General features: G+C 66.6%; 215 protein-coding genes, 3 tRNA genes and 1 pseudogene (1 of these 219 only partly in view). 81 read left to right on the forward strand and 138 right to left on the reverse strand.

Features of this window, described 5'->3' with window-relative positions:
- Positions 1-247: hypothetical protein (locus RIB52_RS08410; protein WP_350174877.1), on the forward strand; the 247-nt coding region annotated here is incomplete at its 5' end.
- 397 nt (positions 248-644) lie between these two features.
- Here RIB52_RS08410 and bchJ read toward each other — a convergent pair.
- The 4 genes from bchJ to hppD all read right to left on the reverse strand — a co-directional run bounded on the left by bchJ (position 645) and on the right by hppD (position 5077).
- The gene (gene bchJ, locus RIB52_RS08415) at positions 645-1325 is read right to left on the reverse strand and encodes a bacteriochlorophyll 4-vinyl reductase (protein WP_350174879.1); all 681 of its coding nucleotides are present in this window, start codon (positions 1323-1325) and stop codon (positions 645-647) included.
- Positions 1318-2946, reverse strand: a complete 1629-nt coding sequence (bchE, locus tag RIB52_RS08420) for a magnesium-protoporphyrin IX monomethyl ester anaerobic oxidative cyclase (protein WP_350174881.1) — start codon at positions 2944-2946, stop codon at positions 1318-1320. Before bchE ends, bchJ begins: the two co-directional genes overlap by 8 nt.
- Before the next feature lie 81 nt (positions 2947-3027).
- On the reverse strand, positions 3028-3603 hold the full coding sequence (locus tag RIB52_RS08425) for a VOC family protein (RefSeq protein ID WP_350174883.1): 576 nt from the start codon (positions 3601-3603) through the stop codon (positions 3028-3030).
- A 343-nt stretch (positions 3604-3946) separates the two neighbouring features.
- Positions 3947-5077 (reverse strand): 4-hydroxyphenylpyruvate dioxygenase, encoded by a 1131-nt coding sequence (gene hppD, locus RIB52_RS08430; protein ID WP_350174885.1) that lies wholly within the window; start codon positions 5075-5077, stop codon positions 3947-3949.
- Positions 5078-5264: 187 nt separating this feature from the next.
- Between hppD and RIB52_RS08435 the strand changes: the two genes are divergently transcribed.
- Both RIB52_RS08435 and RIB52_RS08440 read left to right on the forward strand, forming a co-directional pair.
- A complete protein-coding gene (locus tag RIB52_RS08435; protein ID WP_350174887.1) occupies positions 5265-5801 on the forward strand; it encodes a VOC family protein in 537 nt (178 codons plus the stop codon).
- Positions 5801-6439: a carboxymuconolactone decarboxylase family protein gene (locus RIB52_RS08440; RefSeq protein WP_350174889.1), complete on the forward strand. Its 639-nt coding sequence runs from the start codon at positions 5801-5803 to the stop codon at positions 6437-6439. The genes RIB52_RS08435 and RIB52_RS08440 overlap by 1 nt, the downstream gene beginning before the upstream one ends.
- Before the next feature lie 9 nt (positions 6440-6448).
- Here RIB52_RS08440 and RIB52_RS08445 read toward each other — a convergent pair whose 3' ends face one another.
- Both RIB52_RS08445 and RIB52_RS08450 read right to left on the reverse strand, forming a co-directional pair.
- The gene (locus RIB52_RS08445; protein ID WP_350175295.1) at positions 6449-7990 is read right to left on the reverse strand and encodes a TLP1 C-terminal extension domain-containing protein; all 1542 of its coding nucleotides are present in this window, start codon (positions 7988-7990) and stop codon (positions 6449-6451) included.
- A gap of 13 nt (positions 7991-8003) precedes the next feature.
- A complete protein-coding gene (locus RIB52_RS08450; RefSeq protein WP_350174891.1) occupies positions 8004-9272 on the reverse strand; it encodes an acetyl-CoA C-acetyltransferase in 1269 nt (422 codons plus the stop codon).
- A 128-nt stretch (positions 9273-9400) separates the two neighbouring features.
- On the opposite strand from RIB52_RS08450, the gene RIB52_RS08455 reads away from it, so the two are divergent.
- A complete protein-coding gene (locus tag RIB52_RS08455) occupies positions 9401-10174 on the forward strand; it encodes a crotonase/enoyl-CoA hydratase family protein (protein ID WP_350174893.1) in 774 nt (257 codons plus the stop codon).
- Between the two features lie 152 nt (positions 10175-10326).
- Positions 10327-11490: an acyl-CoA dehydrogenase family protein gene (locus tag RIB52_RS08460; protein WP_350174895.1), complete on the forward strand. Its 1164-nt coding sequence runs from the start codon at positions 10327-10329 to the stop codon at positions 11488-11490.
- A gap of 289 nt (positions 11491-11779) precedes the next feature.
- Here the strand turns inward: RIB52_RS08460 and RIB52_RS08465 are convergent, their stop codons facing one another.
- Positions 11780-14365 (reverse strand): TonB-dependent receptor, encoded by a 2586-nt coding sequence (locus RIB52_RS08465; RefSeq protein ID WP_350174897.1) that lies wholly within the window; start codon positions 14363-14365, stop codon positions 11780-11782.
- Positions 14366-14594: 229 nt separating this feature from the next.
- A complete protein-coding gene (locus RIB52_RS08470; RefSeq protein ID WP_350174899.1) occupies positions 14595-16634 on the reverse strand; it encodes a TonB-dependent receptor in 2040 nt (679 codons plus the stop codon).
- Between the two features lie 130 nt (positions 16635-16764).
- On the opposite strand from RIB52_RS08470, the gene RIB52_RS08475 reads away from it, so the two are divergent.
- From RIB52_RS08475 to RIB52_RS08490, 4 genes are all read left to right on the forward strand, one after another.
- Positions 16765-18285 (forward strand): flavin-containing monooxygenase, encoded by a 1521-nt coding sequence (locus RIB52_RS08475; protein WP_350174901.1) that lies wholly within the window; start codon positions 16765-16767, stop codon positions 18283-18285.
- A gap of 85 nt (positions 18286-18370) precedes the next feature.
- Entirely contained in the window at positions 18371-19132 is a 762-nt protein-coding gene (locus RIB52_RS08480) for a competence/damage-inducible protein A (RefSeq protein ID WP_350174903.1), read from the forward strand.
- A 72-nt stretch (positions 19133-19204) separates the two neighbouring features.
- Positions 19205-20191 (forward strand): polysaccharide deacetylase family protein, encoded by a 987-nt coding sequence (locus RIB52_RS08485; protein WP_350174905.1) that lies wholly within the window; start codon positions 19205-19207, stop codon positions 20189-20191.
- An 11-nt stretch (positions 20192-20202) separates the two neighbouring features.
- Positions 20203-21195, forward strand: coding sequence for a GNAT family N-acetyltransferase (locus RIB52_RS08490; protein WP_350174907.1), 993 nt, complete (start codon positions 20203-20205; stop codon positions 21193-21195).
- Here the strand turns inward: RIB52_RS08490 and RIB52_RS08495 are convergent.
- From RIB52_RS08495 to RIB52_RS08515, 5 genes are all read right to left on the reverse strand, one after another.
- Positions 21154-21471 (reverse strand): hypothetical protein, encoded by a 318-nt coding sequence (locus RIB52_RS08495; RefSeq protein ID WP_350174909.1) that lies wholly within the window; start codon positions 21469-21471, stop codon positions 21154-21156. The two genes, RIB52_RS08490 and RIB52_RS08495, sit on opposite strands and share 42 nt — an antisense overlap.
- 223 nt (positions 21472-21694) lie before the next feature.
- Positions 21695-21958, reverse strand: coding sequence for a hypothetical protein (locus RIB52_RS08500; protein ID WP_350174911.1), 264 nt, complete (start codon positions 21956-21958; stop codon positions 21695-21697).
- Between the two features lie 484 nt (positions 21959-22442).
- Positions 22443-23135 carry a 50S ribosomal protein L1 gene (gene rplA, locus RIB52_RS08505; RefSeq protein ID WP_350174913.1) on the reverse strand — a complete coding sequence of 231 codons (693 nt, stop codon included), beginning with the start codon at positions 23133-23135 and terminating at the stop codon, positions 22443-22445.
- 4 nt (positions 23136-23139) lie between these two features.
- Positions 23140-23571 (reverse strand): 50S ribosomal protein L11, encoded by a 432-nt coding sequence (rplK, locus tag RIB52_RS08510; protein ID WP_350174915.1) that lies wholly within the window; start codon positions 23569-23571, stop codon positions 23140-23142.
- Between the two features lie 210 nt (positions 23572-23781).
- Entirely contained in the window at positions 23782-24447 is a 666-nt protein-coding gene (locus tag RIB52_RS08515; RefSeq protein WP_350174917.1) for a tetratricopeptide repeat protein, read from the reverse strand.
- A gap of 169 nt (positions 24448-24616) precedes the next feature.
- Here RIB52_RS08515 and RIB52_RS08520 point away from each other — a divergent pair, with 169 nt between their 5' ends.
- Complete coding sequence (locus RIB52_RS08520) at positions 24617-25525, forward strand: cupin-like domain-containing protein (protein WP_350174919.1); 909 nt, start codon at positions 24617-24619, stop codon at positions 25523-25525.
- Positions 25525-26691, forward strand: a complete 1167-nt coding sequence (locus RIB52_RS08525; protein WP_350175296.1) for a GNAT family N-acetyltransferase — start codon at positions 25525-25527, stop codon at positions 26689-26691. The genes RIB52_RS08520 and RIB52_RS08525 overlap by 1 nt, the downstream gene beginning before the upstream one ends.
- A gap of 10 nt (positions 26692-26701) precedes the next feature.
- Here RIB52_RS08525 and RIB52_RS08530 read toward each other — a convergent pair whose 3' ends face one another.
- The 4 genes from RIB52_RS08530 to secE all read right to left on the reverse strand — a co-directional run bounded on the left by RIB52_RS08530 (position 26702) and on the right by secE (position 29195).
- The gene (locus RIB52_RS08530; RefSeq protein WP_350174921.1) at positions 26702-27730 is read right to left on the reverse strand and encodes an NADP-dependent oxidoreductase; all 1029 of its coding nucleotides are present in this window, start codon (positions 27728-27730) and stop codon (positions 26702-26704) included.
- A gap of 31 nt (positions 27731-27761) precedes the next feature.
- Positions 27762-28286, reverse strand: a complete 525-nt coding sequence (locus tag RIB52_RS08535) for a septal ring lytic transglycosylase RlpA family protein (protein ID WP_350174923.1) — start codon at positions 28284-28286, stop codon at positions 27762-27764.
- A gap of 96 nt (positions 28287-28382) precedes the next feature.
- Complete coding sequence (gene nusG, locus RIB52_RS08540) at positions 28383-28919, reverse strand: transcription termination/antitermination protein NusG (protein ID WP_350174925.1); 537 nt, start codon at positions 28917-28919, stop codon at positions 28383-28385.
- Between the two features lie 54 nt (positions 28920-28973).
- On the reverse strand, positions 28974-29195 hold the full coding sequence (secE, locus tag RIB52_RS08545) for a preprotein translocase subunit SecE (protein ID WP_350174927.1): 222 nt from the start codon (positions 29193-29195) through the stop codon (positions 28974-28976).
- Between the two features lie 328 nt (positions 29196-29523).
- Between secE and RIB52_RS08550 the strand changes: the two genes are divergently transcribed.
- Entirely contained in the window at positions 29524-31032 is a 1509-nt protein-coding gene (locus RIB52_RS08550; protein WP_350174929.1) for an alanine/glycine:cation symporter family protein, read from the forward strand.
- Between the two features lie 64 nt (positions 31033-31096).
- Here RIB52_RS08550 and RIB52_RS08555 read toward each other — a convergent pair whose 3' ends face one another.
- Both RIB52_RS08555 and RIB52_RS08560 read right to left on the reverse strand, forming a co-directional pair.
- A complete protein-coding gene (locus tag RIB52_RS08555; RefSeq protein ID WP_350174931.1) occupies positions 31097-31246 on the reverse strand; it encodes a hypothetical protein in 150 nt (49 codons plus the stop codon).
- Positions 31247-31388: 142 nt separating this feature from the next.
- Positions 31389-31464: transfer RNA gene (locus tag RIB52_RS08560), tRNA-Trp, on the reverse strand.
- Between the two features lie 169 nt (positions 31465-31633).
- Between RIB52_RS08560 and aat the strand changes: the two genes are divergently transcribed.
- Entirely contained in the window at positions 31634-32362 is a 729-nt protein-coding gene (gene aat, locus RIB52_RS08565; RefSeq protein WP_350174933.1) for a leucyl/phenylalanyl-tRNA--protein transferase, read from the forward strand.
- Here the strand turns inward: aat and RIB52_RS08570 are convergent.
- From RIB52_RS08570 to RIB52_RS08585, 4 genes are all read right to left on the reverse strand, one after another.
- On the reverse strand, positions 32290-32802 hold the full coding sequence (locus RIB52_RS08570; protein ID WP_350174935.1) for a DUF2155 domain-containing protein: 513 nt from the start codon (positions 32800-32802) through the stop codon (positions 32290-32292). The two genes, aat and RIB52_RS08570, sit on opposite strands and share 73 nt — an antisense overlap.
- 11 nt (positions 32803-32813) lie before the next feature.
- On the reverse strand, positions 32814-33239 hold the full coding sequence (locus RIB52_RS08575) for an NADH:ubiquinone oxidoreductase subunit NDUFA12 (protein ID WP_350174937.1): 426 nt from the start codon (positions 33237-33239) through the stop codon (positions 32814-32816).
- A 62-nt stretch (positions 33240-33301) separates the two neighbouring features.
- On the reverse strand, positions 33302-33805 hold the full coding sequence (locus RIB52_RS08580; RefSeq protein WP_350174939.1) for a DUF192 domain-containing protein: 504 nt from the start codon (positions 33803-33805) through the stop codon (positions 33302-33304).
- 20 nt (positions 33806-33825) lie between these two features.
- Positions 33826-34425, reverse strand: coding sequence for a regulatory protein RecX (locus tag RIB52_RS08585; protein WP_350174941.1), 600 nt, complete (start codon positions 34423-34425; stop codon positions 33826-33828).
- Positions 34426-34646: 221 nt separating this feature from the next.
- Here RIB52_RS08585 and RIB52_RS08590 point away from each other — a divergent pair, with 221 nt between their 5' ends.
- The gene (locus RIB52_RS08590; protein WP_350174943.1) at positions 34647-36395 is read left to right on the forward strand and encodes a fatty acyl-AMP ligase; all 1749 of its coding nucleotides are present in this window, start codon (positions 34647-34649) and stop codon (positions 36393-36395) included.
- A gap of 10 nt (positions 36396-36405) precedes the next feature.
- Here RIB52_RS08590 and RIB52_RS08595 read toward each other — a convergent pair whose 3' ends face one another.
- Positions 36406-37962 carry a TIGR00341 family protein gene (locus RIB52_RS08595; RefSeq protein ID WP_350174945.1) on the reverse strand — a complete coding sequence of 519 codons (1557 nt, stop codon included), beginning with the start codon at positions 37960-37962 and terminating at the stop codon, positions 36406-36408.
- A gap of 197 nt (positions 37963-38159) precedes the next feature.
- Between RIB52_RS08595 and RIB52_RS08600 the strand changes: the two genes are divergently transcribed.
- Genes RIB52_RS08600 through RIB52_RS08610 form a run of 3 tightly spaced genes read left to right on the forward strand, consistent with a single transcriptional unit; the run spans position 38160 to position 40514 of the window.
- Complete coding sequence (locus RIB52_RS08600) at positions 38160-39392, forward strand: toxic anion resistance protein (protein ID WP_350174947.1); 1233 nt, start codon at positions 38160-38162, stop codon at positions 39390-39392.
- Entirely contained in the window at positions 39392-40207 is an 816-nt protein-coding gene (locus RIB52_RS08605) for a hypothetical protein (RefSeq protein ID WP_350174949.1), read from the forward strand. The genes RIB52_RS08600 and RIB52_RS08605 overlap by 1 nt, the downstream gene beginning before the upstream one ends.
- Positions 40208-40217: 10 nt before the next feature.
- A complete protein-coding gene (locus RIB52_RS08610; protein WP_350175297.1) occupies positions 40218-40514 on the forward strand; it encodes a polyhydroxyalkanoic acid system family protein in 297 nt (98 codons plus the stop codon).
- 6 nt (positions 40515-40520) lie between these two features.
- On the opposite strand, the gene RIB52_RS08615 is transcribed toward RIB52_RS08610, so the two are convergent.
- The 3 genes from RIB52_RS08615 to RIB52_RS08625 form a co-directional block, all read right to left on the reverse strand.
- Positions 40521-41342, reverse strand: coding sequence for a class I mannose-6-phosphate isomerase (locus RIB52_RS08615; protein WP_502879502.1), 822 nt, complete (start codon positions 41340-41342; stop codon positions 40521-40523).
- Positions 41339-42403: a mannose-1-phosphate guanylyltransferase gene (locus tag RIB52_RS08620; protein WP_350175299.1), complete on the reverse strand. Its 1065-nt coding sequence runs from the start codon at positions 42401-42403 to the stop codon at positions 41339-41341. The genes RIB52_RS08615 and RIB52_RS08620 overlap by 4 nt, the downstream gene beginning before the upstream one ends.
- Positions 42404-42503: 100 nt before the next feature.
- Positions 42504-43181, reverse strand: coding sequence for an energy transducer TonB (locus tag RIB52_RS08625; protein ID WP_350174951.1), 678 nt, complete (start codon positions 43179-43181; stop codon positions 42504-42506).
- Between the two features lie 168 nt (positions 43182-43349).
- Here RIB52_RS08625 and RIB52_RS08630 point away from each other — a divergent pair, with 168 nt between their 5' ends.
- Positions 43350-46433, forward strand: a complete 3084-nt coding sequence (locus RIB52_RS08630) for an ATP-binding protein (protein WP_350174953.1) — start codon at positions 43350-43352, stop codon at positions 46431-46433.
- A 198-nt stretch (positions 46434-46631) separates the two neighbouring features.
- Here RIB52_RS08630 and RIB52_RS08635 read toward each other — a convergent pair whose 3' ends face one another.
- The 3 genes from RIB52_RS08635 to RIB52_RS08645 all read right to left on the reverse strand — a co-directional run bounded on the left by RIB52_RS08635 (position 46632) and on the right by RIB52_RS08645 (position 53005).
- Positions 46632-50108 (reverse strand): TonB-dependent receptor, encoded by a 3477-nt coding sequence (locus RIB52_RS08635; RefSeq protein ID WP_350174955.1) that lies wholly within the window; start codon positions 50106-50108, stop codon positions 46632-46634.
- Between the two features lie 310 nt (positions 50109-50418).
- A complete protein-coding gene (locus RIB52_RS08640) occupies positions 50419-51381 on the reverse strand; it encodes an isopenicillin N synthase family dioxygenase (protein WP_350174958.1) in 963 nt (320 codons plus the stop codon).
- A gap of 82 nt (positions 51382-51463) precedes the next feature.
- Positions 51464-53005, reverse strand: coding sequence for a NupC/NupG family nucleoside CNT transporter (locus tag RIB52_RS08645; RefSeq protein ID WP_350174960.1), 1542 nt, complete (start codon positions 53003-53005; stop codon positions 51464-51466).
- A 205-nt stretch (positions 53006-53210) separates the two neighbouring features.
- Here RIB52_RS08645 and RIB52_RS08650 point away from each other — a divergent pair, with 205 nt between their 5' ends.
- On the forward strand, positions 53211-53930 hold the full coding sequence (locus tag RIB52_RS08650) for a queuosine precursor transporter (RefSeq protein WP_350174962.1): 720 nt from the start codon (positions 53211-53213) through the stop codon (positions 53928-53930).
- Here RIB52_RS08650 and RIB52_RS08655 read toward each other — a convergent pair.
- The 4 genes from RIB52_RS08655 to RIB52_RS08670 all read right to left on the reverse strand — a co-directional run bounded on the left by RIB52_RS08655 (position 53925) and on the right by RIB52_RS08670 (position 56282).
- Positions 53925-54000: transfer RNA gene (locus RIB52_RS08655), tRNA-Lys, on the reverse strand. The genes RIB52_RS08650 and RIB52_RS08655 overlap by 6 nt on opposite strands.
- Before the next feature lie 47 nt (positions 54001-54047).
- A complete protein-coding gene (folK, locus tag RIB52_RS08660; RefSeq protein WP_350174964.1) occupies positions 54048-54536 on the reverse strand; it encodes a 2-amino-4-hydroxy-6-hydroxymethyldihydropteridine diphosphokinase in 489 nt (162 codons plus the stop codon).
- Positions 54533-55411, reverse strand: coding sequence for an N-carbamoylputrescine amidase (gene aguB / locus RIB52_RS08665; RefSeq protein WP_350174966.1), 879 nt, complete (start codon positions 55409-55411; stop codon positions 54533-54535). The genes folK and aguB overlap by 4 nt, the downstream gene beginning before the upstream one ends.
- 34 nt (positions 55412-55445) lie before the next feature.
- Positions 55446-56282, reverse strand: coding sequence for a class I SAM-dependent methyltransferase (locus tag RIB52_RS08670; protein WP_350174968.1), 837 nt, complete (start codon positions 56280-56282; stop codon positions 55446-55448).
- A 115-nt stretch (positions 56283-56397) separates the two neighbouring features.
- On the opposite strand from RIB52_RS08670, the gene msrA reads away from it, so the two are divergent.
- Positions 56398-56961, forward strand: a complete 564-nt coding sequence (msrA, locus tag RIB52_RS08675) for a peptide-methionine (S)-S-oxide reductase MsrA (RefSeq protein ID WP_350174970.1) — start codon at positions 56398-56400, stop codon at positions 56959-56961.
- Between the two features lie 7 nt (positions 56962-56968).
- Here msrA and RIB52_RS08680 read toward each other — a convergent pair whose 3' ends face one another.
- A complete protein-coding gene (locus RIB52_RS08680; protein ID WP_350174972.1) occupies positions 56969-58225 on the reverse strand; it encodes an RsmB/NOP family class I SAM-dependent RNA methyltransferase in 1257 nt (418 codons plus the stop codon).
- A 57-nt stretch (positions 58226-58282) separates the two neighbouring features.
- On the opposite strand from RIB52_RS08680, the gene RIB52_RS08685 reads away from it, so the two are divergent.
- Positions 58283-58453, forward strand: coding sequence for a DUF1674 domain-containing protein (locus RIB52_RS08685; RefSeq protein ID WP_350174974.1), 171 nt, complete (start codon positions 58283-58285; stop codon positions 58451-58453).
- 96 nt (positions 58454-58549) lie between these two features.
- On the opposite strand, the gene RIB52_RS08690 is transcribed toward RIB52_RS08685, so the two are convergent.
- The 4 genes from RIB52_RS08690 to RIB52_RS08705 form a co-directional block, all read right to left on the reverse strand.
- Positions 58550-59956 (reverse strand): cytochrome P450, encoded by a 1407-nt coding sequence (locus RIB52_RS08690; protein ID WP_350174976.1) that lies wholly within the window; start codon positions 59954-59956, stop codon positions 58550-58552.
- A gap of 85 nt (positions 59957-60041) precedes the next feature.
- Positions 60042-61076 carry a ferrochelatase gene (hemH, locus tag RIB52_RS08695; RefSeq protein ID WP_350174978.1) on the reverse strand — a complete coding sequence of 345 codons (1035 nt, stop codon included), beginning with the start codon at positions 61074-61076 and terminating at the stop codon, positions 60042-60044.
- Between the two features lie 118 nt (positions 61077-61194).
- Entirely contained in the window at positions 61195-63510 is a 2316-nt protein-coding gene (locus tag RIB52_RS08700) for a xanthine dehydrogenase family protein molybdopterin-binding subunit (RefSeq protein WP_350174980.1), read from the reverse strand.
- A 4-nt stretch (positions 63511-63514) separates the two neighbouring features.
- Entirely contained in the window at positions 63515-64498 is a 984-nt protein-coding gene (locus tag RIB52_RS08705; RefSeq protein WP_350174982.1) for a P-loop NTPase, read from the reverse strand.
- 137 nt (positions 64499-64635) lie between these two features.
- Between RIB52_RS08705 and hflK the strand changes: the two genes are divergently transcribed.
- From hflK to RIB52_RS08720, 3 genes are all read left to right on the forward strand, one after another.
- Positions 64636-65814, forward strand: coding sequence for a protease modulator HflK (hflK, locus tag RIB52_RS08710; RefSeq protein ID WP_350174984.1), 1179 nt, complete (start codon positions 64636-64638; stop codon positions 65812-65814).
- Between the two features lie 21 nt (positions 65815-65835).
- Positions 65836-66672, forward strand: coding sequence for a protease modulator HflC (gene hflC / locus RIB52_RS08715; protein WP_350174986.1), 837 nt, complete (start codon positions 65836-65838; stop codon positions 66670-66672).
- 202 nt (positions 66673-66874) lie between these two features.
- Entirely contained in the window at positions 66875-68404 is a 1530-nt protein-coding gene (locus RIB52_RS08720) for a Do family serine endopeptidase (RefSeq protein ID WP_350174988.1), read from the forward strand.
- A 90-nt stretch (positions 68405-68494) separates the two neighbouring features.
- On the opposite strand, the gene RIB52_RS08725 is transcribed toward RIB52_RS08720, so the two are convergent.
- From RIB52_RS08725 to RIB52_RS08740, 4 genes are all read right to left on the reverse strand, one after another.
- Positions 68495-70810 (reverse strand): transglycosylase domain-containing protein, encoded by a 2316-nt coding sequence (locus tag RIB52_RS08725; protein WP_350174990.1) that lies wholly within the window; start codon positions 70808-70810, stop codon positions 68495-68497.
- A gap of 188 nt (positions 70811-70998) precedes the next feature.
- Positions 70999-71415 (reverse strand): peptide-methionine (R)-S-oxide reductase MsrB, encoded by a 417-nt coding sequence (msrB, locus tag RIB52_RS08730; protein ID WP_350174992.1) that lies wholly within the window; start codon positions 71413-71415, stop codon positions 70999-71001.
- Positions 71416-71502: 87 nt separating this feature from the next.
- Positions 71503-72174 carry a glutathione S-transferase family protein gene (locus RIB52_RS08735; RefSeq protein WP_350174994.1) on the reverse strand — a complete coding sequence of 224 codons (672 nt, stop codon included), beginning with the start codon at positions 72172-72174 and terminating at the stop codon, positions 71503-71505.
- Positions 72175-72279: 105 nt separating this feature from the next.
- Positions 72280-72672, reverse strand: a complete 393-nt coding sequence (locus tag RIB52_RS08740; protein ID WP_350174996.1) for a hypothetical protein — start codon at positions 72670-72672, stop codon at positions 72280-72282.
- Between the two features lie 113 nt (positions 72673-72785).
- On the opposite strand from RIB52_RS08740, the gene RIB52_RS14815 reads away from it, so the two are divergent.
- Positions 72786-72920 (forward strand): hypothetical protein, encoded by a 135-nt coding sequence (locus RIB52_RS14815; RefSeq protein ID WP_502879505.1) that lies wholly within the window; start codon positions 72786-72788, stop codon positions 72918-72920.
- An 11-nt stretch (positions 72921-72931) separates the two neighbouring features.
- Here the strand turns inward: RIB52_RS14815 and RIB52_RS14820 are convergent, their stop codons facing one another.
- Genes RIB52_RS14820 through metX form a run of 3 tightly spaced genes read right to left on the reverse strand, consistent with a single transcriptional unit; the run spans position 72932 to position 74899 of the window.
- Positions 72932-73165: a hypothetical protein gene (locus RIB52_RS14820; RefSeq protein WP_502879506.1), complete on the reverse strand. Its 234-nt coding sequence runs from the start codon at positions 73163-73165 to the stop codon at positions 72932-72934.
- A gap of 26 nt (positions 73166-73191) precedes the next feature.
- Entirely contained in the window at positions 73192-73803 is a 612-nt protein-coding gene (gene metW, locus RIB52_RS08750; RefSeq protein WP_350174998.1) for a methionine biosynthesis protein MetW, read from the reverse strand.
- On the reverse strand, positions 73796-74899 hold the full coding sequence (metX, locus tag RIB52_RS08755) for a homoserine O-acetyltransferase MetX (RefSeq protein WP_350175000.1): 1104 nt from the start codon (positions 74897-74899) through the stop codon (positions 73796-73798). Before metX ends, metW begins: the two co-directional genes overlap by 8 nt.
- 116 nt (positions 74900-75015) lie before the next feature.
- Between metX and hisC the strand changes: the two genes are divergently transcribed.
- On the forward strand, positions 75016-76128 hold the full coding sequence (hisC, locus tag RIB52_RS08760; RefSeq protein WP_350175002.1) for a histidinol-phosphate transaminase: 1113 nt from the start codon (positions 75016-75018) through the stop codon (positions 76126-76128).
- Positions 76125-77027: a prephenate/arogenate dehydrogenase family protein gene (locus tag RIB52_RS08765; protein ID WP_350175004.1), complete on the forward strand. Its 903-nt coding sequence runs from the start codon at positions 76125-76127 to the stop codon at positions 77025-77027. The genes hisC and RIB52_RS08765 overlap by 4 nt, the downstream gene beginning before the upstream one ends.
- Before the next feature lie 3 nt (positions 77028-77030).
- Here the strand turns inward: RIB52_RS08765 and RIB52_RS08770 are convergent, their stop codons facing one another.
- The 4 genes from RIB52_RS08770 to ftsE are packed head-to-tail and all read right to left on the reverse strand — an operon-like array spanning position 77031 to position 79955.
- Entirely contained in the window at positions 77031-77720 is a 690-nt protein-coding gene (locus RIB52_RS08770) for a lysophospholipid acyltransferase family protein (RefSeq protein ID WP_350175006.1), read from the reverse strand.
- An 8-nt stretch (positions 77721-77728) separates the two neighbouring features.
- Positions 77729-78259 carry a YdcF family protein gene (locus RIB52_RS08775; protein WP_350175008.1) on the reverse strand — a complete coding sequence of 177 codons (531 nt, stop codon included), beginning with the start codon at positions 78257-78259 and terminating at the stop codon, positions 77729-77731.
- An 11-nt stretch (positions 78260-78270) separates the two neighbouring features.
- Positions 78271-79200: a cell division protein FtsX gene (locus tag RIB52_RS08780; protein WP_350175010.1), complete on the reverse strand. Its 930-nt coding sequence runs from the start codon at positions 79198-79200 to the stop codon at positions 78271-78273.
- The gene (gene ftsE, locus RIB52_RS08785; RefSeq protein ID WP_350175012.1) at positions 79197-79955 is read right to left on the reverse strand and encodes a cell division ATP-binding protein FtsE; all 759 of its coding nucleotides are present in this window, start codon (positions 79953-79955) and stop codon (positions 79197-79199) included. The genes RIB52_RS08780 and ftsE overlap by 4 nt, the downstream gene beginning before the upstream one ends.
- A 156-nt stretch (positions 79956-80111) precedes the next feature.
- Here ftsE and RIB52_RS14825 point away from each other — a divergent pair, with 156 nt between their 5' ends.
- On the forward strand, positions 80112-81374 hold the full coding sequence (locus RIB52_RS14825) for a zinc-ribbon domain-containing protein (RefSeq protein ID WP_502879507.1): 1263 nt from the start codon (positions 80112-80114) through the stop codon (positions 81372-81374).
- A 30-nt stretch (positions 81375-81404) separates the two neighbouring features.
- On the opposite strand, the gene RIB52_RS08795 is transcribed toward RIB52_RS14825, so the two are convergent.
- Positions 81405-81662 carry a hypothetical protein gene (locus RIB52_RS08795; protein WP_350175014.1) on the reverse strand — a complete coding sequence of 86 codons (258 nt, stop codon included), beginning with the start codon at positions 81660-81662 and terminating at the stop codon, positions 81405-81407.
- Positions 81663-81870: 208 nt separating this feature from the next.
- On the opposite strand from RIB52_RS08795, the gene RIB52_RS08800 reads away from it, so the two are divergent.
- From RIB52_RS08800 to RIB52_RS08815, 4 genes are all read left to right on the forward strand, one after another.
- Positions 81871-81957: transfer RNA gene (locus RIB52_RS08800), tRNA-Leu, on the forward strand.
- A 472-nt stretch (positions 81958-82429) separates the two neighbouring features.
- Entirely contained in the window at positions 82430-83005 is a 576-nt protein-coding gene (locus tag RIB52_RS08805) for a LuxR C-terminal-related transcriptional regulator (protein WP_350175016.1), read from the forward strand.
- 246 nt (positions 83006-83251) lie between these two features.
- Positions 83252-84034 carry a bacteriorhodopsin-like gene (locus RIB52_RS08810; protein ID WP_350175018.1) on the forward strand — a complete coding sequence of 261 codons (783 nt, stop codon included), beginning with the start codon at positions 83252-83254 and terminating at the stop codon, positions 84032-84034.
- Between the two features lie 85 nt (positions 84035-84119).
- Positions 84120-84965 carry a Brp/Blh family beta-carotene 15,15'-dioxygenase gene (locus tag RIB52_RS08815; RefSeq protein ID WP_350175300.1) on the forward strand — a complete coding sequence of 282 codons (846 nt, stop codon included), beginning with the start codon at positions 84120-84122 and terminating at the stop codon, positions 84963-84965.
- A gap of 492 nt (positions 84966-85457) precedes the next feature.
- Here RIB52_RS08815 and RIB52_RS08820 read toward each other — a convergent pair whose 3' ends face one another.
- Both RIB52_RS08820 and RIB52_RS08825 read right to left on the reverse strand, forming a co-directional pair.
- Positions 85458-86150, reverse strand: a complete 693-nt coding sequence (locus RIB52_RS08820) for an alternative oxidase (protein ID WP_350175020.1) — start codon at positions 86148-86150, stop codon at positions 85458-85460.
- Between the two features lie 208 nt (positions 86151-86358).
- Positions 86359-87912, reverse strand: a complete 1554-nt coding sequence (locus tag RIB52_RS08825; protein ID WP_350175022.1) for a bifunctional aminoglycoside phosphotransferase/ATP-binding protein — start codon at positions 87910-87912, stop codon at positions 86359-86361.
- A 379-nt stretch (positions 87913-88291) separates the two neighbouring features.
- On the opposite strand from RIB52_RS08825, the gene RIB52_RS08830 reads away from it, so the two are divergent.
- Positions 88292-88648, forward strand: coding sequence for a hypothetical protein (locus tag RIB52_RS08830; protein WP_350175024.1), 357 nt, complete (start codon positions 88292-88294; stop codon positions 88646-88648).
- 444 nt (positions 88649-89092) lie between these two features.
- Here the strand turns inward: RIB52_RS08830 and RIB52_RS08835 are convergent, their stop codons facing one another.
- Positions 89093-90310: an amidohydrolase family protein gene (locus RIB52_RS08835; protein WP_350175025.1), complete on the reverse strand. Its 1218-nt coding sequence runs from the start codon at positions 90308-90310 to the stop codon at positions 89093-89095.
- Positions 90307-91623: an amidohydrolase family protein gene (locus RIB52_RS08840; RefSeq protein WP_350175027.1), complete on the reverse strand. Its 1317-nt coding sequence runs from the start codon at positions 91621-91623 to the stop codon at positions 90307-90309. The genes RIB52_RS08835 and RIB52_RS08840 overlap by 4 nt, the downstream gene beginning before the upstream one ends.
- A gap of 113 nt (positions 91624-91736) precedes the next feature.
- Here RIB52_RS08840 and RIB52_RS08845 point away from each other — a divergent pair, with 113 nt between their 5' ends.
- A complete protein-coding gene (locus tag RIB52_RS08845; protein WP_350175029.1) occupies positions 91737-92150 on the forward strand; it encodes a phosphate-starvation-inducible protein PsiE in 414 nt (137 codons plus the stop codon).
- Positions 92151-92173: 23 nt separating this feature from the next.
- Here the strand turns inward: RIB52_RS08845 and RIB52_RS08850 are convergent, their stop codons facing one another.
- Both RIB52_RS08850 and RIB52_RS08855 read right to left on the reverse strand, forming a co-directional pair.
- Positions 92174-92512 carry an ArsR/SmtB family transcription factor gene (locus RIB52_RS08850; protein WP_350175031.1) on the reverse strand — a complete coding sequence of 113 codons (339 nt, stop codon included), beginning with the start codon at positions 92510-92512 and terminating at the stop codon, positions 92174-92176.
- Positions 92509-93171 (reverse strand): peroxiredoxin, encoded by a 663-nt coding sequence (locus tag RIB52_RS08855; protein ID WP_350175033.1) that lies wholly within the window; start codon positions 93169-93171, stop codon positions 92509-92511. Before RIB52_RS08855 ends, RIB52_RS08850 begins: the two co-directional genes overlap by 4 nt.
- Before the next feature lie 73 nt (positions 93172-93244).
- Between RIB52_RS08855 and RIB52_RS08860 the strand changes: the two genes are divergently transcribed.
- The 6 genes from RIB52_RS08860 to RIB52_RS08885 are packed head-to-tail and all read left to right on the forward strand — an operon-like array spanning position 93245 to position 98480.
- Complete coding sequence (locus RIB52_RS08860) at positions 93245-94177, forward strand: MBL fold metallo-hydrolase (protein WP_350175035.1); 933 nt, start codon at positions 93245-93247, stop codon at positions 94175-94177.
- The gene (locus RIB52_RS08865) at positions 94174-94623 is read left to right on the forward strand and encodes a YeeE/YedE family protein (protein WP_350175037.1); all 450 of its coding nucleotides are present in this window, start codon (positions 94174-94176) and stop codon (positions 94621-94623) included. Before RIB52_RS08860 ends, RIB52_RS08865 begins: the two co-directional genes overlap by 4 nt.
- On the forward strand, positions 94620-95039 hold the full coding sequence (locus tag RIB52_RS08870) for a DUF6691 family protein (RefSeq protein WP_350175039.1): 420 nt from the start codon (positions 94620-94622) through the stop codon (positions 95037-95039). Before RIB52_RS08865 ends, RIB52_RS08870 begins: the two co-directional genes overlap by 4 nt.
- Positions 95039-95452, forward strand: a complete 414-nt coding sequence (locus RIB52_RS08875; RefSeq protein WP_350175041.1) for a protein tyrosine phosphatase family protein — start codon at positions 95039-95041, stop codon at positions 95450-95452. The genes RIB52_RS08870 and RIB52_RS08875 overlap by 1 nt, the downstream gene beginning before the upstream one ends.
- 24 nt (positions 95453-95476) lie before the next feature.
- The gene (locus RIB52_RS08880; protein WP_350175043.1) at positions 95477-96706 is read left to right on the forward strand and encodes an NAD(P)/FAD-dependent oxidoreductase; all 1230 of its coding nucleotides are present in this window, start codon (positions 95477-95479) and stop codon (positions 96704-96706) included.
- Between the two features lie 16 nt (positions 96707-96722).
- Positions 96723-98480 (forward strand): SulP family inorganic anion transporter, encoded by a 1758-nt coding sequence (locus RIB52_RS08885; protein ID WP_350175045.1) that lies wholly within the window; start codon positions 96723-96725, stop codon positions 98478-98480.
- Between the two features lie 16 nt (positions 98481-98496).
- Here RIB52_RS08885 and RIB52_RS08890 read toward each other — a convergent pair whose 3' ends face one another.
- The 4 genes from RIB52_RS08890 to RIB52_RS08905 all read right to left on the reverse strand — a co-directional run bounded on the left by RIB52_RS08890 (position 98497) and on the right by RIB52_RS08905 (position 104781).
- On the reverse strand, positions 98497-99027 hold the full coding sequence (locus tag RIB52_RS08890) for a YybH family protein (protein ID WP_350175047.1): 531 nt from the start codon (positions 99025-99027) through the stop codon (positions 98497-98499).
- A gap of 158 nt (positions 99028-99185) precedes the next feature.
- Positions 99186-102764 carry a hydantoinase B/oxoprolinase family protein gene (locus tag RIB52_RS08895; protein ID WP_350175049.1) on the reverse strand — a complete coding sequence of 1193 codons (3579 nt, stop codon included), beginning with the start codon at positions 102762-102764 and terminating at the stop codon, positions 99186-99188.
- Positions 102765-102827: 63 nt separating this feature from the next.
- Positions 102828-104198 carry an alkaline phosphatase PhoX gene (locus tag RIB52_RS08900; RefSeq protein WP_350175051.1) on the reverse strand — a complete coding sequence of 457 codons (1371 nt, stop codon included), beginning with the start codon at positions 104196-104198 and terminating at the stop codon, positions 102828-102830.
- 73 nt (positions 104199-104271) lie between these two features.
- Entirely contained in the window at positions 104272-104781 is a 510-nt protein-coding gene (locus RIB52_RS08905; RefSeq protein WP_350175052.1) for a flavin reductase family protein, read from the reverse strand.
- A 217-nt stretch (positions 104782-104998) separates the two neighbouring features.
- Here RIB52_RS08905 and RIB52_RS08910 point away from each other — a divergent pair, with 217 nt between their 5' ends.
- Complete coding sequence (locus RIB52_RS08910; RefSeq protein ID WP_350175054.1) at positions 104999-105874, forward strand: alpha/beta fold hydrolase; 876 nt, start codon at positions 104999-105001, stop codon at positions 105872-105874.
- A 3-nt stretch (positions 105875-105877) separates the two neighbouring features.
- Here the strand turns inward: RIB52_RS08910 and RIB52_RS08915 are convergent, their stop codons facing one another.
- The 18 genes from RIB52_RS08915 to RIB52_RS09000 form a co-directional block, all read right to left on the reverse strand.
- Entirely contained in the window at positions 105878-106255 is a 378-nt protein-coding gene (locus tag RIB52_RS08915) for a hypothetical protein (RefSeq protein ID WP_350175056.1), read from the reverse strand.
- Between the two features lies 1 nt (position 106256).
- Positions 106257-107681, reverse strand: coding sequence for a flagellar filament capping protein FliD (gene fliD / locus RIB52_RS08920; RefSeq protein ID WP_350175058.1), 1425 nt, complete (start codon positions 107679-107681; stop codon positions 106257-106259).
- 30 nt (positions 107682-107711) lie between these two features.
- Complete coding sequence (locus tag RIB52_RS08925) at positions 107712-108863, reverse strand: EscU/YscU/HrcU family type III secretion system export apparatus switch protein (protein ID WP_350175060.1); 1152 nt, start codon at positions 108861-108863, stop codon at positions 107712-107714.
- Positions 108860-109654, reverse strand: a complete 795-nt coding sequence (locus RIB52_RS08930) for a flagellar biosynthetic protein FliR (RefSeq protein WP_350175062.1) — start codon at positions 109652-109654, stop codon at positions 108860-108862. Before RIB52_RS08930 ends, RIB52_RS08925 begins: the two co-directional genes overlap by 4 nt.
- Positions 109655-109667: 13 nt before the next feature.
- Positions 109668-109940 carry a flagellar biosynthetic protein FliQ gene (locus tag RIB52_RS08935; protein ID WP_350175064.1) on the reverse strand — a complete coding sequence of 91 codons (273 nt, stop codon included), beginning with the start codon at positions 109938-109940 and terminating at the stop codon, positions 109668-109670.
- Between the two features lie 6 nt (positions 109941-109946).
- The gene (gene fliP / locus RIB52_RS08940) at positions 109947-110771 is read right to left on the reverse strand and encodes a flagellar type III secretion system pore protein FliP (protein ID WP_350175301.1); all 825 of its coding nucleotides are present in this window, start codon (positions 110769-110771) and stop codon (positions 109947-109949) included.
- Positions 110771-111073, reverse strand: a complete 303-nt coding sequence (locus tag RIB52_RS08945; RefSeq protein ID WP_350175066.1) for a flagellar biosynthetic protein FliO — start codon at positions 111071-111073, stop codon at positions 110771-110773. The genes fliP and RIB52_RS08945 overlap by 1 nt, the downstream gene beginning before the upstream one ends.
- Positions 111070-111441 carry a FliM/FliN family flagellar motor switch protein gene (locus tag RIB52_RS08950; RefSeq protein WP_350175068.1) on the reverse strand — a complete coding sequence of 124 codons (372 nt, stop codon included), beginning with the start codon at positions 111439-111441 and terminating at the stop codon, positions 111070-111072. The genes RIB52_RS08945 and RIB52_RS08950 overlap by 4 nt, the downstream gene beginning before the upstream one ends.
- Positions 111438-112415 (reverse strand): FliM/FliN family flagellar motor switch protein, encoded by a 978-nt coding sequence (locus tag RIB52_RS08955; RefSeq protein WP_350175302.1) that lies wholly within the window; start codon positions 112413-112415, stop codon positions 111438-111440. Before RIB52_RS08955 ends, RIB52_RS08950 begins: the two co-directional genes overlap by 4 nt.
- A gap of 2 nt (positions 112416-112417) precedes the next feature.
- On the reverse strand, positions 112418-112996 hold the full coding sequence (locus tag RIB52_RS08960) for a flagellar basal body-associated FliL family protein (protein ID WP_350175070.1): 579 nt from the start codon (positions 112994-112996) through the stop codon (positions 112418-112420).
- 34 nt (positions 112997-113030) lie between these two features.
- Positions 113031-113717 (reverse strand): hypothetical protein, encoded by a 687-nt coding sequence (locus RIB52_RS08965; RefSeq protein WP_350175072.1) that lies wholly within the window; start codon positions 113715-113717, stop codon positions 113031-113033.
- Positions 113718-115075: 1358 nt separating this feature from the next.
- A complete protein-coding gene (locus RIB52_RS08970) occupies positions 115076-115516 on the reverse strand; it encodes a hypothetical protein (RefSeq protein ID WP_350175074.1) in 441 nt (146 codons plus the stop codon).
- Positions 115513-116880, reverse strand: coding sequence for a FliI/YscN family ATPase (locus RIB52_RS08975; protein WP_350175076.1), 1368 nt, complete (start codon positions 116878-116880; stop codon positions 115513-115515). Before RIB52_RS08975 ends, RIB52_RS08970 begins: the two co-directional genes overlap by 4 nt.
- A gap of 41 nt (positions 116881-116921) precedes the next feature.
- Positions 116922-117542, reverse strand: a complete 621-nt coding sequence (locus tag RIB52_RS08980; RefSeq protein ID WP_350175078.1) for a FliH/SctL family protein — start codon at positions 117540-117542, stop codon at positions 116922-116924.
- Entirely contained in the window at positions 117526-118587 is a 1062-nt protein-coding gene (locus tag RIB52_RS08985; RefSeq protein WP_350175080.1) for a flagellar motor switch protein FliG, read from the reverse strand. The genes RIB52_RS08980 and RIB52_RS08985 overlap by 17 nt, the downstream gene beginning before the upstream one ends.
- Positions 118584-120296, reverse strand: coding sequence for a flagellar basal-body MS-ring/collar protein FliF (gene fliF, locus RIB52_RS08990; RefSeq protein WP_350175082.1), 1713 nt, complete (start codon positions 120294-120296; stop codon positions 118584-118586). Before fliF ends, RIB52_RS08985 begins: the two co-directional genes overlap by 4 nt.
- Positions 120297-120299: 3 nt before the next feature.
- The gene (fliE, locus tag RIB52_RS08995) at positions 120300-120707 is read right to left on the reverse strand and encodes a flagellar hook-basal body complex protein FliE (protein ID WP_350175084.1); all 408 of its coding nucleotides are present in this window, start codon (positions 120705-120707) and stop codon (positions 120300-120302) included.
- On the reverse strand, positions 120704-122149 hold the full coding sequence (locus tag RIB52_RS09000; RefSeq protein ID WP_350175085.1) for a sigma-54 interaction domain-containing protein: 1446 nt from the start codon (positions 122147-122149) through the stop codon (positions 120704-120706). The genes fliE and RIB52_RS09000 overlap by 4 nt, the downstream gene beginning before the upstream one ends.
- A 336-nt stretch (positions 122150-122485) precedes the next feature.
- Here RIB52_RS09000 and RIB52_RS09005 point away from each other — a divergent pair, with 336 nt between their 5' ends.
- The gene (locus RIB52_RS09005; RefSeq protein WP_350175087.1) at positions 122486-123304 is read left to right on the forward strand and encodes a flagellin N-terminal helical domain-containing protein; all 819 of its coding nucleotides are present in this window, start codon (positions 122486-122488) and stop codon (positions 123302-123304) included.
- A gap of 118 nt (positions 123305-123422) precedes the next feature.
- Here RIB52_RS09005 and RIB52_RS09010 read toward each other — a convergent pair whose 3' ends face one another.
- The 14 genes from RIB52_RS09010 to flgB all read right to left on the reverse strand — a co-directional run bounded on the left by RIB52_RS09010 (position 123423) and on the right by flgB (position 135843).
- The gene (locus tag RIB52_RS09010; protein WP_350175089.1) at positions 123423-125891 is read right to left on the reverse strand and encodes an HAD family hydrolase; all 2469 of its coding nucleotides are present in this window, start codon (positions 125889-125891) and stop codon (positions 123423-123425) included.
- 95 nt (positions 125892-125986) lie between these two features.
- Positions 125987-126892 carry a flagellar motor protein MotB gene (locus RIB52_RS09015; RefSeq protein WP_350175091.1) on the reverse strand — a complete coding sequence of 302 codons (906 nt, stop codon included), beginning with the start codon at positions 126890-126892 and terminating at the stop codon, positions 125987-125989.
- 4 nt (positions 126893-126896) lie between these two features.
- Complete coding sequence (motA, locus tag RIB52_RS09020; RefSeq protein ID WP_350175092.1) at positions 126897-127760, reverse strand: flagellar motor stator protein MotA; 864 nt, start codon at positions 127758-127760, stop codon at positions 126897-126899.
- Between the two features lie 35 nt (positions 127761-127795).
- Positions 127796-128713, reverse strand: coding sequence for a flagellar hook-associated protein FlgL (gene flgL / locus RIB52_RS09025; protein WP_350175093.1), 918 nt, complete (start codon positions 128711-128713; stop codon positions 127796-127798).
- 15 nt (positions 128714-128728) lie between these two features.
- Complete coding sequence (locus RIB52_RS09030) at positions 128729-130072, reverse strand: flagellar hook-associated protein FlgK (protein WP_350175094.1); 1344 nt, start codon at positions 130070-130072, stop codon at positions 128729-128731.
- Positions 130072-130380 carry a rod-binding protein gene (locus RIB52_RS09035; RefSeq protein ID WP_350175095.1) on the reverse strand — a complete coding sequence of 103 codons (309 nt, stop codon included), beginning with the start codon at positions 130378-130380 and terminating at the stop codon, positions 130072-130074. The genes RIB52_RS09030 and RIB52_RS09035 overlap by 1 nt, the downstream gene beginning before the upstream one ends.
- Complete coding sequence (locus RIB52_RS09040) at positions 130377-131495, reverse strand: flagellar basal body P-ring protein FlgI (RefSeq protein ID WP_350175096.1); 1119 nt, start codon at positions 131493-131495, stop codon at positions 130377-130379. Before RIB52_RS09040 ends, RIB52_RS09035 begins: the two co-directional genes overlap by 4 nt.
- An 11-nt stretch (positions 131496-131506) precedes the next feature.
- A complete protein-coding gene (locus tag RIB52_RS09045; RefSeq protein WP_350175097.1) occupies positions 131507-132232 on the reverse strand; it encodes a flagellar basal body L-ring protein FlgH in 726 nt (241 codons plus the stop codon).
- A 23-nt stretch (positions 132233-132255) separates the two neighbouring features.
- Positions 132256-133047 carry a flagellar basal-body rod protein FlgG gene (gene flgG / locus RIB52_RS09050; RefSeq protein WP_350175098.1) on the reverse strand — a complete coding sequence of 264 codons (792 nt, stop codon included), beginning with the start codon at positions 133045-133047 and terminating at the stop codon, positions 132256-132258.
- A gap of 12 nt (positions 133048-133059) precedes the next feature.
- On the reverse strand, positions 133060-133803 hold the full coding sequence (locus RIB52_RS09055; protein ID WP_350175099.1) for a flagellar basal body rod protein FlgF: 744 nt from the start codon (positions 133801-133803) through the stop codon (positions 133060-133062).
- Between the two features lie 13 nt (positions 133804-133816).
- Positions 133817-134629: a flagellar hook-basal body protein gene (locus RIB52_RS09060; protein WP_350175100.1), complete on the reverse strand. Its 813-nt coding sequence runs from the start codon at positions 134627-134629 to the stop codon at positions 133817-133819.
- Positions 134630-134663: 34 nt separating this feature from the next.
- Positions 134664-135059 (reverse strand): flagellar hook assembly protein FlgD, encoded by a 396-nt coding sequence (locus tag RIB52_RS09065; RefSeq protein ID WP_350175101.1) that lies wholly within the window; start codon positions 135057-135059, stop codon positions 134664-134666.
- Positions 135059-135481 (reverse strand): flagellar basal body rod protein FlgC, encoded by a 423-nt coding sequence (gene flgC / locus RIB52_RS09070; RefSeq protein ID WP_350175102.1) that lies wholly within the window; start codon positions 135479-135481, stop codon positions 135059-135061. The genes RIB52_RS09065 and flgC overlap by 1 nt, the downstream gene beginning before the upstream one ends.
- A gap of 2 nt (positions 135482-135483) precedes the next feature.
- Positions 135484-135843 (reverse strand): flagellar basal body rod protein FlgB, encoded by a 360-nt coding sequence (flgB, locus tag RIB52_RS09075; protein WP_350175103.1) that lies wholly within the window; start codon positions 135841-135843, stop codon positions 135484-135486.
- Positions 135844-136175: 332 nt separating this feature from the next.
- Here flgB and RIB52_RS09080 point away from each other — a divergent pair, with 332 nt between their 5' ends.
- Together RIB52_RS09080 and RIB52_RS09085 are read left to right on the forward strand one after the other, a co-directional pair.
- On the forward strand, positions 136176-136889 hold the full coding sequence (locus tag RIB52_RS09080) for a MotA/TolQ/ExbB proton channel family protein (RefSeq protein WP_350175104.1): 714 nt from the start codon (positions 136176-136178) through the stop codon (positions 136887-136889).
- Between the two features lie 2 nt (positions 136890-136891).
- Entirely contained in the window at positions 136892-137353 is a 462-nt protein-coding gene (locus RIB52_RS09085) for a hypothetical protein (RefSeq protein ID WP_350175105.1), read from the forward strand.
- A gap of 35 nt (positions 137354-137388) precedes the next feature.
- Here RIB52_RS09085 and RIB52_RS09090 read toward each other — a convergent pair whose 3' ends face one another.
- Entirely contained in the window at positions 137389-138570 is a 1182-nt protein-coding gene (locus RIB52_RS09090; RefSeq protein WP_350175106.1) for a GGDEF domain-containing protein, read from the reverse strand.
- A gap of 306 nt (positions 138571-138876) precedes the next feature.
- Between RIB52_RS09090 and RIB52_RS09095 the strand changes: the two genes are divergently transcribed.
- The 8 genes and pseudogenes from RIB52_RS09095 (at position 138877) to RIB52_RS09130 (ending at position 146042) form a co-directional block, all read left to right on the forward strand.
- The gene (locus RIB52_RS09095) at positions 138877-139449 is read left to right on the forward strand and encodes a flagella basal body P-ring formation protein FlgA (RefSeq protein WP_350175107.1); all 573 of its coding nucleotides are present in this window, start codon (positions 138877-138879) and stop codon (positions 139447-139449) included.
- A 104-nt stretch (positions 139450-139553) separates the two neighbouring features.
- The gene (gene flgM, locus RIB52_RS09100; protein ID WP_350175108.1) at positions 139554-139865 is read left to right on the forward strand and encodes a flagellar biosynthesis anti-sigma factor FlgM; all 312 of its coding nucleotides are present in this window, start codon (positions 139554-139556) and stop codon (positions 139863-139865) included.
- The gene (locus tag RIB52_RS09105) at positions 139862-140302 is read left to right on the forward strand and encodes a flagellar protein FlgN (protein WP_350175109.1); all 441 of its coding nucleotides are present in this window, start codon (positions 139862-139864) and stop codon (positions 140300-140302) included. The genes flgM and RIB52_RS09105 overlap by 4 nt, the downstream gene beginning before the upstream one ends.
- A 67-nt stretch (positions 140303-140369) precedes the next feature.
- Positions 140370-140864 (forward strand): annotated as a pseudogene (locus tag RIB52_RS14830) (transglycosylase SLT domain-containing protein); the annotation flags it as partial.
- A gap of 824 nt (positions 140865-141688) precedes the next feature.
- Positions 141689-143740, forward strand: coding sequence for a flagellar biosynthesis protein FlhA (locus RIB52_RS09115; RefSeq protein WP_350175303.1), 2052 nt, complete (start codon positions 141689-141691; stop codon positions 143738-143740).
- Positions 143737-144456 (forward strand): sigma-70 family RNA polymerase sigma factor, encoded by a 720-nt coding sequence (locus RIB52_RS09120; protein WP_350175111.1) that lies wholly within the window; start codon positions 143737-143739, stop codon positions 144454-144456. The genes RIB52_RS09115 and RIB52_RS09120 overlap by 4 nt, the downstream gene beginning before the upstream one ends.
- Positions 144457-144537: 81 nt before the next feature.
- Positions 144538-145503 (forward strand): bile acid:sodium symporter family protein, encoded by a 966-nt coding sequence (locus RIB52_RS09125; protein WP_350175112.1) that lies wholly within the window; start codon positions 144538-144540, stop codon positions 145501-145503.
- Between the two features lie 110 nt (positions 145504-145613).
- A complete protein-coding gene (locus RIB52_RS09130) occupies positions 145614-146042 on the forward strand; it encodes a winged helix-turn-helix domain-containing protein (protein ID WP_350175304.1) in 429 nt (142 codons plus the stop codon).
- Here RIB52_RS09130 and RIB52_RS09135 read toward each other — a convergent pair.
- The 3 genes from RIB52_RS09135 to RIB52_RS09145 all read right to left on the reverse strand — a co-directional run bounded on the left by RIB52_RS09135 (position 146039) and on the right by RIB52_RS09145 (position 150310).
- Positions 146039-147325 carry an acyl-CoA dehydrogenase family protein gene (locus RIB52_RS09135; protein ID WP_350175113.1) on the reverse strand — a complete coding sequence of 429 codons (1287 nt, stop codon included), beginning with the start codon at positions 147323-147325 and terminating at the stop codon, positions 146039-146041. The genes RIB52_RS09130 and RIB52_RS09135 overlap by 4 nt on opposite strands.
- Entirely contained in the window at positions 147326-148666 is a 1341-nt protein-coding gene (locus RIB52_RS09140) for a phosphotransferase (protein WP_350175114.1), read from the reverse strand.
- A 216-nt stretch (positions 148667-148882) separates the two neighbouring features.
- Positions 148883-150310 (reverse strand): aldehyde dehydrogenase family protein, encoded by a 1428-nt coding sequence (locus RIB52_RS09145; RefSeq protein WP_350175115.1) that lies wholly within the window; start codon positions 150308-150310, stop codon positions 148883-148885.
- A 199-nt stretch (positions 150311-150509) separates the two neighbouring features.
- Here RIB52_RS09145 and RIB52_RS09150 point away from each other — a divergent pair, with 199 nt between their 5' ends.
- Together RIB52_RS09150 and mtnP are read left to right on the forward strand one after the other, a co-directional pair.
- On the forward strand, positions 150510-151217 hold the full coding sequence (locus RIB52_RS09150; protein ID WP_350175116.1) for a glutathione S-transferase family protein: 708 nt from the start codon (positions 150510-150512) through the stop codon (positions 151215-151217).
- 40 nt (positions 151218-151257) lie between these two features.
- Complete coding sequence (gene mtnP, locus RIB52_RS09155; protein ID WP_350175117.1) at positions 151258-152130, forward strand: S-methyl-5'-thioadenosine phosphorylase; 873 nt, start codon at positions 151258-151260, stop codon at positions 152128-152130.
- Here the strand turns inward: mtnP and RIB52_RS09160 are convergent.
- Positions 152127-152765, reverse strand: a complete 639-nt coding sequence (locus RIB52_RS09160) for an isochorismatase family protein (RefSeq protein WP_350175118.1) — start codon at positions 152763-152765, stop codon at positions 152127-152129. The two genes, mtnP and RIB52_RS09160, sit on opposite strands and share 4 nt — an antisense overlap.
- 47 nt (positions 152766-152812) lie before the next feature.
- The gene (locus RIB52_RS09165) at positions 152813-155344 is read right to left on the reverse strand and encodes a TonB-dependent receptor (RefSeq protein ID WP_350175119.1); all 2532 of its coding nucleotides are present in this window, start codon (positions 155342-155344) and stop codon (positions 152813-152815) included.
- Between the two features lie 252 nt (positions 155345-155596).
- On the opposite strand from RIB52_RS09165, the gene RIB52_RS09170 reads away from it, so the two are divergent.
- Entirely contained in the window at positions 155597-156268 is a 672-nt protein-coding gene (locus RIB52_RS09170; RefSeq protein WP_350175120.1) for a GntR family transcriptional regulator, read from the forward strand.
- 3 nt (positions 156269-156271) lie between these two features.
- Here RIB52_RS09170 and RIB52_RS09175 read toward each other — a convergent pair whose 3' ends face one another.
- Positions 156272-157453, reverse strand: a complete 1182-nt coding sequence (locus RIB52_RS09175; protein WP_350175121.1) for a CaiB/BaiF CoA transferase family protein — start codon at positions 157451-157453, stop codon at positions 156272-156274.
- A 155-nt stretch (positions 157454-157608) separates the two neighbouring features.
- Between RIB52_RS09175 and RIB52_RS09180 the strand changes: the two genes are divergently transcribed.
- From RIB52_RS09180 to RIB52_RS09190, 3 genes are read left to right on the forward strand one after another with little or no spacing between them, the layout of a single operon-like run.
- Positions 157609-158529 carry a hydroxymethylglutaryl-CoA lyase gene (locus tag RIB52_RS09180; protein ID WP_350175122.1) on the forward strand — a complete coding sequence of 307 codons (921 nt, stop codon included), beginning with the start codon at positions 157609-157611 and terminating at the stop codon, positions 158527-158529.
- Positions 158530-158571: 42 nt separating this feature from the next.
- Positions 158572-160623, forward strand: coding sequence for a hydantoinase/oxoprolinase family protein (locus RIB52_RS09185; RefSeq protein ID WP_350175123.1), 2052 nt, complete (start codon positions 158572-158574; stop codon positions 160621-160623).
- A 4-nt stretch (positions 160624-160627) separates the two neighbouring features.
- Positions 160628-162514: a hydantoinase B/oxoprolinase family protein gene (locus RIB52_RS09190; RefSeq protein ID WP_350175124.1), complete on the forward strand. Its 1887-nt coding sequence runs from the start codon at positions 160628-160630 to the stop codon at positions 162512-162514.
- Between the two features lie 3 nt (positions 162515-162517).
- Here RIB52_RS09190 and RIB52_RS09195 read toward each other — a convergent pair whose 3' ends face one another.
- Positions 162518-163297 carry a hypothetical protein gene (locus tag RIB52_RS09195; RefSeq protein ID WP_350175125.1) on the reverse strand — a complete coding sequence of 260 codons (780 nt, stop codon included), beginning with the start codon at positions 163295-163297 and terminating at the stop codon, positions 162518-162520.
- Positions 163298-163334: 37 nt separating this feature from the next.
- Between RIB52_RS09195 and RIB52_RS09200 the strand changes: the two genes are divergently transcribed.
- From RIB52_RS09200 to RIB52_RS09210, 3 genes are read left to right on the forward strand one after another with little or no spacing between them, the layout of a single operon-like run.
- Positions 163335-163958 carry a hypothetical protein gene (locus RIB52_RS09200; RefSeq protein WP_350175126.1) on the forward strand — a complete coding sequence of 208 codons (624 nt, stop codon included), beginning with the start codon at positions 163335-163337 and terminating at the stop codon, positions 163956-163958.
- Positions 163955-164932 (forward strand): quinone oxidoreductase family protein, encoded by a 978-nt coding sequence (locus RIB52_RS09205; protein WP_350175127.1) that lies wholly within the window; start codon positions 163955-163957, stop codon positions 164930-164932. The genes RIB52_RS09200 and RIB52_RS09205 overlap by 4 nt, the downstream gene beginning before the upstream one ends.
- Positions 164929-165423, forward strand: a complete 495-nt coding sequence (locus RIB52_RS09210; RefSeq protein ID WP_350175128.1) for a YybH family protein — start codon at positions 164929-164931, stop codon at positions 165421-165423. Before RIB52_RS09205 ends, RIB52_RS09210 begins: the two co-directional genes overlap by 4 nt.
- A 7-nt stretch (positions 165424-165430) precedes the next feature.
- Here the strand turns inward: RIB52_RS09210 and RIB52_RS09215 are convergent, their stop codons facing one another.
- From RIB52_RS09215 to RIB52_RS09260, 10 genes are read right to left on the reverse strand one after another with little or no spacing between them, the layout of a single operon-like run.
- Positions 165431-165736 carry a YciI family protein gene (locus RIB52_RS09215; protein ID WP_350175129.1) on the reverse strand — a complete coding sequence of 102 codons (306 nt, stop codon included), beginning with the start codon at positions 165734-165736 and terminating at the stop codon, positions 165431-165433.
- A complete protein-coding gene (locus tag RIB52_RS09220) occupies positions 165733-166635 on the reverse strand; it encodes a VOC family protein (protein WP_350175130.1) in 903 nt (300 codons plus the stop codon). The genes RIB52_RS09215 and RIB52_RS09220 overlap by 4 nt, the downstream gene beginning before the upstream one ends.
- Positions 166632-167390 (reverse strand): enoyl-CoA hydratase/isomerase family protein, encoded by a 759-nt coding sequence (locus tag RIB52_RS09225; RefSeq protein ID WP_350175131.1) that lies wholly within the window; start codon positions 167388-167390, stop codon positions 166632-166634. The genes RIB52_RS09220 and RIB52_RS09225 overlap by 4 nt, the downstream gene beginning before the upstream one ends.
- The gene (locus RIB52_RS09230; RefSeq protein WP_350175132.1) at positions 167387-168259 is read right to left on the reverse strand and encodes a polysaccharide deacetylase family protein; all 873 of its coding nucleotides are present in this window, start codon (positions 168257-168259) and stop codon (positions 167387-167389) included. The genes RIB52_RS09225 and RIB52_RS09230 overlap by 4 nt, the downstream gene beginning before the upstream one ends.
- On the reverse strand, positions 168259-169059 hold the full coding sequence (locus RIB52_RS09235) for an SDR family NAD(P)-dependent oxidoreductase (RefSeq protein ID WP_350175133.1): 801 nt from the start codon (positions 169057-169059) through the stop codon (positions 168259-168261). The genes RIB52_RS09230 and RIB52_RS09235 overlap by 1 nt, the downstream gene beginning before the upstream one ends.
- A 1-nt stretch (position 169060) precedes the next feature.
- Positions 169061-169369 carry a RedY/HapK family protein gene (locus RIB52_RS09240; RefSeq protein WP_350175134.1) on the reverse strand — a complete coding sequence of 103 codons (309 nt, stop codon included), beginning with the start codon at positions 169367-169369 and terminating at the stop codon, positions 169061-169063.
- 4 nt (positions 169370-169373) lie between these two features.
- Positions 169374-170519 carry an amidase gene (locus RIB52_RS09245; RefSeq protein WP_350175135.1) on the reverse strand — a complete coding sequence of 382 codons (1146 nt, stop codon included), beginning with the start codon at positions 170517-170519 and terminating at the stop codon, positions 169374-169376.
- A 4-nt stretch (positions 170520-170523) separates the two neighbouring features.
- Positions 170524-171891 (reverse strand): phenylacetate--CoA ligase family protein, encoded by a 1368-nt coding sequence (locus RIB52_RS09250; protein WP_350175136.1) that lies wholly within the window; start codon positions 171889-171891, stop codon positions 170524-170526.
- Positions 171888-173174 (reverse strand): MmgE/PrpD family protein, encoded by a 1287-nt coding sequence (locus tag RIB52_RS09255; RefSeq protein ID WP_350175137.1) that lies wholly within the window; start codon positions 173172-173174, stop codon positions 171888-171890. The genes RIB52_RS09250 and RIB52_RS09255 overlap by 4 nt, the downstream gene beginning before the upstream one ends.
- A complete protein-coding gene (locus RIB52_RS09260; protein ID WP_350175138.1) occupies positions 173171-174397 on the reverse strand; it encodes an MmgE/PrpD family protein in 1227 nt (408 codons plus the stop codon). The genes RIB52_RS09255 and RIB52_RS09260 overlap by 4 nt, the downstream gene beginning before the upstream one ends.
- Before the next feature lie 38 nt (positions 174398-174435).
- Here RIB52_RS09260 and RIB52_RS09265 point away from each other — a divergent pair, with 38 nt between their 5' ends.
- Positions 174436-175197, forward strand: coding sequence for a GntR family transcriptional regulator (locus tag RIB52_RS09265; protein WP_350175139.1), 762 nt, complete (start codon positions 174436-174438; stop codon positions 175195-175197).
- Positions 175198-175205: 8 nt separating this feature from the next.
- On the opposite strand, the gene RIB52_RS09270 is transcribed toward RIB52_RS09265, so the two are convergent.
- Genes RIB52_RS09270 through RIB52_RS09290 form a run of 5 tightly spaced genes read right to left on the reverse strand, consistent with a single transcriptional unit; the run spans position 175206 to position 180117 of the window.
- Entirely contained in the window at positions 175206-176306 is a 1101-nt protein-coding gene (locus tag RIB52_RS09270) for a CaiB/BaiF CoA transferase family protein (protein ID WP_350175140.1), read from the reverse strand.
- Positions 176307-176327: 21 nt separating this feature from the next.
- Complete coding sequence (locus tag RIB52_RS09275; RefSeq protein WP_350175141.1) at positions 176328-177560, reverse strand: CaiB/BaiF CoA transferase family protein; 1233 nt, start codon at positions 177558-177560, stop codon at positions 176328-176330.
- A 16-nt stretch (positions 177561-177576) separates the two neighbouring features.
- Positions 177577-178764: an acyl-CoA dehydrogenase family protein gene (locus tag RIB52_RS09280; RefSeq protein WP_350175142.1), complete on the reverse strand. Its 1188-nt coding sequence runs from the start codon at positions 178762-178764 to the stop codon at positions 177577-177579.
- A 26-nt stretch (positions 178765-178790) separates the two neighbouring features.
- Entirely contained in the window at positions 178791-179300 is a 510-nt protein-coding gene (locus RIB52_RS09285) for a MaoC family dehydratase (protein ID WP_350175143.1), read from the reverse strand.
- Complete coding sequence (locus RIB52_RS09290) at positions 179293-180117, reverse strand: HpcH/HpaI aldolase/citrate lyase family protein (protein ID WP_350175144.1); 825 nt, start codon at positions 180115-180117, stop codon at positions 179293-179295. The genes RIB52_RS09285 and RIB52_RS09290 overlap by 8 nt, the downstream gene beginning before the upstream one ends.
- A gap of 157 nt (positions 180118-180274) precedes the next feature.
- Between RIB52_RS09290 and RIB52_RS09295 the strand changes: the two genes are divergently transcribed.
- Positions 180275-181222 carry a DUF1838 family protein gene (locus RIB52_RS09295; RefSeq protein ID WP_350175145.1) on the forward strand — a complete coding sequence of 316 codons (948 nt, stop codon included), beginning with the start codon at positions 180275-180277 and terminating at the stop codon, positions 181220-181222.
- An 82-nt stretch (positions 181223-181304) separates the two neighbouring features.
- On the opposite strand, the gene RIB52_RS09300 is transcribed toward RIB52_RS09295, so the two are convergent.
- Both RIB52_RS09300 and RIB52_RS09305 read right to left on the reverse strand, forming a co-directional pair.
- Complete coding sequence (locus tag RIB52_RS09300) at positions 181305-183818, reverse strand: TonB-dependent receptor (RefSeq protein WP_350175146.1); 2514 nt, start codon at positions 183816-183818, stop codon at positions 181305-181307.
- Positions 183819-183952: 134 nt separating this feature from the next.
- Positions 183953-184630 carry a hypothetical protein gene (locus tag RIB52_RS09305; protein ID WP_350175147.1) on the reverse strand — a complete coding sequence of 226 codons (678 nt, stop codon included), beginning with the start codon at positions 184628-184630 and terminating at the stop codon, positions 183953-183955.
- A gap of 202 nt (positions 184631-184832) precedes the next feature.
- On the opposite strand from RIB52_RS09305, the gene RIB52_RS09310 reads away from it, so the two are divergent.
- The 7 genes from RIB52_RS09310 to RIB52_RS09340 all read left to right on the forward strand — a co-directional run bounded on the left by RIB52_RS09310 (position 184833) and on the right by RIB52_RS09340 (position 194379).
- Positions 184833-187397: a TonB-dependent receptor gene (locus RIB52_RS09310; protein WP_350175148.1), complete on the forward strand. Its 2565-nt coding sequence runs from the start codon at positions 184833-184835 to the stop codon at positions 187395-187397.
- A complete protein-coding gene (locus RIB52_RS09315) occupies positions 187397-188452 on the forward strand; it encodes a VOC family protein (protein ID WP_350175149.1) in 1056 nt (351 codons plus the stop codon). Before RIB52_RS09310 ends, RIB52_RS09315 begins: the two co-directional genes overlap by 1 nt.
- Positions 188442-189638, forward strand: coding sequence for a serine hydrolase domain-containing protein (locus RIB52_RS09320; RefSeq protein WP_350175150.1), 1197 nt, complete (start codon positions 188442-188444; stop codon positions 189636-189638). The genes RIB52_RS09315 and RIB52_RS09320 overlap by 11 nt, the downstream gene beginning before the upstream one ends.
- A complete protein-coding gene (locus RIB52_RS09325; protein WP_350175151.1) occupies positions 189639-190937 on the forward strand; it encodes an MFS transporter in 1299 nt (432 codons plus the stop codon).
- Entirely contained in the window at positions 190937-192499 is a 1563-nt protein-coding gene (locus RIB52_RS09330) for an FAD-binding oxidoreductase (RefSeq protein ID WP_350175152.1), read from the forward strand. Before RIB52_RS09325 ends, RIB52_RS09330 begins: the two co-directional genes overlap by 1 nt.
- A 96-nt stretch (positions 192500-192595) precedes the next feature.
- Positions 192596-193654 carry a nitrilase-related carbon-nitrogen hydrolase gene (locus RIB52_RS09335; RefSeq protein ID WP_350175153.1) on the forward strand — a complete coding sequence of 353 codons (1059 nt, stop codon included), beginning with the start codon at positions 192596-192598 and terminating at the stop codon, positions 193652-193654.
- The gene (locus RIB52_RS09340; RefSeq protein ID WP_350175154.1) at positions 193654-194379 is read left to right on the forward strand and encodes a DUF3108 domain-containing protein; all 726 of its coding nucleotides are present in this window, start codon (positions 193654-193656) and stop codon (positions 194377-194379) included. The genes RIB52_RS09335 and RIB52_RS09340 overlap by 1 nt, the downstream gene beginning before the upstream one ends.
- Here the strand turns inward: RIB52_RS09340 and RIB52_RS09345 are convergent, their stop codons facing one another.
- The 9 genes from RIB52_RS09345 to RIB52_RS09385 are packed head-to-tail and all read right to left on the reverse strand — an operon-like array spanning position 194380 to position 201712.
- Complete coding sequence (locus RIB52_RS09345; protein WP_350175155.1) at positions 194380-195417, reverse strand: zinc-dependent alcohol dehydrogenase family protein; 1038 nt, start codon at positions 195415-195417, stop codon at positions 194380-194382.
- Between the two features lie 2 nt (positions 195418-195419).
- Positions 195420-195668 carry a hypothetical protein gene (locus RIB52_RS09350; protein WP_350175156.1) on the reverse strand — a complete coding sequence of 83 codons (249 nt, stop codon included), beginning with the start codon at positions 195666-195668 and terminating at the stop codon, positions 195420-195422.
- Positions 195668-196852 carry a class I SAM-dependent methyltransferase gene (locus RIB52_RS09355; protein WP_350175157.1) on the reverse strand — a complete coding sequence of 395 codons (1185 nt, stop codon included), beginning with the start codon at positions 196850-196852 and terminating at the stop codon, positions 195668-195670. The genes RIB52_RS09350 and RIB52_RS09355 overlap by 1 nt, the downstream gene beginning before the upstream one ends.
- Positions 196849-197364, reverse strand: a complete 516-nt coding sequence (locus RIB52_RS09360; RefSeq protein ID WP_350175158.1) for a DUF1330 domain-containing protein — start codon at positions 197362-197364, stop codon at positions 196849-196851. Before RIB52_RS09360 ends, RIB52_RS09355 begins: the two co-directional genes overlap by 4 nt.
- Positions 197361-197822 carry a hypothetical protein gene (locus RIB52_RS09365; protein ID WP_350175159.1) on the reverse strand — a complete coding sequence of 154 codons (462 nt, stop codon included), beginning with the start codon at positions 197820-197822 and terminating at the stop codon, positions 197361-197363. Before RIB52_RS09365 ends, RIB52_RS09360 begins: the two co-directional genes overlap by 4 nt.
- Positions 197822-199240, reverse strand: a complete 1419-nt coding sequence (locus tag RIB52_RS09370; protein WP_350175160.1) for an aldehyde dehydrogenase family protein — start codon at positions 199238-199240, stop codon at positions 197822-197824. The genes RIB52_RS09365 and RIB52_RS09370 overlap by 1 nt, the downstream gene beginning before the upstream one ends.
- Positions 199237-200151, reverse strand: a complete 915-nt coding sequence (locus tag RIB52_RS09375) for a polysaccharide deacetylase family protein (RefSeq protein ID WP_350175161.1) — start codon at positions 200149-200151, stop codon at positions 199237-199239. The genes RIB52_RS09370 and RIB52_RS09375 overlap by 4 nt, the downstream gene beginning before the upstream one ends.
- The gene (locus RIB52_RS09380) at positions 200148-201029 is read right to left on the reverse strand and encodes a polysaccharide deacetylase family protein (protein ID WP_350175162.1); all 882 of its coding nucleotides are present in this window, start codon (positions 201027-201029) and stop codon (positions 200148-200150) included. The genes RIB52_RS09375 and RIB52_RS09380 overlap by 4 nt, the downstream gene beginning before the upstream one ends.
- Positions 201029-201712, reverse strand: a complete 684-nt coding sequence (locus RIB52_RS09385) for an isochorismatase family protein (RefSeq protein ID WP_350175163.1) — start codon at positions 201710-201712, stop codon at positions 201029-201031. The genes RIB52_RS09380 and RIB52_RS09385 overlap by 1 nt, the downstream gene beginning before the upstream one ends.
- Positions 201713-201903: 191 nt before the next feature.
- Between RIB52_RS09385 and RIB52_RS09390 the strand changes: the two genes are divergently transcribed.
- The 7 genes from RIB52_RS09390 to RIB52_RS09420 are packed head-to-tail and all read left to right on the forward strand — an operon-like array spanning position 201904 to position 208514.
- On the forward strand, positions 201904-203274 hold the full coding sequence (locus tag RIB52_RS09390; RefSeq protein WP_350175164.1) for an alpha/beta fold hydrolase: 1371 nt from the start codon (positions 201904-201906) through the stop codon (positions 203272-203274).
- Complete coding sequence (locus tag RIB52_RS09395) at positions 203275-203781, forward strand: DUF3598 domain-containing protein (RefSeq protein WP_350175165.1); 507 nt, start codon at positions 203275-203277, stop codon at positions 203779-203781. It begins immediately after the preceding gene.
- A gap of 9 nt (positions 203782-203790) precedes the next feature.
- Entirely contained in the window at positions 203791-205170 is a 1380-nt protein-coding gene (locus RIB52_RS09400) for a 3-isopropylmalate dehydratase large subunit (RefSeq protein WP_350175166.1), read from the forward strand.
- Positions 205167-205817 carry a 3-isopropylmalate dehydratase small subunit gene (leuD, locus tag RIB52_RS09405; RefSeq protein ID WP_350175167.1) on the forward strand — a complete coding sequence of 217 codons (651 nt, stop codon included), beginning with the start codon at positions 205167-205169 and terminating at the stop codon, positions 205815-205817. Before RIB52_RS09400 ends, leuD begins: the two co-directional genes overlap by 4 nt.
- The gene (locus tag RIB52_RS09410; RefSeq protein ID WP_350175168.1) at positions 205814-206734 is read left to right on the forward strand and encodes a hydroxymethylglutaryl-CoA lyase; all 921 of its coding nucleotides are present in this window, start codon (positions 205814-205816) and stop codon (positions 206732-206734) included. Before leuD ends, RIB52_RS09410 begins: the two co-directional genes overlap by 4 nt.
- Positions 206731-207912 carry a CaiB/BaiF CoA transferase family protein gene (locus RIB52_RS09415; RefSeq protein WP_350175169.1) on the forward strand — a complete coding sequence of 394 codons (1182 nt, stop codon included), beginning with the start codon at positions 206731-206733 and terminating at the stop codon, positions 207910-207912. Before RIB52_RS09410 ends, RIB52_RS09415 begins: the two co-directional genes overlap by 4 nt.
- Positions 207913-207917: 5 nt before the next feature.
- Positions 207918-208514, forward strand: coding sequence for a VOC family protein (locus RIB52_RS09420; protein WP_350175170.1), 597 nt, complete (start codon positions 207918-207920; stop codon positions 208512-208514).
- A 3-nt stretch (positions 208515-208517) separates the two neighbouring features.
- Here the strand turns inward: RIB52_RS09420 and RIB52_RS09425 are convergent, their stop codons facing one another.
- Genes RIB52_RS09425 through RIB52_RS09445 form a run of 5 tightly spaced genes read right to left on the reverse strand, consistent with a single transcriptional unit; the run spans position 208518 to position 211421 of the window.
- Entirely contained in the window at positions 208518-208781 is a 264-nt protein-coding gene (locus tag RIB52_RS09425; RefSeq protein WP_350175171.1) for a DUF6356 family protein, read from the reverse strand.
- Positions 208778-209083, reverse strand: a complete 306-nt coding sequence (locus RIB52_RS09430; RefSeq protein WP_350175172.1) for a DUF1330 domain-containing protein — start codon at positions 209081-209083, stop codon at positions 208778-208780. Before RIB52_RS09430 ends, RIB52_RS09425 begins: the two co-directional genes overlap by 4 nt.
- Before the next feature lie 11 nt (positions 209084-209094).
- The gene (locus RIB52_RS09435; RefSeq protein ID WP_350175173.1) at positions 209095-209787 is read right to left on the reverse strand and encodes a hypothetical protein; all 693 of its coding nucleotides are present in this window, start codon (positions 209785-209787) and stop codon (positions 209095-209097) included.
- Between the two features lie 54 nt (positions 209788-209841).
- On the reverse strand, positions 209842-210210 hold the full coding sequence (locus tag RIB52_RS09440; protein ID WP_350175174.1) for a hypothetical protein: 369 nt from the start codon (positions 210208-210210) through the stop codon (positions 209842-209844).
- Entirely contained in the window at positions 210207-211421 is a 1215-nt protein-coding gene (locus RIB52_RS09445; protein ID WP_350175175.1) for a class I SAM-dependent methyltransferase, read from the reverse strand. Before RIB52_RS09445 ends, RIB52_RS09440 begins: the two co-directional genes overlap by 4 nt.
- Positions 211422-211691: 270 nt before the next feature.
- Here RIB52_RS09445 and putA point away from each other — a divergent pair, with 270 nt between their 5' ends.
- Positions 211692-214811 (forward strand): bifunctional proline dehydrogenase/L-glutamate gamma-semialdehyde dehydrogenase PutA, encoded by a 3120-nt coding sequence (gene putA / locus RIB52_RS09450; RefSeq protein ID WP_350175305.1) that lies wholly within the window; start codon positions 211692-211694, stop codon positions 214809-214811.
- A 42-nt stretch (positions 214812-214853) separates the two neighbouring features.
- Positions 214854-215405: a hypothetical protein gene (locus tag RIB52_RS09455; protein WP_350175176.1), complete on the forward strand. Its 552-nt coding sequence runs from the start codon at positions 214854-214856 to the stop codon at positions 215403-215405.
- A gap of 23 nt (positions 215406-215428) precedes the next feature.
- Here RIB52_RS09455 and RIB52_RS09460 read toward each other — a convergent pair whose 3' ends face one another.
- Complete coding sequence (locus tag RIB52_RS09460; RefSeq protein WP_350175177.1) at positions 215429-215809, reverse strand: MerC domain-containing protein; 381 nt, start codon at positions 215807-215809, stop codon at positions 215429-215431.
- Between the two features lie 76 nt (positions 215810-215885).
- Here RIB52_RS09460 and RIB52_RS09465 point away from each other — a divergent pair, with 76 nt between their 5' ends.
- Entirely contained in the window at positions 215886-216530 is a 645-nt protein-coding gene (locus RIB52_RS09465) for a DUF1826 domain-containing protein (protein WP_350175178.1), read from the forward strand.
- A 43-nt stretch (positions 216531-216573) separates the two neighbouring features.
- On the opposite strand, the gene RIB52_RS09470 is transcribed toward RIB52_RS09465, so the two are convergent.
- The 5 genes from RIB52_RS09470 to argB all read right to left on the reverse strand — a co-directional run bounded on the left by RIB52_RS09470 (position 216574) and on the right by argB (position 220262).
- The gene (locus tag RIB52_RS09470; RefSeq protein ID WP_350175306.1) at positions 216574-217197 is read right to left on the reverse strand and encodes a MarC family protein; all 624 of its coding nucleotides are present in this window, start codon (positions 217195-217197) and stop codon (positions 216574-216576) included.
- A gap of 49 nt (positions 217198-217246) precedes the next feature.
- Entirely contained in the window at positions 217247-218020 is a 774-nt protein-coding gene (locus RIB52_RS09475; protein WP_350175179.1) for a hypothetical protein, read from the reverse strand.
- The gene (folD, locus tag RIB52_RS09480; protein ID WP_350175180.1) at positions 218017-218913 is read right to left on the reverse strand and encodes a bifunctional methylenetetrahydrofolate dehydrogenase/methenyltetrahydrofolate cyclohydrolase FolD; all 897 of its coding nucleotides are present in this window, start codon (positions 218911-218913) and stop codon (positions 218017-218019) included. The genes RIB52_RS09475 and folD overlap by 4 nt, the downstream gene beginning before the upstream one ends.
- A gap of 8 nt (positions 218914-218921) precedes the next feature.
- The gene (locus RIB52_RS09485; RefSeq protein ID WP_350175181.1) at positions 218922-219218 is read right to left on the reverse strand and encodes a YggT family protein; all 297 of its coding nucleotides are present in this window, start codon (positions 219216-219218) and stop codon (positions 218922-218924) included.
- 117 nt (positions 219219-219335) lie between these two features.
- Positions 219336-220262: an acetylglutamate kinase gene (argB, locus tag RIB52_RS09490; protein WP_350175182.1), complete on the reverse strand. Its 927-nt coding sequence runs from the start codon at positions 220260-220262 to the stop codon at positions 219336-219338.
- A gap of 139 nt (positions 220263-220401) precedes the next feature.
- Here argB and RIB52_RS09495 point away from each other — a divergent pair, with 139 nt between their 5' ends.
- Positions 220402-220446 carry the start of a thermonuclease family protein gene (locus RIB52_RS09495; protein WP_350175183.1) on the forward strand. It continues 519 nt past the right edge of the window, so only the first 45 of its 564 coding nucleotides appear in the window; its start codon is at positions 220402-220404; its stop codon lies off the right edge, out of view.

Below are 220446 nucleotides of genomic sequence, written 5' to 3' on the forward strand. Positions count from 1 at the left end.
GGGGATGGATGCCGATCAACCCTTCGACTTCTCCGGCCTTGCAGGCGGCGGCGGTCACCAGGTGACGGCGGCCCACTCCATGACGCGCACGCCGCTGCGCGAGATGTTCACCCAGGACACCGCACAGGCACCCGCACCCGACCCCGCATCCGATCCCGGCGCACCGCAGGACCCGTGGGACAAACCGGACGACGGCTCCTTCCACTGGATCCGCCACAGCGGAGCCGAACTCGACATCCTCGTGTGAAAAACAGGCAGCCAGGCCTCGGCCGAATGGCCGGGGCCTGTGCTCGCCATGGCGGCGCGCAGAAACCGCCCCGCTGCGGTTAAAGTGAGCGCGCGTAACGGACGCCGTTCGCAGGCCGCCTGTGGCGCGACAATTTCACTGCGAACGCGTTTGCCGGAAGCCAAAAGTCTTGAGAGCGGCAATCGGTTGCGCAATCCAAGCCCGCGAGGCACGGTTCGGCGGCAAGCCTGCTATCGGCAGCATCCCGGAGGCTGTGCTGCGCTAACGAGACCTGTGAACATAGCGAATGCGCAGTCAGAGAGGCGCAAGGAGACCTCAGCAGTAAACCCGGGACATTCTGAGCGCAAACTGATCGGCGGTTGGCAATCCCTTGCCGCAAGCCTCTGTAATTCATGGCCTAGCCGCGTTCGCGCGAATCGCCGGACACCGGTTCAGGCATCAGGACCGCTGTCGAAGCAGCCGCAGCGCTTGGCCCCGACTTGGCCCGTATGATCCCGTAATGGCGCACCAGCCCACCTGATCCGCTCTCCTGCGGCAGGGCGCGGCATTCGCAGCGCCCTGATACGAGTTCGCGGAACAGGCGGGTGAAGACCGCGCCATACCATTCGAACAGGCTCGGCGGCGGCGCGGGATCATCGCCAGCGCTGGTGCGGTCGATGGTGAAGCTCCAGAGATCATGCGGCGCGAAGCGCCCCGCCCCGATGAATGTCCAGGCGTGCCGCCGGATCGCCGCCATCAACAGCCGCGCGGAAAGCGGCGCGGGCAGGAACCGCAAGAGGGCCCGCACGGGCCCGGGAAGGCGGTGTTCGATGATGTAATCGGCGGTGCGCCATCCCGCCGACCGGGCGATCGCCGCCGCCTCGCGCGGGAGGCGGCGGGCGATGGCGCGGTGGAGCGCGATGGCATGGGTCTCGCGGATCATGCTCTCGCCTGTCGGCAGGCCCGACAGGCCCGCTTCGGCGAGGATTGCCGCGCTCACCTCGGGGCCAAGCCGGTCCTCGATCACGCGCACCGTCTGGAGCACGGCATTGGGGCCGATTTCGGCCTCGCCGCGGGATGGGCGATGCCGGTCAGCCATCGCTTTCCACCGCCACGTCGATCCGGTCGCGGCGGCGCTCCTCACCGCGCTCTTTCATCTGCTTGCGCACCGCCTCGCGCCGGGCCGCAGCCTGCGCGGCCTTGTCGGCATTGGTCTGCCAGTCGGTCGCCGCATCCTCGGCCGCGGCGCGGCTCTCGTCGAAGTGAAAATCGACCTTTTTCTGCGTCTGCGGCCCCCAGTATCCCGCCTTGCCGAGATCGTAGAAGGTCCGTTTGAAACCGGCACGCAGGAAGGCATAGAGACAGCCGAGCAGGTAGCGCCGCCTAAAGCCCGTCCCGCGCCAGGGATAATGGAACAGCGCCTTTTGCATGTAGAAGCGGCGGTAGTTCTTCATCACGCCGTTCAGGAGCTCGCCCCGCTCCATCGCGGCAGGCTTCATGATCGGCGTGACGAAATTGTATTTCGAGAAATCGTGAATCTCGACCTGGTCCTTGATCTCCTCGAACAAGGGGGTGAAGGGCCAGGGCGTGTACATCGCCCAATTGGCAAGGTCGGGCTGCCAGTCCCACGCCATCTTGTAGGTCTCTTCGAGCGTTTCGGGCGTTTCGTTGTCCAGCCCGACGATGAACTGTGCCTCGACGAAGATGTCGGCATCGCGCAGCAGCTTGATCGCCTGCTTGTTCTCCTCGACCTTGGTTTCCTTGTTGAACCGGTCGAGCTTCATCTGCGCGGCGGCTTCCGTGCCGAGGCTGACATGGACCAGCCCGGCCTTGCGGTAGAAATGGAGCAATTCCTTGTCGCGATAGATGTCGGTGACGCGGGTGTTGATACCCCATTTCACCTTGTCGGGCAGGCCGCGGTCGATCAGCTCCTGGCAGAACTCGATGAATTTCTTGCGGTTGATGGTCGGTTCCTCGTCCGCGAGGATGAAGAAGCCGACGCCGTGATTGACGTGCAGGTCCTCGATCTCGTCGACCACGTCCTTGGGATCGCGAATGCGGTAATCACGCCAGAATTTCCATTGCGAGCAGAACGAGCAGGTGAAGGGGCACCCGCGCGCGAGATTGGGAATCGCGACCTTGGTGTTCAGCGGCAGGTAGATGTACTGGTCCCAGTCGAGGATGGTCCAGTCGGGCTTCAGCGTTGACATGTCCTTGACCGTGTCGGCGGCGGGCGTGGCGACGATCTTGTCGCCGTCGCGAAAAGCGAGGCCCTTGATGTACGCGCGCTCGTCCTTCCAACTGCCCTTCGAAATCGCGGAGAACAGCTCGACCGCGATCTCCTCGCCCTCGCCGCGCACGATCACGTCGATATGCGGGGCTTCGGAGAGGACCTGCTTGTACATGAAGGTCGCGTGGACCCCGCCCAGCACCCGCACCGCTTTCGGCACGTTGAGCGCGGCGATTTCGAGGACGCGCTCGGCTGCGTAGATCGAGGGGGTGATCGCGGTCGTCCCGACGACGTCGGGCTGGAGCGCGAGCATCCGGTCGCGCAATTCCTCGTCGCTGACCCCTTCGGTCATCGCGTCGATGAAATGGATGTCGGTGAAGCCCGCGCGCTTCAATGGCCCCGTCAGGTAGGCGACCCATGCGGGCGGCCATGTCCCGGCGATCTCGGCTCCGCCGGAGCGATAGTTTGGATGGACGAACAGAATGCGCATGTGCCGACTCCCCCTTCTTGGATTTCGCCAAGGTGGGGAAGTCGTCGTCCGTGCGCTTTGTTCGAGATCAAAAAGGGCGATTCAGCCCTTCGCCGCGTGCTCCTTGCGCGCGATTTCGTGCAGCCAGTCAGCTTGGCGCGGGGCCTTCTTCGTCTGGCTCCACTCTTCCAGCATCAGCGGCGCGACGCGGGCGAGTTCGGCATATTGTTCCTCGGTCCCGATATCGGTTGCCAGTTCGACGCGGTGGCCGTTGGGATCGAAGAAATAGATCGACTTGAAGATGCCGTGATGCGTGGGGCCGAGCACTTCGATCCCCTGCGCCTCGACATGCGCCTTGGCCGCGAGCAGCGCGTCCTCATCGGGCACCTTGAAAGCGAGGTGCTGCACCCAGGCGGGCGTGTTCTCGTCGCGGCCCATATCCTCTTGATTGGGCAGTTCGAAGAAGGCGAGCACATTGCCATTCCCCGCATCGAGGAAGACGTGCATGTAGGGATCGTATTCGCCGGTCGAGGGCACGTGGTCCTCGGCAAAGGCGGTGGTGTAGCCCATGCCGAGCACGCGGCCGTACCACTCCACGGTCTCCTTCGCGTCCTTGCAGCGATAGGCGGCGTGGTGGATACCGCCCAGTTTCACGGGGTGGTTTGAACGCTCGGTCATTGGGCCTCCTTCACTCACTCATGCATTGAAACTGCTTATTCGTGCGTATTTCAACGGATGCAGGGCCTCGTCTAAAAGCCAACCCAGACGAGAAATCCCATCAGAGCCCCTGCCGCAGCAGCTCGGAGTATAGCCACAAAGCCACTGTATGGCTTTTGAGGTACCTCCCGTGCGCGCATGAGGCCGCGGCTAAATTCTAATTGCGAGGTGTTTTTTCTGTCGTTCCATAAGCCTACAACCGTAAAGCAGAAGACAATGAACCCGACAGCTATCGCAGCTTGAACATCGCTATCCATCGGTTCTCAGATGATCTCGAAAGAAGCCGTGCTCATCATGGCGTGCATCACTCGGCGGGTTCCTTGTCCTTCACATCAAGCGCGCCGCGGCGGATCTGGTCGCGCTCCATGCTTTCGAACAGGGCCTTGAAATTGCCCTCTCCGAAGCCTTCGTCGCCCTTGCGCTGGATGAATTCGAAGAAGACCGGCCCGACCTGCGCCTCGGCAAAGATCTGCAGCAGCAGGCGGGGCTTGCCGCCCTCCGTGGTCCCGTCGAGGAGGATGCCGCGCGCCTTCAGCGCCTCGGCGTCCTGGCCGTGGCCGGGCAGGCGTTCGTCGAGCATTTCGTAATAGGTCGCAGGCGGCGCGGTCATGAAGGGCACGCCATACCCCTTGAGCCTGTCGTAGCAGGCGATGAGATCGTCGCAGATCAGCGCGATGTGCTGGATGCCTTCGCCGTTGAACTGCTTCAAAAACTCCTCGATCTGGCCCTTGCCGCCTTCGCCCTCTTCATTGAGCGGGATGCGGATCTTGCCGTCGGGCGCGGTCAGCGCCTTGGAAGTGAGGCCGGTATATTCGCCCTTGATATCGAAGAAGCGGATTTCGCGGAAATTGAACAGGCTTTCGTAATAATCGGCCCAGTACTTCATGCGGCCGGTGTAAACGTTGTGCGTGAGGTGATCGATCGTGTGGAAGCCCGCGCCTTCGGGATAGGGATCGACGCCGGGCAGGTAATCGAAATCGATGTCGTAGATCGTTAGGCTCTTGCCCTCGGCCCCGGCATAGCGGTCGACGAGGTAGAGGATCGCCCCGCCGATCCCGCGGATCGCGGGGATGCGCAGTTCCATCACGCCGGTTTCGACATGGACGGGTTCGGCGCCTTTTGCGATCAGATCGTCATAGGCTTTTGCCGCATCGCGCACGCGAAAGGCCATGCCGCACGCGCTCGGCCCGTGCTCGCGGGCGAAGTACCGCGCCGCGCTGCGCGGTTCGTAATTGGCTATGAGATTGATACCGCCTTGGCGCCACAGATGCACGTCCTTGGACCGGTGCTTGGCCACGCGGGTGAAACCCATCGCTTCGAAGACGGGTTCGAGCACGCCCTTTTCGGGTGCGCAGAATTCAACGAATTCAAAGCCGTCGAGGCCGGCGGGATTTTCGAACAGGTCGCCCTCGTGAAGAGCGGTATTCTGGGTCATGTCAGGGGCCTTTGCTGGCGAGTAGCGTCTGGATCACGGAAGCGGGATCGTGAAAATATGGTTACACTTGTAACTATCTAGGCGATCCCCGCGCTCTTGTCAAAGCGGGATCGCCCCCATGCGTTCGCCCGCGCGATTGCATGAGCCTCGCCTGCGGTGCAAAGTGCCACGTCAAGGAGGAACGCCCATGATCCGCACGCAGGGAATCAACCACGTCGCGCTCGTCTGCCGCGACATGAAGGAGACGGTCCGCTTTTACACCGAGGTGCTTAAGATGCCGCTCTTCAAGACGGTGCAATTGCCCGATGGCGGCCAGCATTTCTTCTTCGATTGCGGCGGGGGCGCGTCGGTGGCCTTCTTCTGGTGGAAGGACGCGCCGCCGGCCGCGCCGGGAATTGCCTCGGTGAAAAAATTCCCCTTCGATGCCAAGACCGCGCACGGCTCGATGAACCACCTCGCCTTCCACATGGAAGAAGACGAGCTCGACGCCGCGCTCGAAAGGCTGGAAGAGGCGGAGGTCGAGCACACCCACATGGTCTTCAACCACGACGACAGCCCCTCGGGCTATGCGAAGGAGATGCACGAGGGCGTTTTCGTGCGCTCGGTCTATTTCAGCGACCCGGACGGCATATTGCTCGAATTCGCGGCGACGACGAAGAAGTTCGGGCCCGAGGACGTGGCGCACGAACCCGCCGGAGCGGCCGACGCGCGGGCGGACGCCTGATGCCCCGGCTGCGCGAGATTCCCCGCGAAGAGGCGGAGGAAAAGACCGTCCTGCCGCTTTACGCAATGCTGTTCGGCGAGCGTGATCCGGTGGCCGAACCGGGCACGGCGACGGGGACTTGCGGAGACTGGTGGACGGTCTTCGCCAATTCGCCTGCCACGCTGAAACACGCCGCGCAGGGCTTCGCCTATTACCGCTCTCCCGAACGCAAGCTCGACCCCGTCCTGCGCGAACTGGGCCAGACCTGGGCGGGCTGGGCCACGGGCTCGCAATTCGTCTTCTCGCAGCATTGCAAGAGCCTGCGCGGGCTCGCCGTGCCGGAAGAGAAGATCGCGGCGATCCCGACGTGGCAGACCGCTGACGTGTTCACGGCAAAGGAACGCCTCGTCCTCGCCTATGCCGACCGGCTCGTCACCCATGCGGGGCGCGTTCCCGACGACCTGTTCGCGCAGGTGAAGTCCGAGTTCAGCGACGAGGAAATCCTCGAGCTCACTTACATAACCTGCCTCTACCAGATGCATGCCGTGATGAGCCGGGCGCTGCGTACCGAATTCGACGACCGCGACGATCCCGTCACCGAAGTCCCCGCGCCCGAAGGTTTCGATGCGATGGACTTTCTCGGCGGAGAGCGGCGCTAGAGGCCCCCGCTACAGACCGGGCATCGGGGCGAGGCGACCGATGGTGCGCCCGCGCTCGTCCATCTCCAGCGCGAGCGTGTCGCCGAAAGGCTCCCCGCTTTCGAACAGGTCGCGGGTCGCTTGGTCCGACAGGTCGGCATTGCCGATCACCCGTTCGCCGGCATCGTTGCGGCCGATGAAAACCGCATCGCTGCCCGCCCTCGAGTGATTGATGGTATAGCTTTCGACCGTGGCGCGGCTTCCCGGCTCCTTGGCGACCGGCACGCCATTGTCCGCTGTCGGCAGTTTTTCGAACCGGTCATTGGCGGACCAGTCCGCCGGATCGGTCGAATAGATGCCGGTCGCATATTTGCTCATCCAGCCGCCATTCGCGCCGACCAGCGCATAGGCACCCCGGTCACGGCGCGCGCGCTCGACCGCTTCGGCGATGGCATGGGCGGAATAATTGTTCCCCGCCCCGCCGAAGAAGGGCAGCCCGCCGGTGAGCGTGAGCCCGCGCGGATCGTCGGCGGCGAGGCCGAAATGTTCGACCTGGTTGAATACCGGAATCGCAAAGCAGGAATAGAAATCGATATAGCCGATCTCGTCCATCCTCTTGCCCGCCCGATCGAGCGCCGCCTCGACGCTGGCGATGGAAGCGGGCGCGGCGGCAAGATCGGGCCGCTGCGAGAGCTTGAGCTCGGTCGCGGCGGTGACCGCGTGGATATGCACCCAGCGATCCTCGGGCACGCCCATCTCGCGCGCCAGACCGGCACTTGCGACAATGATCGCGGCGGCCTGGTTCACCTGGTCGCGCGCCACCGTCATGCGGGTATAGGGCTCGGCGACGATGCGGTTGCGCTCCGTCACGGTCGCCAGTTCCTCGGCGCTGCGGATTTTCGGCGCGGCGGCGTGCGGGTTGGCAGCGGCGACATGGGTGAAGGGTTCGAACAATCGCCCGATATCGAGCCGGTATTCTTCCAGCCCCTTCCCGAGCTTGGCCCGCCGCGCATTCTCGGCCAGCGCATAAAGCGGGATCGCCCCGGTCGCGCCGTGGGCGAACAGGGCGGGCTCCATCAATTCCTCGATGCCGAAACCCTGGTCTTCATATTCACCGCCGACCTCTTCCGACCAGTCGGGCTTTTCGCCCCTGGCCGACAGAGCGAGGACGGTCGAGATCGCTTCCGAACCGACCACCACCGCACAGCGGCTTTCGCCCGCCGCAATCGCGCTGGCGAATTCGCCGACCAGCTGCTGATTGGTCTGCCCGCCCGTCGGCGTCAGGATCGCGCGCGCCGGGTCCGCGCCCACCCGCTTGGCAATGGCGCGCGGGATGTTGTCGGGCGCGCCGAAGGGCGGCTCCTTGCTCGGACGCGACATTTCGAAAGCGCGGATCGCGGCAAGCGTGTCGATATTGCGTGCGACCTCACCCGAAGCCGAACTGTCCGAAATCGCCGCCGACAACGCCCGCCCGGCGAGGTCCATGTAATTGAGACCCTCATAGCCGGGCTCTCCTACGCGCTCGGAGAATTGCCCGACCCCGATGATGACGGGCGTGCTGTCGGCGACCATTGCCACGCGCGGCTCAGTCCGCGAAGCCGTCGACGCGCTCGACGATGATCGCAGGGGCCATGCCGCCCGCTGCGCACATCGTCACGAGGCCGGTCTTGAGGTCGCGGCGCTCGAGTTCGTCGACGATCGTGCCGATCAGGATCGATCCCGTCGCGCCGATCGGGTGGCCCAGAGCGATCGAGCCGCCATTGACGTTGACCTTGTCCCAGTCGAGCCCGAGATCCCGAACGAATTTCGCAGCGACCACGGCGAAGGCCTCGTTGATCTCGAAAAGGTCGATGTCGTCCAGGGTCATGCCGGCCTTTTCCAGCACCTTCTTCGCTGCCGGGACGGGTGCGTTGAGCATCAGCGTGGGGTCATCGCCCATATTCGCGGTCGCGACGATCCGCGCGCGCGGCTTGAGCCCGTGCTTCTGGGCGTATTCCTTGCTGCAAACCAGCACCGCTGCCGCGCCGTCGACCACGCCCGAGGAATTGCCCGCATGGTGGAAATGCTCGATTGTGAGGTCGGGATATTTCTGGTTGATGAGGCTGCGGAAGGTCGTGCCGTTCTTGTCGAGCGGCACGTCGGCGATCTTGGTGAAGGCCGGCTCGAGCTTGGCGAGGTCCTCCATCGTCGTCTGCGGGCGGGGATATTCCTCCTTGTCGAGGACCACGTTGCCCTCGTCGTCCACCACCGGCACGACCGACTTGTCGAAGCGGCCTTCGCCGATGGCTTCCGCCGCGCGCTGCTGCGAGCGATAGCCGACTTCGTCGAGTTCTTCGCGGGTGAAGCCTTCCATGCTCGCGATCGCATCGCCGCAGATCCCCTGGTGGGACTGCGGGTGCACGCGCTGGAGCCGCTCGTTGTAGCTGCCCATCATGGGCGGCTTGAGGCCCGCCTGCATCTTCTCCTTCGACATGGCGGCGGTGAGGCTCATCATCTCGGTCCCGCCGGCGACGACGCAATCTTCCATCCCGCTCATCACCTGGGCTGCGGCGAGGCTGACGCTCGTGATCCCGCCCCCGCAGAACCGGTCGAGCGTGGTCCCGCTCGAAGTGATGTCGTAGCCCGCATCGAGCGCGGCCATGCGCCCGAGGTCACCCGCCTGCATGCCGTCCTGCGTCGAAACCGACCAGATCACGTCGTCGACCGTGCTCGTGTCGAGCCCGTTGCGCTGCGCGATCGCTTTCATCACGGTGGCGGCGAGATGCTGCGGGTGCTGTTCGGCCAGCGCGCCCTTGCCCTGCTTGCCGATCCCGCGCGGGGTGCGCACTGCGTCGATGATGTAGGCTTCGCCCATGGTTCTGGTATCCTCTTGGCTGGCTATGGATTTAGCGAAATCGCGGTTGACGTTTCCGTAAGCCCACTGCACCACTCGCACAAGATTCAGTTGCAATTCGAAACGCCGAAATTTGATAGGAGAGCAAATTGAGCGACACGCAACCCCCCGAAGTCCTGACCGAAGTGGACGACGGCGTCCTGATCGTCACTATCAACCGGCCCGAGGCCAAGAACGCCATGACCAAGGCCGCGGCCGAGGGGATCGCGGCGGCGATGGACCGGCTGGACAGCGAGGACGACCTGCGTGTCGGCATCCTGACGGGTGCGGGCGGGACATTCTGTTCGGGGATGGACCTCAAGGGCTTCCTGCGCGGTGAAAGCCCGACGGTCGAGGGGCGCGGCTTCGGCGGCGTGGTGCAGGCTCCGCCGGCCAAGCCGCTGATCGCGGCGGTCGAAGGCTATGCGCTGGCCGGCGGGCTCGAACTGATGATCGCCTGCGACCTCGTGGTCGCCAATGCGGGCGCGAAATTCGGCATCCCCGAAGTCAAGCGCGGCCTCGTCGCGGCGGCGGGCGGCGTGATGATGCTGCCCGACCAGATCCCCGAACGCATCGCGATGGAACTCGCGCTGACGGGCGATTTCATCGATGCTGCGCGCGCCTATGAACTCGGTCTCATCAACGAGGTGAGCGATGGCAGCGCGCTCGACGCGGCCAAGGCGCTGGCCGCGCGCATAGCGGCCAATGGCCCGCTCGCGGTCAGGGTGTCGAAGCAGGTGATGAAGGAATCGCGCGGCTGGGCGATGGAGGATCGCTATAAGAAGCAGGGCGAGCTGATCGCGCCGGTCTTCGTGTCCGAAGACGCGCGCGAAGGCGCCGCCGCCTTCGCCGAAAAGCGCAAGCCCAACTGGAAGGGCAAGTAAGAGGTTTTTGATTGCGGGTGCCGGGCCACCCACTCCCCCGCCCTTCCGCCCTTGAGGATACGATTCCGGGTGGAAGGGCGGGGGAGTGGGAGGCTCGGCACCACGGATCGGCCGGATGGCCGATCCGCCGAGTGAAACGAGGAGAGAGAAAGATGCCCGTCATCGACGTACCGCAGCCCGAATTCATGGAAGACGAGGAAATCTCGATCTTCGCCGATGCGGTGGGCAAGTTCTACGAACAGCACGCGCCAATGAAGCGCATCGAGAAATGGCGCGAGGATGGCCAGGTCGAACGCGAATTCTGGCGCGAGGCGGGCGCGGCCGGCCTGCTCGGCGTCTCCGTTCCCGAGGAATATGGCGGCCACGGCGGCGATTTCCGGCATGACATGGTGGTGATCGACCAGCAGGCGAAACACGGCGTCGAAGGCTTCGCCGCATCGCTGCACAACACCATCATCCTGCCCTATCTCGTGCGCCACGGGACCGAGGAGCAGAAGCAGAAATACCTGCCCCGCCTCGTCACCGGCGATCTCGTCAGCGCGATCGCGATGAGCGAGCCGGATGTCGGCTCCGACCTCCAGAGCATCAAGACCAGCGCTCTCAAGGACGGCAATGGCTACCGTCTCAACGGATCGAAGACGTGGATCTCGAACGGCCAGACCGCCGATTTCATCATCGTCGTCGCCAAGACCGATCCCAGCGAAGGCGCCAAGGGCATTTCGCTGATGCTGCTCGAGACCGAAGGCGCCGAAGGCTTCCAGCGCGGCAAGAAGATCGACAAGGTCGGGCTCGATGCGCAGGACACCTCGGAATTGTTCTTCGACAACGTCTTCATCCCCTCCGACAACATCCTCGGCGGGGTCGAGGGCAAGGGCTTCTACCAGTTGATGGGCGAGCTGCCGCAGGAACGCCTCGTGATCGCGATGGGCGCGATGACGGGGATCGAGAAAGCGCTCGAAGTGACGGTCGAATACGTCAAGAACCGCAAGGCTTTCGGCAAGACTATCTGGGATTTCCAGAACACCCAGTTCACTCTCGCCGACCTCAAGGCGCGCGGGACCGCGGCGCGGGTGTTCGTCAATGACTGCATCGCAAAGCTGCTCAAGGGCGAGCTCGACGTGGCGACCGCGAGCATGGCGAAATACTGGGTGACGGAGCTGCAGAGCGAAGTCGTCGACAAGTGCCTGCAATTCCACGGTGGGGCCGGCTTTACCAACGAATATACGATCGGCCGGATGTACCGCGACACCCGCATCGCGCGCATTTATGGTGGCTCGAACGAGATCATGAAGATGCTGATCGCGAGGAGTATGTGATTTCGCAGCCCCATCCGGGGCTGCGTCCTCGCTAGACTCGCAGCATGGCTGCGCCCGCTGCGGGGCGGCCGCGTGGCCTTGCAGCTGCTATGCAGCCGGCTGCCCCGCCCACTTACGAAGGTCGGACCGTAACGACGCCAAGGACGTCGCAAGGCCGACCGGCCGCCCGCAGGGGCCCCGCAGCGAAGCGAAGGGAACAGCCCCGAGAACGCACCCGCGGATGCGGGTGCGCAAACAAAAAAGGCGGCCCGGTTTCCCGAGCCGCCCTTCTTCGCCTGAACGGATGCGATCAGAACTTCGCGCGCAGCACCACGCCGTAGGTGCGCGGCTGCAGCGGGAAGGCCGAGCGCGAATTCGCCGCGCCGCTCCCGCGCAGGGTGGTGTTGAAAGTCACCCCGCGGGTCACGTTGTCGGTCAGGTTGTTGACGAAGCCCTCGATCGCATAGGCCCCGTCGTTGAAGCGCAGGCCGGCGCGCAGGTTGATGAACTCGTTCCCGTCCTGCACGTCCGCGACGATCAACGGCTGCGCGGCAACCGCGGCCTCGACGCCGAGACTGGCAATCTGGTCCGCGCTGGGCGGCACGATCGCCTGGGTCGAGGTGCGCTGGTCGCTTTCGAGCCGGATCTGGCCCGACAGGAAGAATTCCGCGCTGGCGCTGATCGGCTTTTCCCACAAGGCCCCGAACAGGCCGACCACCTGCGGCGCGTTGGTAAGGTCGAACCCGCACAGCGAGACCACCTGCGGCGCCGTCTGGTCGCCAGCGCAGTCCTCGGGATAGCTCGCCTCGAGGATCGTCGCCGCGATGTTGAAGGTCAATTCGTCGGTCGGGCGGATGAGGCCCTCGATCTCGATCCCCTGCGTCTCGGCGAGAGGCACGTTGAAAGTCTGGAAGGCCGTGCCGGTGAATTCGAGCACCTGGAAGTTCTGGAATTCCTCGTAGAAGGCGGCGAGGTTGAACGTCACCGCATTGTCGAGGAACCGCGTCTTCAGGCCGAATTCGATCGCGTCCACTTCTTCCGACAGGAAGGTCGGGTCCGCTCCGCCGACGGCGGCGGTGGTGTCGAGGTTGATCCCGCCCGCCTTGTATCCGTGGGTGAAGCTGCCGTAGACGTTGACCGCCGGGCTGAATTCATAGGCGGCGCGGATGGTGTAGATCAGTTCCTCGTCGCTGAAATCGGCCTGGAAGGTGCGCGGCAGGAAAGCCGCAGGCAGGCCGGGCTGCGTCGCCTGCGGCAGGTCCGCCGGCGCGGTGAAGCCGAAGCAGCCGAGCGCCACGGCACTGCCTTCGAGCCCGGCGGGAATCGCGCCCGCACCGAGCGAACCGAGAATGGCCGGACAGATCTGGTTGTTGACCGCGGTCTGGGTGAAGCCGCCCTCTTTCTCCTCCCACGAATAGCGTGCGCCCAGCGTGAGTTCGAACCCGTCGAACACCTCGAAGGTGTTGTGGGTGAAGATCGAATAGCTTTGCGCGTCCTGCTGGAAGCGGTTGGTGTTTGATGTCCCCGCCGGGTTGACCCCGCCGCTCAGCGTCTGGAGCGGCGCGCCGCCGAACGCGCCGCCGGTCGGCACGAACAGCAGCGCGCCGACATTCGCGTCGTAATCCGAACCGAGCGAGAAGCTGACCGACTGGTCGATCTGTTCGTCGGAATAGAACCCGCCGATGATGTAGTTGAGCTTGCCATCGAACGCCTCGCCCTGCAGGCGTAGCTCCGCCGTGATCGTCTCGAGTTCGAGGTCGAGCAGGTCGACATTGAAGATGTCGAGCGCGGTGAAATCGGAATCGTAGGTCTCGTTCGAGGCGAACTTGCGATAGCCGCCGATGAAGATGAGGTCGGCGCTGTCACCGACCGGGAATTCGACTTCGCCCGTGATGCCCCAGTTGTCGATATCGACGATCGGCGCGAAATTGGCCGAGGCGACACGGTCGTTCAGCGCCTCACGGAAAGTCGCGTTGTCGAAAGCCGTGGTCGCGACCGTGGGCTGGCCGTTACCCCCATTCGCGCCGAGACCGACCCCGGCATAGGCCCCGCCCGTTACCAGCGGCGACTGGTAAAGCTCGATCGGGCTGCAGCAGCTCGACGTGCTCTTCGAATAGTCGCCGATGATGCGGCCACGAATGCCGCTTTCGGTCTCGAAGCCAAGCTGGGCGCGGACCAGCCACTGGTCCTGGTCGTTGGAATCGTCGAACGGCGTGCCGGTCTCGTCGACCAGCGTGAGGAAGCCGTCGCGCTCGCGATAGGCACCGGTCACGCGCAGCGCGAGCGTGTCCTGCACGATCGGAACATTGACCGCGCCCTGAAGGCTGACCTCGTTGAAATTGCCGTAGCCCGCATTCACGAACCCGCCGAATTCGTAAAGGTCGGGCCGCTTGGTCGTGATGTTGAGCGCGCCTGCCGAGGTGTTGCGGCCGAAGGTCGTACCCTGCGGCCCGCGCAAAACCTCGACCCGTTCGAGGTCGACGAGCTCGGTCAGCGCCACGCCGGGGCGCGACTGGTAGGTGCCGTCGATGAAAATGCCGACCGCGCTTTCGAAGCCGATATTGTTCGAGGTCGTCCCGATGCCGCGGATCCGCAGCACGACCGAGCCAGAGGCCACCTGCGCATTGGAAACGGTCAGGCTGGGCGCGACCGCGACGACTTCCTGGATGTTGTCGACGCCCTGGTTGTCGAGCTGCTGCGGCGAAACCGCGGTCACCGCCAGAGGAATGTCCTGCACGTCCTGCGCACGGCGGGTGGCGGTCACGATAATGACGCCGTCATCCGTTTCGGGCGCCTCGGGCATTTCGGGCATTTCCCCGTCCTGCGCGAATGCGGGTACGGTGAACGAACTGCAGGCCAGAAGGCCGGCAGCATAGGCTGCAAGCTTACGTGTCATAGAATCTCTCTCCACAATCCCAGCCGGGTCTTTTGACCTCGGGCGATGAACGCGGGAAGTAGACTATCAGCGCGTTTGCGCCTGCCAAGAGTCCCTGCGCGCCTTTTTGGGGACAGGTGCAAAAATGCCACAAACATCGCCGCAGCGCAGCATTCGGTCGGCTATCCCCGTGAAAGGCTTGGAAAGTTGCAGCGGATGCATCTGTTGCCTTCGGGATACGCCCGAAACATCAGAAGCCGTAACGTAAACCCGCCCAGAACGTACGCGGCACGCCGAGATCGATCGCCCCATCCGCATTGCGGGTTACGATTTCCTCGTCGAACAGGTTTTCGCCGCGCAGCATGATCGACCATTTTGCGCTCACGGGAATTGCGGCAAAGGCATCGAGAGTCGTCGCTTCGGGAAGCACGTCGCTTTCCTGGTCGTCCTCGAACTGCGCGGCCGTGTGCCGCAGCGTCGCGGCGAGCCGCCAGCCCTCCGCCGGTTCCCATGCCAGCGTCGCCGAGCCTGCGAAATCGGGCGTCTGTGGCGGGCGATTGCCGTCGAGCGCAAGCGAGGCAGCCTCGCCCTCGATCACCGCATCGGTATAGGCAAGGCTCGCATTCAGGCTGACATCGCCCAGCGCCGCCGACAGGTTGGCCTCGATCCCCTGCGCCAGAATCGCGGGCAGGTTGCGGCGCTGGCGTAGCGTCGGGGTGAGCGTGACATTGGCGATTGCATTCTCGACCCGGTTGTCGAACGCGGTAAGCGAGAGCGCAAACCCATCGGCGGGCCGCCAGTCGAACCCGACCTCGAACCCCTCCAGCCGCTCGTTTTCAAGCTCGGCATTGGCCTGTGTCACCACGGGAAAGATGACGAAGGGGCGGTAGAGTTCGTTGAGCGTGGGCAGGCGCAGCCCGGTATAGGCCGCCGCGCGCAGCCGCAGGCCTTCTCCCGCGTCATAGGCCGCGCCCGCGCGCCAGCTGACGGTCCAGTCGGACCGGTCGGGCGCGATCGTTTCCGTTACCAGCACGCCCGAGGCATTCACGGCGCGGTAAAAGCCGTCCTCGATCAGCGTCCGATCGGCGCGCAGGCCACCGGTCAGGAGCAGGCGGCCGATCCGCCAGTCATCCTCGATGAACAGGCCGAGATTGGAGTTAACCCCGCCCCCGCGCCGCCTTTCGCGCAGCGCACCGGTGAAGGCGCTGTAATTCTCCTCCTGCAATTCGCCGTCGGCGCGGCGGTAATCGACACCAAGGCGGAGCGTGTGATCATCGCCCACGGGCGGGCGCAGTTCGAACTTGCCGCCGAGCCCGGTCGACGGCGTGTTGCGCTGGTCGAGCACGCGCGTGAAGCGCGAGGAGGAGATGATGACATTGGAGAAGTTGCGCGCCTGGACATAGGCGAGCGCGTCGAAGGCCCATTCGCCCCGCCCGACGACACGCAGGCTCGCATCCTGGCCTTCATTGGTCGAATCCGCCCCATCGAAACGCAATGTGCGCTCGTCCCGGAATATGTTGATGCGCGCCTGCAGCTCGGTCGTTGCGGACAGCGGGGCGGCGGCGCGCAAGCCGACCTGCCAGTTGTCGAACGCGGCCCGCGCGCTCGCGGGGACGCGCTGGCCCGCGGGCGTGGTGAAGAACCCCTGCCCCCGGTCCCAGCGCCCGCTTGCCACGGCGAAGCCCGCGCCCAGTTCCTGTGTTGCGACCACGCTTGCCTCGGTCTCCTCGCGGTCATTGATCGCCACGCTCGCGAGCAATGGATCGAGCCTCGTGGGCCCTGCGCTTTCGAGCTCGATCGTCCCGGCCAGCGCCCCCGCCCCGAACGGGCCGGCCCCGCCGCCGCGGGTCACGCGGATTTCGGAGAGCGCCTCGGGCTGGATACTGTTGAAGGGGACATAGCCGAAAAAGGGGTCGGCGATCGGTACGCCGTCGAGCAGGATGAGCGCGCGGCTCGTCGCATTGCCGCCCAGCGCGCGCAGCGTCGCCCCCTGCGCGGTGGGATTGGCCGAGCGGCTGTCGGAACGGCGGAATTGCTGGAAGCCCGCGACATCGCGCAGCGCGTCCTCGATCCGGCCGGAGGCGGTGCTGACGATCCGCTCGCGCGCGATTTCGGCCACGGCATAGGCGCCGCTGGAAGGCGCCTCCTCCAGCCCTTCGCCGGTGACGATGATCCGCTCGGCCGGCGAAACTCCGTCGTCCTCCTCCTCACGGTCCTGGGCGGCAAGGGGGACCGCGGTGCTCAGGGCAAGCGCGGAGACGGTAAGGACAAGCGGGTAAACGGTTTTCATGGCGCGCCGCCTACCCGCTCGCGCCGTGCGCGTCACCTGCACAATCGGTTTCATTTTGCCATGCAAGACTCGCTTTTGCGGCCCGGCTGTGGTTTTATCGTGCCCGACAAGAGAGAAGAGAGGATCACCCATGCTAGCCCCGAATCAGGAAACGCCCCCCGATGTAGACGTGCTGATCGTCGGTGCCGGCATTTCCGGCATCGGCATGGCCGCCCATATGGGCATGAAAGCGCCGCACCATAGCTATGCCATCGTCGAACGGCGCGAGAACCTCGGCGGGACCTGGGACCTGTTCCGCTATCCCGGCATCCGTTCGGACAGCGACATGCACACGCTCGGCTTCGATTTCGAACCGTGGAAGCACGAGAAATCGATCGCCGATGCGCCCGCGATCCTCGATTACCTGAACACGATCGTCGATGAACGCGGCATCCGCCAGCACATCCGGTTCGGCCTCAAGGTCGTCTCGGCCGATTTCCGCGAGGACGAGGCGCGCTGGCATGTCGAGATGGAGCGCGAGGACGGAAGCCGCACCCACATGACCGCAAACTGGCTCTATCTCGGTGCGGGCTATTACGATTACGACGATCCCTATGATGCGGGCTTCGATTTTGCCGACTATGAAGGCGAGGTGATCCACCCGCAATTCTGGCCCGAGGATCTCGATTATGCGGGCAAGAAAGTGCTCGTGGTCGGGTCGGGCGCGACGGCGGTGACGATCGTGCCGTCGATGGCGGACACGGCGGCCAAGGTCACGATGCTCCAGCGCACGCCGACCTGGATGTTCGCGCGCCCGGCGAAGGACCGGATCGCGAACCTGCTGCGCAAGGTCCTGCCGGAAGAAGTCGCCTACAAGATCACCCGGTTCAAGAACATCCGCATGCAGGACCTCAGCTTCAAGACCGCGCGCGACAAGCCGGAAAAGGTGAGCGAAAGCCTGCACAAGCGGATCGAGAAGGCACTCGGCGAGGATTACGATCCAAAGGATTTCTCCCCGCCCTACAATCCGTGGGAACAGCGCGTCTGCCTCGTTCCCGACGACGACCTGTTCAAGGCGATGAAGGCGGGCAAGGCCGAGATCGTCACCGGCCATATCGAGCGTTTCGAGGCCAAGGGCGCGCGGCTCACCGACGGCACGCTGATCGAAGCCGACATCATCATCACCGCCACGGGGCTGCGCCTCGCGGTCGCGGGCAAGATCGCGGTCAGCCTGAATGGCGAACCCGTCCGGTTCAACGAGCGGTTCTACTACAAGGGCTGCATGTTCTCGAACCTGCCGAACCTTGCGGTGGTGTTCGGATATCTCAACGCGAGCTGGACCCTGCGCGCCGACATCAATTCCGACTATATCTGCCGCGTCCTCAATCTCCAGCGCCAGAAGGGCGCAGAGGTCGTCACCCCGGTCCTGACCGAAGAGGCCGAGGCGGCAATCGAGGAAGACGACGTGTTCGACTTCTCGAGCGGCTACATCCAGCGTTCCAAGCACATCATGCCGCGCAACGCGGTGCGCTATCCCTGGCGGCTCAACCAGGACTACCTCGCCGACCGCAAGCAATTGAAGGAAAGCCCCATCGAGGACGGCCTGCTGACCTTCACCCGCGCCGGATCGAACGCGCGGACTTCCGAGGAGCAGCTCGAAGCGGCCGAGTAAGGGGGCGCTGCGGGAACCACCCCCACCCCCCTTCCTGGCAAGGAGGGGGCTAGCCCGCGCTCGCGGACTGTTCTAACCCCCTCGCATGAATGCTCCCGACAAGATCTGGACCGCCGGGCTCGTCATCATCGGCGACGAAATCCTCTCCGGCCGCACCCATGACAAGAACATCGCCCAGGTCGCAAGCTGGCTGCAGGTGCAGGGCATCCGCCTTGCCGAGGTCCGCGTCGTGCCCGACGTGCAGGAACGGATCGTCGAGGCGGTCAATGCACTGCGCGAAGCCTACGACTACCTCTTCACCACCGGCGGGATCGGGCCGACGCATGATGACATCACAGTAGATGCCGTGGCCGAGGCGCTGGGCGTGCCCGTCATCATCCACCCCGACGCGCGCGCGCTGCTCGAACGCTATTACGCCGACAAGGGCGGCCTCAACGAAGGCCGCCTCAGGATGGCGCGCGTGCCCGAAGGCTCCGACCTTATCCCCAACCGCATGTCGGGCGCACCCGGCATAAGGCGGGGCAATGTCATCCTGATGGCGGGCGTGCCGCATATCACGGCGGGAATGCTCGACGCGCTCACGGGCGAGCTCGAGGGGGGAGCCCCGCTCCTGTCCGAAACCATCGGCTGCTGGGTCGCCGAAAGCGAGATCGCGCAGCTCTTGCGCGAGGTCGAAGGGGCGCACGGAAACTGCCAGATCGGCTCCTATCCCTTCTTCCGCGAAGGGCGCGTAGGTGCGAATTTCGTGATCCGTTCGACCAGCGAGGAAGACCTGAAATCCTGTGTCGACACGCTCTGCGACGGGCTCGCGACTAGCGGCTACGACTTCACGCCCGGCGGGATCTGACCGGCGCGACCCGACAGCGCCCCGCAAGGGCCAAACCCCGCCTTAACCTTCGCGCGCTATGGTCAGGCCACGATGACGCGCGTCTACATCACCATCGATACCGAGTATTCCTCGGGACTGATGACCGGGCCGGGTGCGGCGGACCGGGCGGAAAACTATGCCCGCTCGATCGCCTGCCTCACGCCCGAAGGCCCGGCGGGCATCACCCACAAGCTCAAACTGTTCGAGCAATATGGCGTGCGCGCCGTGTTCTTCGTCGATCCAATGCCGGCGCTGCAATGGGGCATCGCGGCAATCGAGGATGTCGTCGGCCCGATACTCGAAGCCGGGCAGGACGTGCAATTGCACTGCCACACCGAATGGCTCGAGATCGCGGGCGCGGGCGCGGGCGCGGGCAGCCCGCTCGCACGCGTCGGGACGGGCCGCAACATCGCCGATTTCGCCTTCGAGGAGCAATGCGCCATCCTGTCTTGGGCGCGCGATACGCTGGTGGCCGCCGGAGCGCCGCCACCGGTCGCCTTCCGCGCGGGCAATTACGGGGCGGATGACGATACGTTGCGCGCGCTTGCGACAATCGGCCTTGGCTACGACACCAGCCATTGTCCGGCGCTTCCCGGGGCGAGCCGCCTATCGCTCGGGTCCGAGCACCGCGACCCGCTGCTCCACGAAGGCGTGATCGAGGTTCCGGTCGGCAGCATCGCCGCACTCGGCGGGGGGCAGCGCCATGCCCAGATCACCGCGCTTTCACTGGCGGAAATGACGGGCGCGATCCGCCATGCGTGCCGGTGCGGGCGCGGTTCGTTCACGCTCGTCACCCATTCCTTCGAACTCATCAATCGCCGCCGCCTCGCCGTGAACAAGATCGTGCGGCGGCGCTTCGGCGGGCTGTGCCGCGCGCTTGCCGCGATGCCCGGCGTCACCACCGCGAATTATGCCGAAAACCCGCCCGAAATCGCGCCGCCCTCGCGGCGGAGCGAGCCGCTGCCGGCCGATCCGCTGCGCACGGGGATGCGCGTGGCGGAACAATTCGTCTCCAACACGCTTTACGGCGCGCTCTAGGTGATGCGCCGATGAACGCGCCGATCCGACCACCGCAGGCCGCGCCCGCAGGCTCGCCGCCGATCGCCCGCGTGGGCATCGACTTCACCATCGGCGCGCGGCGCCTCGCCTCTTTCCAACGCGCGCTTTCGACCTGGCGCTTCGCTCTTGCCGACGTGCTGGCCGGGCCGTCCGCGCCGCTGCACCCACCGCCGCCCGGACCGGACGGGCTGCGCGTGCTGTCCGCCCCGCAGGCGCTCATTGAGGGCGCGATCGCGCTGCATCCGGGCTATCTCGTCGGCTTGCGGCAGGATTATCCGCGCCATTACATCGACATGCGACCGGACGGGGGCGAGGACGGCGCGCCCGATTTCGCGGCCTATATGGCGCACTTTTCGGGCAAGACCCGCTCGACCCTGCGGCGCAAGGCGAAGAAACTGGCGGCCCGTCCGGGTGGGTTCGAGGTCAGCGAGCACCACACGCCCGGGGAGATCGAGCGTTTCCTGGAGCTTGCCCTGCCGCTTTCGGCGCGCACCTACCAGGCGCGGCTGCTCGATGCGGGGCTACCCGATACGCCCGATGCCCGGCGCGCCATGCTCGAAGCGGCGGAAGCGGGGGCGATGCGCTGCTTCCTGCTCCATGCCGGACCGCCCGGCGATCGGCAGCCGATTGCCTATCTGTCGCTTCCCGTCGAAGATGCCGTGCTGGTTTACGCCCATCTCGGCTACGACCCCGACTGGGCGCGCCTTTCGCCCGGCACGGTGCTGCAGATGGAAGCGCTCGAACGGCTTTATGCGGAAAGGGCGTTCACCCATTTCGACTTCACCGAAGGCGACGGCGCGCACAAGGCGATGTTCGCCACGCACTACGTTCCCTGCGCAAGCTTCGTGTTGCTCAGGCCGAGTGCGCAGAACCGCGCGCTGGTGGCAGCGCGGTCGGGTTTCGACGGGGCCGTGTCCGGGGCGAAGGCGCTTGCCGCGCGGTCAGGGCTCCTCGCCGGGGCGCGGGGATTCCTGCGCGGCTGAGGCGTTTTCGCGCTCATCGGCTTTCCGGCGCGCTTCGCGCAGGCGGTTGAAGCGTTCGATCATGGCATCGCGTTCCGACGCGGGCTCTCCGGGTTCGGGAGCGAAGCGATACCGCACCCAGAGATAGAACAATGCGATCAGGGCAAAGGCGCTTGCGAGTGCTGCGCCGATCCTGAGATCGAAAGCGAGCACCATGGCCAGCGCGCCGAGCGCGAAGCCGATCACCAGCCATTTGGGGTCGAACGACCAGTCCGAGGTGGAAGACGGCAGGGGCATGTGGCGGTGTCCTTGGAGAGGGTGGACAAATGCGGCGCGGGCGCGCCTTTGCGGCTGCTTCCCGCGCTCGCATAATATGTGGGTGTTAGCGGGCGCGACACAAGACAGGAAACGCCGCCTTCAGCGGATTTCGCGCAAGACCGTTGTCGCCGCGCGCAAGGGCGCGAAAGCAGGGCTTGCGCTGTATGTCGTGCGGGGAGGCTCTCGTGCCGACAGCGACGAATCAGGCCTGGTTGCCCTTCATGCGCTCCTCCTGCGTGGCTTCGATCTTCGCCTCGCGCTCGCGTTCGATCCGGTTTTCCCGCGCGGCCTTTTCGGCGTGTTCGTAATTGGCGCGGCTGGCAGCCTTGGTTCGCAGCGTCGCCCAGCCGATTGCGAGGAACAGGAACACCGCACCGATCAACGGCGCGAGGCGCGTGTCGAGCAGGAAACTGAGCGCAAAGCCGAGCGCGGCCAGCGCGGCGACACTCCATGCAAAGATTTTCATCGATAACTCCTTCGATGAATCAATGCTTTAAAAAGGGCTTCTTTCCGAAATCGCCGATGCAACCGTCGCAAACCGGCGCGCATGCCGGGCAAGTCGCGCAGCGCATGTGGGAAATTTCCGGTCGCGTGCAGGAAATCGCGGCGAGTCCTGCATGAATTTTCGGGAATCATCGGGGGGGATGACTTTCATCAACAAAACCCCGCCCTGGAGCCGGCGAACGTGCAGCCACCAGGAGAAAAACGCCGACCGCAGTCACGCGACCGGCCCGGCCTAAAGGAGCGAAGCGATAGGCCGAGAAGAAGCCTAAAGCAGCGAAGCGATAGGCCGAGAAGAAGCCTCAAGCAGCGAAGCGATAGGCCGAGAAGCCTCAAGCAGCGAAGCGATAGGACGAGGAAAAGCCTCAAGCAGCGAAGCGACAGGCCAGAAAAACACCCGCGCGTGAGCGACGAAGGGCGAGCACGGATGCGCCCGCCCCTCCCGATCATTACGCCCCTTCGACCTCGTCGAGGTCGAGCTTGAGGCCCGGTCCCATGGTCGAGGTGACCGAGACCTTCTTGACATATTTGCCCTTGGCGCCCGACGGCTTGGCCTTGACCACGGCATCGGTCAGCGCCTTGAAGTTCGCCTTGAGGTCGGCATCGTCGAAGGACAGCTTGCCGATCCCGGAATGGATGATGCCCTGCTTTTCGACGCGGAATTCGACCTGGCCGCCCTTGGCGTCCTTGACCGCCTGTTCGACATTCGGGGTCACCGTGCCGAGCTTGGGGTTCGGCATCAGGCCCTTGGGGCCGAGCAGCTTGCCCAGCCGGCCGACCACGCCCATCATGTCGGGGGTGGCGATCACGCGGTCGTAGTCGACATTGCCGTTCTGCATGTCTTCCATGAGGTCTTCCGCCCCCACCTTGTCGGCCCCGGCAGCGGTGGCTTTTTCGGCATTGTCGCCGCGCGCGAAGACCGCGACGCGGGCGGTCTTCCCCGTGCCCGAAGGCAGCGAGACCATGCCGCGCACCATCTGGTCGGCATGGCGCGGGTCGACCCCGAGATTGAGCGAGACCTCGACCGTTTCGTCGAACTTCGCCTTGTGCTCGCGCAGCAGGGCGATCGCCTCATCGAAAGTGTAGAGCTTCTCGCGGTCGAGTTCGGCGAGGGTCTTCTGCTTCTTGGTCATGGTAGCCATCGGATCAGCCCTCCACCACGTCGAGGCCCATCGAGCGCGCGGAGCCCTCGATGATCTTCATGGCCTGGTCGATATCGTTTGCGTTGAGATCGGCCATCTTGGCCTCGGCGATTTCCTTGATCTGGCTCGCCTTGATCGTGCCCGCGCTGACCTTGCCCGGTTCCTTCGAACCCGACTTCAGCTTCGCCGCCTTCTTGAGATAGAAGCTGGCGGGCGGAGTCTTGGTAGTGAAGGTGAACGAACGGTCGGCATAGACGGTGATGACCGTCGGGATCGGTGCGTTCTTTTCGAGTTCCTGCGTGGCGGCGTTGAACGCCTTGCAGAATTCCATGATGTTGACGCCGCGCTGGCCCAGCGCCGGGCCGATCGGCGGCGACGGATTGGCAGTGCCCGCGGGCACCTGCAGCTTGATATAGCCTTCGATCTTCTTGGCCATGTGGCCACTCCTTTCGCACTGTCGAGCGCGCGCCCCCGCGACAGAGACGATCATGCGCTCTCATGTTGAGCGGTTCTCGCGCCGCTTCGTGCAAAGCGGCTCCCGCACGGATTCGCACCTTGAAGGCGCGAGTGCGCGCACATAGCGGCTCCGCCCTGAATTGCAAGCTGCGTGCCGTGGGGCCGCAAGGGGCCTCTCGAAGGAGCAGGATCAGCGGCAGGCCTTCTCGTGCCCGGCCTCGCAGGCGAGGCGCAGATACTCCCGCGGCGAATGCCCGTCCGGGTCGACCGCTTTCTTGACGGCGATCGCATATCCTGCGTTGTAACATGAGCGGCCATTGCCCAGCGAGCAGCCGCGCTTGAGATGCGCAAGCGCGCGCGGCAGGTCCACGGCGCGGCCCCGCCCGGTCAGGAGCATGTTGCCGGCATTGAGGCATCCGTTCGGCTGGCCCAGGTCACAGGCCCGGACGTAGTAGGTTACGGCGCGGGAAAGGTCGGGTGCGCCCGTCCATCCCTTTTCGAGGGCGAGCCCGTAATTGAAGCAGGAATCCTGATCCGCGTTATCGCTGTATCGCTCCTCGCACCCTTGCAGGAACAGGTTAGCGGCGCGGGTCTTGTCAACCGGTCCGCCACGCCCGTTCATGACCATGATGCCAAGGTTGTAGCAGGCGGTGCCCACGCCCGCATCGCAAAGCGGGGCGAAGAGTCGCCGGGCCTCCCGGTAATCCTTGCGCTCCAGCGCGGCCATACCCTGATCGAACATGCGCAGCGCCTTCTCGCCGCCGGTTTTGACCTGCGCGTTCAGCAACGGCGGATTCGCGAATCCGATTGCCGCAGCAATCGTCAGCGCGATCGTTCTGCCTGTGCGCCAACCCATACCTTGCTCCCTGTCTTGGCCGCGAAGCCTTAGGCCTTAATGCAGGGCTAACCTTGTAAGGAGACGACAGCGCAGCGAGACTTTGCGCATGTTTCAGCACGATTAACCGGGCTTTCACCGGCTTGAGGATACCTTGTCACCCCAGGAAGTCATCAAGGGGCGCAGATCCATGACCTTCGCGGGTACGTCCTTTTCGGGCACGCCCCATGTCGGCAATGCGATCCCGTCTCCCGGTGCCATGAGCGCGCCGGGGGCGGGATTCGATCCGGTGTGCGACCCCGCGCGGCTTGTCCATACGCTCGGAGAGGAAAGCCTGCTCTCCCGCGCAGCGCTCGCCGAGACCACCGCACGGCTTCCCGCCGCGATGATCGAGCGCCGCGTCCACGATGCCGCCGACGGGGCGGACTTTCGCATCCTGCCCGCCTGCGGCGACCTGCCGAAGCGTCTAGCCGAGGGCGGGCCCGAGAGCGAATGGGTGATGCTCAAGGGGCTCGAGCAAGTGCCCGAATACGCTGCCCTGTTCGCGCAGCTCATCGAGGGGCTGCCTGGATCGATCCTTGCGGCGACCGGGCCGGTGCGGGACCTGAAGGCCTTCGTATTCCTCTCCGCCCCGCACACGCACACGCCGCTCCATTTCGATGCCGAATACAACGTCCTCTTCCAGATCGAGGGGACCAAGACCTTCACCACCTTCCCCCCGCGCGATCCCTTCGTGACGCTGGCCGCGCGCGAGACCTATCATCGCAGCGGCGACAACCTCATCGCGCCGGACGCGGCGCACGAGACGGGCGGGATGCCGCACGCGCTTGCGCCGGGCGATGCACTCTACGTGCCCTATTGCGCGCCGCACAGCGTGCGTTGCGGCCCGCTGGCGTCGATTTCGCTGTCGCTCACATGGCAGGACGACTGGAGCCGCGACGTCGCCGAGGCGGTGCGGCTCGGGCCACTACTGCGGCGCTGCGGCCTTGCGCCGCGCGACCCCGGGCTTTCGCGGCGCCGCCCGCGCCTTGCCGCACTGGCGAGCCGGATGGCCGGGCGGGTCGCGCGGATCGGCCGCATTCCGGGATACGGCGCGTGATGCGGCCGGAAACCGAATTCTTCCCGGCACGCGCGGCCGCTTCTCTCCCCATGCTCGCGGAAGCATCCGCCCTGTCGCTCGACCTGCTCCCGCCCGAAACACTCGCCCCGGGCGAACTGGCGCGCTGGGCGCGACTGTCGGAACGGTCGATGGGAGCCAATGTTTTCGCGCTCGACTGGTTCATGGGGGCTGCTCTGCACCACTGCACGCGCGGGACGCGAATCCATCTTGCCGTGGTGCGGCAGGCGGACGGCGAATGGCTCGGTGCGCTGCCGTTGGCGCTGGGCTCGAGAATCGGCCGCGCTCCGGTCCCGCACTGGCACGGCTGGCGGGCGACCAACCAGTTCCTCGGCGGCCCCCTGGTCGCCAGCGGCGCGGAAAAGGCGTTCTGGCAGGCGCTGCTGGCGGGGCTCGACGACCGCCCCGGCGCTGCCTTCGCGCTGATGTGCGAAGGACTGGCCGCCGACGACCCGGCGACGCTCGCGCTGGTCGCGGCCGCGACCGAAGGAGAACGACGCCTGTGGGTCCCCCACCGAGCCGAGCGGCCTGCGCGGCGCGCCCGGAGCGGTACGGTGAGGGTTTCGCCCGCCCTGAAAAAGACCCGCTCCCGGCTCGCCTCGCTCGAGCGCCGGCTGGTGCGCGAGGTCGGCGACGTGACAATCGAGCTTCATCCCGCTCACTGCGATCCGGAGAACTGGATCGAGAATTTCCTCGCGCTCGAAAAGGCCGGTTGGAAGGGAAACGGGGGAAGTGCGCTCGCCTGCGAGCCGTGCAATGCGGCGCTGTTCCGCGAGACGGTGCGCGAAGGCCACCGGCGCGGCATCGTCCGGCTGGCAAGCCTCGCCGCCGGGGGGCGAGTGCTCGCAATGACGACCTGGTTCGAATGTTCGGGCCGGGGGTTCGGCTTCAAGATGGCGCATGACGAGACCGCGCGCCGCCATGCCCCGGGACGGCTGCTGATGCGGGCGGTGGCGGAAAATCTGGCAGGCGATCCCGCGCTCGCCTTCGACACGTGCAATGCCGCAGGATCGACACCCGACCCGTTCTGGCCGGACCGGCGGCAAGTGGTGGACTGCGTGGTCGCGATCGGCTCGCGCGCGCGGCGCGGCGTGTTGGCCGGGGCGATGGGAGCCGCACAATTCTGGCGGGACCTCGCGCAGGGGTAGGACCGACGGCCTATAGCCTTACCAGCGTCTTTCCCCTGCTGCGGCCGGCCATCATGTCGATGAAGGCCTGCGCCATGGCATCGAGCCCATGGACGATCGTTTCCTCGACCAGCAGCCTGCCCGCGCGTTCCGCCTGCGCGAATTCGGCGATGATTTCGGGCGCGCGCTCGAAGTAGAAGCCCGCATTGAAGCCGGTGAGCGAGACGTGCTTTTCGATCGCGGCGAACAGATTGGCGGGGCCGGCGCGGTATTCCGCTGCATCATATCGGCCGATCGCCCCACACAGGGCGATTCGTCCGCGCGGGGCCATGGCGTCGAGCAGGATTTCGAGCTGGCCACCCCCGACATTGTCGAAGGCCGCATCGAGCCCCTCCGGCGCGATCCCTGCGAGCCTTTCGGCGAGGTTTTCCTCCCGGTAATTCACGAAATGGTCCGCACCGAGCGTTTCCGCCAGCCACGCGCCCTTTTCGGCCGAGCCCGCGCTCGCGATCACGCGGGCACCAGCAATTCTCGCCAACTGCACAGCGACCGATCCAACCGCGCCCGCTGCCGCATTGACGAAAACCGTCTCGCCCGGCTGCGGGCGGAGAACGCCGCGCATCCCGCCCCAAGCGGTGATGCCGGTGAGCCCGTAAAGGCCCAGAAAGCGCTCGACCGGGCCATGCGTGGGATCGAGAGGGACGAGACCTTCGGCACGCGCGACATAGGCATCGCGCCAGCCATGCTCGCGACTCATGACGATGCTGCCTTGCGGAAGCTCTTCGGCATGGCTCACCGCGACTTCGCCCACCGCGCCGCCGGGGATCGGCGCGCCGAGGGGGATCGTCCCGTGGAGCGAGGCATTAGCGCTCATCGAAATGCGCATATAGGGGTCGACCGAGAGCCAGAGGTTGCGCACCAGGACCTCGCCCTCTTGCGGTTCGGCGAGCGGGGCATGTTCGATCCGGAAATCGCCGGGCCGCGGCGCGCCTTCGGGGCGCGCGGCGAGAACAATCTGGCGGGCGACGAAGGTCATGTGCAGGAGCGTAACGCGCCGCACGTCGCCGAACCGCCTGTGCAATTGGAGAGGTTCAGTCGAGCAGCAGGGCCATCCGCACCCGGCCGACGCCCGAACTCAGCAGGCCGATCTCGCGCGCGGCGGCGAACGAGAGATCGATTACGCGGTTGCCGTGGAACGGCCCGCGATCATTGATTCGCACGACCACGCTTTCGCCATTGGCGGGATTGGTCACGCGCACCCGGCTCCCGAGCGGCAGGGTGCGGTGCGCCGCGGTCAGCTTGGCCGGGTCGAAGGTCTCTCCGCTCGCCGTCGGATTGCCGGCCAGTTCGTCACCGTAATAGCTCGCCTCGCCGCTTCCGATATCCCTGCTGGCTGCGGTCGCCTCGCCCGGATCGGGCAGCGCCTCGGGCGCCATCGCCTCGACGCTGACCCCGCCCTTGCCCAGCCGGACCGTGTCGCGCGGGCTCTCGCGGGACCATAGCGCGGTGGCGAGCCCGGCCGCGAGCAGGGCAAGCGCGGCAATGCCGAGCATCATCAACTGGCGCTGCGACTTGAGCCGCATGAGCACGCGCAGCCGCTCGCGGCGGCTGGGCATGGCGCGAGCGGTCGGGGCAGATGCATTCGGTATGGCCATACCGAATCAATGGTGCGGACACGCCCGGGTTCCGAGAAGCGCCGCAGCCTCGCAGGCTTACTTGACCAGTTCGACCTGCTCGAAATCGAGCTCGACCGGGGTCGCCCGCCCGAAGATCGAGACCGATACCTTGACCTTGGCCTTGTCGAAATCGAGCTCTTCCACGACGCCATTGAAGCTCGCGAAGGGGCCATCGAGCACCTTCACCTGGTCGCCGATCTCGTATTCGACATGGACGTCCTTCTTGGGCGCGGCCTTGGCTTCCTCGACCCCGCCAAAATAGCGCGCGGCCTCTTTTTCGCTGATCGGCTGCGGCTTGTTGCCCGAGCCCAGGAATCCGGTCACCTTCGGGGTGTTCTTGACGAGGTGGTAAATATCGTCGGTCATGTTGAGCTTGGCCAGCACGTAGCCCGGCATGAACTTGCGCTCGACCTGGACCTTCTTGCCGCGCTTGACCTCGGTCACTGTTTCGGTCGGGACCTCGATCTCCTCGACGCCCTCGGACAGGCCAAGCCGGTCCGCCTCGGCAAGGATTGCTTCCTTCACCTTGTTCTCGAAGCCCGAATAAGCGTGGATGATGTACCAGCGAGCCATTGGTCGGTTGTGTCCTTGGATCTGTGCGTTTGCTGTTGTGGTCCCGCCGCGCGATCAGGCGAGCGTCAGGAGGAAATTGACGACCGCGTTGAAAGCGCTGTCTATGCCGAGGAAAAAGAGCGAGAGTAAAAGCGTCATGATAAACACGAAGATCGCGGTGCGCACCGTCTCCTCGCGCGTCGGCCACACGACCTTGGAGGTTTCCGTACGGACCTGGTTGACGAATTCGGCAATGCTCGTCTTGCGCTTTTTCGGCTCGGTCTTCTGTTCGGCCATGGGAAAGGTGCCTCGATCATTAGATATGGGAAGCGGAGCGGCCCGCTTCCCGAAAGACTGCGAGGTAGGTTTCCGCGCCGTCCGGGACAAGGTCGCCGGAGGGTCTTGGAAGCTACCGATGTCGGAGAATTCGGCTCCCGCATACGCGCCTCTTGCGCCAAAGGCAAGCGCAGGCATGCGCTTCCGCCTCGTTGACACCGCACTGCAACATTGGGGCTAGCCACGCGGGCTGCGCGGCCCTAGCGTGTCGAAGTGATGCGAGGCCGGGGGGGCCGCACCGCACAGGGGATACAATCCGCACCGGATTCTTTCAGGGGAGCCGCCGCCAATGGCTGCACAATCCGACCCGGCGCTCGCGCTGGTCACCAACATTGCCGATTTCATGTGGGGCGGACAATGGGACGGAGCCGACATCCTCCCCTTCCCGCCGATGGCGATCCTGCTGCTCGGCGCCGGTCTTTACATGATGATCGGGCTGAAATTCTATCCGATCCTCAAGGTGCCCGCCGCGTTTGCAGGCCTCTTCAGGAGTCGCAAGGGCGAAGGGGCCGGTGAGATCAGCCCCTTCGCCGCTTTGTCGACAGCGCTTTCGGGACAGGTCGGGACCGGGAACCTTGCCGGTGTCGCCTCGGCGCTTGCGCTCGGCGGACCGGGCGCGATCTTCTGGATGTGGATCACCGCGCTCATCGGCATGGCACTCGCTTTTGCGGAGGGCAGCCTCGCGATCCGGTTCCGCGAACGCACCAGCGACGGGGTCTATCGCGGCGGACCGATGACCTACATCATGATGGGGCTTGGACCGAAATGGACCTGGCTCGCAGTGCTGTTCTGCATCCTCCTGCTGTTCACGGCGCTGGTGACGGGCAATGCGATCCAGGCCAATGCCGTCGCCGACGGGCTCAAGGAGCTGTTCGGCCTGACCGAGATCATCGGCGGCTCCATCGTCGCGTTGGCGGTGTTCATCGTCATCATCGGCGGGATCAAGTCGATCGGCAGCGTGGCGGAAAAAGTCATCCCCTTCATGGCGGGGCTCTACATCCTGCTCGCTATCCTCGTGCTGGCGCTGAACGCGCCGTCGCTTCCCGCGACCTTCGGCCTCATCTTCCACAGCGCCTTCAATCCGGCGGCGGCAACCGGCGGATTCGCCGGCGCGCTGCTGATCCTCGCGATCCGCGCCGGCGTGGCGCGCGGGCTGTTCTCGAACGAGGCGGGGCAGGGATCGACCCCCATCGCCCATGCCGTCGCCCAGACCGAGGACCCCGAACAGCAGGGCCGCATGGCGATGCTCGGCACGTTCATAGACACGATCGTCGTGTGCACCATGACGGCGCTGGTGATCCTAACCGTGCAGGGCGATTTCACCGGCGGGGGCGAAGCGGTCGCTTATTCCTGGCAATCGGACCTCGAACCCTTCGCGATGACCTCCGGTTCCTTTGCTGCGGCGCTGCCGTTCGCCATCGGCGGCATCCCGCTCGGCACGCTGATCGTGAGCCTGGTGCTGATCCTGTTCGTCTTCACCACCCTACTCACCTGGAGCTATTACGGCGAGCGGGCGATCACATTCATCTACGATCGAATCCCCGGCTCTACCCGCAGCGGCGAAAAGACGCTCCACCTCGCCTGGCGCGTGGGCTGGTGCGTCGTCATCGTGCTCGGGGCGAGCCAGAAATCCGATTTCGTCTGGCGGCTCGGCGACATCGCCAATGCCTCGATGATGCTTCCCAATCTCGCCGCGCTGCTGTTGCTGTCGGGCGTCGTCTTCAAGCTTTCGCAGGGTGTGAAGGATGCCGGACACACCCATGCCGCGGACACGCCGGAAGAGCCGGAGGAGTATTGAACGCAAAAGCGCCCGGCTCCTTTCCGGGAAGCCGGGCGCTCGATTTCGTGAGGCCGGACCTTGGTCAGGCCATGCCGAACAGTTTTTCAAGCCAGCCCGGCTCGTGCATCGGCCGGATCGGGCCGTGCTTCGCGCGGCGCAGCGCCGCGTCGGTATGGGGCCGCGGATTGCTCCAGCGATCGGGGGCGCTCGTATGGATTCGAACAGCTGTCATGGCGTTCTTCTCCCTGTTTTCGTTTGCGTTGCTTTCGCGTCGCATAACCAACAGGGGCCGCTGACTATCGTTCCGACAGTTCCGTCCGACGCGGCAATGCACCGGTGAGGGGACGGATGGCGGATTGAGCGGAAAAAGAAAGTGGCAGGGGTGACAGGATTCGAACCCGTGGCCCTCGGTTTTGGAGACCGATGCTCTACCAGCTGAGCTACACCCCTGCAGGGACCGCGGGCTCTATCCCAGCCCCGAGCGATAGGCAACACCTATGGCACGCAAACAGCGGGCGCGACGGATAGAAGGCGTGGCAACCGATACAAGGGGAACGCGCGGGCTGCGGGAAACGTTGCTGGAACGATACAGCCAAGCTGCTAAACTGGTCCGAAGATCATGCACTCCCCCATACGCGCCCCCATCCCGGTCGAGACGCTCCTGCTGGCCTATCGCAGCGGGATATTCCCGATGGCCGACCGGCGCGACGATCTCGACATCTTCTGGGTCGAGCCGCGCGACCGCGCGATCCTGCCACTCGACGCCCTTCACGTCTCGAAAAGCATGCGCAAGGTCCTGCGCCGCGATGCTTTCGCGATCACGGTCAATCGCTGTTTCGAGGAAGTCGTGCGCGCCTGTGCCGAACCGCGGCCGGGCCATCCGGAAACCTGGATCAGCGAACGGATCGTGCAATCCTATTGCGGACTCCACCAGGCAGGGCATGCCCATTCGATCGAATGCTGGGCGCGCGAAGGTGAAGACGGCGGGGAACGTCTCGTCGGCGGGCTCTACGGCGTCACGTTCGACCGGGTGTTCTGCGGGGAAAGCATGTTCAGCCGAACAGACAATGCGAGCAAGGTTGCCCTGTGCTGGCTCGTCGCCGTGTTGCGGCAGGCGGGCTTCGCGCTGCTGGACTGCCAGTTCATGACCGACCACCTCGCCAGCATGGGCGCTCACGAGATCACCCAGGCGAGCTATATGCGTCTCGTCGCGGCCGCAAGGGGCGAACCACGCTCGAGCCTCGGTTCGGCGTGGCGGCATTTCGTGCTGGGCGATCAGCCTTCGGAATCACCAGAGGCATCTTCCCCGGGGAAGCGCATCGCGCATTCCTTGACCCAGACATCGTAGATCGGGTGTTCGACCACATTGAGGCTGGGGGATTGCTTGAACAGCCAGCCGGAAAAGATCCGGCTGTGCTCGCTCTGTCCCCTTTCGAGCACGTCTACCTGCACGAAGGCCCCGGTCTCCTGCGGCATTTCCCACGGCGGAGTGCGCTCGCAGGTGGCGAGGCGCAGGATGACGGGACCGACCTCGATCGATTCGCCGGGGCTCAGCTGGATATCTTCGGACAGGTTGTTGCGCTTGTTGAGCAGGCCGAGCGTTGCGACGCGCTCGTCATTCGGTGTCGCCCCGACCAGCGCATCGGCGGACGCATCGGGTATCGCCTCGGACGCGTTTGCTTCTCCTCGCTCCGGCTGAGCTTCACCGCCTGGAGCATCCTCGCTCTCGGAACACGCGGCCGGAAACAGCGCAAGCGAGGCGAGAGTCGCAACAAGGAAAGCGCGCATCGACCCGTCCCTCAGCCCTCGGGACTCCACGCTTCGTAATCCCCGTCGGCCGGTGCGCGTCGTCCCCCGCGCTCGAGCGCGCCCTGCGGGCGATAAGCCTGCGCCGTGCCGGTGAGATTGGGGGTGTAATCCGCCTCCCAGATCTTTGGCGGAGGCAGGTGGCTTTCGGGAATATCGTCGAAGGCGCCGTGGAGCCAGCCGTGCCATTCGCTCGGCACGCGGCTCGCATCGTTGCTGCCGGCATAAATGACCCAGCGCTTTTCGCGGCTGGTATAAGAGCCGTCGGTGCGGCCCTCCAGATGCTTGGGCCTGGCGCGGTAATACGTGTTGCCCTCGGCATCGGTGCCGACATGTTCGGCGCCCACGCGGCTCGCCCAGAAGTGGGTGCCGATCGTCGCGCCGTCCCACCACGTGAAGATCTTGGAGAGAAGTCCCATAACCTGCGCGGTTACTGCGAAACCGCACCGCCTTCAAGCGGGACTGTCGGATGCCGGGTCATTCATTCCGGCCAGTCATATTCGACCCGGTCCCCGGCCACGATGCCGAGTTCCTCCGAAAGCCCGCCGCGAATCTCTAGCACGGCGCTCGCTAGCCCTTCCGAGCCGACCGATTCGAGCTCGTAGGGCACGCCCTGCTCGATATTGCTGATCCGCCCGTCGACGCCGATGAAGATGATATCGAGCGGCAGGGGTGTGTTCTTCATCCAGAAATTGCGCTGCATCGGCCGTTCGGAGGGGAACAGCATCGCCTCGTCATCGCCCATTTCGGTGCGGAACATCATGCCGCGCGCCTGAGCCTGGGGGGTGTTGGCGACTTCGGTCTCGAAGGTGATGCGCCGATCGCCGCGCAATATCGCGACCTCGATCAGCGGGAGGCCCGAGGCGGGGTGACGCGCGGGCGGGGCTGCCTTCTCGTCGGCGGTGGCGGCGGGCGCGGGCTGTTCGGCGCTTTGCACCGGCGAGCAGGCCGCGGCTATCCCGAGAAGCAGTCCCGCAAGGGGCAAGCGCTTGAAAGCGGCGGTTATCATGGTGCGTTATCTTCCTCTTCGGCTTCGGCCACCCAATCCTCGAGATCGGCGCGCGCCCTCGCCTCGAACACCTTCAGGACATGATCGTAGTCATGGCCCGCCCGCAACATCGCCGCAATCTGCTTTTCACGCCGCGCAGGATCGAGCGGCGGGGCGGGTTCGCCTTCGGCTTCGGCTGTCTCGATCCGGGCATAGGGGCCGAAGCCGCGTTTCCTCGCCATCAGCATCGCCGCGCGGCGACGCCGGGCCTCGCCCGGGGCATGATCCTCGCGGGCCTGCTCGTCCACCCCGGCCGCCCAAAGCGCCTGTTCGACCCTCCGCGCACCATAACCGCGTGCCGTCAAATCGCGCGAGCGAGCACGCGCAAAAGCGTCGTCGTCGACATAGCCGAGTTCCACCAGCCGGGCGACGAGCGCGCCCACATCGAGCTCGACCGCCCGCCCCTCGCCATCCTCGGCGATCCCGCGCTCACGGAGCTTGCGGGCGAGATAGGCCTCGAGCTTCGCGCCGGTCGTGGCGTAGCGCGCGGCATAGGAGAGCGCGAGATCGCGCAGGGTTTCCGCATCCAGCGGAGCCCTGCGCCTAGCCTTGCGCACATGTCCGGAATTCGCCGCGCGCCCCTTGCGTTCGGCGGTTTTCGCGCTACGGCGCTGTGACGCTTGATCGGGGGGTGAAACCATTTCGCCTTATTCGTGCCACAGTCCTTATCAAATGGGGCAGTCTGGATTGGAACATCCGGGGGGTCGACCCGGAACATGAACGGGCACGATATCGCGCGCAAGAGCCGCGTAGCAGATAACGGGTATCGCGAGGGACCATGACCGACGCCGTCTTGAAGCCGACGCCGAACGATTGCGACTTGCCGCGCCGCCGCGCGGATTTCGCAACCTTCGCCGAGGCGATCGACTACGCCGCGAAAAGTGCGAAAGGCCTCAATTTCCACGATATGCGCGGCCAGCTGGAGCGGGTCTATCCCTATTCCGAAATGCGCGAGGACGCGCTCGTCATGGCCCGCAGGCTGGTCGCCGCCGGGATCGGCAAGGCCGACCGCGTCGCGCTGATCGCGGAAACCGGCCCCGATTTCGCGGCCCTGTTCTGCGCCTGCGTCTATGCCGGGGCCTGGCCGGTGCCACTGCCCCTGCCGACGACGTTCGGGGGCAGGGAAAACTATATCGAACAGCTCGCGGTGCAACTCTCGAGCGCGGATCCGGCGCTGCTGCTCTATCCCGCCGAAATCGCCGAAATGGCGGGTGCAGCCGCTGCGCGGCAGGGTTGCGATGCGATGAGCTGGCAGGATTTCGCAAAGGCCGAGGCGCCCGGATGCGACCTGCCGACCGCGGATGCTGAGGATATCTGCTATTTGCAATACTCCTCGGGCTCGACGCGTTTTCCGACCGGGGTAGCGGTTACGCACAAGGCGCTTCTGCACAATCTCTTCGGCCATTCGACCACTATGCACCTGGGCGAAAACGACCGCTGCGTCAGCTGGCTGCCATGGTATCACGACATGGGGCTGGTCGGCTGCTTCCTGTCGCTGATCGCGAATCAAGTCTCGGGCGATTTTCTGAAACCCGATGCCTTCGCCCGCAGGCCGCTCGCCTGGCTCGACATGATAAGCCGCAATCCGGGCAACACGCTCTCCTATTCGCCGACCTTCGGTTACGACATCTGTGCGCGGCGCATCTCGAGCCAGTCGAACGTCGCCGAGCGATTCGACCTTTCGCGATGGCGAGTCGCGGGCAATGGCGCGGATATGATCCGGCCTGACGTGATGCAGAGCTTCGTTAACGCTTTCGCCGATGCGGGGTTCAAGGCATCGGCCTTTACTCCGTCCTATGGTCTTGCCGAAGCGGTGCTTGCCGTTACGGTGATGCCGCCGGGCGAAGGCATCCGTGTCGAACTGGTCGAGGAAGAGCGTCTATCGGGCGCACCGCGCGACATTTCGCGCCCTGCCCGGTATCGCGCGATCGTCAATTGCGGCAAGGCGCTGCCCGACATGGAGGTCGAAATCCGCGGCGAGGACGGCAAACCGCGCGCCGATCATCGCATCGGCAAGGTCTGGTGCCGCGGCCCCAGCGTCATGCATTCCTATTTCCGCAACGAGGAGGCCACCAATGCCTGCCTCGTCGCCGACGACAATGGCGATGCATGGCTCGACACCGGAGACATGGGTTACATGGCGAACGGCTATCTGTTCATCGTCGGGCGGGCGAAGGACATGATCATCATCAACGGCAAGAACCACTGGCCGCAGGACATCGAATGGGCGGTCGAACAGCTGCCGGGATTCAATCACGGCGACATCGCCGCTTTCGCGATCGAAACCGATACCGGCGAGGAAGCGCCTGCAGTCCTGGTCCATTGCCGCGTCTCCGACCCGGCCGAACGGATCCGTCTGCGCGAACTGATCGCCGACAAGGTGCGGTCCGTCACGGGCATGAGCTGCGTGGTCGAACTGGTTCCTCCACGAACGCTGCCGCGCACATCTTCGGGCAAGCTCAGCCGCGCCAAGGCGAAGAAGCTCTACCTGTCGGGCGAGATCGTCCCGCTCAAGCTCGCCGCCTGAGATGCCTGCCTCATTCGGTCGGAACCGCGCCCCATTCGGCACGCAGCTCGCCGCGTTCCTCCCGTAGCTCGACGGTGATGCCGCGTTCGGCGAGGAAGGCTCGGACCCGCTCGGCATCCTCGCCATTGCCGACCAGCACCACGGGCAGGTCGATGCGTCCTGCCGCCCAGGCGAGGGCTTCGAGCGCGCGCCGCGCCGTCGGCGTGGGCAGGCCCTCTTCATTGAAGGCGAAGCCGGTCGGCAGCGCCGCCGCAGGCGGGATGACCTCGATCGTCCAGTCCTGCTCGGTATCACTGATCCGCGCCTCGAGCGCGCGATAGGTGGCGACATTCGCCCCTTCGAGCGGGCGTGCACGGACCACCGCGCGGCGGCGCGTACGGTCAATCGTCACATCGTCTTCGCCGACCCCGGCGACCAGTGCGAGCCTCAGGGCCAAGGCATCCGCCCGGGCCCGCGCAGCCGCCTCCTCGCGTTCGCGCGCGGCGGAAAGCTGCGCCTGCTCGGCAGCGCCCGCATTGCTGCCGACCTCGTCCTGCACCAGCGTCAGTTCCACCGGCTTGCCGAGCCGCTTCGCCAGCGCGCGCTCGATATCGAGTTCGGCCTGCGGCCTGACCGACGGGGTGAAGACAGTTGCGGCGACGGCTATGGGTTCGCTCTTGAGATCGGTTTCGAGCGCGAAGACCTCGGAGCGCGGGTCGAAGGTTTCCTCGATCTCGGATCGTACGATGCGCTGCGCATTGGCTTCCCAGGCAATCTGCTGAAGCGAGAAGCCGAGCGGTATGGCGAGCATGACGAAAACCAGTACGACGGCGAAGTTCTGCGCCTGTGTCTGGCGTTCCGACAGGCGGGTGCGAAACCCGTAAAGCCGTGCCATGGCCCAGGCGGTCAGGGCGATGGTGATGAGGTTGGTGACGAACAGCAGCAGCGCGCCCCAGAAGACCGTGCCGTTCAAGGTCGCAAGGCCGAAACCGATCGTCGCGATCGGCGGCATCAGCGCGGTGGCGATGGCGACCCCCACGATCGTGCCCGCCCGCCCGCGAATCATCGCATAAGCACCCGCCATGCCCGAAAACAGCGCGACCAAGAGATCGAACAGGGTCGGCTCGGTCCGTGCGGCGATTTCGGGCGTGATCGTCTTGATCGGCGAGACATAGACAATCGCCGCGCACAACAGGATCGCCAGCGCCGTACCCCAGGAAAGGCTGCGCGCGCTCTGCTTGAGCCAGTGAAAATCCCCGATCGCGAGCGCAAAGCCCAGCCCCATGATGGGTCCCATCAGCGGCGAAAGCAGCATCGCACCGATGACGACGGCGGTTGAGGACTGCAGCAGTCCGACGACCGCGATCCCCGCGCTCATCGCGATCATGAAGAGATAGCGTTCGGACAGCAGGCATTCCTCGCGCCGGTCGGCTATGACCTGGACCTGGTCGACCGCACCGACGACATCGGTCAGCCACCAGCGCCGGATGCTCCGGGCAATCCCGGCCATGCCGCCTTCAGCCGGAGTCGGAGCCCCTGACGGCCGTTCGGTTCCGCGCGGATCGACCGGGCCGGCGTTGTCGGTCATGGCAAAGCTCCCTCCGGCAGGCATCCCTAGCGCATTTTGGTCCCTGCGCCAGCCTTCCCGCCGTCAAAGCGATGGACGCACCCCCTCGCATGCCGCTACTCTGGCAGCGCCTTGAACAACGTGTTTTAGATTACTAATACAGTGAGCAAGGCGAGCGCCGCGAACAAGAGCGGCATCGAGGGAGCACGAGACGCCGCATGAGCACGCAGGAAAACCCCGGAACGAATATCGCGACCGCGACCAAGGCCGCGACCGATTTCGAACTCACCCCGCCCGATCCCGTCCCGCAGGTCGCGCCGGAAAAGGCTGCGGGGCTCGTGCCCGTCTCCTCGGAGCAGAAATCGAAGCTCGACCAGAAGGTCGAATCCTTCGTCGCCGACCTTGTCTCGGCGGATGCCAATTCGCCCGAATTCGGCGAGAAGGTCGACCAGATCACGCGCATGGGCCAGGAACAGATCCGCGCGGCGGCGGGCCATTCCAATCGGTTCCTCGACCGACCGGTGCGGGCGATGGACGAGGACAGCAGCGTGGGCAAGGACCTCGCCGAACTGCGCCGCACGGTCGAAGACCTCGATCCCGGCCGCAAGGAAAAGCTGCTCGCCCCGCGCAAGCTGTTCGGCATCATTCCTTTCGGGAACCGGCTCAAGAACTACTTTGACAGCTACACGAGTGCGCAGGGCCATATTCAGGCGATCCTCGAACGGCTCGAATCGGGCAAGAAGGAGCTCCACCTCGACAATGCCGCGATCGACACCGAGCGCGCCAAGCTGTGGGAGGCGATGGGCGAGCTTGAGCAGATGATCCATATCGCCAAGACGCTCGATGCGCGGCTCGAGGCTAAGGCGAACGAGCTCGATGCGAGCGATCCGGAAAAGGCGAAGGCGCTGCGCGAATCGGCGCTGTTCTATGTCCGCCAGCGCACGCAGGACCTGCTCACCCAGATGGCGGTCAGCGTGCAGGGCTACCTCGCGCTGGACCTCGTCAAGAAGAACAATGTCGAGCTGGTCAAGGGCGTCGACCGCGCCAGCACCACCACGGTCAGCGCGCTGCGCACGGCGGTGACGGTGGCGCAGGCGATGACCAACCAGAAACTGGTGCTGCAGCAGATCACCTCGCTCAACCAGACCACCAGCGACATCATCGATTCGACCAGCACCCTGCTGCGCGAACAGACCGGTCAAATCCACGAACAGGCGGCCTCCAGTACGATCCCGCTGGAGACGCTCCAGCGCGCCTTCCAGAACATCTACGACACGATGGACGAGGTCGACGATTTCAAGGTTCGCGCGCTCGATTCGATGAAGCAGACGGTCACCGTGCTGTCCGACGAGGTCGAGAAGTCGAAGGGCTACATCGCCCGCGCCGAAGGCCAGGCGCAGGCTCAAGCCAAGGTCTCCAGCGACCCGTCGCTGCTCTCGCTGGATAGCTGATGGTCGACACGTCACGCGACTCCGACCGGATACTCAAGGAAGCGAAAACCTCGCTTGCGCTGCAGCGCGAGGGCGGGACACATCGCCCCGCGAGAAGCATCGGCAAGGGCAGCGCGCAGGCCAAAATGAAGCATCTCATCCGCCGCGGTGCCTATCTCGCGGCGGCGCTCGTCGCGATCTTCGTCGCCACAGGCGTGGTCGGTGCGATCGTCGGCGGTATCGGCTTTTGGGGCATCATGGCGCTTGCGCTCGCGGTGATCGTAGCGGTGGGTGTGTTCGCGCTCGCCCCGACCCCGAAACCGCCCACGCGCAGCGAACTGAAACAAGGCAGCCCGCAACAGATGGTCGAGCGCACCGAGCTTTGGCTCGAGGCCCAGCGCGCTGCCCTGCCAGCGCCCGCCGCACGGGTGGTCGACCAGCTGGGCGTCCAACTCGACGCGCTCGGGCTGCAGCTGGATACGATCGATAACGACCATTCGGCCTTTGGCGAAGTGCGCGAACTGGTCGGAGAATACATCCCCGAGACGATCGAGAATTATTGCAAGATCCCGCAACATCTGCGTGGCGAGGAACATGCCGGCAAGACTGCGGACGAGCGCCTCACCGAAAGCCTGACGCGCCTGTCGGACGAGGTCGACCGGGTCACGCGGCGCCTTGCCGAAGGCGCGCTGGACGATCTTGCGGTCAAATCGCGCTATCTCGACTATCGCTATGGCGGCGACGAACTGCTCGCCGACATGCGCGGCGATCCCGCAACGAGCGGAACCCCGCTGCCATCCCCCTCGCTTGCAACCCGCGAAAAATCGAAGTCCTGAAAGAGCATTGATGCGCGTATCGCTACCCCACCAGCTCGGCCGCGAGGAAGTGCGTCGCCGTCTGCATGAGCGCCATCACGAAATCGCGCATTTCTTCCCGCCCGGCATGGCGGATCTCGACACGAACTGGCGCGATGAAGATCACATGGACATGGTCATCACGATCGTCGGGCAGGAATTAAAGGGCGCAATCGACATCCACGACGACAACGTGACGATCGAGATGCAGCTGCCGCTTGCCCTCTCCTTCCTGCGCGGCACGATCGAACGCGCAATGAAGAAGGAAGGCACGCGCCTGCTGCGGTAACGATCCTCAGCGCGCCCGGGTCAGCAGGGTGATCCGGGCTTCCGTAAAATCGAGCGCGGCGATGTCGGGTGCGACGAGGCATTCGCCCACGCCGGCGCGCGCTTCGCCCTCGCGCGCAGTGATGGCTCCTTCGAGCGGCAGGGCGAGCAGCGGCGTGTCATAGGAGGCGAAGATCGCATCGGAGGGTGCGCCCATGATCCGGTCCAGCCGGAAGAAAGGCCCGTCGATCAGGGCCTCGCCCCGCTCCGCAACGCTGCCACGATGTTCAGGCGAATAGGGCTCACCCTTTGCCACCGCCACGGCGCGCTCGAGATGAAGTTCGCGCGGGCGTCCGTAATCGTAGATTCGAAACGTGGTGTCGCTGGCCTGCTGCACCTCGACCAGAGCAAGCCCCGGCCCGATCGCATGGACCGTGCCAGCGGGCAGGTAGAAAATGTCGCCCGCTTTCGCCTCGTGCCATTCGAGCAACTCCTCGATCGAACCGCTGCGGGCGGCCGCCGCCATCCGTTCGGGCGTGACCGTCTCGCGGAAACCGATCGCGAGATTCGCACCCGGCTCGGCTTCCAGAACCAGCCAGCATTCTTCCTTGCCCGCCTCGCCCGGCAGGGCATCGGCATCGCTCGGGTGGACCTGAACCGAGAGCTTTTCGGAAGTGAACAGGTATTTGACCAGCACTTGCGGCAATTCGGGCGGGGGCTCGAACCAGATTTCGCCGATCCGGGCATCCGCCGCTGCAGTGAAGGGCGCAGGCAGGAGGTCGCGGCCCCAGACCTTTTCCACCATGCGGGTGGGGAGCTGCCGCACCGCGCCCGTCGCATGGCCGGTCACCGCGCTTTCCCCTGGCTCGTCGCTCCGGGCAGCTTGCCGACGCGCTGCGCTCCCTCCCGGGTGGTGACGAGCACCTCATCCCCGGCGACTACGATGCAGACATCCTCTAGGCCGACGACAGAGATGCGCGGCCCGTCGCTCATTGCCAGCACGCGGCTGCAGCCGTCGAGATCGGCGGGACCGCGTGCGACATTACCGTTCTCGTCGGGCAGGCCGGGCTCGCCGGCGAGCGCATCGGCAAGCGCAGCCCAGTTACCGATATCGGACCAGCCCATGTCCGCAGGGACCATCGCCGCATGGTCCGTGTTCTCCATCACGGCGTAATCGACGGAATCGCCTTCGATCCGGGAAAAGGGCTCGTGCGCCGCGAGGAAGCGGGATCCATCTTTGCGTCCCTGCGCGACCGCCTCACCGACGAGGCGAGCCATTTCGGGCCTGTGGCGGGCCAGTTCGGCGAGATAGTGTCCTGCCCGGAACGCGAAGATGCCGCCGTTCCAGCTGTATTCGCCGGTCGCGAGATAGGCCCTGGCCGTGCCAAGATCGGGCTTCTCGACGAAACGGGCAATGCGATAGCCGCCGGGCAGTTCCTCGCCGCGATGAAGATAGCCATAACCAGTTTCGGGCCGATCGGGCGCGATGCCGAAGGAGACCAGCCAATCTTCCCGCGCGAGCGTTGCAGCGGCCTGCGCTGCGGCGGCGAAAGCCGCCTCGTCTGCAATGTGATGATCGCTCGGGCAGACAAGCATCACGTCGTACGGATCAAGCAGAGCTGCAGCAAGGGCGATGGCCGGCGCGGTGTTCTTCCCCTGCGGCTCAACGACAATGCGATGGTCGCCGCGCGCCTGCGCTTCGATCAGGTCGCAATGCTGCGTCCCGGCAACGACGATCGGCGGCGCGAAGCGTGTTCGGTCGCTGACGCGGTCCTGGGCCGCCTCGAAAAGTGTCCGCGAGCCTACGAGCGGCAGGAAGGGTTTCGGCCTTATCGTGCGGCTTGTCGGCCATAGCCGCGTGCCGCTGCCGCCGCAAAGGATGACGGGATGGACGTGGCCGCGCGCGGTCATCATGCCAGAGCCATAGCACCGTGGACCGGCGAAGCCAGAGCGGAGTCACCGTCTCCTGCAGAAATCGGCACAGCGGCGCAGCGAGGCGGACAGGCGGTGCTCAGAACCAGCGCTGGCGCCAGTAGAACGGGGCAGCCACCGCGTTGCCGGCCGCATCCTGGGCTGGGCGGAAGCGGAGCCGTTCCTCTACGAGACGGCAGGTGATCGCATCGGCCTGTGGGTCCGGACTGGCGCGATAGACGGAGCAGTCGCGCGCCCGCCCGTCCCGGCCGACTATCACGCGCACGATAACTTCTGTCCCGCGTCGTGCCTGCCGACCGCCCGGGGGTACGGGATAATCGCGGGCATCGTCGATTCGTCCCGATATGTGCACCGGCCGCGTGACCGCGACGCCGCCGCGACCGCCTCCCCGATTGCCAGAGCCGGTTCCCGGCCCGCCTCCGGCAGCGCCCGTCCCGTTACCGCTTTCACGGGCGCCGGACCGATCCGCCGCGCCGGTCGAGGATGCTTGCGGAGCCGGGCTGGGACGCGGCAGCGCGATTTCCGGCTCGGGCGCTGTCACCGGTTGCGGAATCGCCTCCTTGCCCGGCGACCCTTGCGCGCCTTCGTCGGGCTCAGGTTCGTTTTCGGGCGGAGGCGGAGGCGGAGGGCGCGGAGGCGCCTCGAGCGAAAAGGCGGCAACAACCTCGCGCTCGATGCCACCGGTAAGATCGGGCGCGAGAAGCTTTCCGAGCAGATACAGGGCTCCGAGATGGCCCAGCGCTATCGCGACCAGCAACGGCCAGCGCAATCGCCGTCTTTGCCCTCCATCGCGGTGTAAAAACTCGGCCATTATGGCCCCGTAGCTCCCGGTTGCCTCCACTTCGGAGCGGGTTAGGCCCGCATTCCTGCACCGTCTCCTATAGCATAGGGCGATGGATTGCGATCGAACGCGCGGGCAAAGAAAGTGACGAACGCCCCGGCCCCGGCCCCGGCAGAGGCCCGCTTCCCGGCTGTGGGGCGGCTCGATCGGGCGAGCGTGTCCGGCGCGTTGCTGGGCGCGCTGGCCTTCTTTGCCGTCACTGCGGGGAGCCTGGCAACCGCGCGCGTTGGCACGATCGCAGGTTTCGCCTGGCTGCCCAATGCTCTTTGCGTCGCCTTTCTCTTGCGTGCCCGCCTTTCGAACGAAACCGCCTTCCTCGCCTCTTTTGCTGCGGCACACATTGCGGCGCAGCTGGTACATGGCAGCGCGATCGCCACGGCATGGATTCATACGCTCGCAAACCTTGTCGAGGTTGCGGTGGTCACCTGGCTCGCGCGGCGCGGCTGCGGTGACCGGCCCGACATGGACCGGCTTGGCCACCTCGCCCGCTTTATCGTGGCGGGGGGACTGGTCGGACCGGTTGTCTCGGCCGTGCTTGCGTCTCTTGTCATGGGTCGCGGCGCAGGGGCGGGGCACGAGGGGGCGATGGCCTGGTTTCTTTCCCACGCTACGGGCATGGTCGTTCTCGTGCCGGCCGTGCTGCTGCTTCACGATGCGCTTGCGCGGCGTACCACCGACAGGGCTGACAATCGCGCGCAACCCGTCGAAAAAAGCCCCGGATCGGATAGCGGCGATTTCTCGTGGTCGGCTATCGTTCGTTTTGCCGGTATCCTAGCCACCGGAACGGCCTGCACTGTAGTGGTGTTCGGCCAGCCGTTTTACCCGCTGCTATTCCTGATCCCGCCGATCACGCTGTTCCATGCCTTTCGCCTCGGCAGTCTCGGCACGGCGCTTTACATTACCGCAGTCGCAGGGGTGGCCTGCGGCATGACCTTCGCGGGGAAAGGTCCGATCGTCGCATCGACGCCTGCGGTCTCGGACCAAGTTCTTTACGTCCAAACCTTCGTGGCAGCGATTTTTCTCACCGGCCTGCCATTCGCCGCTATCCTTGCCGGGCGCGACCGGATGATGGAGGAACTTGAGACGGGCAAGGAAAAGCTCGAGCTGTTGACGGGGAATATCGCCGATGCAGTGCTGCGTTACGATCTCGGTGGTGCGTGCACCTATGCCTCGCCCTCGGTGCGCGAGGTGCTCGGGGTTCGTCCGGATGATCTCATCGACCGGCCGGTCGCGGCCCTGCTTCATCAAAATGAGCGAGAGTCGGTTTCAGCGGCGCTTGAGCGATTGGCCGGCGGACAGTCCGAGCGCGAGAAATTCACCTATCGACGCCAGCTTGACGCGCAGGACGGAACGCCGGTCTTCATCGAAGCCGATTGCACGATCGCGATGGCTTCCCCTGGCGGGGAACGCGTGGGAATAGTGGTCGCCGCACGCGACGTGACCGAACGGGTCGAACTGGAGAGGCTGCTGGAGGGGGCCCGTCACAAGGCGGAGGAAGCGGCACGGGCCAAGTCGGAATTCCTTGCAAATATGAGCCACGAGATCCGCACCCCGATGAACGGCGTGCTCGGTTTTGCCGAGCTCATGCTGCAGGGTGATCTCGATCCCGAGCAGCGCCGACAGGCCAGCCTGATCGTCGAATCCGGCCGCTCCATGATGCTGCTTCTCAATGACATCCTCGACCTGTCCAGGATCGAGGCCGGCGAGATCGCGATCGACCATGCGCCGGTCGATCTGCATGGCACTTTGTCCGACTGCGCGGCCCTGCACCGTCCGAGCGCGGAAAAGAAGGGTCTCGAGCTTGTGTTTCAGCATAATTGCGGTGGCGAGGGAGAATGCCGCTTCGACAAGCACTCTCGCCCCTGGATCATGACCGACGGGCTGCGGCTGCGGCAGATCACGCTCAACCTCATCGCCAATGCAGTGAAATTCACTGAGAACGGGCGCGTGGAGGTAAGTTATAGCGTAAATCGGGGGATGGCGCGCATCCGGGTGAAGGACAGCGGCATCGGAATAAGCGAATCGCGGCTCGAGATGATCTTTCAACCATTCACGCAAGGCTCGAACGATATCGCGCAGAAATTCGGGGGAACCGGGCTCGGCCTCTCGATCAGCCGCCAGTTGGCCGGATTGCTTGGCGGGTGGATCGAGGTCGAGAGCGCGGCAGGCCGGGGATCGTGCTTTACCCTCGCCATTCCCGCCCCGCTCGCCGCGCCTCAAGAGCGGTCGGAGCCCACGCCCGAAGAGCGGTCGGAGCGCGCGACAACGGCGGCCGAACCCGCTGAGCTGCCGCAAGCGTCGCGTATACTGCTGGCCGAGGATCACGACATCAACCGCCAGCTCGTCGGCGAAATGCTCGAAAGATGCGGCCAGACCGTCGAGTTTGCGCATGACGGGCACGAGGCGATTTCGATGGTGATCGATTCTGTCATGCGCGACCGGCCTTTCGACCTCGTGCTGATGGACGTCCAGATGCCGGGCTGCGACGGGCATGCGGCGACGCGCGCGATCCGTGCGGAGGGGATCGGACCGGATAGGCTTCCGATCCTTGCGCTCACCGCCAATGCTTTCGCAGAAGATGTCGCCCATGCACGCGGCGCTGGGATGCAGGCGCATCTCGCCAAGCCGGTTCAGTTCGCCGACCTCGCGCGTGCGCTCCAGCGTTGGCTACCGACCCGCATAATCGAGGCGGCGCCCGCCGCCCTCGCTCGCAGGGAGCCACGCGGCCGACCGGGCGAGCAGTCGAACGGTGAAGCTGAAGAACCCTGGCCCGGCGATGCCGGCGCCTGCAACCGGGCTGGCGAGGGCCGCTCTTCGGCGCTGGGGCGGCGCTGGCTCGCGCGCCGCAGCGAGGCAGTGGAGGCCGTGCGGGAGGCTCTCGAACAGGGCTGGCTTTCCGATCGGGAAACCGATGCCGGGGACCGTGCGAATCCCGATGCGGATGCACCACCTGCACGCGCCGCCCTTGCGCGCAAGCTTCACCGGCTCGCCGGGACGGCGGCGATGTTTTCCGAAGCGCGGCTTGGCAAACAGGCCGCCGCGCTAGAGCGGGCGCTCGTCATGGAACGGTCGGGCGCGCAGCGGGAATCGCTGGCGCGCGAATTGCTGGCCGTAGCGGAGGAAGCCGGCACCGCCTCGGGAAAGACTGCCAAGAACGCCGGGAGCTGACGGCAACCCCATATGGGCTTGGCCCTGCGTGATCCCGGCAGGCAGGGCAGGCAGATCGCAGCAGTGACCGATTGGCCGCGTCGAATACATGCCCAAGCCGCCTTCATGCACGCCCTGCTTCATGTCTGCCGGAATGAAAGCGGCGGAGCCCATTGGGCCCCGCCGCTCGCGTGTTTCCGGCAATCGGACGGCTACGGTTTAGAATTCGTAGCGCGCACCGATCTGGATGCGCCAGATCGAGTTGTTGACCGCGGTGTTCGCCTCGCCCGCACGCGGCGAGAAGTTGTCGATCACATAGCGGCCCTGATCGTCGAAGGCACCGTCGACCAGGTCGACACGGCCCTGGAAGCCACCGAGCTGGCGACGCACGTTCCAGCCGCTGTCAAGCATGTTCAGGAAGTTGAAGAAGTCCACGAAGAGCTCAATGCGGTCTTCCTTGATCCCCGTCAGGCTGCCGATGAAGGGCAGTTCCTGGCTGAAACGCATGTCGACATCGAAGAACCACGGATTGCGGCAGGTGTTGCGCGCGATCGTCTCACCCGGCGTGAACTCGCAGTTCAGGTCGCTGACAATGCCGTTGCCGTTCTCCAGCGCATCGAGCAGCGCACTGACCGCCGCCGGATCGCTGTCGGGCGACAGGTTCGGGTCGTTCAGCCCCGTCGGGATGTAGAGCAGGTTGTTCTGTTCACGCGTGCTCGCATCTTCGAAGAACGGGCGACCGTCGTCGAAGACGAGGCTGTACGGACGGCCTTCCGACGCGCGGAAGAACAGGCCGAGACCGGTGTCGTAACCGTCGAAGAACTCTTCACGCCAGTTGAGCGAGAAGGTGAAGTTGTGACGGGTTTCGAAGCCCGACTGCGACACGGCCGGATCCTGGCGGTTGAAGGCCGGGAAGTTGTCGATCGTCGAAGTCGCCGTGGACGAACGGAAATTGTTGGTCTGCTCGCTGTCGGAGAAGGCATAGCCGAAGTTCACGTTGACGCTGCCGCCCTCGGTGAAGAGGCCTTCGCTGAACCGCTTGCTGAGCACCAGCGAAGCGTTGTGGCTTTCGAAGCTCGGGCCATTGTTGAGCTGCACGAAGTCGTCGAGACGCGTGCCGAAGCATTCCGGCGTTACGTTCGAGTAGGTCGGCGGCGTGGCCTGCTGGAACACCGCGTTACAACCGTCGTTCAGCGGATCGATCGGGCGACGGATCGGACGACCATCGACCGTGAAGCCGTTGTTTCCGAGGCTCGGGTCGATCACCTGCACCAGATCGTTGACGTTCAGCGTGTCGTTGAACCGGGTGTAGATGTAGTCGATGTTCAGGCGCCAGTTCGAGAAGAACCCGGTTTCGGTCCCGAAATTAGTGGCGAAGCCGAGATTGGCACGCACCGCCGTCGGCAGTTCGAAATCGGGCGAGGTCGACTGCACGTCGCCGCGACCTTCGGCCGCACCGGCAGCCGCAATGTCAATGACACACTGCGGGATGCCGGTGAAGTTGCCGCCGTTGAGAACCGAGATCTGGCCGGTGGCCGGGTCGATGTTCAGCTGGCTCGGGTCGCAATCGCCGGTGTTGGCGGCGAAGGTCGCGAAACCATCGTTCGAGAAGGCGTTCGAGAAGTACACCACCGGGTCGCCGCCGGCGAAGACACCGACACCACCGGTCAGGCGGCTGTTGTAGAAGAAGCCGTCATTGTCGAACTCGTAGGTCGCAGCGATGCGGGGAAGGACCACCGGATCGATGTCGCCGAAATCGACCGCGTTGGTGAAGCCGAAGCGCTGCAGGAACAGCGGGTTCGCACGCGGGGCGTCGCCGTCATAGAGCTGCACGCGGATGCCCGCGGTGATGCTCAGCTGGTCGGTCGCCTGCCATTCGTCCTGCGCGAAGACCGAATAGGTCCGGCGGCTGAAACGCGCCGCGGCGTTGTTGATGTCGCCGTCGATCGCCGCGCTGATGACCGCGCCGCCCGTGCCGCTTTCGATCACGTCGTCGGGACCGTCGAAGATGTTCGCAGTGCCCGGAGCCAGCAGGCCGGCTTCGAAATCGTCGAGGCCGTTGAAGAAAAGCGTGCCGGTCGCGTTGATGGCGAACAGGTTGAAGACTTCGAGGTCGTTGATCTCGGCGCCGAGCTTGAGGAAGTGACCGTCGCCCGCATCGATGTTCATCAGGAAGCGAGCCTGGTCGATCTTCGTGTCGAGCTGGTTGGCGGAACGGAAGATGCCCGGGCCGGTGGCGAGACCACCATTGTTGCCGTCCGGGATCAGGCCGTTCGTTTCATTGTCGAAACCGACGACGAGGCGCGGGGTCGGATTGTCCGACTGGGCTTCGCCGAAGCCGACCGGACCCTGCACGTCACCGACTTCGGCGCGCGAAACGCGCAGCTCGGTCGAGATCGTGTCGCTCCAGTCGGAATAAAGGCGAACCGAGTAATAGTCCGAGATCGTGCCTTCGTCCTCGAACGAGTTGAAGCCCGTGAAGGTGTTGCCGCCGGAGTCGTTCTCGACATTGGTTTCCTCGAGCCGCTGGTAGGTCGCCTCGAGACGGTGATCGTTCGTGATCAGAGCGTCGACACGGCCGAAATAGCGCACGCTACCCTCGGGAAGCTGGCCCGGAAGGCCGCCGATATCCTGACCGTAACGGTCGTTCGCGATCTGCGCGAAGCGATTGAACTGTTCGATCGTGACGAAGTCGACGTCGTTCGCCGCGCCCGAGCCGAAAGGACCGTCGTTGAAGCCGTCCTGGATCGTCACTTCTTCGTAGCCGAAGGAGAAGAACAGGCGATCGGGAATGATCGGGCCGTTGAGCGTGGCGCCCCAGCGTTCTTCGCGGCCGGCATTGATCGGGATCACTTCGCCATCGGCGAGCTCGACCGTGTCGGCCTGGAAACCCTCATCGAAATACTGGTAGAAGGCCGAGCCGTGGAATTCGTTCGAACCGGCCTTGGTCACGACGTTGACGAGACAGCCGGTGAAATCGGTGTATTCGACATCGAACGGCGCGAATTCGACCGAGACCTGATCGACCACGTCGAACGGCAGCGGGAGCGCGTTGCGCGCGGCGAAGGGCGTTCCGTTCAGGCCGAAGACGTCCGACTGGATGATGCCGTCGACGGTGAAGGTGTTGGTCCGGTCGTTCCCGCCGAGGCAGGAGATACGATCGACGTCGTTCGACTGCTCGAGGCTGACACGCGGGTCGATGCGGATGATGTCGCGAATGTCACGCGTGACCGAGGGGAAGTTTTCGAGCGTTTCCGCGCCGAAGGCCGTGCCCGGGCCGACCGCGAGCTGCGTGACCTTCGCGCGGGCGCCGGTGACGATGATCGTCTCCGCCGTGGCATCCGCCGCCGAGCTGAGAGTGAAGGTGAAGCCGGTATTGCCCGAGATGTTGACGAACACCTCTTGCACCGTCTGACCTTCGAAACCGGGGGCAGTGACGGTCACGGTGTAGGGCCCGCCCGGGGGCAGGTTCGAGACGCGGAAAGTGCCCGAATTGCCCGTGGTCGCGCGGCGAGTCGCGCCCGTACGCTCGTTGACGATCGTCGCTTCGGCGCCCGGGATCGCGGCGCCGGCATCGTCGGTGACCTGACCCTCGATACCCGAGGTGATCTGCTGCGCCGCGGCGGGAGCCGCGACCATGGCGGTGGCTGCAGAGAGGCTGACGACGCTCGCTGCGAGGAGATATTTGATCTTCATGGTATAGCCCCTGGAGAAGATTGGAAGGAAAGCCGGGGCCGCTCCTAGGTGCGTTGCGCTGCACAAAATTGACGGTTGCGTGACGGTTCTGTGAAACAGCAAAAAGGCCTTCCGCAAGGCGGCTGACAGATGGCCTGAAGAGTCCGCCAAACACCCGGAATTCAGCGGGCTTCAGGGCAATGTGTTGCACGACGGCAACGAAGCCCGGCTTTTTGCCGGACAAGCCTTTTGCAGGCCTCCGAAGCGGCGCCCGCAGAAGCCCGGTGTAACAATTCCGTCATCCAGGCGCAGGGCCTGCGGAAGACTCGCTTCAGGCGAGATTGATCTCGCGCAGGCGCTGCATCAGGAAATCGTGGCTGCTGATTGGTTCGGGAGCCTCCTCGCCCTCGGCAACGCAGCCGGGCAGCGGCTCGATCACGTAATCGGGCCGGAAATGGAGGAAGAACGGCATCGAATAGCGCGACCGCCGCGCCGCTTCCCCGCGCGGATTGACGACTCGGTGCGTAGTCGATCGCAGGCGTCCGTTGGTGAGCCGCTCGAGCATGTCGCCGACATTGATGACGAGTGCGCCTTCGGGAACCTCGACCGCGCGCCATTCGCCCTGCCTGGTGAGCAGTTCAAGCCCGGCCTCCTCCGCGCCAAGCAACAGGGTGATCGTGTTGATGTCGCCATGCGCAGCCGCACGGATCGCGCCCTCGGGAGCGTCGGGCCCGAGGGGTGGATAATGGAGCAGGCGCATGACCGAATTTCCGTCCTCGACCGTGGGGGCGAAGAAGTCCCGTGCCAGCCCGAGATGGAGCGCGATCGCCTCGAGCACCCGCAGGCCGGCGGTCTCGAAGGCGGCGAACAGATCGCTGAACACCTCTTCGAAGCCCTCGACCTCTTCGGGCCAGATGTTGGGCGCCATGAATTCGGCCAGCTGGTGGCCTTCGGGCAGGGTTCGCCCGACATGCCAGAATTCCTTGAGGTCGAAGATTTCCGCGTCCTTCGCCTTCTCGGTCCCGAACGGCGTATAGCCGCGCGCGCCGCCGCCGCCATCGAGCTTGTAGGCGCGTTTGACGCCTTCGGGCAGGGCGAAGAACTCGCGGCTCTTCGCCTCCGCCTGCGCGATCAGGTCCTGCGGAATGCCGTGGTCGCGGATCACCGCGAAGCCGTACTCGGAAAAGCTGCGGCCGAGTTCGTCGGCGATCGTTTCGAGCGGCTGGGCGATGGAGACGAGGGCGATGTCGGCTTCGGCGGAGGCAGCGGCGGGGGAATGTGCGGTATCGTTCATGGGAAGCCTATCTAGTGGGTGCGGCGGGACTCTGCCAGCCAAAGCCCCTGCCGCCGACCCTGCACAGCGCCCTTGACCCCGGTCAAAGCGGCAGGAAAAGGTTGGCGAGCGCCGCGCTCATCAGGTTGGCAAGACTGCCGGCGGCGAGCGCCTTGAGCCCCAGCCGAGCGATCGCGGGGCGCTGGTTCGGGGCGAGGCTGCCCATCACCGCCATCTGGATCGCGATCGAGGAGAAATTGGCGAAGCCGCACAGCGCGAAGGTGACGATCGCCCGGCTGCGCTCGGTAAGCTGGTCGCCGGTCATCGCGCCGAGGTCGATGAAGGCGACGAATTCGTTGAGTACGATCTTCGTGCCGAACAGCCCCCCGGCGAGCCGCGCCTGCTCCCAGTCGGAAATGCCGATCAAGAACATGACCGGCGCGAAAATCGTGCCGAGCAGTCCCTGGAAGCTCAGCGTCTCGAGCCAGGCCGCCGTCTCCGCTCCGAGAGGCAGGCCGATCCACGCGGCGATAGCGACGATGGCCGATCCCAGACCTGCAAGCAGCCCGTTGGCGAGCGCGACCAGCGCGACGAAGACCATCACCATGGCGCCGACCGCGACCGCGAGCTTGACTCCGGTCTGCGTTCCCTGAGCGGCGGCCTCGATGATGTTGGCGGGACGCTGGCCTTCCTCGAAGGTCTCGGCGAGCTCGATCCCACCGTCGGGCTCGTAGATGCCGGCCGCGCCTGGCGCGCCCGCCCCGCCGGATGGCTGAGGCAGTTCGATTTCTTCACCGTTCGCGCCGACCATGACGACCCGCGTGCCTTCGCTGGGCGGTCCGGCCTTGCGCTGCAAGCGCGCCCCCGCCATCGCGGCCACGTTCACCGTGCCGGATCCGGATGCGACGGGCTCGTCCGGCATGATGATCTTCGCCATCAGGATCCCACCGGGCGCCGACATGAAAGCGGCGGCGAGCAGGAACGGGACGGCCTCGGCACCGATGAAGCTTGCATAGGCTGCGAGGATCGTGCCCGCGACCCCGGCCATGCCCACCGCCATCAGGGTGAAAAGCTGCGCAGGTGGCAGAGCGGCGAGATAGGGCCGCACGACCAGCGGGCTTTCCGACTGGCCCACGAAGATGTTTGCCGCGCTCCCCAAGGCCTCGACCCGGCTGACCCCGGTGATCCAGCCGATGGCCCCGCCGACCCAGCGGACGAGGCGCTGCATGATGCCGAGATGATAGAGGATCGCGACGATTGCCGCGAAGAACACGATCACGGGCAGCGCGGCGATGACAAAGGCGGTGGCGAAGGGATTGTCGTCCATCGGCCCGAACACGCTCTCGATCCCGACGACCGAATAATCGAGCAGGGCGATGACCCCCTGCGACAGGCCCTGGATGAGTTCCTGTCCGAAAGGCACGCGAAGGACCAGAACCGCCATCGCCGCCTGCAGCGCGAACGCCGCGCCGACGACGCGTGGGCGGATGAGCGACCGGGCAGAGGAGAGCGCATAGGCTATCGCGAGAATGGCAAGGATGCCGAAAAGGCTGAAGAGGATGGACGTGGCGCTTTCGTTCACAGGCGAAACCCGGCTCGTGGTGGGCGCGCGGACGGTCCAGCCCCTCCGCGGGCGATCATTCATATCGAAGGGAGTGTGTCTCGGACGGTGACCCCTCACGCGCGCGAGATTGCGCGCTGCCGCACGACCGAGTGGCACTTCGCGCAGGATTGCGCAATAGCGCAGAGGCGCGCTCGTCCTTGATCAATTCTCCGGTGCGGGAAGGCATGCATGCGGCGCTGGGCTTGCGCCTTTCCTTTTCGCACGGGTCAGACTAGCGCTGCGGCGCATGACACAGACCGTTTCTGCGCCCCGCCGGATCGCAATGCCGCTGGGGCTTTTCGTCTTTACCCTCGTCTATGGCGGCATGACGGTACTCGCCGGCTTCCTTGCCTACAAGCAGTCTCGATTGTGGCCGACCGACCTCGCGGTGGAATCGGGAATTTTCGCCTTTCTCATGCTTGTCGTCATCTCGAGCACGATCGCCCAGCTCTACGGGCGCGGAATGGCGAACCGGATCGTGTGGTGGGGCTTCGTACCGCTCGCCCTGTCGATCGCCCTGATGACCTTGGTCCTCGCACTGCCGGCATCGCCCGAGATGATCGCGGGCAGGCCTGGCGCGCTCGAGGCTTTCGAAATGGTGCACGGCCAGTTCTGGCGCGTGGTCGCATCGGGTCCGGTAGCCTATCTCGTTTCGCTGCTGCTCAACATCTGGATCTTCGACCGGCTACGCGGCAGCGGCGAGGGGTCCTCGACGATCGGCCTGATGGCACGCGGCGCGGTGGCTTCGGCGTTTTCGCAAGGGGTCGATTCGGTGATCTTCGTCACGCTCGCCTTCTACGGCGAATTCGACATTACCAGCCTGCTGGTCGGGCAGGTCATCGCCAAGGTGACGTTGAGCCTCGTGCTCGTGCCGTTCCTCATCACATTCGGCGTGCGCGCAGCGCGCTGGCTCGATTCCCATGGCGAAGGACCGATTGGAAGGACCCATTCAGGCAAGGAATGGTGAGCCCTGCTGGGTTCGAACCAGCGACCTACTGATTAAAAGTCAGTTGCTCTACCGACTGAGCTAAGGGCCCCCGGGAGGGTCGCGCCAAGGGGCCGGACGGCCCGCCTTGCGGAGCGCTCACCTAGGCAGCGCCTCGCGGCGGGTCAAGCGGCGAGTGAGCTGCGCGACGCTGCAACCCGTGACAGGATCGCGCCACGAGCGCGCCACTTCGCGGGCCGGGCCGAGAACGAAGGCGCGCTCTCGGAAATGCGGGTGGGGAATGGTGAGCGCTGCGTCTTTCCAGGCCCCGCCGCTCCACAGCACGATGTCGAGATCGAGCACCCGGTCGCCCCAGCGCCGCCCGGGTCGCCGCCCGAATTCGCGCTCCATCCGCTTGCAAGCGGCGAGCAAAGCGAGCGGATCGTACTGGCTCGCCATCACGCAGGCGGCGTTGGCGAAACACCGCTGCGCCGCGCCCATCGGCGCCGAGCGGACCACGCGCGAGCGTGCCATCACCGTGCCGAAGGCGGCGAGTTCCTCCATCGCGGCATGGACCACACAGCGCGGGGGGCCGTAAAGGTGATGCCGCCGGTTCGATCCGAGCGCGACAAGGTAAAGGCTGCTCAAATGTCCTGCGCCAGCCGTTCGTAGAGGTTCGGCCGGCGATCGCGGAAAAAGCCCATCCCTGCGCGGTGGGTGGCGGCGCGTTCGAGATCGAGCGTGGCGACCAGCACGCCTTCTTCCTCCCGCCCGAATTCGGCGATCAGATCACCCCATTCGTCGGTGATGAAGGAATGGCCGTAGAAGACCTGCTGCGCGCCTTGCGGGCCCTCCGCGCCGATCCGGTTGACCGCGACCACGGGGATGCAGTTCGAGACCGCATGGCCCTGCATCGCGCGGCGCCACATCCGGCTCGTGTCGAGATCGGGGTCATAGGGTTCGGACCCGATCGCGGTCGGGTAGAACAGCACTTCCGCGCCTTTCAGCGCCATGACCCGCGCCGCTTCGGGATACCACTGGTCCCAGCACACGCCGACACCGATCCGCACCGGCGTGCCGTCGTCGCCGGGCACGTCCCACACCTTGAACCCGTCATTGCCGGGGCGGAAATAGTATTTCTCTTCATAGCCCGGCCCGTCGGGAATGTGGCTCTTGCGATAGGTGCCCATGATCGCGCCATCGGGTCCGATCATGGCGAGCGTGTTGTAATAGTGATGCCCGTCGCGCTCGAAGAAGCTGGTCGGGATCGCGACCTTCAGCTTTTCCGCGAGCCGCTGCATCGCGATCACGCTCGGGTGCTCTGCCACAGGCTTTGCGAGTGCGAAAAGCGCCTCCTCCTCCTCGCGGCAGAAATAGGGGGTGGAGAACAATTCGGGCGGCTGGATGACGCGCGCGCCCCTGCCCGCCGCTTCGCCTACGAGATCGGCGACGGCGGCGATATTGGCCTGCTCGCTCCCGCGGTCGAGTGACAGCTGGAGGGCGGCGACGGTAATGCTTCGCATGACTTCCGTGTTTCCTCGTCGCCGCCCCGGGCGATCAATAGGCCTTCTTGAAAAGGAGCGTCATCCGGTCGCTCTCGCCGATGGAGAGATATTCGGATCGCTTCGGATCGTCCTCGCCGGTGGCAAGAGTCGGCGGCAGGGTCCACACGCCGCGCGGCCAGTTCGCCGGGTCGTTGGGATTTGCGTTGATCTCGCTTTTCTTCACCAGTTCGAAGCCGGCCGCCTCAAAGATGTTCACCACGTCCGCCTCGCGCATATAGCCGCGCTGGCGCGCGCCGTAGTCGTCGTAGCTCGCCCCGTCGGGCGCGCGGTGCTGGACCACGCCGACCATGCCGTCGTCCTTGAGCAGCTGGCGCGCGGTCTTGAGCACGCTATCGGCCATGTTGCCGGCATTGAGCCCGTGCATCGAACGGAAGATCAGCACACGGTCGGCCGTCCCGGCCATCTCTTCGGGCATCGAGCCGACCTCGAAGGCGTTGATCTTCGCAGGATCGACGCCCATCCCCTCGGAAACTTTCGATGTGAAAGTCGTGGCCCAGCCGTCACCCTCCGCCGGCTGGCGGGCGGGCGTGTTGAACGCGACATATTTGCCGGCCGGGATGACATAGGGCGCGAGCACGCGGGTGTACCAGCCGCCGCCGGGGCTGAATTCGGCGACGGTCATGTCGGGCTCGACCCCGAAGAATTCGAGCGTCTCGGCCGGGTTGCGGTACTGGTCGCGCGCGCGATCCCTGTCGCGGCGGGAATCGGCAAGCACGTCCTCGAGCGCGGGCCCGGCGGCTTCCATGTGATTGTCGGCGGTGGCGGGAACGGCGGTAAGCGTCGCGGCTCCGGCAAGTGCGGTCGCGGCAGCAAGTACAAGGCGTTTCATCGGGAATCTCCTCTCGTCGGGATGCGTGCCATGATTAGTGATCGCGCCCGTGGAAACAAGCGATGACATTGCTGCGTTGCCTTCCTAAGTCACGCTCAGAGGCACAGGAGAAGGCATGGAACAGGCAATCATGGCAGGCGGGTGCTTCTGGTGCACCGAAGCGGTCTTTCGCGACGTGATCGGCGTGAGCGAGGTCGAAAGCGGCTATATCGGCGGCGATACGGACAATCCCACCTACAAGGATATCTGCACCGGGCGCACCGGCCATGCCGAGGCGATCCGGGTGACGTTCGATCCCGACACGATCAGCCTTGCCGAGGTCTACGACATCTTCATGGGCACGCACGATCCGACCCAGCTGAACCGGCAGGGCAACGACGTCGGCACGCAATATCGCAGCGCGATCTTCCCGCTGTCCGAGGCCCAGTTCGAGGAAGCCAAGGCCGCGATCGGCCGCTGGAACACCGAGAACGGCAAGATGGCCGTGACGACGATCGAGGGCTTCGATGCCAATGCGGGCGAGAGAGGCGGCCAGGTCAAGCCGTGGTATCCGGCGGAGGACTACCACCAGGAATACTGGGAAGGCGAAGGCCAGCGGAACCCCTATTGCCTCGCGGTGGTTCCGCCCAAGCTGCAGAAGCTGCGCAAGAGCTTCGCCGACAAGGTGAAGCAGGGCTGAGGGGGCTTCAGGCCTTCCGCCAGCGGCTGATGAAGAACCCGTCGAGCCCGCCCGTGTCGGCCAGCTGGCCGGGGTGGGTGCGGACATGGCCCTCGCTGTTCGGGGAGAGCCCTGGCAACTCGTCTTCGGCGCACGGCACCTGTTCCAGCCCGAGCGTCTCGGCGATCCAGCGCGCCTGCTGCTCGCCTTCCTCTTCTTCCAACGAGCACACCGCGTAGACCAGCGCCCCGCCCGGCGCGAGCCAGTCGGCGGCACGGGTGAGGAGCGCACGTTGCAGCTCGACCATTTCCGCAATCTGCCCCTTGCCGATGCGGTGAAGCACGTCGGGATGGCGGCGGCAGGTCCCGGTCGCGGTGCAGGGCGCATCCAGCAGGATCGCGTCGAAGCGGCGCTTCGGCTCCCATGAGAGCGCATCCGCGCGCACCGGCGAGGCGGCGAGGCCGGTGCGTTTGAGGTTCGCTTTCAAGAGGTCGAGGCGGCGCTTCGAGATGTCGAGCGCGGTCACTTTCCACCCGGCGGCGGATAGCGCCAGCGTCTTGCCGCCCGGCGCGGCGCACAGGTCAAGCGCGTGGCGCCCCCCCGGTTCATTGGCGCCTTCGCCGAGCAGCCGCGCGGGGATCTGCGCGGCGAGGTCCTGCACCCACCAGTCGCCCTCCTTGAACCCTTCCAGCGCCTCGACCGCCGTGCCGCGCGGCAGGCGAACGTGGCCGGGCGCAAGGCTGGTCCCGCCCATGCGCGCGGCGCGCTCGGCGGCCTGCGAGGCGTCCTTCAGGGCAAGGTCGAGTTCGGGCGGATCGACAAGGCCGCGCGCGATTCCCTCGGCGCGCCCGCCCCAGCGCGCGCGGACTCGCTCGGGCAGGGTCGGCACGGCGGGAAGTTCGGCCTCGCGCTTCGTCAGAGTCGAGAACACGCCGTGCGCCAGCCGCCGCGGCCCTCCGGCGAGCAGTGGCAGGCCCGTCGCCACAACCGCGTGCGGCGGCGTGCCGAGCCTCAGCGCCTGTGCGAGCATGATCCGCAGGACGCTGCGCACCTTGGCATCATCGGGCAGGTTCTGCTTCGTCGCGCTGTCGATCAGGGTATCGCAGTCGACCAGCCAGCGCAGCACCTCGGACGCGATGGCCCGGGCAAGCGCGCGGTCCTCGGCGGCGTGGACCCCGGAAAGCGCCGCGCTCTCGGCCTGTTCGAGCGTCTCGCCCCGGCGCAGGACGGCATCGAGAAGCTTGAGCGCGGCGCGGCGCGCCGGAAGGCCCGGTGTCTTCGGCATTGTGCGCCCCTAGACCCGCTTGAAACCAAGCGCCAGCGCGCGCATTTGGAAAAGACCATGACCAAGCAGAAATCCGAAGCCGCGAAGAATTTCAAGAAGCCCGCGCACTGGACCAACGACCCCGTGCCCGAGCCGAAAAAGGTCGATCCGCTAAAGGACGAGCCGCGCGATCTTTCCCCCACCCGCTATGGCGACTGGGAGAAGAACGGCATCGCCTGGGATTTCTGAATTTGCCCCTGCGGCGCCAGGGGGGCGTGGTTCGCGTCGTCCATACCCCCTGGATCCAAGCGGAATCGCGGCTGTAGGAACGTCGCTGAGGGTTTCCTACAGCTTCACGAATTCCACCTTAAGCCCGTCCTTGGGCTGCGGGATCGGCCATTCCTGCCATTGCGGCGCATAGCCCTCGGCGACCTCGATGCGGTAGCGTTGGAGCAGCTGCGCCATCAGGATCTTCACCTGCATGTAGGCGAAATGCAGCCCCAGGCACATATGCGCCCCTCCGCCGAAGGGGACCCAGGCATATTTGTGCCGCGCCTTCACCGCTTCGGGCGTGAAGCGCATGGGATCGAAGGCGAAGGGATCGTCCCAATAATCCTGCGAATGGTGGGTCCAGTAGATGTTGATCCCCACCATCGTGCCCGCAGGGATCCGGTAGCCTTCATATTCGAATTCCTTGAGCGCGCGGCGCGGCATCGAAGGCACGGGCGGGATCATCCGCAGGGCCTCCTTGAACGCCATTTCGGTCAGTTCGAGCTTGCCGAGATCGGAATAATCGAGCGCGCGCGCCGTGCCCGAACCGTCAGGCCCGCCGGTCACCGCGAACACTTCCTCGCGCAGCTTTTCCTGCCATTCAGGGTTCTTGGCGAGATAATAGATCAGCGAAGTCGCGGACGAGGTGATAGTGTCATGCGCGGCCATCATCAGGAAGTTCATGTGATCGACGACCTCGTCGACCGGCAGCAGGCTGCCGTCCTCGCGCGTCGCCGTGGCGAACTGGCTGAACATGTCCTGCCCGCCGCCCTGTTCGCGGCGCTTGTGCGTTTCGCGGGTGAAATAATCGATCAGGTAGGCCCGCCCGTCGACGCCCTTCTTCATCTTGGTGAAGGGCAGCGGCTTGCGCACAGGCGCGACCGAGGCCTGCACCATGTCGACAAAGGCCGCGTTGATGCGGTCCGCCTCAGGCCCCCACGGAATCCCGATGAAACTGTCGGCGGCAAGGTCGAGCGTGAGCTTCTTGATCGCGGGGTAGAAGGTCATCGCCCCTTCCCAGCCCTCGACCTCGCGCGCGATGCCTGAATTGAGCGCGCCCGAATAATGCCGCATCGGCTCCGGCTTGAACGCGATCGAAAGAGCGCGCCGGTCGACCCGGTGATGCTCGAAATCGATCAGCATGAGCCCGCGCGGGAACAGCTGGTCGAGGATCGGCCCCCATCCCTGTTCGGAGGAGAACATCTTGCCCCGGTCGAACAGCAGCATCTCGTTCGCCTCGGCCCCGATCAGCGCGACCTGCCAGCCGCCGAAGGCGCGGTTCTTGTAGACCTTGCCGTAGGTGTCGATCATCCGCCGCGCGAAACCGTGCGGGTCGGCGAGCATGCGGAACGTGTTGCCGACGACAGGCCAACCGGCCTCGCCGGGGATGTGGGAGAGGTCCGATTCGTCGAGTCGGCCTTCGCTCCAGTGGTCGAAGGAGCGCGCGTCGGCAGGCGAGTGATGCTGTGCGAGGGTAGCCATGGTCCGGTCCTTACCACAAAAAAGAGGTTCGGGTTTGCAACTGACCTTAGTGTAAATAAGCTTGGGGTGTAAATAAGCCTAAGGCTCAAATCCAGCCGGAAAGCTCGCGCCGCAGCATCCGATCCAGCATGGCGAGCCCGGCATCCGACGTGTTGAGGCAATCGAGCACGGCGTATTGCTCGCCGCCTGCATCGAGGAATTCGTCGCGCCCTTCGAGCGCGAGTTCCTCCAGCGTCTCGACACAGTCCACGGCGAAGCCGGGCGCGGCGACGACGAGGCGCTTCGTGCCCTTCCCGCCTTCCTTGATCAGCGTGTCGTCGGTCGCGGGTTCGAGCCATTTCGCCGGGCCGAAGCGCGACTGGAAGGTCGTCTCGAACCGGGTTCCGGCAAACTCGGGACGGTCGCGCAGCCGGTCCTGCAGCAGGCGCGAGGTCTTGCAGCACTGGCAGTGATAGGGATCGCCCTGTTCCAGCGTGCGCAGCGGCATGCCGTGGAAGGAGAGCAGCATCACCTCGGGCGCAAAATCGAGCCCCGCGACCTGCCGGGTGAGGTCATCGGCAAGCGCGGCGATGTAATTGTCGTCGTCGTGATAGGGCGGCACGAAGCGCAGCGCCGGTTGCCAGCGCATCTCGCCAAGCACGCGCGCGATCTCGTCGAACACGGTCGCTGTCGTCGCGGCGCAATATTGCGGATACATCGGCGCGACGAGGATGCGATCGCAGCCCTCGCGCATGAGCAGGGTCAGCTTGTCCTCGATTCCCGGCTTGCCATAACGCATCGCGTAATCGACCACCGCCGCATCGCCCAGCGCCTCTGCCATCGCCTCGGCCTGGCTCGCGGTAATATCGGCCAATGGCGATCCGCGGGGGGTCCAGATCTTGGCATAGGCCTCGGCGCTTTTCTGGGGGCGCGTGTTGAGGATGATGCCGCGCAGGATCGGCTGCCATGCGATCGGCGGGATCTCGATCACGCGCCGGTCGGACAGGAATTGCCTGAGATATTTCTTCACCGATACCGGGTCAGGCGCATCCGGCGTGCCCAGATTGACGAGCAGCACGCCGATGCGGCCACTTTTCACCGGGGGGTGATCGGGGGGTAATTGTTGGCCGCGCCAGGTCATGAGGCCTCAAACACTCCCGCGCGCCGCGGTTCCCGGGGGAGATTGCGCGCGCTCGGGCGGGGCGTGTCGATACCGGGCTGGAAAGCGGCCCGGACCGGGTGGGGCAGGATTGTCCGGGTCATATGCCGTCCGAAAGTAGGGGCAGACGCCGCAGGCGCAAGCCCGTAGCCGAAAACAGCGCGTTGGCGATGGCAGGCGGGGCGACGACCGCACCGATCTCGCCCGGATCGGCGGGCGGTGCTTCGCTGGCGATAAAATCGACCTCTATCTCGGGGCAATCGGCCAGGGTCGGCAGGTCGAGATCGGCGTAATCCTCGCTCGCCGGAAGCCCTCCGCGCCAGCGCGGCGCGCGGCCGAGCGCGATGCCGAGACCGAAGATCAGCCCGCCCTCGACCTGCTGGCGGGCGATATCGAGATTGACGATCCGCCCGATATCGACCGCCACCGACAGCTTGGTCACTCTCACGCCCGCCTCGCTCCCGCGAGCGGTGGCGATGCAGGCGATGCGCGGGGCATCCGGGCCATCGCCGAGCCGGTGGCAGGCGAGGCCCTGCCCGCTGCCGCTCGCGCCGCCGTCCCAACCGCCGAGCCGCGCCGCGCGCTGAAGACAGGCGGCAAGGCGGATATCGCTCCCCAGCATCGTCATGCGATAGGACAGCGGCTCGCGCCCGCTTTTCTGCGCGATCTCGTCGATGAAACTCTCGATCGCGAAGGCGGTGTAGCTGTCGGCATTGCCGCGCACCCGTCCCACCGGAAGCCCGATCTCGACAGGCACGTGCTCGACCATCACGCTCGGCAATTGGTAGGGAGGCACCGCGCCGGTGCAGGCGAGAGGATCGTCCCGTCCCTCGGTTTCGCGGATCGCGGCCCATGGGGTGAGCCCGCCGAACAGGCGACGGCCGAATTCGAGCGCGGCGGGCGGACAGGCGATACGCACGCGCAGCGCATCGATTGCGCCGCCGGTGCCCGGACTGCCGGGAACGCCCTGCTGGAGCTGCGCGCCGAGCAGCATCCATGCGGGCGGGCGCGGGCGGGCGTTGATCAGCTGCGAACGGCGCGGCCAGGTCAGCTGGACGGGCCGCGGGCCTTGCGCGGAACGATTCGCCACCTCGCGCGCAACGAGCGCCACCTCGATCGCATGGTCATGCTCCAGCCGGGCATCGAAACTGCCCCCTGCAGGCACCGGATAGAGCGCGACATCCTCGGGCGCGATACCGATCGCCTCGGCGGCGGCCTTGCGCGCGCTTTCGGGGGCCTGGCTCGCGATCCAGAGCTCCAGCCGCCCGTCCGACAGGCGCGCGGTCGCGCTCGCCGTTTCGAGCGGGGCGGCCAGGTGCGGCTCGACCTCGTAGCGTCGCGCGAGATCGACGCGGGTCAAGCCCTCGGTGCCGAAGCCGGTTTCCGCGATGCGGAAGGAGCCCCCGCTTTCGAGCATCAGGCCGAGGCGGGTGGAGATCTCGGCGCTGCTCGCGGGAAAATCGGCGGTGAATTGCGGGTCCATCGCCTCGAGCGCCTGCTCGGCGCTCCACCACGTTTCGGCGACCGCAACAAGCCAGCGCTTGCCCGCGATTACCTGGATCACGCCCGGCACGCGATACCCTGCCGCTTCGTCGAAGCCCGCCAGCTTCGCGCCGGCATTGGGCCCGTGGCGGATCGAGGCCTGGAGCATTCCGGGCAGCCGCACGTCGCCTGCAAATTGCAGTGAACCATCGACCTTTGCGGGCAAGTCGATCCGGGGGAAGGCCGGGGCGCCGGGGGCGAAGGCGGCGAGCGGCTCCTCCCGCGCGGGTTCGGGGCGCAGCGGGGGCGGATCGGGCACGCCGCGCGTCGCCGCCCCCGAAGCCAGTTCGCCGAATGTCGCGGTGAGCCCGTCGCCGCCCTGGACCAGCCCGCCTGCGACCGCGAGCCGCTCCCACGCCGTGCCCCAGCGCTCCGCCGCTTCCTGCGCGAGCATCGCCCGCGCCGCCGCGCCCGCCTCGCGCGCCATGTCCTCATAGGCGGCAAGCGTCGTGCCCTCGGCGGTCGCGCTGAAGCGGTTCTCACGGGCGAAGCGGGCGGCCAGTAATTCATCGGTCGCCTGCGACAGTCCGGCGGCGAGCGGATCCCAAAGCGGAGCCCATTTTTCCGCCAGCGGGATATTGGGGTAGGCCCCAGAGGGCGGGGCGGGTTCGACCGCGACCTGTCGCCAGTCCGCGCCCAGTTCCACCGCAACCAGCTGCGCCAGCACGGTGGTGACCCCCTGTCCCATCTCGAGCTGCGGCACGGCCACCGTCACCACCGAATCGGCGCCGATCCGCAGCCATGCCCCGAAGACATGCTCGCCTTCGCCGGGCGTGAGCGGGTTGTAATGGCTGCGCGGCAGCAGCCACCACGCGACGATGAGCCCGCCGCCCGCGGCAGCGCCCGCCAGGATGCCGCGCCGCGACAGGTTCATCGCGCTAGGCTTTCCCGGTATCGAGCCAGCGCGCGACCTTTACGCCGATGGCACGGAAAGGCTCTCCCGCCTCGCCCTCGCCTGCGGCGGCCGGCTTTCCGGCATCGCCGCTTTCGCGCGTCTGCGCATCGAGCGGGATGCGCCCGAGGAACGGGATGTCGAGCGCGCCTGCGAATTTCTCGACCCCGCCCGATCCGAATATTTCGCCCGCCATGTTCTCGACCAGCCCGATGATCGCGACCTCGCCCTGTTCGAACAATTGCCCCGCGCGGGCGGCATCGATCAGGGCCAGGTCCTGGGGGGTCGAGATGAGGATCACGCCATCGGGTTTATGATCGGCCATCATCGACAATTGCACGTCGCCCGTGCCCGGCGGCATGTCGATCAGCAGCAGCTCGGTATCGCCCCAATTCGCCTCGACCAGCTGGCCCAGCGCCTTGCCCGCCATCGGCCCGCGCCAGGCGAGCGCCTTGCCGGGGGCGACGATATGCCCCATCGAAAGCACCTGCACGCCCAGCGGGCTTTCAAGGGGCACGAGCTTGTCGTCCTCGACCTCGGGCTTGGTCCCCTCGGTCGCGAGCAGCTTGGGTTGGGAAGGGCCGTATATGTCCCCGTCGATCACCCCGACCCGGCGTCCCAGCCGCGCGAGCGCCACCGCGAGATTGGCGGTGAGAGTCGACTTGCCGACCCCGCCCTTGCCGCTGCCGACCGCGATGATCCGCCGTCGCCGCCGTTCGCCGGTGAGCGCGATGCGCACTTCCTCGACCCCGTCCAGCGGCGCAAGCAGGCGGGTAATCTCGGCTTCGAGCTCTTCGCGCTTCGCCTCGGACAGGTCGCCCGCCTCGGCGACGATGATTGCCCGGCCGTTCAGGATACGCGCCGAGCGCACGCGGTGGTCGATCGCCGGCGAAAGCGCTGCGCGCAGGCGCTTTTCCTCAACGGCGGGTTCGCGGCCATTGCTGGCGCCGGATTCGTTACCCTCGCTCATGGGCAGCGGCCTCTAGCACCATTCGGGGGGTGTTGAATTGTGTTTTTGCCAAGGTGCAGCTTTTTCAAATCGCAAAACCCCTGTTTTTCCCCGACTCGCGTTCCTATAAGGGGATCATGCAAATGTTGGATGGTTTGATGAAGCGGCTCGGTATGGCCGGAGCAGGCGCGGGAGAGACCCTTGCCATGGCCGGCAGGAAGAATCCCTGGGGCAGTGCCGGCAGCGGCGATGACGGTGACGCGGATGGCGGCGACGCCGATCGCGGCGGCGACGCGCCCTCGGGGGACAAGAACGGGCCGAAGGGCGAAGGCCCCCGCAATCCCTGGCTTCCCGGAGGCGATAACGGCTCCGGCAACGGAAAACGCCGCTCGGCCAGCATCGAGGACATTTTCAAGAATCGCGGCCCCGAAGGCCCGCGCCGCCGCGGCGGGGGCCCCGGTGGGCCGAATTTCCGCATGCCCCAGCGCCCCGGAGGCAAGAGCTGGGTCCCCGTGATCGTGGTCGTCGTGATCGGTGCCTTCGTGCTGCTGTCCAGCGTCCACCTCGTCGAGCCGCGCGAACAGGGCGTTGTCAAGACGCTCGGCAGCTACAGCCGCACGCTCGATCCGGGCCTGCATTTCACCATGCCTTATCCGATCGAGACGGTCGACGTGGAGGACGTGCAGGGCGTGCGCGCGGTCAATATTCCGGCATCGAACCAGCGCGCCAAGCTGATCCTGACCGGCGACCAGAACCTCGTCGACCTCAGCTACACCGTACGCTGGAACATCAAGGATCTGGCCGATTTCAAGTTCGAGCTCAACGATCCGATCGAGACCGTCAACGAAGTCGCCGAGGCCGCCATGCGCGCCTCGGTCGCGGAAAAGACGCTCGATGAAACCTTCACCGGCCAGGGTCGCGCCGAAATCCAGCAGCGCGTGCGCCTGCGCATGCAGGACAGACTCGACGCCTACGGCGCGGGGATCGACGTGCTCGGCGTGGAAATCGCCAAGGCCGACCCGCCCGGCGAAGTGGTCGATGCCTTCCGCGACGTGTCGGTGGCGGAACAGAACGCCGATGCCGCCCGCAACGAGGCGCGGGGCTATGCCCAGCAGACCCTGAGCCGGGCCGAGGGTGAGGCCGAGGCCTTCACCAAGGTTTACGAACAATATCGCCTCGCGCCCGAAGTGACGCGCCAGCGGCTCTATTACGAAACCATGGAGCGGGTGCTCGCCCAGACCGACAAGACCGTGGTCGAAGCGGACAACGTCACGCCCTATCTTCCGCTGCCCGAACTGCAGCGCCGCTCGCGCCAGTCGGCGCCGGCCGGACAATAATCGAACGGGATCGCAGGAAACATGGAATCCATCTGGAACAAGTATCGCTGGGCCTTCGTGATCGCAGGGGTCGCTCTCGTCGGCCTGTTCCTGTCGGCCTATGTCGTGAACGAGGAAGAACAGGTCGTCGTCGTCCAGGCCGGTAAGCCGGTCCGCACCGTCAACACGCCGAGCGGCGATTCGGGTGCGGGACTGAAATTTCGCATCCCGCTGTTCGAAAGCCTGCGCCGCATCGACAAGCGCGTGCTCGATCTCGAGATGCGCGACGAGGAAGTGCTCTCGAACGACCAGCAGCGCCTGCTCGTCAATGCCTATGCGCGCTTTCGCATCGTCGATCCCGTGACGATGGTCGAACGCGCCAACAACACCGACGGCGTGCGCCGCGCGCTGGAGCCGATCCTGAACTCGGCGCTGCGCCAGGAGCTGGGCCGTCGCACATTCCAGGCGATGCTCACCGCCGAGCGCGGCACCGCGCTCGCCAATGTGCGGACCAATCTCGACCGCGAAGCGCGGCAATACGGCGCCGAGGTGATCGACGTGCAGATCAAGCGCACCGACCTTCCCGAAGGCGCGCCGCTGCAATCGGCCTTCCGCAGGATGGAAACCGACCGTGAGCGCGAGGCCCGCACGATTCGCGCGCAGGGCACGCGCGATGCGCGGATCATCCGCGCCGAAGCCGACGCCGAGGCCGCGCGTATCTATGCCGAGGCGTTCGGCAAGGACGAGAGTTTCTACGATTTCTATCGCGCGATGCAGAGCTACGAACAGAGTTTCGCGCAAGGGGAAGGGCGCGGCGACAGCTCGATCATCCTCTCGCCCGACAACGAATACCTGCGGCAGTTCCGGGGCCGGCGCTGAACCGGGTGCGCCTCTCGCGCACCCTGACGCCGCGCGGTCGCGGGCTCGCCGATGAAGCGTCGACATACGCCGACAAGGGGCGAGCCGCGTTCAAACCGCGTTCAGTGCGATTCCGCTGAATTCGTCCGGCGTTTCTGTTGAACCGGCTGGAACGCGGGACTGTTTCCCCGCGTTGCGGCCCAAGGACAAGGAATAAGAGGACGTGAACACCGTGCGTTACGTATATGGGCTTTCGAGCGCGCTGCTGGTCGGCGGCGCGGCCATCTCGCTGATGACGGGTATTCCCGCCGGGGCGCAGGTGGCCCAGAACGACGACCAGGTGATGAACCGCGTCGTCCCGCGCGAGGGCGCGCCCGCGAGCTTTGCCGACCTGACCGAGCAATTGCAGCCGGCCGTGGTCAACATCGCCACCCGCCAGCGGGTGCAGGTGCAGGCCAATCCCTTCGCCGGCACGCCGTTTGCCGAACTTTTCAACCGCCGCCGCGGCGGGCAGCCGCGCACCCGCGAGGCGCAGTCGCTCGGCTCGGGCTTCATCATTTCCTCGGACGGCTTCGTCGTGACCAACAACCACGTGGTCTCGCCGCCCAACAGCAATGCGACGCTGGAAGAGATCACGATCACCATGCCCGACGGGACCGAATACGAGGCCGAACTGGTCGGCTCCGACGCGGCGAGCGACCTTGCCGTGCTCAAGATCGATGCCGACCGCAGCTTTCCCTTCGTCACCTTCGGGGATTCGAGCACGGCGCGCGTCGGCGACTGGGTGGTCGCGATCGGCAATCCCTTCGGCCTCGGCGGAACGGTGACCAGCGGGATCGTCTCCGCGATCCAGCGCACGACCGGCCAGGGCGGCGCCTATGACCGCTACATCCAGACCGACGCCAGCATCAATCGCGGCAATTCGGGCGGGCCGCTGTTCGACATGCGCGGCAATGTCATCGGCATCAACAACGCCATCTTCTCGCCTTCGGGCGGCAGTGTCGGCATCGGCTTCGCGATCCCGGCTGAAACCGCCGCGCCGATCGTCCGGCAGCTGATGGCGGGCGAAGAGATCGAACGCGGGTTCCTCGGGGTCGGATTGCAGCCGATGGACGACGACCTCGCCGATTCGCTCGGCCTGCAGCGCAATCGCGGCGAGCTGGTGCAGAGCGTGCAGGAAGACAGCGCCGCCGAAGCGGCCGGGCTTCGTCCGGGCGACATCATCACCGAGATCAATGGCAAGGAGGTAACCTCCGACCAGACGGTTTCGATCATCGTCGGCAATCTGGACCCGGGCACGCGCATCCCGATCACGGTGCAGCGCGACGGCGAGGAAGTCGAACTGTCCGCGACTCTCGGCAAACGCCCGAGCGAGGAAGAGCTGATGCGCTCGCAGCAGGTCTTCGATCCGGATGCCGAAACACCGATGGACCCCGAGGCTTCCGACGGCAATGTCGAGGAGAAGCTCGGCCTGCAGGTTCTCACCATGACGCCGCAGATCCGCAACAGCCTCGGCGTCGACGAAGACACGCAAGGTCTCGTCATCGCCGCGGTCGATCCCAATTCGGATGCGGGCCGCAAGGGCCTTCGCCGGGGCGACATCATCCTTTCGGCCAATTATGAGACAGTCGCCACGATCGAGGCATTGAACGCGCAGATCGCCGCCGCCGAGGAAGAGGGCCGCGATGCGGTCCTGCTACGGATCAAGCGCCGCGGCCAGCCCGCCCGCTTCCTGCCGGTGCGCCTGCGTTAAGGCGAGGCGCGAACCTGTCACGCCATCAAAGGGCGCCCGCGGCGATCGCTGCGGGCGTCCTTTTCGATTCGTGCCCGGAAAGACGATTGCCTAGGGACCGCCCGTCGCGCCCGGAAGTGGCGGGGCGACGGTGGGTGTCGGCGCAGGCGCCGGTGCGGACGGCTGCGGGGCGGGCTCGGGCCCCTCGAATCGCCAGGCGCGCTGCTGTTCGCGGCGTTGCTGCTCGCGGCGCTCCTGCTGCGCATTGCCGCGCCGCACTTCGGGCAGTTCGCTGCCGATCGCGCGTTCGAGAACCTCTTCGTCGAGCGCCGCCGGCGGCTCGCCCACGACATCGGGAGCTTCGGGTCGTTCGCCCTCGATCCCGAACGGCGAATCCTCGTCCCCGCGCCGCCCGGGTTCGATCAGGTTGCCCTGCTCGTCGATGAAGTAATAATCGTCGGGATCACCGAAACGATATTCGTCATCCGCATCGAGCTGCCAGTCGGGCAGGTCGAGATCGGTGTCGAATTCCTCGACCGGGCGATCCTTCACCGCGTAGCGCATATAGGCCGCGAAAGCCTGCGCCGGGGCGCGTCCGCCCTGCAGGCCGCGGACCGGCTTGGCATCGTCGCGCCCCATCCACACGCCCGTGGTGATGCCCGAGGAAAAGCCGACGAACCAGCCGTCCTTATTCGAACTCGTCGTCCCGGTCTTGCCTGCGACCGGCCGCCCGATCTGCGCCGCGCGTCCCGTCCCGGTCTGCACCGCCGCCTGCAGCAGGTCGGTCATCCCGGCCGTGACATAGTCCGGCACAAGCTGGCGTTGGCGCGGACGCTCGCGCTCGTAGAGCAGCTCGCCGTCGGCTGTGACAACCTTGGTGATGCCATAGGGTTCGACGCCGACCCCGCCGGCCGAGATCCCCGCGAAGGCGCGCGTCATATCGATCAGGCGGACCTCCGAAGAGCCGAGCACCATGGAGGGGAAGGTCGAGACGGGCGAGGAAATCCCGAAGCGCCGCGCCATCGAGGCGACGGTGCCGAAGCCGACCTCGTTACCGAGCTGGGCCGCGACCGTATTGATCGAATAGGCAAAGGCGGTGCGCAGGTTCGTCTCGCCGATATTGCGTCCGTTCGCGTTGCGCGGGCTCCACCCGTCGATCCTCACCGGCGTGTCGGTCACCATGTCGTCGGGACGATACCCCGCCTCCAGTGCGGCGAGATAGACGAACAGCTTCCAGGATGAGCCGGGCTGGCGCAGCGCATTGGTGGCGCGATTGAAATTGGTCTCGACATAGTCGGTGCCGCCGACCAGCGCGAGAATTGCCCCGTCGCGGTCGAGGCTGACAAGGGCACCCTGCGTGCCCGAAGGGGTGTTGGCGGCGATCGCGGCGGTGGCGGCGCGCTGCTTGCCGATGTCGATCGTGGTCCACACCTCGATCGGGGCGAAGGTCTCGGGCAGGAGGATGTCGAGCTGGGGCAGCGCCCAGTCGGTGAAATAGCGCACCGAGTTCTGCCCCGCCTGCTCCTTCAGTTTGACCGCATCGACATCGACCGAGGCCTGTGCGGGCGTGATATATCCCTGTTCGCGCATCAGCCGCAGCACGACCTGTGCGCGGTCGACCGCGGCCTGCACGTCGGCGGTGGGGGAATAGCGGCTCGGCGCCTTGACGAGCCCCGCGATGATCGCGGCCTCGGCGACGGACAGCTCGGTCGCCGGATGGCTGAAGAACTTGCGCGAGGCGGAATCGATGCCGTAGGCCCCGCCGCCGAAATAGACCTTGTTGAGGTAAAGCTCGAGGATCTGTTCCTTGGAGAATTTCCATTCGAGCGCCATGGCCAGCACCGCTTCGCGTGCCTTGCGGTCGAAGGTGCGGTTGGAATTGAGGAACAGGTTGCGCGCGAGCTGCTGCGATATGGTCGATGTGCCCCCGACCCGCTCGCGCGAGCCGACCAGCCCTTCGATGATCGCGCCGGTCGTCCGGACCGGATCGATGCCGTAATGCGATCGGAACCGCTTGTCCTCCACCGCGACCATCGCATTGGTCATGGTCTCGGGAATTTCCTCGTAATCGAGCCATTCGCCGAAGGACGGGCCGAGTTCGACGATCTCGCTGCCATCGCTTGCCCGCACGAGGATGGTCTGCCCGGCCTGCTGCGCCTTGAGCTGGTAATAGCTCGGGATCGAGCGTGCGGCGAAGCCGACCGCGACGGTCAGGAACAGGCCCGCCAGAAGCGCCAGGGCGATCCCGCCCAGCGCGATGCGCCCGGTCCAGCGCCGCAGCCGCGAGGGGCCGCCCTTGCGCGAGCCGCCCTTGCGCGAGCCGGCTTTCGAGGCACCCCTCGAAGAGCCCTTGCCAGACCTCTCGGCCGCAGCCCGGCGCGATCCGCGCTTGTCCTTGTTCTGCAGGTTCCTGCCCCGTTTCGACATCGAATGAATTCAGTCCGTCCGCCTCTCGCCGGGCCCGCCGGGATCATGGCGAGAGACCGTGCAAAGCATGATGCATAGGCAAGTTGTAACCGCGCGTGAACATGCCGCTGCGGACCCTTCCCCGGTGCTGGTCGCACCAGAGGCGCAGATCGGCGCGAACGCGGCCGGATCGCGCCTTTCCGGGGCGGCTATTCGCCTTCGGGGACGAATTCGAGCGCGGCCGAGTTGATGCAATAGCGCAAGCCGCCCTCCTCGGGCGGGCCGTCGGGGAAGACATGGCCGAGATGGCTCCCGCACTTGCCGCACAGCACTTCGGTGCGGATCATGCCAAAGGAGATGTCGCGGCGCTCCTCGATCGTTTCGGCCTCGGCCGGCCGCGTGAAGGCCGGCCAGCCACAGCCGCTGTTGTATTTCGCCGCGCTGATGAACAGCCGCGTGCCGCACGCGGCACACATATATTCGCCGTTCTCGTAGAACTTGTCGTACTTGCCCGTATAGGCGCGCTCCGTTCCCGCTTCGCGCAGGATGTGGAACTGTTCGGCTGAAAGCCGCTCGCGCCATTGGTCCTCGGTGAGGCTTCTGGGGTCTTCGGGGGTCGATGCCATCGCGCTGTCCTCTCTTTCGCCGGGATATATCGGGACCGCACAGGCGGGCGCAAGGGCGCTATGCAGGGCCCTTGCGCCCGGTAAAGCCTACACATCGACGAGCGCGTAATGGGCTGGCGGCTTGATCACGTCCATGCGTTCCGTCAGCAGCGGGCGGAAGCTCGGGCGGCTCTTGAACACGGCGTACCAGCCGCGGGTCTGTTCGTGCCCGTTCCAGTCGATCCCGCCGAGATAGTCGGCGACCGAGATCTGGGCGGCAGCGGCGAGGTCGGCGAGGCTCATGGTCGAGCCCGCGAGCCACGGGCGGTTGTCGATCAGCCAGTCCATGTAATCGAGATGGCCGTGCGCCATCTTCATCGCCTCGCGCAGCGCCCGACTGTCGGGCGGCTGACCGAGAACGAGGCGCTTTTTCATCCGTTCGGAGAGCAGCGGGGCGGTGACGTCGGCGTAGAAATTCTCGTCGAACAGCGCGACCAGTCGCCGGATTTCGGCCCGAACCGTAGCCGGGCCGTTGATCATCGGTGAGGTGTCGCTGGTTTCCTCGAGATATTCGCAGATCGCCCGGCTGTCGGCCAGGGTGATCGCACGCGACTCGTCGATCAGCACCGGGGTGCGTCCGGCAGGATTGAGATTCCAGAAGGCGTCGGAGGCCGCCCAAGGATCCTCCCGCACCATTTCATAGGCAATGTGCTTTTCACCCATGAGCAGGCGAACCTTGCGGCTGAAAGGGCACAGCGGGAATTGGTAGAGACGCCACATCGCCCGACCCGGATGCCTCAAAGCGCTGCGAAAATCCAGCCGGACAGGCGCGCACGCGTGCAAAGCCTGCGCATAAGTGGGAACGATCGCAGCCCCTGCCTGCGGTCAGAGCCCGGCGGAACGCTTCATCATCAGGCAGGCGGGCATGATCTGCGCGATCGTGCCCGGGCGCGACCGGAAGCGCCGGGATTGCAACGCGACGAGATCGAGCACACCGGCACGGTCGAGCCCGCACTCGTCCATCAGCCGGGCCATGGTCCGCACGAAAAATTCGCGCCCGCCGCCCTTTGCAAGATCGGGATAGGCCGCCCCGCGCTCGTCGCCGTCGCCCTGCCACCCGCTGACTACCGCGAAGGCGACGGCACAGCGCAGGGCGGCGGCCTGTTCGAGCTCGAGCCCCTCGAGGCCAAGCGGAACGCCCCCGGCGGGCGCTTCTTCGGGAGGAGGGCCGGCCTGGGCGAGCAGTGCGAGCGGCGCGATGAAAGCGAGCACGGTCATGCCCCTTCCTATAGCCGCGCGGCTGAACCGCTGGCTACGAAAACCCGGCTTGTCGTTCTTCGGGCCAGCGCCTAATCGGCTCGTCACGGGTTCAAAAAAGGAGAGAAGAACGAATGATCAGCAACGTGATGATCGGCTCGAACGACATCGAGAAGTCGAAGGCCTTCTACAATGCGGTGCTCGGGGTGCTCGGCGCGGGCGAGCCCTTCGTCAATGTCGCGGACAGCGGCCACACCCGCCTGTTCTAAATGCATGGCGGTCACACCTTCGCCGTGTCCGAACCGATCAACGACAAGCCCGCGACCTGCGCCAACGGCGCGACGATCGGCTTCGCCTGTTCAAGCCCGGAAAAGGTGCAGGAACTGCATGACGCGGCCGTCGCGAATGGCGGCAGAGCATCGAGGACCCGCCGGGCCCGCGCGAAAACGCGATGGGCGTGATGCATCTGTGCTATTTCACCGATCCCGACGGCAACAAGATCTGCGGCATCCACCGCCCGGGCTGATCCGGGCGCGGCTTTCAGCGGGACAGCTGGAACACCGCATATTCGGCGCGCCAGTTCGCCCCGACGGGCGAAATGGCGCGCTCCGTCGCGAAAAACCAGGATCGCTCGATCACCGCACCCTTCGCCCTGGCGAGGTCGCGGAAATCGTCGACCGTGACGTGGTGGATGTTCTGCGTTTCATACCAGCTCACCGGCAACGCACCGGTAACCGGCATGCGTCCACCGAACATCAGGGCGGTGCGCGTGCGCCAGTGGGCGAAGTTGGGGAAGCTGACGAAAGCGCGCGTCCCCACACGCAGCAGCTCGTCGAGCATCAGGTCGGGCCGGGTCGCGGTTTGCAGCGTCTGGCTCAGGACCGCGAAATCGAACGCCTTGTCGGGATATTCGGCGAGGTCGATATTCGCATCGCCCTGCACCACCGAAAGCCCGCGCGCGACGCAGCGTTCGACCAATTCGGCATCGATCTCGATCCCGCGCGCGTCGCAGCCTGCCTCGCTTTCGAGCGCCGCCATCAGCGCGCCGTCCCCGCAGCCGATATCGAGCACCAGCGCGCCCGGATGCTTTTCGCGGATCACAGCGGCGATCGCGGCAAGGTCGAACCGCAGGCCGGCCGCATGGTCAGCCATTGAGAAAGCCTTCGACCACCCGGTCGAGCTGTTCGTGCGGCAGCAGGAAACTGTCATGCCCGCTGGGCGCGGACAGCTCGACGAAGCTCGCCCGGTTGCCGGTCGCGTTGAGCGCGTGAACGATGTGGCGGCTTTCCGCAGTCGGGTAGAGCCAGTCGGTATCGAAACTGACGATGCAGAACCGCGCGTTCCGGCTGCGTGCGAAGGCATTGGCGAGCTTTCCGCCATGCTCCTGCGCGAGGTCGAAATAATCCATCGCGCGGGTGATATAGAGGTAGGAGTTGGCGTCGAAGCGCTGGGTAAAACCGCTGCCCTGGTAGCGCAGGTAGGATTCGACCTGGAAATCCGCGTCGAAGCTGAAACTCGTCGCCTCGCGGTCCTGCAGGCGGCGGCCGAACTTGGCGGTCAGCCCCTCTTCCGAAAGATAGGTGATATGCGCCGCCATGCGCGCCACGGCGAGGCCGTTATCGGGCCGCGCCTCGCGGGCATAGTAATCGCCATCGGCCCAGCCCGGATCGGCCATGATCGCCTGGCGCCCGACCTCGTGAAAAGCGATGTTCTGTGCCGAATGGCGCGCGGTCGAGGCGATCACCAGCACCCGCGCCGCACGCTCCGGCCAGTTGGCGGCGAGGCTCAGCGCCTGCATCCCGCCCATCGACCCGCCGACGACCGCGTGCAGCCGCTCGATCCCCAGCCCGTCGAGCAGCGCGACGAGGCCGCGGACCATGTCGCGGATCGTGATGACGGGAAAGCGCATCGCGTAAGGCGCGCCGTCGGGCGCTTCGCTTGCCGGGCCGGTCGAACCCATGCACGATCCGATGACATTGGCGCAGATGACATGGAAACGGTTGGTGTCGATCGGCTTGTCCGGCCCCACCATGCGCTCCCACCAGCCCGGCTTGCCGGTGACCGGATGCGGGCTTGCGACATATTGGTCGCCGGTCAGAGCGTGGCAGACCAGCACCGCGTTCGAGCGGTCGGCGGCAAGGTCGCCATAGGTCTCGTAGGCGATCTGCGCGCCGCCGAGCACCTGACCGCTGTCGAGCGGCAGGTCGTCGGGGACCGCGAAAACATGGCTAGGCTGGGCGACGTTCATGCTCGCCGCGGCGATTGGGCGAGCCGCGCGCGCGTGTCAATCCGGGCAGCCGTGGCAGAAAGGACCGAAGAGGGGGCTGGTCGCGCCGTTGCGAAGCGTTTATCGCCGCGCTTCCCATGACCACGCGCCCGCAATTCCCCAAGCCAAAGCCCTGGATCCTCGAAATCCACGCCTACAAGCCCGGCTCGTCGCAAGCGAGCGACGGTCGCTCGCTCGTCAAGCTGTCGGCTAACGAAAACCCGCTCGGCACGAGCCCGGCCGCGCTCGCGGCGCTGGCATCCGCGCGAGCCGAGGCGGCGACTTATCCCGATCCGGGGGCAGGTGCATTGCGCGAGGCGCTGGGTGGGCTGCACGGTCTCGATCCGGCGCGGATCGTGTGTGGGACGGGCTCGGACGAATTGCTGAACCTCGCCGCTCAGGGCTTTGCCGGGCCCGGCGACGAAGTGGTGTTCTCGCGCCATTCCTTCGCCGTCTACGACATCGCCGCGCGCCGCTGCGGGGCGACGCCGGTGGCGGTCGCGGACCGCGATTTCACCGCCGATGTCGATGCGCTGCTGGGCGCCATAACCGACGCGACGCGCGTGGCCTTTCTCGCAAATCCGAACAATCCGACCGGAACCTGGCTTCCGCCTGCCGAGGTCGAGCGGCTTCATGCCGGCCTGCCTCGGCACGTGCTGCTGGTGATCGACGAGGCCTATGGCGAATATGTCGACCCCGCCCACCAGAGCGCCGCCTTCGACCTTGCCCGCGCCCATGACAACGTGCTGGTGACGCGCACCTTCTCGAAGATCCACGGCCTTGCCGCCGAGCGCATCGGCTGGGCCTATGGCGCTCCCGGTCTCGTCGATGTCCTCAACCGCATTCGCGGCCCGTTCAACGTCACCGTGAGCGGGCAGAAGGCCGCGCTTGCCGCGCTCGGCGACCGGGATTTCGTCGAGCGCAGCCGGGTGCACAATGCGGCGGAGCGCGCGCGCCTTGCCGATGCGATCGCCGCGCTCGGCAATCACGGCCTGCGCGCCGTGCCGAGCGAGGCCAATTTCCTGCTGGTCCTGTTCGAAGGCGACGTGACGGCCGAAACCGCGCGCGAGGCGCTTGCCGAGGAAGGCTATGCCGTGCGCCACCTGCCGGGGCAGGGCCTGCCCCAGGCCTTGCGCATCACCATCGGCAAGAGCGAGGACATGGACCGCGTCATCGCCTGCCTCGCACGACTTTGCGGGGAAAACGCATGAGGATAGAGCGCGTCGCGATCATCGGGCTCGGCCTGCTGGGTTCCTCGATCGGCCTCGCGCTGCAGGAACGCGCGCCGGGCATCGCCACGACCGGCTTCGACGCCAATCCCAAGGTGCGCGGCAAGGCGGAGGAACTGGCGGTGGTCGGGACCGTCTGCGAAAGCCCGGCCGATGCGGTGCGCGATGCCGATCTCGTGGTGTTGTGCGTGCCGGTGGGCGCGATGCGCGATGCCGCCACCGCGATCGCCGAGGCCGTGCCCGAACCCGCCATAATCAGCGATGTGGGGTCCTCCAAGCAAAGCGTCGCAGACGCGCTCGCCGAGGCGCTGCCCGGTCGCTCGGTGATCCCGGCCCACCCGGTCGCCGGGACCGAGCAGAGCGGGCCCGAAGCCGGTTTCGCGACGCTTTTCGTGGGACGGTGGTGCATTCTCACGCCGCCCCAAGACGCCGACCCGGAGGCGCTCGAAGCGCTCTCGAATTTCTGGGCCGGCCTCGGCGCCAAGGTGGAGGTGATGGACCCGGCCCACCACGATCTCGTCCTCGCGGTGACGAGCCACATCCCGCATCTCATCGCCTTCACCATCGTCGGCACGGCGAGCGACCTGGAGGAAGTGACCCGTTCGGAGGTGATCAAGTATTCCGCCGGCGGTTTTCGCGATTTCACCCGTATTGCCGCCTCCGATCCGGTCATGTGGCGCGACGTGTTCCTCAGCAACCGCGAGGCCGTGCTCGAAATGCTGGGGCGCTTCACCGAAGACCTGACCGCGCTCCAGCGCGCGATCCGCTCGGGCGACGGCGAGACCTTGCACGACCTGTTCAGTCGCACCCGCGCGATCCGGCGGCAGGTGATCGAGCAGGGCCAGGAAACGCCCAAGCCCGATTTCGGTCGCGAGCAATGACGCTCAGCCGGTATCGTTCAGGCTGTTGATCGCCGCTTCGACACGGGCCTCGATCGCCTCGCGCGGCAGGCCCGCCGGGATCGTCTCTCCCACGCGGTAGGTTATCGTCCCGGCGCGTTTCCATTGGCGGTGATAGAGCGGCCCGGAATCGACCGCGATCGGCACGACGGGAAGCTTGAGGAGCTTGTATATCCCGGCAAAGCCCGATTGCAGCGGCGCGCGCGTACCGTGGGGAACCCGCGTGCCTTCGGGAAAGATCACCAGCGGCCGACCCTCTCCCACGCGCAACCGGGCGAGCGCGATCATCTCGCGCAGGGCCTTTGCCCCGGCATCGCGCGCGACCGGCACGAGACCATAGGCCCGCGCCGAATAGCCCCAGCCGGGAATGGCGAAAAGTTCGCGCTTGGCGAAAACGGTCGGAAAGCCAAGCAGCCGCGGCATGTCGATCGCCTCGAAAAAGCTTTCATGCTTGACCGCGATCAGCGCCTCGCCGCACGGCAATTCGCCTTCGACGACGATGCGTATGCCGAGCAGTCGGCGCACGCACCAGCGATGCCACGCGCTCCATGCCGAGACCACGCGCCTGAGCGGGCCGATCCCGAAAGGCAGGACCGCGAGCGAGGCGACCACGAGCAGCACGCTCACCGCGTAGAAGAGCGGGTAGAAGGCGAGATTTCGCAGGATTGTCAGCATTATCGCGCTCAGATCCCGACAAGCCCGCCTGCCCCGCTGGCAAGCAGCTTGTGATATTCGATGAACAGGCTGGCAAGGCTCGGCTCGGAACGGACCGCGTCGCGCACCACCTCGACCTCGGCGGGCAGGGTGCGGTCGAGCTCGCTCGCCGCGCGGCGCATGTGCCAGTCGGTGGTCACCAGCCTCAGCGAGGCGATGTCGTTGGCCTCGACCCAGGCAGCGATTTCGGAGGCGTTGCCCTTGGTGTCGACCGCTGCGAAGCCGAGATCGACGCAGCATTCCATCCGTTCCGGCGATACGCCGAACTCGGCGGCGAATTCGGCCGGGCGCACTTCGGGGGCCACCCCGCTTACCAGCATGCGTTCGGCAAACCCGGCATCGAGCACGGCAAGGCCCTGCTGGATGCGACCCGCCGCGCCCGTCGGCACGATCACAGCATCGGTCCGCGCATTGCCTGCGGGCTGCGGCAGGAACACCGCGAACCACAGGAAGCCCAGTGCCCAGGCGAGGAGGATGGTGGAAAGGACATAGCGAATCACGGCGGCGGCGCTCAAAGCATCTTACGCAAGGCGAAGGCAATGGTGATTCGCCCGGTAAGCGCGGCGAGAGCGACGGCGAGCAGGGGGATCGTGGCGATCGCCGCCCAATCCTGCAGACCGAGCGCCCCGCCCGCGACCATGCCGCTGTCGAGCCCGGCGAATTGGCGACCGAGCACCCAGACCGCCGCCACGCCAAGCCCCGCTCCGACCAGCGACCCGAAAGCCGCATCGCGGATGACCGCGCGCTGGAAGATCCGGGTCACCTGCCCGTCGGTCCCACCCAGCAGGTGGACGACCTCGACGGTTTCACGATTGTTGGCGAAAGCGCTGCGCGCGGCGAGCCACACGGCGGCAGCGGTGGCGCAGGCGACCAGCGCGATCAGCGCGAGCGCGAGATATTGCAGCGCCGCGAGAGCGTCGTAGACGGGGCGCAGCCAGTCGGACTGCGCATCGACCCGGGCCCCCGGCACCTCTGCTTCCAGCGCGCGCGAAAGCGCGGCGATTTCTGCCGTATCCGCCGTTCTCGTGAGCTCCACGTCGATCAGCGCCGGAATCGGCACTTCGCCGCTTGTCGCGCCTTCGCCGAGCCACGGTTCGAGCAGTTCGACAAGCTCCGCGCGCGGGACCACCCTGACCGAGCGCACCAGCGCCTCTTCGGTCAGGATTTCGGCGGCGCGCGCGGCCTTCTGCTCACGCAGGGCAGGCTCGGCCTCGACCACTTGCACGGTCACCGCCCCGGAAAGCTGGGCGCGGGCATTGCCGGCAAGATTGTCCAGCGCGAGCCCACCCGCTGCCGCAATAACCACCAGCGCGGTGAACAGGGCGATGACCCACGGCATCGCCCCGCCGAAACGGCTCGTCGGGATAAGGCTCGCCGCGAGACGCGAGCCGACCGGCGCGGCCTCGCGCGAAGGCTTGTCGGCCAGCGGCGGCGCGATCACCGGGCGTCCCTCGTTCCGGCGGGCCCACTTGCCGCGCTCCCGCCGGGACGAGGCGGAAAGCGCAGGGCACCGGTGGGATCGGAGAGCTGCCCTTTGTGGAGCCGCATGATGAGCGAATCCGGCACTTTGCGGAGCAACTGGACATCGTGGGTGGCAACGACGACCGTCGTACCCACGCGAGTATTAAGCGCCTCGAAGAGGCGCAGCAGCTTCAGGGCCATTTCGGGATCGACATTGCCGGTCGGCTCGTCCGCGATCAGCATTTGCGGCCGCGCGATCACTGCGCGGGCGATCGCGACGCGCTGCTGCTCGCCGCCCGACAGGCTTGGCGGGCGCGCCTCGGCGCGGTGCGAGAGGCCGACCCATTCGAGCATGTCGGCAACCGCCTTGCGCACACGCGGCTCCTCGGTTCCGGCAAGACGCAGCGGGAGCGCGACATTGTCGAAGGCCGACAGATGCTCGACCAGGCGAAAGTTCTGGAAAACGACGCCGAGGCGACGCCTGAAATCGGGCAGGCGGCGGCGCGGCAAGGTGATCATGTCCTTGCCGAACATGCGGATCGCCCCGCGCGAGGGCCGCTGGGCGAGATAGAGCAGCTTGAGCAGGCTCGTCTTGCCCGCGCCGCTGGCACCGGTGAGGAAGTAGAAGCTGCCCGGATAGAGCGTGAAGCTGAGATCCGTCAAGACTTCGGGATCGGTGCCGTAGCGCAGCCCGACATTATCGAACTTCACGATCTCGCCCGGCTTGTCGATCATCGCGCGGCTCTAACAGCGGGCTCCGAAGGGGGGAAGTGCAACTTCGCCGCGACGCACTATATAGCCCGCAACGATGTGGAAAAGACCGCGGATATACGGCTCCCGGGGAGCCCTGCCCTTGTGCCTGACGGGCCGAACGATAAGGCAGAGGCAACGATGATAATATCCTGCCCCGCCTGCGCCACCCGCTATGCCGTGCCGGAGACCGCGATCGGTCCTGACGGTCGGACCGTGCGCTGCGCAAAATGCAAGCATAGCTGGTTCCAGGAGCCCGAGGCTCGCCCGGACCCCCGCCTGCAGGACGGCTCCCCTGCCGGGCCGCGCGAAGAAGGGACCGGCGCGCACAACGGCGAGAGCGCTCCCGCTGCGCAGGGACCGGATGCATCCGGCGATAGGGGCAATCTCTCGGGCGGCGACCCGGAGGCGGATTCCGCCCCCCCGCCCGCATCGGCTGCTCCCGTCTCGTCGCCTTCCTCGTCGGCCGAGCCTCCGGCCGAAGCCTCAGGGGACCCTCCACCGACGGCTTCGGACGAGGCCGCCGATGCGCCCCGACCCGGCATCAGCCATTGGCGCAGCAATGACGGAATCGGCGGCGCTGCGGAGCCGCAAGAGCACGAACCGGAAAAATCCGCGAGCGCGACTGACGCAACAGATGCGGGGCTCAGCGTGCGCGCGCTGCGCCGGGGCCTCGCAGCTTCGAGGGAACGCTCCGAGACCGAACGCAGGGCCCGGGTCAGCCGCGATGGTCCGGCCACCCGCCGTTCGCGTCGCTCCGAACGCAAGGCGGATGCCGACGAACTGGCCGAACCTCCCGTTGGCACTCCGATCGACCCCACCTACGATCCCCTCGCCGGGGAAGTGGATGGCGAGGCGAGGGAAAATGGCGAGGTTGATGCCATTGCCGCGCACGACGACACCCCCGCTCTCGAAGAACACTATTTCGACGACGAGGAAGTCTCGCAATTCGAATATCGTGCGCCCTTCACCGCACGCCGGAACCCGGCGAAGATGTGGACGGCCCTGGTGGTCCTCTTCGCCTTGCTGGCAGGCGGTACGGCGGTCGCGATCAATTATTTCGGGGTGCCCGAATTCGCCCCGTTCAGCCGGCCGACTTTCGGCATCGGCAAACCCGAACTGGTGCTCGATTTCGAGGCCGGACAGCAGCGCATGGATACGCTCGAGACCGGTGAGCGGGTTTTCCGGGTGCGCGGGACGATCAGTAACGTGGCCCGCGAAAGCGTGGGCGTGCCCGACCTGCTCATCGTTTTCCGCGGCGAGACGGACGAAGCGCTCGCGAACCGGGTCGTCGTGCCGGCCAAGCGCACGCTCGCACCCGGCGAAACGCTCACCGTGACAGAGGCGATCGCGGACGTCCCGCAGGCCGCGCGTTTTGCCGAAGTCGGGTGGGCTCCGGGCTGAGCGATCCGAGTCGGCTGTCGCGGCGCAGGATCAGCTGAATTCTATCCAGGTCGTGCCTGACTTATCCACCCGGCGCTGGCGTCGACGCTCCGCGTCGGCTTCATCGTCGCGATCCCCGGCACCGCCTTGCGCAAAATCGATTACGGCCGGGCGGATGACCCGCACGGTGGCAGTGGCGACGACCGCGACCGGCTCGCGGGAAGCGGCGGGGTCGCTTTCGCCAACCGGCTGGGCCACAGCCTGGGCGGCGAGAAAAAGACCGAAAGCGAGATCGAGTACGCAAGTCACGCATCATGGTTGCCAAGGTCTTAATCTCGTTCGCAAGCGCGATCGCACAATGGTCCCGCCGCAGGACAGGCAGGGTGCGTATCCTTTCGAAAACCGGCCTGCTCCATCCCGTCCGATGCACCACTCAAAGGGCTTGCGCCGCGTCCCCCCCCTTGCTACGGGCGCGCTCCTACCGGGGCGAGCCGTCTGGCTCGTGCGAATACAGAGTGCGGTCGTGGCGGAACTGGTAGACGCGCAACGTTGAGGTCGTTGTGGGCTAACGCCCGTGGAAGTTCGAGTCTTCTCGACCGCACCAAACAGTCCCCGAGGAAACCGGAAAATCCGGAGCATGCTCCGCTACGCTGAAAAGCGCGCGGTTTTGCGGGAATGGGTCGCGTCGGCGATCGCTTGAAAAAGCGTCAACCGGGTTCATGCAAATTTCAACCGATGCCGGTTTCGTGGCCTTGGCGCGGCTTGCCGGGACCGGCGCCTTGGTTTGCCGTAGCGTCTTCCTGCCCGCGTTCGGCCCCCGTTGCAGGGCCCGGCACGGAACCTGTGTCCCGCTTACCCCTTGCGTGCTGGAACATTGCTTTAGGTCGCCGGGTTGTAACGGCATGGAACAGGGCGATTCTGGTGGATCGGCGCAGCCTGCCAGGCTTGCGGAAAATGACGAGCGGCAGACGGGTCGGGGTGCGGCCTGCGGCGACGTTGAGTCGCCTCTTGCGTATTGTACGGCGGGCCGGGCGTATCTCTCCGACCGATCGCGCCCTTCCAATTGGCTCCGCGCGATGATCTCATCGACACCAATCGCCTCGGTCATCTCCGACCCCCGGCTGACGGACAACCCGATCATCGCCTTGAACCAGGCCTTCGTCGACCTCACGGGCTACAAGCCCGCAGAGGTGCTCGACCGAAACTGCCGTTTCCTTTCCGGCAGCGGGACCGAACCCTGGCTTGGCAAGAAGATCGGCGAGGGAGTGGAGGCCCATCGCCCGGTCCTCGTCGAAATACTCAACTACAAGAAGTGCGGAACGCCTTTCCGCAACGCCGTGTGTGTCGCTCCGATCTATGACGACGAGGATAATCTCGTCTATTTCCTGGGCAGCCAGATCGAGATCGAGGACGGGGAAAACGCGATCAGCGAAAATTACCGTCAACGGGCGGCGACCAGCCTGAAACAGCTCTCGCCGCGCCAGCTCGAGGTTACCAAACTCGTCGCCAAAGGGCTTTTGAACAAGCAGATTGCCGACGTGCTCGGCCTTTCGGAAAAGACGGTGAAGATGCATCGAGGGCTGGTGATGGAGAAGCTCAAACTGCGCACGCAGGCCGATCTTATACGCCTTGCGGTGGAAGCAGGCCTCTAGCAACGCGCCGATCGCACAGGGCCGGGGGTCGAGACGCGGCGGGCGGATCGCAGCCTTCGACATGGACTTTGGTCTGTGCTGGACCAAGGTCCGTATTCGGGTTCCGGGGTGTCAATCCCATTTGACGTTCGGCGATTGCGCGGATGCGCCCAACAACCCCACGTACCTTCCCGCCGGGTCTGCGCAGTCGCTTCCATCGTTCAATGCCTGGACTCCTGGAGTCCAGGCCCAATATGGGAGCATGACATGGAACAGGCTCTTTCGCCCTTCCAATACAATCTGATTTTCAATGCCTTCTCTTTCACATTCGCGACAATGCTGGCGACCACCCTGTTTCTCTGGCTCAATCGCAGCCAGGTTTCCGATCGCTACAAAAGCGCAATCACGATCTCCGGCCTCGTCTGCGCCATTGCCGCCTACCATTATCTGCGCATCGGGCAGAGCTGGGAGGCGGCGTTCACCCTTCAGGACGGGGTGCTCGAGGCGACCGGTTACTCGTTCAACGACGCCTATCGTTATGTCGACTGGCTTTTGACCGTGCCGCTCCTGCTGATCGAACTCGTCCTTGTGATGGGGCTTAGCCGCGAGGAAACGATCGGCAAGTCGACCAAGCTCGGCATCGCTGCCGCACTCATGATCATCCTCGGTTTCCCCGGCGAGATCGCCACCGACAACGCGACCCGCGCGCTTTGGGGAGCGGCATCGACCGTGCCTTTCGTCTACATCGTCTATGAATTGTTCAAGGGGCTGGGCGAAGCGATCGATCGCCAGCACGAAGGTGTCCGCGAATTGATCAAGAAGGCTCGCTTGCTGACCTTTGCGAGCTGGGGCTTCTATCCGATCGTTTATATGGCGCCCTTTGCCGACATTACCGGACCGACCGCCGAGACGGTCATCCAGGTCGGCTACACGCTCGCCGATCTCGTCGCAAAGGCGGTTGTCGGTGTCCTCATATACATGATTGCCGTCCGCAAGACGCAGATCGAGGGCGCCGAAGCCGGCGGCACCACGGCCGAAGCTACGGGCTGACACCGTGGCTGCGGCACTCACGGCTGGACAGGCTGGCCCGTTCCCGATCCTGAGATCGGGAACGGGCTTGCCGCTCATCCAGCTTATGGCGGTCGGGGCGGCCTGGCTCCTGAGCCTTGCGCTACCCGGAAACGGGACATTGCCGCTATCGGCGCTGGCCACGACGGCATTTCTGCTCGGCGGGCTTCCGCATGGTGCTTTCGATATCCACCGGGCGGCAAGGACATCCCGCCTGAGCATGCGACGACTGACGCTCTTCACGGCTGTCTATGTCGGGCTTTTCGCCCTGATGATCGCGGGCTGGTATGCCGCGCCATCACTCACTCTCATGGTGTTCGCCGCGACCGCGATCATCCATTTCAGCGAAGACTGGGGCGACCTTCGTGAGCCCCTGTTCCGGTTTGCCCTCGGTTTCGCGCCGCTTTGCGCGATCGGGATCGGACATCCCGAGCAAATAGAGACGATTTTCGCCGCGATGGCGGACGAAGATGTCGCCATGCTGCTTCGCTCGGTGTTCGTCCTGATTGCCCCGATCGTCCTGCTCGTGGCCGCGACAGGGCTGTTCATCCTGGCGCAGGAGAACGATTGGCGCCGCGCGGGCGTTTTCGCAATCATGCTCGGCAGCCTGATATTTTTCCCCACACTGGTCGGTTTCACGCTCTTTTTCTGCATTTTCCACACGCCGCGCCACTTGATTGCGATCAGGCAGGATCTTGCCACCTGGCCGGTTTCGCGGCTGGTCCTGACGGGTGCAGCGATCACCGGGCTGGCCGTGTTCCTGGGTGCCGTTTGCTTTCCCTATGCCTTTGACGGGGGATTGGCGAGCGCGGCGGCAGGCTTTCAATTGCTCGCCGCGCTGGCGATGCCGCATCAATGCGTCGGGCCGGTCTTGCAGCTCTGCCGTGCGGACCTGGATGTGGACACCGCCTGATCGACCGATGGACGTCGACCACGGCTTCGTCCGGGGTTCTGGAAGCAAGATCTGAATTGGTATCCTCGTCCGCTCAGCCCTGGTCAGGGGCGGGGTCGGGATCGGGGACCCGGATCAGGTTGGAACGGAGCCCGGTCTGCAAAAGCGCGTATACGCCACCGCTGCGGCCCCTGCTTCATCGCTCGAGCATGTGAACAGGACCACAGTGAGATCGTGACCGGTCGGGCAGGAAGGGCTGTCGCCGTCCCAAGCTATCGCTGCGAAGGGATTGCTGCCCGACGGTCCGCAATGACGGATACCGGGCGGACTTGCGCCATTTCCGGTTCGCGCCGCCCTGAGTGACCCTTGCGCCGCGCCCGAGATGCAACTGCGCTTTTCCCGCCTGCGTGAAAGCGGACGGTCTTCATCCTTTGCATGGCACCGCTCCGGCCAAGGCTGAACCATACGTAACCTTGGTCAGAGCGGTGCAGGATCGCGTTTATCGGGCACGCCTCACTGCGCCGTCGGACCTTCGAGCGGCCTGTGCGCGCGCCGGGCATCGAGCTCTTCGACGAAGCCGTGATTGACGTCGCGGTGTTCGGCCTCGTCGGCGCGGACCGCGATGATGACGTCGCGCAGGCGCGCATTCGCAGGAAGCTGCCAGTAATCGATCGCGATTTCTGGCGCGGGCAGGTTCTCGTGCCGACCGGCATCGACCTCGGCGAGATAGGCCGTGTAGCTGATGACGGCCTCCTCCTCGAAATAGCCGACCACGCGGTGCGCCGTGCGCGGGGCGAAGAGGTAGAGGAAGAAGTAGAAATTGTAGAACACGACCTGCACGATCGCGATCAGCAGCCGCTCGAGCGCACTGGGCTGCGCAATCTCGATGAACGTCATCAGGTGCATCCGCTCGTTTTCCGCCTCGTCGAGAAGCGTGCGGATCCAGCCTTCATCGTCGCGCATCTTGCGCAGCGCGGTGAGATGCTGCCACAAACCGCCCACCATTCCGGGCACGGCAGCAACCGTTTCCAGCACGACGGCGCGGTGGCCATAGCGGCGGGAAAAGAACGTGTCGGCGACGAAGCGAAGCACCTTGACGAAGGCATAGGCGACCCTGTCGCTCGCAGTGCGCGGGGGAACGTGGCGGTCGAGCACGGCTGCAGGGTTGGCCTGCCTGACCAGTGGACGTGGATCGATCGGTTTCATGGTTCGGGAACACCCAAAGCTCGTCCGGCCCCTTCTACCCGACCCCATGTCGGGCGCCCTGACCGGAACTCCCTCGGCCCTCATGATATTGTGACGACTTCCGGGAATTTCGCGCGAAACCGGCGCACAAGGTGTGCGATTTGATGCAATCAAGCGGAGCCAAGCGACCCGAAAGATGCAGGAAGCCGAACGGATGGGGGCACGGCAATCAGGATGACCGCCAACCGAAAATGGGTGCCAGCCGCGCAGCCACCTCCTGCGGGGTGCCGCTCGCATCGACCTTGTGCCAGTCCCCGATCGCGCCAATATCCCTGTCGAGCTGGTTTTCGACCACCGCCGCATCGGCATCGGAGGCATCGTCACGGCGTGCGGCGACTCGCTCGCGCAGCAGGTCGCCGGGCGCTTCGAGCCAGATACCGGTGAAGGCGCAGCCCATCCGCCGCGCGAGGCTGCTCACTTCGCCGCGTTCTTCGGGCTTGAGGAAAGCGGCATCAATGATGACCGATTGCCCTGCTTCGAGAACCGCGCGGGCCTCGTCGAGCACTCGGGCGTAGACGGCGCGGCCGCTCGCTGCCGTGTAGCTTGCGGCAGGCAGTCGCTCTTCGGGGAGGATTCCGGCCATGCGTTTGCGCAGCACGTCGCTGCGCAGCCAGCGCGCCCCGGGTGCACGGCCGATCCGATGGGCGATATTGCCCGCCAGCGTCGACTTGCCCGTGCCGCTCCTGCCGCCGATCGCGACAAGCCGCGCCTCCTCCCGGCCCAGAAACCCGCAGGCCGCATCAAGATAGCGACGCGCCTCGTCCCGCTTCGCCCCGCGCGCCGCAGGATCATCCGACCGCGATGCGGCGGCAGCCGCGACATGGGCGCGCACCGCCGCCCGCATGGACAGGAACAGGGGCAGGGCGGCAAGGCCCTCGCCCTCGCCCGTCATGTCGCAATAGCGATTGAAAACCAGCGATGCCTCGCGCCGATGGCCGCGTTGCCACAGGTCCATGAGCAGGAAGGCCAGGTCGTAGAGCACATCGGTCCGGGCCAATTCCTCGTCGAATTCGAGACAATCGAACAGCACGGGCCGACCGTCGAGCAGGCAGATGTTATCGAGATGCAGATCGCCGTGGCAATGGCGCACGCATCCCCCCGCCGCGCGCGCATCCAGCAACGGCGCGAGGGCTGCGCACCTGTCGACACTGGCGCGGTGCAGCGCATCGACCGTGTCCGGATCGAGCGCCGGGGCGTGCCCCGTCATGCTCGCATGGTTTCCGGCAATCACGCTGGCCGCGCGCCGTGCGCCGTTTTCACGAGGGCCGACCGGTGCGCTTTCGTGGAAGGCGGCGATCGCATCGGCAAGGTCGCGCCAGTGCGCAGCCGCCACCGCCCCGCGCCGCGCCATGTCCCCCAGCAGGCTGCCTGCGGGAAACCGGCGCATTTCGAGGACCCAGTCGACCGCCTCTCCTTCGCCTTCCCCGAACCCCAGCGCTCCCGTATCGTCGCGGCGGATCGCGCGAACCTTACGGTATAGATCGGGCGCGGTGCGGCGATTGAGACGCAATTCGGTTTCGAGCACCGCGCGGCGCTTTTCCTCGGTGGAGAAATCGAGATAGGGCAAGGCGATGGCGCGCTTGAGCTTGAAGGCCCGCTCGCCCGTCAGGAATATGCTCGCGGCATGGGTGTCGATCCGCTCCACGGGCTGCGCCGTGCCGTGGGTTTGCGGGCGGGAGAGGAAAGCGATCACCTCGTCCTGGTTGCCGCCGCTCCGTTCCATTGCGCTGCGCTCCCTGCTTGTCCATTCCCCGGCCGATGCCGGTTTTCGCCGATCGCTGTCGAGACGTATCACTTCAGGCCGATTGCGCTAAGCTCACGCTGCGGGCAAAGTCGGATCGACCCTGCCGAAGAGGAAAGGCGTGAGTGAGAATGGGCGGATGACGAGCACCACACGGTCGGACATTCCCATTGCGCTGCTCGCTGTCCCCGTCCGGGCCCTCGCCATCCTCGCCCGGGCCGCTCGAAGGCTCTTTCGAGCCGAACCTGTGGCCCGGATCGAAGCCCTTGAAACCTTGGATACGTGCCATGGCTCCTAGCGTTTCGTGCGGAAGGATTAGCGCGACGATGGCACGAGCCAACCGCAGGAGATCGCGGGCGTCATGGCCGGTGACCTGATCGACCGACTCGAGCGCCTGCTGATCGATGCGGCGCGCGAGCGGCGTGTCCTGACCTATGCCGATGCCGCGCGCCTGCTCGACATCGAACCGCCGCACACGATCCACAGGGCCGCGCTCCTGATCGAGGCCATGATGCGTCGCCACGCTGCCGCCAATGCCCCGCAACTGGCCAGCCTGGTCGTCAGCAAGGCGCGCGGCGGCCTGCCGGCACCGGGCTATTTCGAAATGCTCCGCGAGCTCGGCCTTTTCGATGGTGATGCGCGCGGGCCAGAGGCGGCGCGCTTTCACGCGGCCGAGCTGCGCCGTTGTTTCGATGCGGCTGCACGCGATAGCGGCTAGTCGGCGACAAGGCTTGCGTACCGCTCCGGCTTGATCGCGATGGGGCGATCTTCAGGGCTGTTGATCACGACCACGGCGGCTAACCGACCTTCACCATATCCGCGCGGAGGCGCCGCCGCGTCCCGCTAGGGTCGTCCGATACCCCGCGGGCTTTTCAGGATCGAAACGTGCGGCCATCCTCGTCCGCTCCAGGAAAGCCCGCAGCTATCGTAAGCGTTTTTCAGAACCTCTGCTCTCCGTTCGGAATCCGCCCGGCCGCGACCTGCCTGATTGTCCGGCGGGAGCCGGTCCGCGCGCCGCGCGGCGGGGTGGCAGCGCTGCGAGCAGCTCCTCGATAACGGCGAGGGCGGATCGTTGCGGGCGGTCACCTGACGCGCCAAGACATGCATGGGGGCCTCGTAATCCCCATGCCCGCACTTTCCTCCCCGGCATAAACCGGCCCGTTTATTGCGGTGTGTCGCTGACCACCTCTCCGTCGATCACCACGCCTACGACATGCGAGGTGTATTCGAATGGATCGCCGTCGAACAGCGCCACGTCGCCGTCCTTGCCGACTTCGAGCGAACCGACGCGATCGGAGACACCGACGATGCGGGCGGCATCGATCGTGATCGCGGATAGGGCCTCGTTCCATTCGAGCCCGTTCGCCGCCCCTATCGCCGCTTCCCACAGCACGACGCGGGTCTTGGGGACATAGCCTTCATAGCCCGACTGGTAGGCGAAGGGGATGCCCGCCGCGCGCAGCACCGCGCCGGTGGTGAAACTCGCATTCTCGAGCTCGCCATATTGCCGCATCATCGGCGGGTGAAGGATGACGTTCACGCCGGCTTCCCGGATCGCATCGGTCAGGAGATAGGCTTCCGATGCCCCGTCGAGCACGAGGTCGATGCCGAATTCTTCCTTGAGCCGCAAAGCGCTCATGATGTCCTGTGACCGGTGCGCCGTGACGAGCAGAGGCCGCTCGCCCGCAAGCACGGCGCGCATCACCCGCGTCTCGAGGCTGGGAGGCTTGGACTTGCCCTCCTCGTCCTCGTTGTCCTCATCCCCCGCCTGCGCGGCGAGCAGGGCCTTGCGCAGCAGCGCGATCTGCTTGGCGCGGGTGCCGGGTGACTTGCTGCCGTCGGTGAGCGCCCATGGGCCGAGATTGGCCGCGACCATCGCCTCGCCCCGGATCAACGCATCGTCGGCGGTGAGGCCCGCGGTCTTGGCGACCATGGTCTGCCCGGAAACGAGCGCGCCCGGGCCGTGCCCGGTATGGATCGTCGTGATCCCGAAGCCGCGCAGCCATTCGACCAGCACTTCCTGCGGGTTATAGGCATCGATCGCACGCAGCTGCGGCTGGACCGGCGCGCTTTCGTCGAGCTGGTCCTGATCCTGCGCCTGGTTGAGATAGCCCGCAAGTCCGACCACCGTGCGCGCATCGACCAAGCCCGGCGTCACGACCGCCGCTTCGATCACGCGGAAACCTTCGGGGATTGTCGTGCTGGCGGCGGGGCCGACCGCGACGATCGTGCCGTCGTCGATCACCACCACGCCGTCCTCGATCATGGGGCCGGCCATGGTGTGAACCTGCTCGCCCTTTACTGCGATGTCCTGCGCCTGCGCCGACATCGCGAAACCGAGCGCGGCCGCGCCTGCGAAAAGCCTGATCATCATGTTCATTGCCCGGCCTCCCCTGCGGCGATTTCCCAGTGGTGGTGCGACGCTTCGAGCGGGCTGCCCGCACCATATCCGCCGGTCGCCATCTTGAGATCTTCCTCGCGGCTACGGTCGAACAGCTTTGCGCCTTCGACCCAGGTTTCGAGCACGTGGGTGTAGACCGAGAAGGGATCGCCATCGAGGATCAGGAAATCCGCGTCCTTGCCCGGTTCGAGCGATCCGACACGCTCGTCGAGGCGCATCTGCTTTGCCCCGTTGATCGTCAGCGCCTTCAGCGCGCCTTCGCGGCTCATGCCGCCGCGCACCGCCATCGCCGCCTCGCGCAGCATCATGCGCGAATCGACGATCGGATCATCCGAATGGATCGACACCAGCACGCCCGCGCGCTCGAGAATGCCCGCATTGTCGAGGCGCAGGTCCATCGTCTCGAGCTTGCCGCCCGGCGCGTCGAGCGTGATGTTCGACACCGGGATGCCTGCTTCGGCAAGCTTGTCGGCGACCTTGTAGGTCTCGGTTCCGTGCTGGATCAGCACGTCGAAGCCGAATTCGCGCTTGAGCCGCAGCACCGTCATGATGTCGTCGGCGCGATGGGTGTGGAAATGGACCAGCCGTTCGCCCGAAAGCACTTCGCACAGCGCCTCCTTGGCGAGATCGCGTTTCTTCTTGTCGCCATCGCAATAGGCCTGCGCCTCCACGAAGACCTCGCGCACGAGCGCCGCCGATTTGGCGCGCGTGCCGGGAAAGCCGCCTTGCCCGCGCAACGAATTGGTGCCGTTCGCCATCTTCATGCCGCCCAGCGCCTCGCCGTCCTCGTATTCGAAGGCGATGTCCTCGGCCGTCTTTCCCTCGCGCAGCTTCATGTAATAGGTCTGCCCGCTCATCAGGTGGCCGGAGCCGGGCATGACATTGGCGGTGGTGACGCCTCCCGCGCGTGCCTTCGCGATGTTGGAGGACAGCGCATTGATCGAATCGAGCGCGCGCACTTCGGGCTGGATCGGCGAGGAGGAATCCGCGCCCGAGACCTGGCCGATATGCGAATGCGTATCGACGATGCCGGGCATGATCACGCGCCCTTCGAGCGAGCGGCGCTCCGCATCGGCAGGAACGGCGAGATCGCTGCCGACCGCGACGATCCGGCCGTCCTCGATCACCAGCGTGCCGTCCTCGATCGGGTCGCCCGCCATGGTCAGGATCGTCGCATCGGTAAAGGCTATTGCGCGCTCCTGCGCGCTCACCGGGCCTGCCGCCAGCAGCGCCGCGGCAACGCCGCTCCCGGCCTGGGCCGTCATGGCCCGCATCGTGATGATCGCTTTCATGGTGAAACGCCCCTCCCTTGTCGTGTTCTCTTCGCCGACCCTAGAAGCCCTGCGCGCCGGGACTCAAGCGAAAAGGCGTGGTGTCTCAAGGCATTTACTGTATCATCGCGCCCATGGCAGAGCCGCGCCCCCCGACCGATCTCGACGAGGAGATCGAGGACAGGCACCTGCTGGTCGCCGAAAAGGCCTTTCGCTGGGTCGAGCGCGGACTGCTCGTCGTCACCATGCTGATGACGCTGGTCGCCGCCGGAGCCGAAGTCTGGTCGGTGGTAGCCGACCGGCAAATCCAGCTGGCCGACCTGCTGCTGATGTTCCTCTACACCGAAGTGATCGGCATGATCGCGGTGTTCTACACCGGCAAGGGCGCGTTCTTCGTCTTTCCGATTTTCATCGCAATCACCGCCATCGCGCGCCTCATCGTGCTTCAGGGCAAGGACATGGCGCCCGAAAACGTCGTCTTCGATGCGGGCGCGATCCTGCTGCTGGCCGTGGCGGCGCTCGTAATTGGGCGGTTCCGCGACAAGTAAGCGGGCGCGGTCACCTGTGCGGGTCAGGTAAGCCGGGCAAAATTGGCCACGCCGGGCGCGGGCGTGCGAATGACCACGTTTGCGTCGTTGCCGCTTCCCGCGACCCGCCCGAGAGCGGCGGACACTGCCGCGATCCGCTCGGCGACGAGGCTGTAATAGACGAGCTTCGCCTCCTTGCGCGTCTCGACCAAGCCAGCCTTGCGCAGCACGCCCAATTGCTGGGATAGCGCGGGCTGGCCGATATCGGCGGCCTGGTCGATTTCGCCGACGCTCAGCTCGCCTTGGCTCAGCACTTCGAGAATGCGAAAGCGCACCGGATGGGCGATCGCTTTGAGCGCTTCGATCGGGGCCTCGTCGCTCATGCGCCATCTCCACCGCTTCCGACCTCGCGGTCGAGGAACCAGGCGACGGCATCCTTCGCGGCATAGACCGCGTCGAGATCATGCGTCGGCGCGCTCAGCAGCGCCTCTCCCGGCTGCCAGTTGGCAGGGGCCAACCCGCCCTGCCCGTCGATCGCCTGGAGCGCCTGCAAGCTGCGCAGCATTTCCGGAGTCGAGCGCCCGACATTCGCTGGGTAGCAGGTCATCGCCCGGATCGTACCCGAAGGATCGATGAAATAGGTCGTGCGCACCGCCGCGCTGTCATTGTCCTGCGCACCGACCATGCCGAAGGCGCGGCCAATGACGAGTGTCGGATCCTCGACGATGGGAAAGCGGACCTCGACACCGAAACGGTCGCGGATCATGCGCAGCCAGGCGAAATGCGCGAACAGGCTGTCAACCGACAGCGCCATGAGCGCGCAGTCGAGCGCCTCGAACTCCTGCGCGTGGCGCGCAAGCTCGATGAACTCGGTCGTGCAGACCGGGGTGAAATCGGCCGGGTGCGAAAAGAGGATCAGCCAGCGCCCGCGAAAGGCCGAAAGACGCACGGGGCCGATCGTGCTGCGCGCCTCGAAATCGGGAGCGGTGTCGCCGATCCGAAGGCCTGCGGGGCGGGGCGGGTTCTCGTTTGCCTCGTTCATCTCATCCTTCATAGCACTTGACAGACTCGATGCAATACATATACACAATTTATGTAACTAATAGGAGGTTTTCATGGGCACTCACGATTCCGCGCTCACAGCGGCCACCACACAGATCGACGCCGCCCTCGCCGAAAAGGCGAAGCGTCCGACGATCGCGGGCTTCTTCGACGAAGCCACCTACACCATCAGCTATGTCGTGCACGATCCGGCCACCAACGAGGCCGCGATCATCGATTCGGTGCTCGATTACGAATCCGCTTCGGGCCGCACATCCTACGGGTCGGCGGATCGCGTGATCGAATATGTCACTTCGAACAATTTGAAAGTGACCTGGCTGATCGAGACGCACGCCCACGCCGATCACATCTCGGCTGCGCCCTACCTGCAGGAAAAGCTCGGCGGGAAGCTTGCGATCGGCAAGGAGATCGTCCGCGTGCAGGACGTGTTCGGCAAGCTGTTCAATGCCGGGACCGATTTCGAACGCGACGGATCGCAGTTCGATCACCTCTTCGCCGACGGCGAGACGTTCAAGGTCGGCACGCTCGACGGTATCGCGCTGCATGTCCCCGGCCACACGCCGGCCGACATGGCCTTCATCATCGGCGATGCGGCGTTTGTCGGCGACACGATCTTCATGCCCGATTTCGGCACGGCCCGGGCGGATTTCCCAGGCGGCGATGCGCGCCAGCTGTTCCAGTCGATCCGCCGGCTCCTCTCGCTTCCTGACGACACGCGCCTGTTCCTATGCCACGACTACAAGGCGCCGGGCCGCGAAGATTATGCGTGGGAGACGACGGTCGGCCAGCAGCGGCGCGAGAACGTCCACGTCAAGGACGGCGTGAGCGAAGACGAATTCGTCGAGATGCGCACGACCCGCGACGCGACGCTCGCCATGCCGAACCTCATCATGCCTTCGGTGCAGGTCAATATCCGCGGCGGGCGCCTGCCCGATCCGGAGGATAACGGCGTGAGCTACATCAAAATTCCGGTCAACGCGGTATGATCCTGCCCGGTTTCCCTGATGCGGCCCCGCTCGCGGGGCTGGCCGGAGGCGTGCTGATCGGGCTCGCGGCGGCGATGATGCTGCTCGGCGCGGGGCGGATTGCGGGTGTTTCCGGCATCGCCGCGCGCGCCGCCGGGCTCGGCGGGAGCGGGATGGAGCGCCCGTCCGCATGGGCCTTCGTCATCGGCCTGCCATTGGGCGCGCTCGCAATCATGGCGGCGATGGGCGGGATCGAGGCGAGCTTCGCCTCGCCGCTCGTCCTCGCTATCGCGGGTCTGGTGGTCGGTGTCGGAACCAAGCTCGGCAGCGGCTGCACCAGCGGGCACGGCGTGTGCGGGATGAGCCGCTTTTCGGCGCGCTCGATCGTCGCAACGCTGACTTTCATGGCGACGGGGTTCATCACCGTCGCGGCGATGAACGCCCTCGGCCTGATGGTGCTGCAATGAACGCGCGCGGAGTCGTCGCGCTCCTTTCGGGAGCGGTGTTCGGCGCGGGGCTCGCGCTGGGCGGCATGACCGATCCGGCGCGAGTGCGCGGCTTTCTCGACATCCTTGGTGACTGGGACCCGACGCTCGCCTTCGTCATGGGCGGCGCGGTGGTGGTGATGGTCGTGGTCTGGCGCATCCAGCCGCGCCTTGCCCGTCCGGCCTTCGCCGAAGGTTTCGCCCTGCCGACGCGGAAAGACCTCGACGCGCGCCTGATCGGCGGGGCGGCGCTGTTCGGGGTGGGCTGGGGAATCGCCGGGCTGTGCCCCGGCCCCGGCATCGCCGCGCTGGTAATCGAGCCGGTCGGCGCTGCGGTGTTCGTTGCCGCCATGCTCGCCGGGATGGGGCTCGTGCATCTCACCGAGAGGAAAGCCTGATGGATATTCGTGAAGTAAGCCCCGGTTTCGCCGTCTCCCCGCAGATCGACGTAAAAGACCTCGAGGCCTTGGCCCGGAAGGGCTATGTCGCGGTGGTGTGCAATCGTCCCGACGGCGAGGAACCCGGCCAGCCGCCGCTCGATGACTTGCGCACCGCCGCTACAGAGGCGGGCCTCGCCTTCCACCACATCCCCGTTTCGGGCGGAGCCTTCCCCGATGCCGCGGTCGCCGCTTTCGGCGCGGTGCGGCGCGGCACGCAGGGACCACTGCTCGCCTATTGCCGCACCGGCACGCGCTCGATCACGCTCGAGACACTCGCCAATCCGAACGGCCTGAGCGCCGCGGAGCGCATCGGGCAGGCGCAGGGCGCCGGATACGATCTAACCGCCCTCGCCCCCCGGCTCGGCGGCTGAAGATGACGAAAAGGGAGAGGAAAAATGGCCGCCACGCACAAGCATAAGGTCGTCGTAATCGGCGGCGGCGCAGCCGGGATCGCAGCCGCCAGCTCGCTGCTGAGCCGGCGCAAGGGGCTCGACATCGCGATCGTGGAGCCTTCGGACACCCATGCCTACCAGCCTGGCTGGACCATGGTGGGCGGCGGCGTGTTCGAACCGGAAGTGACCGTGCGCCCGATGGAGAGTGTCATGCCGAAGGGCGTGACATGGCTGAAGCAGGCGGCGGCGACCTTCCAGCCCGACGACAACCAGGTGACGCTCGCCGATGGATCGACGCTCGCTTACGAGGTGCTCGTCGTCGCCCCGGGTATCCGGCTCGCCTGGGAGAAGATCGAAGGGCTCGAGGAAACGCTGGGCAAGAACGGCGTCACCTCGAACTATCGCTACGACCTTGCGCCCTACACCTGGGAGCTGGTGCAGAAAATGCGCCACGGCCGCGCGCTGTTCACCCAGCCGCCCATGCCGATCAAGTGCGCGGGCGCGCCGCAGAAGGCGATGTATCTTTCCTGCGACCACTGGTCCCGGCGCGGCGTCCTTGGCGATATCGAGGTCGAATTCTGCAATGCGGGCGGCGTGCTGTTCGGGGTGGCCGACTATGTCCCCGCGCTGATGGAATATGTCGGGAAATACGGAATCGGACTGCAGCTGGGCAACAATCTTGTCGCAGTCGATGGCCCTGCCCAAAAGGCGACTTTCAGGACCGAGGACGGCGAGGTCACGCGCGATTTCGACATGCTGCATGTCGTGCCGCCACAAGTGGCTCCGCAGTTTCTCGCGGACAGCCCACTCGCGGCCGAATCCGGCTTTACCGATGTCGACCAGCATACGCTCCAGCACGTGCGATATCCCAACGTCTTCGGCCTCGGCGATGCGGGCGCCATGCCCAATGCCAAGACCGCCGCCGCCGCGCGCAAGCAGGCCCCGGTGGTCGCGGTAAACGTGCTCCAGCAATTGGACGACAAGGGGCCGCGCGCGGGTTATGACGGCTACGGCTCCTGCCCGCTCACGGTCGAACGCGGCAAGATCGTGCTGGCCGAATTCGGTTATGGTGGCAAGCTCATGCCGAGCTTTCCCGAATGGCTCGTCGACGGAACCAAGCCGCAGCGCCTGTCATGGATGCTCAAGGCCGATTTCCTCCCTTGGCTTTACTGGAACGGGATGCTCAAGGGACGCGAATGGCTGGCCGGACCTGGCGGCCTGATCGCGACGTGACGGGAAAGAGGGCGCCGTGCTGAAACGCTATCTCCCCATCCTCGAATGGGGCCGCAGCTATGATCGCGAGGTGCTGACCAGCGACCTCGTCGCAGCGGTGATCGTCACGATCATGCTGATCCCGCAAAGCCTCGCCTATGCGCTGCTCGCGGGGCTGCCTCCTGTGGTCGGCCTCTACGCCTCGATCCTGCCGCTGGTGTTCTACGCGATCTTCGGGACCAGCCGCACGCTGGCGGTGGGACCGGTTGCGGTGGTCTCCCTGATGACGGCATCGGCGGCAGGGGCGGTCGCGCAGCAGGGCACGGCAGAATATCTCGAGGCGGCGATCACGCTTGCTTTCCTGTCGGGCATCATGCTTGCCGTGCTCGGCCTGCTGCGCGCGGGCTTCCTTGCGAACCTGCTGTCGCACCCGGTCATCAGCGGCTTCATCACGGCGAGCGGCGTGCTGATCGCGACCAGCCAGCTGCGGCATATTCTCGGGGTGAGCGGGGGCGGGGACAACTGGCCCGAAATGCTCGGCAGCATCGGCGCAAGTCTGGGCGAAACGAACGCCTACACCCTCGCCATCGGCCTGCCCGCGCTCGCCTTCCTGTTCTGGGTCCGCAAGGGCGCGAAGCCCGCCCTCATGCGGCTTGGCCTGTCCGACAAGCCCGCCGACATGGCCGCCAAGGCGGGGCCGGTCGTCGCGGTGGCGCTGACCATCGTCGCGGTGATCGTCTTCGACCTCGGCGAAAAAGGCGTGGCGATCACCGGCGCAATTCCGCAGGGCCTGCCGCCTTTCGCCCTGCCGAGCGCCGACTTGTCGCTGATCGAGGCGCTATGGGTCCCGGCGCTGCTCATCTCGATCATCGGCTTCGTCGAAAGCGTATCGGTCGCGCAGACGCTCGCCGCCAAGCGCCGCCAGCGCATTTCGCCCGACCAGGAGCTGATCGGGCTGGGGGCCTCGAACATCGCGAGCGCGCTGTCGGGCGGCTATCCGGTGACGGGCGGTTTCGCCCGCTCGGTGGTCAATTTCGATGCCGGCGCGCGGACCCCCGCAGCGGGCGCCTTCACTGCGGTCGGCATCGCGCTCGCTTCGCTGTTCCTCACCCCGCTGCTGTTCAGCCTTCCGATCGCGACACTCGCCGCGACGATCATCGTCGCCGTCCTCAGCCTCGTCGATGTCAAGACGCCGGGGCGGCTGTGGGCCTATTCCAAGGCCGATTTCGCGGCGCATGTCGCGACCATCGGCATCACCCTGATCGCAGGGGTTGAAATGGGCGTGATCGCGGGGGTGGGCGTCGGCCTGCTGCTCTACCTGTGGCGCGCGAGCCGGCCGCACGCCGCGATCGTGGGACGCGTCCCGGAAACCGAGCATTTCCGCAATATCGAGCGGCACGAAGTGTTCACCGCGCCGCATGTCCTGTCGATCCGGATCGATGAAAGCCTGACCTACCTGAACGCCCGCTGGCTCGAGGAATATGTGCTCGAACGGGTCGCGGAAAAGCCCGAGCTGCGCCACGTCATCCTGATGGCGAGCGCCGTGAACGCGATCGATGCATCGGGTCTCGAAAGCCTGGAGGCGATCAATCACCGATTGGGCGATGCGGGCGTATGCCTGCACCTATCGGAGGTTAAGGGGCCGGTGATGGACCGGCTGAAACGCTCGCATTTCCTCGAGGAATTGAACGGCGAGGTGTTCCTGTCGCAATCGCGCGCCTTCGAGACATGCGTCGCCGACAACGGCAAACCCGTCGAACCGCACGATCATTACATGGCGCGCGGATTGATCTAGGGCGGTAGCCCCCGACCTAGCGCCGTGCGTCGAAAATCGCGGTGTGGGCGATCCGCCAGACGGCGTCCGGGCCCTTCTCCAAAACAAGGTGAAAGTGCACCCGGCGCAGCGCGGCGGGATCGTCGCGACCCTCGTTGCGCCCGCTTTCCGCAAAGATGTGCCAAATGGCGGCATCGTCTCCAAGGAACCGCAGCGAAACGGGGGTCAGGCTGCGCGCTTCGGCTTCGGAAATGGCCTTCGGAAAGCCCGGGAACATCCGTTCGCCCAGGAAAGCCTCGAGCTGGTCGCGCCCCTGGATGATCCGGGCGAAAGCATTGGTCCATTCGGTATCGGGCGTGTGGAGATCGGCCAGCGCCTTTGCGTCCTGTGCGGACCATGCGAGGCGATAGCTCTGCAGCAGGCGCTCGACCGCCTGTGGATCGGCCTCGCTCGAAGGCTCCCCGAAAACGCGGTATTCGGGGACCGCCCAGCGTTCCTGCGCCAGTATGGCGTGGCTCTGGCACAAGAAGAAGGTCGCCGCCGCAAGCTGCAGAAACTTGCCGATCATGTCGTGCCTCTCCCTCACCATGCGACGACTGCGGCCGGGGCTCCGCACTTCGAGCAAGCTAAAGAGACCGGCCCGACTTGTCGAGAATTGACATTCGGACGGGCCGGCTAATGCGGCAGGGACGATGCGAACCGCCTATTCGGTCTCGTGTCGCAATGTCATGTTTCCGGCGCGCCCCAGCCCCCTCCGCCGGGAGTCAGGATGACGAAGGTGTCGCCGGGCGCGACGTCCACTGATCCGGTCGCTTCGATTTCGACCCGGCTGCCATCGCCCCGCTCGACCCAGTTCGCCCCCGGCGCCGCATCGCCCCCGCCGCAGATCCCGCGCGGCGGCACGGCGCGGCGATTGGCGAGCATGTTGGCGCGCATGGCCTCTAGGAAAGTCACGCGCCGCTCGATCCCCTCGCCGCCCTTGTGCAGCCCTTCGCCGCCCGAGCCGGAGCGCACCGCGAACTTCTCGAGCCGCACCGGCAGGCGCGTCTCCAGCACTTCGGGATCGGTCAGGCGGCTGTTGGTCATGTGGGTCTGCACCGCGTCGGTCCCCTCGTGGTCGACACCCGCGCCCGAGCCGCCCGCGATGGTCTCGTAATACTGGTGTTCCGCGTTGCCGAAAGTGAAATTGTTCATCGTGCCCTGGCTTGGCGCAAGGCGGCCCGTCGCGGCGAAGAGCGCGTCGGTGACGACCTGGCTCGTCTCGACATTGCCCGCGACCACTGCCGCGCCCGGCCTTGGGTTCAGCATCGAGCCTTCGGGCACGACCAGTTCGACCGGCCTCAGGCAGCCGTCGTTCATGGGGATCGCGTCGTCGATCAGCGTCCTCAGGACATAGAGCGCGGCCGCGCGGGTGATCGAGCGCGGGGCGTTGAAATTCCCTTCGGCTTGCGGGCTCGTCCCGGTGAAGTCGAACACGGCGGAGCGCGCCGCGCGGTCGATCCGGATCGCGACCTTCACCGACAGGCCATTGTCCATCGCGTATTCGAAGGATCCATCTTCTAGCCCGGCGATCAGGCGGCGCACGCTTTCCGCGGCGTTGTCGATGACGTGGCCCATGTAGGCCGAAACGACCTCACCCCCCTGTTCCTTTGCCGCGCCGCGCAGCAATTCCGCCCCGCGCATGCAGGCGGCGAGTTGAGCGCGAAGGTCGGAGATGTTGCGCCCCGGATTGCGCGCAGGATGCGCGGCATCGGCGAGCTTTTCGCGCATTTCCGCCTCGCGGAAGCGGCCTTGATCGACGAGGAGGAAATTGTCGATCAGCACGCCCTCGTCCTCGATCGTCCGACTTTCGGGCGGCATCGAGCCGGGAGCGATCCCGCCGATATCGGCGTGGTGGCCGCGCGCGGCGACGAAGGCGTTTGGTTCCCCGCCCGCCCCTTCGCTTTCATCGTTGTAAAACACCGGCACGATCACCGTTACATCGGGCAGGTGCGTGCCGCCGCGGAAAGGATCGTTGAGGACATAGGCATCGCCCCTGCGAAAGCCCCGCCCGTCGCAGCCTTCCCCGCGCGCCTCGATAACCCGCGCGATCGAATCGCCCATGCTGCCGAGATGCACCGGGATGTGCGGCGCATTCGCGATCAGCGCGCCGGAGGCATCGAACAGGGCGCAGGAGAAATCGAGCCGCTCCTTGATGTTCACCGATGTCGCGGTCGAGCGCAGGACGACGCCCATCTCCTCGGCGATCGCCATGAACAGGTTGTTGAAGATTTCGAGCCTGACGGGATCGACCGCCGTGCCGATCGCGCGCTCGCGTTCGAGCGGCTCGGTGCGCGTGAGGGCGAGACTGCCTTCTTCGGCAAGCGCCCCCTGCCAGCCGCGATCGATGACAGTCGTGGAGCCGGGGTCGATGACGAGCGCGGGACCGTGGACTGCTTCCCCCTCGCGCATCTCGGCGCGTTCGACCGTGCGCCAGTCGCCCGAGGCCTCGCCCGCCACCGGGACCGGTTCGGCCCGCGCGGAGCCGAGGCCGCCGCTGGTCCCGCTCGCCTCGACGCTCAGAGCATCGAGGATGATCGCCGTGCTGTCGTCCGAATAGCCGTAGAGCTTCGCGTGCAGCGCGCGGAATTCGGCGTCCATTGCTTCCGGCTCGCCCAGCGCCACGGTCAGCTTGCTGTCGCTCCCGGCGAAGCGCAGGCGAGCGCGTTTTTCAAGCGTGATCGCGCCTTCCGCAATGTCCTGATCGATCAGCGCCCCGCGCGCCTCTTCGACCAGTTCGCCGAGCGCGCCCGATACGTCCGCCCCCAGCTCCTCGCCGACGCTGACCTCGCGGATCGCCTTTACCGGGGCAAGGCCGATGCCATAGGCCGACAGGATGCCCGCCAGCGGGTGGACCAGCACCGTCTCTATGCCGAGCCGGTCCGCCACGCGCGCGGCGTGCTGCCCGCCCGCCCCGCCGAAACAGGCGAGCGCATAGGTGGTCACGTCATGGCCGCGCGCGACCGAGATCTTGCGGATCGCGTTCGACATGTTGTCGACCGCGATGTCGAGGAAGCCCTCGGCGATCTCTTGGAGGCTCTTGGGCCCGGGCATACGCTCGGCGACCTCCTCCAGCCGCGCGCGCGCCACGCCCGCATCGAGCGGTTCGTCGCCGCCGGGTCCGAAAACGCGCGGGAAGAAGGCGGGGTCGAGCCGCCCGAGAAAGAGGTTGCAATCCGTGACCGTCAGCGGCCCGCCCTTGCGATAGCAGGCGGGGCCGGGGTCCGCGCCCGCGCTTTCCGGCCCGACGCGGAAACGCGCCCCGTCGAAGGAGCAGATCGACCCGCCGCCGGCCGCGACCGTGTGGATCTGCATCATCGGCGCGGCGACCCGCACGCCCGCGACCACGTTGTCGCCGGTCAGCTCGTATTCGCCCGCGTAATGCGCGACATCGGTGCTGGTCCCGCCCATGTCGAAACCGATAAGCTTGGCGTGCCCCAAGGGCTCGCTCGCCGCGACCATGCCGACCACTCCGCCCGCGGGGCCGGAGAGGATCGCGTCCTTGCCCCGGAACGCGCCGACTTCGGCAAGTCCGCCGTTCGACTGCATGAAGCTAAGCCGCCCGGTCTCGGGCAATCCGGCCTGCAGGCCGTCGGTGTAGCGTTTGAGGACGGGCGAGAGATAGGCATCGACCACGCTCGTGTCGCCGCGCGCGACGATGCCGATGAGCGGGGCGACCTCGTGGCTTGTGCTGACCTGCGAAAAGCCGATCTCGCGGGCGATCGCGGCAAGTCGCCGCTCGTGCTCGCGGAAATGCCAGCCATGCATGAGGACAATCGCGAGCGCATCGCAGCCTTCGGCTCTCAGCGCTGCAAGGTTCTGCCGCGCCGCCTTTTCATCGAGCGGTATCAGCACCTCGCCCGCCGCGCTCACGCGCTCGTCCGCCTCGATGACCCAATGCGGCAATTGCTCGGGCAGGACGATCTGGCGTGCGAAGATTTCGGGCCGCGCCTGCGTGCCGATGCGCAGCACATCGGCAAAACCGCGCGTCGTCACCAGCGCGAGGCGCTCCCCCTTGCGTTCGAGCAGGGCATTGGTCGCCACCGTCGTACCGATGCGCAGTTCGGCCACGGGGGCAGCGGGGCCATGCTCCGCCATCAGCCGCCGGATCGCCTCGCTCGCCGCGTCGGCATAGTGGCCGGGATTTTCGGACAGGAGCTTGTCCGTCACCAGCCTCCCGTCAGGCGTCAGAGCGACGACATCGGTGAAGGTTCCGCCGCGGTCGACCGCGAAGCGCCATGCCTTGTCAAAGGAGCCGTCCTGCATTGCTACGCGCTACACAGGATGCGGCGGGTCAATGCAAGCCTTGCCCCTCGCGGCTCGCGCTTGTCAGGCCGCCCAGGACCCGGTGATCGCGAGCGTCGCGGTCGGCGAATAGGCGTTGACGAACAGCGTCCGTCCATCGGGCGAGAAGCACGCGCCGGCAAGCTCGGTCTGGCTCCGCAGCCGCGCGAAATCATAGGGGCGACCGTCCGGCGTGATCCCGCGCAGGTGGTTGTCGACGATGTCGGTATACTGGTCCTCGCACACGACGAGGTGGCCATTGGGGGCAACGCAAAGGTTGTCGCCGTAATTGAACTGGTCCTCGCTTTCGCTTTCGAAAAACAGCTCGACCCGGTCCGGCCCGTTGCCGCGTCCGGGCACGAGACGGAAGATCTGGCCAAGTTTCATCAGCCCCCCGCTGGTCGAGCAGATGAACAGCGCATCCTCGCCCATGTGCAGTCCTTCTCCGCGCGCGATCAGGCTTGCCCCGGCGTCCGCAGCGCGGCGGCGCAGGTCATCGGCAGGGGCCTCGACCTCGTCCATGTCGATCCAGCGCACGGCGAAAGATTGTCCCGGGGCGATCACGGTTCCCGTCCAGTTGCGGGTGTCGGGCAAGTTTTCGATCGCCATGGCCTGGAGCCGGCCGCCCTTCGCGAGGTCGCCCGGCACGTCCGGCACGAAACGGTAGAACACCGAATCATCGCGGTCCTCGGTCATGTAGACGAAACCCGTTTCCGGATCGACGCAGGCCGCTTCGTGGTTGAAGCGCCCCATCGCGGTCAGCGGGGCCGGATCGGCAAGGCCCGGTGCGGCGGCAGGCACCTCGAACACCCAGCCATGGCTCCGCGACAGCCCTTCGCCCCCCGAAACGCCCGGCGCCAGCACGGTTTCCTCGCAAGACAGCCAGGTGCCCCACGGGGTCGTTCCGCCGGCGCAATTGCGGATCGTGCCGCCGAGCGAGCGGAACTGGCGCTTGACCGACAGAGTCCGCGAGTCGAGCACCAGCGTGGTCGTCCCGCCCGGCAGGACCTCGCCGCGGCGCCGGTCGTAGCCGCTCGCGATCACCCCTCCGGAACCGTGCCCCGGACGCAATTCGTGGTTGCGCACCAGCGCGATCTCGCCATTGCCGATGTCGAACGCGCCCATTCCGTCCGCCCGGTCGGGCACTGTTCCACCGTCGTCCATCGCATCGCCGAGACGCGAGATCGCGCGGTAGGAAAAACCTTCGGGCAAATCGAGCAGGCCGTCAGGATCGCGCCGCAGCGGGCCGTAGCCCGCGAAAGCGCCCGATGCGCCGGACGTGGGCGTGGGAGCGGATTGCACCGCGCCTGCATCGGAGGAAGGCGAGCCCGTCCGGCAACCGCTGGCCAGCAGCGCGGCGAAGGCGATGCCGGTGGCGGAGAGGAACTGGCGGCGATCGGGGCGGAAATCGGGCATGGTTAGTCTCTTCAGGTCATGCGTTGCGCCTCGAAATACCCCCGACACATGGCATTGTCATGAACCGGCGCGATCACTCGGCAATGCGACAGAAACGCCCCCGGAAAAATCCGAGCGGCACCGCCGTATCGGAGGCCTCGGGGGCGTCCATCGCGGTGACTTCGCCCAGGATCATGGTGTGATCGCCCGCCGGATAGGTGGCCCAACGGCGACACTCGATCCGGCCGAGCGCGCCCTTGACCACTGGCAGCCCGCTCGCGCTCGTCTCGAAATCCGATACGACCAGCCCGCTCGAGGCGCGCGCGGCATAGCGGCGCGCGACCGCCTGCTGGCTTTCGGCGAGGATCGAAATGGCGAAGCGTTCAGCCCCGACCCAGCCTTCGAACTGGCTCGAGGAATTCTGCAGGCTCCAGCACACGAGCATCGGCTCGAGCGAGACGGAGACGAAGGAATTGACTGTCATGCCCATGATCGCGCCCTCTTCGAGCGGGGCGGAGACCACGCATACGCCGGTCGTGAACAGGCCCATCAGCCTGCGAAACTCGGCTTTCAGCTCCGGGTGGGCCGGGGCGGCTTCGGACAAGGGGGGAGTCTCCGGGGCAAGGCGTTGTAAGGTCGTATCGGCGCGCCGTGCCACCCGATAGTGGCTGTGCGTGTCAAATCAACGCCCGAAACGCGCCTGCGTGCCAAGCGGATCGCCACGCGCCTCTCGCAAAAGGAGGAGGTTGACCCGCGTGGGCGCGGCGGGGAAGAGGCACGCGCATGGCCGCGACGACGCGGCGTAGAGGGAAACGCCGAATATGGCCGCACGAACCAAGCCCGCCACACGCCATGTCGAGGTCGCGGGCACGCGCCTCACCCATTTCGACTGGCGCGGCGAGCCCGGCAACACGCAGCCTCCCCTCGTCTTCGCCCATGCGACCGGCTTTCACGCGCGGGTGTGGGACGCGGTGGCCGAGCATTTCCCCCAGCGGCGCTGCATCGCGCTCGACCTGCGCGGTCACGGACGCTCGGGCGGCGGACCGATCGAAGACTGGCGCGTGGTTGCCGGGGACGTTGGGGCGGTCCTGTCCGGGCTCAATATCCGCCGCGCCGTCGGAGTGGGCCACTCGATGGGAGCGCATGTCCTGGCCCAGTGTGCCGCCGACGATCCCGACGCCTTCGACCGCCTGGTCCTGTTCGATCCCGTCATCTGCGCCCCCGAATTCTACGCCCCCGATGCCGCGCTCTTCACCAGCGACGCGCCGCATCCCGCGATCCGCCGCAAACGCGACTTCGCCTCGCCGGAGGCGATGATGGAGCGGTTCCGCGAGCGCGATCCCTATTGCCTGTTCGCCCCCCGCATATTCGAGGATTACTGCCGCCACGGCCTGCTTCCGAAGGAGGGCGGCGAGGGCTACGAACTCGCCTGCCCGCCGGAGGTCGAGGCCAGCGTCTACGCCTCCAGCCGCAGCAATGCGGGGATCCTGGACGCGGCGAAGCGGATCGAGGCACCGACGCTCATCGTGCGCGCCAAGCAGACCAAGTTCACCGATTTCAAGAGCTCGCCGACATGGCCGCAGCTCGCCTCGATCATCCCGCAGGGCGAGGACCTCCACCGGCCCGACCGGACCCATTTCCACCCCTTCGAGGACCCGCAGGACGCCGCGCGGATCATCGCCGACTGGATCGGCTGACTGTCAGCCCGCCCTCGCGGCTTCAAGCAAGTCGGCGAAGTCGCTGCGCGCCTGGGCGATCTCGTCGGCCACGGCGCGCACCATGTTGCGCCGGATCAGGCTGGCGAGCCCGCCATAGAACTGCACCAGCGCGCCGTGGAGCGGATTGGCGGGATCGACCGACCGGGCAAGCCACAGCGCGATCCCGTGCGCCCGGGCCAGCGCCTCGCGCGGGGGGAGCTGCGGCTTGCGCTCGAGCGAGAGCAGCGCCTGGCCGAGTGCGGTGACGACTTCCTCGAGGCAGATGCGCGTCAGCTCGCCGCCGCGCGCGGCCTCGATCCGGGCATCGACATCGACCCGGCGATAGGCTGCGGCCGGGTCCAGGGCGAGCATGGCTGCCATATCAGTTACCCGACAGTTCGAATTGCTGGCGCAGGAAGCTCAGCGTCGATTGCGAGGCGGCGATCTGGGATTCGGAGCGCACGAAGCTGCGTGTCAGCCGGTCGCGCAGAGCCGCCTGCTGTTCGTCGATCCGCGCAAGGCGCTCCTCGTTGCGCTCCACCAGCCGCTCGAACCGGGTGAGCGATCCGCCGAGCGAGGTCGGATCGGTGCTGAGCGAGGTTTCGCGGGCGAGCTTGTCCATCGTCCCGAAGACGCCGAACACGCCGGTCGTGAACATCGCCGCCGCGCCGTCGGGATTCGATTCCAACGTTGTGGCGAGCCGGGCGGTGTCCAGCGAGAAGGTCCCGTCGCGATTGATCGACAGGCCGAGATCGGCAAGCGTCGATGGCTCCCCCGCGGCGGCATTCGGCATCACCACGCGATTGGTCAGCCCCTGCAGGTCCTGGCGCAATTCGCGCGCGCCGCTATCGGTGCCGAGGGTGGAGTCGATGCCCGAATTCTCGTCGAGCAGCGCGACGATATCGTTGAGGGCCACGGTAAAATCGCTCATCACCGACGTGATCGCGCCCGGATCGTTCGAAAAGGAAATCGTGGTCGGCGCGCCCGGATTGGTCGCGGTGAGATCGAGCGTCATCCCCCCCGGCAGGCCCGTTACCCGGTTGGACGCGCTGGAGCGCGCCACAGTGTCGAGTTCATATTCGGCGTTGCGCGCCGTCGCGCGCAGCTCGCCCGCATCGCCGGCGGGCGACCAGGCGAGATATTCGAGGTCACCCGGCACGGATGCGGGCGGCGAAGCGGCGCTGGCCGGTTCGAGCACGAAGCCGTTGGCGGCGCCTTCCTCGCCCTTGATGACAAGCTGCGCCCCGCCCGTGCCTTGCGCGACATAGGCAGTGAGCGCGCCTTCGCTTTGCGACGTGATGCGTCCGGCAAGATCGGTGAGCGTATCGTCCGGCCCGACAGCGATATCGAGCGCGGTGCGGGTCGTATCCTCGCTGAAACTCGCGCCGTCGACCGTGCCGAAGCGGATCGTGAGCGTGCCTTCGCCGACGGTGTCCTCGGCGCTCGAATAGCTTTGCGTGACCAGCGTCTGCGCGGCGGCGAGCTGCGTCACCTCGAGCGAGAAACTGCCCGAAGGGCTGACGCCCGGCGTGCTCGAAACCCGCGCGACCGACGGATTGCCAATGCTCGCGCGCGGAGCGAGGTCGCCGCTGCGGATGCGGTCGCCCAGTGCTGCAGCGAAGTCGGACAGCGAGGAACGGATCAGCGCGGCGGCCGAAATGCGCGCCTCTAGATCCTCGGCCTGGCTCTGCAACCGGTCTCGCTGAAAGCCATAGGTCGCCTCGGACAGGTCTTCGGCAAGCTGGATGAAATTGACCCCGCTGCCGCCGCCGAGAGCCGAGAGGATGGATGCGCCGGGATTGTCCATGCCTGCCAGAACGACCCGATGCGCACGGGATTAAGTCCCGCCCGCGCGCGGGCCGCGCAAACCGGGATTGCCCTCGGCATCGAACAACATGTCGTCGGGCACCTCGATCCGCGGCCTGCGCGGGGCCTCGCCGCGCTTCAGCGACATCACGAAAGCCACCAGCGCCGCGATCGCGACGTAGAGCTCCTCGCGCACCATCTGGCGGGTCTGGGTGGTGAAATAGACCGCACGGGCGAGCGCGGGATATTCGAGCACCGGCAGACCCTCTTCGGCCGCGATCTCGCGCATGGCGAGCGCGGTTTCGCCGCGCCCTTTTGCGAGAACGACAGGTGCCGGGGCGAGCGCCGGGTCATAGGTAAGCGCGACCGCGAAATGCATCGGGTTGACGATCACGAATTGCGCGTCCTTCATCGCCGTGCCGATGCTGCCGCGCGCCAGGTCGCGCTGGCGCTGGCGGCGGGCGGATTTCATTTCGGGCGAGCCTTCGGACTGCTTGGTCTCATCGCGCATTTCCTGGTGGCTCATGCGCAGACGGCGATTGCGCTGCCAGACCTGCAGCGGATAGTCGATTGCCGCAATCGCCAGCAGCCCGCCAACGAGCATGGCCACCAGCCCTGCCGCGGCCCCCTGCGCATAGCCCAGCTGTGCCGACAGGTTCCCGCGCCCGAGCCCGAGCACCGGGGCGAGATTGCCCGCGATCCAGAACCACGCGATGGAGCCGAGCAAAGCGAGCTTGAGCAGGCTCTTGCCGAGTTCGATCAGCCCCTGCGCGCCGAAAATGCGTTTCAGGCCGCCGAGCGGATTGATCCGCCCGCCCTTGAAGGCGAGCGCGCCCGGGTTGAACCCGCTTTGCCCGGTGAAGACCTGCACCGCGATGGTGATGACGATCGTCACCGCCCCGATGGCCAGGATCGGCGGCAGCATGGTGCGCGCGGCGAGCCCGGCCAGCAATTCGGGCCGGAACGCCTCTAGGCTGCCCCGGTCGAAATGCAGCGCGGCGATCGCGACCCGTCCCAGCCCATCGGCCAGCAGCGGCGCGGTCAGCGCCAGGACACCCGCCCCCGTCGCCATGCCCACCGCCGTGGTGAGTTCGCGCGAGCGCAGGACATCGCCGTTCCGGGCGGCCTCTTCCTTCTTCTTCTCGGTCGGTTCGAGAGTCTTTTCGGCGGCGCTTTCGCTCATGCCGGTGCGCTTCCCCCGGCCAGCGCCGCCGTGTGCCCGAGCGCGACCTCGATAAGCGCGACGAATTGCTCGACCACGATCGGCATGACCACGATCAGCGCGGCGATACCCGCCAGCACGCCCGAAGGCAGGCCGAGCGCGAACAGGTTGAGCGCGGGCGCCGAGCGGGAGATGACGCCGGTGACGGTCTGGACCAGCAGCAACACGAAAATCACCGGCAGCGCGATCGCCGCCGCGGTGGCGAAAGCATAGCCCATGAACAGCGCGACATCGCGCGCGCGCATCTCGCCCAGCCCGGCGGTCCCGGCAGGCAGCAGGCGATAGCTTTCGATCAACAGTTCGAACCACAGCAAATGCCCGCCGATGGCGTAGAACAGCAGCGTGAGGATCAGCCCGAAATAGGTGCCCAACGCGCCCGACTGCGCCCCGCTCGACGGGTCGATCGAGGTCGCGATCGCCAGCCCCATCGTGCCTGCAATCTGCTCGGCCGCGATCAGGGGTATCGCAAAGGCGATCTGCAGCACCATACCGAGCGATGCGCCGATCAGCGCCTCCTGCACCACGGCGAGGATCGCGGCGAAACTGTTCATGTCGGGGAGCTCGGGCAGGGGTATCCAGCTCGCGACGAACACCGCCAGCGCGACGCCCAGCAGCGCGCGCAAGGTCGGCGGGACGGACAGCCCGCCGACGACCGGCGCAGCGACCAGCGCGGCGCCGCAGCGCACCGACAGGAAAAGGACCTGCCAGAGCTCTTCCTCCAGCGCGCCCAGCCCGAAATCGAGGACGTTCATCGCGGCCCCCGGCTCAGGCTGCGACGAGCGCGATCTGGGCGAAAATCTCGCGCAGGAAATCGCCCAGCAAAGCCATCATCGTCCCGCCGAGCACCACGAACACGACCGCCACCACGGCCAGTTTCGGGACGAAGGTGAGCGTCTGCTCGTTGACCGAGGTGGCCGCCTGGATGATCCCGACCAGCAGCCCCACCAGCAGCGCCGAAAGCAGCACCGGTGCGACGATCAGCGCTGTGACCCACAAGGTCCGGTCGGCCAGCGAGAGGAGATGCGCTTCTTCCTGCATGGCCGGCTATCCGAAGCTCATCGCGAGACTGCCCATCAAGAGCGCCCAGCCATCGACCAGCACGAACAAAAGCAGCTTGAACGGCAGCGAGATGATCGTCGGCGAGAGCATCATCATGCCCAGGCTCATCAGCACCGACGCAACGACGAGATCGATCACGAGGAAGGGCAGGAACAGCATGAAGCCGATCTGGAACGCGGTCTCAAGCTCGCTGGTGACGAAGGCGGGCAGCAGGATCGAGAAGGGGATCTCCTCAGCCCCCGCAAAGCCGCCGCCTCCGGCAAGATCGGTGAACATGACGAGATTCGTCTCGCGCGTCTGGCGCAGCATGAAGCCGTGGAATGCCTCGCCTGCGCTGGCAATGGCGGCATCGGCGGTGAGAGTCCCGGCGGCATAGGGAGCGATCGCATCCGCGTTCACGATGTCGAGCGTCGGGGCCATGACGAACAGCGAGAGGAAGAGGGCAAGCCCCACCAGCACCTGCGTCGGCGGGGACCCCTGCAGGCCCAGCGCCTGGCGCAGGATCGAGAGCACGATGAGGATGCGCAGGAAGCTCGTCATCATCAGGACCAGCGCGGGCAGGATGGTGAGCAGGCTCATCACCAGCAGCAGCTGGAGCGAGACGCTCAGGGGGCTGTCATCGGCCGCGCCGTCCACCGTCTCGCTGCCGCCCGCCCCCAGCGCGCGCTCGATCGCCCCGCCTATGCCGGGGCTTTCGGTCACGGAAGGAAGCGCGGGTGCGGGCACGGCGGCCAGCACGGGATCGGCCATCAGGACGAAAGCTGCGCCCAGCATCGCCCATGCGCCGCACAGGAGGAACCGCCCGCGCATCACGGCGCGCCCCCTTCCGGCGCGAATTCGGGCCTTGCCTGCGCCTCGCCGAGCCGCACCAGCCCGCTGCGCGAGGCCCCGATCAGGATTTCGCGGTCATGGAACCGCACCACGGCAAGCCGCATTCCCGGCGCGACGAGGCTCGTTTCGACGAGGCGCAGCGCGCGCCCGCCCCGGCCCGCGCCGCCGCCAATACCGAGCAACCGGCCCTGGAGCGCGCGCGTCAGGCGCAGGCTGCCCCAGATGAGCGCGCCCAGCAGCGGCAGCAGGAGGGCTAGCCGCAGGAGATATTCGCCCATCATGCGCCCGGCTCCGGCCTGGAGGCAGGGTCTGCGCCGGTCATCTCCGCTCCCGTCACGGCCCCGCTCGCGCCCATATCCCCGGCCCCGCCCGATGCGCTGGCGGGAGGGAGGCCCTCGCTCTCCTCCCCCGCGAGGCTAACGATGCGCAGGGCGAAGCGCCCGTCCTCGGCCACCACCTCGCCGCGCGCGATCACTTGGCCGTTGGCGGTCACGTCGAGCAATTCGTCGGTCATCCGGTTGAGCGCCACGACGCTGCCCTCGCCGAGGGCAAGCACTTCGCGCAGGCTCATCTCGGTGCGGCCGAGTTCGACCGAGAGGCGGACGCTGACATCACCGAACCGGGCGATCGCGGGATTGTAGGCATTCATGTTCGTGATCCTTCCTCTGCCGATGCCGGCCGCGCGTTCAGCCGGGTAAGGCGGAGCGCCATGCTTTCGCCGACCGTCCCGAGCCGGCCCCAGCCGATCACTCGCTCCCCTATCCGCAGCGGCAGTTCGCGCGGCACGGCGAGCGCAATGGTCTCACCCGGGGCCAGCCGCTCGAGCCGCGCGAGCGAGAGCTCGAATTCGGCCAGCACGCCCTCGAGCGGAAGCGGGAGCGCGGCGAACGGGGCCTCTTCGCCGCTGGCGGGAGCCGCCGCGCGCCGCCGCGCGGGGACGCGCGCACCCGCGCCGGGCAGGAGTGCGTCGAAGACCCGCTCGGCAAAGCCGAGAACCGCCTCCCATTCCCGCCCCTGCCGGTTGGCGAGCGTAAGCTTGACCGCAACGCAGGGCGCGTCGGGCGCGAAGGCCTTGAGGCGGGCCGCGCTTTCGCTGCGCATGACGACACCGGCATCGGCCCCATCGCCCGAACCCTCGACCCGGCTGTCGGACGAGTAGTCGTTCGCCCCGAGCGCCAGCGCTCGCGCGGCGATCCCGGCGACCCGGTCGATCAGGAGCGCGGCCGAGCGCGGCAATTGCTCGGGCAGCGGGGCATCGCGATCGACCTCGCCATCCCCGCCGAAGGAGCGGTCGGTCAGCGCGAGAGCGGTGGCGCCGTCAAAGGAAAGCAGCGCCGTACGCTCCGGGTCGCCGCAGCGCAGCAGGCTGTTCGCCGCGAACGGACCGATCCGCGCGATGAGTTCCGATCCGCGCAGCAATTCGGGCTCGCCAAGCGTCACCGCCAGCCGGTCGCCCGGCAGCAGTGCGGCGAGTTCGCGCGCGAGCAGGCGCGAACAGTCGAGTCGCCAGGCGGCGACCAGTTCGGCGCGTTCCTCCGGCCGCGGGCCGCGCCGCACCAGTTCGTCGCAATGGCGCGCGCGGGCATCGGGCTGGACCGGCGCGGGGGAAAAGGAGGGCATCATGTTCACTGGACGAGGAATCCCTTGAAATGGACGTTCTCGATCCCGCCGAAACCCTCGGTATCCTCGAGCACGCCGTTGATCGCTTCAGTCAGGCGCCGGGCGAGTTTGCGCTTGCCCTCGACGGCATAAACATCGGCTTCAGGGGTCGCGGCGAGCTGGACGAGGATCGCGGAACGGATGGCGAGCTCGTGGTTCTCGACCCATTGCAGCACCCGCCCGTCGCGCCGCGTCGAGACGGCGAGTTCGACCTGGATCAGCGCGGGCGAATCGGCGAGGTTGGACGTGAAGCTGTCCTCGAAGGCGTAATAGGCGGTGCGGTACTCGCTGCCGCCTTCGCCATAGACTACGGGCCCCGAATCCTTGCCCTTGCCGTCCTTTGGGGCGTAGGGATCGCTCTCGCCCTTGGCCACCAGCTTGGGCACGTCGGGGCCCTGGCCCTTGTCGCCGCCGATCAGGCCCGCAGCAAAGGCGCCATAGGCCCCGCCGGCGCCGACCGCGATGAGCGCGACACCGCCCAGCGCCAGTTTCATCACGCCGCCCTTGGGCTTGTCGCCCTCGCCCTTGTCCTTGCCCTTGGCCATCGAAGCTCAGCTCCTGTCTGCGTCAAGCCGCCGGTCAGGCGTAAACGCCCCGATCGCGCCCGGTGCTCGCCGTCCCGGGCACGGGGCCCGATGCGGAACGGCTTGCAGGGCGGGTTTTCGAAGCGTCGTCCCCCTGCGGCGGGGCATCGCGCCCCTCGCCTTCGGTGTGCGCGAGATATGGTTGAGGCGATCCTTGGCCCGACCCAGGGGAAGATCCGTAGCGCGGCTCTTCATAAGGTCCCGGCTGGCCCTGCTGCTGGCCCTGGCCGTGCTGTTGACCCTGCTGCTGGCCCGAGCCCTGCCCCGCGCCGCTTCCCCCTGCCTGCGCCTGAGCCCCGCCCCCCGGCATGCCGACACCGGACGAGCCGCCCGGCTCGGAAATGCGCTGGGTCGGCGCCAGCCCAGCCTGTGTCGCCCAGTCGGAGGCGGACGCCGCGCCGCGCTCTGCCAGGGCGTGCCGGACCGCCGGGACGAAACCGGGGTCGCGGGCACTCAGCGTCGCGCGCAAGTCCTCGCCGCTTGCCTCGAGGCGCATATTGACCAGGCCGAATTCGCCATGGCGCAGGGTTACTTCGGGACGCAGGTTGCGCTGGCCCTCGCGCGTGCCGGCGAGCTGGTCGGCAGCCGCCTCGACCTGCCCGGCAATGCGTGGATCGACACGGGCATCGAAGCGCGGCTCGGCTGGAACCGGAGGCGCAGGAGACGGTGCGGGTGCGCTCATCGCGGGGGCGGCGGAAGCCGCGCTGTCGGCTGCGGCAGGGGTACCCGCCGAGGGGCCTGTGAGCGGCGGTTTCGGCGCATCGGCGGAAGCGGGCAGGGGCTCGACCGATCGCGCTGCAGGCAGGTCCGGCAGCGCGAATTTGGCCACAGGATCGCCGGTTGCGCGCGGGGCAGTCGTATCGTTTCCGGGGGCATCGCCGGGCCCGGGGCCGTGGCCGCGTGACGTGGAAGCCCTTGGGGCGGGTGCGGGAGGCGGCGTGGCCGAGAGCACGGCGCGACCTGCGTGGACGAGGGCCGATCGCGAAATGTCCGGGGACGGCGCATCTGCCGGGGCGCGAGCCTTATGAAGCGCTCCACCCTCTGGCGGCGTCCCCCGACCCGCCCGCTCCTGACGCATCGGGGCTGGACGATCCGGCCGCGCGAGAGCAGCCTCCCGGCCTGTCGGGCCTGCCTCCGATCCCGACAGGCCGCCCGGCGCATCGGGGCGGCGCTGGAATCCCGTTCCAGGGCCGCGCGGGGGCGATCCGGCTGAAAGCGAGGCGCGCAGCGGCGAAGCGTCGGGGCCCGGGGAGACCGCAATGTGCAAAAGGGATAGGCGCTCCCTCCCTTCGCCCGCCGGGGGCTGCGCCGGTCCGGACAGGCTTCCCGGCGACGAAGCGGGCGATGGTTCGCTCACGGCAAGGCTTTCGCCTTGCGGTTGCTCGGGCGGCGCGTCCCGCATGCCGGGATCATCGCGCCGCGCTTCCTGCCGAACCGCCGCGCCGATTTGCGGATTATCCATTGCGGGCCCGCCTTGCGCCGTGATGTGGCCCCTGACCGGCAAAAGTTCGCCGGTTTCCGGCAAGTCCCCACCGCCGGACAGCGCAGGTTGAGCATCAGGGCGGGCGGGTTGCGGGGGTCGGGCTTGCCAACGACCGGCTTGCGATGCGCCCGGCAATCCGCGCGCGAAATGGGGTTCGACCGTCCCTGCCGGGGCGAAGCCGCCGTCGCCCGATACACCGGAAGGACCCCTCCACAAGCTATCACCGGCGCGTGCCTCGGGCGGCAGACCTGCGGACAAGCCGGTTCGCGCTCCAGCCGCGTCGGGCGGGGCGAGCCCGCGCGCAAGGGCGAGATGCGAGGCATCGAGCGCATCGGAAAACCCGGCCCCCTCCGGCTTCGACACTGCGGGTGGGGCGAAACCTGGAGGCAGGCCGGCGCCCGTTACTTCTCCCAAGAGCCCCCCGAGCGCCATGCCATCGGGCAAGGGGCCGGTCGCGCGGGCCGGGCTTTCGCCGGGGGGCTGGAAAAGGGCTGGCAGCATGGGGCGTTTCCTCGTAGGTAAAAGATCGGGCAATGGCCGCGCGTGGCGGGGGCGGCTTACGGCAAGCGGCGCTGCAACTTGCGTGCCAGCGCGCCCTGCGCTTCGCCCAAGCGTCGCTCGCGCGCTGCGGCCAGCGCTCGGCTCGCTTCGGCCTCGCGTGTTTCAAGGCGCTCGATACGCCGTTCCGTCCCGGCCAGAGCGCGCGCCTGCTCCTCGGCCTCGCGCGCGGCTTGCGCGCCGCCGGTCCCGGCATCGTCGGCGAGCCGGGAGAGCGCCCCGGCAAAGCGCATCCTTCCCGCGACCTCGTCCCCTTCGCCCGCGCCACGTCGCCCGGCATAGGAAGCGGCAAGGCCCCGGCTGCGCTGCGCGAGGTCGCGGCTGCGCCGTTCCTCGGCCAGCGCATCGGCGAGCGCACCGAGCGCCTCGCGGCGGGCGATCCGGGCGATCATCAGCTGCCGCCCGATGAGGGCGAGGCGGCGCTTGTCGCGCGCGCTCATGGAGCCTCCCGCGCCGCTGCTGCCGCCGCCGCAGGCTCGATCCCGGTGGCCAGCGCTTCCAGCGCGGCGAAGCTTTCGGCAAGACCCGCCACCTCCTCGCGCTCCTGCTGCAGGAAGCCGTCAATCGCCTCCGAAGCGGCGAGCGCCGCGTCGAGCTGCGGGTCGGAACCGGCGCGATAGGCCCCCATCATGACGAGGTCGCGATTGTCCTCGCGCGCGGCGACCAGCCTGCGGACACTCCGCGCGGCCCGCAGGACCGGTTCGGGCGCGACCGCGTCCATCACCCGGCTCAGCGAGGCGGGCACGTCGATCGCGGGAAAATGGCCACGCTGGGCGAGATCGCGCGAAAGCACGACATGCCCGTCGAGGATCGCGCGCGCCGTGTCGACCACCGGGTCACTCGCATCGTCGCCATCCGCGAGAACGGTGTAGAGCCCCGTCACGGCCCCGCCCGTGCGCGCCGAATTGCCCGCCCGCTCGACCAGCTTCGTGACCGCCGCGAGCGCGCTCGGCGGATAGCCCCGCGCCGCGCCCGGCTCGCCCAGCACCAGCGCCAGCTCGCGCGCGGCGTGGGCGACCCGGGTGAGACTGTCGAGCACGAGCAGGACACGCTTGCCCCGCTCGCGGAAATGTTCGGCGATCGCGCTCGCATATTGGGCCGCGCGCAGGCGCAGGTTCGGCGCATGGTCGGCGGGAACGGCGACCACCACCATCCGGCCCCGCCGGGCGCCGGCCATGTGGCGGGCGACGAAATCGGACACCTCGCGCGCGCGCTCGCCGATCAGCGCGACCACGGTGACATCGGCCACCGCGCTCGCGGCCATCCGGTCGATCAGCACCGACTTGCCGACGCCCGAACCGGCGATCACGCCCAGGCGCTGGCCCACGCCCATGGTCGCTAGCGCGTTGATCGCGCGCACCCCACAATCGAAACTCTCGCTCACACGCGCGCGTTCGAGCGCGCCTTCGCGCCGCCCGGCAAGCGGGCGCAGGTCGCTGCATGCGGGCAGGGGGCCACCATCGATCGGGCGGCCCAGCGCGTCCACCGCGCGCCCCAGCAACGCCTCGCCGACCCGGACCCTGCCGGGTGCGCCGCAGGCCCTGACGGGTGCGTCGGGGCGCAGCAGGACAGTATCGCCGAGCAGCATCATCAGCGAATGCCCTGCGCGAAAGCCGATCACCTCGGCGAGACATTCCTCCCCCGCCCCGCTCGCGATCGCTCCCAGCGAGCCGACCGGTAGCGGCAGGCCGGCGACTTCGACCAGTCCGCCGTCGCAGGCGACGACACGGCCGGTCAGGACCGGCCCGCGCGCAGGGCTTGCGCGGCGCAGCCGGGCGAGTTCGAGCTGAAATTCGGCGATCATGCGCTGCTTCCCTTCACCCGTGCCCCGCCAACCATGGCCCGTCAGCCACGAACCGCCTCCGCTATCGCGCGGCGCCATTGCTCCGGCCCGTCGGCAAGCGTGCCGTCCGCCCCTTCGAGCCGGAGCGCGCCGCGTTCGAGCGCGGGATCGGGCTCGATCCGCCAGCCTTCGAGATCCTCCGGGCCAAGCGCCTCGATATCGGCTGGGTTGAGGTGCAGCGCGAAAGCGCCGGGCGCGCCGCCGAGACGCCGCGCGGCCTCGCGGCAGCGTTCGGCGAGCCCTTCGGAATCGGGAGTCCAGCCGCCAATCGCCTCTTCGCACAGCGCAATCACGGTTTCGGCAAGATCGGCGCAGAGCGCGTCCATCGCCGCCGCATCGAGGCTGCGAAAGGCGAGCCTGAGCGCGCGGCGGTGTTCCTCGCCCGCCTCGCTTTCGGCCCTTGCTGCGGCGCGCCCTGCGGCTTCGCCCTCGGCCCGCGCGGCGGCGAGTGCAGCGGCGAGTTCCTCTTGTGGCGAAGGTCCGGGCGGCGGCGCGGGCCGGGCGGCGAAGGGCGCGCCGGGGCGGAAATCGGCGCGCGCATCGAGCGCCGCGACCCAGCCCGCGGGCTCCCGCGCCGCGGCCTCTTCGCCGAGCGCGGCGATCCAGTCAGACGAATTCGCCATCGTCGCCCCCGATCACGATCTCGCCCGCATCGGCGAGCCCGCGCGCAACCTCGACGATCTTGCGCTGCGCGGCCTCGACATCGGCGCGCGACAGCCGCCCGCGCAAGTCGATCTCGTCGCGTATGCCGTCCGCCGCGCGGCTCGACATGCAGGCGAAGAAGGGCGCGCGCTGATATTCCTTGAGCCCCTTGAGCGCATCGACCAGCGCCTCGTTGTCGACATCGCGCAAGAGGCGGCTCATCGCCTGGCGGTCGAGGTCGAGCAGCATTTCGAAAGTGAACAGCTCCTCCTCGATCCGCCCCGCAAGGCCCTCGTCGCGCCGGGCGATCGCGGGCAGGACGAGGTTCTTGAGCTCGCCCGCGGCGCGGTTGATGAGGTCGGCCGCCTCGCGCGGGCCGCCCATGGTCAGCGCGGCCGCGCCGAAGCTTGCCCCGATCCGCTGCTGGAGCAGGTCGTCGATCATCGTCACCGCCGATGCGGAGACCGGGCCGATCCGCGCGACCCGCTCGACCACCGCCGCCTGGACCGACTCGGGCAGGCCGGAAAGAACTTCGGCCGCCGGATCGGGATCGAGCAGCAGCAGCAGCGCGGCGATCACCTGCGGATGTTCATCCTCGACCAGCCGCACGAGGATCGGCGGGGCGAGCCAGCGCGCGAGTTCGACCATGCGCGGGCGTGCCTCGGGCTCGATCCGGTGCATCATGCTTTCCGCGCGTGCCGGGTCGAGCGCGCCGTGGATCAGGCTGCGGACCTGGTCTTCGCGGCCGCGCGCGGGGATGATCTCGCGATCCGCTTCGGCGACGAAGTCATCGATCGCCTCGGCCATGCGATTGCGATCGATTTCGCCCAGCGCCAGCATGGCTTCGCCAAGCACTTGCAATTCGTCCGGGTCGAGCCGCGCGAGCAGGCCCGCCGCCTCCTCGTCGCCGAGCAGCATCAGGAACACCGCCGCGCGGTCGATCCGGCTGAGCGGCGGGCGTGTTTCACCGGCGGCTCCACCGGTGTCCTCGCCCGCTTCGCCTGTTGCCTCTTCGGACTCGCTCATGTCGCGCGCGCCTCCCCGCTCGCGCCGCCCTCAGCGCCCTCGGGCGGGGCCTCGAGCATGCGCTGGAGCGCGGCGACGGCGCGCTCGGGACGGCTCGAGGCGAGCTGGCGGGCGAGGCGGACCTGGTCTGGCAGGTCGGCATGGTCCTCCTCCGCGCCCGCGTCCCCGGCGGGGGAGGGCGCGGAAATGGCGACGGCCTCGTCCGCGTCTTGGCCGGTGCCCTTGTCCTCGCCCGCAGTGCGGGCGCGCTTCATCAGCGGGCGGACGATGAACAGCGCCGCGAGCAGCACGGCGACAAGCGCCGTACCATAGCGCAGGGCGGGCATGAACCAGGGCTGCTCCCACAATTGCGGCTCGGGCGTCTCGATGCTCTCGAAGCCGCCGACCACCACCGCAACCCTGTCGCCCCGCGCCTGATCCGCCCCGACTGCGGCGGCAACCAGCGATTCCAGCTGCTCTGCTGTCATCGGCGCGGCGGCGACGAGCGCCTCGTTGCTGACGGCGACCGCGACCGAGAGCTTGCGCAGCGCGCCGGGGCGCACGCTGGTGACGGCGACCTCGCGGCCGAGTTCGTAATTGCGCTGCACGGCGCTTTCGGTGTCGGTCGGGACGGTGTCGGTCGGGACGGGGGCGGCTCCGGCATCGGCGGCGGCTTCGGCGGGCTGCGGCGGGCCGTCGACCAGTTCGGCATCCGGTGGCGGGGTGTTCGCATCGACCCCGGGCACGCCGCCTACCTTAGCGCCCCGGCTGCGCGTCGCGCTGCGTTCGCTTTCGGAACGGACGACGCCTTCGTCGTCATAGCTTTCGCGCGCGGAGGTCACCTCGGAATGGTCGAGTTCGACCTGCACCTGGCTCGAGAAATTACCCGCCCCCAGGAGCGGGGCGAGCAGGCTCGAAACCTGTTCGCGCAGCTTGGCCTCGAACTCGCGTTGCAGGGCGAGCGCGTCATGGTCCTCGCTTTCAGGGGCGGAGAGCAGCCGCCCGTTCTGGTCGACGACGCGCACCGCATCCGGGCTCATGCCGGGGACCGATCCGGCGACGAGATTGACGATCGCATCGACCTGCGCGCGCGACAGGCTGCGCCCGGTCGCCAGCGTCAGCATCACCGAGGCACTGGGCGCATCGTTCTCGCGCACGAAGACCGAGCGTTCGGGCGTGGCGAGGTGGACGCGCACGCCGGAAATGCCGTGGATCTCCTTGATCGTCAGCATCAGCTCGCGTTCCCGCGCAAGCCGAAGGCGTTCGCCCTCCAGCGTGCGCGAGGATCCGAGCGGGATCGCATCGAGCATCTCGTTCGCCCCCTGCGGCGCGGGCAGCGCGCCATTGCTCGCGACCAGCGAGGAGGCGGCATAGTAATCGCTGTCGGCGACGCTGATCGCGCCGGTCTGCGGGTCCACGCGGTAATCGATCCCGCCCGCGGCGAGCGCCTCGACCACCTGCCCGCGTTCGAGGTCGCCGAGATCGGAAAACAGCAGGCGGCGCGGCGGCTCGGCAAGGGCGAGATAAAGCGCGCCCAGCAGCAGGAGCGAGCCGAGGCCGACGATCGCAGGCATCGCGCGGCGCATGGCGGGCTGGTCGAAAAAGGCGCGCAGGCGGTCCTGCAGCCCGGAACCCTGCACCGGGCCGCCTTCGCCCAGCGGAGTCAGGCGTGCGTCGGACATGGCGGGAAGCCCCGCGCCCGGTGCGGGGGACGGATCGGCATCGGCCATCTATCAGCTCCCCATCCGCATGATTTCCTGGTAGGCGGAAAGCAGCTTGTTGCGCACCTGCAGCGTGGCTTCGAAGGCGATGCCGGATTCCTGCCGCGCCAGCATCACCTTGGCGACATCGGTCACCTCGCCGCGTTCATAGGCGGCCTGCATTTCGCCCGAGCGTCGCTGGGCCGCGCTGACCTCGTCCAGCGCATTGCCGAGCGTCTCGGCAAAGCCTGCGGCCGGCGGCGAGGCGGGGGTGCCGGGCGTCTTTTCCGGCGCGGAGGAGGCCGCACCCGCGCCGCTCGCCTCGCGCACCTCGCGCAGCGCCTCGCTGCGTTCGAGCACTTCGCGCCGCAGGGCCAGCACATCGGCCAGCGCACCGGGTGCCCCTCGGGAGGGAGGAGAGCCGGGACCGATCGTGCTCATGCTTCACCCCCTGCCGCCAGCAGGCCGGATTCGCGCATCGAGGCGAGCCTGTAGCGCAGGGTGCGCTCGGAAATGCCGAGGCTCGCCGCGGTGCGGGCGCGGTGGCCGCCATGGCTGTCCAGCGCGGCGAGGATCGCGCGCGCCTCGGATTCGAACGCGACCTGCGACAACGATCGGGCATCGGATGCATGGGCCGGGCCGGGCGGCGATCCCGCCTCCGGATTCCCGGCCGTGCCGGGCTCTGCGCTGCCCGCGACAACCGCGCGCACCGCGCGGTCGAACACGATGTGTTCGGCGGCGATGGCATGGGCCTCCCCGGCGAGCAGGAAGGCGCGGCGAATGACGTTTTCCAGCTCGCGCACATTGCCCGGCCAGCCATGGGTTTCGAGCAGGGCGAGCGCCTCGGCCTCGATCCAGGCCGGGCCTCCCCCCGCGCGCCCCGCCCTTCCGGGGGCGTGGCGCAGCAACATGGCGAAAGCGAGCGGGCCGATGTCCCCGCGCCTTTCGCGCAGGGGAGCAAGGCCGAGCGGAAAGACGTTGAGCCGGTAGAGCAGGTCCTCGCGGAAGCGCCCGGCGGCGGCTTCGGCGGCGAGGTCGCGATTGGTCGCGGCGACGATCCGCACGTCGACGCGCACCGGCTGCGTCGCGCCGAGCGGCAGGACCTCGCCTTCCTGCAGCGCGCGCAGCAGCTTGGCCTGCAGGGCGAGCGGCAATTCGCCGATCTCGTCGAGCAGCAGCGTGCCCCCGTCTGCGGCGCGGAACAGGCCCTCACGCGCTTCGCCCGCGCCGGTGAAGGCCCCCTTGCGGTGGCCGAACAGCAGGCCCTCGAGCATGGCCTCGGGCATGGCGGCGCAATTGACCGCGACGAACGGCCCGGCGGCGCGGGACGAGCGATTGTGGACGAAGCGCGCGAGCACTTCCTTGCCGGTCCCGGTCGGCCCTTCGAGCAGGACGGGAATGTCGCTCGACGCAATGCGCTCGGCAAGGGTGAGCAGCGCAAGGCTCGCCTCGTCGCCCGCGACCGGCCAGCCCCCGCGCGCGGCGGCGGCGAGCATGGCGGGGCGCGCCGCCTCGGGCGCGGCGGGGTCGTAGGACAGGGCGACGCGGGTTTCGGACAGCGCGGCCAGCGCGGGCGGGGAGCCGTGGGCGAGGTCGATCTCGACCATGTCCGCGCGGCGGCCGCCCGGCGGGCAGGCAAAACGACCGTCCTCGCCCAGCACGATCCGGCCCTGTTGCCAGTCGCGCCCGAGCAGCGGCAAGGTCGCCTCGAGCAGCGCGCCATGGCGTTCGCAGACCCGCTCGAACCCCGCGACGCGGCGGTGCGGCGCGCCGGGAACGCAAGGCATGCCCGGTGCCCGCTCGGCAAGGGATGCCGCAGCGCGGGGCGCGGGTTTGCCGGCAGAGGCTCCGGCGCGGGGGTCGTCGAGATAAGGTGCAGTCATGATTATCCTTTCGGCCGGAAAGGATTTGCCGGGAGCCCGTCCAAGATGAAGCAAATTTAAGCCCCCGTAGGACCCCTTAGCCGCGTGCCGTGACGGCCTCCTGCAATCGTCCGGCCCGACACCCGCCCCGCACCCGCTGCCGGGCCCGGCGCTTGCAGGGCGCCCTTAAACTTCCCCTTGTGCGGTCGCTCTTAGCCCCAGCAGCGATGGTCCGGCCCCCACGCCATCGGCAATCGGGGCCGAGCGCGCTGCCGACCTGGCTGCCGATCTCGCAGGCGGAAATCGCCCGCGACCACGCAGCCGACCACGCTGCACGACCAACGGGAGTTTTCATCTATGTCTGTCATCAATACCAACATTTCCGCCCTGCGCGCCGCGAATGCGAGCATGGAAGCCAACGAAATGCTGTCGACCGCGATGGAGCGCCTGTCGACCGGTCGCCGGATCAACGCCGCATCCGACGACGCGGCGGGCCTTTCGATCGCGACGGGCTTCACCTCGGACATCCGCGCGTTGAACCAGGGCATTCGCAACGCCAATGACGGGATCGCGCTCGCCCAGACCGGCGAAGGGGCGCTCGAGCAGGTGACCAACATGCTCCAGCGTGTGCGCGAACTGGCGATCCAGTCGCAGAACGGCACGCTCGACTCGGAAGACCGCGGCTTCCTCGACACCGAGGTCGAGGAACTCGCCGCGCAGATCGACGACGTTCTCTCGAGCACCGAATTCAACGGCGTTTCGCTGTTCAGCACCACCAGCGGATCGGACGTGACCGTCAATATCCAGCTCGACGCGGGCCGCAGCGTCGAGCTGACAAGCACCGCGATCGACGGCACCAACCTCGGCGCTGCCAACCTCGACGTGACGTCGGCCACGAACGCGGGCACTGCGGTGACCAATGTCGATGCCGCGCTGAGCGACATCAACACCACGCGCTCCTCGCTCGGTGCGGGGGTGAACCGGCTCGAATCGGCGATCAACGAATTGTCGGCGACCGCGAACAACTTCTCCGACGCAAGGTCGCGGATCGAGGATGCCGACTATTCGCAGGAGACCACCGCGCTCGCCAAGGCGCAGATCCTGGGACAGGCCTCGACCGCGATGCTCGCCCAGGCGAACCAGTCGCAACAGAACGTGCTCTCGCTGCTCAGGTAAGCGCCCGAAGCACGCAGGCGTCGCCCGCGGGTGGCAGCAGGGCCCGGGACCGAAAGGTCCCGGGCCTTCGTGCTGCGGGGAAGAAATGCGTGTTCAGGAACGAATTTGCCGGAAGGGCTTACGCCGCAGCGTCGTTGCTCGCCCGGCCCTGCGCCCCATCTTTTACCGCCGCACCCAGCGCCGGCGTTTCCTCACCGGCCAGGCGCAGCGGGCGGAAGACGATCTCGATCATCATCCCCTGCTGCCCATGGTCCTGCCGCGCGCCATCGGTCCGCGGGGGGATCACGATGGCGGCTTCGCGGTCCAGGCATTCGAGAAGGCGCGGCGCGATCTCGCGCATCCGATCGAACAGCGCCTCCTGCGGCTCCGGCGGCGCGTCCGATTGCGTGCCGCGCAGGCTCGCAATGGGCGCGCGCGTGATCGAACCGATCTCGACCAGTTCGATCCGTCCGCCGATAACGAGAGCGATACCCTGCCCGTCAGCCTTGAGCGGCAGGCGCGCGACATGGAAGCCGCCATGCGTGGCCCGGGCCGCGATGCGCTGCGCGCTCGCGTCACGCGCATCGAAATGGATCGCTTCCAGTTCGATGCCCTCGCCCACGCTGTCGGCATAGGTCACGCCCAGCCCGCGCATGTTCTGCACCATCAGCGCAAGCCGCGTCTCGATGGTTTCGCCGGCGAGTTCGGCGGGCAGGAACATGCGCTCCGATCCCTTCATGTAGAACAGGCCGCGCCGGCGCATTCCCTCGCGGGCGAGGGCCGTGTCGAACAGCGTGACCATCCGCTCGCTGCCGAGATTGACGTCGTGTTCGAAGCTGGCGACGACCTCGAGTTCGTGGGGCTGGGGCAGGAACATGAAACGGGCCAGCGCATGCGCTGCGCCCTCGCGCCAGCCGCGCGCTGCGTGCTCGTCGCGCTGGCGGATTACCGGTGGGGCGAGCGCAGCACGGGCGAAGCGCACGCAGCCTTCCTGCACTGCCTCGCGCACCTGCGACTGGCGCCCCTTGACCGCGCTTTCGCGGCGCAACGGCTCGCCATCGGGCGTGTAATCGACGACCGAGCCCAGCTCGCAGGTCGCCAGCTGTTCGAGCACCGCGACATTGCCGCACAGCGCCTCGAGGAATTGCGGGTCGAAATGGGACGCATCGACCAGCCCCCTCTTGTCGAGCCCGCTATCGTGCATCTCGCGCACAAGCAGGTAGCGCCCGGCGACATGGCAGTCGAAAGCTTGGGCAAGCAGCGCATCGATGCCGTTCTGGGCCGATCCGTTATAGCCGAGATCGACCAGCATCAAGGTGTCGCCCGGCTGCGGGTCGCAAGCTGCGCGGACATGCTCGATCAGCCTGTGCGCAAGCGCGCGGGCACGGCGCCGGGTGATCTTGCGGCGTTTGCCCGATCGCAGTTCGTCGCGCAGCGAATGGCTGGCCTCGGCCAGTTCGCGCTCGCTCTCGGGCCGACCGACGACCCGTTCGATCTCTTCCTCGCTCATCAGCATCTGCCGCGCGAGGGTCGAGGGATTGAGCCCGAATTCGATCCCGAGATGGCGGTCTTGCGCCTCGTCGGAGGTGAGCGAAGCGGCGACCGCGGCAAAGCGGCTGATCTCGACCCGCGCCGTGCTGGCCGCCTCGCCGCCGGCACGATGGACGAGATGCGGCAGGTGCCCGTCGCGCAGCATGAACAGCCAGTGGACGCGCCCGCCGCGTTCCCCGGCAAGCGCCGCCGCTTCCTCGCGCAGCCAGGCATCATAGGCGTGGAAAACCGGGCCGAGCACCGAGAAACCGAGCGCCTGGGCGGGATCGGCGATTGCCGGTTCGTGCGCGGCCAGCAGCGCGCGGTGCGGCTGGAGCCCATCGACCTCCCCCGCGCGCGGGCCGAGCAGTGCGAGGCTCGCGCGTTCGAGCCGGAGACGCTGGCGCGCAGTCTCGGAAAACTGGACGAGGTGAAGCGCCGGAATTCCGAGAGCGCGCGCGCCATCGAGGTCGGCGGCGCGATTGTCGCCGACATGAAGCATCGTGGAGGGGCGGCATTTCATCTTCTTGACCACCCGCGCGAGCAGGCCTTCGTGCTTGGAAATGCCGGCATCGCAGGACGTGAACACACGGTCGACCAGCCCCGCGACCTCGGCCCCGGCGGAGCGTTCGATCAACCGCGCTAGCTGCTCGGCGGTGAGATAGGTGTCTGACGTTATCGCAATGCGCATCCCGCGCGCCTTCGCCGCGCGCATCAGTTCGACTGTGGGCGCGAAAGCGAAACAGGTACGCGCCTCGGCCTCCAATTCCTTGCCGATCGCCTCGGTCACCTCTTCGAGCGAGGCATTCGGCATCGCCTGGTCGTAGATCTCGGCAAAGCTCACCTCCCCCCGCCGCCGCAGCGTGCGGGCGAATTTGCGGGCATTGGCCTCCGCCGCCACGCGCTGGCCCGGATTGAGCGCACCGAGCGCGGCGAAGACATCGCCGGGCGCATGGCAATCGCGCCACAGCAGCGTGTCGAAACAGTCGAGCGAAAGCACCTCGAAGGCCCCTCCCACACGCTCGAGCGCGCGGGGCAGGTCGGCGGGCAGGATCGTGTCGGTCGGGCTGGGTGTCATCGGGCGGCTCCATCGCGTGAGGCGTAAAGCAGGGCTAAACGGACATGCTTGCGCCAATCCTCGCGCAGGCCTGCGCAAAACCCCCTAGGGCGGTGCTAGTCGAACGCGCCGGGATCGGGCCGTTCGCGGCGGACCCCGCGCGCATTGAGATCGAGCAGCAGCAGCGAGATGCGGCGATTGCGCGGGTCGGTCGGATCGTCCTCGATCAACGGTTCGCGGTCTGCAACGCCCTCGATCCGGGCGAAGCGGTCAGGCGGGATGCCGGAGCGGATCAGTTCCTGCCGGGTCGCCTCGGCGCGGCCGGCCGAAAGCGACCAGTTGTTCGCCGGCACTCCCGGCCGCCAGGGCAGCGAATCGGTGTGGCCGCGCAGGATCACCGGCGCGCCCTGATCGGCCAGCGTCTCGCCGATGACGCCGAGCAGTCCCTCCGCCTCCGCCGTCAGGATCGTCGTACCCAGCGTGAACATCGAAAAATCGGCATCGTCGAACAGGTCGATGCGGATACCTTCGGGCGCGCGCATGACCCGCACCTGCCGCGCGAGATGCTGCAATTCACGCTTCCTGGCGAGCTTGTCATCGATCTCCTCGCGCAGTTCGCGCAGCTCCTCGGCTTCGAGTTCGCCGCGCCCGCCGCCTTCGACCGGTCCGCCGGTCACGCCGCGCGGCACGGTGATGGCGCGTGTGCCGGTCTGGCCCATGGCGTTGGGATAGGCATCGACATCGGTTATCGACGAGCCGCCCAGCATCCCGTCCGCCCCCGCGCTTTTCTGGCGCATCTTGACGAGCGTCGGGGTGAAATAATCGGCGATCCCCTTGCGCTGGTCCTCTTCGGTCGCGCCGAGCAGCCAGAGCAGCAGGAAGAAGGCCATCATCGCGGTGACGAAATCGGCATAGGCGACTTTCCACGCCCCGCCGTGATGGCCGGCCTCCTCGATCGTGATCTTCTTGACGATGATCGGGGCGGGCGCTTCGCCCGCGATTTTCGAATCGGCTTCGGCCATGGCGCTATCGACCCCGCATCATGTCCATGAGATCGGTCAGCTTGGGCCGGTGCGCGGGCGGAAGACCCGAACGCGCCGCCTCCAGCACAAGCGGCTGCGGATGGCCGTGCAGGCTGCCGATGATGACCTGCTTGATCGAATGGTAGAGCTGCTGGTCGTGGGCGTTGATCTGTTTCAGCCGGCTCGCCATCGGGCCGGTCATGCCATAGGCGAGCAGCACGCCGAGGAAGGTGCCGACCAACGCCCCGCCGATCATCTTGCCGAGCACTTCGGGGGGTTCGTTGATCGCCCCCATCGTCTTGATGACGCCCAGCACGGCGGCGACGATGCCGAGCGCGGGAAAGGCATCGGCGAGCGACTGGATCGTGTGCGTGGGTTCTTCCATTTCGTGCAGCTGGGTCTTGATCGCGTTGTCGATCACTTCCTCGACCGCGTGCGTCTCGAGCGTGCCGGAGGACACCACCATCAGCGTCAGCGGGTCGCAGATCAGGTCGCGCACGACCTTGTCCTTCTGCAGCTTGGGATATTCGCCGAACAGGGTCGAGCTTTCCGGATCGGTGACGTGGCTTTCGAGCCCGACCGCGCCTTCGGATCGCATCAGCTTCATCAGCTTGCTCGTCAGCGCGATCGCGTCGAGATGGTCCTGGTGCGAATAGCGCGGGCCCTTGAACACCGTGCCGAGCCCGCCGCCCAGCAGCTTGATTTCGTGCATCGAATTGCCGATCAGGATCGCGCCCAGAGCCGCCCCGCCGATCATCATGAATTCGAGCGGCAGCGCGGCGATGATCGGCCCGATCGAGCCGCCGGCCAGGACGAACCCGCCGAACACCATGGCAATAAGGACGACAAGTCCGATCGCGGCGAACATCTATGCCTACCTTCCTTCGGGCCGTGCGCCGGGGATCACAGCGCGTTGAAGAGGGTGAGCGAACTCACCCGGGTGAAGCTCTGCTGGCTCGCCTCGAGGGCGGTGAGCGTCTGCTGGAGCCGCGCGATCGCTTCGCCGAGATCGGTGTCGCCGGCTTCGGAGGCCTGCGCGGCGCGCAGGATACCCTGCTCCACCTGGTCGGCGCGCACCGTCTCGACCCAGGCGAGCCGGGTGCCGAGCACGGTCTGCCCCCGCGTCGTGGCGGCGAGCGCTTGATCGAGCCGCGCGATCGCGGATCGCGCCGCGCCCGCCGGGTCGCTCGATCCGCCATCCATCGCATCGACCAGCGCGCCCAGCACGGCGAAGGTGCTGGTGGGCGCGCCGCCAAGCTCGAATTCGAACACCTGCCGCCCGTCGAGCCCGCGCGCGATATCGGTTCCCGGCGCGATGGAGACCGTGCCCTCGTCGGTGTTGCCCGCATAGCTCACCGCCCCGCTTGCATCGCGGGCGAAGGCGGGGCCGGAGGCGGTTCCGGCGAACAACGGCTCGCCCGTCAGGGTCACGCCATTGGCACGGGTGAACAGCTCCTCCTCCATCTGCGCCAGTTCCTGCGCGATGATCGCCCGGCCTTCCGGGCCGGTCGTGTCGTTCGCCGCCTGCACCGCCAGCTCGCGCGCGCGCTGCAGGATCGCGGTCACGCCCGCCAGCTGCATCGCGCCCGAGCCGAGGTCCTGCGCCAGCTTGGTCGCGTTGTCCTCCTCGACCGCGGCGAGCCGCTCGCGCCGTTCGAGCGCGCGCAGCCGGGCGGCGGCGGCGGGGTCCTGCGACCCGCGCGAGATCCGCTCGCCGGTGGCGATCTGCTGCTGCAGCCGCTCCAGGCTTTCGCGCAGGGTTCCCATCTGGCCGAGCGAGCGCTGGAAGAAGGCGCCGGTGGAATTGCTGACGAAACTCATTGCCTGCCTCCCCCGTCAATCGAGCGCGAGAATCGTGTCGAAGATCTCGCTCGCCACGCGGATCACCCGGCTGTTCGCTTCGAAGGCCTGCTGCAGGCGGACGAGACTGGCCGCCTCGGCGTCGAGATCGACCCCGGTTTCGGTGAGCAATTCGGCCTCGGCGGCCGAGGCGATGATCGACAGCCCCTCGCGCGTGGTGGAAAGGCCCGCGGTCCGGCTCGACAGGGCGAGCAGGGTCTCGTCGAATGCGGCGACCGGCCCGGTCTCCGCCCCGGTCGCGGCGATCAGCCCCTGCAGAGCGGCGGTGTCGCGGCTGCCCGCGCCCGATCCCGCCCCTGCGATTGCAAGCTGCGATCCGCGGCCCAGGGCGATCGCGATATCGCCCGCCCGCGTGCCCGAAAACAGCGGCTGGCCGGGGGTCCCGTCGGGGGCTACCCCGGAACCCTGCGCCGCATTGCCGCCGGCGATGACGTCCTGCGCAATGCGGTCGATCGCGTCCTGCTGGCGCGCCTGTTCGACCAGCGCCGCCTGCCGTCCGGCCATCGCCCCGGTATCGGGCTCGAAAACGACGGCATCGAAACGGAAGCGATAGGAACCGTCGGGCTGCGCGTCGGCGGACAGGGTGCTGAAATTGCCCTCCTCGTCGACCAGCAGCGGGCTGGGAGAGGCGGAAAGCCGCACTTCGACCGCGCCCTTGTCGTCGAAACGGGTGACGATGCCGAATTCCTCGCTGATCTGGCGCAGCGTCGCATCGCGCGCATCGAGCAGCGAGGCCTGCCCGGCGGACCCCTCGCGCGCGGCGGTCAGTTCGCGATTGATGCGGCCCAGCTCCTCGGCAAGGCCGCGGACATTCTCCACGCCCGCCTCGACCTCGGCCTGGGTAAGCCGCCGCGCATTGCCGAGCGCGCTGTCGGCGAACCGGAACGTATCCGCGAGCTGGCGCGTGGTTTCGAGAACCACCGTGCGCAGCGCCGGGTCCAGCGGATCGCTTTCGAGGCTGACCAGCGCCGCCTCGTAATCGACCAGCGCGTTGTAGAGGCCCGATTCCTCGAGCGCGGTCTCGGCAAGGCCCAGCCCGTCGAGCTCGGCCGAGCTGCGGGCAAGGTCGGCTGCGCTTTCGCGCGCCTGGCGCTGGACCAGCACCGAATCGACCCGCTGGATCCCGCCCAGCCGCACCCCGCCCAGCGAATCGGCCGAGTTCACGCCGATTGTCGCACTGCCGACCAGCTCGGACTGGGTCAGCGAGCGACGGGCGTAATCGGGATTGGACGCATTGGCGATGTTCTGCGCGGTGAGCTCGATGCTCGCCCGCGCCGCCGCGGCGCCGGTCCGGCCGATATTGATGAGCGCGCTGGGCATTACGTCTCACCACTGCCCTGAAGATGTTGCGCAAGCTGTTCCTCGATGCTCCGGGCGAACCCGAGGGCGCCCGAGCCCGCGACGATTTCGGCGAGGTGTTCGTCGCGCATGGCGGTGAATTGCTTCATACCCCCGCCGGTGAGCGGCGTGTCCTCGGCAAAGCTCGACGCGCGCGCGCTCGCCAGCATGCGGCGCACCATGATCGCCTCGAAGCCCTCGGCGGCCTCGCGCAGCTCGCGGCGTTCGGGCGACAGCGTCTCGCTCGCGCCGGACGCGGGGCGCGCGGGAGGCACGAGGGGACCGATCACAGCACCACCATTTCGGCCTGGAGCGATCCCGCCTGCTTGAGGCTTTCGAGAATGACGACGAGGTCGGCCGCGCCCACGCCGAGCAGGTTGAGCGCATCGACGATTTCCGAGAGCGAGGCGGCGCCCGGCATCAGTGCGACGCGGTCCGATTCCTGCGTCACCGAGATTTCGCTGTCCTGTTCCACCGCGGTCTCGCCATTGCCGAAGGGCTCGGGCTGGACCACGCGCGGGGCCTCGTCGATGCGGATGACGAGCTTGCCGTGGCTGATCGCTGCGGGCGCGAGCCGCACCGCCTGGTTGATCACCACCGTGCCGGTGCGCGAATTGACGATCACCCGCGCCGCGACGGGGGCGGGCGTGACAGTGAGCATCTCGATCTCGGCCAGCAGCGCGGCGCGCGTGTCGTTGCCCGATGGCAGGGCCAGCTCGATGCTCACCCCGTCGGCGATTTCGGCCATGCCGGGAAAACGCGCATTGATCGCGTCGCGCACCCGCGCGGCGGTGAGGAAATCGGCATCGTGGAGGTTGAAGCGTAGCGTATCGCGAGCGTCGAACCCGGTCGCCACCGCGCGTTCGACCGTCGCCCCGTCGGCGATCCGGCCCACCGTGGCGACATTGACGGTCAACTGCGATCCGTCGCGCGCCGACACGCCCAGCCCGCCGACCGCGACATTGCCCTGCGCCATCGCATAGATCGCCCCGTCGGCGCCATAAAGCGGGGTGAGCACCAGCGCCCCGCCGCGCAGGTCGCGGGCCTGTCCGAGCGTTGACACGGTGATGTCGATCCGCTGGCCGGGCTTGGCAAAGGGCGGCAATTCGGCCGTGACGATGACCGCGGCGGCATTGCGCAGGTTGGGCGAGACGCCCGGCGGCAATTGCAGGCCGAGCCGTCCGGACACGCCGCGCATCGCCTCTGTCACATAGGCGAGATTATCGTCGCCCGTGCCCTGCAGGCCGACGACGACCCCGTATCCGGTGAGCTGGTTCGCGCGCAGCCCCTCGAACTGGCCGAGATCGCGGATCCGCTCGGCCTGTGCGGGCTCGGGGGCAAGCGCGAAGAGCGCCGCAACCAGCGCGGCGAGCGCGATCCACAGGCGGCGTTGGAACACTGTCATGGCGCGCTCCCTCACAGCGGGGAAATCCAGTTGAAGAAGCGGGACAGCCAGCCCGGCCGGCTCGCCTGCTGCACCGCGCCCTTGCCGGAATAGATGATCCGCGCGTTGGCGACGCGCGAGGACGGCAGGCGGTTGTCGCTGTCGATATCGACAAGGCGTATGCGCCCGGCGAACTGGACCCATTCGTCGCCCTGGCTCAATTGCATCAGCTTTTCCCCCACGACTTCGGCGGTCCCGTTCGGATGGAGCGCTGCGATGGTGACCGTGATCGTGCCGTTCAGCTGGCTCTGCTGCGCGGCGTTGCCACCTCCATTGAACGACCCCTCGCCGCTCGCATTAAGCGCGTTGGGGTCGAGAAAGGCGAGCGGCCCGGCGCTGGGCGGGGTAAGCGAGAAACTGCCGTCGCGTCCGGTCTGGCCGGTAGTGCTTTTGGACGTCGTGGTGTTTTCCACCAGCACGATCGTGACCATGTCGCCAAGCGCGCGCGCGCGGGTCCCGGTGTGAAGGCCGGCATAGCCCTGCGCGGCCTGGAAGATCGCGCCCTGCTGGCCCGCCTGCGGCGCGGCGAAGGCATTGGCGACGGGCTCCGCCGCCGTGACGGGCGCGGCGTCGGCCAGCGGGGCGCCCGGTGGCGGCGGGGCGGTGAAGCCGGGGCGCGGCCCACCGCCGATGCAGGCGGACAGCGCGAAGGGCAGTGCGATGCAAAGCGGCAGGGCAGCGCGCGCGCGGCGTGTCATGGCGGGTTTCACGGGGATCGGCCTCACAGCGTCTGGTTGGCGTTGCGCAGCATCTCGTCGACCGCGCTCACCATCTTGGAATTGATCTCGTAGGCACGCTGGGCCTCGATCATCTCGACCAGCTCCTCGACGACGTTGACGTTCGAGCCTTCGAGCATGCCCTGGCGCACCTGGCCGCGTCCGAGCTGCCCGGCAATGCCGAGCTCGGCCGGGCCGCTCGCGGCGGTCTCGATCAGGAAATTGTCGCCGATCGCCCGCAGGCCGGCCGGGTTCACGAAATTGGCGACCTGCAGCTGGCCGAGCTGGACGGGTGCGGCCTGGCCCGGCTGGACCGCGCTGATCGAGCCGTCGGGGGCGATCGTGATCGACTGCACGCCCTGCGGGATCTGCACCGGCGGGGTCACGGCATAGCCCTGCGAGGTGACGAGATTGCCCTGCGGGGACAGCGTGAAATTGCCCGCGCGGGTATAGGCGACCTGCCCGCCCGGCGGCAGCTCGACCTGGAAGAAGCCGGGCCCGTCGAGCGCAATGTCGAGCGTGTTGCCGGTGGCGTTGAGCGTGCCCTGGCTATCGATCCGCGAGGTGCCGAGCACCTGCACGCCGGTGCCGAGATTGAGCCCCACGGCATAGGCGGTCTGGTTCGTCGACTGCTGCCCGGCTATGCGCTGCTCCTGGTAGGCGAGCGTCGCGAAATCGACGCGGTCGCGCTTGAAACCGGTCGTACCGATATTGGCGAGGTTGTTGGCGATGACACGCATGCGCGCATCCTGCGCCTCGAGACCGGTGCGCGCGACGTGAAGGGCGGATGTGGGCATAGGCGGGGTTCCTTACTGGAGCGAGAGGAGGCGGGCGCCGGCCTCGTCGAGTTCGCCGGCGGTGCGGATCACCTGCGCGCGCTGTTCGAAGGCGCGCTGGGCCTCGATCATCTGGACGAGGGTTTCGGCGGTCTCGACGTTCGAGCCCTCGAGCGCGCCGGGCTTGACGGTCGCGGTCGGATCGGGCGGGAGAACGCCGCCGCCGGGAACCTTCAGGAAGGAGTCGGTCCCCTTCGCGAGCGGGCTGCCCTCGGGGGAGACGAGGCGGACGCGGTCGAGCGTCTCGGCCCCCGCATCGGGAGCGGACGGATCGCTGGCCAAGACAGAGCCGTCCGCCGCGATCCTTACCGCGAAGCCCGCAGGCACGCTGATCGGCCCGGCATTGCCCATGACGGGCAGGCCCTCGCCGTTCTCGAGCACGCCCGACGGGCCGACGCGCAGGTCCCCGCGGCGCGAATAGACCTCGCCCCCGCCCGGCGCCTGGTAGGCGATGAGAGCCTTCCCCGAAACGGCGATGTCGAGCGGCTTTCCGGTCGGATTGACCTTGCCCGCCGAAAGGTCGGCTCCGCGCACGCTGCCGCGGGCCATGGCGCGCGCTTCGGGCGTGGCCTCTTCCCTGAGCGTAGCGGCGGTGACCGCGAAGACCTCGCGCCGGAAGCCGGGAGTCGAGGCGTTGGCGAGATTGTTCGCCACCGCCCGCTGCCGGTCCATCGCCGAATTCATCGCGGTCAGCGCGGTGTAGATGAAGCGGTCCATCGGCTCTTACCCCTTAAGAGCGCAGGTTGAGCACGGCCTGGGAGATCTGCGTGGCGGTGTCGATCGCGCGCGCATTGGCCTGGAAATTGCGCTGCGCGGTGAGCAGCGAGACCATCTCCTCGGCCAGGTCGACGTTCGAGCGTTCGAGCGCGCCCGACAACAGCTGGCCGTAATTGCCGATGCCCGGTTCGCCAAAGACCGGCGCGCCGGATTCGCCCGTCGCCACCCAGTTAGTCAGCCCTTCCGAGCGCAGTCCGTCGGCCGCAGGGAAGGTCGCCAGCGCGATCCGCGCGACCGGTTCGCTGGTCCCGTCGGAATAGGCCGCAGAAACCAGCCCGGTCGAATCGATCGAGACGCTCGACAGCGAGGAACCGCCCGCATTCGTCACCGGCACGACGAGATTGCCCGGTGTCGCCGACGTGCTCGCCCCGCCTGCATCGACCGGGAAAGCCTGGACGAGATTGCCGTTCGAATCCTGCAATTCGCCGGAGGCGACGATCCGGAAATTGCCGTTGCGGGTGAAGGAGATGTCGCCCGAGACCGGGTTCGTGGCAGCGAAGAAGCCATCGCCATTGATCGCGAGGTCGAGGCTGCGCCCGGTCTGTTCGAGCGGGCCGAGCGAGAAATCCTGCGTGATCGCGGACACGGTCGAACCGATCCCCGGCGTCTTGCGCGGATCGGTGCTCGAACCCGAGGCCACGAGATCGGCGAAGGCGGCATTGCTCTTCTTGAAGCCGACGGTCTCGGCATTGGCGATGTTGTGGGAGATGACGCGCAGGTCGATCTCGGCGTTCTTCATGCCGGACAAAGAGGTGAAGAAGGACATTTCGGCTTGCTCCTTTCGGACAAGGGGGAGGGGATCACACGAAGGTCGGCGCGGCCGCGTTCACGGCCGCACCGGAAGGGCCGGCAGCGTCGGCGGCGGCGCGGGCGGCCTCGGCAGCGGCGGCGGCGGCCTCGCTCGCGGCGCGGGCGGCTTCCTGCGCCTCGATCAGCCGGTCGAGCTTGGCCGAGATGTCGCCCAGCGTCGCCCCGCTCTCGGTCGTCGCGGCGAGCGAGGAGAACTGCGCCATCTGGGCGAGCATCTGTTCGTTGTTGACCGGCTCCAGCGGGTCCTGGATCGTCAGCTGCGTCGTCAGCAGGCGCAGGAAATCGCCTGAATCGAGCCGTGCCAGCGCATTGTTCGAAGACGCCGTCTGCGAAGGCGCGTTAAGCCGGTCGAGCGCGGCCTGCGCGCCCGGGGGGATCGGGTCCATCACTTGCTCCTTAAGGTATCCAGCATCAGCTGCCGCGCGGTCTGCAGCGCCTGCACGATGTTCTGGTATTGCCGCGCGCTTTCCATGATCTCGACCATTTCGGCGGTTTCATCGACGCCCGCCTCGAACACATGGCCGGTCTCGTCGGCCAGCGGGTGGCCGGGATCGTAACGCTTGACCGGCTCGGTCTCGGATCGCACCAGTCCGGCGCTTTCGACGGTGGCGAGCCCCGAAGCCTCGTCGAGCCGCGCGGCGAAGACGGTGCGGATCGGGCGATAGGCGTCGTCCCGGGTGGAGGAAACCGACCCCGCATTGGCGAGATTGGAAGTCGCCGCGTTCATCCGCACCATCTGCGCCGACATCGCGCGGGTGGAGAGATCGAACAGGCTCATCGGGCCCGGTGCGAAGGGATCGCCGGACATGGTCAGTCTCCCTTCAGCGCGCGGGTGATGGTGGACACCTTGCCCTCGATGAAGCTCAGCGTGGCGGAATAGCGCAGCGCGTTTTCGGCGAAGGCGACCTGTTCGCGGCCGAGTTCCACCGTGTTGCCGTCAAGGCTCGCCATGGTCGGCGTGCGATAGACGAGGTGGCGCTCGGCCGGATCGATCGGCCACGCCGGGTCGCGGCCCGATTTCAGCCGCGCCTCGAGCGCGGCGGAAAAATCGATGTCGCGCGCCTTGTATCCCGGGGTCGCGGCGTTCGAGATGTTCGAGGCGATCAGCCCCATGCGCTGCGAACGCAGTTCGAGCGCGGCGCCGTGAATGCCGAAAATCCGCTCGTTCATGAAACCTTCCATCCTTCTTCATGCGCCCCTTGCGGCGCTGCCGTGACGCGTTTCCCCGCGACATCGGATTGCTCCGCCAGTTTTTATGCATCCCCCGTGCCAAACCCGCCTGCGCCGCATCCGGATAGGCTGAGAGGCGTTCGAAACGGGTGCTTTCGGCTGCTCTTGCGGGCCCGGAGCGGGCCACGGCGGCAAAAGCCTGCCGCGTGCGCAAGCCGTGGGGGCACGATCGTGCCTTTCGCGCCGCCCCTTCAGGATGCTTTCGATCCTTAAACCTGCCGGCCCGGTGCCGTTCTGTCGGAGGTGAGCGCCGGTGAGGAGGAACAAGCCAGATGGATGTGCCGAGCGAGGTGGCCCGGATGATGGACGCCGGTGCGCTCGCAATCGTGGTTTCGGGGACCCTCATCGCCACCGCCGCGCGCTGCGGCTGGCGCGATCTCAGCGCCGCGTTCGCCGCACTGCCCGGCCTTGCCCGGAGCCAGTTCGACGAGGCCGCCAACCGCACCGCCATTGCCCGGACCCTGCGCGCGATCGACAGCGAGGGCCGCCGCACCGCCGATGTGCCGCTCCCGCCCGACCCCTCGCTCGCAAGGCTGGTGGAGATCTATCTCAGGACCGGTTCGCTCGACGCGCTCCATTCCGCCCGCCGGGCCGAACGCGCCGCGCGCGAAGTCGAACGCACGCGCGGCGTGAGGGCTTTCGAATATGCGGGCGAACTCGCCCCCGTTTTCGGCCTGGTCGGGACGCTTTACGCGATCACCGGCCTTTCGGGCGCGCTGACCACGAGCCCGGTCGAAACCGCGATGGCATCGATCGCAACGGCGGTCCTGTCCTCGCTTTACGGCGTTCTCACCGCGCATCTCGTCTGCATACCGCTGGCCCGCGCGATCGAGCGGCGCGGGATGCGCGAGGAAAGCGCGCGCGAAGCGCTGGTGGAATGGCTCGCCGGGCATGTCGGGGAGCTCGCGATCGAACGCGCCCAGCGCCTGCACGGATCCGGGAATGAGAGCGCATGCGAATACGGTCATGTAAGGACTTTGGGATGATCATGCGGCAGAACCGGGACGAAGGGGCGGGCTGGCAGCTGATCCTCGCCGATCTCGCGCTGATCCTGTTCCTCGTGACCCTTGCGGCGCTGGCGGGCTTTCCCGAAGGCGGCAGCGCAAAGGGAGAAGCGGGGACCGGCAGCGGCGGGAGCGAGGCCCGCTTCGCGCCCTCGCAGGCACTGTACCGGCCGGGACCGGACGCGCCGCCGCTTGCACGATGGCTCGCCCGGCAGGCGCGCGACCCGCGCGCGACGCTGACGATCTATGCCCGCCATTCGGGACCGGAAGACAGCGCGACATGGGCCAGGGCGCGCGCGCTCGCGCGGGAGGCGCGACAGGCGGGCGTCGCCGTGCGGGTGGTCATCGAGGGCGGTGACGGGACGGACGGGGAAAACGGAGCGCAGAGCGGGCTTCATGCAAGCCTCGGCTATGACAGCGCGCCGCGTCGCTCAGGAGGGTCCTGAAGCAACGCCCTGCGCGCGCGACGGCGGGATTCGGCTCAGCCGACGACCACCCGGTTACGCCCCGCCCTCTTCGCTTCGTAAAGCGCCGCATCGGCCCTTGCGAGAGCGCTGCGCGGATCGGGGTCCTCGCTCACCTCGGCGATCCCGGCGGAGAATGTAACCTTGCCGAAGCGCTTCCCGCTCGTGCGGTCGACCAATCGCCGGTCCGCCTGCGCGCGCCGCATCTGGTCAAGCTTGACCCATGCCGCGTCCTTGTCGAAGCCGCCCAGCAGGACGGCGAATTCCTCGCCCCCGTGACGCGCGACGAAGACACGGTCGCTCGCATGGCTGCCGAGCGTTTCGGCGATCGCGCACAGGATCCGGTCGCCCGCTTCATGGCCGTGGGTGTCGTTGATCGCCTTGAATCGGTCGACGTCGCAGAACGCGACGCACAGCTTCGCCCCCGACTCGCGCGCCTGCGCCTCGGCAGCGGCGAAACGGCGTTCGAAGGCGCGGCGATTGGGCAGGCGGGTGAGATGGTCGACATCCGCTTCCATCCGCGCCCGGGCGAGGTTTTCGCGCAATTGCTTCGTCTCGGCCTGGCTTTTCTCCATCGCCTGCTCGACCTGCTCGATCCGGGTCAGCATGGCGCGCGACATTTCGATCACGCGGTCGAATTCGGGCACCGGGTCGTTTTCGGGCGGGCGATCGCCGCCCCTGCTCGCGCCGCCGCCATCGGCACGGGCGACCTCGGCCATCGCCTCGATCTGCCGGCCCAGCGCGCCGCGATGGTCGCTGGTCTCGTCCTGCGCGGTCCTGGTCGTACGGGCAAAGCGCATGACGGCGTCGTCGAGCTTGTCCATCAGCTGTTCGAGCTCGGCCATGCGCGCGCCGGTTTCGGGATCGAGCCGCATCACGCTGTCGAGCCAGCGCTGGTCGATCGGCTCGCCCGCGGCTTCGCGTGCGGCGAATGTCGCGGCGAGCTCGACGCTTGCGCCCGACAGCGCATTGCAGACCAGCGCGAGATTGGCGCCGGTCACCGCGAGATCGTGGCCAAGCACGAAACCGGCGACCCGTTCGAGCAGGGCGCGGCGGCCTTCGGGCGTGTGCGCGTCGGGGTGATCGTCGGGCTGCGCGTCTCGATCGGTCGAGGCGCGCGTGGAAAGAGCCTCGGCCGGAAGGCGCGGCGCGGTCCCGCCCCCCCGCTGGCGGCGCGTGAGACTGGAGGAATAGACCATGTTCGATTCCGTGTTCGCAGCGACAGGCAAAAATGCGGCCCGCGCAGGTCCCCTAGAGCAGCTCCGCTTAATGGGCGGCCCTGCAGGAACTTCGCGAAGGCCCCTACGGACAAATGCGTAGGCCGGCCGTGAGGGGTCGCATTCGGGAAAGCTTGGCACGGCGTTTGCTTCAGACGTGGCATCCGGACCCATGAGGCCCCGTCGCCCCCGCAGGAGAAACCCGCAATGCCCCGCCAGTCCGACCGCGCAAGACCCGTGCTCTTGCCCCGCTTGCGCAGCTTCGCCTGTGCGCCGCTCGCAGCGATCATGGCCGTCCCGTTTTTCGCGCCAGCTCTCGGCGAAAGCGCCTCGGGGTCCGCGCGCACAGGCGACCGAACCGATCCGGCCGCGATCGACGCGGCGGTCGCGGCCTTTACCGGCGTCGGCGTGGGCGAGCCCGGCGGTGCGATCGCCCCGGCCGACCGCCGCCTGCGCCTTGCCCCCTGCCCGGCCCCGCTCGAGACCGCCTGGCACGGACGTGCCCGCACCACGGTGCGGGTCGCCTGCCCGGGCCCGGGCGGCTGGCGCGTCTTCGTCGCCCTGCGCGCGGGGCCCGCGGCCGGAAACGCAGCCGGCATCGCCGCCCGCCCGGCCGCTCGCGCCGCGCCGCTGGTCGAGCGCGGCGACCCGGTCACGGTGATGGTGCGCGGGCGCGGTTTCACCGTCCAGCAGGCGGGCGAGGCGATGGAGGCGGGCCGCGCCGGCGACTGGATCGGAATCCGCCTCGCCGCGACCTCGCGCGCGGCCTCCCGCAGCGGCCGGCCCGAACCCGTGCGCGCGCGGATCGTGCGCCCCGGCCTCGCCGAGATCCCGGTCGGCCGCGCCCCGGGCAAACGGTGATCGCCAGGGATGACCGCGCCCCTTCGTATTTTTTCGCGCCCCCGGGTTAATCCGGCTCGCGCCTGTCCGTCCTTGTCATCAGGAATCCATCAGGAGACGCAGTCATGCCCTCTGTCGAATTGAGCAAGTTGCAGGCCACCACGGCCGCACGCGCCCTTTCCCCGGGCGACCGCGACGCAGCCGTTCCCGCGCCCGCGAAGGGCCGGTCCGCCGCCTCCGGGCAAGATGCGGGCGGTGTCAGCGTCGAACTCGGCGCACGCGCCGCCGCGCTCGAACCGGCCGCCGCGCCGCCGGTCGACCGCGAACGCGTCGCCGAAATCCGCAAGGCTCTGGAAGAAGGGCGCTACCCGCTTGTGCCCACCCGTATCGCCGATGCGATGATCGCCGCGCGCGTCAGCCTCGGGATGGAGAAGTGAGCCGCGCGCCCGTCATGCCCGATCACGCCACGCCCGATCCCGCAATGAAAGCCGCCGCGATGAAAGCCGCCGCGATAACCCCCGACGCGCCCGATCCCCGCGAACCGGCGGCAATCCTGCGGCTGATGATTGCCGTCCTCGAAAGCGAGCGGCAGGCGCTTGCCGCGCTCGATGCGGAAGGGCTGGCCGAGGCCGCGCGGATCAAGGAAACCCTATGCGGCGCGCTCGCCCCGCTTACCTCGGACGCGCTCGATGCCGAGATACGCGGCCTTGCCGAGACCGCGCGGCGGCTGAACGAGATCAACCGCCGGGTGCGCAACCTGCTCGCCGCCAATGTCGCCGCGCGCCTTGCCGCGCTGGGCGGCGAGGAGCGTCTGGCCGGGCCGACCTATGCCGCCGCCATGCCCGCCCCGGGACGCCCGCAACCGGGCCGCTGATCCGCATCATAGCCGGGCGACAAAGATCCGCGGACGCGCACCAGGCGATTCTGGCACGCCCATTGCAATGCGCGTCCCATGCGTGGCCGCCGCTCCGCTTCCCGCCGGAAGCGCGCATGGCGGCGGCGCAATCGAACCGAGGACCCACAGCGAAGAGCAACAAGGCGAGGCAGGAGAAGGCGTGCCCCATCCATCGCTTCCCCCCGCAGGGATTGCCGCCGGCCGCGCAGCCGCGCCAAGCGCACCCCCGCCCGACCAGCGCCCCGGCGCGCGCATCGGCACGGGAGCGGGCGCGAGGACTGGCGCGCAGGCCGACCGGCCAAGCCCACCGCCCGCTGCAGGTCGCGTCGCCAGCCGCCAGATCGCCGCTTCGGGCCCCGCCGCGGCGCCGCGCAGCGCAGCGGTCGAACGCGCGATCGCCGATGCCTCGCGGCGCACCGGGGTGGATTTCGATTTCCTCGTCGCCCAGGCCCGGATCGAATCCGCCATGAACCCCGAAGCCCGCGCCCCGACCTCGAGCGCGAGCGGGCTCTACCAGTTCATCGAGAGCACCTGGCTGTCGACCATGCAGCGCCACGGCGCGCGCTTCGGCCTGGGCGACATCGCCGCCCGGATCGCCCGCACCCCCGGCGGCGGAGCGCATGTCGCCGACCCTGCCGAACGCCGCGCGATCCTCGACCTCAGGCGCGACCCGCGCATCGCCGCGCTGATGGCGGCGGGTCTGGCCGAGGACAACCGCGCCCACCTGTCGGGCGTGCTCGGCCGCCGGCCCGACCATTCCGAACTCTATCTCGCCCATTTCCTCGGCGCGGGCGGGGCGGGGCGTTTCCTGTCCGCAATGGCGCGCGATCCCGGCCAGAGCGCCGCCGCCCTGTTCCCCCGTCCCGCCGCCGCCAACCGCGCAGTGTTCCACGATCCCTCCGGACGCGAGCGCAGCCTTGCCGAAGTGATGGAGCGCATCGACACCAAGGTCGCGCGCGCCCGCGCGCTCGCCCCGGACATGCCGGTCCTGCCGCCCTATCTCATCGCCGACGAAGCGGTGTTCGCCCCCGGCGAGCCGCCCGCCGTGACCGGGGCGCATCGCCCCGTCATCGCCCCGCGCGCGACGCTTTCTCCGCAGCCGAGCCTGTCCGCCGCATCGCCGCCCGCTCCGCCAACCGCCCCCGCACCGCGCCCGAGCATGTCGCGCATCCTCTCGGCCACGCTGGAGGGGATCGAGGCTGGCGGCGCGGGCGGGCCCGGTCTCGGCGCGATCGAACGCGCGAGCGATCACATCCGCGATGCCTATGAGCGGCTGAAGGCGCAAGGCCTGTGACCGGTCCCACGATCCCCCTGTCCGGCTTCCTTGCCCCGCTCGCCCGGCGTCTCGGCGGCGCGCCTTCCGCCATGGCGCTCCCGCTGGCGATCTTCGCGCTGTTCGCGCTGATGGTGCTGCCGATCCCGACCGTGCTGCTCGATGCGTTCTTCGTGCTCAATATCGCGATCGCGATCGCAGTGCTGATGGCGGCGCTCAACGCGCGCGAGCCGCTCGATTTCTCGTCCTTCCCGACGGTCCTGCTGTTCGCCACGCTTCTGCGCCTCGCTCTCAACGTGGCTTCGACGCGCGTCGTGCTGGTGAGCGGGCACGAAGGCGGCGCGGCGGCGGGCGAAGTGATCGAGGCTTTCGGCGAGTTCCTCGTCGGCGGCAATTTCGCGGTCGGCCTGTTCGTCTTCGCGATCCTGCTGATCATCAACATGATCGTCATCACCAAGGGCGCGGGCCGCGTCTCGGAAGTCTCCGCGCGCTTCGTGCTCGATGCGTTGCCGGGCAAGCAGATGGCGATCGATGCCGACATCGCCGCCGGACTCATCTCCAGCGACGAAGCGCGCGAGCGGCGGCGGCGGGTCACGGTCGAGGCCGATTTCCACGGTTCGATGGACGGTGCGTCGAAATTCGTCAAAGGCGATGCGCTCGCTGCGCTGCTGATCCTCGCCGTCAACGTGATCGCGGGATTCGCGCTCGGCATGATCGGGCACGGCCTGACGGCGGCGGAAGCGGGCGAGCTTTACGTCACGCTTGCAGTGGGCGATGCGCTGGTCGCGCAGGTGCCCGCCCTGCTGCTGTCGATCGCGGCTGCCGCCATCGTCACGCGGGTATCGGACACGCGCGACCTGACCGGGCAGATCGGCGGCCAGTTCGCCGACGCGCGCGGCTGGCTGCCAGTTGCGCTCATTCTCGGCGGGATCGGGCTGGTCCCGGCCATGCCTCAGGCGATCTTCCTGCCTGCCGCCGCGATTGCGGGCGGTATCTGGTGGGCGCTCAGGCGCAAGGCAGCGCGCCCCGTGCCCGAAGAACCGGTAGCCGAAGAAGTGCCGCCCGACCGGATCGAGCTGGCCGACGTGTCGGACCAGACACTGGTGACTATCGAGCTCGGCTACGGCCTCATCCAGCTGGTCGACGAGGCGCGCGACGCGCCGCTGGTTGCGCGCATCACCGGCATCCGCAAGCAATTGTCGCGCGATCTGGGCTTTGTCCTGCCGCAGTTCCGCATCCGCGATTCGCTCGATATGCCGGCCAATGATTACGCCGTGCTGCTCGGCGGGGTGACGGTGGCGCGCGGATCGGTGCGGGCTGGAAAGCTGCTTGCGATCGATGCCGGCGAGGTGCGCGGCGAGCCGCCCTACACCGCGCTCGGCCTGAAAGGAGAGCCGACCCGCGACCCGAGCTTCGATTGCCCCGCGCTGTGGATCGATCCGGGCGCGCGCGACCTTGCCGTGGCCGAAGGCTTCCTCGCGGTCGATGCGAGCACGGTGATCGCGACCCACGCCAACCAGGTCCTGGCCGAAGCGGCGCCGCAATTGCTCGGCCCCGGCGAAGTGCAGGACCTGCTCGATGCGCTGAAGGACATCAGCCCCGCACTGGTCGAGGCGATCCATCCCGATCCGCTCTCGCTCGCTGCGCTCACCCGCATCTTCCGCGCGCTGATCGGCGACGGGCTCTCGCTCGCCCATCCCCAGCCGCTTTTCACCAGCCTCGCCCTTGCGCTCCAGAAAAGCCACGATTTCGACGCGCTGATCGACGCCGTCCGGGTGGATCTCGGCGCGCGGCTGGTGGCGCGGGTGTGTGCGCCGGGCGAAAGGCTCAAGGTCGCAACACTCGATGCCGCGCTCGAATCCGCGATTCTCGGCGGGATGACCGATCCGGCGACCGGCCAACCGCTGATCGAACCCGATTGCGGCGCCATGATCGCGCGGCGCATCGGCGAACTCGCGGGCGAGCACGGCCCGCTCGCGCTCATCGTCCAGCCGCCCGCGCGCCGCGCGCTCGCAGGGCTGCTGCGCGCGCGGGCGAAGACCTGCCTCGTCCTGTCGATCAACGAACTGCCCGCGAGCCAGCCGGTGGAGGTGGTCGCAACCATCGGCACTGAAGAAAACCCGCAGGAAGCGCTCGCGGCATGAAGCACGACGCCGCCTTCCACGCCGCCTATGGCGCCGCCGACCAGGCCGCGGTCGAGGACCGCGTGCGCCGCTTCCTGCCCATGGTCCACCGCGCCGCCTGGCACATCTACGGCATGGGCCGCGAAGGGATCGAGGTCGAGGACCTCGTCCAGACGGGCATCGTCGCGCTCACCGAATGCGCGCGGCGCCATGCCGGGCCTGGCGAGGACGGGTTCGCCGCCTATGCCAAGATCCGCGTGCGCGGCGCGATGCTCGACCAGATCCGCCGCCAGCTCACCGACACGCGCAATGCGCGCAAGCGCCGCGCCGCCTATGAACGCGAGGTCGAGCGCCTGCGCATGGAGCTGGGCCGCGAACCGGGCCGCGCCGAGATCGCCGCCGCGCTCCATATCTGCGACGCGGAACTGGCCGAGATCGAGGCGAGCACGGTCACCGTCTCCTCGATCAGCGAGGAGTATGACGAGACCAACACCGCCTTCGCGAGCGAGGACCCCGACCCGTTCGAGGCCCTGTGCGCCGCCGAGGACCGCGACCGGCTGGTGGAGGCGATGACACAGCTGCCCGACCGGCTGAAATTGGTGCTGCAATTGTTCTTCGTCGAGGAAATGAACCTCACCGAAATCGCCGCCGTGCTCGAGGTCAGCGTGCCACGCGTCCACCAGCTGCGCGCCAAGGCGCTGAAGGATTTGAAGGCGATGATGGAGGCCGGGGAATGACCGCGCGCAAAGCAGGCTGACGAACCCGCCCATCGCCGCTAGGGCCGGGTGAAACGGGGGCATGAGGGGGGAAAGGCGCGCGTGCTCGACAGGCTGACCGGCAATTTCGCACTTCTGACCGTGATCGGCGTGGCGTGCGCATGGCTTTACCCGCCCGGCTTCACCTGGATGACCGACGGCAGCATCCGCATCGCCGGACAGCCGCTGCTGTCGGTCGCGCTGGGCACGATCATGCTGGCGATGGGGCTGACGCTGACGTTCGAGGACTATGCCCGCCTCGCCCGCCTGCCGCGCGCGGTGGCTATCGGCGTGGGGCTGCAATTCGTCGTCATGCCGCTGTCGGGCTGGGCGATCGCGCAGGCGATGGCGCTCGAACAGGGGCTCGCGGTCGGCCTCATCCTCGTTGCCTGCTGTCCCGGCGGGACGGCGTCGAACATCGTCGCCTTCCTCGCACGCGGCGATGTCGCACTTTCGGTGGCGATGACGATGCTCTCGACCCTTGCTGCGATTGTCCTCACCCCGCTGCTGACGGGCGAGCTTGCCGGGGCCTATGTCGCGATCGACCGCTGGAACCTGCTGGTGAACATGGTCGCCATCGTACTCGTGCCGGTGGTTCTGGGCACGCTGCTCAATCGCCTGTTCCCGCGCGCGGCCGAGGCGGTGGGCGGGGTGCTGCCGCTGGTCGCGATCGTGCTCGTCATCCTGATCGTCGGCGGCATCGTCGGCGGAGCGAAGGCCGAGATCGCCGCCCATGCCGGGCCGCTGCTGGTCGCGACCTTCGCGCTGCACGCACTCGGCTTCAGCCTCGGCTGGGGGCTGGCGCGGCTCGCCGGGCTGGGCGCGGCGGAGCAGCGCACGGTCTCGATCGAGGTCGGGATGCAGAATTCGGGACTCGGATCGGGCCTTGCCAAGACCCCCGCCTTCGCCGCGCAATTCGCCGACGCCGCACAAGCCGCGCTCGCCCCCGTGCCGGCGGCGATTTCGGCAGTGTGGCACGTGGTGATCGGGAGCCTGCTGGCGAGCTGGTGGCGGCGGCATGACCCCTAAGCCTCAATCCAGTTGACTGAAACCTTGTAACAAGGTAATATTTGGCTGTTGTGTTCGTGGAGGTTCAGATGATGCCTGTGATTCGGATTAGCGATAATACATGGGAGCGCATGAAGGCTCATGCGCGCCCTTTAGAGGATACGCCTGAAGACATTGTCAGTCGTGCACTTGACGCCTTGGAAGGGAGGACGCCGGAGCAACGTAAACAAAAGAACGTCGGACGCCCTCGTTCATCACAACGTGGCAAGAAGCTGCCTCAAAAGGCGTTTCGTGAGCCTTTATTGCTGGCTCTTTCGGAACTCGGCGGGGCCGCATCACTTGACGAAGTCCGGCGGGTTCTCGAGCCGATGGTAGCGTCCAAACTTCAATCCGCAGACAAGGAGCCGGTAAGCAACGGTGATCCGCGTTGGTGGAATGCTGCATGTTGGGAGAGAAGCGAAATGGTCAAGGATGGCCTTTTGCAATCGAATTCGCCGAGAGGCAGATGGGAGCTAAGCGAAATTGGGCAGCTAGAGGCCAACGCTCTTTCGTCCCGCTAAGAATACATCCCCTTCTTCGGCCCCAAATACCCGAACAGATACGCCCCCACCTTGCGCATCTGGATCTCTTCCGACCCTTCGGTGATGCGGTAGCGTCGGTGGTGGCGGTAGATGTGCTCGAACGGCGTATGGCGCGAATAACCGATGCCGCCATGGACCTGCATCGCCCGGTCCGCCGCTTCGCAGCACAGCCGATTGGCGTAGTAATTGCACATGGAGACCTTGTCCGAGATCGTCCGCTCGATCTCTTCATGCGGCATATTGTCCATCTCCCACGCCGTCTTGAAGATCAGCAGCCGCAGCATCTCGGCCTGCGTCGCCAGTTCGACGAGCGGGAACTGGATCGCCTGGTTCCTCGCCAGCTCCTGCCCGAAAGGCTTGCGTTCCCGAGCGTATTTCACGCTTTCATCGATGCAGAACAGCGCCGCGCCGCAGGAGCTGGCCGCCTGACGGATGCGGTTCTGGTGGACGAAGCTCTGCGCGAGCGCGAGCCCGCGTCCCTCGACCCCGAGGATCGCGCTTTCGGGAACCCACACGTCCTTGACCGAAAGGCGCGGGTGGTCGGTCGGCATGTTGAAGGTCCACAGCCATTCCTCGATCTCGAGGCCGGGCGTGGGGTTGGGCACAAGGAAGCAGGTGATGCCGCTTGGCGAACCGTCCTCGCCGGAGGTCCGGGCGAACATTGCGCAATGGGTGGCGGTGTGCATGCCCGTGATCCACATCTTCTCGCCGTTGATCAGCCAGCCGTCGATCCCGTCGCGAGTCTCGCGCACCGCGCGGGTTTCCATGTGGGTCGCGTCCGATCCGTGGTCGGGTTCGGTGAGGCCGAAAGCGACGCGGCGCTTGCGCTCGAAGCCGCCGGTGATGAATTCGGCCTTCTGCTCTTCGGTCCCCCATTGTTCGAACATGGCGACGAAGGGGAAATTGCCGACAATGCTATGCTCGTTCTGGAGGTCGTTGTGGAGGCCGAGGCCCTTGCGCGCAAAGTGCTCGCGGATGACCGCCATCCACAGGTTCGAGCCGTCCTTGCCGCCGTATTTTGTCGGCGCGGAGAAGCGCCAATGGCCCGCCTTGTCGGCGCGGCGCGTCGCCTCCTTGAGCAATTGCTCCCATTCCTCGCGCGGCAGGCCGCCCGCCTCCCAGTCCGTGCGCGCATGTTCGCGGCGGTGGTCGAAGAAGCGGATATTGTCGTCCTGGTTCTCCAGCGGCTTGATGTCGGCCTCGATGAAGGCGTCGAGTTCATCGAGATAATCGGCCAGGTCCTGCGGGATCGCGAAATCCATCTATTCCTCTCCAACCCATTGTTTCCACGCCGCTTCGAGCGCAGGATATTTCGGCACGTCGGCGGCGAGCTTTTCGAGCGCCGCCTCCTTCAGTTCAGCGAGCAGCCCCGGCTCGTCGAGCCAGATGCCCCCGCCGAGAATCTCCTGCGCGAGGTCCGCGTCCTCCGGCGTCGGCATGATCGCATCGTCGCGCGCGATCATGCCAAGCGCGTTGCGCGCCACCGCGAGCTGGAAACGGTCATGGCCCTCGACCCTGTCCTTGAGCGTGGCGAGCCATTCGGAAATCGCGACCGCGATCTCGCCCGAAGTCGCCTCGCCCTGCGCAGCCGGGGCGGCGATGCCCGGATCGACGCGCTGCGTGCGCTCGGCCTCGGGCGCGTCTTCCTCCAGCAGCATCAGCAGGTCGAGTTCCTGTTCGCTGGTCCGGCGCGCAATCACCACGCGCTCGAGCATCCGGTCCGACCCGTCGCGCCACACTTTCGCGCATTTGAGGCACCCCATCGCCCACCACACGGTGCGGTGGACCAGCCAGTAACGGAACCGGTCGCGGTCCACCTTGCGCCCGCTTGTCGCTTCATAGGCGGCGAGATAGTTCTCGAGGCTGCCGAGGCCGAGCGCGGGCCGGTCATATCGGGCAAAGCGCCACACCGCCATGCAGCCGAAGGCGAGGTCCTCGTGAGGGTCCCCGAAATGGGCGAGTTCCCAGTCGAGCACGCCGGTGAGGCGCGAGTCCTCGGCAAGGATATTGCCCATGCGGTAATCGCCGTGGTTGAGCACGGGCTCGCATGGGGGCGGGCAATTGTCCTCCATCCATTTGAGGCCCAGCGCGATGATCGGCCGGTCGCCGCCCGCTTCGATGAATTGCGCGCGAAGGTCCGCGATGGCCTCGCGGTAATCCATCACCGGCACGTCATCGGGCAGGTCCGCGGGGCGCAGGGAATGGATGCGCGCAAGGTCGCGTGCGGCCTGTTTCAGCAAGCCTGCCGCATCCTCCATTGCGAGGATGTCCTTGGGATTGGGCGTGCCGGGCAAAGCGCGCATGACGAAGCCCGATCCGATGCCGTCTTCGGGTGCGAGTTCGGCCACCACTTCCGGAGCCGTGACCCCGGCTTCGCGCGCGGCGCGGATGATTGCGGCCTCGGTGGCGTGGCCGAAAGGGCGGTCGGCCATGAATTCAAGGGAGGGCGCGCGGCGCAGGACGAAATCCTCGCCCCCGCTCGAAAAGCGCCAACTTTCCATCGTCGCCCCGCCGGTGAGCCGGTGCAGCCCGTCGGGCGGGCCCATCCCGGCACGCGCGAGCGCCTTTGCGAGGCCCTCCGCAAGCGTCTCGGCATCGATCATACCAAGGCGCTTTCAGCCGGGTTTCCTACTCGAAAACCGCAAGCTAGCTTCGCCTCGGGGCCCTTTGTGTGGAATCCGCGCATCCGCACCCTCGGGAACAGCGATTTCGCGTCCCCCTGACTGGCTTTCATCAACTAAACCCCCTCACCGCGCCGCGACTCGACCCTTCGAAGGGTTCAAATCGCGGCGCGCGTGATGGAAAGTTCGGACAGCGAGTTACGCCGGGACGTTGTCCTTCTTGACCGTGATCACCTGCGGATAGGTGAACTCCTTGAGGCCTTCCTTGCCGTATTCGGCGCCGAAGCCCGACTGCTTGTGCCCGCCGAACGGGGCGAAGGGCGACAGGTGGAGGAATTCGTTGACCCACACGGTCCCGGTCTCGAGCTGTTCGGCGATCTCGACGCCCTTGTCGGGGTTCGCCGTCCAGACCGCGCCGGCAAGCCCGTATTCGGAATTGTTCGCCTTGGCGATGACCTCGTCCTCGCTCGAGAACTTCATCAGCGGCATGACGGGTCCGAACTGCTCCTCGGCGACGATCCGCGCGTCCTCGGGCGGGTTGTCGAGGATGGTGAGCGGCACGAAATAGCCCGTGCCCGAAGGGTCCTTGTCCCCGCCGAGCAGGAACTTGTAGCCCTTGTCCTTGGCGTCCTCGATCAGCTCGAGCACGCGGTCGTACTGCTTCTTGTTCTGGATCGGACCGACCCCGGTGCCCTGCTGCGCGCCGTCGCCGACCTTCACGTTCTTGGCGTATTCGACGATCGCCTCGGACAGCTCGTCATAGATGTCCTCGTGGATGTAGATCCGCTTGGCCGCGATGCAGATCTGGCCGGCATTGGAAAAGCTCGACCAGAACAGCTGTTCGGCGACCTTCTTGGGATCGGCATCGGGCAGCACGATCGAGGCATCGTTGCCGCCGAGTTCCAGCGTGATGCGCTTGAGGTCGCCGCTCGCGCCCTCCATGATCTTCTTGCCCGTCGCGGTGGAGCCGGTGAAGGTGATCTTGTCGATATCGGGATGCGCCGTGATCAGCGGGCCGAGCGAATCCTCGCCGGTGATGATGTTGACGACGCCCGCAGGCACCTTGTCCGCGATCAGTTCGGCGATGCGCAGGGTGGTCAGCGGGGTGAAGGGCGACGGTTTGAGGATGATCGTGCAGCCCGACAGCATGGCGGGGACGATCTTCTGGATCGCCATCATCACCGGGAAGTTCCACGGCACGATCCCGCCGACCACACCCACCGGCACGCGGCGGGTGCGTGAGAGGCGGCTGTCCGAGTCCTCGTTGATCTCGTCTTCGAGTTCGAGCGTCGACTGCGCCGAGGCCATGCCGGCCGCACCGTAGATTTCCTGCTGCGCCTGGGCGTGCGGCTTGCCCTGTTCGCTGGTCAGCAGGCGGAACAGTTCCTCGCCGTTCTCCTTGATCGCGCCCGCAATCGCCATGATCGCCGCACGGCGTTCCTCGATCGGTGTCTTGCGCCAGGTCTTGAACGCTTCGCGCGCGGCGCCGACGGCCTTGTCGAGTTCGCCCTGCCCGCAGGCGGGCACCTGCCCGATCACTTCCTCGTTCGCCGGATTGACCACGTCGAGCCATTCGCCGGTCTCGATCATCTCGCCGCCTATGAGGTTCCTGTATTGCTTGGCCATGTTCGTGTCCTCTCTCTCGATATCCCTGGCCGACCCGCCGTGGGGGAGTCGGATCGCGTAGGGAAAGTGACGTGTTGCAACTCAAAACGCAATTCCCGTTTCGGCAGGCAGCCTAATCCTCGCGGGAAACGCGCGCGCCTATCCATTGCGCTATCGCCGGGGCGGCTTAAGGAGCCGGGCAACAGAGGAGACATGACGCATGACCGACACCGACCGCCCCGACATCGTGATCTATGGCAGCCCCGTCTCGCCCTTCGTGCGCAAGGTGGCAGGCGTTGCAATGGAAAAGGACGTGCCTTTCGAGATCGAACCGGTCGATGTCTTTTCGCCCCCGCAATGGTTCCGCGACATCTCGCCCATGAAACGCATCCCGGTCTTGCGCGACCGCTCCATCGCCGAAGAGGGGCCTGACGGGACGATTGCGGATTCGAGCGCGATCTGCGCCTACATCGAGGCGAAGCACCCTTCGCCCACGCTCTATCCGACCGACCCCTACGCGCGAGGCCGGGCAGTGTGGATCGAGGAATATGCCGACACCGCACTCGCCCCCGCAGGCGGGCTCGGCATCTTCCGCCCGATCTTCTTCGCCGTCTCGAAGGGCGAGGAGCCGGACCTGGCCAAGGCCCGCGCGACGTGGGGCGAGCAGATGCCACCGGTGTTCGATTATCTCGAAAGCGCGCTCGGCGGGCGGGAATTCTTCGCAGGCGACGCGCTTTCCATCGCCGACATTTCTGTAACGACGATCCTGATGCAGGTTGCGCTCGTCGCGCATTTCCCGCTCGACCCGTGGCCGGCCCTTGCCGCGCATTACGATGCGATGCGCCAGCGTCTTTCGATCGGCGGTCCCTTCGCCCAAGCCGACCGCGCGATCCGCAAGGCCTTGCCCGAGCGCTTCGACCTGACCTAAGGCTTCGTCCTCCAGGGGACTTTTGACAAGAAAGGCACGCATGGCGAGCGAATGGTGCATCGGGATCATCGGCGGGTCCGGGCTCTATAATATAGAGGGCCTGGAAGACGCGCAGTGGATCGCGGTGGACACGCCTTGGGGCGACCCTTCGGACGAAATCCTGTGCGGGCGGATCGGCAAGATTAAGCTGCGCTTCCTGCCTCGCCACGGGCGGGGGCATCCGATTTCCCCGACCGAGCTCAACGGGCGGGCCAATATCGATGCTTTGAAGCGCGCGGGCTGCACCGATATCCTCGCCCTGTCGGCGGTAGGGAGCCTGCGCGAGGAGATCGAGCCGGGCCGCTTCGCCGTCGTCGAGCAGTTCATCGACCGCACCTTCAATCGTCCCTCGACCTTCTTCACAAGCGGTTTCGTCACCCATGTCTCGATGGCCGATCCGACCTGCCCGCGCCTGTCGCAGCTGATGGCCAAGGCAATCAGCGCGGCCAAGGGCAAGGTCGCGGTGGGCGCGACCTATCTCGCCATGGAAGGCCCGCAATTCTCGACCCGCGCGGAAAGCCGGATGTACCGCCAATGGGGCGCCGACATCATCGGCATGACCGCGCTGCCCGAAGCCAAGCTCGCCCGTGAAGCCGAGCTGCCCTATGCCCTCGTCGGCATGGTCACCGACTATGACTGCTGGCGGGAGGGCGAGGCGGTGGGTGTCGCCGAAGTCGTCGCGCAGATGCAGGCCAACGGCAGGCTTGCGCGCGAGGCGGTGCGCCGCTTCGTCGAGGCGTTGCCCGACACGCGCGAGCCCTCGCCGATCGACACCGCCCTGGACGATGCGGTGATTACCGCGGCGGACGAACACGATCCCGAATTGCTGGCGAAACTGGACGCGGTGGCCGGGCGGCTCTTCGCGGAGGACTAGGCCTTCCCGAGCGCGGCGAAATGCGCCTTAGTCTCGGCGAGCGTGACGACGTCGCCGTATTTCGCGTTCATGTCGAACAGGTTGGCGCGGTGGACATCCTCGTGGCGGTCGCCGACGGCCTCCTCGACCACCAGCGGTATGAAGCCGTGCTGGCAGGCATCGACACAGCTTGCGCGGATGCAGCCGCTGGTCGAAACCCCGGCGAGAACGACGCTGTCATGGCCGCCCGCGGTCAGGGTCGAGGCGAGCGAGGTGCCGAAAAAGGCGCTTGCATATTGCTTGGAGACGACGAGTTCATCCTCGGCCGGCTCGAGTCCTTTCGCCCATGCGCCCATCGCATTTCCGGCGACGAAATTGGCTAGCGCGCCGACTTTCTGCGCGAACCGCCCGCCGTCGCGCATCGAGGGGTGGAAGACGACATTGGTGTAGATTACGGGAACGCCCGCTTCGCGCGCCGCCGCGCGCAGCTCGACAGCGGCGGCGAGCGTGTCCTCAACCCCGGCATGCAGGGGGCTTTCGGGCGCGAAATAGGCTTCGACCATGTCGATGATGATCAACGCGGGACGTTCCCCGAAGCCGATCCGGCCTTCGAAGACACCGGCATAATTGCTCTTCGCGTCTTCTCTTTCACCCACCCGAAGGGCTCCTTTTGCATGCGTGGCCGGACCGGGGCCCAGTTCGCTTAGAAGTTGTAGCCGAGCTCCACCCCGAAGCGGCGCAGGCCCCCAGGCGAGAGGAACGAGCCGCCGAATTCGACCGCCGGGATGACCTCGTTGAGATAACGTGCGTCGGTCAGGTTCTCGGCAAAGGCGGTGATGCGCCAGTTCTCGCTCTCGATCCCGACACGAACATCGAGGACGCCGAACGCGTCGCGCTCGGTCACCGAATATTCCGCATCGCCGACCTCGGGCGGAAGGGCCAGCGCCGAACCGGGTAGCAGGCCGCTGAACAGGGTCGGGTTGGTATCGTCCTGGACGGTGTGGAACCAGGTCGGCCCGGTCAGGCGATAGTCGACGCGCACCACCGCATCGAGTCTGTCGCTGATCGGCGATACCGCCTGCGTGCCGATATTGACCGTGTAATCGGCGGTATAGGGGCTTTTATTGCCGACCGTGCTCGGACGCGAGGAATTGGCCTTGATCTCGCTTTCGGTGACATTGGCCGAACCGAAGATGTCCCAGCCGTCGATGATCTCGAAGGTCAGATTCGCCTCGGCCCCGTAGAGCTCGACTTCGTCGATGTTAGACACCACGCGCAGCAGGCCGAAGCCGCCAACGAAGAATTCGAAGAACTGCATGTCGTCGACCTGGGTGTAATAGCCCGCGACATCGAAAGTCAGTCGGCCGTTCAGCCCCGAACCCTTGATCCCGGCTTCGAACGCGCTCGACACTTCCTTGTCGTAGATATCCTCGATCAGGACATTGGTGCCGATGAACTGGTTGAACGCCTGGTCGACGATCGCCGCCGATCCCTGGTTGTTGAAGCCGCCCGATTTGAAGCCGATGCCCCAGTTGGCATAGAGGTTCACCTCGTCGCTGACCTCGTAGCGCAGCGACACCTTGGGCTGGAACTGGCGGAACGTCTCCTGCTGGTCGGGGAGCGGCTGGACCACCCCATTCACGACCTGCTGGCCGGGATTGATCGGACCACCGGTGAAGGGATCGAACACCGCCGGCACGAGGCTGGTCGCGCGGCGATCCTCGATATCGTAGCGCCCGGCAAGCCCGATCTCGAAGCGGTCGCTCACTGCGTAATCAAGCGAGGCGAAGGCGGCATAGACATCGGTGTCGAACGCGTCGTTGTAGAGCTGGCTGGTGGGATTGATGCTGTCCGGTTCGTTGTAGAGCTGCGGGATAATCCCCTGGCCGAGATCGGCCCCGATGCTGACGCCGACCTCGCGGTCGATGCGGAGATAATAGGCTCCGACCTGCCATTCGAGCGGGCCGTCGCCGTTCGATGCAAGACGGATTTCGCCCGAAATGTCGCTCTGGTTGCGGACCTGCAGCTGCGTCCCGTCGCAGGTCGTCGGGCTGAACGCGCCGAAGGTCGAACCGGTGGCGGGATCGAAGATGAACGGCACCGGCGTCTGGCCGATGAAAGTCGGCGCGTTGAGCGGGAACCCGGTCAGCTGCGCGGTGCTGGCGAAACAGGCGTTGGACGCCGCGACCGAAGCCGGGGTCGCTCCGGGGAAAGTGAAGCGTGCGAAATCCGCCGAGGTCCCGTCCGCGACGAGGAACTGGTCGACATCGCTGTAGAGCGCCCAGGCGGTGAGCGTCACGGCATCGAATTCGTGCTCGATCTTGGCCGAGACCTCGAAGGTCTCCTGCGTGTTGATCGGGCGGATATTGCCGTAGAAGTCGAAGGGATGCTCGTTCACGTCTTCGTAGAAAGCGGGATCGACACCTGCGAAATTGGGCAGGTGGAACGAGGTGTTATAGGCGATCGAGGCACCGTCGAGATCGGCATAGCGCGCCTTGATATCGAGCTCGGTGTTCGGCCCGAGATCGGCAACGAAACGCCCGTCGACCGACCAGATTTCCTGGTTGTCCACGAAATGGCCGTCGAGGAAGCGGTTGAAGAAAAACCCGTCGGTGTGAAAATAATTGCCCGACAGGACCAGCCCGGCGCTCTCGCCGATGGGAGTCGCCACATAGCCGTTGGCGCGGTAGGTGTTGTCCTCGGCCGCGCTTACCATCACGCTGCCCTCGAGGAAGTCGCCCGGCTTTACCGTCTGGACGACGATCGCCCCCGCCGCCGCGTTCCTGCCATACAGCGCCCCCTGCGGGCCTTTCAGGATTTCGATCTGGCGCAGCGTGCCCTGGTCCTGGTTCAACTGTGCCGTGTTGGTCTTGAGGATGCCGTCGACCACCAACGCAACCGAGCTTTCCGCATCGCGCGCGCCGTTGATCCCGCGGATGTTGATCTGGGTGTCGCCCGCCTCGGCCGTGCCGGTGACGATGGTCACGCCGGGGGTGAGCTGGACGAATTCGTCGGCCCGTTCGATCCCGGTTCGCTGCAGCGTTTCGGCGGTGAAGACGGTGACCGCGGCGGGCACTTCGGAAAGGGTTTCCGACTGGCGGCGCGCGGTGACGATGATCGCGCCTTCTTCCTGTTCGGCGCGTTCGCCCCCGGCATCCTGCGCCAGCGCGGGCGCGGCGGCGAGCATAGCGCCAAGGGCGGCGCCGCCTGCGAGAACGGTCTTGAACTTGAGCATTGCCACGACTCCCCTGTCGATCCGGGCGCTATTCACAGGACACCCGGCGGGCATCGACCGATCGCCCGGCCGGTGCGGTGCAAACGGGGACCGGGGGCACGCCGAGCACGACACACCCTCTCCCCCGAATGGCGATGGCTTATTGTATACAATTTGCGCCCGTCAAGGAAAATTGGTAGCGCAGGGGCGATGGCTCACGGGAAGGGCGCAGGTGATGATTTCGAGTAACACTTCTGTCATCGGGGCGGTCCGGTGACGCGCGCTTCCGATAAGGCCTATGCCAAGATCCGCGCCTTCCTTCTCGGCGGCGGGGCGCATCCGGGCGAACAGGTGACCGAGGAACGCCTGGCAGAGATCGCCGGGGTCAGCCGGACCCCGGTGCGCGAGGCGATGCGGCGGCTCGAGAACGAACTCCTTCTGGTGCGCAGCCCGTCCAAGCGGATCTTCGTTGCAGACTGGTCGCGCGACGATATCGACGAGATGTTCACTTTGCGCCAGATGCTCGAAGGCCATGCCGCGAAGCGCGCGGCGCAGCGGCTGACGGTGAAAGAGATCGACCGATTGGAAGAGGTCAACGCGACCTTGCGCGAAGCGATCGCCACCGACCAGCCCGACATTCCCCGCTTCCTCGAGGCCAACCGCAGCTTCCATGACATCATCACAACGGCCGCGCGTTCGCCCCGGCTGGCCCAGGTGCTCGCCATGCTCGTCGAACAGCCTGTGCTGGTGCGCACCGCGCGGCATTATTCGGTGCGCGACCTGAAGCAGTCGGCGCGCGACCATGACGAACTTGTCGCCGCCTTCCGCGCGGGCGACCCCGACTGGGCACAGGCGGTCATGAAAAGCCACCTGCGCCGCGCTTTCCACACTTTCGCCGATGCTGCGCAAGCCGAGGCAAGCGCGGCGAACGATGCCGCCGAATAGGACCTAGATGATCCCGCGCTCCGAAAGGTCGGCCAAGGCGCGGCTGTCCATGCCGAGCAGTTCGCCATAGACTTCCTCGTTGTGCTGGCCGAGTTCCGGCCCGACCCATTCGATGCCGCCCGGCGTCGCCGAAAGCTTCGGCGCGACATTCTGCATCTTGAAATTCTCGTGCCTGGGATGCGGCACGTCGACGATCGCCTCGCGCGCGGCGAAATGCGGATCGTCGAGCATTTCGGGGGCGCGATAGATATTGCCCGCCGGAACGCCGTGTTCCTCGCACAGCGCGAGCACTTCCTTGCTGGTGCGCTGTTTCGTCCATTCACCGATCATTGCGTCGAGTTCGGCCTGACGTTCACCGCGCGCGACATGGCTGTTGTAGCGCGGATCATCGCCCAGTTCGGGCACGCCCATCATCGTCGCCATGCGCTTCCAAACGCTGTCCTGGTTGCCCGCGACCAGCACGCTGCCGTCCTTGGTCGGATAGACGTTTGAAGGGGCGATCTTGGGCAGGATCGAGCCGGTCCGTTCGCGGATGTGACCGGTCACGGTGTATTCGGGAACGGTCGATTCCATCATCGCCAGCACCGCTTCGTAGATCGCCGAATCGACCACCTGCCCCTTGCCGGTCCGGTGGCGGTTTTCAAGCGCCATGAGCGCACCGAGACAGGCATAGGTCGCCGCCAGCGAGTCCCCGATCGAGAGCCCTGCGCGGCTCGGCGGGCGATCCGGTTCGCCCGCGATGTAGCGCATCCCGCCCATCGCTTCGCCGATCCCGCCATAGCCCGCGCGCGACGAATAGGGGCCGGACTGTCCATATCCCGAGACGCGGATCATGATCAGCGCCTCGTTTACGGCGGATAGTTCCTCCCAGCCCAGATTCCAGCGCTCGAGCGTGCCGGGACGGAAATTCTCGAGCAGGAAATCGGCCTTCGCGGCAAGCTGCCTGACAATGCCCTGCCCCTCCTTTTCACGCAGGTTGAGGGTGATCGACTTCTTGTTACGCGCGACGACCGAGAACCACAACGGGATGCCCTGTCCCCAATTGCGCATCGCATCGCCGACCTTGGGCGGCTCCACCTTGATCACCTCGGCCCCGTGATCCGCCATCAGCTGGCCGCAGAACGGCCCCGCGATCAGCTGGCCCATCTCGATCAACCGCAACCCGGAAAGAGCGCCCTGCGCCATGATGTCCCTTTCGTCTCGTCGAAATCGAAATCCCAGCAGTCGGGCTTTGTCAGCCCCCGCTGCGCAATCGGGCCTATACAGAGCGATTTTGCATTTGTATACAATTTGCGTATCACGCGCCGAACGATTCACCGTCCAGCGAGCGGAGGCCGTCCATGACCCAACCAATCGAAGTTCTCGAGGTCGGCCCGCGCGACGGGCTTCAGAACGAAGCGGACATAATCTCCACCGCCGACAAGCTGGCGCTCATCGAGGCGATGATCGGTTATGGCGCGAAGAGGCTCGAGGTCGCCAGCTTCGTCCATCCAGGGCGCGTGCCGCAGATGGCCGATGCCGAAGCGGTGATTGCAGGACTGCCGGATCGCGAGGATGTCCAGTATATCGGCCTCACTCTCAACAAGCGTGGGATCATGCGCGCACTCGCCACCCGCGAGGGCGGCTCCGAAAACGAGAAAGGGCGCGGCATCGACCAGGCCGGATGCGTGATCGTGGCAAGTGACACGTTCGGGCAGAAGAACCAGGGCCAGACGATTGCCGAGGGTATCGCGGAAACGCGCGACATGTTGCGCTTCGCCAAGTCCGAGGGGCTTTCGGCACAGGTCACGATCTCTGCCGCCTTCGGCTGCCCCTTCGAGGGCAAGGTCAAGAGCGAAACCGTGCTTGCCATCGCCGAGGAACTCGCCGCCGAGGACCCGGCCGAGATCGCGCTCGCCGACACCATCGGGGTGGGCGTTCCCGCGCAGGTCACGGAACTGTTCGGCAGGCTCGGCGAATTGCTCGCGGGGCGGATACCGATGCGCTGCCATTTCCACGACACGCGCGGCACGGGCATCGCCAATGCTTGGGCGGCCTACGGGGCGGGCGTGCGGACCTTCGACGCCTCGCTCGGCGGGCTCGGCGGTTGTCCCTTCGCCCCGCGCGCGACGGGCAACATCGCGACCGAGGACCTCGTTTACATGATGGACAATTCGGACGTGGACACGAATATCGATCTCGAAGCGGCGATCGCGGCCAACCGCGCCTTCGCCGAAGTGCTGGGCCGCGAATTGCCGTCGCGCGTGACGCGGGCCGCCTAGGGAAACTTACTGGCCGCACAGCGCGGCAACAGGGGAGATTGCATGACTTACAGGCTTGGCGTCGATGTCGGGGGGACCTTCACCGACCTCCTGCTGTTCGACGAGGACAGCGGGCGCTTCTGGCGGCACAAGACGCCTTCGACCCCGCACGACTCGTCGGAAGGCATCCTCAACGGGGTGCGCGCGATCACCGAGCAGGCGGGCGTTTCGCTTAAGGACGTGGTCTATTTCCTCCACGGCACGACGGTCGCGACCAATGCCGTGCTCGAAGGCAAGGGCGCGAAGGTCGGGCTGGTGACGACCGAAGGCTACCGCGACGTCATGCAGATCGCGCGCAGCTTCGTGCCCGGCGGGCTCGCCGCGTGGATCGTCTGGCCCAAGCCGCAGCCGCTCGCCCATCTCGAGGACACGGTGGAAGTAGCGGGCCGGATGGATGCCGACGGGAACGAAGTGCGCCCGCTGGACGAGGACGCGGTGCGCTCCGCCCTGCAGAAGCTCAAGGGTCAGGGGATCGAGGCGCTGACGGTCAGCCTCATCAACGCCTATGTCAACGGCGCGCACGAGGCGCGCATCGGCGAGATCGCAGCGGAGGAACTGCCAGGCATTCCGGTTTCGCTCAGCCATGAAGTCCTGCCCGAAATGCAGGAATACGAACGCACGCTTTCGACCGTGGCCAATGCGGCGGTGCGCCCGGTGGTGAGCAAGTATGTCTCGAACCTGCGGACCAAGCTTTCGGACGATGGCTTTGCCGGCAGGCTTTCGCTGCTGCGCTCCGACGGCGGACTGATGAGCAGCGAGAAAGCCGAAGAGCATCCGGTCAATATCCTTATGTCCGGCCCTGCCGGCGGCGTTACCGGCGCGCTTTGGGTGGCGAAGAATGCGGGGCTGACAAACATCCTCACGCTGGACGTGGGCGGCACCTCGACCGACGTCGCGCTGATCGAGGGTCTGGAGCCCCGGCGCGAGCGCACGACCGATGTCGGGCACCTGTCGGTCCGCGCCTCATCGCTCGACGTGAAGACCGTGGGCGCGGGCGGCGGATCGGTCGCGCACGTGCCCGAACTGACAAAGGCGCTGCGCGTCGGCCCGGAAAGCGCAGGCGCGGTGCCGGGTCCGGTCGCCTATGGCAAGGGCGGCGAGGTTCCGACCGTGACCGACGCGAACGTGGTGCTCGGCTACCTGCCCGAGGACCTTCTCGGCGGCAGCTTCCGCCTCGACCGCGAGGCGGCGAAGGCGGCGGTGCAGACCATTGCCGACGCGCTCGGCGTGAGCCTGATGGAAGCCGCGCGCGGGATCATCGATATCGTCAATGAAAACATGTTCGGCGCGCTGCGGATGATCAGCGTCCAGCAGGGCTACGACCCGCGCGAATTCGCGCTGATGGGCTTCGGCGGGGCCGGGCCGCTGCACGTCAACGCCGTGGCCAAGCTGATGGGTTCGTGGCCCGCCGTCTCGCCCGTTTCGCCGGGCGTGCTGTGCGCACTGGGCGATGCGACGACGCGAATGCGGACCGAGACCGCGCGCAGTTTCTCGCGGCTTGCCAAGGACACGGCGATTTCCGACCTCGAGGCGGTGCTCGACGAAATGGCCGCGCAGACCCGCGGCGAGCTGATCGCGGACGGGGTGGCGGAAGACCAGATCGCGATCGAGTTCGAAGTCGACATCCGCTATGCCGGGCAGGCCTTCGAAGTCCCGCTGACCATCGACAAGGCCGTGCTCGAAAAGGACGGAATCGAAGGCATCCTCGCCCGCTTCGACGAGGAGCACCTGCGCCTGTTCACTTTCAACATGGAAACGCCGCACGAAATCGTGAACCTGCGCGCTGTCGCGCTGGGCCAGCCGCCTTCCCTTCCCGCAGCCGAATTGCCCAAGGGCGACGGCGATCCTTCAGCCGCGAAGATCCGCGACCACACGCTGTGGATGGACGGGCGCGAGCAGCCGGCCGTGATCTACGACCGCTCGAAGCTGAAACAGGGAGACCGCATCCCCGGCCCGGCCATCATCACCGAGATGGATTCGACCACGCTCGTCGAAAGCGGCTGCATTGCCACCATCGACGCGGTCGGTAACATCCTCATCAATCCGGAGGGCTGACATCATGCCTGCACGTATCGTCGAGACCAACGACACGCCGTTCAACAAGGTCGCGATCGACCCCGTCACGCTCGACATCATCGAGAACGCGCTGCGCAATGCCCGGATCGAGATGGACGCGACGCTGGTGCGCACCGCCATGAGCCCCGGCATTCGCGAACAGGGCGACGCCTTCCCGATGATCGCGGACCCTGCGGGCAAGATGATTGTCGGCCAGTTCGGCAGCTTCATCGACGGGTTCCTGCGCGGCTTCGACGACACGCTCGAGGACGGCGACCTGATCCTGCTCTCCGATCCTTATTCCTGCGAGGGCGCGATCAGCCATTCGAACGACTGGCTCGTCCTGCTCCCCGTGTTCAAGGACGGGCGGCTGATCGCCTACACCGCGATGTTCGGCCACCAGTCCGACATCGGCGGCATGGTCCCCGGCTCGATGCCGATCGGCGCGTCCTCGATCTTCGAGGAAGGGGTGCGCATCCCGCCGGTCAAGATCTGGAAGCAGGGCGAATACAATCACGACCTGATGAAGCTCGTCATGCACCAGACGAGGAAGCCCGACTGGTGCCAGGCCGACCTCAACGCGCTCATCGCCTCGTGCCGCGTGGCGAGCCGCCGCGTGATCGAGATGGCCGAACGTTTCGGCGACGACGTCTATTATTCCGCGACGCAGGAACTGCTCGACCGCAATCACCGCGCGATGAGGGCGCTAATCTCCATGGCTGTGGCCGAGGAGCCGGTGAGCTTCGAGGATTATCTGTGCGACGACGGCAAGGGCTTCGGACCTTACAAGATCAAGTGCACCATGCGGCGCGAGGGCGAAAAGGTCATCCTCGATTTCGACGGGACCGACCCGCAGAGCGCGGCCTCGATCAATTTCTATTTGAACGAGAACATGTTCAAGATGTTCTTCGGCATCTACATGATCATGGTCTTCGACCCGCAGATCATGTTCAATGACGGGTTCTACGACCTCATCGAGGTGCGCATTCCCGAGGGATCGCTGCTCAAGCCGAAATTCCCCGCTGCGCTGTCGGGCCGCACCCATGCGCTGGGCCGGATCTTCGACATCCTCGGCGGGCTGCTCGGACAAAAGACGCCGGAATTCCTCAACGCCGCCGGCTTCTCGTCGAGCCCGCATCTGTTCTATTCGGGATGGGACAATCGCAAAAACACGCGCGAGTGGTTCCAGCTTTTCCAGATCGGCTTCGGCGGGATCCCGGGCCGCCCGCTGGGCGACGGGCCGGACGGGCATTCGCTGTGGCCGGGCTTTACCAACGTTCCGAACGAATTCCTCGAACGCTATTTCCCGCTGCGGATCGAGCGTTATTCGACCGAGCCCGACAGCGGCGGGGCGGGCCTCCACCGCGGTGGCAACGGCATTCACATGACCTACCGCTTCCTCGCCGATGGGAACATCGCGATCCATGACGACCGCTGGTTCGTGCCGCCTTGGGGCGTCAATGGCGGCCATCCCGGCATGCGCGCGAAGAAGGTGATCGAACGGGTCGACGGCACGAGCGAAATCGTCGGCAACAAGGTCGAGGACGTCGAGGTGCGCGCCGGAGACCTCCTCCACTTCATCACCTGGGGCGGCGGCGGCTGGGGCGACCCGCTCGAACGCGATCCCGAACTGGTGGGCCTCGAAATCCGGCAGGGCCTCGTCACGAGCGAAGGCGCAAAGGCCTATGGCGTTGTCGCCGATGCGAAAGGCTCGGTCGATACCGAGGCGACCGCCACGCTGCGCGAGGAGATGAAGGTGTCGCGCGGGGACCTTCCGCTGTTCGACTACGGCCCGGGCATCGAAAAGCTGCGCGCGTCCTGCGAGGCCGAAACCGGCCTTCCCGCGCCGCGCCAGCCCGAATGGAGAGACCTCGCCGAAGCCGCGGAATAAGCTTCAGCCGCTCGGCGGGTGGAACAGCGCCTCGTCGAGCGGTCCATCCACCCCCGTCTCGGTCCACAACACCGTGTTGCTCTTGATCCCGTCATAGAGCAGCGTCACCTCCCGCGCCTGCACCCAGCCATTGGGCAGGCGCGCGAAATCGGCGTAGAGCCGCTCGTGAAACCCGCGCGGGGTGTCGAAGGCGAGATAGGTGATGAAGCCGCTTTCCGTATCGAAGCCGAACAGCGTCTCGGCCCCCTGCAGGTCGACGATGCGCACCAGCCGCGTCTCGCGTCCAAGAATGTCGCGCGAAGGGGCGTGGTGGAGCGCGAACCCCTCGCCGAGGGCCTGCCGCACCACGCCGAAGCCGAAATTGTTCGCCCAGTATGCGTCCGCCTGTGCCTTCGGCATGATCCCGCGCTCGGTCCAGGTCGTCTCACCGTCATAGCCGATTTCGAACAGCACCCGCTCGCCCGATTTCGCGACGATCCGCACCTTGCCCGAAGCCTCGTGCGCGCTCGCGCGGTCGGGGTCGAAGGCGCGCCACATCCGGTAGTCGTCGGCGCGCGAACGGACCGCACCCGTCTCGCGGTCATAGAAGACCGCCTCGCCCGACAGCGCGAGGGTCGTCGGAGTGAGCCAGACTTCGCCGCCATGCGCGGCGATCGCGCGTTCGAGCGTCGCGCGCGGGCTAGGCTCCTCGGCGTTTGCGGGAAGGCCCATCACCGCCGCCAGCATCGCCAGCCCGATCTTCGCCAGCCCCCGCATCGCCTCTCTCCCGATTTGTCCGGACATCTTTACCAAGCATGGCGCGCTGGGCTAGGCAAGCGGGATGATCAGGCTCGCCGCCCTCGCCGCTCTCGCCGCCGCCGCCCCAGCGATAGCCGAGGACCGGCTCGCCCCCGGTATCTGGACCAACACCGAAGACACCTATTTCGCCGAGGAAGAAGGCCGCCAGCGCGCACCGGACCGGCTCTTCGAGATCGCCGATGACGGGCGCTGGCGCGCGATCGACGCTTTCGGCGCGCCACAGGGCGAATGGAAGGGCGGCCCGATTTCCGGCCTCGCCCCTCGGGCCGAAGGAGGCTGGCAGGTCGAGGGCAGCGAGATCCGCCGCGCGCGGATGTTCACGTGCTGGCTTTCGGTGCGGAAATTCGCGGGCAAGCCCGACGGCAGCGCCGCCTGGACCTTCGCGCGCGGGCTTCGCGTCTTCGACCAAGGCGGACGCGTTCTCGTCCCCGGCGAGGGCGCCGCGCCCGACATCACCTTGAGGATGCGCAACGTCACCTGGGCGAAAGGCAGTCGCAATCGCCCCAGCCTCGTGCTCTACGTGCACAAGGACGACCCAGAACGCGCCGAAAGCTACGCCTGGGCCTCGCCCGATGCGAGCCTTGTCGGCATCAACCTGCGCTGGTTGCAGGGCAGCTGCGTGCTCGACGAAGGAGAAACCGCATGAAATCGACCCGCGCCGTAATTCGGCAACATGGCGGCCCCGAAGTGATCGACTGGATCGAGGAGGACGCCCCCGCGCCCGGCCCCGGCGAGGTTCTGATCGAACACGGCGCGGTGGGACTCAATTTCATCGACACCTACCATCGCACCGGGCTCTATCCGGTCGACCTGCCGAGCGGGCTGGGGCTGGAGGCTGCGGGGCGGATCGTCGCCACCGGCGAGGGCGTGAGCGACTGGGGCGAGGGCGATCGCGTCGCCTATATGGGCCCAGGCCTCGGCGCCTATGCGACCCACCGCGTCATGCCCGCCTCAGCCCTGTTCAAGGTGCCGGACGGCATTTCAGACGAGGTCGCCGCCGCAGCGATCCTGAAAGCCGCGACGACCGAGGGCCTCGTCGAACGCTGCGCCGGGGTAAAGGCGGGCGACACCGTGCTGGTCCACGCCGCCGCCGGGGGCGTGGGCCTCATCATGGTGCAATGGCTGAAAGCGATCGGGGCGAGCGTCATCGGAACCGTCTCGACCGAGGCCAAGGCGGACCTCGCGCGCGAAGCGGGCTGCCACCACGTCATCCGCTACGACGAGGAAGACATCGCCCGGCGCGTGCGCGATATCACCGGCAGGGCAGGCGTACCGGTGGTGCTCGACGGAGTGGGGAAGGATACGTTCATGGCCTCGCTCGACAGCCTCGCCCCGCGGGGGCTGCTCGTCAGTTTCGGCAATGCGAGCGGGCCGGTCGACGGGGTCAATCTCGGCATCCTCGCGCAGAAGGGCTCGCTTTTCGTCACCCGCCCGACGCTGTTCCATTACTATGCCACGCCCGAAGAACGCGAGGCGGGCATGGGCCGCGTCTGGGAGATGATCGGCAGCGGCAAGGTCAAGGTGACGGTCGGTCAGACCTATCCGCTCGCCGAAGCGGCGCAGGCGCACCGCGATCTCGAGGCGCGCCGCACCATCGGATCGACGGTGCTGGTCCCGTGAAGCGCCTGCTTGCCCCCCTCGCCGCGCTCGCGCTGCTGTCCTGTGCGAGCGCCGAACCGCCGCTTTCGGCTGCTCCCACGAACGAACTGTCCCCCGCCGGGTTGGAGGAGGCGGGAGCCTATTGGCAGGTACTCTACGAGGCGGGCGAATGGGAGGAGTTGCGGACGCTCTACGCCGACGATGCCGTGCTGATGACGCAGGGCCAGGCAAAGATCGAAGGCGCCGATGCGATCCTCGCCTTCCTCCAGCGGCTGTCGAACATGGGGGCCGAAGTGGCCTTCCGGTTTCAGCCGGAAGAGGCATTTGTCGAAGGCGATCGCGGCTTCGTCACGGCGAAATACCGAATGGACATAGCCTTCCCTGGCAAGGAGCCGAGCGTGGTCGTGGGGCGCAGTTTCCTCGTCTACAAGTGGCGGGACGGTCGCTGGAAGCTGTGGCGCGACATCGACAATCTCGCGCCCGACGTGACGGCGGAAGATTTCGAGCGCTAGGCGCGGCTCACGTCTTCCACGCCGCGCCGCCGACCCAGTCGCCCGCGACGCCCATGAACTGGTCCGCCCTGATCGCCTGCCACACCCCAGAGCGGAAATAGGGGTCGGCCTCGAAAAGGGTGCGGGCCTCCGCCTCGTCATCGGCCTTGATCACCAGAAGCGAGCCGACCGTCGCCTCGCCCTGCTTGAGCGGGCCGGCGACGGCATAGCGGTCGATATTGGCTTCGACATGGGCGAGGTGATCCGCGAGGAAGCGCGTGCGCAGTTCCTCCCCCTGTTCGCCGTCGCGGCAATAGAAGGCGTAGAGTTTCATGCACCCGTTTCTACGCATTCGACCAGCTCACCGCCAGCACCGATCGCGGTGGCCGCGCGGCGGCCTTCGTAGAGTGCGCCCTCGCGCGGGGCGGGCGGAGCGAGCCATTGCCCGGTGCAGGCATCGATATCGTCCACCGCCAGCGTCACGAGCGCGTTGCCGGGAGGGAGCATCCCTTCGTGGCGCGCCCGTGGGGCCGTCTGCGGTGGATAATCGTCCACCTCGACGATCGGCATCCGGCCATGGCTGACCATGGTGATCGTCGTCTGCGTGTCAGGCGCGAGGCCGAAAGCGTCGTTGATCATGCTGTAGGGCAAGGTGTAGTCCTCGCCCCGCCTGAGCCCGAGCCGCTCGACATACCATGCGATGCTCGCCTCGCGGTCGGCCGTTGCCAGAACGACGATGAAGATGCGGTCGACCGCCGATCGCGCCCGCGGCAGGTCGGTGTCAGGGAGATCGCCGAGGACCTGGTTCAGGTAGACCATCTCGCGCCCCGGTCCCAGCGCCTGCATCGGGATGAAGGCGGGCTCGATGTTCTCGAGCACCTTGGGCGGGCCGACGACCTGGAACAGCTCCGGCGGAAGCGCCTCGGGCCAGTGCCAGACATCCTCGACCGTCGTCTCGAACGCGGCCCAGCCATAGGTCGTGGTCGGCTTGAAATCGGGATGGTCGGGCTGTTCGACGAGTCGGAACCAGCACGGCTCCCCGCTTTTGGGGCGCAGCACGGCATAGCGCGATCCCGCATTGGCTGGGCAGCCCCAGCTTGCCGCGAGCGCCTCGGCCAATTCGCCCTGTTCTAGGAGGTCGAGGCCGAGCACGTCGCGGTAGGCTGCGATCCCGCGGTCGAGATCGGGCAGGGTCGAAAGCCCGCCCATGATGGTGCCGTGTGCGATGCTCATTTGCCGAACTCCGGTTTGCGCTTCTCGACGAAAGCGCTGGTCCCTTCGAGGAAATCAGGCCCGGTGAAGGCCTCGGCGAAGATGCGCAACGTGTCCGCATCGTCCTCGGCCTGCCCGTCGAGCACGCGGCGCACGAAGCGCTTGGTCTCGCGGATCGAGTGCGGGCTGGCGGCTAGCAGCTGCTCAACCAGCGTATCGGGCGCCTCGGCCATGACCTCGACCAGCCCGATGCGCAGCGCTTCCTCCGCGCTCATCAGCCCGCCGGTGTAGAGGATGCGCTTGGCCTGCCCCGGCCCGACGAGATCGGTCAGCAGCTTCACGTCGTGGAGCGGATAGACGAGGCCGAGCTTGGCGGGCGTGATGCCGAAGCGCGCGCTTGCCGTCGCCACCCGCAGGTCGCAGGCGAGCGCGATGCCGCAGCCGCCGCCGATGCAGTCGCCCTCGATGAAGGCGAGCGTGGGCAGGGGATGCCGGGCAAGTTCGTATTGCACCCGGTTGATCGCCCGCTGGTTCGCGCGCCGCCAGTCGGCATCGTCCTTGTTCGCCAGCAGCTCCTTAATATCCGCGCCCGCGCAGAAGGCGCTGCCCGGCTGGGCCGAGCGCACCACCAGCAGGCGCAGGTCGGGCTTCGCCGCCGCTTCGTCGAGAAGGCCGGGCAGCGTCTCCCACATCGCCATGTTGAAGGCGTTGCGCTTGTCCACCCGGTCGATCAGCAGGTGACCGAGCGCGCCTTCGGTTTCCAGCCGCACGCTCATGCCGGGTGGGTTTCCATGAAGTGGTCGGCGATGGCCTTGCGGGTCGTCAACCACACGCCTTCGTGGCTCCGCACATGGCGAAAGAATTCCTCCAGCGCCCAGATCCGACCGGGCCGTCCGACGATGCGCAGGTGCAGGCCGAGGCTCATCATCTTCGGATTGCCCTCCTCACCCTCGCGGTAGACCTGGTCGAAATTGGCCTTGGCATAGTCGAGCCACTGGTGCGGGGTGAGCGCGGGGTCGGTCCACATCTTCATGTCGTTGTTGTCGAGCTGGTAGGGCACGATGCACATGGGCTTGGAAGCCACCGTATCCCGGTCCCAGAAGGGCACGTCGCCCGAATAATCGTCCATATGGTAGGTGAAGCCCTCCTCGCTCAACAGCCGCCGCGTGTTGTCGGTGAGAAGGTAGCGCGACAGCCAGCCGTAGGGACGGACCCCGCAGGTCTTTTCGATGCTGGTCACGGCCTTGCGGATGAATTCGCGCTCCGTCTCCTCGTCCATCTTGAACTGGTGGACCCAGCGCCAGCCGTGGCTGACCGGTTCGTGACCGAGTTCGACAATCGCCTCGGCGATTTCGGGATGGTTTTCGAGGGAGAGCGCGGCGACCGTCCAGCTCGCCATGATGTCGTAGCGCTTGAGCAGTTTGACGACGCGTGGCGCGCCCGCCTTGATCCCGTAGAGGTAGTTGGACTCATTGGAATAATTGCGCATCTTCGATTTGACGAAGACCCCCAGTTCGTCGACCGGCTCCATCCCTCGGTCGCCGCGGGCGATGGTCATCTCGCTGCCTTCCTCGACATTGACGACGACCGAAAGGGCCATCTTCGCCCCGCCGGGCCATTCGATCCGTTCTTCGGTGAGCGGCATCAGTGCATCTCCTCCCCACCGCTTACGTTCAAGGCCTCGCCCGTGACGTAGAAGGCGTCGTCGCTAGCCAGCCACAGGCACGCCGCCGCCGTATCCGAGGGCAGGCCCGGGCGGCCCATCGGGTTCTTCGCGCTCATGTTGGCGAGGTAGTCCTCGACGTTCTCGAAGCCGAGAAGCTTGGAGAAATATTCGTTCTGCTTTGCGCCCAGCCCGGTCGTCACGTGGTTCGGGCAAACGGCATTGACCGTGATCCCGTGCGCGCCGAGTTCGACCGCCGAGGCGCGAGTAAGCCCCACCATGCCGTGCTTCGAGGAGACATAGGCGGGAAGGTGCGGAAAGCCCGATTTCGCCGCCTGGCTGGCGATGTTGATGATCCGCCCGCCTTTCCCGCGCTCAACCATGGCGCGCGCGGCGGCCTGCGTGCCGTAGAACGCGCCCGACAGGTTGATCGCGATGACCTTGTCCCATTCGTCGGCGGTGTCGACGTCGAGCAGGGGCTTCATCTTGAAGCCGATCCCGGCATTGTTGACGAAGACATCGACCCCGCCGAATTCGGCCACGGCGGCGGCGACCAGCGCGCGGCATTGCTCCACGTCGGAAACGTCGCAGGCGACCGCGAGCACCTTCGCCCCGCGAGAGCGCAGTTCCTCGGCGACCTCTTCGGCTTCCGCGTCGATCGCTACGTCCGACACGACGCAGTTCGCGCCCTCGTCGGCGAAGGCCCGCAGGATGCCCTGTCCCAGCCCCTTCTGCTTGCCCGAGCCGGTGACGACGATGGTTTTGCCAGCGAAACGCGCCATCTTACAGGTCCTCGGTCAGGATGAATTGCGGCGCATCGGCAAAGCCCTGGAAGGGCGAGGCGGCGGCCTGGAAGTCCTCGGTCGAGATGTCGGCGACGAATTCGTCCATGCCAGTCACGTCGATGATCTCGATATAGTCGAAATGCGGTTTCGCGGTGTCGTCGCCGAACACGCCCACCGACTTGTGCACGGTGAAGCCGGTGACCGAGCCGAGGCCGTTCACCGTCGGCAGGTCGCGGGTCTTGGCCCATTCCTCGTATTCGGCGACATCGACACCGGGCTTCAGGTTGAACAGGCAGATGATGCGCATGGGTTCAGGCTCCTTGCTTGGGCGGGCGGTATGCGCCCAGGTGTTCGTCGAGCGTGCGGGCGAGCGCGAACAGGCCCGCCTCGGCTCCTTCCGGCCCGACGATCTGCACGCCGATGGGCAAGCCGTCCCCGGTCCATCCGGCGGGCAGGCTCAGGGCGGGAAGCCCCGCGATATTGGCGAGGCAGGTGAAATCGGCCTGCGCGGCCGGTTCGCGCTCGGCGTGGGGGAACGGCGGGTTGGGCACGGTGGGAAGGATCAGGAAGCCATGCTGCTCCACGATCCCACGCACCTTCTCGCGCGTTGCCTGCATGATCGCCCGGTCCTCCTCCCAGTCTGCCGAACTGCGCCTCGGTCCATATGTGAGGAGCTTGGCGAGCAGTTCCGACGCCGCGACTCCTTCGAGATGCGCCGCCATGGCCTTCGACACGCCAATGAAGCCGGCGAAGCGGATGCGGGAGTTGGGATGGTCGAGGCTTTCGACCTCCGGTTCCGCCTCCATGTCGTGGATGACCTTGGCGAAGACGCGCAGGACCTCGCGGTGGATGTCCACCCCATGCCCGGCAAGCGTCGCGCCGGGGCCTTCGATGCCCTTCTCGCCGAAATCGCTGATGACGCGCGCCACACGTTCGAGCGAATCGATATCGCGCGCCAGCGGGCCGATTGCGTCGAGCGTGAGGTCGGCGGGTTCGAGGCCGTCCTGGCTCACCCGCGCGGTGGCGGGCTTGAAGCCGTAGACCCCGCAATGCGCCGCCGGGATGCGGACCGAGCCCATCGTGTCCGTGCCGAGCGCGACATCGCACAGGCCCGCTGCGACCGCCGCCCCGCTCCCGCCCGAGGAGCCGCCGGGGGAATAGCCGTGGCGATGCGGGTTGTGGGTGGGGCCGAAATGCGGGTTGTCGGTCTTCGCGCCGAGCGCGCCTTCCTCCATGTTGAGAATGCCGGTGATGACGGCGCCCGCGTCACGCAGGGCCTTGACCACGGCGGCGTCATCGTCCGCAATGCGGTCCTTCCACGAGCCTATCCCGGCGTGGAAGGGCATTCCTGCCACCGCAATGTTCGCCTTCACGCCCACGGTAATTCCCGCAAGCGGACCCTCTGCGCCGGTCGCGGTCTCGTCGCGGAAGAGGAAGGCGTTGTAGCGGTCGATCACGCGCCTAGAGCCCCCGCTCGTCGATCAGGCGCAAGGGCTTCTGGCGGGTATCGATCTCGGTCGCCTTGGCCGTGCCGCCCGGTTCGACCAGCACCACCTCGACCTCCACGCCCAGCCCGCGCCGCAGCGTTTCAGCGAGTTCGCCCCGGTCGCTTCCGCCCCGGCTTTCGAGCGTCACGGTCATCGAATCCTTCTGGCTCGCATCGCGTTTCAAATGGCAGACATATTCGCCGGTGAGGTCCGGACGGTTCTCGATGATCGCGCCGATCGCGTGGGGGAAAACGTTGATACCGCGCAGCTTGACCATGTTGTCGCTGCGGCCCCTGAAGCCCGCGATGCGCTTGAAGACGATATCGCCGCGCCCGTCCAGTTCATGCGTCACGTCATGGGTGTTGAAGCGGATGCAGGGCGCGATGTCGTCCTTGTAAAGGCAGGTGACCACCATGTCCCCGGTGCCGCCCTTTTCGACCGGCTGGCCCGTGTCGATATCGAGCAGTTCGAGATATTGCGCGTCCTCCCAGACATACATGCCGTCGCGCTCCGGCCCTTCGCCCGCGATGCTGCCGGTGTCCCCGACACCATACCAGTCATAGGCCTTCGCGCCATGCCATGCCGCCTCGGTGCTCGCGCGGTCTTCCGTGCCGAGATGGCCAATGATCATGCGGATGTCGATCTTATCGAACAGCCCCTCGGCCTCGGCGGTTGTGGCGAGCTTCCTGATATAATCGACGAAACCGACGATCGTGGTCACGCCGAAATCGGCCATCAGGCGGACCTGGTTGACGCTGCGGGTCTCGATCCCCGTGCCGGCCGACAGGAACACCGAATTCGTGAAATGCGTCACCGCCTCGCGGATGTAGTGCCCGCCATTGATCATGCCGTGGCCATAGACCGAGTGGACGACGTCGGTCGGCTCCAGCCCCATCCAGCGATACATCCGGCCGACCAGGAGGTTGCCGACCTCGCGCCCCTTCGGCCCGAACATCAGCACCTGCGGCTTGCCCGTCGTGCCGGAGGTGGTGTGGAAGATGGTCGGCGGGCGCGTGGCGGGATCGCCCATGCCGTGAAAATCGCCATAGGGCGGGTACTCGCCGATCGAGGCCATGAGGTCGCTCTTGTCGTAGACCGGCAGCTTGCCGATGTCCTCAAGGCCCCGGATGTCGCCCGGCTCGATGCCCTTGTCGCCCCACAGGCGGCGGTAGAAGGGGACCTGCCAGCCGCGCTCCATCAGCCGCCGGAACTGCGCGTCCTGGATGGCGAAAAGCTCGTCGCGGCTCATGGACTTGTAGCGCGCGGTGAAGGCGTCGCCGATCGGATAGTCCTTGAGGAGCTGCTCGTGGTCGAGCGCTTCGAAGAAGGTCGGATAGGTCATGCTTGTCCCGTGAAATAGCCAAGGGGATCGTCGAAGATGCGCGGATCGGCGTCGGCGGGCGCGAGGTCGCGGGCAAGGTCGCGCTTCGCCTGTGCCTGCTCGGGCGTGAGAGGATTGCCCGGACTGCCGAGCGTATGGGCAATGTCGTGACTCGCGCTGCGCCCGTCATTGAACGTTACGGTGAGACGCTGCGGGAAGAGCGCGTTGGGGTCCTCGTTCCCGTCCGGCACCAGCGCGATGCGGCGCGCGAGAGCGCCGAGCCGCTCGTCCGCCATGTGCTCCGGAATGAAACGGCGCGGGTCCACCACGCCGTCCGCCAGCATCAGCGCGCCCAGCCATTGCAGGCACAGCCGCGCGTAGGCGGGGGTCATGTCGGCGGAATAAGGTCGCGCCACGAGCCTCCGGATAAGCGGCGGGCAGGCGAGTTCGATCCGCTCGACCGCGCCCGCGTCCAGCACCAGTTCCTGAAGCTTGCCGAGCGCGGCGTGGCTCGCCCGGCCCGAGGGGAAGGGCTTCACGCTGACTTCGGATATGCGCCAGACCTTGCCCAGGTCGCGGGTGTAGGCGGACAGGTCGCCCTCGTCGAACAGGCGGAAGTAGCCGAATTCGCCCTCCAGCGGGTCCTTCGGGCCGGGAAAGCCCGCCTTGGCAAGATCGCTCGCCGTCACCGCCGCGCGGGCCGCATTGGCGATCTGGAAGGGGAGCGTCGCGAGCCCCTCGACATGGGGCTGCATCGTGCCTGCCGCGCTCGAAAAAGCGAGGCCGAGCGTGTCGTCCATCGGCGCGCCGTCGATCCGCGCGACGGCGAGCGCCGCGCCGATCACGCCGGCAGTCGCGGGACGGAAGAAGGTGAGGCCGCTCGTTGCCGCAAGACCGAGGCCCGAGGCGACGTCCACTCCGACCGCGAGCGCAGCGAGCGCCTCCTCGCCCCCGCATCCCCCGCGCCGGTCGATTGCCGCTCCCAAGGCTGCGACCACGGTCGAGAGCGCATGGACCACCGCAGGCTCGTGCACCGCGTCCCATTCGAGGCAATGCACGCGGTATCCGTTGACGAAAGCCGCGGCGGGCGCGGGCAGGCGGCCGGGCGAGCCGAAGAGGCGCGCGTCGCCGCCCGCTCCCATCGCCTCTGCCGCCTCGCGGATCGCCTCCGCCCCGGGAGCCGTCGCCCCCGCCGCTCCGACCGCGAGCGTGTCGGCCAGCAGGCGCTCGGCATCGGCGCGGACGCTTTCGGGCAGCACGTGGTCCGCACCCGCGAAGGCGAGAAGGTCAGCCGTAGCGCTCACCGGATCCAGTCCTCGAGCATGGTGTCGATCTCCGCCGCGTCGTCGCCTTTGAGCGCGAGCCGGACCGCGCGCTCCGCCTCGCTTTCCGGGAGCCCGCCCCAGCGCGCGAGGCTGTGCATCTTGGCGATGATCCGCTCCTCGTTCACCGGCCTTTCGGGATCGCCGAGCGTGTCGACCATTTCGAGCCCGTTCACCCGCGCCCCGAAATGCGCGGGGTAGCGGGCGGTGAACTCGGCCCCTTCCGCGACCGTCACCTGCGCGCGCAAATCGGCAAGCGCGGCAATGGCTTCCTTCGTGAAATCCTCGGGTTCCGCCTCGCGCCCGTCCGCGGCCACCGCGACCGCGTGCTGAAGCGAGAACTTCGCCTCCAACTCGGTCCGGGGATCGGGCCGGTCGCAGAAAGTCAGAGCGTCGGCAAAAGTCTCGACCGTGAAGGGCGGCTCGAGCTTGCCCGCACGGCGCAGTTCCATCGCCGCATCGATCGTGGGGTGAGCGTGGCGACAGGCGGCGAAGGGCTTGAAACTGACCGCGTCGATCAGCCAGCCCTCGCCATTCGAGGCCAAATCACCCGGCTCTCTCGTCATCGCCGCAAAAAGTCCCTGCGACCCTTCGAGGAGGCGCTGCGGCCCCGTCGCGCCGTAATGGACGTGGAGCGCCGCGTTGCGTCCCGTGCTGACAGCATGGAAGATGTGCCACTGCTTCGTCAGCACGTCGTCGTGCCTCATATGCCACAGCCCTCCCGCGACCGATCCCGCATTGCCGAGCGCATTGGCGTATTCGACCGGGGCGAAGCCGAGCAGCGAGCCGAATGCCGCACAGGCTCCGAACACGCCCATCGTCGCGGTCGGATGCCAGTGGGCGTAATGGTGCGCATCGAAGGCCGCGCCGACCGCGATCATCGCCTCGTAGCCTCGCACCGCCGCATCGAGCCGCGTCTCCATGTCGGCGGCCGAAAGGCTGAGCGCAGCGGGCCAGACGACCGGGCCGGGATGGAGCAGGCTGGTGCGGTGCACGTCGTCCATCTCGAGCGCGTTGCCGAGATAGGTCGCCTTTTCCCACCCGCGCGAGGAGATCGTCGCGCCCAGCGCCCCGGCCTCCTCCTGCCTCGCGCCCGCGACGCAGGCGAGCCAGTCGAGCAGGTGGAACCGCGCGCGCTCTCGCTCGCTTTTACCGGGAGGCCGGGCTAGTGTCGCGGCAAGCAAGGTCAGCAGCGGCTCGCTCATGACGCCGCCTGGCCGATGAAGGGTCGATGGAGCAGCACTTGGCAAGCACTGCCAGCACCAAGGACAAGAAAGGCCAGCGTACGCCCCGCTACCTGCAACTGGCGGGTGAATTGCGTGAGGCGATTCTCGCGGGTGAATTTTCGGGCGGGAAGCAGTTTCCCACCGAGACCGCTCTCTGCGCGCGTTACGATGTCAGCCGCTTCACCGTGCGCGAGGCGCTGCGCCGATTGGAGGCCGAGGGCCTGATCCAGCGCCGCCGCGGTTCGGGCACGACCGTCCAGCCGGCGGCCGCGCGCGGCGGGGCGCTGCACCAGCCGCTTTCGAACGTGGGCGAGCTGCTGCAATATGCCCGCGACAGCGAAGTGATCTACGAAGAGGTCGAATGCGGCGCGCTTCCGGCGGATGTCGCCGAACAGATCGGCGAAAGCGTCGAAGGCGACTGGATGTGCTTTCGCGGCACCCGGCGCCATTCCGAAGACGACCTTCCGATCGCGGTGACCGACGCCTATTTTCACGACTATCTGGGCGAAGCGCCCCGCGAGCTCGATCTTTCGGCGGGAACGCTGTTCAGCCAGATCGAGCGGCTCGCCGGCGTGCGCATCGGCAAGGTCACGCAGGACATCCAGGCGATCCCGGCGGACGAGGCGACGGCAAGCGCGCTCAAGATCGACGAGGCAAGCCCGGTTCTCAGGATCCTGCGCTGCTATTACGACCCCGACGGGCGCATCTTCGAGATTTCGGTGAGCCACCACCCCGGCGACCGCTTCGCCTACGCGATGCATATCGACGTCGAAGGGTAGCGCTTCTCTCATCCCGGATGCCCGCCTTTCGCGGGCACCGGGGCGGGTTTCCATTCCTCGCCTGCAAAGCGGATCGGGGGCGCGATGTGCCGCCCGCCGCCTTCGGCCTCGACGATCAGGCCGCGTTCTGCGACATGCGGTTCGTCGAAGGCCTCGCGGAAATCGAGCACGGGGGAGAAGGCGACGTCCCTGTCTTCGAACCACTCGACCCATTCCCCGCGGGTCTTCGCGGCAAAGGTTTCGCGCAGGAAGGCGATGAGTTCGCCCTGTTCGCCTGCCGGTGCCTCGGCGAGCGGCAGCAGGTCCTCGCGACCCAGTGCCGTCAGCAGGTTCTTCGCGAACTTGATCTCGCGCCCGCCCAGCACGACATGGCGCCCGTCGGCGGTCTTGTAGACCTGGTAGAAGCCCGCCCCGCCGAGGCTGCGCTGCGAGGCGGATTTCGGGCTTTCTCCGCCTGCGATCGCGCTGCCGACGGTGTGCGCGCACCACGGCAGCAGGCTGTCGAACATGGCGCAGTCGATATAGGCGCCTTCGCCCGTCCGCTCGCGCCCAACCAGCGCCATCAGCACGCCCGACAGCGCCGTCAGCCCCGCGGCGAGATCCGCGCTCGGCGCTCCGGGGACGACAGGTGTGCCGTCCGGCCCGTCATTGACGCTCAGGAACCCGGCGAGGGCCTGCACCGCAATGTCGTGCGCGGGATGGTGCGCGAGCGCGCCTTCCTGCCCGAAGGCCGAGATCGAGCAATAGACGATATCGGGCTTGATCGCCTTTACCGCCTCGTAATCGAAGCCGAGGCGCTTCATCACGCCGGGCCGGAAGCCCTCGACGAAGACGTCGGCCCCGCCGATCAGATCGCGCAGGGCGGCCTTGCCGTCCTCGCTCTTGAGATCGAGCACGACGCTGCTCTTGCCGCGATTGAGATTGGCGAACCAGACGGAGTGTTCGTCCCCGCCATAGCTGTCGAAGGGGGCCTGCACCCGCGCCGGATCGCCGGCTCCGGGTTCGACCTTGATCACCTCCGCGCCGTGATCGGCCATCATCACCGTCATCATCGGACCCGGGAGAAACTGCGTGAGGTCGACGACCCTGATCCCTGAAAGCTTGCCCATTTCCTCCCCTCTCGCCCGCGCTCAGACCACGCCGCGGGTCCGCAGGTCCGCGATTGCCTCGGGGTCATAGCCGAGATCGGCGAGGATGGAATCGTTGTCCGCGCCCAGCAGCGGAGCGGCCCGGTTCGGCGGTCGCTTGCCGTCGAACTTGAGCGGGCTCGCAAGGATCTGGAGATCGGGCTTATCGGGATGCTCGATCTCCTCGCGCATGCCCACGCTTCGCAGCCACGGATTGTCGAGCGCGTCGCCCAGCGTATAGACCGGCGCGACCGGCACGTGCCCCGCGAGAAGCTCCTGCCAATGCGCCATCGGCTTTTGCGCGAATTCCTCGTCGAGGATGCCCGTGAGCGCCTCGCGGTTCGCCAGCCGGTCGGCATTGTCGGCGAAGCGCGGGTCGTCCTTCAGGTCCTCGCGCGCCATGCGGGTGACGAGGATGTCCCAGAACTTGGGCAGCTGGCACATCACGAACATCCAGCCGTCGGCGGCCTTGAACATCTGGCTCGGCGTTGCGCTCGGATGGGCGCTGCGCGGCGTGCGCTGGGTTTCGTCGCCATGGTTCATGTACCACAGCGCTGGGTAGCTCGTCTGATGGACAGCCGCGCCGAGCAGGTCGGTGTCGACATCGCGCCCCTCGCCCGTGCGCTGCGCATCGACCAGCGCGCCCAATAGGCCGATGCAGAAGATCGTACCGGTGATGAAATCGACCATGGAAAGCCCCATTCGCTGGGGATCGCCGCCCGGCTCGCCGGTGATCTGGCAATAGCCCGCCTCGGCCTGCATCAGGTAATCATAGCCCGGCCACTTGGCGCGCTCGTTGTCGCGGCCATAGGCGGACAGGTGCGCACAGACGATCGCCGGATTCACGTCCTTGAGCGCCGCATAGTCGAGCCCCAGCCGTGCCGGCAGGTCGCCGCGCATGTTGTTGGCGACGACATGGCTTTCTGCGGCGAGCTGGCGCAAGATCGCCTGCCCCTCCTCGGTGCGCATATCGAGCGTGAGCGAACGCTTGTTGAGATTGAAGCTCTGGAAATAGGTGCTTTCGCCCGGCCTCAGATAATGCGGCCCGACCGCGCGCGCGGTGTCCCCGCCGCCGCGCCGCGTGCCGTCGGGGCCGGGTTTGCCGGGCGGTTCGATCTTAATGACCTCGGCGCCCATCTGGGCGAGGAACATCGTGCCGTATGGCCCCGCGCCATACTGCTCCGCGCTGATGACGCGAAAGCCCTTCAGCGGCAAGCGGTCCGGGGGACAGTGCATTTCCCTCCCTCCCGGCTCAGATCTGGTTCTCTTTCAGATGCTGCTTGGCAATGATGATGCGCTGCATCTCGTTCGTGCCCTCGCCTATGCACATCAACATGGAATCGCGGTAGAACCGCTCAATATCGTATTCCTTGGAGTAGGAATAACCTCCGAAAATGCGCATGGCCTCCTGGCTGTTCTCGACTGCCGCTTCGGAAGCGAAATATTTCGCCACTCCGGCCTCCTTGTCGCAGCGTTCGCCCCTGTCATACGCCTCCGAGGCGTCGAGCGTGAGAAGGCGCGCGGCCCGCGCCCGCGTCACCATCTCGCCCAGTTTCAGCTGGATCGCCTGGTGCTGCGCGATGGGCTTGCCCATCGTTTCGCGCTGCTGCGCGTATTCGGTGGCGAGACGCAGCGCGCCCTCGGCCAGCCCCACCCCGCGCGCGGCGACGTTGATCCGCCCGAGTTCGAGACCCCCGGTCGCCTGGAAGAAGCCCTGCCCCTCGACCCCGCCGATCAGCTGGTCGGCGGGAATGCGATAATCCTCCATTACCAGTTCGGCGCTGTCTATCGACTTATAGCCGAGCTTCTCGAACTTCTTGCCGGTGGTGAGCCCGTCCCGCTTGTCGGCGATGAACAGGCTCATCCCCTTGTAGCGCGGCTCGGCCTTGGGATCGGTCTTGGCGAGCAGCGCGAAGCACGAACCGTTCAATGCGTTCGAGATCCAAGTCTTGGTGCCGTCGAGGATATAGTCGCCGTTCTCTTGCCTTTTCGCCACGGTGCGGATCGCCTGCAGGTCGGTCCCGGCATTGGGCTCGGTCAGGGCCAGTCCGCCGCGGATCTCGCCACTGGCAAACTTGGGCAGCCACTTCGCCTTCTGCTGCGGCGTACCGAACCTTTCGACCGCAGCGGCCATGATGAGATGAGAATTGAAAATTCCCGTGATGGCCATCCAGTGGCTCGAGATCTTCATCACGATCTTGGCATAAGTCGTGGCGGGCAGGCCGAGGCCGCCATATTCCTGCCCAATGGTTGCCCCGAACAGGCCCATTTCGGCCATTTGTTCGACCAGCTCGGTTGGCCACAGGTCATTGTGATCATGGTGCTGGATGACGGGAATGACCTCGCGCTCCATCCAGCGGTCGATCGCGTCCATGAAGGCGCGCTCTTCATCCGGGTCGATCGTGCGGATCTGGTTGTCGAGCTGTGCGGCGGTAGCCATGGGGATTTCCTTCGGGGTGTTTGGGGTCAGTCGTCGAGATTGCCATGCCCGCGCTTCCAGACGAGCACTGAGCGCTTGTAATGTGCGACAACATCGCCGTGCTGGTTCATCGCGGTGGTCTTGAAGGTAACGATGCCCTGCTCGGGCCGACTCTTGCTTTCGCGCTTATCGAGCACTTCGCTTTCGCAATAGATCGTGTCGCCGACGAAAAGCGGCTTGGTCATGCGCACCTCGTCCCAGCCGAGATTGGCGACAGCCTTGCCGCTGGTGTCCGAGACGCTCATTCCGGTCATCAGCGCTATCGTGAGCGGGCTTACCACGAGCGGCTTGCCGAATTCGGTGTCCTTCGACAGCTCGTAGTCGAAATGCGCCGGATGGGTGTTCATCGTAAGCAGGGTGAACCAGACATTGTCGGCATCGGTGATTGTCCGTCCGGGGCGATGTTCATAGACATGGCCGACCACGAAATCGTCGAAATAGCGCCCCTGGACCTCGCGGAAGCGGCCCGGCGATACCTCGATATAGCTATCACGCATTCGTCTGCTCCTCATGCCGCGCCAGCACCGCGCGGTACTTCTTGATGAAGGGTGCCTCGAGCATCCGCCCCTTGAACCGGATCGCGCGCCCGCCGCCCGCCTCGTAGGCATCGAGCGCCTCGCGCGCCTCGGCGATCTCGGCCGCGCTGGGGGCGAAGGCTCCGTTGATCGCGGGAACCTGGCGTGGATGGATCGCGGCCTTGGCCGAAAAGCCCAGGCGACGCGCGCGGTCGCATTCATCGGCAAGGCCCGCCTCGTCCTCCAGCGAAATGAAGGGCACGTCGATCGCGGGCTTCCTTGCTTCAGCGCAGGCGAGAATAACGTGCTGGCGCGCGGCGAGCAGGGGCTCCCAGGCGAGTTCGACGCCCAGTTCTCCCGAGAAATCGCCGCCGCCGAACATCACCGCCGCGACCCGTGGGTGCGAGGCGATGTCGAGCGCATGGCGCAGCCCGCGCGGCGTTTCTATCAGGGGTACGAGATCGGGGCACTCCTCGCCCAGAGCGCCCGCGATCACGCCGAGTTCGGCAGCGCTTTCGACCATCGGAACCAGCAGGGTTTCGGGCAGCTTTGCGCATTCGCTCAGCGCGGCAAGGTCGCGGACGCCGAATGCCGTCGCAACGCCATTGATCCGCACCGCCCAGCCCTCAGGGCCTTCAGCCACCTGAGCGAGAGCAGCGCCGCGCGCGCCAGCCTTGTCTTCGGCCGCGACCGCGTCCTCCAGATCGATCACGATCAGGTCCGCGCCGCCCGCTTTCGCCTTGGCGAAACGGTCGGGCCGCGAACCGGGAACGAAAAGAAGGCTGGCGGCGACGAACATGGCGAAAAAGGTATCCCGATGGCGACCCGGCGGACGGGCAATAAGAGGCTTCACAATTTGTCCGGACAAATCTAAAGTCAAGGAAGAAATACGGATTTGTCCGGACAAGCGCGCCGGACTATCCAAAGGGTGGACACTCGCGCGGGAGGTCAGGTTCATGAAATCGATGAAGACGCTTTTGGTTGCATTCGGCATGCTTGCGAGCGGAATCGTGCTTGCAGGAACGATCGGGTCCGCCCCCGTTTCGGCACAGATGCTAGATCCCGAGGACCCGCAGGACGCGCTCGAGATCGCCAAACGCCTGCAATGCGGCGTCTCGGCGGACGAGCCGGCCGTCTATCACTGGTCAGGCAATATCTACGGGCGCGCACCGGGTGTGCGCGACAAGCTGCTGTTCAGGGGCGAGGGGATGAATATCCGCCGCTGCGTCGAGGTCGAGGACCCGGAGCGCGGCAAGGGCTGGCGTCTCATCAGCCGAGAGCTGATGCTGATGCTCGACCCCGAAACCGGGCAAGTCGTCGACCAATGGAAAAATCCCTATACCGGCGAAACGGTCGACGTGATGCACATTCACAATGACCCGGTGAACCAGCCGGCGAATTTCGCCGTGCGGCGCGACGGATCGCCTTATCGCCTGTCGACGATGCGGATCGAGGGCGACTACGTCTTCATGCCGTTCGAGGCGCCCCTGTTCTATCCCAACCCGCTCGCAGGCGATTACCAGCAATATGTCGGCAACATGTATCACGCGATGGAGATCTTCGATTTCGCCGCGCTCAAGGACGAGCTGTTCGATGCCTCTACCCCGACGGCCTATCCGATGATCAGCTGGGTGCGCATTTCGCCCTGGGCGCCATGGATGGAAATGGGTGGGCGGCCCGGCCAGATGGTGTTCAACGCCATGGGGCGGAAACTGCCGGGCGGGTTCGAGCAGCTGCCCGACGTTCTCAAGAACGAAATCCGGGAAAACTACCCGATCTACGAAAACGCGCCGCCCAAGGACGACATGCGTCGCAACGAGACCACCTGGACCAAGTTCCGCAAGCTCACCGATGCCAAGCGCGAGGCCGAGGACGGAGCCGCAGGGATGGGCGAAAGCGAATAAATCCGCTCCACGCGATAAAAAAGGGGCGGGGGAGCTGACGTCCCGCCCCTTTTCCGTGGCCGTTTCCGGGATCGCGGGCCTTTCAGAAATTCGCCGACAGCACGATCCCGACCCGCCGCCCGGGCCGAAGCCCCCCGATGAAGCTGCGGCGCAGGTCGTTGTTGGCGTCGGCATAGCGGATGATCTGCTGGATCGCGTCCTCGTCCAGCAGGTTGTTCGCATAGAGCATGATCCGGTAATTATCGTTTTCCAGCCCCATCCGCACATCGACTTCGGTCGCATCGCCGGTCCGGGCAAGATTGTGGACCTGCGCGAAGCTCGAAGAGGTGTAGGTAATGTTGCCGCCGGCGAAGAAATCCCACGTGCCGCCGCCGATTTCGGTCGAGGAGCGATAGTCGAGATCGGCGAATGCCCGGTGGCGCGGTGCACGCGGGATCGACTGGCCGGCGATCGAGCCGAACAGGCTCTGACACCCGTCGATGGCGGGGAACTGGTCCCCTGTCGAGCAATTTACGAGCCCGTCATCGGCGACGTCGTTTAGCACGCCCTGATTCTCGTCGACCCCGCTGGTGAATTCAGTGTCGGCGAGCGCGTAGTTCGCCGTCAGCGTGAGCCCGCGCGACAACTCGCCGACCAGCTCCGCTTCGATCCCCCAGATCTCCGCCTCGCCGGCATTGGTGACGACGCTGATCTGGTTGGGCGGGACCGACACGTTCTGGGTCAGCTGGTAGCCGTCGATCTCGGTGTAATAGGCCGCGAGGTTGAAGATCACCGCGCCGTCGAACAGGCTGTTCTTCAAGCCGACCTCGAGCGACATGTTCTCCTCTTCGGCGAAGGTCTCGATGTCGAGATTGGGGTCGAGCGCGTTGGCGGTGATCGCCAGCGCCCCGTTGAACCCGCCCGGTTTCTGGCCCTCGGCATAGATCGCATAGAGCATGTTGTCGGGCGTGAACTGCCAGTCGAGAGTCACGCGTGGAGTGAAAGCCTTGAACGTCGCATCGGCAGTGACCGGCGCCGGCCGCGCATCGCCTTCGGCGAAATTGAAGACGGTCTGGTCGATCGATTCCTCGGCATAGCGCCCCTCGATCCCGAGATTGAGTGTATCGGTAATGTGCCAGCTCACCGCGCCATAAACCGCGATGTTCTCGATATCGAGGAGGCTCTCGCTGCGATCGTTCGGGGTCGAGGGACCGAATAGCGGGAAGGTCGTCCCGCAGATCGGGTTCGCCGCGCAGCGCGCCTGCTCCTCTGCCAGCCGCGCTCCTAGGCTTGCCCCGGCCAGCGCCCCGGCATTGGCGGGAACATCGCGGATCGAGAAATTGTCGTCGCCCTGGTCGAAATAGTAGCCACCGACGATGATGTCGAAGCTATCGCTTTCATAGAGCAGCTTCAGTTCCTGCGACCAGTCCTGCGTCTCGCGCAGGTTGGCGAAGGAGAAGTCGATGGTCGACCCGACAAAACCGAACGGGAAGATCGGGCCTGCCGGGCCGAAGCCGATCGGGGCACCCGCGGGAAAACGCGCGAAAACTGCGGTCTGAAAGCTGTCCGGGCTGTAATCGCCGTCGGTAAGCTGGGTCTCGCGGCGGTCGTTGAAACCGGTCAGCGAAACGAGGGTGAGCGCGTCGGACAGTTCGTATTCCATGCGCAGCGAGACGTTGTAGGTGTCCGCCTCGATCCCGACCATGTCGGCATCGGGAAACTGCACGGTGTAATCCGAATTGGCCTCGCCAGGCTCGATCACCCCGCAGAAATAGCGTCCGCGTCCGGCATAGAGCGAGCCGTCGTCGAACAGGCAGTTGTTCTGGTTCGCGTTCTGGTGGAAGATCGCGGGCTGGCCGTCATCGGTGCGGTTGTAATAACCGCGCAAGGTGGCCGTGAACGGGCCGCCATTGTCCCAGTCGAGCACGCCGGAGGCCGACCACGATGACTGCTGGCCGATCTTGGTCCCGTCGAACTGGTTGGTGAACTCGCCGCCGAAATCGTAGAACCGCCCGTTGACGCCGAAGGACAGGCCCTCGCTGATCGGCCCGCGAATGCCAGCGGTCAGCTCGTAGCGGTCATGTTCGGCAATGTCGGCGGTGACCCGGCCTTCCCAAGTGTCGCCCGGCATCTTGGAGATGATGTTGATCGCGCCCGAATAGGTGTTGCGTCCGTAAAGCGCGCTTTGCGGACCCTTGACCACTTCGATCCGCTCGATCGTATCGACGTCGTAATCGGCGAGGCTGCCGGTGTAGTAGATTCCGTCGATAAAAAAGGCGACGCCGCTCTCGCCGAGGATATTGGCCTGGCCGCGGATCACCGGGCGGTTGCCGTTGCGCCCGAAGCTTTCATCGAAGATCAGGCCCGGCGTCGTGTTGGCGATGTCGGTGAGGTTGTTGAGGTTCAGGCGCTGGATCGTCTCGGATGTGGCGACCGCGACGCTGGTGGGAACCGATTGAAGCGATTCCTCGCGTTTGCGTGCAGTCACGATGATGGTCTGGCCGACCCCCGCCGCTTCCTGCATTTCCTCTTCGCTTTCGTCCACATCTTGCGCAGCGAGCGCGCTCGGCGTGAGCATGGTCGCGGCCAGCAAAGCCGAACCGACAAGCTTTCTCATAGCTTCCCTCCCCTATGATGCGCCGGCGGCAAACGACGCGCAACATTCCGTCCCAGCCCCGAGTACTGCCAAACGGCTAAAATTTGTCCAGACAAATTTTTCGACAGCCTACGAAAAGGGGCGCAGGTGAGGAATCAGGGCAACGGTTTCACATTGCCGAGAAAGGCGGTCACGAGCAGGAGGAGATAGACCGTCCAGACCCAGATCCGGGTTCGGTCCATGGTCCGCCTAAGCGGGATCTCGGTCGCGTCGCTCGAGCCTTGCTGCATAACTGCGGCAAGCTGCGCGCCGACCGGCTTGAAGGTCACGTCGATCATGATCGCGGCGACGAAGATGAGCCCGAACATCAGCGCCTTCCATGCGAGCCAGTCGGGTGCGAGCGGCGTGCCCATGAGCAGGCTCTGCCCACCGAGCCAGAGGTAGAAGCCGCCGATCAGCCAGCGCAACCACCCCTCGATCTTCCGGTTGCGCGCCGCGCGCGGGGTCTGGTCGTGCATATGCGAATCCCACACAAGGGCGAGCCAGAAAAGTCCCACCGCCCAAGCGGCAACGAGCAGCCATGTCGGCACGTCCCACCAACCGCCCGTATCGACGACGGACAGCGAGAGAGGCACCATCAGCGCCCAAGCGCTGCGCGGAACCATGTCGATCTCGACCAGCAATGTAAGCAGCGCGATCCTCTGGTCGAGCGACCATTTTTCGCGTTTGCGGAAATGCTGCCCGAGCACGAACACCCCGACATCCGCTCCGAGCCAAAGCACGAACAGCAGCAGGTGAACATAGACCAGCACCGGATAGGCATATTCGGACATAGGACCCCCTTGCGGAAAACCGGCGGAGCAAAAGTGTTGCCCAAACGGCACGCCTGTTGACAGATTCGGACAATTTGTCCGGACAAATTGCACTTCCGCGCTTGACAAGCAAGAGTTTGTCCGGACAACTTTCGCCCGCAGGTTGGGAACGACAGATCGGCGCGAGGCCGGCATCACCCATTGCCCACGGAGGAAAATCCGCATGACTTCTCTCACTTCGAAGAAGCTCGCGCTGCTAGGCATGACCTCGGGTCTCGCCCTTGCCGCGTTCCCCGCCATCGCCAAGGCGCAGGACCCCGATCAGGAAGTCGCCGAGGAGGAGCCCCAGCGCGGTGTCTCGTCGATCATCGTGACCGCCCAGCGACGCGAGGAAAGCGTGCAGGACGTGCCGATCGCAATCTCGGCCTTCGACCAGCAGGAATTGCAGACCCGCGGCGCGTTCACGGCGCTCGACGTGGCGCAGTTCGTGCCGAACCTGGTCGGTCTCAACAACACCGGGATCGGGACCGCGAACTCCTATTACCTGCGCGGGATCGGCAATTCGGAAAGCATCGCGACCTTCGACCCGCCGATCGGCACCTATGTCGACGACATCTACCTCTCGCGCCAGAACGCCAACAACCTTTCGCTGTTCGACGTCGATCGTATCGAAGTGCTGCGCGGGCCGCAGGGCACGCTTTTCGGACGCAACACGACCGGCGGCGCGATCAACGTCTTCCTGTCCGAACCGGGCGACGAGATCGGCGGCTATGCCGAAATCGGCTACGGCTCCTACGACATGAAGCTGGGCCGCGCGTCGATCGACCTTCCCCTGTCGGACAGCTTCGCCGTGAAGGTCTCGGGCTACTGGCAGGACGATGACGGCTGGGCGATCAACAACCTCACCGGCGAACGCACCAATGAAAGCGACGGTTGGGGCGTGCGCCTCGGCATGCGCGGCGAATTGTCGGACAGCGTGCGCTGGACGGGGTCGTATATCCACACCGTGTCCGAAGCGGTGAACCTGCTCAACTTCGATTGCGACCCGACCAATCCGGCCAATTGCGACGGGCGCTTCACCGCGACCGGCCTCACCCAGGGGGGCAATTTCATCAGCCCCGCCTTCGGCCCGCTGGTCGCCGGGGACAAGGCCAATCAGGGGCTCGGCAACAAGGCGACGATGGATTTCATCTCGTCCAATCTCGAAGTCGAGCTCTCGCCCGACTGGACGGTCAATTTCATCACCGGCTTCGTCGATCTCTCGCAGCAATTCGCGCTCGACTTCGCCGATGGTCGCGCTTTGCCGACCGCCGCCAACCCCGTCCCGCCGGTGGTGGGCTGGACCTATGGCGGCTTCAGCATCGTCAACGACGGGTCCCACACCCAGTTCACGCAGGAAGTGAAGTTCACCGGCTCGATCGCCGACGGCCTGCTCGACGTCGTGGGCGGCGTGTTTTATTTCCACGAGGACAACACGACCGATTTCGCCGACATCTTCACGCTGCCCATCGCGCCGCCGCCGGAGGGGTTTCCGCTTCTGCTGGCGGACCGCACCCTGGAGAACACAGCCGAAGCCTGGGCGGGCTACCTCCAGGCGGACCTCAACCTCACCGACCAGCTCACCCTGACGGCGGGTATCCGCTACACCGACGAGACCAAGACCTTCTCGATCCGCGACAACCGGGCGCGGGTGGGGGCATCGAACCTGTGCACGGCCGCCAACCAGTTCGGCCCCTCGCCCTGCATCGAGAACGCCAACCTAGTCGCGGGCAACGGCGCGCCGATCCCGACCGAGCAATCGGTCGATCTGTGGACGCCGCGCTTTGCCATCAATTACGCGCCGAGCGACGAGATCCTCCTTTTCGCGAGCGCCACGCGCGGCTTCAAGTCGGGCGGCTGGAATGCGCGTGGCACCACGCCGAACCTGCTCTTCCCGTTCGGCCCCGAAACCGCGTGGAGCTACGAAGTCGGCGCGAAGACCGAATTGTTCGATAACCTGCTGCGCTTCAACGTGACCGGGTTCTGGCTTGACGTGCAGGACCTGCAGACCCCGTCCGCCTTCGTCGCGCCCGACGGGTCGCTTACCTTCATCACCCGGAATTTCGCCGACTACCAGAACAAGGGCGTCGAGGTCGAGATCACGACGGTCCCGGTCGAGGGGCTCAACCTCTTCGCCGCGATCGGCTACCAGGACGACGAGTACGACATCGATCCCAACGCGCCGCCGCTCGATGAATTCGGCGTCCAGTCCGTCGCGGCCCAGCAGCAGGATTGCCTCGCCCAGCTGGCGGCGGGTCTGCTGCCCAATGTCGGCGGCGGGCCGGACGAGGCGGGTGCCTGCGGGGTCGGCATCGTCTCCCCCGACGGGTCGATCTCGACCCCGGTTCGTACCCCGGACTGGACGGTTTCGATCGGCGGCAGCTACGATATCGGGCTCGGGACCGACTTTACGCTGACCCCGGCCATCAACGCCAACTGGCGCAGCGACAGTGAGGTCGGCACGAGCGAAGTGACCTTCTTCGACCAACCGGTGACGGGCAATTCGGGCACGGTCTATCCGACCAATACCCTCGGCCTCGGCGATCCGATCGATCCGGTCACCGGTTCGTTCAGCGAGCAGCGCTGGATCGTCAACGGCACGCTCACCCTCCGCAATGTGAGCGGGTGGGCTCTGACGGCGGAATGCCGCAACTGCTTCGACGAGGAAGCGGTCGAAAGCAGCCTTGCGAACTACGCCTATCTCAACCCACCGCGCACCTGGATGGTCAGGGCCAGGTACGATTTCTGATGGTTCCAAAAGCGGCGGCGGCGGCGGTTCTGGCCGTCGCCGCCACCTTTCTCCCTTTCCCGCCGCTCTCCGCCCAGCTTGCGTCCGATGACGGCGTGGGACCATGGACCGAAGCGGTCGTCAGCGTCACCGATCTCGAAGAAAGCGCAGCCTGGCTGGTCGATCACGGCGGCTGGCGCAAAGTGGCGAGCGGCATGCTCGATGCTAGCGAAATCGCGTACTGGAAGCTGCCGAGCAGCGTTACCGGCGCATTCCTCAGAATCTGCGCACCGCAAGCGGACGAAGGCTGCATCCGCTATGTCCGCTTTGACGGTGTGGAAAAGCAGCGCCCGATCCGCCTCGCCGCGCGGCCATGGGACACGGGCGGCATTTTCTCGATCATGCTGCGCACCGAAGACGCACGCGCCGCCTTCGATGCCGCGATCGCGCGCGGGTGGTGGGCGGAGAGCCAGCCCTACGCGTTCACTTTCGGCGGCTCCGACCTCGTCAACGTGGTGATCCGCGGCCCCCACGGCGTAGGCTATGCCCTTTACGAGAGAAAAGCCCCGCCTTTCGACGGGTTTCCGGTCGGCCGCTTGAGCCGCGGTTTCAACGCGATGCGCATGGTTAGGGACCAACCGATAAGCGTTGCCTACTACCGCGACCTGCTCGGCTTCGGCGTGCTGTTCGATGCGCCTTTCACCGATCCCGAACCTCGCTCGAACAATTTCTCCGTCCCCGCCAATCTAGCCACGTCCCTCGTGCGGCGCGCCGCCGCGCTGCAGCCGGTCCTGCCGGGCGAGACGGGCCGCGTGGAAGTGATGGAATTCGAAGGGTTCGTCGGGCGCGACCTTTCGCGGCACGCCTCGCCCCCCAATCTCGGCATCGTCTCGCTGCGCTATCCGGTAGAAGACCTGGAGGCCTATCTCGAGGCGCTTGCCGGACGCGGGCTGGCGCCCGATTATGAGAGCGACGCGGTGACGATTCCCGGCATCGGTCCGGAACTTGCCAAAACCGCCATCGCCGCCTTTCGCGACCCGGACGGAAACCTGACCGAGTTCTACGATGCGCCCTAGCCTTGCCCTCCTTGCCCTTGCCGTTCTGGCCGCCCCTCTCGCGGCGCAGGACGACCCGCTCTTCGACAGGCGCTGGGAAAGCTTGCTTGCGGGCGGTTACGAACCGCTCACGATCCCCGTCGACTGGTACGATCCGGTGGCCGAAGTCGAGGGCGCACCCATTCCGGTCGCTACCACGACGCCGGCCAAGGCAGGCATCGCCCCCACGGCCCTTGCCGCGGCGGCGAGCTGGGCCGAGGCGCAGAATTCGACCGCGCTGCTGGTCGCGCGCGATGGCCAACTGGTGTTCGAGCGCTACTGGCAGGGCACGGGCCGCGACACGCGCTTCAACCCGCAGAGCATGTCTAAAACGGTGCTTGCGCTGCTCATTGGTATCGCGATCGAGCGCGGCGAAGTGGGCTCGGTCTCCGATCCGGTCAGCCGCTACATCACCGAATGGCAGGGCGAGGCGCGCGGCGCGATCCCGCTTCGCGCGATGCTGCACATGGCCTCCGGCCTCGAACAGGGCGACGACGGCTACGGCTACCGCGTAACACCGAAAAACCCCGTTGTGCGGCACAGCCTCGGCGGCGACTACACGCGCCTGCCGCTCTCTCTCGAGCCGGTCGGCGCACCGGGGGAGGCCTTCGACTACAACAACCATGTCAACCAGCTCCTGGGCATCGTGCTCGAGCGGGCGAGCGGGGCGGATTACGAGACGCTGCTATCCGAGCGATTGTGGAAGCCGCTGGGCCTGCATCACGCTGCCATGCCTCTGGACCGCGACGGGGGAATGGTCATCACCAGCTGCTGCATCCTCTCGCGCCCGGTCGATTGGCTGCGGATCGGCCAGCTGTTCGTATCCGGCGGGCGTTACGCCGGGCGACAGGTCGTGCCCGAAAGCTGGATCGAAGAGATGCTCGAACCCTCGCCGGCCTATGGCGGCTATGGCTACCAGCTCTGGGTCGGCGACCAGACGATCGGCGGCGAGCGTCCGCCGCGCGTCCCGCTCGTGCCGTGGCAGAGCGAACCTTTCGCGGCCGAGCGGGTTGTCCTCCTCCACGGCCATGGCGGCCAGCGCGTCTATGCCCTGCCCGACAAGGGGCTGGTCATTGTGCGAGCAGCGCGCGCATGGCCGCAAAGCTGGGACGACGCTGTGCTGCCCAATGTGATATGGCGGGGCGCGAATGCCATGGGAGAGAACTGAGTGAGCGCCAGCCCCACCCCCGACACCGCTGGGAGCGGCGAATTCTCGAAGGGCTGGAGGGTCCTGCTCGCCGGCGTGATCGGTGTCATGTGCGGCGCATCGCCCATTCCCTATAACGTGATCGGTTTTACCGCCGAACCGCTCAAGGCCGAATTCGGTTGGAGCCAGACCGAAGTTCTCGTCCCGATCACTCTGTTCGGCGTGATCGCGGCCCTGCTCGCACCGCTCTTCGGCTGGATGGCGGACCGTTTCGGCGTGCGCCCCGTCGCGCTTTGGTCGCTTGCCGCCTTCGGCCTCGCCTTCGCCGCGATCTCCCTCACTCCAACCGCGAACGAGCCCGAAACGCTTTATATCTATTACGGCTTCTGGGTCGTGGTCGGCCTTGTCGGGATCGGTTCGACCCCGGTGACGTGGAGCCGCGCGATCAATCTGTGGTTCTTCAAGCATCGCGGGCTCGCGCTCGGCATCCTGCTGATGGGGACCAGCATCGCGGCAATGGTCGTGCCGAAATTCGCGGTCTTCGTGATCGAGAATTACGGCTGGCGCTCGATGTTCGCGGCGGTGGCGCTGTTCCCCGCTGTCGCGCTCGTCGTCGCGTTTTTCCTGTTCCGCGAGCCGCGCCCCGAAGAACGACCCAGGGCGATCGAAAGCGCGACCGGCAAGCTGACCGGCGTTACGCTGGGATCGGCGCTCGGCAATTACCGCTTCTGGCTGATCTGGTTGTCGATCGCGCTGATTGCCGGAGCGTTCGGCGGGGCGTTCATCAACATGCCGACCATGCTGCGCCTGCGCGGCGTGGAGGCGCAGACCGCCGCAACCGTCATGGGCATTCTCGGTATCGGCATCTTCGTCGGACGGCTGGCGACGGGCGCGCTGCTCGACCGGTTCTGGCAGGGCTTCGTCGCCTTCCCGCTTTTGTGCCTGCCCGCGATTTCCGCCTGGCTGCTGCTTGGCGACAGCCTCTCCTTCCCGGCGGCTGCAATGGCGGGATTCCTGCTCGGTTTCGCTGCTGGTGCGGAAAGCGATCTCATCGCCTACCTCACCGGCCGCTATTTCGGGATGGCCAATTACGGCAAGATATATGGTATGCTTTACATGCCTTTCGGCCTGTTCAGCGCGGCTTCGCCGGTCATCTACGCACAGGTCTATGACCGCACAGGCAGCTACAATCCGATACTCGAGCTCTCGATTTTCGCGTTCATCGCAGGCGGGGCGCTTCTGTTGCTCTTGGGGCGCTATCCGCAAAGCTTTCCCGAAACGCTCGAGGCACCTCCCGAGGCCAGAATGGAGCCCGCCTGATGGCAACGCTCGCATCGGACAATCCCCTCGCCCCGGTTCGCAAGGCGGTCGGCGATACGCCGCTGCTGACGGATGCGGAGAGCCTCGCGCTCTACAGCCATGACGTGCTCTCGAAAGGCGCCGAGCCGCTTGCCGTGTTCCGCCCCGCCAGCGTCGAACAGCTCGCCGCCGGGATCGGCGCGGCGACCGGGGCGGGGATAGCCATCGTCCCGCGCGGCGGGGGCATGAGCTATACAGGCGGCTATCTCTATTCCGGCGGGCCGTTCCTGCTCGTCGATACCGCCGCGCTCGACCGGGTGATCGAGGTGAACGAGACCGACATGACCGTGACGGTAGAGGCAGGGATAAGCTGGGATGCACTCCACCGCGCGCTCGCGCCGAAAGGCCTTCGCGTCATGGCCTGGGGCACGCTGTCCGGCATCCGGGCGAGCATCGGCGGGGGCATGAGCCAGAACGGTGTCTTCTGGGGCGCGGCGCGGGGCACCGCCGTGGACAGCGCGATCCGTTTCGACGTGGTGCTGGCGGACGGGACGGTGCTGTCGACGGCTTCCGATTTCTTCCGCCCCTACGGCCCCGACCTCACCAGCCTTTTCGCCGCCGATTGCGGGGCCTTCGGAGTGAAGGCGAGGGTGACCTTGCGGCTGGTGCGCGAGGCGGAGGCCTTCGCCTATGGTTCGTTCAGCTTTTACAATCACGCCGGGCTTTTGCGCGCGATGAGCGAAATTGCACGGGCCGAGCTCGCTTCGGAAAGCTTCGCCTTCGATCCTTTCCTACAGGCGCAACGAATGAAACGCGATTCGCTTGCCAAGGATGCGAAGCAATTGGGCAACATGCTGAAATCCCAAGCGAAGTCGGGCGGCATGTTCAAGGCGCTCAAGGAAGGGGCCAAGGTCGCGCTCGCGGGGCGCTCCTTCCTCGAGGGCGTGCCTTTCAGCCTCCATTGCATCGCCGAGGGCCGCCACCAATCGGCGGTCGATGCCGACATGAAGCGCATCGGCGAAATCGTGCGCGAACAGGGCGGCAAGCCGGTCGAGAATTCGATACCCAAGATCCTGCGCGCCAATCCCTTCCCGCCGCCCAATTCCATGCTCGGCCCCGAAGGCGAGCGCTGGGTTCCGGTCCACGGCTTTTTGCCGCATTCGAAACTCGTCGCCGCGTGGGAGAGGCTCGAGGCGCTCTGGGCCGAAAATGCGGGCGAGATGGAGCGCCTGAAAGTCGAGACCGGCGCGCTGATCGCCGCCACGGGCCGCACCTCCTGCCTGATCGAGCCGGTCTTTTTCTGGCCAGGCCGGCACAATCCGCTCCACCACCACGCAGTCGAAGCCGACCACATGGCGAAGCTTGTCGCGGCCCCCGACAACCCGGAGGCCAACGCGCTGGTCGATCGCCTGAAAGCCGAGGTGATCGCGATCTTCCGCGAAATGGGCGCGATCCACCTGCAGGTCGCGCGGACCTATCCGCTCAAGGAAAGCCATTCGCCCGAGGGCTGGGCGATCCTCGAGGCGCTCAAGCAGCAGGTCGACCCCAATGGCCTGATGAATCCCGGCTCGCTCGGGCTATAGATGGCTCTCGATCTCGACCGCAGGCGCGCGTTGGCCGCAGGATTGTGCGCAGGCGTGGCGGCGGCCTTGCCGCTCGGGGCAGCAGAAGGACAGAACGTGACACAGACCGGCACCTATTCGGCCATGGCGATGCAATTGACCGCGCGCTCGCTCGAACGGCTCGGCCCGGACGATGCGCGCGCGGCGATTCTCGATCACATCGCCGAGATCGAGGGACAGATAAGGACCAGCGCGATCTTCGTCGCGGGCTATGCCGGAAAGCCGGTCAAGCTCGTCGTGCTGCCCGAATATCTCTTCACCTCCTATCCGGTGCGCATTTCGATCCCCGATTTCGCCGCCAAGGTCGGGTTTGCCGCCGATGGCCCGGAATACGAGGCGCTGGGCGGGGTGGCGCAGCGTCTTGGGGTCTTCCTCGCGGGCAACGCTTACGAAACCGACGAGGCCTTTCCCGATTTCTACTTCCAGACCTGCTTCATCGTCGCGCCCTCTGGCGAAGTGGTGCTGCGGTATCGTCGGCTGCTTTCCATGTTCGCGCCCAGCCCGCATGATGTGTGGGAGGCCTATCTCGATACCTATGGATTGGAAGGCGTCTTCCCTGTCGCGCGAACCGAGATCGGCAACCTCGCCGCAATCGCCAGCGAAGAAATCCTCTATCCCGAAATCGCCCGCGCGCTTGCTTTGCGCGGGGCCGAGGTGCTGTGCCATTCCTCCAGCGAAATCGGCTCCCCGCTTGCGACCAACAAGGACATCGCCAAGCAGGCGCGCGCCTTCGAGAACCTCGCATTTGTCGTCAGCGCCAACACGGCGGGTATCTCCGGCACGGCCATGCCGCTGTCGAGCGCGGAAGGGAACAGCCAGGTGGTCGACTGGAAGGGCCGCGTGGTGGCGCAATCGGGCGACGGGGAGACTTTCACCGCCTTCGCCCCCATCGACCTCGCGGCCTTGCGCGAAGCGCGCCGCACGCCCGCGATGACCAATACCCTCGCCCGCCAGCGTCCTGCGCTCTTCGCCGCCGCCTATGAAGCCGCCGCCGAGCCCTTCCAGGGACCGGACGGGATGATGGCAGGCGGCAAGGCGGCGATCCCGGAGCGAGACTATTTTGCAAGGGCGCAGGAAGAGGTGATCGAGCGGCTGATGAAGGCAGGAGTGATTTGATGAAACACAGGAATGTTCGCGGGAAGATCGGCTACACCTCGACCAAGCCCGAATGGGCCGGGCGCGAGCGTGGGCGCGAATGGTTCAATTTCTCGCACCATTCCGACGGCTCGATCATCATGAGCGCCCAGTGCGAGATCGAGGAGCCGGATCCGACGGTGCTGCGCAACATCACCTATCACATCGGCCCGGACATGGTGCCGTATAACCTGCTGGTGCACCTGACGCTGGGCGACGAATTCCTCGGCTCGGGCTGGATGCGGCACGATGCAGGGGCCGGCACGATTTCCTGCGAAAGCTATGGGCCGAGCATCGGGCGCAATTCCGAATTGCGCGAGGATGTGGGCGACTTCGACGGCTTCGGCACGCACCCGGTCGTGGGCGATGGTTTCCTGACCAAGATCATGGATGTCGCCAAGGGGCCCCACAAGCGCAAGCTTCGCGTCTTCCTCCCCTCGCCCGACCACCGCGGGGCGACCCCGCCGCAGATCTCCGAGGTGTTCATCACCCTCGAATATGTCGGCGAGGAGGAAAAGACCGTCGCCGCCGGGACCTTTGCCTGCCGCCATTTCCGCTTCATCGACGACGCGCCCGAAGGCATGGGCGGCAAGACTCATCCCGATTACGACATGTGGGTGACGGCGGACGCAGACAACGTGCTCGTATACGGCTCGATCGACGGCTACATGATGAACCGCTACGAACTAGTCGAGCTGGAGCGCTAATTAAGCGACCCGCACCATGACCTTGCCCATGTGCGCGCGCGCTTCGAGGTGGCGATAGGCGTCCGGCGCGTCGGCGAAGGCGAAGTCGGCATCGACCAGCGTTTCGACCCCGTGCTCGGCCATTGCGGCAAGCGCGGCCTCGAACATCCCGCGATGGCCGCTGGTGATGCCCTTGATCGTGATGTTCTTGCCCAGCACCGGCCCTTGCGCGAAATCGGCCGTGTCCTGCGGCGAGCCCGACAGCGCGCCAAGCGTCCCGATGCGCCCCTCGACCCCAGTGGCTTCCAGCGTCTGGGCGAATTCGCCAAAGCCCAGCGTATCGACCACGATATCCGCCCCGCGCCCGCCGGTCGCCTCGGTCAGCGCCGTGCCCCAATCGGACCGCTCGCGGTAATTGACGGTGTAGTCCGCGCCCATTTCGCGCGCGCGGGCGAGCTTGTCGTCGCTCGACGAGGTGATCGCGACCTTAGCCCCCAGCGCCTTCGCCAGTTGCAGCGCATAGACCGCGACGCCGCCTGTGCCCTGCGTGAGCACGAGTTTGCCCGACAGGTCGGCGCTGCCATCGTTCCCGAAGGCGATCATCGCGTGCCACACCGTGCCTGCGACCACGGCGAGCGTCGCGGCCGTTCGGTCGGACAGGGCCTCGGGGAGCTTGATCGTCGCCTTCGCAGGCAGGACGATTTTCTCGGCCAGCCAGCCGTCGATCGTCACGCCGATATCGCGCCCGAAAATGTGAAATCCAAACGGACCGTCAGGGTCCCAGTCGACGAAATTCGCCGCCACGACCCGGTCGCCCACGGCGAGACCCTCGACCCCGTCGCCCAGCGCCTCGACCACGCCGACCCCGTCGGTCAACGGGATGCGCGTTTCGGGGAGATCTGAGCCGTAGTGCCCGCGCAGGATCATCAGGTCGCGGTAATTGAGCCCCGCGCCCGTCACGCGCACCCGCACCTCGCCCGGCCCCGGCTGCGGCGCGTCGCGCTCCACCATGCGCAGGCTGTCCACCCCGCCTCGCGGACCGATCTCCCAGGCCTTCATCCTCACGCTTCCCTGATGGGCGCAAAGACGCGCTCGATGAATTCCTTCGCCTTGGCGTCACGATCCACGGCTTCGCCCGACTTTGCCTCTTCCAGTGCGAGCAGGCGTTCCTCCTGCACCCAGACCTCCTGCGCGAGGTTCATCACCACCGCGACGAAGCGGTCCATCGCGGGATCGGCGAAGAAGCGCGGATTGCCACCTTCGTCATAGAGGCTGGGTGGGGCATCCTCGGGACGCAATTGCTCGCTCATCACTTTTTCCAGGCTCCGAATCCGTACCACATGACCCCATCGGCAAGCCGGCCGGTGGTCTGCTGGCCGACGCCTTCGGCGCGGTCGCCTTTAGCAGCGTCGATCACCGCTTGCTGGCCATAGATGCCGATGGAGGGCACGACGAATTCGAAGAAATCCTCTTCGGCAAAGCCTGCGCGGGCGCACAGCTCGCCAGGCACCTCGTCGCGGTAGCCCTTGTAGTAGGGCTCGTTGTTGTAATAGCTGTCCCAGTCGAGGTAAAACCCCTCGAACGGGCCCATCTGCTCATTCGGCGGCAGTTCCATGTGGACCATCAGCCCGCCGGGTTTGAGCACGCGATACGCCTCCTCGAAGCACTTCGCGCGGGCCTTCTTCGACAATTCGTGGAGGAACATCGACGACCACACGACGTCGAAACTTTCGTCTTCGAACGCGAGATCATCGGCGCACATCTGCTCGAAGTGCACTTCGCACCCTTGCATCTTCGCCCGCGCCGAGGCGTAGCGAAGCGGGCCGGGCGCGGCGTCGATCGCGACGACCTCGGCCTCGGGGTATGCCAGTTTCCACGGCAGCGTGTTGTGGCCCACGGTGCAGCCCGTATCGAGGATGCGCGACGGCGCGAAATCGGGAAAGCGCTGGCGGATATAGCGGCTCATCGACAGGCCGATATCGTCGAGATTCGCCCCCATCAGCCCCATCGAGAACACCGCGAGCCCCCGGTCATAGACCGCGCCCGCTTCGAGGCTGTCCTCGCCCCGCACATAGCTGCCCGGCATCAGGTGGACGTCGATCGCGTGGACGTTCTTCGGCACCTCCAGCGCGGGGTCGAGCGTGAGCGAGCCCGGACCCTCGGCCCTGCGCGCTTCCTCGGCGAGCCTTTCGGCCTCGCGCTCGACGCTGTCGGCGACGCTCGCCCAGACCATCTTCTGCGCCTGCACGCGCATCGCCGAATAGATGTTGAAGGCCGGATCGCCGCGCAGCGCTTCGTGCGCCTCGCGGCTGGTTTCGGGATCGCGCCCGTGCGCCTTGCGGAAGGCGGGGGCGGCGCGCTTTTCATAGGCCGCACCCATGTCGGCGGCGAGGTCGTTCAGTATGAGGCTGCGCATCCCCGACACGAAACGCCCGCGCGCGATTTCGTCGGGCGTTGATCGCGCCTTCATCGGATGCTGGAGTTCTACGGTCATTGCGTGCCTCCTTCTGCTTCGGGGCCCACCACGGGCTCGTCCACCTGCTCGATCCTCGCGCCCGCAAAATCGGCGGTGAATCGGTTCTCGCCGACCTTCCCTAGCATATCCTGCCGCAGCGGTGCCTCGGCATAAATGGTGACGGTGTAATCGCCAGCCGGAGGGTCCTGCCGGATCGGGAGAATCTCTTCGCGATAGGCGCGGCTGTTCCAGAAGGCGCGCGCGTTTGCGATGCAGGGAAAGCGCACGGTCAGATTGACGTAGTCCGGCGGCACCTCGCCTTCGAACACTTCGATGGGGCGCGGGACGGTGACATAATAGCCGCCGAGCTTTTCGTAGAGCCTGCTCTCGGCGATCGCCCTGCCATAGGCCAGCATCCGGTCGCGGTCGAGCGTACGCCCCTCGACCACCATGTAGACCGGTGCGTCGCAGGTCGATTGCGGCGGGGGCGGGGCGGCTCCGGCCTCGACGCCGGCCGATTGCAGGATGAGAACGAAAGCGGCGGCGATCATGGGGCGGGGATCCTTTCCTCGTCGCACAGGGTGCGTTTCCACGGCTTGCCGTCCCTGAACCACTGCCACGTGCGCGCGCGGCTCTGCCCATCAGGGGCGATGTTAATCATCTCGACATAATACGCACCCGGCACGTCGATGCGGTCGAGCTTGAGCATCAGCGTGTCCTCGGCCGTCTGCCAGCCGTAGCCCGAAAAGCGGTCGGTCGCCCAATGCAGCCGCTCGCCCTCCAGCCGGCCGCCGAATTCGAAGGTCGCTTGGCGGCCGTCCTCCCAGCTTAGCCAGTTGTGCTGGATGTAGTGCCACTCGCCCGCATCGGGGAATTCGCAATGCGTCTTCACCCGGTGCGCGTCGATCAGCGCGCCGTCCGCGTCGTAGTGGCGATACCACCCGTCCCACCACCCTTCGTGGAGGAACATGGCGGGCATCGCCGCTTCGAGCTCGGCGCGGTTGCCCATCAGGAGCCTCCCCGCTCGGCATAGGCATCGATGGGCATCGGATCGCCCATCTGGCGGATGAGCGCCTGCTCGCGCAGGAAGCGGAGCATTCCGGTGTCACCCATGCGGCTGGGGCCGAGGCCCGAGCAGCCGCGCGACTGGTTGGTGGCATCACCGACGAAGCTCGTCATCGCCCCGTCCTGAAGCGAGATGGCCCCCGCATCGAGCCGCACGCCAATCGCCGTCGCCTCGTCAAGCGCGGCCGCCAGCACTGCGGCGGACAGGCCGTATTCGGTGTCGTTCGCCTCTCGAATCGCGTCCTCGATATCGTCATAGACCCCGACCGGTATGACGGGTCCGAAGGTCTCCTCGCGCATCACTGCCATCTGCGGGGTCACATCGGCGAGCACGGTCGGGCGGAGATACTTCCCGCCGCCCAGCACCTCGACCTCGCCGCCGGTCAGCACCCGCGCGCCGTGATTGCGAGCGTCGTCGATATGGGCCTGCACTTTTTCGGCCTGCGCGGGGAAGATGAACGGGCCGAGATGGCCCTTTTGCGGATCGGGATATGTCAATTCGACCCGCTCGGCGGCGGCAACCAGCGCCTTGAGGAAAGGCTCGGCGATTTCGCGCGCCACGTAGATCCGCTCGATCGACTGGCAAGCCTGTCCGGTCGCGACCACGCTCGAACGCAGCGCCACGCCCGCGGCCCAGTCGGGGTCGGCCCCGGCGGTGATAATCATCGGGTCCTTGCCGCCCAGTTCGAGATTGGCCGGGATCAGCGCGCGCGCCGCCGCCTCGGCGACCTTGCGCCCGGTCGCGGTCGAGCCGGTGAAGCAGACATAGTCCACCTCCTCGATCAAGGCCTGCCCGACCTCCGGCCCGCCCATGACATAGGCGAGCGGGAGTTCGGGAACCTCGGCCAGCACGGCGCGCATCGGCTCGACGAAGCGCGGGGTGACCTCGGACGGCTTCACCATAGCAGCGCAGCCCGCCATCAGCGCCGGGACCGCGTCGATGTGGCTGAGGATCACCGGGAAGTTCCACGGGGCAATCGCGCCGAACAGCGGGAAGGCGGAATAATTGGTGACGATCTCGACACCCGGCACAGCGGACGGATGCGCCTCGACGTCGAGCCGGTCGAACAGCTCCGGCCCGCGCTGCGCCCAGCGGCGGATGTTCCCGGCACAGCCCTGCACCTCGATCATCGAGACAGTGCCGCGCCCGGTATCGACCGCGAGCGCCCCGGCGATTTCGGCGGCGTGCGCGTCGATCGCATCGGCGAAGCGGGTGAGGACGACCGCGCGCCCCGCCGGGCCGATATCCTCCCAGCGCCCCTGCATCTCGCGCAGCCGCGCGGCGGTGACGGCGATTTCCTCGCGCGAGCTTTCGAGAAAGTCGTAGTCCTCCTCGCCGGTGCGCGGGTTGCGGGCCTTCATTGCTGGCTCTCCCAGGAAGCGACGATGTCCTCCCCGCGCGCGAACCATGCCTCTTCGCGCCCCGCGAGGTCGGCGAGCAGGGCCTCCAGCGCGTGGATGCGATAGGGCAGGCCGATGATGTAAGGCGTGAGGTGGACAGGCAGCATCCGCCCGCCGCCCGTCTCCTTCGCCTCGCGGGCGAGCCAGTCGAAGGCGTCGCGCAGGCTCTCGCCCCAACTGTCGGCGCTCTTCTGCTGGACCGTCACGATCTGGCGGTCGGAAAGTTCGTGGTTGAGCGGCAGGTCGATCAGGCCATTGGAAAAGCGATAGGGCATTTCGTCGTTCACCCAGTCGCAGCAATAGGCGAGGCCTTCATCCTTCAGGATGTCGAGCGTGTGAAAACTCTGTTGGCGCGCGATGGAAAGCCAGCCCTTGGACCGCGCGCCCGTAGCCTTTTCCAGCCGCGCCATCGCATCGGAAACCAGCGCGCGCTCGGCCTCCTCGCCCAGCGAAGCGTCGATGGTCCCGTTCATGTCGGTCGAATGGGCAATGATCTCGTGCCCGCCGGCCTGCACCGCTGCGATCAGTTCGGGGTAACGCTCGGCAATCGCGGCATTGGCGGCGAAGCTGGCCTTGACGCCCGCTGTCTCGAACGCCTCGAGCATCCGCCACGCGCCGACGCGGTTGCCATAGTCGCGCGCGGTGTAGTGGCGGTAATCGGGATAGGGCGTGACCATGTGGCCGGGTGCCTTGAAGGGGCCGTCGGGGACAATCGGAAACCATTCGAGGCTGACGCACAGCCACAATGCGACCGAGCCTTTCGGCCATGCGACGGGCCGGCGGGCGTGCAGGTTCGACCATTCGTAAAGGTCGTGGTCGTAACCCTCGCGGCGCTTCGGATATTGCGTGTAGCTGCCGGGCAAAGTGCTCATGCGACCTGCTCCCTCCACGCATCGACGATCTCGCCTGCGGTCGCGAGCCATGCGCGGCCGTCCTTGGCGATGTGCTCCAGCGCCTCCTCGAACGGGCCGATGCGGTGGGGCTGGCCGATGAGGTAGGCGTGCAATGGAATGCACATCACCGCGCCCGACGCAGCGCCTTCATCGGCCAGCCGTTCGTACTGCTTCACAAGCGTCTCGGCATATTCTCGCCCGCTCATGTTGTAGACGAAGAAGCCGTAATGGTCGTTCACCTCGAGGCTGTAGGGGATCGAGGCCAAGCGGCCTCGCGCAACCTTCACCTCCTGCACCTGGTCGTCGTGATAAAGGTCGCAAGTATAGTCGAAGCCATATTCGGCGAGCAGGTCGAGCGTGCGCGGCGTGTGCGTGAGGGCGGGCGCGAGCCAGCCGCGGATGCGCTGGCCGGTAGCCTGTTCGACCGTCGCAATCGAATCCTCGATGATCGCGCGCTCCTGCGCCTCGGTCATGTCGTAGGAATAGCGAGTGTTGTAGATGCCGTGGCTGAAGAACTCCCACCCGCGCTCGGCCGCGTCGGCGACGACCTCCGGATGATGCTGGCACAGCGCGACCGAAAGGCTGACCGAGCCGGGAAAGCCGTGGCGGGTCATCACCTCGGCCATGCGCCAGTGGCTCACGCGGTTGGAATGGTCGCGGTGGGAATAGCCCACGACGCTGGGCGCGGGATGCGGCCAGGGATTGCGCTTGGGATGGATCGGCGGGTCGATCTCGTAATATTCGAGATTGGGCGCGACCCAGACGGCGACAGGTTTGCCGCCCGGCCATTCGATTTTGGGGCGGCCCTTGTAGGGGTGGTAGTCGTAAAGCCCGGGATCGGCAGCGCCTTCCTGCATCAGCGCGCCTCCAGCCAGTCGATCACCGCCTGCACCGGCTCGACATCGGCATATTTGAGCTGGAGATCGGTAAGGTTGGCGAAATGATAGCTCTCGTGCTTGTCGGCGCAGGTCTCGATCGGCACGATCGTGCGGTATCCGTGGGAAAGCGCATCCACCGCCGTCGCCCGCACGCAGCCGCTGGTCGAGCCGCCCGTCACCACCACCGTGTCGACCTTGTGCCAGACGAGATAGCTTGCCAGCGGCGTTTCGAAAAAGGCGCTCGGCATCCGTTTCGTATATTGCAGGTCGTCCGCGTCGATCTCGCAGCGCGGGTCGAATTCGTGGCGCTCGGAATCGTATTTGATGTTCTGCAAGCTGTCCTCGGTGTCGGTGCGCGTGCCCCACACGCCGGCATCGCCCGCGTCCGCCTTGTAGGCGACCCGGCTCCAGATCACCGGCATCCTCTTTTCGCGCGCGAGGGCGGAGATGCGATTGATGTATTCGATCTGGCGCGGGTCCGTCTCGTAGGCAGTCTTGAACAAATCCGTGCGGGTATAGGCCTGCTGGACGTCGACATTCACGATCGCGAGCTTTTCGCCGAAGCCGAATTTCTTGCGCGCCGGATTGGCCATCACCTCCTCGAAGATCGCCCGCGCGGTGCGGCCGTCCTCGACCATTTTCGTGCCCACGAGATCCGTCATGAAGCTCCCCTTTGCAGCCAGTGCTTTGGCGGCGCGATAGGCGCGTGTCCGACACGCGAACGAGGCATGCCCTGCGCTTGTCCGACTGGCGATCTTTCCGCTTTGACAGCGCACAATAAAGCCGCGTAAGGCCATGTCGAGTGAAATTTGTCCGGACAACTTGCGCACCGGACCGGTGAAAGGGATCAGTCTTGCCGAGCCAGCAGCACGCGATCACCCGTCATGTCCTCACCCTCCCCGAGCAGGATGGAAAGCGCGCGCGCAAGGTCCATTATCGCCGCTGCGGACAGGGCCCGGCGCTCCTGATGGTCCACCAGAGCCCGCGCTCCTCTGCCGAATATGTCGAGCTCATGCGCGAATGGGGCGCGCATTTCACCTGCATCGCCCCCGACACGCCCGGCTTCGGGCAATCCGATCCCCTTCCCGGCGAACCGGGGATCGACGATTTCGCCGATGCGATCCTCGAATTCGCCGACGCGCTCGGCATCGCCCCTTGCGCCGCTTACGGATTCCATTCCGGCGGGATCATCCTCGTCACCGCGATCAAGCGGCGACCGCAAGCCTTCCGCTGCCTCGCGGTCGGCGGCTACGCGATCTGGACGGCCGAGGAGATGCGCATTTTCGGCGAGTCCTACCTGCCGGAATTCGTGCCCCAGCCCTATGGCGAACACCTTGCCTGGATCTGGAACCGCATCCTCGAGCAGAGCTGGGTCTTCCCGTGGTTCGACACCCGCGAGGAAGCGCGCATGTCCATCGCCCATGCCGATGTGGAACAGGTCGCCCGAACGGTCTCGGAGATGCTCGACGCGGGCGAGCATTACCGCGCGGGCTATGGCGCGGTCCTGCGCGCGCCGCGCGACATTCCGGCGGCCGATGCGGACGTGCCGCCCTGCCTCATCAGCGCCTATGACGGCGATCCGCTGCAGGCGCATATCGACCGGCTGGGCGAAATGCCCGCAAGCTGGAGCGCGAAGAAGGTGACAACGCCGAAGGAGCATCAGGACGCGAGCCTCGCCTTTCTGAAGGAACATGGCGGCGATGCACCCTGCAACGACCTGCCCGAGGACGCAAACGAGGGCTGGCTCGCACTCGATGGCGGCCTCGTCCACTGGAAGGGGACGCGCGGCGCGCAGCATCTCGCGCTCCCCGCCCCGGCGCGCGAACTTGAAGAACCCGGCGAAGGCGAGCTTGCGATCGACCTCCCCGGCCACGGCCAGTCGGACGATTTCGAGGATATGCGGGGGGCACTGCGGGATGTCATGGCGCACCTCGACCTCGCCGAAATGAAACTGCCCGGCCTCCCGCAGGGCGAACCCGAAGGGCTCTATCCCGACATGGCCCCGGACCGTTTCGGCCTCTACCTCCAGCGCGCATGGCAGGTCGCCCGCGCCGAGGCCTTCTTCAGCCCGTGGTACGAGGCGAACGCCGCGCACGCCGTCCCGCTTCGCCCCGAAACCATCGCCACGCCCGCTGTCCACGCCCGCGCCCTAGCCCGCATCCGGGCGGGCTCTGCGGCGCGCCGCTGGCATGATACCCTGACCGCAATCCAAGGAGAGACGTGAATGATCGACATGGCCAAGGAAATGCCGCTGCTCGCCCGCCACGAAGGCGTTTGGGACGGAACCTACACCTATTTCAACGCCGACAACGTGAAAGTAGACGAACACGCCAGCCGCCTGCTGTGCCGGATGACCGGCGACGACGAGATCCCCTATCACCAGACGAATTACTACACCTGGCCCGACGGAAAGACCGAAATCCGCGATTTCCCCGCGACCTATCGCGACGGGCGCATCTGGTGGGATAACGAGCTGATCCAGGGTTGGGCGGCCGAAGTCGGGCTCGACGACAAGAACCGCACGATCATGCTCTACTGGCAGCGCACGGGCGACCCCTCGCTCTACCTCTACGAGCAGATCCAGATCTCCGACGACGGCAAGGACCGCTGCCGCACCTGGCACTGGATCCGCGACGGCAAGTTGGAAACGCGCACCGCGATCCAGGAGCATTTTGTCACCAAGGACTGGAAGGCAATCGACGAGGAAATGAAGGCCCAACACGGCGCCTGACGAGGACCCATGGGACGCACGCTGTTCGAAAAGATCTGGGACGCGCACAAGGTCGCGGAGACGGCGGGCGGCGCGGCGCTGGTCGCGATCGACCGGGTGTTCCTGCACGAGCGCACCGGCGCGGCGGCGCTCGCCCGCATGGCCGAGATGGGGCGGGAAGTGCGCGATCCCGCGCGGGTCTTCGCCGTGATGGACCACATCGTCGACACACGGCCCGGGCGCGGCGACGGCACGCTAATGCCCGGCGGCGAGGGCTTCATCACCGAAACTCGCGCCGCCTGCGCCAAGGCCGGGATCACCCTGTTCGACGTGAACGATCACGCGCAGGGCATCGTCCATGTGATCTCGCCCGAACAGGGCATCGTCCTGCCCGGCCTGACGCTGGTCGCGCCCGACAGCCATACCTGCACGCAAGGGGCTTTCGGCGCGCTCGCCTGGGGAATCGGTTCGTCCGAGGCCGAGCATGCGATGGTGACGGGCACGCTGCGGCTCGACAGGCCGAAGATGATGCGCGTGACCTATGACGGCGCGCTGCCGAAGGGCGTGACGGCGAAGGACATGATCCTCTCCCTCATCGCGGCCCACGGCGCGGGCGGGGGTGCGGGGCATGTGGTGGAGTTCGCCGGAGAAGCGGTGCGCGGGCTCGACATGGAAGCGCGCATGACCTTGTGCAACATGGCGACCGAGTTCAGCGCCATGACCGGGTTGATCGCGCCGGACGAGGCAACCTTCGAATACCTCGCGGGGCGGCCCTATGCGCCGGACAATTTCGACGATCCCTACTGGGCGAGCCTCCGCTCCGACGAAGACGCCACATTCGACCGCGAGATCGTGATCGACGCTTCGGAAATCGCCCCGATGGTGAGCTGGGGGACGAGCCCCGAACACACCATCCCCGTCACCGGCGCGGTCCCGCAGGGCCCGGCGCGGGCGCATGACTATATCGGGCTCGAAGCGGGCACGGCGCTCGCCGGGACGCCGCTCGACGCCGCCTTCATCGGCAGCTGCACCAATGCGCGCCTCTCCGACCTGCGCCGCGCCGCCGCGATCCTGAAGGGCCGCCACATCGCGCCCGGAGTCAAGAAAGCGCTGGTCGTCCCCGGCTCGCTCTCGGTCAAGCGCGCCGCCGAGGCGGAAGGGCTCGATGCGATCTTCGCCGCTGCCGGGTTCGAATGGCGCATGAGCGGATGCTCGCTGTGCTTCTATGCAGGCGGCGAGGGCTTTCCCGCAGGCTCGCGCGTGATTTCGAGCACCAATCGCAATTTCGAAGGGCGGCAGGGCCCCGGCATCCGCACCCACATCGCCTCGCCCGAAACCGTCGCGGCAAGCGCCATCGCCGGGGTCATCGCCGATCCGAGGGAATATGCGAAGCTGGAGGAACCGGCATGAGCGCCTTCCCCCAGCCGCTGACCGGGATCGCCGCGCCGCTCCATGTCGACAAGCTCGCCGATAGTCCTCGTTACGTCGGCAAGCTTGCCGACAATGTCGATACCGACGCGATCATCCCGAGCCGCGAAATGCGCTCGACCGGGCGCACGGGACTGGCGGACGGGCTGTTCGCGCCCTGGCGCTATTCGGACGCCGACGCACGCACGCCCAATCCGGATTTCGTCCTCAACCGCCCCGAATACTGCAACTCGACCATCCTTGTCGCCGGCAGCAATTTCGGCTGCGGATCGAGCCGCGAGCACGCCGTCTGGGCGCTCGCCGAATACGGCTTTCGCGCCGTTGTAGCGGAAAGCTTCGCGCCGATCTTTCGCGGGAACTGCATCCGCAATTTCGTCCTGCCCGTCGCCCTGCCGCGCGCGGTGCTGGAAGACATCGCGGGAGAGGTGGTCGAGATCGACCTCGCCGCGCAGGAGGTCCGCTGCCGGGGCGAGCTTCACACCTTTGACATCGACCCGGAGGCCAAGCGGATGCTGGCCGAGGGGCTCGACGCGATCGACCTTACCCTCACGCAAAAGGCGGCCATCGACGAATGGACGCGGGCCGACAGAAAGGCGCGCCCCTGGGTATACTTGGAGAACACCCCATGACCGAAATCCTCGTATCCGAAGTCGGCCCGCGCGACGGGCTGCAATCGATCGACCGGGTGATGCCCTTGGAAGCCAAGAAACGCTGGATCGCGGCCGAGGCGGCGGCGGGCGTCAAGGAAATCGAGGTCGGCAGCTTCGTGCCGCCGAAACTCCTGCCGCAGATGGCGGATACGGCGGAGCTGGTCGCCTTCGCGCGGCAGATCGAAGGGCTGAACGTCGTCGCGCTCGTGCCGAACGCCAAGGGCGCGCAGCGTGCCGCCGAAGCCGAGGTCCACGCCATGTCCATCCCCTTCTCGATGAGCGAGACGCATTCGATCAAGAACGTGCGCAAGGACCACCCCGCGATGCTCGAAGAGATCGCGGCGGCATCCAGCATCGCGCGCGAGAACGGCATTCACTTCGCGGTCGGCCTTTCCGCCGCTTTCGGCTGCACCATGGAGGGCGCGGTGAGCGAGGATCAGGTCGTGCGCCTTGCCGAGAAAGCCGTCGAGGCGGGGGCCGAGGAATTCTCGCTCTCCGACACGACCGGCTATGCCGACCCGGCGCAGGTCCGCAGGCTCACCCGCAAGGTAAAGGGCGCGGTCGGCGCGGACAGGCTCACGACGCTCCACCTCCACAACACGCGCGGGCTCGGGCTGGCGAACGTTGTCGCGGGGCTGGAGGAGGGCATCACCACTTTCGATGCCTCACTCGGCGGGCTCGGCGGCTGCCCCTTCGCTCCCGGTGCGAGCGGGAACCTCGTGACCGAAGATCTCGTGCTGATGCTCAACGCGATGGGGCTGAAGACCGGGATCGACCTCGAAAAACTGCTGGAGGTTCGCAGGATCGTCGAAGAGGCGCTGCCGGGCGAGCCGCTCTACGGGTTCACGCCAGATGCAGGACCAATGCTCGACTACAAGGAAAGGGCCGCCGCATGACCTCCCCGACGCCGCTTCAAGGCATCAAGGTCGTCGAATTCACCCACATGGTGATGGGGCCGACCGTGGGGCATATCCTCGCGGGGCTCGGCGCCGAAGTGGTGCGCGTCGAACCGATCGGCGGCGACCGCACCCGGCGGCTGAAGGGATCGGGCGCGGGCTATTTCCCGATGTACAATCGCGGCAAGTCCTCGATCTGCCTCGACTTGAAGAGCGCCGAAGGCATCGCGGTCGCAAAGGACCTCGTCGCGGGCACGGACGTGCTGGTCGAGAATTTCCGCCCCGGCGCGCTCGACCGGCTGGGGCTCGATTACGATACCTGCGCCGAAGCGAACCCGCGCCTCGTCTATTGCTCGGAGAAAGGCTTCCTCCCCGGCCCCTATGAACAGCGCACCGCATTGGACGAGGTCGCACAGATGATGGGCGGGCTCGCCTACATGACGGGGCCTCCCGGAAAGCCGCTGCGCGCGGGCGCAAGCGTAATCGATGTCACCGGCGGGATGTTCGGCGTGATCGGCATCCTCGCCGCATTGGAGGAACGCCACCGCACCGGGCGCGGGCAGAAGGTCACCGCCAGCCTGTTCGAGACGACGATCTACCTCGTCGGGCAGCACATGGCGCAATTTGCCGTCACCGGCACTCCGGCCGCACCGATGCCCGCGCGCGTCTCCGCCTGGGCGATTTACGACGTGTTCGAGACGAAGGACGAACCCGTGTTCATCGGGGTCGTCACCGATGCGCTGTGGGAAAAGTTCTGCCGCCTCTTCGGCCTCGATGAATTGTGGGCGGACGAGTCCTTGCGCGAAAACAACGCCCGCGTCGAAGCGCGCGATCGCATCCTTCCCGTCATCCGCGAGCTCGTCGCGACGATGACGCGCGAAGAGGTGATCGAAAAGCTCGACGGGTCGGGCCTGCCCTTCGCGCCGATCGGCAAGCCTCAGGACATGTTCGACGACCCGCACCTGGCCCAAGGGGGGCTGGAGGAGGTGACGCTCGACAATGGCACCGAGGTGCGCCTGCCGACCATCCCGCTCGAAATGGGCGGCCAGCGGATCGGCGCGCCGCAGGAATTGCCAAAGCCGGGGCGCGATGCGCGCAGCGTTCTGGCCGGGCTCGGCTACGACGATGACAGGATCGCCGCGCTTATCGGTGGCGGCGCGGTGGGAGAGGCAAAATGAGAAGAATGGCAATAGCGGCCCTCGCGGCCCTGCTGGCGGGATGCGCCATCAATATCGGCAACGAAGCCCCGCCCGCCGCCAGCGCGCCGGGCGCCGCACCAAAAGCAGCCGGCGTCGACGCGCCCGCCGAGCGCCTGCCGACGGACGTGCGCCGCGCGACGATCATCGTGCGCGACATGGAAAAATCGCTTGCGCTCTACCGTGACGTGATCGGGCTGGAGGTCAATTACGACACCACCGTCACCACCAGCGGCGTCGCCCTGCCCGCAGGCGAGCCGGGGGCGACCGCTCGGCTCGTCCTGATGAACGCCAATGACCCGTGGGTCGGCTGGATCGGGCTGATGGAATGGACCAGCCCCCCAATCCCGGCGGACGAGTACCCCAAGCGCATGGGGCCTGGCGATGTCGTGCTGGTGCTCAACACCGACGATGTCGAAGGCCGCTGCGGGGCGGCGAAGAAGGTCCCCGGCGTCACCTTCACCGCCGAGCCGCGCCTGCAGGTCTATCCGGGCCGCGACGGGGGTGCGGAGATTCGCGTGATGGGGTGCAATTTCTTCGACCCCGACGGAATCCTGATCGAATTGAACCAGATCCTCGACTGAGCTTCAGATCACGAAATCGATCGGACCGGAGAGGCGCGACCGGTTCGTCACCATGCTTTCGTGGAGGCGGACGACCTGTCGGCTGCCCGTGCGCACGAACAGGAACGGCACGAAGGCGTGGAGGATGCACGCCAGCCCCGCTGCAATCATGGCAAGGCCGAAGCGAAGCGCGCTTGCACAGTGTTCGCCATAGCTTTCCCCGACCGAGGAAGGATGCTGGGTGAAGGCCCGATGCAGGCGTGCGGGGAGCGGGGGCCGCACGCTCATGCCGAAATGTCCGGCCCGTCGATCAGCAGGACCTGCACGTCGGCCAGACCCTCGCGCAGCTTCTTGGCTTCGGCGTATTCGGGCGAATTCCAGAACCGCTTGGCCGCTTCCCGGTCGGGCCATTTCGAGATCACCATGCTCGCGCCCTCTCCGAAATCGCCTTCGAGGCATTCCGCGCCCGGCCCACGCAGCAGGTATTCGCCGCCAAACTGGCCGATCAGCTCCGCCGCGCGCGCGCCGTAGCCGGAGACGAAGGCCTCGCGGTCGCGGATCGAGGCGGTGACGATCATGTAGGCAGGCATTGCTCTCTCCTTCAGAAGGGTTTGACGGCGCCGAGGAAGCAGACCGAGGCAATGACGATCCAGTAGAGATAGGCAGACCACCGCGCGAGGCCGATCTCGCTCGCCAGCGCAGCCTCCTGCGCGGCGTCCGGCCCGGCGGCGAGCACCCGGAACCTTTCGGTCCAGCGCCGCATGACGAGCCGCAGGAACAGCCCGATGACGAGCGCGAAGGCATAAAGCGCCATCTTGGCCGGATACCAATCGTTCCCCTCGCCCGACTGGATCGGCCCCGTCCCGGCAAAGGCGAGGGCAGCAAGCACGAACAGGCCTGCGATCAGGGGGTAGCGCAGCAGTTCCTCGGCGCGGGTGACGGCGATGCCGATATCGGTCTCGCGCTTGAGGAAGGCGGTCCACGTCATCGCCAGCCAGACGGCGAAGAACAGCCACATCAGCCACACTCCCGCCCCGTCAAGCAGCGGCACGAAGCCGTAGATCTTGCCCATATGCAGCCCGAGCGGGAGAAGCAGGACGATGCCGGTGCGCGCGAGAATATCTATGCGATAGGCGGTTTCCATGTGCCGCCGCCGCTCCTCCAGCGAAAGTGCGGGATTGGTGACGTGATAGCTCGTCTGGAAGACGCCCCATTCTCCGCCCAGCCAGTACACCATGGCGAGGATGTGGATCCATCGGAGGATCGACAGCTCGTTCAGATACAGGAATTCCATGTCCCCCTCCCCAGGTGAACGATGAAGATATGAAGGGCGCGGAACGCCGGGCGACTATTCGCGCGAGAGCTTTTCAACGATGTCCATGATCGGCGGGTCGGCAGCTTCCATCGCCTCGACCTCCTGCTGGAAGCCGCGCATGATCCGGGCGATATAGGCTTTCGTCGCAAGCCCGCGCTCCTCGGCGGCTTCGCGGTCGGGAGCGTAGCTTTCGATGTCCTCGCGGCTGATCGTCCCCTTTTCATCGAGCAAGCGTTCGACCGTGTCCTGCCGTTCGCGCAGGGTGGCAACCTCGGCGGCGAGGGCGAAGACGGTGGAATAGAGCCGGTCGAGCGCGGGATCGTCGAAATAGTCGGGCCGCCTGCCCTTGGCCTTGCGCCCCGATGCCTCGACCCAGTCGAATTCCTCGGGCGAACCGCTCACGCGGCCTCTTCCCGTGCCAGCGGCTTCCACGCGCCATAGGCGTTCCAGATCGCGGCGCGGCCGAAATCCTCCTCGCCGTCATCGGGCGAGGGCGGGAAGATCTCCGGATCGACCACCGCGCGCACCCCGGCGGTGAACTGCGCGTCGCGGGGGAAGCCGGCCTTCGCCATAACGTCCTTCAAATCCTGCCCGTGCATGGCGGACCAGAACGGCTCGTTGTTGTTGAAGGCGTCCCAGTCGCGCATGAACTGTTCGAACAGCGGCATCTGCTCCGAATATTGCGGCTGCTCGACATGCAGGATCAACCCGCCCGGCGCGAGCACGCGGTTCGCTTCGGCAAGGATGCGCGGCATGGCCTTGGCCGAAAGCTCGTGCAGGAACATGGTCGTCTGCACCCAGTCGAAATGCCCGTCGGCCCAGCGCGACAGGTCCTCGCCCGAGGCCTGGACGAAGCGGATGTTTGTCACCCCCAGCGCCGCCGCGCGCGCCGCGCCGTAACGCAGGGAAGCGGCAGCGGTGTCGATCGCGATCACTTCCGCATCGGGAAAAGCCTGCGCGATCGGCACGGCGTTGTGGCCGATCGTGCAGCCGATATCGAGGATGCGGCGGGGCTTCCAGTCGGGCCGCTCCGACTTGATCCAGTCGACGACGGCCTGCCCGCCGCCATCGTTGAGCCCGCCGAGCGCGCCGCCCACGGTGGCGAACAGGCCGACATCGTAATTCGCGCCGACCGTCACGTCGCCCTCACGCTCGCCGCCATGATAGCCGCCGGGCTGGCAGTGGATGTCGACCGCGGTCTGGTATTCGGGCTGCTCCACGCTCTCATCGAGTTCGAGCATCCCCGAATGTTCGTTGTATTGTCGCGCCATGGCGTCGAGCTCGTCGAGCTGGCGCAGGACCACCTGCCGCCCGAAATGCTGGCGCATCTCCATCGAATTGCGCTTGAGCGCCGACCACATGCGATGCCAGTCATCCTCGTTCATCGCGTCGCGGATTTCATAGCGATGTTCCGGGTCGCGCCCGTGTTCCGCGCGAAAGGCGGGCAGGACCCGCTTTTCATAGGCGAGCTTGTTCCCGGCACCGATGGTGCCGGAGAGGTAGCGATTGAAAGCGGTGAGGAAATTGAAGCGCGCCGCCTCGTCGTGGCTGGTGCGCGGCATCATTTCGTGACGGGTAAGCGCGGTATAAGGGGGGGGAAGATCGCTGGCCATGCTGTCACCTCGTGAATTTGTCCGGACAAATTTCGCCTGATGCGCCCGGTTTGTCAATCTCTGCTGCATCAATGCCGCACGAATGTCGCGCGTTCCGTCGCACGAATCCTTGATCCCGCTCAAATGCTCCCCATCCACAAAACTTGATCCCGGGCGGTCCGGTGTGCGATTTTCCCAGAGAAACCGAAGCCGATTCCGACCTTTTGATTTGATCGATCAGGAAAGCGCCACGAATTGACCACGCCCGACATCCCCAAGAGCACCACGCACATGCTCGACCGCTCCGACCTGCGCCGCGCTTACCGCGCCGAAGAGGAAGCGTGCGTCGCCGAGCGGCTCGAACAGGCGGCGCCGGCGCGCAAGGTCTCGGGCGAGGCATCGGCCCTGGCAATCGACCTGATCGAGGGTGCGCGCGCCCAGTCGGCAAGCGGGATCGACGCGTTCCTGCAGCAATACGGCCTCGACACGGATGAAGGCATAGCGCTGATGTGCCTGGCCGAGGCGCTGCTGCGCGTGCCCGACAGCCGCACCGCCGATGCGCTGATCCGCGACAAGATCGCCGAAATCGAGTGGGGCGATCACCTCGGCGTCAGTTCTTCGACCTTTGTCAATGCGGCGACCTTTTCGCTGATGCTGACGGGCGAAGTGCTCGAACGGCCCGAGGAACACCAGAAAGGCATGGGCCGCACGCTCAAATCCGCGATCAACCGGCTGGGCGAGCCGGTGATCCGCCGCGCGACGTTGCAGGCGATGCGCATCCTGGGCGGCCAGTTCGTGTTCGGCCGCACGATCGGGGAAGCGTTGAAGCGCGCCGCGCCGGAGCGGGCAAAGGGGCTGACCCACAGTTTCGACATGCTCGGCGAAGCGGCGATGACCTATGCCGATGCCGAGCGCTACCGCCACGCCTATGAGGGCGCGATCGCACGCCTCGCGCGCGAGGCGACGGGGCGCATCGGATCTTCGCCCGGCATTTCGGTGAAATTGTCCGCGCTCAGTCCGAAATACACCCATTTCCACGCGGAACAGGCGCGCGCCGAAATCACCCCGATCGTCAAGCAGCTGGCGCTGAAGGCGCGCGATGCGAACATCCATTTCACGATCGATGCCGAGGAAGCGGAGCGGCTCGAAGTCTCGCTCGACATCATCGAGGCGGTGATCACCGATGACGAGGTGTTCATCCGCCCCGACGGCAGCCGCTGGGAAGGCTTCGGTCTCGCCATCCAGGCCTACCAGAAGCGGGGTGTGCCGCTGTGCGACTGGATCGCGAAGCTCGCCCGCCGTCATGATCGCCGCCTGTTCGTCCGGCTGGTCAAGGGCGCCTATTGGGACAGCGAGATCAAGATCAGCCAGGTCGGCGGCTATGACGATTACCCGGTCTTCACCCGCAAGATCGCGACCGACGTTTCCTTCCTCGCCTGCGCAGCGCGGCTGTTCGAGCATGACGACGTGATTTACCCGGCTTTCGCCACCCACAATGCCTATACGGTGGCGGTGGTGAAGGAGCTTGGTCAGGGCAAACCCTTCGAATTCCAGCGCCTGCACGGCATGGGCGAAGACGTGTTCGAGGCGCTCCACGCAATCGAGGGCAATGCAAAGACCCCGGTGCGCATCTATGCGCCGGTCGGCGGGCACAAGGAGCTGCTCGCCTATCTTGTGCGGCGCCTGCTCGAGAACGGCGCGAACACCAGCTTCGTCAACCGCATGGGCGATGCCGAGATCCCGGCCGAGGACCTGGTCACCGACCCCGTCGGCGAACTCGCCGCGACCAGGCCGCGCCGCAATCCGGCGATCCCGCTGCCCAAGGACATATTCGGTGCCGATAGCGGTGGCCGACTCAACAGCGCGGGGGTGGACCTGTCCGACCCGCTGGTGCTTGCGCCCCTGCAGTCCGAAATCGACAAGCTCACGGACGAGCAATGGTATGCCGAGCCGACCTTCCCGGGCGCGGAAGCAGGCGAGATCGCGCCGATAACCATGCCGCACGACCTGACCAGCGTCGTCGGGAAGCGCCGCGATGCGACGCCCGAAGAAGTCGAGGATGCCTTCGCCCGCGCGAGCGCGATCCAGCCGGGCTGGGATTCGTTGGGCGGCGAAAGGCGCGCGCTCCTGCTGGAGGAGGCCGCCGACCTGTTCGAGGCGCATACGGCCGAATTCCTCAGCCTCGCCACGCGCGAGGCGGGCAAGACCCTGCTCGACGGCGTGCTGGAAGTGCGCGAAGCGGTCGATTTCCTGCGCTTCTACGCCGCCGAAGCGCGGCGCCAATTCGGCCCGCCCATCCGCCTGCCGGGTCCGACGGGGGAAGAGAACACGCTTTCACTCCACGGCCGCGGAGTCTTCGCAACCATCAGCCCGTGGAATTTCCCGCTCGCGATCTTCACCGGCATGGCGTCCGCAGCGCTCGCCGCAGGCAATGCGGTGATCGCCAAGCCCGCAGAGCAGACCCCGCTGATCGCCGCGCTCGCGGTGAAGCTGTGCCACGAGGCGGGGATCCCGCCCGAAGCCTTCCAGCTCCTGCCCGGAGCGGGCGAGGTCGGCCAGCTCATCACCGCCGACCCGCGGCTTGCAGGTGTCGCCTTCACCGGCTCGACCGAGACCGCGCGCGCCATCAACCGCACGCTTGCGGGCCGCGAAGGCCCGATCGCGACCTTCATCGCGGAGACCGGCGGGCAGAATGCGATGATCGTCGATTCGTCCGCGCTGCCCGAACAGGTGGTCCGCGATGTCGTCGCCTCCGCCTTTCAGAGCGCGGGCCAGCGCTGCTCGGCCTTGCGGGTCCTCTACCTGCAGGAAGACGTTGCCGATTCGATGCTCGAGATGATCCGCGGCGGGTTCGAGGCGCTCAATGTGGGCGATCCGGCGCGGCTTTCGACCGATGTCGGCCCCGTGATCGATCCCGACGCGCAGGCCGCGCTCGAACGCCATGTCGCGCGCAGCAAGGCGAGCGGGCGGCACGTCATGCGCTGCCCGATGCCGAACGAGACGGGCAAGGGTTGCTTCGTCGCGCCGACCATCATCGAGGTCGATTCGATCCTCGACCTGACGCGCGAGAATTTCGGCCCCGTCCTGCATGTCGCGCGCTTCAAGTCGGAGGATCTCGGCCAGGTCATCGCCGATATCAACGCGACCGGGTACGGCCTGACCCTCGGCCTGCACAGCCGCATCGCCTCAACCCGCCGCTTCGTCGAGGCGCGCGTGAAGGTCGGCAATTTCTACGTCAACCGCAACCAGATCGGCGCGGTCGTCGAAAGCCAGCCCTTCGGCGGCGAAGGCTTGTCGGGGACCGGGCCCAAGGCCGGCGGGCCGCATTACCTCGCCCGCTTCGCGGTCGAACGCGCCGTCTGCGTCGACACGACGGCAGCCGGCGGCAATGCGAGCCTGCTCCAGGCCTGAGGCGGCTTGCCATTATTGTATGGGGGACGGTATGCCGCCCCCATGCCTTCAAAGCTCGTGCGCCTGCCCCGCCTTGCGGTCCACCTCGTCGCCCTGGTCATGCTCGCGTGGAGCAGTGCGGCGCTCGCCGAGGTGCGGATCCACTTCCACAGCTTCGACGGTTCGGTGCTGTGGGGCCGCTATCCACACACCTTCATCGTGCTCGAGGGCACGCTCGAGGCGACGGGTGAAGCGGTGAACGAGAATTACGGATTTTCCGCGCGCAAGGTGACTCCGGCGATCCTGACCGGCCCGGTCGAGCACATGGTGCTGGCCGAAACCGAGCGCAACGTGCGCAACACCAATCGCCACTTCACGCTGACCCTGACAGATCGCCAGTATCGCCGCATCATCACCGAAGTGCGCGCATGGCAGAACGCGCCGGGCAAGTATTACGACCTCGAAAAGCGCAACTGCATCCATTTCGTCGGGCGCATGGCGGAAATCCTCGGGCTGGACGTCGATTATCCCGACGACATGCTGCGGCGTCCCAAGAAGTGGCTCAATCACATCACGGCGATGAATCCCGAACTGGACGCCGAGCCCGTCGATTGAGCCGCAAGCGCTCGCTCCCGCCGTCACCCTGCCCTGCGCGCATAAAGGCCCAGCCCGTGCGCGAACATCAGCAGGCCCGCCCCGCCAAGGGTCAGCGCCTTCTCCAGCCATTCCTCGCCCACGAACAGGGCACCGGTCATCGCGAACAGGGCCGAGACGAGAAGCGCGGCGAGCCAGGCCGATTGCAGGGCGCGGCGGCTGAGCACCGTGCCGCTGACCAGGGTGACCGGAACAAGCAGGGCGGCATGGAACCACTCCGCTCCGGCAAGGGTGCCGAGCGCGCTCGAGGCGAGCACCGGAACGAGCGTGACGGCGAACGGGAGTGCAAGGCAGTGAAGCGCGCATAGCCCCGAAAGGGCAATGCCGAGACGGTCGGGAATGGGATTTCGGGAGGCAGGTGTCATGACTCTCTTGCGTATCTCGGGATTCGGACGTAAGGATTATGTTACAACATTACATCATTAACGCAAAGGCCCCGCCGTGCCCGGCACGATTACACAAGAACCAGCGAGCCTTTCCGACGCTGCCAGCGCGGCCGCGCTGTCGACCGCCCCGGGCGTGCTCGCCTCGATCCGCGAACCAGATTGCAACCTCGTCGTATGGCAGCGCCTGCCCGCGATCGACTGGAGCCCGCTGCTGGGCGGCGCCACGCAGGATGCACCGCAGGATATCCGCTTCTGCACGTCGCGCACCGAGCTTGCGCCGCGCCTGATCGCGGCTCTTGCGCGTCACGGATTCGGCGCGCGCCATCTCCACCGGGCGCTTGCCGAGGATGCAGCGCTGCTTGCCGGTCTGTTCTGCTCCGCGCTCGGGATCGAGGACCTCGAATTGCGGCTCGAGATCGTCCGGACCGATTCGTGCCGGAAATTCCATGCCGATTACGTCGCCGCCCGCCTGATCACGACCTATGTCGGGCCGGGCACGCAATGGCTCTCTCGGGATGACGCCGCGCGGGTCCGTAGCGGAGACGAACCGCGGCGGATCAACCGGCTCGAGACCGGCGATGTCGGCATTTTCAAGGGCAAGCGCGCAACCGATCAGCCCGCGATCCACCGCTCGCCCCCGATTGCGACCGCAAACGGGCCGCGCCTCCTGCTGGTGTTGAACCGGACGGATTCACCGTAAACGTTCGGCGACGCCCTGCAGGCGACGCGCCGACTGCCACCGCTTACAGGCCGAAGCTGCCCTTCATCCCGTCGATCACATATTGCGCCGCAAGCGCTGCCAGCAGCACGCCGAGCAGGCGGGTAATGACCGCCTCGACCTTGTCGCCGAGCAGGCGGATGATCGGCCCTGCCGCGACCAGCGCCGCCGCCGTCATCGCCAGCACCGCGCCCAGCGCCGCGAACACTTCGATCCGCTCGCCCGCGCTTTCGGCCTCGTTCATCAGCAGCATGATGGCCGCGATCGCGCCGGGTCCCGCGAGCATCGGCATCGCCATCGGAAACACGGAGACATCCTCGATTTCCGGAGTCGCGGCGACCTTTTCGGCGCGTTCCTCGCGGCGCTGGGTGCGCTTTTCGAAAACCATGTCGAAAGCGATCCAGAACAGCATCAGCCCCCCTGCGATGCGGAAGCTATCGAGCTCGATATGGAGCGCGGAAAGCAGCGGCTCGCCGAAAAAGGCGAAAATCAGGAGGATGATCGCGGCAATGACGGTCGCGCGCAGCGCCATGGCACGCGCCTGCGCCGAGCTGGCCTGCTTGGTCAGACCGGCATAGATCGGCGCACAGCCCGGCGGGTCGATCACCACGAACAGGGTGATGAACGCCGAGACGAAAAGTTCGGACAGGATCACGACGGGGCCTCAAACACGGGTGCGGCTGGCGAGCCGCCCCTGATCATTCCTGCGGCGAAGATGCAAGGTTTTCCTCGATCGCGGTGACCCATTCTCCCTGGTGGAAATAATCGACCGCGACCTGTTTCGTCCCGTCCGCTGCGTGTTCCCAGCGCCAGCGCAGGGTCCCGTCGCCCGAAAGCCTGGCATTGCCCGGCCCTTCGCCGATCGGGATGGCGGGCGGGGCGGGAACCTCGAGCCCGCGCGGCGGACAGCTCGCAACGAGGCCCCGGATCGCATCCAAAGCGGTGACGACGATATCGCCCTCGCCGACCTGCGGTTTTGCCGCTGGCGGCGGCTGCGGATCGTCGCGTCCGGCAACGTCGTAGGTCCACCTGTAGCTGCCGTCGGATTGCCGCGCCCAGGCGGTGATATAATTGCCGACATAGCCCTCGGGCTCGCGAAAGCGCCCCGCGCTCACCGCCGCCGCCCCATCGCAGCTCATGACCACCATGCGCGGTGCCCATTGGAACGGTGTGTCCGGATCCTCCAGCGTGCCGGCCAGTGCGGTGAAGGCGACGGGACCGTTGCGGCCGTGCAGCAGGGCCGCGGGCGCGGCAAAGGCGCCCATAGCCGTGAATTGGCCCTGTTCACGTGCGGCGCGGGCATAGGCAAGCTCGGTCGCCACCACGAGGCTCGGCTGCGCTTCGCCCGGCGCACCCGTGAGCACACGGTTGATGACCTCGGGCGGAGGCCCGCGCCGTTGTCCGCCCGCGCAGCCGGTCAGGGCGAGCGCGGCAGCGGCGAGCGCCAGCCCGGCGGCGGCACGCCCGCTCACAGCCCCTCCGGCGGGGCGAGCCCCTCATTGCGATGCGCGGCGACCAGCGTGTTTCGAAGCAGCACGGCGATGGTCATCGGGCCGACCCCGCCCGGCACCGGGGTGATCGCACCCGCAACCTCGGACGCTTCGTCATAGGCGACATCGCCGACCAGCCGCCCTTTGTCCCTGCCCGGCTCGGGGGGCAGGCGATTGATGCCGACATCGATCACCGTCGCCCCGGGCTTGAGCCAGTCGGAGCGGATCATTTCGGGCCGGCCGACCGCGGCAACGACGATGTCGGCGCGGCGCACGACCTCGGCGAGGTCCCTGGTCCGGCTATGGGCGATGGTGACGGTCGCATTGGCCGCGAGCAGGAGCTGCGCCATCGGCTTGCCGACGATGTTGGAGCGTCCGATCACGACCGCTTCCAGCCCCGACAGGTCGCCGAGGCGCTCGGTCAGCATCATCATGCAGCCCAGCGGCGTGCAGGGCACGAAGCCAACCTGCCCGACGGCGAGCCGACCGGCATTGATGACGTGAAAGCCGTCGACGTCCTTGTCCGGGTGGATCGCGGCGATCACCGCCTGTTCGTCGATGTGATCCGGCAGCGGGAGCTGGACGAGGATGCCGTCGACCGTCGCGTCGGCGTTGAGCCTTTCGACCAGCGCGAGGAGGTCCGCCTCGCTCGTCTCGACCGGCAGGCGATGTTCGAAACTGTCCATGTTGGCCGCGACACAGGCCTTGCCCTTGGAGCCGACATAGACCTGGCTTGCCGGGTCCTCGCCCACCAGCACCACTGCGAGCCCCGGCTTGCGCCCGGCCTTTGCGGCGAAGGCCAGCGCGTGTTCGCCGACCTTTTCGCGCAGGCGCGCGGCGAAGGCCTTGCCGTCGATCCGGGCAGCTTTCTTCACGGTTTCGCTCAATACGCGCTCTGGATCAGGGCCTGGATCACCCGCAGCAGGATCTGCAGCAGGATGATCAGCACAAGCGGCGAGAAATCGATCGTCCCCGTATCGGGCATGATGCGGCGGATAGGCCGCAGGATCGGATCGAGCAGGCTGTTGATCGAGGTGTAGAACGCCATCAGGAACTGGTTGGAGGGGCTCACCACGTTGAACGCGAAGAGCAGCCCGATCACGAACTGGATGATGATGAGCATCACCAGCGCGCTCGTGAGGATGGAGATGATGTCGTAGACTGCGAGTAATCCTTGCATGGGCCTGCCTGTAATCCGTTCTGCGCGCCCGAGGCGCCGTTTTGGTCCCTGACTAGCGTGTTACACGAGCAATACACTTAATTCCAGTGCGATGCTCCCGCGCTCCTTTCCTCCCAGTTAGGGATTACCCTGCGCGCGCACCAGCGTTCCCGCGCCCCTGGCGGTGAAGAATTCGAGCAGCATCGCATGCGCCACCCGTCCGTCGAGCACCACCGCCGCCTCGCAGCCCGATTCGACCGCCGCGACGCAGGTTTCGAGCTTGGGCACCATGCCGCCCTTTATCGTTCCCTCATCCTTCAGCCGCGCGATGTCGGCTGGGGTCAGGTCGGACAGCAGCTCGCCTTGCGCATCGAGCACGCCCGCCACGTCCGTCAGCAGGAACAGTCGCGCCGCGCCCAGCGCCGCCGCGATCGCGCCCGCCATGGTGTCGGCGTTGATGTTGTAGGTCGCCCCGTCCGATCCCGGCGCGATCGGGGCGATGACGGGGATCATGCCGGCGGCGACCGCAGTGTCGATCACGCCGGTGTCGACCGCTGCGGGCTCGCCGACGAAGCCGAGATCGACCACGCTTTCGATCAGGCTTTCGGGATCCCGGGTGGTGCGCTCGACCTTCTTCGCGGTGACGAGCCCGCCATCCTTGCCCGACAGGCCGATCGCCTTGCCCCCCGCGCCGGCGAGCCAGCCGACCAGTTCCTTGTTGATCGCGCCCGACAGGACCATTTCGGCGATCTTCGCGGTCGCCTCGTCGGTCACGCGCAGACCGTCGATGAACGTGCTTTCCACCCCCAGCCGCCTCAGCATGTCGCCGATCTGCGGGCCTCCGCCATGGACCACGACCGGATTGATGCCGACCGCCTTCAACAGCACGATGTCCTCGGCGAAATCGCGCGCGGCCTCCGGCTCGCCCATCGCGTGCCCGCCATATTTCACGACGAATGTGCGCCCGGCATAGCGCTGGAAATAGGGCAGGGCCTCGATCAGCACCTCGGCCTTGGACAGGCCCCGGGCGAGATCGCCGCCGCCATTTTCCCCCTTCGCGCCCATGATCCTGCCCCTTACGCTTCGTGCAAGCGGGCCGCTTAGCCGCTTGCGGGGCGGATGCAAAGCTCGGATGGGCCCGCGTAGGGGTGGCCTGCACGCCGAGTGGCGCAGCCCGCCGGGTGATGCTAGCACCGCGCACGTCATGTCACCGCGCTTTCGTTCCCCGCTGCGCCGCAATCCCGCCGGC

This window comes from Erythrobacter sp., from assembly GCF_040217515.1.
Taxonomy (GTDB): Bacteria; Pseudomonadota; Alphaproteobacteria; order Sphingomonadales; family Sphingomonadaceae; genus Erythrobacter.

What these genes read in the sequence shown, in the direction of transcription:
- hflK (WP_350174984.1), top strand. Translation starts at nt 64,636, where the DNA reads ATGAAGCGGCTCGGTATGGCCGGAGCAGGCGCGGGAGAGACCCTTGCC.
- RIB52_RS09360 (WP_350175158.1), bottom strand. Translation starts at nt 197,364, where the DNA reads ATGATCGCCGCCGCTTTCGTTCTCATCCTGCAATCGGCCGGCGTCGAG.
- bchJ (WP_350174879.1), bottom strand. Translation starts at nt 1,325, where the DNA reads ATGGCTGACCGGCATCGCCCATCCCGCGGCGAGGCCGAAATCGGCCCC.
- RIB52_RS08935 (WP_350175064.1), bottom strand. Translation starts at nt 109,940, where the DNA reads ATGCAGGAAGAAGCGCATCTCCTCTCGCTGGCCGACCGGACCTTGTGG.
- RIB52_RS09195 (WP_350175125.1), bottom strand. Translation starts at nt 163,297, where the DNA reads ATGTCCGGACAAATCGGGAGAGAGGCGATGCGGGGGCTGGCGAAGATC.
- RIB52_RS09000 (WP_350175085.1), bottom strand. Translation starts at nt 122,149, where the DNA reads ATGACTGCACCTTATCTCGACGACCCCCGCGCCGGAGCCTCTGCCGGC.
- RIB52_RS08735 (WP_350174994.1), bottom strand. Translation starts at nt 72,174, where the DNA reads ATGTGGCGTCTCTACCAATTCCCGCTGTGCCCTTTCAGCCGCAAGGTT.
- flgL (WP_350175093.1), bottom strand. Translation starts at nt 128,713, where the DNA reads ATGAGTTTCGTCAGCAATTCCACCGGCGCCTTCTTCCAGCGCTCGCTC.
- RIB52_RS09065 (WP_350175101.1), bottom strand. Translation starts at nt 135,059, where the DNA reads ATGGACCCGATCCCCCCGGGCGCGCAGGCCGCGCTCGACCGGCTTAAC.
- RIB52_RS08970 (WP_350175074.1), bottom strand. Translation starts at nt 115,516, where the DNA reads ATGAGCGCGCGCGACAAGCGCCGCCTCGCCCTCATCGGGCGGCAGCTG.
- flgG (WP_350175098.1), bottom strand. Translation starts at nt 133,047, where the DNA reads ATGCCCACATCCGCCCTTCACGTCGCGCGCACCGGTCTCGAGGCGCAG.
- RIB52_RS09340 (WP_350175154.1), top strand. Translation starts at nt 193,654, where the DNA reads ATGAAACACAGGAATGTTCGCGGGAAGATCGGCTACACCTCGACCAAG.
- RIB52_RS08700 (WP_350174980.1), bottom strand. Translation starts at nt 63,510, where the DNA reads ATGAACCTGTCGCGGCGCGGCATCCTGGCGGGCGCTGCCGCGGGCGGC.
- RIB52_RS08605 (WP_350174949.1), top strand. Translation starts at nt 39,392, where the DNA reads ATGGTCGACACGTCACGCGACTCCGACCGGATACTCAAGGAAGCGAAA.
- RIB52_RS08705 (WP_350174982.1), bottom strand. Translation starts at nt 64,498, where the DNA reads ATGAGCGAGGGTAACGAATCCGGCGCCAGCAATGGCCGCGAACCCGCC.
- RIB52_RS09395 (WP_350175165.1), top strand. Translation starts at nt 203,275, where the DNA reads ATGATCGACATGGCCAAGGAAATGCCGCTGCTCGCCCGCCACGAAGGC.
- RIB52_RS09180 (WP_350175122.1), top strand. Translation starts at nt 157,609, where the DNA reads ATGACCCAACCAATCGAAGTTCTCGAGGTCGGCCCGCGCGACGGGCTT.
- RIB52_RS09305 (WP_350175147.1), bottom strand. Translation starts at nt 184,630, where the DNA reads ATGTCCGAATATGCCTATCCGGTGCTGGTCTATGTTCACCTGCTGCTG.
- RIB52_RS08490 (WP_350174907.1), top strand. Translation starts at nt 20,203, where the DNA reads ATGAACGCGCCGATCCGACCACCGCAGGCCGCGCCCGCAGGCTCGCCG.
- RIB52_RS14825 (WP_502879507.1), top strand. Translation starts at nt 80,112, where the DNA reads ATGATAATATCCTGCCCCGCCTGCGCCACCCGCTATGCCGTGCCGGAG.
- RIB52_RS08680 (WP_350174972.1), bottom strand. Translation starts at nt 58,225, where the DNA reads ATGCCGAAGACACCGGGCCTTCCGGCGCGCCGCGCCGCGCTCAAGCTT.
- RIB52_RS08740 (WP_350174996.1), bottom strand. Translation starts at nt 72,672, where the DNA reads ATGACCGTGCTCGCTTTCATCGCGCCGCTCGCACTGCTCGCCCAGGCC.
- RIB52_RS09120 (WP_350175111.1), top strand. Translation starts at nt 143,737, where the DNA reads ATGAAGCACGACGCCGCCTTCCACGCCGCCTATGGCGCCGCCGACCAG.
- hppD (WP_350174885.1), bottom strand. Translation starts at nt 5,077, where the DNA reads ATGACCCAGAATACCGCTCTTCACGAGGGCGACCTGTTCGAAAATCCC.
- RIB52_RS09435 (WP_350175173.1), bottom strand. Translation starts at nt 209,787, where the DNA reads ATGGAATTCCTGTATCTGAACGAGCTGTCGATCCTCCGATGGATCCAC.
- RIB52_RS08640 (WP_350174958.1), bottom strand. Translation starts at nt 51,381, where the DNA reads ATGAACGATACCGCACATTCCCCCGCCGCTGCCTCCGCCGAAGCCGAC.
- RIB52_RS09425 (WP_350175171.1), bottom strand. Translation starts at nt 208,781, where the DNA reads ATGAGCGTGCGGCCCCCGCTCCCCGCACGCCTGCATCGGGCCTTCACC.
- RIB52_RS09135 (WP_350175113.1), bottom strand. Translation starts at nt 147,325, where the DNA reads ATGGATTTCGCGATCCCGCAGGACCTGGCCGATTATCTCGATGAACTC.
- RIB52_RS09225 (WP_350175131.1), bottom strand. Translation starts at nt 167,390, where the DNA reads ATGAGCGTGCGGCTGGAAACCGAAGGCGCGCTCGGTCACCTGCTGATC.
- RIB52_RS09260 (WP_350175138.1), bottom strand. Translation starts at nt 174,397, where the DNA reads ATGAGCGAGCCGCTGCTGACCTTGCTTGCCGCGACACTAGCCCGGCCT.
- RIB52_RS08590 (WP_350174943.1), top strand. Translation starts at nt 34,647, where the DNA reads ATGACCGACGCCGTCTTGAAGCCGACGCCGAACGATTGCGACTTGCCG.
- RIB52_RS09380 (WP_350175162.1), bottom strand. Translation starts at nt 201,029, where the DNA reads ATGCAGGAAGGCGCTGCCGATCCCGGGCTTTACGACTACCACCCCTAC.
- RIB52_RS08480 (WP_350174903.1), top strand. Translation starts at nt 18,371, where the DNA reads ATGAATGCTCCCGACAAGATCTGGACCGCCGGGCTCGTCATCATCGGC.
- RIB52_RS09445 (WP_350175175.1), bottom strand. Translation starts at nt 211,421, where the DNA reads ATGGCCAGCGATCTTCCCCCCCCTTATACCGCGCTTACCCGTCACGAA.
- RIB52_RS08870 (WP_350175039.1), top strand. Translation starts at nt 94,620, where the DNA reads ATGAACGCGCGCGGAGTCGTCGCGCTCCTTTCGGGAGCGGTGTTCGGC.
- RIB52_RS08975 (WP_350175076.1), bottom strand. Translation starts at nt 116,880, where the DNA reads ATGATCGCCGAATTTCAGCTCGAACTCGCCCGGCTGCGCCGCGCAAGC.
- hflC (WP_350174986.1), top strand. Translation starts at nt 65,836, where the DNA reads ATGGAATCCATCTGGAACAAGTATCGCTGGGCCTTCGTGATCGCAGGG.
- nusG (WP_350174925.1), bottom strand. Translation starts at nt 28,919, where the DNA reads ATGGCTCGCTGGTACATCATCCACGCTTATTCGGGCTTCGAGAACAAG.
- RIB52_RS09005 (WP_350175087.1), top strand. Translation starts at nt 122,486, where the DNA reads ATGTCTGTCATCAATACCAACATTTCCGCCCTGCGCGCCGCGAATGCG.
- RIB52_RS08485 (WP_350174905.1), top strand. Translation starts at nt 19,205, where the DNA reads ATGACGCGCGTCTACATCACCATCGATACCGAGTATTCCTCGGGACTG.
- hisC (WP_350175002.1), top strand. Translation starts at nt 75,016, where the DNA reads ATGACCACGCGCCCGCAATTCCCCAAGCCAAAGCCCTGGATCCTCGAA.
- RIB52_RS09130 (WP_350175304.1), top strand. Translation starts at nt 145,614, where the DNA reads ATGAAGGCTCATGCGCGCCCTTTAGAGGATACGCCTGAAGACATTGTC.
- RIB52_RS08825 (WP_350175022.1), bottom strand. Translation starts at nt 87,912, where the DNA reads ATGGAACGGAGCGGCGGCAACCAGGACGAGGTGATCGCTTTCCTCTCC.
- hemH (WP_350174978.1), bottom strand. Translation starts at nt 61,076, where the DNA reads ATGACCTGGCGCGGCCAACAATTACCCCCCGATCACCCCCCGGTGAAA.
- msrB (WP_350174992.1), bottom strand. Translation starts at nt 71,415, where the DNA reads ATGGCATCGACCCCCGAAGACCCCAGAAGCCTCACCGAGGACCAATGG.
- RIB52_RS08890 (WP_350175047.1), bottom strand. Translation starts at nt 99,027, where the DNA reads ATGATCGGCAAGTTTCTGCAGCTTGCGGCGGCGACCTTCTTCTTGTGC.
- flgB (WP_350175103.1), bottom strand. Translation starts at nt 135,843, where the DNA reads ATGAACGAGCGGATTTTCGGCATTCACGGCGCCGCGCTCGAACTGCGT.
- RIB52_RS09250 (WP_350175136.1), bottom strand. Translation starts at nt 171,891, where the DNA reads ATGACCTATCCGACCTTCTTCGAAGCGCTCGACCACGAGCAGCTCCTC.
- RIB52_RS09010 (WP_350175089.1), bottom strand. Translation starts at nt 125,891, where the DNA reads ATGACACCCAGCCCGACCGACACGATCCTGCCCGCCGACCTGCCCCGC.
- RIB52_RS08440 (WP_350174889.1), top strand. Translation starts at nt 5,801, where the DNA reads ATGCCCCGGCTGCGCGAGATTCCCCGCGAAGAGGCGGAGGAAAAGACC.
- RIB52_RS08880 (WP_350175043.1), top strand. Translation starts at nt 95,477, where the DNA reads ATGGCCGCCACGCACAAGCATAAGGTCGTCGTAATCGGCGGCGGCGCA.
- RIB52_RS09095 (WP_350175107.1), top strand. Translation starts at nt 138,877, where the DNA reads ATGGCCGTCCCGTTTTTCGCGCCAGCTCTCGGCGAAAGCGCCTCGGGG.
- RIB52_RS09240 (WP_350175134.1), bottom strand. Translation starts at nt 169,369, where the DNA reads ATGCGCATCATCTGCCTGTTCAACCTGAAGCCCGGTGTCGATGTCGCC.
- argB (WP_350175182.1), bottom strand. Translation starts at nt 220,262, where the DNA reads ATGGGCGCGAAGGGGGAAAATGGCGGCGGCGATCTCGCCCGGGGCCTG.
- RIB52_RS08575 (WP_350174937.1), bottom strand. Translation starts at nt 33,239, where the DNA reads ATGGGACTTCTCTCCAAGATCTTCACGTGGTGGGACGGCGCGACGATC.
- RIB52_RS08895 (WP_350175049.1), bottom strand. Translation starts at nt 102,764, where the DNA reads ATGCAGGACGGCTCCTTTGACAAGGCATGGCGCTTCGCGGTCGACCGC.
- RIB52_RS09420 (WP_350175170.1), top strand. Translation starts at nt 207,918, where the DNA reads ATGGCAATAGCGGCCCTCGCGGCCCTGCTGGCGGGATGCGCCATCAAT.
- RIB52_RS14815 (WP_502879505.1), top strand. Translation starts at nt 72,786, where the DNA reads ATGATCAGCAACGTGATGATCGGCTCGAACGACATCGAGAAGTCGAAG.
- RIB52_RS09365 (WP_350175159.1), bottom strand. Translation starts at nt 197,822, where the DNA reads ATGGGCAACCGCGCCGAGCTCGAAGCGGCGATGCCCGCCATGTTCCTC.
- RIB52_RS09310 (WP_350175148.1), top strand. Translation starts at nt 184,833, where the DNA reads ATGACTTCTCTCACTTCGAAGAAGCTCGCGCTGCTAGGCATGACCTCG.
- fliD (WP_350175058.1), bottom strand. Translation starts at nt 107,681, where the DNA reads ATGGACAATCCCGGCGCATCCATCCTCTCGGCTCTCGGCGGCGGCAGC.
- bchE (WP_350174881.1), bottom strand. Translation starts at nt 2,946, where the DNA reads ATGCGCATTCTGTTCGTCCATCCAAACTATCGCTCCGGCGGAGCCGAG.
- metX (WP_350175000.1), bottom strand. Translation starts at nt 74,899, where the DNA reads ATGAACGTCGCCCAGCCTAGCCATGTTTTCGCGGTCCCCGACGACCTG.
- RIB52_RS08725 (WP_350174990.1), bottom strand. Translation starts at nt 70,810, where the DNA reads ATGTCGAAACGGGGCAGGAACCTGCAGAACAAGGACAAGCGCGGATCG.
- RIB52_RS08930 (WP_350175062.1), bottom strand. Translation starts at nt 109,654, where the DNA reads ATGAACGTCCTCGATTTCGGGCTGGGCGCGCTGGAGGAAGAGCTCTGG.
- RIB52_RS08470 (WP_350174899.1), bottom strand. Translation starts at nt 16,634, where the DNA reads ATGAAAACCGTTTACCCGCTTGTCCTTACCGTCTCCGCGCTTGCCCTG.
- metW (WP_350174998.1), bottom strand. Translation starts at nt 73,803, where the DNA reads ATGGCTGACCATGCGGCCGGCCTGCGGTTCGACCTTGCCGCGATCGCC.
- RIB52_RS09415 (WP_350175169.1), top strand. Translation starts at nt 206,731, where the DNA reads ATGACCTCCCCGACGCCGCTTCAAGGCATCAAGGTCGTCGAATTCACC.
- RIB52_RS08910 (WP_350175054.1), top strand. Translation starts at nt 104,999, where the DNA reads ATGGCCGCACGAACCAAGCCCGCCACACGCCATGTCGAGGTCGCGGGC.
- RIB52_RS08595 (WP_350174945.1), bottom strand. Translation starts at nt 37,962, where the DNA reads ATGACCGACAACGCCGGCCCGGTCGATCCGCGCGGAACCGAACGGCCG.
- RIB52_RS08915 (WP_350175056.1), bottom strand. Translation starts at nt 106,255, where the DNA reads ATGGCAGCCATGCTCGCCCTGGACCCGGCCGCAGCCTATCGCCGGGTC.
- aguB (WP_350174966.1), bottom strand. Translation starts at nt 55,411, where the DNA reads ATGCGAAGCATTACCGTCGCCGCCCTCCAGCTGTCACTCGACCGCGGG.
- ftsE (WP_350175012.1), bottom strand. Translation starts at nt 79,955, where the DNA reads ATGATCGACAAGCCGGGCGAGATCGTGAAGTTCGATAATGTCGGGCTG.
- RIB52_RS08685 (WP_350174974.1), top strand. Translation starts at nt 58,283, where the DNA reads ATGACCAAGCAGAAATCCGAAGCCGCGAAGAATTTCAAGAAGCCCGCG.
- RIB52_RS09080 (WP_350175104.1), top strand. Translation starts at nt 136,176, where the DNA reads ATGGATGTGCCGAGCGAGGTGGCCCGGATGATGGACGCCGGTGCGCTC.
- RIB52_RS09045 (WP_350175097.1), bottom strand. Translation starts at nt 132,232, where the DNA reads ATGACACGCCGCGCGCGCGCTGCCCTGCCGCTTTGCATCGCACTGCCC.
- leuD (WP_350175167.1), top strand. Translation starts at nt 205,167, where the DNA reads ATGAGCGCCTTCCCCCAGCCGCTGACCGGGATCGCCGCGCCGCTCCAT.
- RIB52_RS08520 (WP_350174919.1), top strand. Translation starts at nt 24,617, where the DNA reads ATGACCTTCGCGGGTACGTCCTTTTCGGGCACGCCCCATGTCGGCAAT.
- fliF (WP_350175082.1), bottom strand. Translation starts at nt 120,296, where the DNA reads ATGGCCGATGCCGATCCGTCCCCCGCACCGGGCGCGGGGCTTCCCGCC.
- RIB52_RS08435 (WP_350174887.1), top strand. Translation starts at nt 5,265, where the DNA reads ATGATCCGCACGCAGGGAATCAACCACGTCGCGCTCGTCTGCCGCGAC.
- RIB52_RS09330 (WP_350175152.1), top strand. Translation starts at nt 190,937, where the DNA reads ATGGCAACGCTCGCATCGGACAATCCCCTCGCCCCGGTTCGCAAGGCG.
- RIB52_RS08610 (WP_350175297.1), top strand. Translation starts at nt 40,218, where the DNA reads ATGCGCGTATCGCTACCCCACCAGCTCGGCCGCGAGGAAGTGCGTCGC.
- RIB52_RS09235 (WP_350175133.1), bottom strand. Translation starts at nt 169,059, where the DNA reads ATGGCGCGTTTCGCTGGCAAAACCATCGTCGTCACCGGCTCGGGCAAG.
- RIB52_RS08815 (WP_350175300.1), top strand. Translation starts at nt 84,120, where the DNA reads ATGGCGGTCGGGGCGGCCTGGCTCCTGAGCCTTGCGCTACCCGGAAAC.
- RIB52_RS09230 (WP_350175132.1), bottom strand. Translation starts at nt 168,259, where the DNA reads ATGCCGCTCACCGAAGAACGGATCGAATGGCCCGGCGGGGCGAAGATG.
- RIB52_RS09285 (WP_350175143.1), bottom strand. Translation starts at nt 179,300, where the DNA reads ATGCGTGATAGCTATATCGAGGTATCGCCGGGCCGCTTCCGCGAGGTC.
- RIB52_RS08465 (WP_350174897.1), bottom strand. Translation starts at nt 14,365, where the DNA reads ATGACACGTAAGCTTGCAGCCTATGCTGCCGGCCTTCTGGCCTGCAGT.
- rplK (WP_350174915.1), bottom strand. Translation starts at nt 23,571, where the DNA reads ATGGCCAAGAAGATCGAAGGCTATATCAAGCTGCAGGTGCCCGCGGGC.
- RIB52_RS08865 (WP_350175037.1), top strand. Translation starts at nt 94,174, where the DNA reads ATGATCCTGCCCGGTTTCCCTGATGCGGCCCCGCTCGCGGGGCTGGCC.
- RIB52_RS09385 (WP_350175163.1), bottom strand. Translation starts at nt 201,712, where the DNA reads ATGACGGATCTCGTGGGCACGAAAATGGTCGAGGACGGCCGCACCGCG.
- RIB52_RS08645 (WP_350174960.1), bottom strand. Translation starts at nt 53,005, where the DNA reads ATGAATGATCGCCCGCGGAGGGGCTGGACCGTCCGCGCGCCCACCACG.
- secE (WP_350174927.1), bottom strand. Translation starts at nt 29,195, where the DNA reads ATGGCCGAACAGAAGACCGAGCCGAAAAAGCGCAAGACGAGCATTGCC.
- RIB52_RS08840 (WP_350175027.1), bottom strand. Translation starts at nt 91,623, where the DNA reads ATGAAAGCGATCATCACGATGCGGGCCATGACGGCCCAGGCCGGGAGC.
- RIB52_RS08555 (WP_350174931.1), bottom strand. Translation starts at nt 31,246, where the DNA reads ATGACAGCTGTTCGAATCCATACGAGCGCCCCCGATCGCTGGAGCAAT.
- RIB52_RS09055 (WP_350175099.1), bottom strand. Translation starts at nt 133,803, where the DNA reads ATGGACCGCTTCATCTACACCGCGCTGACCGCGATGAATTCGGCGATG.
- RIB52_RS09295 (WP_350175145.1), top strand. Translation starts at nt 180,275, where the DNA reads ATGAAATCGATGAAGACGCTTTTGGTTGCATTCGGCATGCTTGCGAGC.
- RIB52_RS09145 (WP_350175115.1), bottom strand. Translation starts at nt 150,310, where the DNA reads ATGGCCAAGCAATACAGGAACCTCATAGGCGGCGAGATGATCGAGACC.
- putA (WP_350175305.1), top strand. Translation starts at nt 211,692, where the DNA reads ATGCTCGACCGCTCCGACCTGCGCCGCGCTTACCGCGCCGAAGAGGAA.
- RIB52_RS08620 (WP_350175299.1), bottom strand. Translation starts at nt 42,403, where the DNA reads ATGACCGCGCGCGGCCACGTCCATCCCGTCATCCTTTGCGGCGGCAGC.
- RIB52_RS09205 (WP_350175127.1), top strand. Translation starts at nt 163,955, where the DNA reads ATGAAATCGACCCGCGCCGTAATTCGGCAACATGGCGGCCCCGAAGTG.
- RIB52_RS09290 (WP_350175144.1), bottom strand. Translation starts at nt 180,117, where the DNA reads ATGTTCGTCGCCGCCAGCCTTCTTTTCGTTCCCGGTTCGCGGCCCGAC.
- RIB52_RS08860 (WP_350175035.1), top strand. Translation starts at nt 93,245, where the DNA reads ATGGGCACTCACGATTCCGCGCTCACAGCGGCCACCACACAGATCGAC.
- fliE (WP_350175084.1), bottom strand. Translation starts at nt 120,707, where the DNA reads ATGAGCACGATCGGTCCCGGCTCTCCTCCCTCCCGAGGGGCACCCGGT.
- RIB52_RS08945 (WP_350175066.1), bottom strand. Translation starts at nt 111,073, where the DNA reads ATGATGGGCGAATATCTCCTGCGGCTAGCCCTCCTGCTGCCGCTGCTG.
- RIB52_RS08570 (WP_350174935.1), bottom strand. Translation starts at nt 32,802, where the DNA reads ATGCGCGCTTTCCTTGTTGCGACTCTCGCCTCGCTTGCGCTGTTTCCG.
- RIB52_RS09345 (WP_350175155.1), bottom strand. Translation starts at nt 195,417, where the DNA reads ATGAAGGCCTGGGAGATCGGTCCGCGAGGCGGGGTGGACAGCCTGCGC.
- RIB52_RS08985 (WP_350175080.1), bottom strand. Translation starts at nt 118,587, where the DNA reads ATGAGCGAGTCCGAAGAGGCAACAGGCGAAGCGGGCGAGGACACCGGT.
- RIB52_RS09220 (WP_350175130.1), bottom strand. Translation starts at nt 166,635, where the DNA reads ATGAGCATCGCACACGGCACCATCATGGGCGGGCTTTCGACCCTGCCC.
- RIB52_RS09430 (WP_350175172.1), bottom strand. Translation starts at nt 209,083, where the DNA reads ATGCCTGCCTACATGATCGTCACCGCCTCGATCCGCGACCGCGAGGCC.
- RIB52_RS08765 (WP_350175004.1), top strand. Translation starts at nt 76,125, where the DNA reads ATGAGGATAGAGCGCGTCGCGATCATCGGGCTCGGCCTGCTGGGTTCC.
- RIB52_RS09030 (WP_350175094.1), bottom strand. Translation starts at nt 130,072, where the DNA reads ATGCCCAGCGCGCTCATCAATATCGGCCGGACCGGCGCCGCGGCGGCG.
- fliP (WP_350175301.1), bottom strand. Translation starts at nt 110,771, where the DNA reads ATGCGCGGGCGGTTCCTCCTGTGCGGCGCATGGGCGATGCTGGGCGCA.
- RIB52_RS08805 (WP_350175016.1), top strand. Translation starts at nt 82,430, where the DNA reads ATGATCTCATCGACACCAATCGCCTCGGTCATCTCCGACCCCCGGCTG.
- RIB52_RS09275 (WP_350175141.1), bottom strand. Translation starts at nt 177,560, where the DNA reads ATGCACTGTCCCCCGGACCGCTTGCCGCTGAAGGGCTTTCGCGTCATC.
- RIB52_RS09150 (WP_350175116.1), top strand. Translation starts at nt 150,510, where the DNA reads ATGACCGACACCGACCGCCCCGACATCGTGATCTATGGCAGCCCCGTC.
- RIB52_RS08425 (WP_350174883.1), bottom strand. Translation starts at nt 3,603, where the DNA reads ATGACCGAGCGTTCAAACCACCCCGTGAAACTGGGCGGTATCCACCAC.
- RIB52_RS09270 (WP_350175140.1), bottom strand. Translation starts at nt 176,306, where the DNA reads ATGGGCAAGCTTTCAGGGATCAGGGTCGTCGACCTCACGCAGTTTCTC.
- RIB52_RS08515 (WP_350174917.1), bottom strand. Translation starts at nt 24,447, where the DNA reads ATGGGTTGGCGCACAGGCAGAACGATCGCGCTGACGATTGCTGCGGCA.
- RIB52_RS08460 (WP_350174895.1), top strand. Translation starts at nt 10,327, where the DNA reads ATGCCCGTCATCGACGTACCGCAGCCCGAATTCATGGAAGACGAGGAA.
- RIB52_RS08635 (WP_350174955.1), bottom strand. Translation starts at nt 50,108, where the DNA reads ATGAAGATCAAATATCTCCTCGCAGCGAGCGTCGTCAGCCTCTCTGCA.
- RIB52_RS09115 (WP_350175303.1), top strand. Translation starts at nt 141,689, where the DNA reads ATGGCGCTCCCGCTGGCGATCTTCGCGCTGTTCGCGCTGATGGTGCTG.
- RIB52_RS08980 (WP_350175078.1), bottom strand. Translation starts at nt 117,542, where the DNA reads ATGGCGAATTCGTCTGACTGGATCGCCGCGCTCGGCGAAGAGGCCGCG.
- RIB52_RS08450 (WP_350174891.1), bottom strand. Translation starts at nt 9,272, where the DNA reads ATGGGCGAAGCCTACATCATCGACGCAGTGCGCACCCCGCGCGGGATC.
- RIB52_RS08690 (WP_350174976.1), bottom strand. Translation starts at nt 59,956, where the DNA reads ATGGCTACCCTCGCACAGCATCACTCGCCTGCCGACGCGCGCTCCTTC.
- RIB52_RS09280 (WP_350175142.1), bottom strand. Translation starts at nt 178,764, where the DNA reads ATGGCTACCGCCGCACAGCTCGACAACCAGATCCGCACGATCGACCCG.
- RIB52_RS09060 (WP_350175100.1), bottom strand. Translation starts at nt 134,629, where the DNA reads ATGTCCTTCTTCACCTCTTTGTCCGGCATGAAGAACGCCGAGATCGAC.
- RIB52_RS08875 (WP_350175041.1), top strand. Translation starts at nt 95,039, where the DNA reads ATGGATATTCGTGAAGTAAGCCCCGGTTTCGCCGTCTCCCCGCAGATC.
- RIB52_RS08820 (WP_350175020.1), bottom strand. Translation starts at nt 86,150, where the DNA reads ATGAAACCGATCGATCCACGTCCACTGGTCAGGCAGGCCAACCCTGCA.
- RIB52_RS08535 (WP_350174923.1), bottom strand. Translation starts at nt 28,286, where the DNA reads ATGCCCAGCCGCCGCGAGCGGCTGCGCGTGCTCATGCGGCTCAAGTCG.
- RIB52_RS09315 (WP_350175149.1), top strand. Translation starts at nt 187,397, where the DNA reads ATGGTTCCAAAAGCGGCGGCGGCGGCGGTTCTGGCCGTCGCCGCCACC.
- RIB52_RS08960 (WP_350175070.1), bottom strand. Translation starts at nt 112,996, where the DNA reads ATGGCCAAGGGCAAGGACAAGGGCGAGGGCGACAAGCCCAAGGGCGGC.
- RIB52_RS09400 (WP_350175166.1), top strand. Translation starts at nt 203,791, where the DNA reads ATGGGACGCACGCTGTTCGAAAAGATCTGGGACGCGCACAAGGTCGCG.
- RIB52_RS08900 (WP_350175051.1), bottom strand. Translation starts at nt 104,198, where the DNA reads ATGCCCGATTTCCGCCCCGATCGCCGCCAGTTCCTCTCCGCCACCGGC.
- RIB52_RS08835 (WP_350175025.1), bottom strand. Translation starts at nt 90,310, where the DNA reads ATGAACATGATGATCAGGCTTTTCGCAGGCGCGGCCGCGCTCGGTTTC.
- RIB52_RS08855 (WP_350175033.1), bottom strand. Translation starts at nt 93,171, where the DNA reads ATGAACGAGGCAAACGAGAACCCGCCCCGCCCCGCAGGCCTTCGGATC.
- RIB52_RS08850 (WP_350175031.1), bottom strand. Translation starts at nt 92,512, where the DNA reads ATGAGCGACGAGGCCCCGATCGAAGCGCTCAAAGCGATCGCCCATCCG.
- flgC (WP_350175102.1), bottom strand. Translation starts at nt 135,481, where the DNA reads ATGTCCGGCGATCCCTTCGCACCGGGCCCGATGAGCCTGTTCGATCTC.
- RIB52_RS09215 (WP_350175129.1), bottom strand. Translation starts at nt 165,736, where the DNA reads ATGAAACTCTACGCCTTCTATTGCCGCGACGGCGAACAGGGGGAGGAA.
- msrA (WP_350174970.1), top strand. Translation starts at nt 56,398, where the DNA reads ATGGAACAGGCAATCATGGCAGGCGGGTGCTTCTGGTGCACCGAAGCG.
- RIB52_RS08955 (WP_350175302.1), bottom strand. Translation starts at nt 112,415, where the DNA reads ATGATGCCCTCCTTTTCCCCCGCGCCGGTCCAGCCCGATGCCCGCGCG.
- RIB52_RS08525 (WP_350175296.1), top strand. Translation starts at nt 25,525, where the DNA reads ATGCGGCCGGAAACCGAATTCTTCCCGGCACGCGCGGCCGCTTCTCTC.
- RIB52_RS09015 (WP_350175091.1), bottom strand. Translation starts at nt 126,892, where the DNA reads ATGGCCGAAGCCGATTCGAAAATCGCGGGCGAAGCGCCCGCCCCGATC.
- RIB52_RS09485 (WP_350175181.1), bottom strand. Translation starts at nt 219,218, where the DNA reads ATGCAAGGATTACTCGCAGTCTACGACATCATCTCCATCCTCACGAGC.
- rplA (WP_350174913.1), bottom strand. Translation starts at nt 23,135, where the DNA reads ATGGCTACCATGACCAAGAAGCAGAAGACCCTCGCCGAACTCGACCGC.
- RIB52_RS09355 (WP_350175157.1), bottom strand. Translation starts at nt 196,852, where the DNA reads ATGACCGTAGAACTCCAGCATCCGATGAAGGCGCGATCAACGCCCGAC.
- RIB52_RS09165 (WP_350175119.1), bottom strand. Translation starts at nt 155,344, where the DNA reads ATGCTCAAGTTCAAGACCGTTCTCGCAGGCGGCGCCGCCCTTGGCGCT.
- RIB52_RS09200 (WP_350175126.1), top strand. Translation starts at nt 163,335, where the DNA reads ATGATCAGGCTCGCCGCCCTCGCCGCTCTCGCCGCCGCCGCCCCAGCG.
- RIB52_RS08845 (WP_350175029.1), top strand. Translation starts at nt 91,737, where the DNA reads ATGGCAGAGCCGCGCCCCCCGACCGATCTCGACGAGGAGATCGAGGAC.
- RIB52_RS09090 (WP_350175106.1), bottom strand. Translation starts at nt 138,570, where the DNA reads ATGGTCTATTCCTCCAGTCTCACGCGCCGCCAGCGGGGGGGCGGGACC.
- RIB52_RS09190 (WP_350175124.1), top strand. Translation starts at nt 160,628, where the DNA reads ATGCCTGCACGTATCGTCGAGACCAACGACACGCCGTTCAACAAGGTC.
- RIB52_RS09185 (WP_350175123.1), top strand. Translation starts at nt 158,572, where the DNA reads ATGACTTACAGGCTTGGCGTCGATGTCGGGGGGACCTTCACCGACCTC.
- RIB52_RS08670 (WP_350174968.1), bottom strand. Translation starts at nt 56,282, where the DNA reads ATGAAACGCCTTGTACTTGCTGCCGCGACCGCACTTGCCGGAGCCGCG.
- RIB52_RS09375 (WP_350175161.1), bottom strand. Translation starts at nt 200,151, where the DNA reads ATGAGCACTTTGCCCGGCAGCTACACGCAATATCCGAAGCGCCGCGAG.
- RIB52_RS09300 (WP_350175146.1), bottom strand. Translation starts at nt 183,818, where the DNA reads ATGAGAAAGCTTGTCGGTTCGGCTTTGCTGGCCGCGACCATGCTCACG.
- RIB52_RS08925 (WP_350175060.1), bottom strand. Translation starts at nt 108,863, where the DNA reads ATGAGCGAAAGCGCCGCCGAAAAGACTCTCGAACCGACCGAGAAGAAG.
- RIB52_RS09410 (WP_350175168.1), top strand. Translation starts at nt 205,814, where the DNA reads ATGACCGAAATCCTCGTATCCGAAGTCGGCCCGCGCGACGGGCTGCAA.
- RIB52_RS08445 (WP_350175295.1), bottom strand. Translation starts at nt 7,990, where the DNA reads ATGGTCGCCGACAGCACGCCCGTCATCATCGGGGTCGGGCAATTCTCC.
- RIB52_RS09320 (WP_350175150.1), top strand. Translation starts at nt 188,442, where the DNA reads ATGCGCCCTAGCCTTGCCCTCCTTGCCCTTGCCGTTCTGGCCGCCCCT.
- RIB52_RS09370 (WP_350175160.1), bottom strand. Translation starts at nt 199,240, where the DNA reads ATGAAGGCCCGCAACCCGCGCACCGGCGAGGAGGACTACGACTTTCTC.
- RIB52_RS08550 (WP_350174929.1), top strand. Translation starts at nt 29,524, where the DNA reads ATGGCTGCACAATCCGACCCGGCGCTCGCGCTGGTCACCAACATTGCC.
- RIB52_RS08475 (WP_350174901.1), top strand. Translation starts at nt 16,765, where the DNA reads ATGCTAGCCCCGAATCAGGAAACGCCCCCCGATGTAGACGTGCTGATC.
- RIB52_RS08600 (WP_350174947.1), top strand. Translation starts at nt 38,160, where the DNA reads ATGAGCACGCAGGAAAACCCCGGAACGAATATCGCGACCGCGACCAAG.
- flgM (WP_350175108.1), top strand. Translation starts at nt 139,554, where the DNA reads ATGCCCTCTGTCGAATTGAGCAAGTTGCAGGCCACCACGGCCGCACGC.
- RIB52_RS09085 (WP_350175105.1), top strand. Translation starts at nt 136,892, where the DNA reads ATGCGGCAGAACCGGGACGAAGGGGCGGGCTGGCAGCTGATCCTCGCC.
- RIB52_RS08650 (WP_350174962.1), top strand. Translation starts at nt 53,211, where the DNA reads ATGACACAGACCGTTTCTGCGCCCCGCCGGATCGCAATGCCGCTGGGG.
- RIB52_RS08950 (WP_350175068.1), bottom strand. Translation starts at nt 111,441, where the DNA reads ATGAATGCCTACAATCCCGCGATCGCCCGGTTCGGTGATGTCAGCGTC.
- RIB52_RS09040 (WP_350175096.1), bottom strand. Translation starts at nt 131,495, where the DNA reads ATGACAGTGTTCCAACGCCGCCTGTGGATCGCGCTCGCCGCGCTGGTT.
- RIB52_RS08495 (WP_350174909.1), bottom strand. Translation starts at nt 21,471, where the DNA reads ATGCCCCTGCCGTCTTCCACCTCGGACTGGTCGTTCGACCCCAAATGG.
- RIB52_RS08500 (WP_350174911.1), bottom strand. Translation starts at nt 21,958, where the DNA reads ATGAAAATCTTTGCATGGAGTGTCGCCGCGCTGGCCGCGCTCGGCTTT.
- RIB52_RS09455 (WP_350175176.1), top strand. Translation starts at nt 214,854, where the DNA reads ATGCCTTCAAAGCTCGTGCGCCTGCCCCGCCTTGCGGTCCACCTCGTC.
- RIB52_RS08810 (WP_350175018.1), top strand. Translation starts at nt 83,252, where the DNA reads ATGGAACAGGCTCTTTCGCCCTTCCAATACAATCTGATTTTCAATGCC.
- aat (WP_350174933.1), top strand. Translation starts at nt 31,634, where the DNA reads ATGCACTCCCCCATACGCGCCCCCATCCCGGTCGAGACGCTCCTGCTG.
- RIB52_RS09140 (WP_350175114.1), bottom strand. Translation starts at nt 148,666, where the DNA reads ATGATCGATGCCGAGACGCTTGCGGAGGGCCTCGCAAAGGCGCTCGCG.
- mtnP (WP_350175117.1), top strand. Translation starts at nt 151,258, where the DNA reads ATGGCGAGCGAATGGTGCATCGGGATCATCGGCGGGTCCGGGCTCTAT.
- RIB52_RS08770 (WP_350175006.1), bottom strand. Translation starts at nt 77,720, where the DNA reads ATGCTGACAATCCTGCGAAATCTCGCCTTCTACCCGCTCTTCTACGCG.
- RIB52_RS09350 (WP_350175156.1), bottom strand. Translation starts at nt 195,668, where the DNA reads ATGAGCGAGCAATTGCGTCCCGAGGATGCCCCACCCAGCCTCTATGAC.
- RIB52_RS08965 (WP_350175072.1), bottom strand. Translation starts at nt 113,717, where the DNA reads ATGAGCGCACCCGCACCGTCTCCTGCGCCTCCGGTTCCAGCCGAGCCG.
- RIB52_RS08830 (WP_350175024.1), top strand. Translation starts at nt 88,292, where the DNA reads ATGGCCGGTGACCTGATCGACCGACTCGAGCGCCTGCTGATCGATGCG.
- RIB52_RS09460 (WP_350175177.1), bottom strand. Translation starts at nt 215,809, where the DNA reads ATGACACCTGCCTCCCGAAATCCCATTCCCGACCGTCTCGGCATTGCC.
- RIB52_RS09175 (WP_350175121.1), bottom strand. Translation starts at nt 157,453, where the DNA reads ATGGCGCAGGGCGCTCTTTCCGGGTTGCGGTTGATCGAGATGGGCCAG.
- motA (WP_350175092.1), bottom strand. Translation starts at nt 127,760, where the DNA reads ATGTTCGCCGCGATCGGACTTGTCGTCCTTATTGCCATGGTGTTCGGC.